General features: G+C 72.8%; 164 protein-coding genes, 2 tRNA genes, 3 pseudogenes and 1 riboswitch (1 of these 170 only partly in view). Of the genes and pseudogenes, 89 read left to right on the top strand and 80 right to left on the bottom strand.

Annotated elements, in window-relative coordinates; genetic code table 11:
• Together WME89_RS03120 and sppA are read right to left on the bottom strand one after the other, a co-directional pair.
• A protein-coding gene (locus tag WME89_RS03120; protein ID WP_438007798.1) for a vitamin B12-dependent ribonucleotide reductase crosses the window boundary here: on the bottom strand, nt 1-573 show its start. Its footprint begins 2,856 nt before the window's first position; 573 of the gene's 3,429 nt are visible here — the first part of the coding sequence; the start codon lies at nt 571-573; the stop codon falls past the left edge of the window.
• 639 nt (nt 574-1,212) lie between these two features.
• On the bottom strand, nt 1,213-2,997 hold the full coding sequence (gene sppA, locus WME89_RS03115) for a signal peptide peptidase SppA (RefSeq protein ID WP_438007797.1): 1,785 nt from the start codon (nt 2,995-2,997) through the stop codon (nt 1,213-1,215).
• Between the two features lie 334 nt (nt 2,998-3,331).
• On the opposite strand from sppA, the gene WME89_RS03110 reads away from it, so the two are divergent.
• The 3 genes from WME89_RS03110 to WME89_RS03100 all read left to right on the top strand — a co-directional run bounded on the left by WME89_RS03110 (nt 3,332) and on the right by WME89_RS03100 (nt 7,533).
• The gene (locus WME89_RS03110) at nt 3,332-5,047 is read left to right on the top strand and encodes a ribonuclease J (RefSeq protein ID WP_438007796.1); all 1,716 of its coding nucleotides are present in this window, start codon (nt 3,332-3,334) and stop codon (nt 5,045-5,047) included.
• Nucleotides 5,044-6,261 carry a CHAD domain-containing protein gene (locus tag WME89_RS03105; RefSeq protein WP_438007795.1) on the top strand — a complete coding sequence of 406 codons (1,218 nt, stop codon included), beginning with the start codon at nt 5,044-5,046 and terminating at the stop codon, nt 6,259-6,261. The genes WME89_RS03110 and WME89_RS03105 overlap by 4 nt, the downstream gene beginning before the upstream one ends.
• Nucleotides 6,262-6,432: 171 nt before the next feature.
• Nucleotides 6,433-7,533: a hypothetical protein gene (locus tag WME89_RS03100; protein ID WP_438007794.1), complete on the top strand. Its 1,101-nt coding sequence runs from the start codon at nt 6,433-6,435 to the stop codon at nt 7,531-7,533.
• Nucleotides 7,534-7,720: 187 nt separating this feature from the next.
• Here the strand turns inward: WME89_RS03100 and WME89_RS03095 are convergent, their stop codons facing one another.
• The 4 genes from WME89_RS03095 to WME89_RS03080 all read right to left on the bottom strand — a co-directional run bounded on the left by WME89_RS03095 (nt 7,721) and on the right by WME89_RS03080 (nt 11,160).
• Entirely contained in the window at nt 7,721-8,290 is a 570-nt protein-coding gene (locus tag WME89_RS03095; protein ID WP_438007793.1) for a peptidylprolyl isomerase, read from the bottom strand.
• A gap of 133 nt (nt 8,291-8,423) precedes the next feature.
• Nucleotides 8,424-9,635 (bottom strand): thiolase family protein, encoded by a 1,212-nt coding sequence (locus WME89_RS03090; RefSeq protein WP_438007792.1) that lies wholly within the window; start codon nt 9,633-9,635, stop codon nt 8,424-8,426.
• Between the two features lie 131 nt (nt 9,636-9,766).
• Entirely contained in the window at nt 9,767-10,561 is a 795-nt protein-coding gene (locus tag WME89_RS03085; protein ID WP_438007791.1) for a TPM domain-containing protein, read from the bottom strand.
• 14 nt (nt 10,562-10,575) lie between these two features.
• A complete protein-coding gene (locus tag WME89_RS03080) occupies nt 10,576-11,160 on the bottom strand; it encodes a LemA family protein (protein ID WP_438007790.1) in 585 nt (194 codons plus the stop codon).
• 243 nt (nt 11,161-11,403) lie between these two features.
• Between WME89_RS03080 and WME89_RS03075 the strand changes: the two genes are divergently transcribed.
• The 5 genes from WME89_RS03075 to WME89_RS03055 all read left to right on the top strand — a co-directional run bounded on the left by WME89_RS03075 (nt 11,404) and on the right by WME89_RS03055 (nt 16,820).
• A complete protein-coding gene (locus WME89_RS03075) occupies nt 11,404-11,931 on the top strand; it encodes an ureidoglycolate lyase (protein ID WP_438007789.1) in 528 nt (175 codons plus the stop codon).
• Between the two features lie 169 nt (nt 11,932-12,100).
• Entirely contained in the window at nt 12,101-12,937 is an 837-nt protein-coding gene (locus tag WME89_RS03070; RefSeq protein WP_438007788.1) for a TrmH family RNA methyltransferase, read from the top strand.
• Nucleotides 12,927-13,646 (top strand): hypothetical protein, encoded by a 720-nt coding sequence (locus WME89_RS03065; protein ID WP_438007787.1) that lies wholly within the window; start codon nt 12,927-12,929, stop codon nt 13,644-13,646. The genes WME89_RS03070 and WME89_RS03065 overlap by 11 nt, the downstream gene beginning before the upstream one ends.
• A gap of 263 nt (nt 13,647-13,909) precedes the next feature.
• Nucleotides 13,910-16,285, top strand: coding sequence for a (Fe-S)-binding protein (locus tag WME89_RS03060; protein WP_438007786.1), 2,376 nt, complete (start codon nt 13,910-13,912; stop codon nt 16,283-16,285).
• A gap of 229 nt (nt 16,286-16,514) precedes the next feature.
• Entirely contained in the window at nt 16,515-16,820 is a 306-nt protein-coding gene (locus WME89_RS03055; RefSeq protein ID WP_437654239.1) for a hypothetical protein, read from the top strand.
• A gap of 75 nt (nt 16,821-16,895) precedes the next feature.
• On the opposite strand, the gene WME89_RS03050 is transcribed toward WME89_RS03055, so the two are convergent.
• A complete protein-coding gene (locus tag WME89_RS03050; protein ID WP_438007785.1) occupies nt 16,896-19,259 on the bottom strand; it encodes an autotransporter assembly complex protein TamA in 2,364 nt (787 codons plus the stop codon).
• 268 nt (nt 19,260-19,527) lie between these two features.
• On the opposite strand from WME89_RS03050, the gene WME89_RS03045 reads away from it, so the two are divergent.
• The 3 genes from WME89_RS03045 (at nt 19,528) to gspC (ending at nt 23,241) form a co-directional block, all read left to right on the top strand.
• Complete coding sequence (locus WME89_RS03045; RefSeq protein ID WP_438007784.1) at nt 19,528-20,118, top strand: ubiquinol-cytochrome c reductase iron-sulfur subunit; 591 nt, start codon at nt 19,528-19,530, stop codon at nt 20,116-20,118.
• Nucleotides 20,115-21,908 (top strand): cytochrome b N-terminal domain-containing protein, encoded by a 1,794-nt coding sequence (locus WME89_RS03040; RefSeq protein ID WP_438007783.1) that lies wholly within the window; start codon nt 20,115-20,117, stop codon nt 21,906-21,908. Before WME89_RS03045 ends, WME89_RS03040 begins: the two co-directional genes overlap by 4 nt.
• Before the next feature lie 361 nt (nt 21,909-22,269).
• Complete coding sequence (gene gspC, locus WME89_RS03035) at nt 22,270-23,241, top strand: type II secretion system protein GspC (protein ID WP_438007782.1); 972 nt, start codon at nt 22,270-22,272, stop codon at nt 23,239-23,241.
• A 27-nt stretch (nt 23,242-23,268) separates the two neighbouring features.
• Here the strand turns inward: gspC and WME89_RS03030 are convergent, their stop codons facing one another.
• Both WME89_RS03030 and WME89_RS03025 read right to left on the bottom strand, forming a co-directional pair.
• Nucleotides 23,269-24,870: a serine/threonine-protein kinase gene (locus WME89_RS03030; RefSeq protein ID WP_438007781.1), complete on the bottom strand. Its 1,602-nt coding sequence runs from the start codon at nt 24,868-24,870 to the stop codon at nt 23,269-23,271.
• Between the two features lie 138 nt (nt 24,871-25,008).
• Nucleotides 25,009-25,614: a hypothetical protein gene (locus WME89_RS03025; protein WP_438007780.1), complete on the bottom strand. Its 606-nt coding sequence runs from the start codon at nt 25,612-25,614 to the stop codon at nt 25,009-25,011.
• A 414-nt stretch (nt 25,615-26,028) separates the two neighbouring features.
• Here WME89_RS03025 and treS point away from each other — a divergent pair, with 414 nt between their 5' ends.
• The 4 genes from treS to WME89_RS03005 all read left to right on the top strand — a co-directional run bounded on the left by treS (nt 26,029) and on the right by WME89_RS03005 (nt 32,338).
• Nucleotides 26,029-29,430 (top strand): maltose alpha-D-glucosyltransferase, encoded by a 3,402-nt coding sequence (gene treS, locus WME89_RS03020; protein ID WP_438007779.1) that lies wholly within the window; start codon nt 26,029-26,031, stop codon nt 29,428-29,430.
• Between the two features lie 447 nt (nt 29,431-29,877).
• Entirely contained in the window at nt 29,878-30,744 is an 867-nt protein-coding gene (locus WME89_RS03015; RefSeq protein WP_438007778.1) for a hypothetical protein, read from the top strand.
• Nucleotides 30,745-30,932: 188 nt separating this feature from the next.
• A complete protein-coding gene (locus WME89_RS03010; protein WP_438007777.1) occupies nt 30,933-31,469 on the top strand; it encodes a hypothetical protein in 537 nt (178 codons plus the stop codon).
• 218 nt (nt 31,470-31,687) lie between these two features.
• Nucleotides 31,688-32,338 carry a superoxide dismutase family protein gene (locus WME89_RS03005; RefSeq protein ID WP_438007776.1) on the top strand — a complete coding sequence of 217 codons (651 nt, stop codon included), beginning with the start codon at nt 31,688-31,690 and terminating at the stop codon, nt 32,336-32,338.
• Nucleotides 32,339-32,460: 122 nt separating this feature from the next.
• On the opposite strand, the gene WME89_RS03000 is transcribed toward WME89_RS03005, so the two are convergent.
• The 14 genes from WME89_RS03000 to WME89_RS02935 form a co-directional block, all read right to left on the bottom strand.
• Nucleotides 32,461-34,110 carry a protein kinase domain-containing protein gene (locus tag WME89_RS03000; RefSeq protein WP_438007775.1) on the bottom strand — a complete coding sequence of 550 codons (1,650 nt, stop codon included), beginning with the start codon at nt 34,108-34,110 and terminating at the stop codon, nt 32,461-32,463.
• Between the two features lie 500 nt (nt 34,111-34,610).
• Nucleotides 34,611-35,537, bottom strand: a complete 927-nt coding sequence (locus tag WME89_RS02995) for an alpha/beta fold hydrolase (protein WP_437623424.1) — start codon at nt 35,535-35,537, stop codon at nt 34,611-34,613.
• A gap of 14 nt (nt 35,538-35,551) precedes the next feature.
• Complete coding sequence (locus tag WME89_RS02990) at nt 35,552-35,860, bottom strand: hypothetical protein (protein WP_438007774.1); 309 nt, start codon at nt 35,858-35,860, stop codon at nt 35,552-35,554.
• A 374-nt stretch (nt 35,861-36,234) separates the two neighbouring features.
• Nucleotides 36,235-37,881, bottom strand: coding sequence for a fumarate hydratase (locus tag WME89_RS02985; protein ID WP_438007773.1), 1,647 nt, complete (start codon nt 37,879-37,881; stop codon nt 36,235-36,237).
• Between the two features lie 90 nt (nt 37,882-37,971).
• The gene (locus tag WME89_RS02980) at nt 37,972-38,742 is read right to left on the bottom strand and encodes a thioesterase II family protein (protein ID WP_438007772.1); all 771 of its coding nucleotides are present in this window, start codon (nt 38,740-38,742) and stop codon (nt 37,972-37,974) included.
• A 43-nt stretch (nt 38,743-38,785) separates the two neighbouring features.
• Nucleotides 38,786-39,739, bottom strand: coding sequence for a hypothetical protein (locus tag WME89_RS02975; RefSeq protein WP_438007771.1), 954 nt, complete (start codon nt 39,737-39,739; stop codon nt 38,786-38,788).
• A gap of 251 nt (nt 39,740-39,990) precedes the next feature.
• A complete protein-coding gene (locus WME89_RS02970; RefSeq protein WP_438007770.1) occupies nt 39,991-41,181 on the bottom strand; it encodes a substrate-binding domain-containing protein in 1,191 nt (396 codons plus the stop codon).
• A gap of 54 nt (nt 41,182-41,235) precedes the next feature.
• Nucleotides 41,236-41,670 (bottom strand): hypothetical protein, encoded by a 435-nt coding sequence (locus tag WME89_RS02965; protein ID WP_438007769.1) that lies wholly within the window; start codon nt 41,668-41,670, stop codon nt 41,236-41,238.
• 11 nt (nt 41,671-41,681) lie between these two features.
• Nucleotides 41,682-42,683: a hypothetical protein gene (locus tag WME89_RS02960; RefSeq protein WP_438007768.1), complete on the bottom strand. Its 1,002-nt coding sequence runs from the start codon at nt 42,681-42,683 to the stop codon at nt 41,682-41,684.
• Entirely contained in the window at nt 42,680-44,416 is a 1,737-nt protein-coding gene (locus tag WME89_RS02955) for a serine/threonine-protein kinase (RefSeq protein ID WP_438007767.1), read from the bottom strand. The genes WME89_RS02960 and WME89_RS02955 overlap by 4 nt, the downstream gene beginning before the upstream one ends.
• Before the next feature lie 140 nt (nt 44,417-44,556).
• The gene (locus WME89_RS02950) at nt 44,557-46,533 is read right to left on the bottom strand and encodes a 4-alpha-glucanotransferase (protein WP_438007766.1); all 1,977 of its coding nucleotides are present in this window, start codon (nt 46,531-46,533) and stop codon (nt 44,557-44,559) included.
• A 111-nt stretch (nt 46,534-46,644) separates the two neighbouring features.
• Nucleotides 46,645-48,513 (bottom strand): ATP-binding protein, encoded by a 1,869-nt coding sequence (locus tag WME89_RS02945; RefSeq protein WP_438007765.1) that lies wholly within the window; start codon nt 48,511-48,513, stop codon nt 46,645-46,647.
• Between the two features lie 26 nt (nt 48,514-48,539).
• Nucleotides 48,540-49,856 (bottom strand): FIST signal transduction protein, encoded by a 1,317-nt coding sequence (locus WME89_RS02940; protein ID WP_438007764.1) that lies wholly within the window; start codon nt 49,854-49,856, stop codon nt 48,540-48,542.
• 526 nt (nt 49,857-50,382) lie between these two features.
• Nucleotides 50,383-51,462 (bottom strand): hypothetical protein, encoded by a 1,080-nt coding sequence (locus WME89_RS02935; protein ID WP_438007763.1) that lies wholly within the window; start codon nt 51,460-51,462, stop codon nt 50,383-50,385.
• A 30-nt stretch (nt 51,463-51,492) separates the two neighbouring features.
• On the opposite strand from WME89_RS02935, the gene WME89_RS02930 reads away from it, so the two are divergent.
• Nucleotides 51,493-52,746: a class I SAM-dependent rRNA methyltransferase gene (locus WME89_RS02930; RefSeq protein WP_438007762.1), complete on the top strand. Its 1,254-nt coding sequence runs from the start codon at nt 51,493-51,495 to the stop codon at nt 52,744-52,746.
• Nucleotides 52,747-52,779: 33 nt separating this feature from the next.
• Here the strand turns inward: WME89_RS02930 and WME89_RS02925 are convergent, their stop codons facing one another.
• Both WME89_RS02925 and WME89_RS02920 read right to left on the bottom strand, forming a co-directional pair.
• Nucleotides 52,780-53,949 (bottom strand): hypothetical protein, encoded by a 1,170-nt coding sequence (locus WME89_RS02925; protein WP_438007761.1) that lies wholly within the window; start codon nt 53,947-53,949, stop codon nt 52,780-52,782.
• A gap of 187 nt (nt 53,950-54,136) precedes the next feature.
• Nucleotides 54,137-55,270 carry a M20 family metallopeptidase gene (locus WME89_RS02920; RefSeq protein ID WP_438007760.1) on the bottom strand — a complete coding sequence of 378 codons (1,134 nt, stop codon included), beginning with the start codon at nt 55,268-55,270 and terminating at the stop codon, nt 54,137-54,139.
• A gap of 252 nt (nt 55,271-55,522) precedes the next feature.
• Here WME89_RS02920 and argB point away from each other — a divergent pair, with 252 nt between their 5' ends.
• Both argB and WME89_RS02910 read left to right on the top strand, forming a co-directional pair.
• Nucleotides 55,523-56,350 (top strand): acetylglutamate kinase, encoded by an 828-nt coding sequence (argB, locus tag WME89_RS02915; protein WP_438007759.1) that lies wholly within the window; start codon nt 55,523-55,525, stop codon nt 56,348-56,350.
• Between the two features lie 52 nt (nt 56,351-56,402).
• Nucleotides 56,403-56,873 carry a hypothetical protein gene (locus WME89_RS02910; RefSeq protein ID WP_438007758.1) on the top strand — a complete coding sequence of 157 codons (471 nt, stop codon included), beginning with the start codon at nt 56,403-56,405 and terminating at the stop codon, nt 56,871-56,873.
• A 155-nt stretch (nt 56,874-57,028) separates the two neighbouring features.
• Here the strand turns inward: WME89_RS02910 and WME89_RS02905 are convergent, their stop codons facing one another.
• Nucleotides 57,029-57,253: a hypothetical protein gene (locus WME89_RS02905; RefSeq protein WP_437623408.1), complete on the bottom strand. Its 225-nt coding sequence runs from the start codon at nt 57,251-57,253 to the stop codon at nt 57,029-57,031.
• A gap of 185 nt (nt 57,254-57,438) precedes the next feature.
• Between WME89_RS02905 and WME89_RS02900 the strand changes: the two genes are divergently transcribed.
• Both WME89_RS02900 and WME89_RS02895 read left to right on the top strand, forming a co-directional pair.
• A complete protein-coding gene (locus WME89_RS02900; RefSeq protein WP_438007757.1) occupies nt 57,439-59,637 on the top strand; it encodes a hypothetical protein in 2,199 nt (732 codons plus the stop codon).
• A 153-nt stretch (nt 59,638-59,790) separates the two neighbouring features.
• Nucleotides 59,791-59,863: transfer RNA gene (locus WME89_RS02895), tRNA-Ala, on the top strand.
• Nucleotides 59,864-60,479: 616 nt separating this feature from the next.
• Here the strand turns inward: WME89_RS02895 and rd are convergent.
• Both rd and WME89_RS02885 read right to left on the bottom strand, forming a co-directional pair.
• Entirely contained in the window at nt 60,480-60,644 is a 165-nt protein-coding gene (gene rd, locus WME89_RS02890) for a rubredoxin (protein WP_437756553.1), read from the bottom strand.
• Nucleotides 60,645-60,803: 159 nt separating this feature from the next.
• Nucleotides 60,804-61,643 (bottom strand): SDR family NAD(P)-dependent oxidoreductase, encoded by an 840-nt coding sequence (locus WME89_RS02885; protein ID WP_438007756.1) that lies wholly within the window; start codon nt 61,641-61,643, stop codon nt 60,804-60,806.
• A 434-nt stretch (nt 61,644-62,077) separates the two neighbouring features.
• Between WME89_RS02885 and WME89_RS02880 the strand changes: the two genes are divergently transcribed.
• The 4 genes from WME89_RS02880 (at nt 62,078) to WME89_RS02865 (ending at nt 71,632) form a co-directional block, all read left to right on the top strand.
• Nucleotides 62,078-63,193, top strand: a complete 1,116-nt coding sequence (locus tag WME89_RS02880) for a cytochrome-c peroxidase (RefSeq protein WP_438007755.1) — start codon at nt 62,078-62,080, stop codon at nt 63,191-63,193.
• Nucleotides 63,194-63,244: 51 nt separating this feature from the next.
• On the top strand, nt 63,245-66,928 hold the full coding sequence (locus WME89_RS02875) for an AAA family ATPase (protein WP_438007754.1): 3,684 nt from the start codon (nt 63,245-63,247) through the stop codon (nt 66,926-66,928).
• Between the two features lie 614 nt (nt 66,929-67,542).
• Entirely contained in the window at nt 67,543-67,935 is a 393-nt protein-coding gene (locus tag WME89_RS02870) for a hypothetical protein (RefSeq protein ID WP_438007753.1), read from the top strand.
• Nucleotides 67,936-68,005: 70 nt separating this feature from the next.
• Nucleotides 68,006-71,632 (top strand): AAA family ATPase, encoded by a 3,627-nt coding sequence (locus WME89_RS02865; protein ID WP_438007752.1) that lies wholly within the window; start codon nt 68,006-68,008, stop codon nt 71,630-71,632.
• Nucleotides 71,633-71,647: 15 nt separating this feature from the next.
• Here WME89_RS02865 and WME89_RS02860 read toward each other — a convergent pair whose 3' ends face one another.
• From WME89_RS02860 to WME89_RS02810, 11 genes are all read right to left on the bottom strand, one after another.
• On the bottom strand, nt 71,648-74,251 hold the full coding sequence (locus WME89_RS02860) for a penicillin-binding protein 1A (protein ID WP_438007751.1): 2,604 nt from the start codon (nt 74,249-74,251) through the stop codon (nt 71,648-71,650).
• 1,039 nt (nt 74,252-75,290) lie between these two features.
• Nucleotides 75,291-75,362 (bottom strand) — tRNA-Cys (locus WME89_RS02855).
• Between the two features lie 247 nt (nt 75,363-75,609).
• Nucleotides 75,610-76,425: a hypothetical protein gene (locus WME89_RS02850; RefSeq protein WP_438007750.1), complete on the bottom strand. Its 816-nt coding sequence runs from the start codon at nt 76,423-76,425 to the stop codon at nt 75,610-75,612.
• A 258-nt stretch (nt 76,426-76,683) separates the two neighbouring features.
• Nucleotides 76,684-77,589 (bottom strand): sulfate ABC transporter permease subunit CysW, encoded by a 906-nt coding sequence (cysW, locus tag WME89_RS02845; protein WP_438007749.1) that lies wholly within the window; start codon nt 77,587-77,589, stop codon nt 76,684-76,686.
• Complete coding sequence (gene cysT / locus WME89_RS02840) at nt 77,589-78,512, bottom strand: sulfate ABC transporter permease subunit CysT (protein ID WP_438007748.1); 924 nt, start codon at nt 78,510-78,512, stop codon at nt 77,589-77,591. Before cysT ends, cysW begins: the two co-directional genes overlap by 1 nt.
• A gap of 6 nt (nt 78,513-78,518) precedes the next feature.
• Nucleotides 78,519-79,559: a sulfate ABC transporter substrate-binding protein gene (locus WME89_RS02835; protein WP_438007747.1), complete on the bottom strand. Its 1,041-nt coding sequence runs from the start codon at nt 79,557-79,559 to the stop codon at nt 78,519-78,521.
• Between the two features lie 17 nt (nt 79,560-79,576).
• Nucleotides 79,577-79,900 (bottom strand): DUF2325 domain-containing protein, encoded by a 324-nt coding sequence (locus WME89_RS02830; protein WP_436624787.1) that lies wholly within the window; start codon nt 79,898-79,900, stop codon nt 79,577-79,579.
• Between the two features lie 167 nt (nt 79,901-80,067).
• A complete protein-coding gene (locus WME89_RS02825; RefSeq protein WP_437623324.1) occupies nt 80,068-80,751 on the bottom strand; it encodes a helix-turn-helix domain-containing protein in 684 nt (227 codons plus the stop codon).
• 61 nt (nt 80,752-80,812) lie between these two features.
• Nucleotides 80,813-82,168, bottom strand: a complete 1,356-nt coding sequence (locus tag WME89_RS02820; RefSeq protein ID WP_438007746.1) for an NAD(P)/FAD-dependent oxidoreductase — start codon at nt 82,166-82,168, stop codon at nt 80,813-80,815.
• 195 nt (nt 82,169-82,363) lie between these two features.
• On the bottom strand, nt 82,364-83,032 hold the full coding sequence (locus WME89_RS02815) for an RNA polymerase sigma factor (protein ID WP_438007745.1): 669 nt from the start codon (nt 83,030-83,032) through the stop codon (nt 82,364-82,366).
• A 320-nt stretch (nt 83,033-83,352) separates the two neighbouring features.
• Nucleotides 83,353-85,257, bottom strand: a complete 1,905-nt coding sequence (locus WME89_RS02810) for a c-type cytochrome (protein WP_438007744.1) — start codon at nt 85,255-85,257, stop codon at nt 83,353-83,355.
• A gap of 108 nt (nt 85,258-85,365) precedes the next feature.
• On the opposite strand from WME89_RS02810, the gene WME89_RS02805 reads away from it, so the two are divergent.
• Nucleotides 85,366-86,013 (top strand): NADPH-dependent F420 reductase, encoded by a 648-nt coding sequence (locus tag WME89_RS02805; RefSeq protein ID WP_438007743.1) that lies wholly within the window; start codon nt 85,366-85,368, stop codon nt 86,011-86,013.
• A gap of 43 nt (nt 86,014-86,056) precedes the next feature.
• On the opposite strand, the gene WME89_RS02800 is transcribed toward WME89_RS02805, so the two are convergent.
• Together WME89_RS02800 and acpS are read right to left on the bottom strand one after the other, a co-directional pair.
• On the bottom strand, nt 86,057-87,844 hold the full coding sequence (locus WME89_RS02800; protein ID WP_438007742.1) for an NAD(P)H-hydrate dehydratase: 1,788 nt from the start codon (nt 87,842-87,844) through the stop codon (nt 86,057-86,059).
• Nucleotides 87,841-88,368: a holo-ACP synthase gene (acpS, locus tag WME89_RS02795; RefSeq protein ID WP_438007741.1), complete on the bottom strand. Its 528-nt coding sequence runs from the start codon at nt 88,366-88,368 to the stop codon at nt 87,841-87,843. The genes WME89_RS02800 and acpS overlap by 4 nt, the downstream gene beginning before the upstream one ends.
• 347 nt (nt 88,369-88,715) lie before the next feature.
• Between acpS and WME89_RS02790 the strand changes: the two genes are divergently transcribed.
• Nucleotides 88,716-90,407: an Eco57I restriction-modification methylase domain-containing protein gene (locus WME89_RS02790; protein WP_438007740.1), complete on the top strand. Its 1,692-nt coding sequence runs from the start codon at nt 88,716-88,718 to the stop codon at nt 90,405-90,407.
• Nucleotides 90,408-90,530: 123 nt separating this feature from the next.
• Here WME89_RS02790 and WME89_RS02785 read toward each other — a convergent pair whose 3' ends face one another.
• Nucleotides 90,531-90,692, bottom strand: a complete 162-nt coding sequence (locus WME89_RS02785; protein ID WP_438007739.1) for a hypothetical protein — start codon at nt 90,690-90,692, stop codon at nt 90,531-90,533.
• Nucleotides 90,693-90,729: 37 nt separating this feature from the next.
• Between WME89_RS02785 and WME89_RS02780 the strand changes: the two genes are divergently transcribed.
• The 8 genes from WME89_RS02780 (at nt 90,730) to WME89_RS02745 (ending at nt 102,318) form a co-directional block, all read left to right on the top strand.
• Nucleotides 90,730-92,769: a DUF4139 domain-containing protein gene (locus WME89_RS02780; RefSeq protein WP_438007738.1), complete on the top strand. Its 2,040-nt coding sequence runs from the start codon at nt 90,730-90,732 to the stop codon at nt 92,767-92,769.
• Between the two features lie 19 nt (nt 92,770-92,788).
• A complete protein-coding gene (locus tag WME89_RS02775; RefSeq protein WP_438007737.1) occupies nt 92,789-94,567 on the top strand; it encodes a DUF4139 domain-containing protein in 1,779 nt (592 codons plus the stop codon).
• Between the two features lie 123 nt (nt 94,568-94,690).
• Nucleotides 94,691-95,047, top strand: coding sequence for a cupin domain-containing protein (locus WME89_RS02770; RefSeq protein ID WP_437654290.1), 357 nt, complete (start codon nt 94,691-94,693; stop codon nt 95,045-95,047).
• 16 nt (nt 95,048-95,063) lie between these two features.
• The gene (locus WME89_RS02765) at nt 95,064-96,107 is read left to right on the top strand and encodes a phosphatase PAP2 family protein (protein WP_438007736.1); all 1,044 of its coding nucleotides are present in this window, start codon (nt 95,064-95,066) and stop codon (nt 96,105-96,107) included.
• A gap of 2 nt (nt 96,108-96,109) precedes the next feature.
• Nucleotides 96,110-97,003: a hypothetical protein gene (locus WME89_RS02760; protein WP_438007735.1), complete on the top strand. Its 894-nt coding sequence runs from the start codon at nt 96,110-96,112 to the stop codon at nt 97,001-97,003.
• A 37-nt stretch (nt 97,004-97,040) separates the two neighbouring features.
• A complete protein-coding gene (locus WME89_RS02755) occupies nt 97,041-97,742 on the top strand; it encodes a thioredoxin family protein (protein WP_438007734.1) in 702 nt (233 codons plus the stop codon).
• A gap of 362 nt (nt 97,743-98,104) precedes the next feature.
• Complete coding sequence (locus WME89_RS02750) at nt 98,105-98,899, top strand: hypothetical protein (protein ID WP_438007733.1); 795 nt, start codon at nt 98,105-98,107, stop codon at nt 98,897-98,899.
• A gap of 215 nt (nt 98,900-99,114) precedes the next feature.
• Complete coding sequence (locus tag WME89_RS02745) at nt 99,115-102,318, top strand: protein kinase domain-containing protein (RefSeq protein ID WP_438007732.1); 3,204 nt, start codon at nt 99,115-99,117, stop codon at nt 102,316-102,318.
• 132 nt (nt 102,319-102,450) lie between these two features.
• On the opposite strand, the gene WME89_RS02740 is transcribed toward WME89_RS02745, so the two are convergent.
• The 3 genes from WME89_RS02740 to WME89_RS02730 form a co-directional block, all read right to left on the bottom strand.
• Nucleotides 102,451-102,969 (bottom strand): J domain-containing protein, encoded by a 519-nt coding sequence (locus WME89_RS02740; protein ID WP_438007731.1) that lies wholly within the window; start codon nt 102,967-102,969, stop codon nt 102,451-102,453.
• Between the two features lie 13 nt (nt 102,970-102,982).
• A complete protein-coding gene (locus WME89_RS02735; protein WP_438007730.1) occupies nt 102,983-104,203 on the bottom strand; it encodes a GNAT family N-acetyltransferase in 1,221 nt (406 codons plus the stop codon).
• Between the two features lie 84 nt (nt 104,204-104,287).
• Nucleotides 104,288-105,451 carry an alpha/beta hydrolase gene (locus WME89_RS02730; RefSeq protein WP_438007729.1) on the bottom strand — a complete coding sequence of 388 codons (1,164 nt, stop codon included), beginning with the start codon at nt 105,449-105,451 and terminating at the stop codon, nt 104,288-104,290.
• A gap of 385 nt (nt 105,452-105,836) precedes the next feature.
• Between WME89_RS02730 and WME89_RS02725 the strand changes: the two genes are divergently transcribed.
• The 4 genes from WME89_RS02725 (at nt 105,837) to WME89_RS02710 (ending at nt 112,833) form a co-directional block, all read left to right on the top strand.
• On the top strand, nt 105,837-106,772 hold the full coding sequence (locus WME89_RS02725) for a hypothetical protein (RefSeq protein ID WP_438007728.1): 936 nt from the start codon (nt 105,837-105,839) through the stop codon (nt 106,770-106,772).
• 12 nt (nt 106,773-106,784) lie between these two features.
• Nucleotides 106,785-111,467 carry a sigma 54-interacting transcriptional regulator gene (locus WME89_RS02720; RefSeq protein WP_438007727.1) on the top strand — a complete coding sequence of 1,561 codons (4,683 nt, stop codon included), beginning with the start codon at nt 106,785-106,787 and terminating at the stop codon, nt 111,465-111,467.
• Nucleotides 111,468-111,818: 351 nt separating this feature from the next.
• Nucleotides 111,819-112,343 carry a hypothetical protein gene (locus tag WME89_RS02715; protein ID WP_438007726.1) on the top strand — a complete coding sequence of 175 codons (525 nt, stop codon included), beginning with the start codon at nt 111,819-111,821 and terminating at the stop codon, nt 112,341-112,343.
• 148 nt (nt 112,344-112,491) lie between these two features.
• Complete coding sequence (locus WME89_RS02710; RefSeq protein WP_438007725.1) at nt 112,492-112,833, top strand: hypothetical protein; 342 nt, start codon at nt 112,492-112,494, stop codon at nt 112,831-112,833.
• 81 nt (nt 112,834-112,914) lie between these two features.
• On the opposite strand, the gene WME89_RS02705 is transcribed toward WME89_RS02710, so the two are convergent.
• The 3 genes from WME89_RS02705 to WME89_RS02695 all read right to left on the bottom strand — a co-directional run bounded on the left by WME89_RS02705 (nt 112,915) and on the right by WME89_RS02695 (nt 116,704).
• Nucleotides 112,915-114,567 (bottom strand): tetratricopeptide repeat protein, encoded by a 1,653-nt coding sequence (locus WME89_RS02705; protein ID WP_438007724.1) that lies wholly within the window; start codon nt 114,565-114,567, stop codon nt 112,915-112,917.
• Between the two features lie 398 nt (nt 114,568-114,965).
• Entirely contained in the window at nt 114,966-116,291 is a 1,326-nt protein-coding gene (locus WME89_RS02700; RefSeq protein WP_438007723.1) for a LysM peptidoglycan-binding domain-containing protein, read from the bottom strand.
• Nucleotides 116,288-116,704 (bottom strand): hypothetical protein, encoded by a 417-nt coding sequence (locus WME89_RS02695; protein WP_438007722.1) that lies wholly within the window; start codon nt 116,702-116,704, stop codon nt 116,288-116,290. Before WME89_RS02695 ends, WME89_RS02700 begins: the two co-directional genes overlap by 4 nt.
• Before the next feature lie 189 nt (nt 116,705-116,893).
• Between WME89_RS02695 and WME89_RS02690 the strand changes: the two genes are divergently transcribed.
• From WME89_RS02690 to WME89_RS02675, 4 genes are all read left to right on the top strand, one after another.
• Entirely contained in the window at nt 116,894-117,409 is a 516-nt protein-coding gene (locus tag WME89_RS02690; protein ID WP_438007721.1) for a hypothetical protein, read from the top strand.
• Nucleotides 117,406-118,026, top strand: a complete 621-nt coding sequence (gene ruvA, locus WME89_RS02685; RefSeq protein WP_438007720.1) for a Holliday junction branch migration protein RuvA — start codon at nt 117,406-117,408, stop codon at nt 118,024-118,026. The genes WME89_RS02690 and ruvA overlap by 4 nt, the downstream gene beginning before the upstream one ends.
• Before the next feature lie 174 nt (nt 118,027-118,200).
• The gene (locus WME89_RS02680; RefSeq protein ID WP_438007719.1) at nt 118,201-119,379 is read left to right on the top strand and encodes an FHA domain-containing protein; all 1,179 of its coding nucleotides are present in this window, start codon (nt 118,201-118,203) and stop codon (nt 119,377-119,379) included.
• Nucleotides 119,380-119,469: 90 nt separating this feature from the next.
• Nucleotides 119,470-119,868 (top strand): (deoxy)nucleoside triphosphate pyrophosphohydrolase, encoded by a 399-nt coding sequence (locus WME89_RS02675; protein ID WP_438007718.1) that lies wholly within the window; start codon nt 119,470-119,472, stop codon nt 119,866-119,868.
• A gap of 92 nt (nt 119,869-119,960) precedes the next feature.
• Here the strand turns inward: WME89_RS02675 and WME89_RS02670 are convergent, their stop codons facing one another.
• The 3 genes from WME89_RS02670 to WME89_RS02660 all read right to left on the bottom strand — a co-directional run bounded on the left by WME89_RS02670 (nt 119,961) and on the right by WME89_RS02660 (nt 122,622).
• The gene (locus tag WME89_RS02670) at nt 119,961-120,992 is read right to left on the bottom strand and encodes a FecCD family ABC transporter permease (protein ID WP_438007717.1); all 1,032 of its coding nucleotides are present in this window, start codon (nt 120,990-120,992) and stop codon (nt 119,961-119,963) included.
• On the bottom strand, nt 120,989-121,900 hold the full coding sequence (locus tag WME89_RS02665; protein ID WP_438007716.1) for a type III pantothenate kinase: 912 nt from the start codon (nt 121,898-121,900) through the stop codon (nt 120,989-120,991). Before WME89_RS02665 ends, WME89_RS02670 begins: the two co-directional genes overlap by 4 nt.
• 80 nt (nt 121,901-121,980) lie before the next feature.
• The gene (locus WME89_RS02660) at nt 121,981-122,622 is read right to left on the bottom strand and encodes an O-methyltransferase (protein WP_438007715.1); all 642 of its coding nucleotides are present in this window, start codon (nt 122,620-122,622) and stop codon (nt 121,981-121,983) included.
• An 85-nt stretch (nt 122,623-122,707) separates the two neighbouring features.
• Here WME89_RS02660 and WME89_RS02655 point away from each other — a divergent pair, with 85 nt between their 5' ends.
• Both WME89_RS02655 and WME89_RS02650 read left to right on the top strand, forming a co-directional pair.
• Nucleotides 122,708-123,415, top strand: coding sequence for a hypothetical protein (locus tag WME89_RS02655; RefSeq protein WP_438007714.1), 708 nt, complete (start codon nt 122,708-122,710; stop codon nt 123,413-123,415).
• 131 nt (nt 123,416-123,546) lie between these two features.
• Nucleotides 123,547-123,903, top strand: a complete 357-nt coding sequence (locus WME89_RS02650) for a hypothetical protein (RefSeq protein ID WP_438007713.1) — start codon at nt 123,547-123,549, stop codon at nt 123,901-123,903.
• A 167-nt stretch (nt 123,904-124,070) separates the two neighbouring features.
• Here WME89_RS02650 and WME89_RS02645 read toward each other — a convergent pair whose 3' ends face one another.
• Nucleotides 124,071-124,961: an SDR family oxidoreductase gene (locus tag WME89_RS02645; protein WP_438007712.1), complete on the bottom strand. Its 891-nt coding sequence runs from the start codon at nt 124,959-124,961 to the stop codon at nt 124,071-124,073.
• A gap of 266 nt (nt 124,962-125,227) precedes the next feature.
• Here WME89_RS02645 and WME89_RS02640 point away from each other — a divergent pair, with 266 nt between their 5' ends.
• The 3 genes from WME89_RS02640 to WME89_RS02630 all read left to right on the top strand — a co-directional run bounded on the left by WME89_RS02640 (nt 125,228) and on the right by WME89_RS02630 (nt 128,125).
• A complete protein-coding gene (locus tag WME89_RS02640; RefSeq protein ID WP_437623280.1) occupies nt 125,228-125,806 on the top strand; it encodes a protoglobin family protein in 579 nt (192 codons plus the stop codon).
• Between the two features lie 305 nt (nt 125,807-126,111).
• Entirely contained in the window at nt 126,112-126,696 is a 585-nt protein-coding gene (locus WME89_RS02635; protein WP_438007711.1) for an HdeD family acid-resistance protein, read from the top strand.
• A 70-nt stretch (nt 126,697-126,766) separates the two neighbouring features.
• Nucleotides 126,767-128,125: a hypothetical protein gene (locus WME89_RS02630; RefSeq protein WP_438007710.1), complete on the top strand. Its 1,359-nt coding sequence runs from the start codon at nt 126,767-126,769 to the stop codon at nt 128,123-128,125.
• Between the two features lie 129 nt (nt 128,126-128,254).
• Here WME89_RS02630 and WME89_RS02625 read toward each other — a convergent pair whose 3' ends face one another.
• Both WME89_RS02625 and WME89_RS02620 read right to left on the bottom strand, forming a co-directional pair.
• Entirely contained in the window at nt 128,255-128,449 is a 195-nt protein-coding gene (locus WME89_RS02625) for a hypothetical protein (protein ID WP_438007709.1), read from the bottom strand.
• Nucleotides 128,450-128,904: 455 nt separating this feature from the next.
• The gene (locus WME89_RS02620; RefSeq protein WP_438007708.1) at nt 128,905-132,321 is read right to left on the bottom strand and encodes a DUF2126 domain-containing protein; all 3,417 of its coding nucleotides are present in this window, start codon (nt 132,319-132,321) and stop codon (nt 128,905-128,907) included.
• Between the two features lie 233 nt (nt 132,322-132,554).
• Here WME89_RS02620 and WME89_RS02615 point away from each other — a divergent pair, with 233 nt between their 5' ends.
• From WME89_RS02615 to WME89_RS02580, 8 genes are all read left to right on the top strand, one after another.
• Nucleotides 132,555-134,459 (top strand): protein kinase domain-containing protein, encoded by a 1,905-nt coding sequence (locus tag WME89_RS02615; RefSeq protein WP_438007707.1) that lies wholly within the window; start codon nt 132,555-132,557, stop codon nt 134,457-134,459.
• Between the two features lie 10 nt (nt 134,460-134,469).
• Entirely contained in the window at nt 134,470-135,555 is a 1,086-nt protein-coding gene (locus WME89_RS02610) for a hypothetical protein (protein WP_438007706.1), read from the top strand.
• Nucleotides 135,556-136,174: 619 nt separating this feature from the next.
• Nucleotides 136,175-137,713 (top strand): ATP-binding protein, encoded by a 1,539-nt coding sequence (locus WME89_RS02605; RefSeq protein WP_438007705.1) that lies wholly within the window; start codon nt 136,175-136,177, stop codon nt 137,711-137,713.
• A 225-nt stretch (nt 137,714-137,938) separates the two neighbouring features.
• A complete protein-coding gene (locus tag WME89_RS02600; RefSeq protein WP_438007704.1) occupies nt 137,939-138,685 on the top strand; it encodes a radical SAM protein in 747 nt (248 codons plus the stop codon).
• Entirely contained in the window at nt 138,682-139,758 is a 1,077-nt protein-coding gene (locus WME89_RS02595; RefSeq protein WP_438007703.1) for a radical SAM protein, read from the top strand. The genes WME89_RS02600 and WME89_RS02595 overlap by 4 nt, the downstream gene beginning before the upstream one ends.
• Nucleotides 139,755-140,747, top strand: a complete 993-nt coding sequence (locus WME89_RS02590; protein WP_438007702.1) for a class I SAM-dependent methyltransferase — start codon at nt 139,755-139,757, stop codon at nt 140,745-140,747. The genes WME89_RS02595 and WME89_RS02590 overlap by 4 nt, the downstream gene beginning before the upstream one ends.
• 7 nt (nt 140,748-140,754) lie before the next feature.
• On the top strand, nt 140,755-141,360 hold the full coding sequence (locus WME89_RS02585) for an ATP/GTP-binding protein (RefSeq protein ID WP_438007701.1): 606 nt from the start codon (nt 140,755-140,757) through the stop codon (nt 141,358-141,360).
• Between the two features lie 135 nt (nt 141,361-141,495).
• Nucleotides 141,496-142,104: a Uma2 family endonuclease gene (locus tag WME89_RS02580; protein WP_438007700.1), complete on the top strand. Its 609-nt coding sequence runs from the start codon at nt 141,496-141,498 to the stop codon at nt 142,102-142,104.
• A gap of 72 nt (nt 142,105-142,176) precedes the next feature.
• Here WME89_RS02580 and dnaX read toward each other — a convergent pair whose 3' ends face one another.
• Nucleotides 142,177-144,792: a DNA polymerase III subunit gamma/tau gene (dnaX, locus tag WME89_RS02575; protein WP_438007699.1), complete on the bottom strand. Its 2,616-nt coding sequence runs from the start codon at nt 144,790-144,792 to the stop codon at nt 142,177-142,179.
• Nucleotides 144,793-145,411: 619 nt separating this feature from the next.
• Here dnaX and WME89_RS02570 point away from each other — a divergent pair.
• From WME89_RS02570 to WME89_RS02555, 4 genes are all read left to right on the top strand, one after another.
• Nucleotides 145,412-145,735, top strand: coding sequence for a YbaB/EbfC family nucleoid-associated protein (locus WME89_RS02570; protein WP_437307394.1), 324 nt, complete (start codon nt 145,412-145,414; stop codon nt 145,733-145,735).
• Entirely contained in the window at nt 145,732-146,442 is a 711-nt protein-coding gene (gene recR / locus WME89_RS02565) for a recombination mediator RecR (RefSeq protein ID WP_438007698.1), read from the top strand. Before WME89_RS02570 ends, recR begins: the two co-directional genes overlap by 4 nt.
• A 95-nt stretch (nt 146,443-146,537) precedes the next feature.
• Entirely contained in the window at nt 146,538-146,924 is a 387-nt protein-coding gene (locus tag WME89_RS02560; RefSeq protein ID WP_436624726.1) for a RidA family protein, read from the top strand.
• Between the two features lie 54 nt (nt 146,925-146,978).
• A complete protein-coding gene (locus WME89_RS02555; protein WP_438007697.1) occupies nt 146,979-149,318 on the top strand; it encodes a hypothetical protein in 2,340 nt (779 codons plus the stop codon).
• A 113-nt stretch (nt 149,319-149,431) separates the two neighbouring features.
• Here WME89_RS02555 and WME89_RS02550 read toward each other — a convergent pair whose 3' ends face one another.
• From WME89_RS02550 to WME89_RS02540, 3 genes are all read right to left on the bottom strand, one after another.
• Entirely contained in the window at nt 149,432-150,265 is an 834-nt protein-coding gene (locus WME89_RS02550) for a hypothetical protein (protein WP_438007696.1), read from the bottom strand.
• 154 nt (nt 150,266-150,419) lie between these two features.
• Complete coding sequence (locus WME89_RS02545; RefSeq protein WP_438007695.1) at nt 150,420-151,445, bottom strand: aminotransferase class IV; 1,026 nt, start codon at nt 151,443-151,445, stop codon at nt 150,420-150,422.
• Nucleotides 151,446-151,459: 14 nt separating this feature from the next.
• Nucleotides 151,460-162,682 (bottom strand): tetratricopeptide repeat protein, encoded by an 11,223-nt coding sequence (locus WME89_RS02540; protein ID WP_438007694.1) that lies wholly within the window; start codon nt 162,680-162,682, stop codon nt 151,460-151,462.
• A gap of 245 nt (nt 162,683-162,927) precedes the next feature.
• Between WME89_RS02540 and WME89_RS02535 the strand changes: the two genes are divergently transcribed.
• Nucleotides 162,928-163,818 carry a 3-hydroxyacyl-CoA dehydrogenase family protein gene (locus WME89_RS02535; protein WP_438007693.1) on the top strand — a complete coding sequence of 297 codons (891 nt, stop codon included), beginning with the start codon at nt 162,928-162,930 and terminating at the stop codon, nt 163,816-163,818.
• A 330-nt stretch (nt 163,819-164,148) separates the two neighbouring features.
• On the opposite strand, the gene WME89_RS02530 is transcribed toward WME89_RS02535, so the two are convergent.
• Both WME89_RS02530 and WME89_RS02525 read right to left on the bottom strand, forming a co-directional pair.
• A complete protein-coding gene (locus WME89_RS02530) occupies nt 164,149-166,491 on the bottom strand; it encodes a multiheme c-type cytochrome (RefSeq protein ID WP_438007692.1) in 2,343 nt (780 codons plus the stop codon).
• Between the two features lie 80 nt (nt 166,492-166,571).
• Nucleotides 166,572-168,590 (bottom strand): arylsulfatase, encoded by a 2,019-nt coding sequence (locus WME89_RS02525; protein ID WP_438007691.1) that lies wholly within the window; start codon nt 168,588-168,590, stop codon nt 166,572-166,574.
• Nucleotides 168,591-169,354: 764 nt separating this feature from the next.
• On the opposite strand from WME89_RS02525, the gene WME89_RS02520 reads away from it, so the two are divergent.
• The 6 genes from WME89_RS02520 to WME89_RS02495 all read left to right on the top strand — a co-directional run bounded on the left by WME89_RS02520 (nt 169,355) and on the right by WME89_RS02495 (nt 175,566).
• Entirely contained in the window at nt 169,355-170,182 is an 828-nt protein-coding gene (locus WME89_RS02520; protein WP_438007690.1) for an enoyl-CoA hydratase/isomerase family protein, read from the top strand.
• Nucleotides 170,183-171,417: 1,235 nt separating this feature from the next.
• A riboswitch (cobalamin riboswitch) is annotated at nt 171,418-171,623 on the top strand.
• Between the two features lie 132 nt (nt 171,624-171,755).
• Nucleotides 171,756-172,433 (top strand): energy-coupling factor ABC transporter permease, encoded by a 678-nt coding sequence (locus tag WME89_RS02515; RefSeq protein ID WP_437628199.1) that lies wholly within the window; start codon nt 171,756-171,758, stop codon nt 172,431-172,433.
• Entirely contained in the window at nt 172,430-172,807 is a 378-nt protein-coding gene (locus WME89_RS02510) for a hypothetical protein (protein ID WP_438007689.1), read from the top strand. Before WME89_RS02515 ends, WME89_RS02510 begins: the two co-directional genes overlap by 4 nt.
• Complete coding sequence (locus WME89_RS02505) at nt 172,797-173,558, top strand: CbiQ family ECF transporter T component (RefSeq protein ID WP_438007688.1); 762 nt, start codon at nt 172,797-172,799, stop codon at nt 173,556-173,558. Before WME89_RS02510 ends, WME89_RS02505 begins: the two co-directional genes overlap by 11 nt.
• Nucleotides 173,555-174,403 carry an energy-coupling factor ABC transporter ATP-binding protein gene (locus WME89_RS02500; RefSeq protein ID WP_438007687.1) on the top strand — a complete coding sequence of 283 codons (849 nt, stop codon included), beginning with the start codon at nt 173,555-173,557 and terminating at the stop codon, nt 174,401-174,403. Before WME89_RS02505 ends, WME89_RS02500 begins: the two co-directional genes overlap by 4 nt.
• Complete coding sequence (locus tag WME89_RS02495; RefSeq protein ID WP_438007686.1) at nt 174,379-175,566, top strand: CbiX/SirB N-terminal domain-containing protein; 1,188 nt, start codon at nt 174,379-174,381, stop codon at nt 175,564-175,566. The genes WME89_RS02500 and WME89_RS02495 overlap by 25 nt, the downstream gene beginning before the upstream one ends.
• Nucleotides 175,567-175,679: 113 nt before the next feature.
• On the opposite strand, the gene WME89_RS02490 is transcribed toward WME89_RS02495, so the two are convergent.
• Complete coding sequence (locus WME89_RS02490; RefSeq protein ID WP_438007685.1) at nt 175,680-177,584, bottom strand: CASTOR/POLLUX-related putative ion channel; 1,905 nt, start codon at nt 177,582-177,584, stop codon at nt 175,680-175,682.
• A 286-nt stretch (nt 177,585-177,870) separates the two neighbouring features.
• Between WME89_RS02490 and WME89_RS02485 the strand changes: the two genes are divergently transcribed.
• The 8 genes and pseudogenes from WME89_RS02485 to cobJ all read left to right on the top strand — a co-directional run bounded on the left by WME89_RS02485 (nt 177,871) and on the right by cobJ (nt 185,380).
• Nucleotides 177,871-178,254, top strand: a complete 384-nt coding sequence (locus WME89_RS02485) for a DUF3209 family protein (RefSeq protein ID WP_436624713.1) — start codon at nt 177,871-177,873, stop codon at nt 178,252-178,254.
• A 30-nt stretch (nt 178,255-178,284) separates the two neighbouring features.
• Nucleotides 178,285-179,019, top strand: coding sequence for an FAD-dependent oxidoreductase (locus WME89_RS02480; RefSeq protein ID WP_438007684.1), 735 nt, complete (start codon nt 178,285-178,287; stop codon nt 179,017-179,019).
• Between the two features lie 16 nt (nt 179,020-179,035).
• Nucleotides 179,036-180,163 (top strand): cobalt-precorrin-5B (C(1))-methyltransferase, encoded by a 1,128-nt coding sequence (locus WME89_RS02475; RefSeq protein WP_438007683.1) that lies wholly within the window; start codon nt 179,036-179,038, stop codon nt 180,161-180,163.
• Nucleotides 180,160-180,903 (top strand): precorrin-8X methylmutase, encoded by a 744-nt coding sequence (locus tag WME89_RS02470; RefSeq protein ID WP_438007682.1) that lies wholly within the window; start codon nt 180,160-180,162, stop codon nt 180,901-180,903. The genes WME89_RS02475 and WME89_RS02470 overlap by 4 nt, the downstream gene beginning before the upstream one ends.
• Nucleotides 180,900-182,192 carry a precorrin-6y C5,15-methyltransferase (decarboxylating) subunit CbiE gene (gene cbiE / locus WME89_RS02465; protein WP_438007681.1) on the top strand — a complete coding sequence of 431 codons (1,293 nt, stop codon included), beginning with the start codon at nt 180,900-180,902 and terminating at the stop codon, nt 182,190-182,192. The genes WME89_RS02470 and cbiE overlap by 4 nt, the downstream gene beginning before the upstream one ends.
• A complete protein-coding gene (cobI, locus tag WME89_RS02460) occupies nt 182,189-182,989 on the top strand; it encodes a precorrin-2 C(20)-methyltransferase (RefSeq protein ID WP_438007680.1) in 801 nt (266 codons plus the stop codon). The genes cbiE and cobI overlap by 4 nt, the downstream gene beginning before the upstream one ends.
• Nucleotides 182,986-184,125, top strand: a complete 1,140-nt coding sequence (locus WME89_RS02455) for a cobalt-precorrin 5A hydrolase (RefSeq protein ID WP_438007679.1) — start codon at nt 182,986-182,988, stop codon at nt 184,123-184,125. Before cobI ends, WME89_RS02455 begins: the two co-directional genes overlap by 4 nt.
• Nucleotides 184,118-185,380: pseudogene (cobJ, locus tag WME89_RS02450) on the top strand (precorrin-3B C(17)-methyltransferase). Before WME89_RS02455 ends, cobJ begins: the two are co-directional and overlap by 8 nt.
• Before the next feature lie 416 nt (nt 185,381-185,796).
• Here the strand turns inward: cobJ and WME89_RS02445 are convergent.
• From WME89_RS02445 to WME89_RS02430, 4 genes are all read right to left on the bottom strand, one after another.
• Complete coding sequence (locus WME89_RS02445) at nt 185,797-186,243, bottom strand: hypothetical protein (RefSeq protein WP_438007678.1); 447 nt, start codon at nt 186,241-186,243, stop codon at nt 185,797-185,799.
• 420 nt (nt 186,244-186,663) lie between these two features.
• A complete protein-coding gene (locus WME89_RS02440; protein WP_438007677.1) occupies nt 186,664-189,528 on the bottom strand; it encodes a TIM-barrel domain-containing protein in 2,865 nt (954 codons plus the stop codon).
• An 85-nt stretch (nt 189,529-189,613) separates the two neighbouring features.
• Nucleotides 189,614-191,233, bottom strand: a complete 1,620-nt coding sequence (locus tag WME89_RS02435; protein WP_438007676.1) for a hypothetical protein — start codon at nt 191,231-191,233, stop codon at nt 189,614-189,616.
• Between the two features lie 72 nt (nt 191,234-191,305).
• A complete protein-coding gene (locus WME89_RS02430) occupies nt 191,306-192,367 on the bottom strand; it encodes a phytanoyl-CoA dioxygenase family protein (protein ID WP_438007675.1) in 1,062 nt (353 codons plus the stop codon).
• A gap of 12 nt (nt 192,368-192,379) precedes the next feature.
• Between WME89_RS02430 and WME89_RS02425 the strand changes: the two genes are divergently transcribed.
• Nucleotides 192,380-192,613, top strand: coding sequence for a hypothetical protein (locus WME89_RS02425; protein ID WP_438007674.1), 234 nt, complete (start codon nt 192,380-192,382; stop codon nt 192,611-192,613).
• A gap of 298 nt (nt 192,614-192,911) precedes the next feature.
• Here WME89_RS02425 and WME89_RS02420 read toward each other — a convergent pair.
• The 6 genes and pseudogenes from WME89_RS02420 to WME89_RS02395 form a co-directional block, all read right to left on the bottom strand.
• Nucleotides 192,912-193,115: pseudogene (locus tag WME89_RS02420) on the bottom strand (transposase domain-containing protein); the annotation flags it as partial.
• Nucleotides 193,116-193,152: 37 nt separating this feature from the next.
• A complete protein-coding gene (locus tag WME89_RS02415) occupies nt 193,153-194,499 on the bottom strand; it encodes a TfuA-like protein (protein WP_438007673.1) in 1,347 nt (448 codons plus the stop codon).
• Nucleotides 194,496-195,719 (bottom strand): YcaO-like family protein, encoded by a 1,224-nt coding sequence (locus WME89_RS02410; protein ID WP_438007672.1) that lies wholly within the window; start codon nt 195,717-195,719, stop codon nt 194,496-194,498. The genes WME89_RS02415 and WME89_RS02410 overlap by 4 nt, the downstream gene beginning before the upstream one ends.
• 48 nt (nt 195,720-195,767) lie before the next feature.
• A complete protein-coding gene (locus tag WME89_RS02405) occupies nt 195,768-196,136 on the bottom strand; it encodes a hypothetical protein (protein WP_438007671.1) in 369 nt (122 codons plus the stop codon).
• 14 nt (nt 196,137-196,150) lie between these two features.
• The gene (locus WME89_RS02400) at nt 196,151-200,308 is read right to left on the bottom strand and encodes a TOMM system kinase/cyclase fusion protein (RefSeq protein ID WP_438007670.1); all 4,158 of its coding nucleotides are present in this window, start codon (nt 200,306-200,308) and stop codon (nt 196,151-196,153) included.
• A gap of 75 nt (nt 200,309-200,383) precedes the next feature.
• The gene (locus WME89_RS02395; protein WP_438007669.1) at nt 200,384-202,141 is read right to left on the bottom strand and encodes a sigma-54-dependent transcriptional regulator; all 1,758 of its coding nucleotides are present in this window, start codon (nt 202,139-202,141) and stop codon (nt 200,384-200,386) included.
• A 203-nt stretch (nt 202,142-202,344) separates the two neighbouring features.
• Between WME89_RS02395 and cbiH the strand changes: the two are divergent.
• A pseudogene (gene cbiH / locus WME89_RS02390) lies at nt 202,345-202,698 on the top strand (precorrin-3B C(17)-methyltransferase); the annotation flags it as partial.
• 235 nt (nt 202,699-202,933) lie between these two features.
• Here the strand turns inward: cbiH and WME89_RS02385 are convergent.
• A complete protein-coding gene (locus WME89_RS02385; protein ID WP_438007668.1) occupies nt 202,934-204,160 on the bottom strand; it encodes an alkaline phosphatase family protein in 1,227 nt (408 codons plus the stop codon).
• Between the two features lie 632 nt (nt 204,161-204,792).
• Entirely contained in the window at nt 204,793-205,308 is a 516-nt protein-coding gene (locus WME89_RS02380) for a hypothetical protein (protein WP_438007667.1), read from the bottom strand.
• Between the two features lie 77 nt (nt 205,309-205,385).
• Between WME89_RS02380 and WME89_RS02375 the strand changes: the two genes are divergently transcribed.
• Together WME89_RS02375 and WME89_RS02370 are read left to right on the top strand one after the other, a co-directional pair.
• Entirely contained in the window at nt 205,386-205,976 is a 591-nt protein-coding gene (locus tag WME89_RS02375; RefSeq protein WP_438007666.1) for an AraC family transcriptional regulator ligand-binding domain-containing protein, read from the top strand.
• A 99-nt stretch (nt 205,977-206,075) separates the two neighbouring features.
• Nucleotides 206,076-207,191: a BPSS1187 family protein gene (locus tag WME89_RS02370; protein ID WP_438007665.1), complete on the top strand. Its 1,116-nt coding sequence runs from the start codon at nt 206,076-206,078 to the stop codon at nt 207,189-207,191.
• A gap of 353 nt (nt 207,192-207,544) precedes the next feature.
• Here the strand turns inward: WME89_RS02370 and WME89_RS02365 are convergent, their stop codons facing one another.
• The 3 genes from WME89_RS02365 to WME89_RS02355 form a co-directional block, all read right to left on the bottom strand.
• Complete coding sequence (locus WME89_RS02365; protein WP_438007664.1) at nt 207,545-208,378, bottom strand: hypothetical protein; 834 nt, start codon at nt 208,376-208,378, stop codon at nt 207,545-207,547.
• A 1-nt stretch (nt 208,379) separates the two neighbouring features.
• Nucleotides 208,380-208,844: an ABA4-like family protein gene (locus tag WME89_RS02360; protein ID WP_438007663.1), complete on the bottom strand. Its 465-nt coding sequence runs from the start codon at nt 208,842-208,844 to the stop codon at nt 208,380-208,382.
• Between the two features lie 78 nt (nt 208,845-208,922).
• Entirely contained in the window at nt 208,923-209,594 is a 672-nt protein-coding gene (locus WME89_RS02355) for a TetR/AcrR family transcriptional regulator (RefSeq protein WP_438007662.1), read from the bottom strand.
• 376 nt (nt 209,595-209,970) lie between these two features.
• Between WME89_RS02355 and cobM the strand changes: the two genes are divergently transcribed.
• The 6 genes from cobM to WME89_RS02325 are packed head-to-tail and all read left to right on the top strand — an operon-like array spanning nt 209,971 to nt 216,082.
• Nucleotides 209,971-210,765 (top strand): precorrin-4 C(11)-methyltransferase, encoded by a 795-nt coding sequence (gene cobM, locus WME89_RS02350; protein WP_438007661.1) that lies wholly within the window; start codon nt 209,971-209,973, stop codon nt 210,763-210,765.
• Nucleotides 210,762-211,331, top strand: a complete 570-nt coding sequence (gene cobO / locus WME89_RS02345; RefSeq protein WP_437654361.1) for a cob(I)yrinic acid a,c-diamide adenosyltransferase — start codon at nt 210,762-210,764, stop codon at nt 211,329-211,331. The genes cobM and cobO overlap by 4 nt, the downstream gene beginning before the upstream one ends.
• Entirely contained in the window at nt 211,331-213,010 is a 1,680-nt protein-coding gene (locus tag WME89_RS02340) for a cobyrinate a,c-diamide synthase (RefSeq protein WP_438007660.1), read from the top strand. Before cobO ends, WME89_RS02340 begins: the two co-directional genes overlap by 1 nt.
• The gene (gene cobU, locus WME89_RS02335) at nt 213,007-213,579 is read left to right on the top strand and encodes a bifunctional adenosylcobinamide kinase/adenosylcobinamide-phosphate guanylyltransferase (protein WP_438007659.1); all 573 of its coding nucleotides are present in this window, start codon (nt 213,007-213,009) and stop codon (nt 213,577-213,579) included. The genes WME89_RS02340 and cobU overlap by 4 nt, the downstream gene beginning before the upstream one ends.
• Nucleotides 213,576-214,514 carry an adenosylcobinamide-phosphate synthase CbiB gene (cbiB, locus tag WME89_RS02330; RefSeq protein WP_438007658.1) on the top strand — a complete coding sequence of 313 codons (939 nt, stop codon included), beginning with the start codon at nt 213,576-213,578 and terminating at the stop codon, nt 214,512-214,514. The genes cobU and cbiB overlap by 4 nt, the downstream gene beginning before the upstream one ends.
• On the top strand, nt 214,511-216,082 hold the full coding sequence (locus WME89_RS02325; protein ID WP_438007657.1) for a cobyric acid synthase: 1,572 nt from the start codon (nt 214,511-214,513) through the stop codon (nt 216,080-216,082). The genes cbiB and WME89_RS02325 overlap by 4 nt, the downstream gene beginning before the upstream one ends.
• 130 nt (nt 216,083-216,212) lie before the next feature.
• Here the strand turns inward: WME89_RS02325 and WME89_RS02320 are convergent, their stop codons facing one another.
• Together WME89_RS02320 and WME89_RS02315 are read right to left on the bottom strand one after the other, a co-directional pair.
• Nucleotides 216,213-219,680, bottom strand: coding sequence for a cadherin-like beta sandwich domain-containing protein (locus WME89_RS02320; RefSeq protein ID WP_438007656.1), 3,468 nt, complete (start codon nt 219,678-219,680; stop codon nt 216,213-216,215).
• Between the two features lie 416 nt (nt 219,681-220,096).
• Complete coding sequence (locus tag WME89_RS02315; RefSeq protein ID WP_438007655.1) at nt 220,097-220,306, bottom strand: hypothetical protein; 210 nt, start codon at nt 220,304-220,306, stop codon at nt 220,097-220,099.
• Between the two features lie 103 nt (nt 220,307-220,409).
• Between WME89_RS02315 and WME89_RS02310 the strand changes: the two genes are divergently transcribed.
• On the top strand, nt 220,410-220,799 hold the full coding sequence (locus WME89_RS02310; protein WP_438007654.1) for a hypothetical protein: 390 nt from the start codon (nt 220,410-220,412) through the stop codon (nt 220,797-220,799).
• Nucleotides 220,800-221,152: 353 nt separating this feature from the next.
• A complete protein-coding gene (locus WME89_RS02305; protein WP_438007653.1) occupies nt 221,153-222,121 on the top strand; it encodes a hypothetical protein in 969 nt (322 codons plus the stop codon).
• A 34-nt stretch (nt 222,122-222,155) separates the two neighbouring features.
• Here the strand turns inward: WME89_RS02305 and WME89_RS02300 are convergent, their stop codons facing one another.
• Together WME89_RS02300 and WME89_RS02295 are read right to left on the bottom strand one after the other, a co-directional pair.
• The gene (locus tag WME89_RS02300) at nt 222,156-222,683 is read right to left on the bottom strand and encodes a hypothetical protein (RefSeq protein WP_438007652.1); all 528 of its coding nucleotides are present in this window, start codon (nt 222,681-222,683) and stop codon (nt 222,156-222,158) included.
• A gap of 265 nt (nt 222,684-222,948) precedes the next feature.
• Nucleotides 222,949-223,617, bottom strand: coding sequence for a hypothetical protein (locus tag WME89_RS02295; protein ID WP_438007651.1), 669 nt, complete (start codon nt 223,615-223,617; stop codon nt 222,949-222,951).
• Between the two features lie 221 nt (nt 223,618-223,838).
• On the opposite strand from WME89_RS02295, the gene WME89_RS02290 reads away from it, so the two are divergent.
• From WME89_RS02290 to WME89_RS02280, 3 genes are all read left to right on the top strand, one after another.
• Nucleotides 223,839-226,079: a DUF362 domain-containing protein gene (locus tag WME89_RS02290; protein ID WP_438007650.1), complete on the top strand. Its 2,241-nt coding sequence runs from the start codon at nt 223,839-223,841 to the stop codon at nt 226,077-226,079.
• Nucleotides 226,080-226,092: 13 nt separating this feature from the next.
• Nucleotides 226,093-226,797, top strand: coding sequence for a regulatory protein RecX (locus WME89_RS02285; protein ID WP_438007649.1), 705 nt, complete (start codon nt 226,093-226,095; stop codon nt 226,795-226,797).
• A gap of 112 nt (nt 226,798-226,909) precedes the next feature.
• Nucleotides 226,910-230,314, top strand: coding sequence for an ATP-binding response regulator (locus tag WME89_RS02280; protein ID WP_438007648.1), 3,405 nt, complete (start codon nt 226,910-226,912; stop codon nt 230,312-230,314).
• Nucleotides 230,315-230,686: the final 372 nt, after the last annotated feature.

The raw sequence follows: 230,686 nt of genomic DNA, 5'->3' as shown, positions 1-230,686 counted from the left end.
CCCGCAGTTGAACCAGACGGGCGAGTTGAACGCGCCGTACTGGTGGACGAGCAGGTACGCGAGCTCCGCCTCGAAGGTGTCGGCTTCCTTGGCCGAGGCGAAGTAGCCGCCGAAGTGCTCGCCCGCCTCGCGGATGGTGCGCGCGAGCCGGTGCACGACCTGACGGACGCTCGTCTCGCCGAGTTCCTTCTTGCCGTGGATGCCCGCCTTGCGGAAGTACTTGGAAACGACGATGTCGGTGGCGAGCTGCGACCAGCCGGCGGGGATCTCGGCCCCTTCCATCTTGAAGACGACCGAGCCGTCGGGGTTGGTGATGACGCTCGAGCGGCGCTCCCAGGTGACCTCGTCGAGCGGATCCACGCCGCGATGCGTGAACCGCCGCTCGAACCCGAGCCCGCGAGGTCGGGAGGTCCCCTTCTTCGCGGCCTTGCTCGCGGCCGCGCCGTTGGTTTGCGCCTTGGCAGCCCCCCCGGTCGCCGGACGGGCCCCTCCTTCTTCCTTCGTCCGCGCCGTCATCTTGCCGTTCCCGGCGGGAAGCTTACCGCCGTCACCCACAACTGCCGACTGGGCCATTTCCAAGTCCTCCTGTGAGCCACCGCACCTGTCGGTGACCCGGGTCCTACCGAAAGCACAAAGAGTTCCCTGGAGAGCACCGAGGCGCACATCGCCTCGATCTCCTGGGTCCTCGTCGCTTCTCCCCGACTACCTGCTCAAACGTTCTGTCTTCAGACCAGTGAGCATAGTTTCAGGCTTCATACCTGAAAGGCGTGCGCCGACGTTCGGGAGCGCCTGACCGCCTGCTAGTCAAACTCGCGAAGGCCCCCTGCGTCAAGGAGAACCGCTACATGTTGGGATCTCCGGCCGAACAGGGCCCACATATAGGGCCTCCTCCGTTCCACAGCCGATTCCTAGCGCTCCCTGAGCAGTTCTGAACAAGTGCTACCCACCAGGCGCACAGATTACTCACAGCTTCTCCAGACAAAAATCGTCCTCGTCCAGGAAAGCCTCCCAACAGATCGCCCGCCGAGAACCATCCCCTTGAGCCGGGCGGGGTGAGTGTGCGTGCGGGGGCGCGGGCTGGGGACGGGCCGCTGTCCGAGCACCTCGCCGCTGCTTCTCCTCGCGCAGCGAGGGGAAGCAGCGTCCTTGCGAGTTCGGCGGGGCCCCAGTGCACGCTCCGCGCGCACACTCACCCCGCCCGGCCGTCGCTCTCTAGTCGAGGTCAGCCGCTTCCGCGCAGTACGCGAGCACCCGCTCCCCCTCGCAGTGGATCGCGAGCGCGACCTCCCCGGCGACCCACCGCAGGCCGACGAGCTCGAGCAGCGTCGGCACCGGCGCCGGCAGCAGCGGCGGCGGCGGGATGTACCGCGACGCGCGCACGATCGTCGGCTCGATGGCGGCCGCCTTCGGCCCGATCATCTGCCGCAGCTCGTGGAGCGCCCGCTCGAAGCCGCCGAGCATGTCGACCAGGCCGCGCGCCTGCGCGTCGGCGCCGCTGTAGACGCGCCCCTGCGCGAGCGGCTCGATCTCCTCGACCGGGCGCCGCCGCCCGCGGGCGACGACGCGGAGGAACGTCGCGTAGATCGCGTCGAGCTCCCGCTCCATCACCGCCCGCTCCCCCTCGTCGAGCCGGCGCGACGGGGAGAACAGGTCGGCCCGCGCGCCGCGCTTCACGACGTCGGTCGAGACGCCGAGGCGGTCGAGGAGCGGGCCGAGCGCGAAGCGCGCCGAGACGACGCCGATGCTCCCCGTGATCGTCTGCGGCTGCGCGACGATCGCGTGCGCGGCCGCCGCCACGTAGTAGCCGCCGCTCGCCGCCACGTTCGACATGCACGCCACGACCGGCTTCACCTCGGCGAGGCGGGTGACCTCGTGGTGGATCCTGTCCGACGCGAGCGCGGACCCGCCCGGCGAGTCGATGTGGAGGATGACCCCCCGGATGCGCGGGTTCTGGCGCGCCGCGCGCAGGCTCGCGACGAGCCGCTCCTCGCTGGCGAGCGAGGCGCCCCGGAAGCGGGCGCGGCTCACGATCGCGCCGTGCACCTCGACGACGCCGATGATCGGACGCGGCCACATCGGCCGCAGCGAGAGCGCGCGCCGCGCGCCGAGGTAGCGGTCCGCGGACACGAGGCGCCCGCGCGCGGGCCGGGCGGACGCGAGCGCGCCCCCGCCGGCCGAGCCCCCGTCGACCTCGGCGCGGCGCGGCGCGATCGTGCCAGGGAGCAGCCCCGTCGCGAGCATGTGCTCGAGCTCGTCCTCGTACGCGACAGCGTCGACGATGCCCCGCGCCACGGCCCGCTCCGCGCCGTAGGGCGCCTCGTCGATCCACCGCGCGACCGTCTCCCGGTCGACGCGCCGCCCCTGGGCGAGCGACGCGACGAGGTCGCCGAGGCGCGCGTCGAGCAGCGCGCCGACCTGCTCGCGCTGCGCGTCGCTCATCGCGTCGCGCACGAGCACCTCGCCGGCGTTCTTGTACATGCCCTTCGCGAACACCTCGGGCTCGACGCCGACCTGCTCCAGCGCGCGGCGCACGTACCGGCCCTCCACCGCGAACCCGAGCGGCGACACGAGCGTCTCGGGCCCGACCACGATCGCCCGCGCGGCCGAGGCGAGCAGGAGCATGGTGTTGTCGGCGCCCATCGGCAGGTAGGCGACGATGTCCTTGCCCCCCGCCCGGATCTCCAGGAGCGCGTCCCGCAGCGAGGCGATCACCGCGGGCCCCGCGTGGACCGACCGCATCCGGAGCAAGAGCCCCGCCGGGCGCGGGTCCTTCATCAGGTGCTTGCCGAGCTCCCGGACGCGCTCCACCGAGAGCGGGGCCCGCTTTCTGGGGCGCCACCAGAGGGCGAGCCGGACCCGGGGAGGCTGAAGATCGACGACGTGGCCGTCGATTTCGAGGACGACATACCCGCCCCGCGGTGCAGCAAACGCCCAGCGGAGCGCGCTGACCGGGAGCAGGACCAGGCGGAGGAGATTGATGAGCAGGGCAGCGATCACCGGTTGGCTCCTGGGGACGTTCAGGGGAGAGGCAGATCAGCCTCCGCCGGCGGGCGGCGGTCACGACGCGGGAAAGAGCGGGAAAGACAAGGGGCGCTGGCGCCGGACCGCGCGGCGCGGGGCCTCTGGCGACGCCGGCGTGAGGCCGGCACCGCCGAGCCTGGCGCGGCGCGGGAAAGAGAGAGCGTGACGCAAGGGGCCACCCTGTGGCTACACTGTCGCGCTAAGTTTCGAAGGGGACGGCGAGCCGATCTCGTTCTACGTCTGAAGCCGTCGTCTCCTCTCTTACAGACCAGCTCAGCAAGCCGCGGGCCGTAGGCTCCCGGCGCCCTGGGTGGCAGACCCCCTCCACGATAACGTGCATCCCGAGCAGAGCGCCCCCGCCCCGAGCCAGCTTCCGCCGCCAGCCCCGTCCACCCTGCGGCTCGTGCCTCTCGGAGGCCTCGGCGAGGTCGGGATGAACTGCCTCGCGCTCGAGCAGGCAGACGGCGTGCTGCTCATCGACTGCGGCGTGACGTTCCCGAGCTCCGACCTCGGCGTCGACGTCTACCACCCGCGCTTCGATCACGTGCTCGCGCTCCGCGAGCGGGTGCGCGGCATCGTCCTGACGCACGGCCACGAGGACCACATCGGCGGGCTGCCGTTCCTCCTGCGCCACCTCGACGTCCCGGTCTGGGGACCGCCGCACGCGCTGGAGCTCGTCCGCTACCGGCTCGCCGAGCACGCGCTCGACGACAAGGCGCGGCTCGTGCCGACGCAGGTCGGGCGCGAGGTCACCATCGGCGGCTTCGTCGTGGAGCCGCTCCGGGTGACGCACTCGATCGTCGACGCCACGGCGCTCGCGATCCACACGGCCGCGGGGCTCGTGGTGCACACCGGGGACTTCAAGCTGGACCCGACGCCGCTCGACGGCGAGCCGACGGACGAGGCGCGCTTCCGCGCGCTCGGCGACGCCGGGGTCAGGCTGCTCCTCTCCGACAGCACCAACGTGGACTCGCCAGGCGAGGCGGGGAGCGAGCGCGACGTCGCCCACGCGCTCACCGAGCTCGTCGAGACAGCGCCGGCGCGCGTCGTGGTCGGCGTGTTCGCCTCCAACGTCCAGCGCCTGCTCGCCCTCGGTCAGGCCGCGGTCCGCTCGCGCCGCAAGATCTGCCTCCTCGGCCGCAGCGTGCAGACGCACGTCCGGGCGGCGCAGGCGGTGGGGCGGCTCCCGTGGCCGAGCGATCTGCTCGTGCCGCCCGAGGTAGCGTCCTCGATGCCGCGCGAGCGGCTGCTCGTCGTCGCGAGCGGCACCCAGGCCGAGCGCGCCTCCACGCTGATGCGGTTCGCGTCGGGGACGCACCCGCACCTGCGCCTCGAAGAGGGGGATCGCGTGATCCTCTCGAGCCGCGTCATCCCTGGCAACGACCGGCCGGTCGTCGATATGATGGCGGGGCTCCTTCGCCTCGGCGTCGAGCTCGTGACGTGGTCGACGGATCGGCGCGTGCACGCGAGCGGACACGCGCACCGGACGGAGCAGGCACGCATGATCGACCTCACCCAGCCGCGCAGCTTCCTCCCGGTGCACGGCGCGCTGCACCACCTGACCCGGCACGCGGGGCTGGCGCGGGAGCGCGGCGTGGCCGAGGTGCTCGTCGCCGAGAACGGTCACGTCGTCGAGGTCGGCAAGACGCAGCCGCTCGGGCGGAGCGGCCGGGCCATCGCCGGCCGCGTGGCCACGGCGGGCGGCGAGGAGCTCGGGGAGGAGGTCCTCCGGGAGCGCGCGAACCTCGGCCGCTCCGGGGTGGCGTTCGTGTCGCTGGTCGTCGACGTGCACGGCGCCCTCGCGGCGCCGCCGCAGGTCCTGGGCCGCGGCGTCATCGGGGAGCTCGAGGGCGGCGCGCTGAGGGCGGCGGCGCGCGCTGTCGCGCAGGCGGTGAACGACTGCGATCCGCGCGCGCGGCGCCGCGACAATGACATCATCGAGGTCGCCCGGCTCGCAGCGCGCCGGACGATCGAGGCGAAGCTCGGGAGGCGCCCGCTGGTGACGGTGGCGCTCACACGGCTATGACGCCCCCCGAGGGGAGCGCCCCGCCGCCCGACGACGGCGGGGGCGGCGACAGCGGCGGGGGTGGCGACCGCGGCGGGGGTGGCGACCGCGGCGGGGTTGGCGACCGCGGCGGGGGTGGCGACCGCGGCGGAGGTGGCGACCGCGGCGGAGCGAAGCTCTCCGCGGCGGAGTTCCTGGGGCCGGTGCTGCTCTCGCACATCGAGCGCGTCCGCGCCGATGCGCAGCGCGTCGTCGCCACGAGCGCGCGGGGCGAGGATGCAGAGCCGGACGTCGAGGCGGTGCACGACTTCCGGGTCTCGCTGCGCCGGCTCCGGACGCTGCTCAAGCCCGCGCGGCGCATCCACGGCAAGCGGCGGCTCCGCCCCATCGCCGACGGGCTCCGGGAGTTCGCGCGTGCGACCGGCACGCTGCGCGACGAGGAGGTGCTGCGCGAGACGCTCACCGCGCTCGAGCTGGGCGAGGAGGCGCGGACCGCCGTCGATGCGTGGGTCGCGCGGCGATCGCACCGCGAGCACGAGGCGCGTACCCACATCGTCGAGCTGCTCCGGCAGGACCGCCCGGGCGACGCAGCCGCGCCGCAGGCCGACGCGCCCGCCTCGGATGCGGCGGCCGCGCCGCAAGCCGACGACGCAGCCGCGCCGCAGGCCGACGCGCCCGCCTCGGATGCGGCAGCCGCGCCGCAGGCCGACGACGCAGCCGCGCCGCAGGCCAGGTTGCCGGCAGCAAGCGAGCAGCTCCGCCTGGAGCCGCACCTGGCGCGGCTCGAGCGGCGCATCAGGCGGCGCAAGGTGAAGCGGCGAGGCGCCAAGGCGCTCGCCCGGCGAGCGATCGGCGACGCCCTGGACGACGTGCGCGCGCTCGCGACGAGCGATCCGAACGACGGCGCGGCCATGCACGCGCTCCGGATCCGCTTCAAGCGGCTGCGCTACTCCGCGGAGACGTTCTCGCCGCTCTTCGGCGAGCCCGCCGAGCGCACCGCCAAATCCGCGTCACGGCTGCAGCGCCGCCTCGGCCAGCTGCACGACGTCGACGAGGCGCTCGCGCAGATGCGCGACGCAGAAGGGCTGTCGCCGGAGGAGCGCGCGGCCGTCGCCGAGGCGCTCGGCGCCGAGCGGGCGCGCCTCGCTCACAAGGCGACCGAGGAGCTCGCGCAGGAGCTCGAGACGCTCACGACGCTCTGGTCGGACAAGCCGCGCGCTCTCCCACCTGGCTGACGCGGCGCGCGGCGCGCGATGCGCAGCGCGGCACGGAGCACCGCAGCAAGGGGCCGCGGACGGGCGCAGAGGATCCAGGCCCGCGGAGCTCGCCATGGGCGCAGGCGGTTCGTGATACCGTCGGTACGGCCTCGTTCCCCGAGGCGAAGCTCGCCGGTCCCGGAGGTGGTGTTGCGCCGCTCTGCTTTTCCAAGCGTCACCGCGCTCGTCGCTCTCCTCGCGGCGAGCGCCTGCACCCAGGACTTCGATCAGTTCGAGCCCGAGCTCTTCCCGGCGTCGTCCGCGAGCGGCTCCGGCGGGGCCGGCGGATCCGGCGGTAACGGAGGCGGCCAGGGGACGACCGCGAGCACCGCGAGCACCGCGAGCAGCGGCGGAGGCGGCTCCGAGCAGTGCTTGAACGGCGACGATGATGACGACGACGGCGCGGTCGACTGCGCCGACGACGACTGCGGCGGGTTCGCCTGCGTCGCCGTCCCCGAGAACTGGCAGGGGCCCGGCGTCCTGTACGCAGGCCCCGCGGCCGCGGACGTCGCCTGCCCCGAGGGCTTCCCCACGCGGGTGGACGTGGGCGGCCGCGATCTCCTGGACGAGCCTGCGACCTGCAGCGCGTGCTCGTGCGCGTCGCCGACCGCGGAGTGCGGGAGGCCCGAGGTCACGGTGTACCGGGGCGACTCGTGCGACGGGCTCAACGTGACGCTGGATGTCCCAACCGACGAGTGCTTCTCCATCCAGGGCATCGACCCTGGCAGCTACAGCGGGGAGGCGCCCGACGCCGACGCGGCGAGGTGCGCCCCGTCGGGCGGGGAGGCCACGGTACCGCCGCCGCGCTTCGGCACCGAGGGGCTCGTGTGCGCCCCCGGGCCGGACAGCGGCGGCTGCGCGGCGGGCGAAGCGTGCGCGCCGCGCGAGGTCGACGCGCCGTTCGAGCAAGGCGTGTGCGTCTGGCGCGAGGGGGAGCGGCGCTGCCCGCAAGGGTTCGACGAGCGGCACGTGTTCGCGAGCTCGGTCGTCGACGACCGCGGCTGCACGCGGTGCACCTGCGACGCGGACGGCGTGCGCTGCGCGGCGACGCTGACCTTCTTCAGGGAGGCCGGCTGCGAGGGGCCGATCGAGAGCGTGTCCTTCGACGGGAGCTGCGCCGAGGATGCGCCCTCCGCCATCTCGCTGTCGGCGGAGGTGACCGCCACCGGCAGCTGTCAGCCGCGCGGCGGCGCCCCGACGGGAGAGGTCGCGGCAGGCGACGACAGGATCACCGTTTGCTGCGCCCGGTGATCGACCGGAGCGCGACGCCTGTCCCGGGGTGACACCCGAAGGGGGTCGACCGGGCGGGAGGACCGGAAGAAAGATGAACGTTCTTCCCTGCTTCCCGACTGTTTCTCAGCTCCTTCGTGAGGTCGAGGCGCCGACCGCCGCGCGACGCTGAACGGCGTCCCGCGGCGATCGATGCGGCCGCCGCCGGCTACTGCCGGAAGATCTCGACGCGCTGAAGGACGACGTCCTGGTTCGGTCGATCGCGCGTGGTCGCCACGTTGGCGATCTTGTGGACGATGTCCTGGCCGCTCACGACCGTGCCGAACACCGCGTGCTTGTTGTCGAGGTGCGGCGTCGGCCCCTCGGTGATGAACCACTGCGCGCCGTTCGTGTTCTTGCCGGAGTTCGCCATGGAGAGCACGCCGGGGCCGCTGTGCCGCAGCTCGGGGTGGAACTCGTCGGCGAACTTGTACCCCGCGTCGCCCGTGCCCCAGCGCGAGGCCATGTCCGGGTAGCGCGAGAGCGGATCGCCGCACTGGATCATGAAGCCCGGGATGACGCGGTGAAAGCGGACGCCGTCGTAGCAGGGCGTGCCCTGCATCTGCTTGCCGGTCTTCAGGTCCTTCCAGGCGATGGCGCCCGTCGCGAGGCCGACGAAGTTCTTGACGGTGTTGGGGGCGCGCTGCTCCTCGAGCCGGACGACGATGTCACCGAGCGAGGTCGTCAGTCGGGCGTGCAGCTGGCCGGTGCCGGGCACATTGATCGGGGGGAAATCCATCGGGCCTTCTCCTGTTGCTTGCCGCCGAGGCGGCGCCGTCAGCCGAAGGAGGAGAGCCGCAAGGCCCCCCTCGCTGTGTTCTGATGCGGCGGTCTTAGCGCATCTCGGGCCGCGAAAGAGGGGCGAATTTGCCTCAGGCGCGCTCGAACAGCGTCGCGATGCCCTGGCCCACGCCGATGCACAGCGAGGCGACCCCGACCTTGGCGCCGCGCGCGCGCATCGCGTGGACGAGCGTGCACGCGATGCGCGCGCCCGAGCAGCCGATCGGGTGTCCGAGCGCGATCGATCCGCCGCGCACGTTCACGCGCGCCGGGTCGAGCTCCAGCGCCCGCGAGCACGCGAGCGCCTGCGCCGCGAACGCCTCGTTGAGCTCGAACAGATCCACGTTGGGCACGCGCAGCCCGGTCCGCTGGAGGAGCTTCTTCACGGCCGGGATCGGCCCCTCCCCCATCAGGTTGGGCTCGACCCCAGCCGTCGCCGTCGCGATGACGCGCGCGATCGGCGTCACCCCGGCGGCCTGGACGGCCTCGCTCGAGGCGAGCAGGAGGGCGGCGGCGCCGTCGTTGAGGGGCGACGAGTTGCCCGCCGTGACGGATCCGCCCTCGCGGAAGGCTGGCTTGAGCTTCGACAGCGCCTCGAGCGAGGCGTCGACGCGCACGCTCTCGTCGCGCTCGAAGGGGACGGGGCTGCCCTTCTTCTGAGGGACGGGGACGGCGACGACCTCGGCGGCGAAGCCGCCCGACTCCCAGGCGAGCGTGGCGCGCTCGTGGGACAGCAGCGCGAACCGGTCCTGCTCGTCGCGGCTGATGCCGTGCTTCTTGGCCACGTTCTCGGCCGTCTCGCCCATCGACTGGAGCTCGAACCGCGCGGCCATCCTCGGGTTCGGGTAGCGCCAGCCGAGGGTCGTGTCGTAGACGGCCGGCGCGGTGCGATCGTAGCGCTCGGCCTGCTTGGGCATCGAGAACGGCGCGCGCGTCATGCTCTCGACGCCCCCCGCGACAGCGCAGTCGGCCTCGCCGGTGGCGATCATGCGCGCGGCGTCGGCGACGGCCTCGAGCCCCGAGCCGCAGAGTCGGTTCACCGTGACGCCCGGGACCTCGTACGGGAGGCCGGCGATCAGCGCGGCCATGCGCGCGACGTTGCGGTTGTCCTCTCCAGCCTGGTTCGTCGCGCCGAAGACGACGTGGTCGAGGCGCGGCGCGAGCGAAGGATGGCGGCGCACGAGCGCGTCGAGGACGAACGCCGCGAGGTCGTCGGGGCGGACCGTCGCGAGGGCGCCGGCGTAACGGCCGATCGGGGTCCGGACTGCGTCGACGACGAAGACAGGGCGGAGAGCAACAGCCATGAGAGAGAGCGTAGCTTCGCCCGGTCGAGGCGCCGCCTGGAGATCGCGTGAGCCTGAAGTCTCCATTCCGCGTCGGATTCCGCGCCGGGCGGGCGTCCGCGTCGTGTCCGCCCGCCGGCTGGCGCCTGCCGTCAGTAGCTGTCGCTGGACCCGCCGCCGCCGGAACGACCGCCGCCGCCGCCGCCGAACCCGGATCCACCGCCGCCGCCCCCACCCCGGCCGCCGCCGCCCCGGAAGAGCAGCGCTTGCAGGGCGAACCACAGGAACCAGCGGAAGGAGGGCGAGATGAGCGCGAGCAGGAGCCCCGCCACCACGGCGACGACCGTGACGCCGACCTTGATCGGCGAGCCCGGGGCGGGCGCCGGCCGCGTGCCGGGGGCCGGGCGCCGCTCCTCCTCGGGCGTTCCGGCGACGAGCGCCTCGGCGATCGCGGTCGTCCCCTGATCGATGGCGTCGCGGAAGCGATCCTGCCGGAGCAGCGGGTTGATCGTCTGCCGGATGATGTCGTTCGACTGGAGATCCGTGAGCGCCCCGCCCACGCCCTTGCCCGTCTCGATCCGGACGCGCCGCTCGGACGGGGCGATCACCAGGAGGACGCCGTTGTCGGCGCCCCGCTGCCCGAGCTGCCACGCGTTGAACGCCTCGTAGGCGACGTCCTCGATCGTCTCTCCCTCGAGCGATCCGGCCACGAAGGCGACGATCTCGAACCCGGTCTGGCGGCGGATACCGTCGAGCTTCCCGTCGAGGGCGCGGATGTCGGCCGGGTCGAGCCGCCCCGCCGTGTCGACGACGTGCCCGGTGAGCGCCGGCGGCGTGAAGTCGGCCAGGGCAGGCCGGGCGACGAGCGCGCAGACAAGCGCGACCGCGGCCGCGATGGCCCTGGCCACCGCCCGCAGCCGCGCGCCGCTCGAGACGACCTGACGCATCGCCGCCTCCCTCATCAGAACGAGACCTTGGGCGCCGACTGGACCTCGGGAGAGGCGGTGAAGTACACGCGCGGCTTGAACGGCTGGCCCGTCGCCTTGTTCACCACCTGGCCCCGGATCTTCAGGAGCTCCGCGTTGTACTCGCGCGCCGCCTGGTTGTACTCCTCGCGCGCCCGGAGGATTCGGTTCTCGATGCCCTCCAGCTGGACCTGGAGGCTGTGGAAGCCCTGGTTCGCCTTGAGATCAGGATATTGCTCCTGCACGACGAGGAGCCGTGAGAGCGAGCCGCTGAGCTGCTCCTGCGCCTTCTGGAAGGCCTGCACCTTCTCCGGGTCGGTCAGGTCCTCCGCCTTGAGCTGGACGCTCGTCGCGCGGGCGCGCGCCTCGGCGACGCTCGACAGCGTCTGCTCCTCGTGCTTGGCCGACCCCTTCACGACCGCCACGAGGTTCGGGACGAGGTCGTACCGGCGCTGGAGGTTCGCCTCGAGATCCGACCACTTCTGCGCCGCGATCTGATCCTTCTCGACGAGCAGGTCGTAGCGCTGGCAGCCCACCACGGACGCCATGAGGGCGAGCACCGCCAGGAAGAGGGAAACCACGGCCAGGCGCTTCCGAAATATCGATTTGTGAACAATCCGCATCACTGACTCCAGGGTCGCTTGCATCACCGCTCGGGTAAGACGTCGATCTGCGCCATGCAAGACTCGGCCCCGTGGCGCCCGCGAGCGCCGCCCTGCTGCGGGGAACGAGCGACGTGATAACCTCTCGATCCGCGCTCGCGGCCCGGCGCGCCTCCGCAAGGGGGCCACACGCGTGGCGCAGCGCCACAGTCGCCCCTCTCGATGAGCCACCGCCCGCGCATCGCCGCCCATCCGCTCAGCCCCGCCGCCTATGCGCCGTACGGCGATGTCCTCATGGCCTCGCCGCACGGCCAGCCCGGCAAACCGGCCAACCAGGGGACCGCCCGCCGCTTCGATCACCTCGCCGGGATCGAGAACCTCCGCCCGGGGCGGGCGGCGCTCAACGTCTCTGTGTTCCGCTGCGCGCCGCGCTCGAGCTTCCCGCTGCCGCTCGCCCTGCTCGAGAAGCACCCCGGCTCGACGCAGGCGTTCGTGCCGATGACCGCGCGCCGTTACCTCGTCGTGGTCGCCCTGGGCGGCGACCGGCCCGACCTCGGGACGCTCGCCGCCTTCATCGCCCACGGCGCCCAGGGCATCACCTACCGCCCCGGCGTGTGGCACCACCCGATGATCGCGCTCGACGCGGAGACCGACTTCGTCTGCCTGGTCTGGGAAGACGGATCTCCTGGCGACTGCGCCGTGGTCGAGTACGAGGAGGGCGAGCGGGTCGAGGTCGAGATCGATCCCTGACCGCCGGCCCTCTCCTCCGTCGCCCCCGGTCCGGCGAGGCGCGGCGGCCGGCGCCATCGCCGCGGGCGCGGCCGCGTCGGCGAGACGAGATCGTCCCCGGGCTGCGCCGCCGCGCGCGGCGTCGCAGCCTCCGGACGCGCTCCGCGCTATAGAGGCGCCCCGACCCTCCATGCGCCGCTCGACCCCCAACTGCTCGTTCGTCGCGCAGGAGCAGCGAAGGCTGCTCGCCGCGCTCGATGTCCTCGACGCCGCCGCCGTCGCCCGCCTCCTCGAGGAGTTCGTCACGAGCGAGCGCAGGGCCCGGCTGCGCGGGGTCATCGCGACGCGCCTCGACGCGGTCACCGTGGCCATGGACGCGCCGCACGACCCGCACAACGGGGCGGCCGTGCTCCGCTCCTGCGACGCGTTCGGCCTGCAGCGGCTGCACATCATCGAGCGGGCCGAGCCGTTCCTCGTCTCGAACACCGTCTCGCGCGGCTCCGAGCGCTGGGTCGACGTGCACACGCACGCGAGCGCCGGGGCCGCGATCGCCTCGCTCCGCGCCTCGGGGCACGAGCTCGTGGCGACGCACCCGGACGGCTCGCTGACTCCGCGCGACCTCTCGAGCATCCCCCGCCTCGCGCTGGTGCTCGGCAACGAGCGCGACGGCATCCGCCCCGACCTGGCCGCCGCCTGCGCCCGCGCCGTGCGCGTCCCGATGCGCGGCTTCGCCGAGAGCCTCAACGTGAGCGTCACCGCGGCGATCCTGCTCGAGCACGCGACGAACGGCCGGCCGGGCGATCTGCCCGAGCCTTACCAGATCAGGCTCTATGCCCGCGCGCTGGTGCTCACCGTGCCCCACGCGGCGGAGATCCTCGCCGCGCGCGGCATGCAACTGCCCCTGTCCCTCGGAGGGCCGCCCCCTCCTCCCCCGAAGCCGCGCGGCCCCAAGCCGCGCCGGCCCCCCGCGCTGCCCGCGCAGGAAGAGCGCAACGCCGGCGCCCCCCAGGAGCCCGATGGTGGATAGCCCGCAGCCCCCCACGCCAAGCCAAGGTCCCCCGCGGCGAGCGCCCCGCGCCCACGGCGCCGCCCCGGGCGCGCCTCGCGCCCCCCGCGAGCGCCTCGCCGCCGCGGGCGCGGCGATCGCGCTCGCCATCCCGCGCGCGGCGGCGCTGCTCGCCCTGCTCCTCGCGGGGTGCATCGAGGTGCCGCCGCCGCCGCCCAGGCCGCCGCTCGAGCCGAAGGACCTCCAGGTCTCGGAGGGCGTCGGGCTCGAGGTCGCCTGCACGCCGACCGGGGTCGAGCTCTGCTTCGACGCCCACGACAACAACTGCAACGGCGTGATCGACGAGGGGTGCGGGCTCCACACCGGGATCCTCCAGTTCACGATCGCCTGGGAGGAGGCCGAGGCCGACGTCGATCTCAACGTCTATGACCCGACGGGAGAGCTCGCCCGCGTCGGGGAGCCGACGGCAAGCGGCCTCATGAAGGACCGCGACTGCCCCCGCGTGAGCGGCGAGTGCCAGGAGCAGAACGTGGAGAACGTCTTCCTCACCGAGGGCGAGCCGGCCCGGGGCCGCTACCGCGTCGTCGTGCGGCTCGACAAGCTGAACGACGCGACGGCGCCCGTCCGCGTCCGCCTCAGCGCGCGCATCGGCCAGCGCTCGTACAGCATGGCGCTCGACCTGTCCCCCTCGGCCGCGACCGAGGAGAAGAGCGTGGAGTTCACGCTCTGAGCCTCTGGCCGGGCGCGCCTCCCGGCGGCGCGCCGCCGGGCACGGTGGTGAAAGCGCGACGACGCGCGGCCCGTACAACCGCGGTATCCGCCCTCGCGGGAACGCCGGCGGGAACATCGGCGGGAACGTCGTGGAGAGGGCTCCGGCGCGAGCTCTCCGCGCGCGATTCATGGCGGTCGCGCGGTTGACGACCGCCACTCCCCCACCTTAAAAGATGTGGCCATTTTGCACCCGGAGACGTCCCGCGAATGAATCCTATCTGGATGCTCACATTGCTCGTCGGCCTCTTCGCCGCCTTCGCGTGGAGCGCCAACCGGCGTTGGCAGCTCCTCAAGGTCGGGCGCGGGGAAAGCCGGCTCGATCGTATCGCCGATCGCCTCAAAGGCACCTGGGAGTACGCCTTCCGCCAGCGGAAGATGGGTTACTACCCGCTCGCCGGGCTCGCGCATAAGCTCATCTTCGTCGGATTCCTGGTTCTCCTGCTCCGCACGCTGATCCTGTGGGGGCGCGGCATCGACCCGTCGTTCGACCTCTGGATCCTGGGGCATGAGCCCGTGCGGCTGCCCGGCATCGGCGCGGTGCCGCTCGGCGGCATCTACGAGTTCGTGAAGGACGTCATGGCCACGCTGGTCGTCACCGGCGCGCTCGTGTTCATCTACTACCGGGCGATCAAGCGCGAGCGGCGCATGACCCTGTCCGGCGAGGGGCTGCTCATCCTCGGCATCATCGTCACGATGATGGTGAGCGACATGCTCTATGACGGCGCCTCGCTGGCGCTGCACCACCGGTGGTCCACGATGACGTGCGGCCCCGACGACGCGAGGCTCTGCGAGCGCATCGCCACGGTCACCGCCCCGTTCGCGGGCGTGCCCGCGGACCCGGCGGCGCTCCGCTGGCACCTGTTCCCCGCCCCCGCGGGGTCGCTGTTCGGCGTGCTCCTGAGCAGCGCCAGCCCGGGGACCCTCGTCGTCCTCGCGCACATCGGGTTCTGGACCCACGTCACGCTGGTGCTCGTGTTCCTGAACCTGCTCCCGCACTCGAAGCACTTCCACATCATCACGTCGATCCCGAACGTCTTCACGCGCAACCTCGACCCACGCGGCCGGCTGCCGCTCGTCGCGGGCAACGCCGAGGCGATCGGCGAGATGGTCATGAAGGCCGCCGAGGAGCCCGAGAAGGCCGCCCCGGTCGGCGTGGGCCGCATCGAGGACTTCACCTGGAAGGCGATCCTCGACTTCTACACGTGCACCGAGTGCGGCCGCTGTACCGACAACTGCCCGGCCCACAAGACCGGCAAGATCCTGAGCCCCAAGCAGCTCACGCTCGACCTGCGCGACCACCTGTACGGCCGGGAGGGCGAGTTCATCAACAGGCCGGGCGGCCCGCGCGGGCTCGCCGCCGACGGCCAGGCCGCCCAGGCGAACGGGCACGCCGCCGACGGCGCGGCCGCGCAGGGCGGCGAGGGCGCCGAGGCACAGGAGGGCGCGGGGCACACGGAGCAGGCAGCGCCGGAGAACCCGGTCCCGGTCCCCGAGGCCGCGTACAAGCCGGTCGACCTCGTGGCGAACGTCGTTCATCCGGACGTGCTCTGGGCCTGCACGACGTGCCGGGCCTGCGAGGAGCAGTGCCCGGTGATGATCAGCTACGTCGACAAGATCGTCTCCATGCGCCGCCACCTGGTCCTCGTGAAGGGCGAGTTCCCGGCCGAGCTCGGGAACCCGTTCAACGCGATGGAGGTCAACGGCAACCCGTGGAACCTCGCGCGCATCGACCGCGGCAACTGGGCCGAGGGGCTCGAGATCCCGAGCATGGCCGACAAGCCGCAGGCGCCCGTGCTCTACTGGGTCGGCTGCGCGGCGAGCTACGACGACCGCGCGAAGAAGATCGCCCGCGCGACCGCCCGGCTCCTGAAGGCCGCCGGCGTCGACTTCGCGATCCTCGGCCAGGAGGAGACCTGCACCGGCGATCCGGCGCGCCGCGCGGGGAACGAGTACCTCTTCGCGATGCTCGCCGAGCAGAACGCCGCGACCCTCAACGGCTACAAGGAGCAGGGGGGCATCCGGAAGATCGTCACGACCTGCCCCCACTGCTTCAACACGCTCGCCAACGAGTACCCCGACTTCGGCGCGAAGTTCGAGGTCGTGCACCACACGGACTTCCTGCTCGGCCTCGTCGCCGAGAAGAAGCTCGTCCCCAGGAAGCCGGTCCAGGGCAAGGTCGTCTTCCACGACTCCTGCTACCTCGGCCGCTACAACGACGTGTACGAGCAGCCGCGCGACATCCTGAAGAGCATCCCCGGCGTGCAGCTGGTCGAGGCCGAGGGGTGGAACCGGCAGAAGGGGCTCTGCTGCGGCGCCGGCGGCGCGCAGATGTGGATGGAGGAGCAGAACAAGGACCGCGTGAACGTCAAGCGGACGCTGCAGCTGCTCCAGACCGAGGCGAAGACCATCGCGACCGCCTGCCCGTTCTGCCAGACGATGATCACCGACGGCCTCAAGGATCAGTCCAAGGAGGACTCGATCCGCCAGCTCGACGTGGTCGAGCTGCTCGAAGAGAGCTGCGCGCTCGACCGCCCGGCCACCAGCCGCGCCGCCTCGCCCGAGGCCGCCGCCGATACGGCCGCGTCCGCCAACGCCTAGACCTCCGTCCATTCCGTTCCGAGCGCACGCGGGGCCGTCTCGCCATGAGGTTCATGGCGCACGATCCCGCGTGCTTCCCCACATTTACGCCCTGGAGCAAGCCTGACGGAGATCAGGCGTAGCCTTCTCGTGCGTCCCGTCTCGGCCTGAGCTAGATTCGGCCGTGCCGCCGGAGGTGGATGTGATTGAAGGCGCTCTGAAGGGGACCGTGAACCTGGACCCCCGCCCTATGCCGGAGGGTACCGCGAACGCGGATTACCGGCTCACGGGGACATTGACTCAGCCGATCTGCATCTCGGTCGACGCCGTCGCCGACAGCGCGCTGCGCGCGCGCCAGGCAGACTCAGGCACAACAGAGCTCCGCTGCGACGTGTGCGACACGGCCATCGAGGGCGAGCCCGCCGGGCGCGGCCTCTATGTGTGGTCGCGCGGCGAGGAGCTCCGGTTCGAGGAGCCCGCCCTGTGCGGCGGCTGCGCCGTCGCCATCGGGATGACCGCGCTGTCCGCCTGGAACGTCGAGGAAGAAGAGGGCTGAGCCCGCCGCCGCGGCCACGCCCATGAGCGCGGGCCGCGCCGCCGCCCGGTGACGGCCGGGCGGCTTGCGTTCACGTCAGAACGCCTCGCCGATCGCCAGGTTCACGGCGATGGGGAGCACGTCGAACAGCAGGCTCGGGTTGCCCTCGCCGTCGGGCCACTTCTTCTCGTTTTTTTCCGCTTCCTCCATGGTCTGGTAGCACATGCCGATCACCTGCATGCAGGGGACGCGGTAGCCAACGTCCAGGCGGAGCGGGCCCACGGGCGTGACGTAGCGCAGCCCGACGCCGGCCGAGAGATGCGGGCGCTGCGCCCCTGAGCGGAACAGCTTGTGCTCTCGCGTGACGTCGCCGGCGTCGAGGAAGACCACGGTGCCGAAGCTCTCCCCGATCTGCATCCGGAGCTCCAGGCTCGTCTCCCAGAGCAGCCGGCCGCCGATCGGAACCAGCGGAGCTTCGGGTCTGGTCGTGCCATCCGTGGTGTTCGAGGCCGTGGGGCTCGGCACGCGCGCGTGCGGGCCGACCTCGTTGTAGCCGTATCCGCGGTTGCTCGTCGCGCCGCCGCTGAAGAACCCGCGGAACTGCATCAGCTGAAGGTCGGCGCCGCACTGCGCCCTCTCCTGGCTGCTCGCCCCGATGTCGCACCGGGTCGGGTCAAAGGACGCCTCGCCGTAGTCGAGACGCGGGTTGGTCGGGAACAACCACCCGGTCATCAGGCGGAAGCCGAGGGTCCACTTCTTCGAGACGGGAAGGTAACCGCGAAACTCGGGCTGCAGACGGATGTCGCGCGCGTCGTGGAACTTGTTCGCGTCGACGACCGTCTTGCCGACCAGGGTCTTCGCTATCGCGGTGTCGAACGCGAGGTAGCCAGCCAGCTGAGCATCGAGCGCGACGTAGTAGCCGTGATGAGGGCTGAGCCTGTCGGGCTTCCCTGCCCGGTTCAGGCGGCGGTCATAGGACACGAGCGCCTGGAGGTAGGGGATGAAGATGGTCCCGAAGCCCGCGGGCAGCGGCGCCGGGTTGTAGGTGAACGGGCTGTTCAGCTGAACGTTGTAGAGAAGCGAAGCGTTCAGGTCCGATTTCAGAAAAGGCCGCTCCAGGCCGATGGAGCCGATGTACTCGCGGTAGCCGACGATCGAGTGCTCGGGCTTCTCTTCCGCCTCGGTCTGCTCCTGCTGCTCGGCGTCTTGCGGCGTGGTGGGCTTGGGGGGGTTGCAGTACTCCCCGGTCTGCGGGCAATAAAGCTTGAACGAGCCGCGCAGCACCGCGGCCGTACGCCGCTCGATGGCCCCCGGCTGGCGGAGCTCGGACCGCAGCTGGATCTCCGGCAGGAGGCGGAAATCGTCCTTCAGCTCGGTGCCGAACAGGCTCGAGAACTCCAGCGGGTAGAAGACCAGCCCCGGCCGGGCCTCGATGTTGAAGCGGCGCAGCCCCCCGAGGAAGTTGCGATCCTCCCACCCGGCGACGAGGTGCGTCTCGATGCGCGAGCCGACCTCGGCGCCGCCGCCGAGCCGCACGGCGCGCAGCGCGGCCGGCTCCACGGAGAAGGTCACGGGGACGACCGGGCTCCTCGGCTGCCCGGGCGGCGCGAGCTCGGGCTTCACGGCGACGGCGCCGAACACGCCGAAGTCGGCGAGCGCCTGCTCCGCTTCCGCGAGCACCGCGGTCGAGAACCGCTCGCCCTCCTCGATGCCGATCGCCGTCCGGACGGGCGCCTCCGGGAGCTCGCCGAGCCCCTTCAGGTTGACCTTGCCGAACGTGCACTCGGGGCCGAGCTCGATCGTGTAGCGGACGCGCGCCTGGTTCTTCACGATATCGACGTCGACGTGCCCCTCGACGGTCGCGTAGGCGAAGCCGCGATCCGTGAGGACCCGCAGCAACGTCTTCTTGAGCTCCTCGTACTGATCCTCGTCCAGGCGCTCGCCGACCTTGAGCTGCGCCTGCGCCTCGGTCACCGGCCGGGCGATGTCCCTGCCCTTCTCCAGGGTCCAGTCGCGCCACTGGAGGTCCACCGACGCGACCTTCACCGGCTCTCCCTCGGAGACGACGATGCGCACCCGCACGCGCCCCTCTTTGTCGGGGCCGCCCGCGCGCTGCACCCGGGCCGCGCGCGCCCGCGCGTTGTAGAACCCGCGCGCCCGGTAGTACCGCTCGATGCGGGCCATGTCCCGCTCGAGGACGAACCGATCGAAGCGCTCGTACTCGACCGTGAGCGCGTCCCAGATGCTCAGGATCGGCACGTGCTCGAAGGCGCCGCCGAGCAGGTGCGAGCTCTCGGCCGTCGCGATGCGATCGGCGAGCTCGTCGCCGCTGATCACCTCGCCGCCTTCGAACGAGACGTCCTCGATGGCGCACCCGCTGAGGTCGGGGCGCGTGCACGGCGGGGGTTGACGCGAGGCAGTGCAGGCCGAGGCGCCGAGGGCGGCGGACGTGACGAGCACCGCGGCGACGGTCCGTGCCAGCGGGTCCTGGACACCTGAAAGGTAACTTTCGGTTGAGCCGGCGGCGATGCGGTGGCCGCGGTGTGCGCGATGGCGAGGATTCAACGTTACGCCTGTGTTTTCGATATGCTGCCGTCCGCTCCGGCCGCCGAGGGCCCGCTCCGAGTCTGGGTGGGCGCTCGGAGAGCGGCACGAGCGAGGGAGAGCCTACGAGATGGCAGAGCCGACGCAAAAGGAACCTGGTGCCGGTGGGTACCTCGGATATGGATTGCCGCATGAGCCCGGCGCGCACGGGGTGCCCGCGGGCCCAGGCGCGCCGCTCGGCGGCCCGCCCCCCGAGGAGCGGCGCGGCGCCCTGAAGGCGCTCGTGGCGATCGGCGGTCTGGCCTACGCGGGCGCGCTCGCCGCCCCGGCGGCGACCTTCCTCACCGGCCCAGCCGCTGGCAACGCCGCCGCCTCCACAGGCGGGCGCGAGCGCTGGGTCCGGGTCGCGCGCCTCGCGGATCTCCCGCCGGGCGAGCCGCGGCGCCTCAAGGTGGTCGGCGAGGAGCGCGACGCCTTCACGGTCGCGAAGGATCAGATGCTCGGCGCGATCTGGGTCATCCGCGAGGGCGAGAAGATCCGCGCGATGAGCGCAACGTGCCCCCACCTCGGCTGCGGGATCGAGCTCAACGGCGACAAGAAGAGCTTCAACTGCCCGTGCCACGCGTCGCGCTTCGCCCTGTCGGGCGTGCCCGAGACGGGACCGTCCCCGCGCCCCATGGATCCGCTCGCGACGCGGGTCGTGGACGGCTGGGTCGAGGTGGACTTCCGGCGCTACCGTGACGGGACCGCCGAGCTGCAGGAGATCGCAGGGTGAGCCTCGGCGACTGGTTGAACGAACGCATCGGTCACCGCGAGCCGATCCGCCGCCTGCTCGACGAGCCGATCCCGGGCGGCGCGCGCATCGGCTACGTCTGGGGGGGCGCGATCGCGCTGCTGCTGCTCGTCGAGGCGATCACGGGCGCGCTGCTCATGTCGGCCTACGCGCCGAGCGCGACGACGGCGTGGGCGAGCGTCGCGCACATCAACTTCACGCTGCGCGCCGGCTGGCTCGTCCGGGGCCTGCACTACTTCGGCGCGCAGGCGCTGGTCATCCTGGTCGCGATCCACGTGGCGCAGATCGCGATCCACGGCGCGTACCGCGCGCCGCGCGAGGTCAACTGGCTCCTGCGGCTCGGCCTGCTCGGGGTGATCCTCGGCTTCACCTTCACGGGCAACCCGCTCCCGTGGGACCAGGACGGCTACTGGGGCGCGCGCGTCGAGACGGGCATCATGGGCGCGGTCCCCGTCGTCGGGCCGTTCACGCAGCAGCTCGTCGTCGGCGGCACCTCGCTCGGTCACCTGACCGTGACGCGGCTCTACAGCCTGCACGTCTTCGTGCTGCCGGCGGTCACGGCCCTGCTGCTCGCCGGGAGCTTCGCGCTGTTCCGCAAGCACGGCTACAGCCCGCCCCACGGCGCCGATCTCAGGAGGGTGGACCGGTTCTTCCCGAAGCAGCTCGGCATGATCCTGCTGGCCGGGGCGATCGTGCTCGTCATCCTCTTCGACCTCGCGGCCGTCGAGCACGGCGCGCCCCTCGAGGCGCCCGCGGACCCGGTCAGCGACTACAACGCCCGCCCGGCGTGGTACTTCCGCCCGCTCTTCGAGCTGCGCAAGTTCTTCCCCGGCCAGCTGGAGCTCATCGCCACCGTCGGCATACCGGGTATCATCGGGCTCTACCTCGCGCTGCTCCCGTTCATCGACAGGAAGCCCGGCCCGGTCCGCGCGCGGCTGCCGGCGCTCGCGCCGCTGTTCCTCGTCGGCCTCGGGGCCGTCGGCCTCCTCGCGAAGTCGTACCTGTCCGACCGGAAGGACGAGGGCTACCAGCGCTCGCAGGCGCAGAGCGCCGAGCGGACCGCGCGCGCGGTGGCGCTGTTCAAGCAGGGCGTCCCGCCCGAGGGCGCGCTCGCGATGCTCCGGAACGATCCGGAGACGCGCGGCGAGGACCTCTACAAGAAGGAGTGCGCGAGCTGCCACCGGCTGAACGATCTCGGCCCGCCGAAGGACAAGCAGACCGCGCCGGATCTCACCGGGTTCGGGACGAAGGCCTGGGCGCTCGAGGTGCTGAGGGACCCCGACGCCGACCACCTCTTCGGCAAGACGGCGTTCAAGGAGATGATGCCGTCGGTGATCAAGCCGCCCGCGGATCCCGAGGCGGCGAAGGTGTTCACGCCGATGAGCGCGGCCGACCAGGAGACGATCGCCGCGTTCCTGGAGGCGCAGGCGCGCGGGGAGCCTGGCGCCGGGACGCCGGGAGAGAAGATGGTCCGCCAGCGGTGCACGAGCTGCCACCGGCTCGACGGCAAGACCGACGACGAGGAGTCCGCCGCCCCCGAGCTCCGCGGCTGGGCCTCGGTCGCGTGGATCGAGGCGCAGATCACGAACCCCGGCAGCGGCAAGGCCTACCCGCCGGCGGCCATGTCGAAGGACCTGGAAGGCCACATGCCGGCCTTCGAGGAGAAGATCTCCGCGAGCGACAGGAAGATCCTCGCCGCCTGGGTGTACCGGCGCGGACGCGGAGAGTCCGCGAAGACGGCCGCCGCCAGCGCGCCCGAGAAGAAGCCCTGAGCGAGCCGCTCGCGGGCTGACACGGTCCCCGACCACCCCCTCTTGCTGAGCCCCGGCGCGGCGCGCGCCGGAGCGCGCCGATCCGTTCGGGTCCACGGCGCGGCGCGCGCCGGAGCGCGCTGCTCCGTTCGGGTCCACGGCGCGGCGCGCGCCGGAGCGCGCCGATCCGTTCAGGTCAAGGCGCGCTGCGGCGGGAGCTCGCGCGCGGGTCGCGCCGGCGCGCAGGCCGGCACGCACGGTGCTGTGCCTCCTCGAGGGGCGCGTCGGTGGCGACATCGTGCACGGTCGCCACGCGCCGGCGTGCGCGCGGCGCTCGCGCCGAGGGCAGCCGCGCGCGCTAACCCTGGAAAGAGCAGGACCCGTGGACCTGGATGCGGCCGTGAAGCATCACTTCCCGTGGATCGCAGGCACGATGATCGCGTCCGCCGCCTACTTTCAGGCGGCGGGGGTCTCGCACCTCGTCGGGAAGACGATCATCCCGGACAGCGCCGCCAGGCCGTCTTCCCCGCCCTCGGCCTCGAGCCGCGCGCCGCACGACGGCGGCCTGCACGCGACGAGCGCGGAGGCGATCCTGCGGCGCAACCCGTTCGACTCGGCCACGGGGCCGCTCCTCCAGCCGCCGGGCGGCGCCCACGACGAGCGCGCGCCCACGACGAACGGCGACCCGTGGAGCGATCCGATCTGCGACGCCGGGCGCGTCGTGCTCATCGCGGCGTCGGAGGACGCCGCGTGGTCGTTCGCCGCGATCGCGGGTCCCGATGGACGGACGCAGCTCCAGCGGCTCGGCGGCGACACGCCCGGCGGCACGCTCGCGCGCATCGCCTGGGACCGCGTCTGGCTCACCGCGGGCGGCGCGCGCTGTCAGCTCCAGCTCGGAAAGACCGCGGGCGGGGGGGCTGCGGCGCCGAACGACGCGCCGGCGCCGCAGCCCCGGCCCCAGGCGAAGCCGGTCGGCGGCGAGGCCAACCTGAGCTCGGTCCCGCCCGAGATCGCCGCGCGCATCCGGCGGGTGAGCGCCACCGAGTTCAACGTCGACCGGTCGGCGGTGGACCAGATCCTCGAGCAGCAGGCGCTCCTCATGCGCTCCGCCCGGGTGACCCCGGAGCGGCGAGGGGACCAGGTCGTCGGGCTGAAGCTCAGGATCAAGCGGGGCTCGCTGCTCGAGTCGCTCGGGCTGGAGAGCGGCGATTCCCTGAGGTCGATCAACGGCTTCAGCCTCACCGATCCGCAGAAGGCGCTCGAGGCTTACGCGCGGCTCCGGACCGCGGACCACCTGTCCGTCGCGATCGAGCGCGGCGGCCAGCTGATGACGGTCGACTTCAACATCCGCTGACGGCGCGCCCCGCGGCCGGCGCGGGGCTCAGCCGAAGGCGTCGACCGCGACCCTGGCCGGCCGGCCCGCCAGCGAGGGCGGCGCGACCGCCTCCCACCACGCCGCCGCGTGCTGCTCGGTCCACTCGGCGTCCATGTGCAGCGCGGCGAGCCGCTCGGACAGCTCGCGCGCCGACCGCGGCCGCCTCGCCGGGTCCTTCTCCAGGCAGTCGAGCACGATGCGGTCGAGCGCCGGCGGGATCGTGCGCGCCGCCCGCTTCGACGGCGCGACGGGCGCCTCGGTCGCGTGGAGCAGCACCGTCTTCATCGCCGTCTCGGCCTCGAACACGAGCGCGCCCGTGAGCAGCCAGTACGCGACGCACCCGAGCGCGTAGATGTCGGTCCGGCCGTCGACCGGGCGGTCGCCGAGCACCACCTCCGGGGCCATGAACGCCGGCGTCCCGGTGATCGTGTTGTCCTCGGTGAGCGTGGACGGGGCCACGTCCTTCCTGCGCTCGGCCACCAGCCCGAAGTCGAGCACCTTCAGGAAATCGAGGTCCGCGCCGTAGCGGCACAGGAACAGGTTGGCGGGCTTGATGTCGCGGTGCACGAGGAACGCCTTGTGCGCCTCGTGGAGCGAGTGGCAGGCCTGCCGGAGCAGGTGGACCACCCGCGCGGGCGGCTGCGGGCCGTCCAGCTTGACGAGCGTCTCGAGGTCCATGCCGTCGAGCAGCTCCATCACGTAGTAGAACGACCCGTCGCGGGCGACGCCGAAGTCGAAGATGCCGATCGTGTGCGGCGACCGGAGCGCGGCGGTCGCCTGCGCCTCGCGCTCGAACCGCAGCTTCGCCGTGCCGTAGCTCGCCGCCCCGCCCTGGATCGCCTCCGGGCGGATCAGCTTCACGGCCGCCGGGCGCGCGAGCATCCGGTGCTTCGCCCGCCACACCTCGCCCATGCCGCCGCCGCCGAGCCGCTCGACGAGGCGGTAGCTGCCGAGCTCCCGCGCCGCGTCGAGCTTGCGCCCGAGCCCGAACACGACGCGCGACACGAACACGGAGAGCGCCAGCGCGATGACGCTCGGGAAGAAGCGGCGGATCATCGCGTCGCGCGACGGCAGCTCCATGAAGCCCGACCGGACGAGCACCCAGAGGAACGCCGGCTCGGTGAGGATCGCCAGCGTCGACGTGAACAGCGTGCGCACGCTCGGGCCGGGGACGATGATGGGGAACATCAGCACCCAGATGGCCACCGGCGACCAGCCCGGCAGCATCGGCCCCGCCGGCCACGGCTGCGCGTTCGAGACGACCGCGATCGAGGCGGCGCCCAGGACCTTGTAGGCGAACGAGAGGTCGACGATCCGCGACGGCGAGAGGAGCCTCCGCCGCGCGACGACGAAGAGCGCGGCCGAGACGAGCATGAACGGCAGGTAGACAGCGAAGCGGATCGGGTGAGGGCCGAGCTGGAGGCTCGGGACGAGCTCCGAGACGATGAACCCGAAGGCGCCCACGACGACCGTGCAGAGCGACATCCACGCGACGCGCCGCACCGCCTGCTCCTCGAGGTCCGGCGGGAGCCGCGACGACAGCCAGACCCAGCGCGACGTCGCGAGGGTGCAGCTGGCGTCGGGGCCGAGGAAGACGGTCTCGCTCATGGCGTCGCGCGCGGTCGCGGCCGCGCTCGCCTGTTTTTAGGGGAGGACGCGGGCGGCGTGAATAGGGAGCGTCGCGCGCAGGGCGGCGCCCGCCCGGGCCCGCGCGCGGGCGTCACGCCGGCGCGCGGCGGGGCGGCGTCACTTCGAGAAGACCTGCGCGGCCGCGATGCCCGCGCCCTTCGTCGCCTTGAGGATCACCTTGCCCGGGCCGCCGATCGGCAGCGGGTTCTTCCAGCAGCCCGAGGCCTTGCCGCCGAGCGTCGCCGCGGCGCCCGTGGTGCTGTCCTGCGCGAGGACGACGGGCGGCAGCGCGGGCGCCGGCTGCGAGACGAGCTGGATGTCGAGCTCCTGGACCCCGATGCCGATGCCGACGACCGTGTAGCACTTGCCGGGCGAGATGTTGATCTGCTGCTCGAGCGACTGGCCCTCCTGGAACTGCCCCGCGAACGGCCCGCCGTCCGCCTTCATCCCCGGGGCCTCCGTCGTGCCCATCCCCTGCAGGATGGGCGTGGCGGCCACCGCGGCGACCGGCGGGACCGGCGTGGCGGCGGTGCCCGCGGGCGCCGTGGTGGTGGGGGTGACGGTGGGCACCGTGGTCGCGGGCGTGGTCGGCACGGCCGCGGCGCACCACTGGCCCGGCGGGCACGGGTTGCTCGGGTCCGTCGTCGGCTCGGGCGTCGACGAGCACGCGAGCGCTCCGAGCGCGGCGAGGCAGAGCGGGAGTACGCGGAAGACACGCATCATTGAGAATGCTCCTTCGATGGGCATGAGCTCGCCCGATGGCAGAACGAGGTGCCGACGCTTCTTACACCGGCTGCGGTTCGACGTGTGGGCCGAGCGCGCGAAGCAGCGATCTCGACAGCAGGCGGCGTCGTTCGACGTCGATCGACGCCGCCACAGCGCTTTGCTCCCCGCGCGAGGCGTGCTATCCGAGGTCGGGCCCGCGCGGTCTTGCAATTCCAAGTAGTTAAACTATACACGTGATCCGCGTCACCTGCGTGGGACGGCAGTGCGCGCCCAGCGGTGGACCTCCGCAGCGTGCCTTGCCTCCTGGCCTCTTCTGGCCCGGGTGGCGGCTCACGCCGCATCAGGCCCGTACCGCTGAATCCTGTGCGCCCGGCGTCGTCGCGTGGATAACGCGCATTCGTCGGAGCAGACATGAGCCAGGATCAGAAGCCCCCTCCCGCTGAAGGCAGCGCCCTCTGGTACAAGGACGCGATCATCTACGAGCTCCATGTCCGCGCGTTCAGCGACTCGAACGCCGACGGCATCGGCGACTTCGAGGGGCTCGTTGAAAAGCTCGACTATCTCCAGGATCTAGGCGTCACCGCGATCTGGCTCTTGCCCTTCTACCCCTCGCCGCTGCGCGACGGCGGATACGACATCGCGGACTACACCAACATCAACCCGTCTTACGGGACCCGGCGCGAGTTCGCCCGCCTGCTGCGCGAGGCGCACCGCCGCGACATCCGCGTCATCACCGAGCTCGTCCTGAACCACACCTCGAACGAGCACGAGTGGTTCCAGCGGGCGCGGACCGCTCCCAAGGGCTCGCGCTGGCGCGACTTCTACGTGTGGAGCGACACGCCCCACCGCTACAAGGACGCCCGGATCATCTTCAAGGACTTCGAGACGTCGAACTGGGCCTGGGATCCGGTCGCCAACGCCTATTACTGGCACCGCTTCTACTCCCACCAGCCCGACCTCAACTTCGAGAACCCGGACGTGCACGCCGCCATGTTCAAGGTGGTCGACTTCTGGCTGGAGATGGGCGTCGACGGGCTCCGGCTCGACGCCGTGCCGTACCTCTACGAGCGCGACGGGACGAACTGCGAGAACCTGCCGGAGACGCACGAATTCCTGAAGAAGCTCAGGCGCCACATCGACGCGAACTTCTCCGATCGCATGCTCCTCGCGGAGGCCAACCAGTGGCCCGCCGACGCCGCCGCGTACTTCGGGAACGGCGACGAGTGTCACATGAACTTCCACTTCCCGCTGATGCCCAGGATGTTCATGGCGGTGGAGCTCGAGGACAGCTTCCCCATCGTCAACATCCTGAAGCAGACGCCCCAGGTCCACGAGAACAGCCAGTGGGCGACGTTCCTCCGGAACCACGACGAGCTGACGCTCGAGATGGTGACCGACGAGGACCGGGACTACATGTACCGCGTCTACGCGCAGGAGCACACGGCGCGCATCAACCTCGGCATCCGCCGGCGGCTCGCCCCGCTCATGAAGACGCGGCGCAGGATCGAGCTGATGAACGCGCTGCTCTTCTCGCTGCCGGGGACGCCCGTCCTCTACTACGGCGACGAGATCGGGATGGGCGACAACATCTATCTCGGCGACCGCGACGGCGTGCGCACGCCGATGCAGTGGAGCGCCGACCGGAACGCCGGCTTCTCCAGGGCGAACCCGCAGAAGCTCTACCTGCCGATCATCATCGACCCCGAGTACCACTACGAGGCGATCAACGTCGAGGCGCAGCAGCAGAACCCCGCCTCGCTCCTCTGGTGGATGAAGCGGCTCATCACCCTGCGCAAGCAGTACAAGGTGCTCGGCCGCGGGACGATCGAGTTCCTGCACCCGGACAACAGCAAGGTGCTCGCGTTCATCCGCGCGCACGGGGACGAGCGGCTCCTCGTCGTGGCGAACCTCTCGCGCTACGCGCAGCACGTCGAGCTCGACCTCACGCGCTTCTCGGGCATGGTGCCTGTCGAGCTGTTCGGCAGGAGCCGCTTCCCGGAGATCACGAGCACGAGCCGCTGCTACTCGCTGTCGCTCGGGCCGCACGATTTCTTCTGGTTCTCGCTGGAGCCGGCGGTGCCGGCGGTGTCCGCGGGCGATGGCCAGGCGGCGCCCGCGATCTCGACGAAGGGCACGTGGCAGGCGCTCCTCTCCCCCGAGGGGCGCCGGGCGCTCGAGCCGGCGATCGGCAAGTACATCGCGGTGCGCCGCTGGTTCCGCGGAAAGGCGCGCACCCGGCGCACCACGACGCTCGCGGACGTCATCCCGATGTCGCGCGACGAGCAAGGGGCGGCGCAGCACTTCATCCTGCTCGTGCGCGTCGAGTACACGGACGGCTCGCCGGAGACCTACGTCGTGCCGATCGGCTTCGCGACGGGCGATCGCGCGCGGGAGCTCGCGACGCGCACGCGCCACGCGGTGATCGCGGACGTCACCGTGCGCGACCCGGACCCGGAGAGCGCGGCCGCGCCGGAGGGCATCCTCTACGACGCGCTCGCGACCCCGGAGTTCGCCTCGCTGATCCTCGCCGCGATCCGGGCGCAGGGCGTCGCCGCAGGCACCGCCGGCGAGCTCCACGCGCTGCCGCTCGGGACGACCCTGGAGGCGCTGGGCGCGGAGGGAGAGCTCCCGGCGCGCATCGCCGAGAGCGAGCAGAGCAACACGACGATCATCTACGGCGACAAGCTGCTCCTCAAGATCTTCCGGCAGGTCGAGGAGGGCATCAACCCGGAGCTCGAGATCGGCCGGTTCCTCACGGAGCACCAGTTCCCGTCCACGCCGCGGCTCGCCGGGGCGATCGACTACCGGGCCCGCGGTCGCGAAGCGACCACGGTGGCGATGCTCCAGGAGTACGTGCAGAGCCAGAGCGACGCGTGGACGAGCACGCTCGAGGCGCTGAACCGCTTCTTCGAGCGGGTGCTCGCCGACGAGGAGTCGGTGAAGGGGAGCGCGCCGCCCATGCCGACCGGCACGCTGGTCGACGCGTCGCGCACGGCGCCCCCTCCGATCGTGAACCAGCTCATGGGCACCGAGCTCGTGAGGATGCGGCTGCTCGGCGAGCGCACCGCGCAGCTCCACCTCACGCTCGGCAAGCCGAGCAAGGACCCCGCGCTCGGGCAGCAGCCGTTCACGACGCTGCACCAGCAGTCGATCTTCCAGTCGGCGCACGGCATGCTCTCGCGCACCTTCGCGCTGCTGAGGAAGCGCGAGCGCTCGCTCCCCGAGAACGTGCGGGAGCAGGTGTCGGCGCTGCTGCAGCGCGAGGCCGAGATCAACGCGAAGCTCCAGCAGATCGTGTCGAGGAAGTTCGACGTCACCCGTATCCGGACGCACGGCGACTTCCACCTCGGCCAGGTGCTCTCGACGGGCGACGACTTCATCCTGATCGATTTCGAGGGGGAGCCGGCGAGGCCGCTGAGCGAGCGCCGCTACAAGCGCGGCCCGCTCCGGGACGTGGGCGGGATGCTGCGCTCGTTCGACTACGCCGGCGCCGCGGCGCTCAGGGACGGCCGCCTCCGGCCGGAGGACGTCACCGTGCTCAAGCCGTGGACCGAAGCGTGGGTGGCCTGGATCTCCGCGAGCTACCTCGCGGGCTACCTGGAGACGATCGCGCGCGCCCAGGCGACGGCGGAGGCGCGGACCGACGAGACGGCGCCGTTCGTGCCCGCGAGCGACGCGGACACGGTGCTCTTGCTCGACTTCTACATGCTCGAGAAGGTCATCTACGAGCTCGGCTACGAGCTCAACAACCGTCCTGAGTGGCTGGACATCCCGCTCCGCGGGCTGGAACACCTGATTACGCCCAGAGCGTAATCAACTTCCCGGTCGTCCCCTTCTCTCTCCCTCCCCGGCCTGGTCAGAGCCGCCTCAGGCGCCGCCTTACCCGGCGCGCGCCTGGGGTGGAGCGCTTGCGGCGGCTCGACGGCCCTCGTTCGATGATCGGCGCGCGGCGGGCGGCGGCAGCTGGCCGGCGGGCGCTCGCATCGGCTCTCGAGGGAAGAAGGTGCCTTGGCGCGAGGCGATTGGCGCGTTCGGCAGGCGAAGAGTCGAGTCGTACGGCGGCTCCCTCTGCTAGGCTGTCGTCCTGCGCCGCCGAAGGAGAGCCCCGGAGAGCGCGGTTGACCCGAACCTCGGGCCAGGAGGTCCTACCCCGTGAGCAGGATGTGGCAAATCGGCCTGGGACTGCGCATTACCGCCTCTCTTCTGTTTTTCTCATCCATGGTTCGCGCCGAGCCCACCCATGAGCCGGTGGAAGACGCCGTGACCCGCCTGCGCGCGCAGGCGAATGCCGCGCAGGCGGAGGGCCACTTCGCGGAGTCGCGCGAGATGTGGCAGGGGATCTGGAAGATGGAGCGCTCGCAGGTCGCCGCCTGCAACATCGGGGCGCTCTCCTACCGGATCGGCGACGCGCCCGCTGCCGTGCGCTGGCTGTCGCTCTGCAAGGAGATCATGCGGCCGCCGAGCACGCCGGAGGAGCGTGAGCTGTACGAATCGCGGCTGTTCGACCTGGCGCGCGCGCGCCAGCTCGTCGGCGAGATCCGCATCGCCGTTCCCGCCGGGGCGTCCTGCACCCTCGACGGCGAGCAGGTCACGGTCGAGCGCGACAAGCCCGTTCCCGTCAACCCTGGACACCACACCATCGCCGCGACGCTCAACGGTGCCTCCGTCAGGGTCGACATCGATGTCCGCCGCGGAGAGGTCCGCGAGGTGCGGCTCGATCTGGCGGCTCCGGCGCTCAGGCCCACGGCGACGAGGGGCCCCGCGCTGGCGAGCGCGCCGCCGGGCTCCGGGCTGCGGACCGGCCTCATCGTGGGGGGGATCGCCGCCTCGACGGTCTTTCTGGCGCTCGGCGGGGTGCTGATGGTCGTGGCGCACGAGGCGGAGGTGAACCGGGACGAGACAGCGCGGAGCGTCGGCGGCAACAACTGCCTTCGCCTCATCGCGCCCGAATGTAAGAAGGCCGCCAGCTACGAGAACACCATGTTCACGGCGCGCGAGCTCGGCGCGGCCAGCTTCATCACGGGCGGCGTGCTGGCCGCCGGCACGCTCGGGTTCGCGCTCTTCACGCACCAGCGCACCGAGATCACCGCGTCCGCCAGCAGCGTCGCGGTGAGGGGGGTGTGGTGACCCCGAACGCGGGCGCTCGCCGGGTCCCCTGCCCCGCGCGTCGGCCGCCGAGGCCGCGTGGCTGCGGCGCGCTGCTTGGCTGAGACAGGCTGGCTGAGGCAGGCCGCTGGACGGAGCGGGGAGCGCCGTTATCCTGGAGCGCCGGAGGGGCGATGATCCGGCTGGAGCTCGCAGGCGCGCATACGCGGTTGCACTCGACGCTTTGCGGCGCCTGCCCGCAGGGGCCGACCGGCTGCTGCGCCAGCCCTCCTGGCGTCGAGTGGTCGGACATCGGGAGGATCGTGTCGCTGGGCGGCGCAGGCTGGCTGTTCGAGCAGATCGCGGCGGGCAGCCTGCGCCCTGGCCAGCGCGGCCTGCTCATCCTCCGCGTCGAGCCCCGCGGCAGCGACGGCCGAGCGCTGCCGAAGCGGTGCGCTTTCCACGGCCACGAGGGCTGCACCATCCCGCCGGAGCGGCGCGCGGCGACATGCAATTACTACGTCTGCGACGACGCCTTCGCGCACGGGGGCGAGCCTCGCGGCGCCCCTGAAGCGCTGGCCGGCCGCAAGGCACACGACGCGCTCGTGGACCTCTACGGGAGCTGGGATCTCGAGCTCGCCGGCCGCATTCGCGAGGGCTGGCCCGACGGCCCTCCCTGGAATCAGGGTTTCCTCGACTGGCTCGGTCGCGAATACGAGCGCCTCGCGGTCAGGGCAGCGTCCGCCCGGGCGCTCAAGGAGGGATAGCCCCGCACGGCGCAGGCGAGGCACCGACGGTGCCCAGCAGGCCTATATTTTTCTGTCATCACCGCAAATAAATGACCAATATGGCGCTCCGGGTGTGATTTTCGCGCCGAGCTCCTTGGACGCGCGCCGTGTTGGGACATACTCGTGCGCTCGATGGCTTGGCCGCGCCTGGCGAGCAAATGCGTGCTCGCTCGGAACGCGCCGAGGAAAGGAGACTTATGTCACGGTGGTTGAAGCTCTCGGTGATCGCCCTTGGCGCCAGCGCGCTCTTGACGGCGTGCGGAGACGACGGCGAGACGTCCGCTGGCTCCAGCAGCACGAGCACCTCGTCTGCGAGCGGCTCAGGGACGGGCGGCGGTGATGCCTCGACGGGCGCGTCCACGTCGGGTGGCGGCGGGAACGGCGGCGGCGATGGCGGCAGCGGCGGCGGTGATGGCGGCAGCGGCGGCGGTGACGGCGGCAGCGGCGGCGGCGCGTCCGCGCGCGCGGAGGCCGAGCTCGAGGGGGTGAACTCGATCGAGCTGGCCGGGACTGCGGTCTTCGAGCAGAGCGGAGACGAGGTGACGCTCACCATCACGGTGTCCGGCTGCCCTGAAGGCGAGCACTCCGCGCATATCCACGAGAACAAGAGCTGCGGGAGCAACGCTGACGATGCGGGCGCCCACTGGGTCCCCAACGGAGAGGGACTCGGCAGCTTCACGTGTGATGCGAGCGGCGAGGGCACGCACACGGTCACGCGCGGCACCGACGTCTGGACCGTCGGCGATGGCGCCAGCACCGACGTGACGCAGTTCGCGATCGTCGTTCACGCCGCGGCAGACCCGAGCGCGGGCGGCCGCATCGGCTGCGGCCTCATCGAGACGGAGTAGCCTCCGCCGGAGCGCCTCGGCTCCACTGTCCCGGACTCCGGATGGTGGAGCCACGCTCCCGCGTCCGACGCTGGTGCACGCGGCGTCTCGCTGGCTGCGTCGTGCTGACTCGCACGGCGCAGCTAGCGAGAGGCCGAGTCCTTCTTCGAGGGCATCGTCGTGATCTCCTGACGCCGGAGCGAGACAGTGCGCTCGACGACATCCGACTCGGAGAGCTGCAGAAAGAGCGACTCGTCGAAGCACCCGGACCGCGACACGACGACGACCTGCATCCCGGTGGGCAGCTCGACGCTGAGCGGCGTCTTGCCGAGCTCCGTCCCGTTCCACGTCACGTTGGCGTCGGAGGGCTCGCTCTTGATCGTGACCTTGGCCTTCACGCCAGTGTACTCCGGAGCGGCCGAGGACGTCGTGATGGGCGCCGGATCCGGAACCTGCGCCTGGCCGTCCGGCCGCGCGCCCCCCTGGGCCATGGCGACGGCCCCCGCGGCCAGCAGCGCTGCCGCGCCGAGCGCCGTGAAGAGGTACCCGCGCTGCCGCCAGGGCGAGGCGCGGCCCACGGTCGCGCCGAGGCTGTCCGGATCGGCCGCCGGCTGCTCGTGCTGGCGCTGGCCAGGGGTGCTGTGATCGCTGAGGACGGGGAGCGCCGCCGCGGTCGCGGAGGGCCACATCGAGCGGTTCATCCCCATGACCATCGAGGCGCGAGGGAACTCGCTGATCATCGACGCGCGCTGGATGTCGCCCGCGACGTCCAGCGAGGTCAGGTACTCGAACTGCGCGGTGACCTGCTGGCGGACGAGCGCCCGGCTCTCGGCGAACATCTCGAGCACATACGCGCCGAGCTGCTCGTTGCGGACGTCCTCGCCCGAGACGAGCAGGTAGCTCTCCAGCGCGTCGCCCATCTCCTGCGCGGTGTCGAAGCGTCGCGCCGGGTCGCGCTGGAGGGCCTTCGCCACGATGTCGTCGAGCGCCGGGTCGATGTCCGGCATGACGGTGGAGAGCCGGGGGATGTCCCGCGTGAGCAGCTGGTGCATCACGGCGACATGATCGCCATCGAACAGCCGGCGCATCGCGAGGAGCTCCCAGAGCACGATGCCGATCGCGAAGACGTCGGCCCGCCGGTCGACGTCCTCGCTCGCCATCGCCTGCTCGGGCGCGGCGTACGCCATCTTGCCCTTGAAGGTTCCGCTCTCGGTGTGCGCCGCGTTGAGGGACGCCTTCGCGACGCCGAAATCGACGATCTTCACCGCGCCGTCGTACGTGATGAAGATGTTGTGCGGGGAGACGTCGCGGTGAACGATGCCGAGCAGCCGGCCGTCGAAATCCGTGAGCTCGTGGGCGTAGTGCAGCCCGCGCAGCGTCTCGGCGATGATCCTGACCCACACCGCGCGCGTGAAGTTCGGGGCGCCGGGACAGCCGCTCACCACCGCCCTGACGATGTCCTTGAGCGGCTGGCCCTCCAGGTACTCCATCACGATGAAGTACCCGCCGCTCTCGCCCCCGATCTCGTAGGTCTGGATGACGTTCGGGTGGTTGAGCCGAGCCGACAGCTTGGCCTCGTCCAGGAACATCAGGACGTAGCGCGGGTCCTCCGCCATCCCCACGCGGAGGCACTTGACGACAACGAGCTTGTTGAACGACCCTGGCCCGCGGGACACGGCGAGGAACACATCCGCCATTCCACCGCGGCCTAATTTTGCAACTAGGCGGTATCGACCAAGCAAGCTGTTACTCGCTTGCTTGTTCGTCGAGATGATTTGACCGCCTGCATTCACGACATCCCCCGCTATAAGAGCTTAATTACTCCGTTGACCTGAAGTTTGCAAAGACTTTTACGCTCGGAAACAATCGGGCTCACCGCGAGCGTGTGGCGCGTTGCTCCATCGCCCTGCCGTCGCGGCGCAGCATTCTGGCGCGCCGCTCCATCGCTGTAGGGCGAACCCGGTCGAGCCAAAAAACGTTGGGGCCCTAACGAAATGCATCGGGCCCGAGCCACCTGCTCTGTGGCCACGCGCACATGTGCTCGGGTCAACGCGCCAGTCTATCGGTCACGACGTCATTGTACACTGACAGCGCCACGAACGGCGGCGTGCGGTGGGGTCGCGCGACGTCGATCCTGTGCTCCGCCGCGGACGCTCGCGGCGCCAACCCCGCGCCAACGATGGATCGAGTCAGTAATGGCGCTCACATGTTCGCCGATTCAGGCCACGCGGCCGCCCCGCGCGGCGCGCGGCGCGGACGAAGCGCTGCCGTTGTCGCGCTGGAGGTGAGGCGTCTACCAGGGGTCCTGCGCCCAGAACCGGCGGACCACCTCGAGCGTGGCGTCGAGCTGCTCGAAGTGGGGGAGGCCGCGCGTCGGCGTGATGCGAGCGACCTCCACGCGCGCGTTCTGCTGCGTGAGGTCGTCGATGCGGTCGAAGCGCGCGTAGGGATCCTGGTCGTAGAGGACCAGGGTGGAGACCGGCAGGCGCGCATAGAGGCGCTCGAAGGCGTCCTCGGTGAAGAGGTCGCCGGCGATGAACGCGAGCGGGGCGCGGTGAGCGCCGGGCTCCTTCGAGGTGCCGATCGCGTAGTCGACCAGGCCGGGATCCGGGGCGCCGACGAAGCTCTTCTTCAGGAACCAGCGGATGCTCGGCGGCGTGGCGAGCACGCGATAGAGCGCCTCGGCGACGTGGGGTACGTGCGAGACAGCGCGGAGGAGGAAGCTCGCGCCGGGCGCCGCGCGGCCGAGCCCCGTGGGGGACACGAGCACGAGGCTGTGGACGAGGCTCATCTCCTCGCACGCGACGGCGGCGGCGAACTCGGAGGAGAGCGACAGCGCGACGACGTCGGCGCCGCCCGACGCGCGCACCACGTCCGTGAGGAACCGGCGCACGGCGGCGCGATAGAGCTCGCGGTCGTAGGTGCGATCGGCGCGCTCCGAGAGGCCGAACCCCGGGAGATCGAGGGCATAGACAGGCCGCTCCCGGCGGAGCGCATCGAACAGGGGAGCCACCTCCCGGGACGAGGCGGCCGCGTCGACGCCGTGAAGGAGCACCACGGGGCGCCCCGCAGCGCGCGTGTCGACATAGTAAGCGAGGCGCCCCGCGCTCCACGTGTCGACGTGGCGGACCTCCGCGTCCAGCGCCGGGGCGAGGGGCGCGCGCTCCGCTTTGCGGAGCACGTTCGGCACGAGCCGCTCGACGACCGAATCAAGGCTCATCGCGCGCGCGCCCATCACTTCTCCTCCGGCGGGAGCGTCATTCCCTCGTCGTCAGCGCGCTCGATGTCGGCGATGCTCGCGGTCCTCGGAGCCGGTCGAGCGTCGACGCCGCCGCTGTCCCCCCGACGATCCTGGCCGGGCTCGCGGCGGCTCTCGCGCACGGCTTGACCCGAGGCCTCCTGCGCGGCGCGCACGAGCCGCTCCAGGCGCTCCTCGTCCATGTGGTGACGAGCCCCGTCCGGACCACCGTGCCGATCCTCGAAACGGTGGTGCCCGACACCAGGCTGGCCCTGGGGGGCCGTGCGATCAGGTCGAACTGTCATGCTCAGCTCCTTTCACGCGAGCTCAAAAGCACGGACCGTGCCCCAGCGGATCGCAGCCCCGGGGACTCCCGCGGAAGGATTACCTGGCTGAAACGGAGCAAGGACGCCTCAAATGTGACGTTTTGCCTCGATGGCTTTCCGTCGATTCGATGCTTCCCACGGGTCACATCCCGTGTCGGACATACGCACGCACGGGCTCTTCAAGCTGCATCTTCAGGACATCGTCGCGCGTCGAACTCGTTGCGTCCGCATCTCGGCGCGGGTCGTCGTTCGATCTCCACGGGCATGATCGCGCGGAGATCCAGCGCCGGCCCGCGGGCGCGCGGCGCTGGATCTCGAGGGGCCACGGAGGCGCGGCGCCCGGCCGCGGGAGCTCAGCCGGCGACGTCGAGCTTGCGGCCAGCGGGCTTGTTGATGTCGGCGAAGAAGTCGTTGCCCTTGTCGTCAACCACGATGAAGGCGGGGAAATCCTCGACCTCGATCTTCCAGACTGCCTCCATGCCGAGCTCGGGATACTCGAGCACCTCGACCTTCTTGATGCAGTCCTTGGCGAGGCGCGCGGCCGGGCCGCCGATCGAGCCCAGGTAGAAGCCGCCGTGCTTCTTGCACGCCGCGGTGACCGCGGGCGAGCGGTTGCCCTTGGCGAGCATCACGCAGCTGCCGCCGTGCTCCTGGAAGAGGTCGACATACGCGTCCATCCGGCCAGCCGTGGTGGGCCCGAACGAGCCGGACGCGTAGCCCACCGGCGTCTTCGCGGGGCCCGCGTAGTAGACCATGAACTCCTGCATGTAGCTCGGCATGCCCTCGCCGCGGTCGAGGCGCTCCTTGATCTTCGCGTGCGCGATGTCGCGCGCGACGATCATCGGCCCGGTCAGCGAGAGCCGCGTCCGGATCGGGTACTTCGAGAGCTCGGCGCGGATCTCGCGCATGGGGCGGCGGAGATCGAGCTTCACCACCTCGCCCCCGAGATCCGCCTCGGTGGGGTCGGGCAGGTACTTCGCGGGATCTGTCTCGAGCTGCTCGAGGAAAATGCCCTCGCGCGTGATCTTGCCGAGCGCCTGCCGGTCCGCGGAGCAGGAGACGGCGATGCCCACGGGGCACGAGGCGCCGTGGCGCGGCAGGCGGATGACCCGCACGTCGTGGCAGAAGTACTTGCCCCCGAACTGGGCGCCGATCCCCGTCCGCTGCGCGAGCTCGAGGACCTTCTGCTCGAGGTCGCGGTCGCGGAAGCCGCGGCCGCGCGCGTTGCCCTCGGCCGGGAGCGTGTCGAGGTAACGCGCGGAGGCGAGCTTCGCGACCTTGAGCGTGTGCTCGGCCGAGGTGCCGCCGACGACGATGGCGAGGTGGTACGGCGGACACGCCGCCGTGCCGAGCGCGCGGATCTTGGCCTCGAGGAAGGAGAGCAGGCTCTCGGGGTTCAGGAGCGCCTTGGTCTCCTGGTAAAGATAGCTCTTGTTCGCGGAGCCGCCGCCCTTCGCCATGAAGAGGAGCTTGTAGGCGTCGCCGTCCGTCGCGAAGATCTCGATCTGCGCAGGGAGGTTGTCGTTCGTGTTGACCTCCTTGTACATGTCGAGCGGCGCGAGCTGCGAATAGCGGAGGTTCTGCGCGCGGTAGGTCTCGAACACGCCGCGCGCGATCGCGGCCTCGTCGCCGCCGCCCGTGAAGACGAGCTGGCCCTTCTTGCCCATGACGATGGCCGTGCCGGTGTCCTGGCAGGAAGGGAGCACGCCGCCCGCGGCGATGCTCGCGTTCTTGAGGAGCTCGAGGGCGACGAAGCGGTCGTTCGAGGAGGCCTCGGGGTCGCCGAGGATCCGCGAGAGCTGCGCGAGGTGACCGGGCCGGAGGAGGTGGGCGATGTCGCGCATCGCCTCGCGCGCGAGCAGGGTGAGCCCCTCCGGCTCGACCTTGAGGAAGGTCGAGCCGGCGGCCTCGAAGGTGGAGACATGGTCGCGGCTGACGAGGCGGTAAGGGGCCTCGTCATGGCCGAGGGGCAGCATGTCCTGGTACTGGAAATCGGTCATCGTTCGGGTCTCCGGGGGCAAGGAGGCTGCGGTCCCCTCCTTCTTTGCATGGCTCCGGCGCGGGGCTCAACACCCGCCCGACGCCGGCCGTCACGCGGGGAGGTCGCGCTCGACGCCGTCGAGGAGGGCCGAGACCGACCGCAGGAGCGGCTCGCGGGCGCTCCGCACGAAGAAGTGCCCGCCGGGGAACATCTCGACCCGGAACGGCCCGCGCGTGAGCTCGCGCCAGGCCTCGATATCGGCGCGGCTCGCGCGCTCATCGTCGAGCCCGCCGAAGGCCGAGATCGGGCAGTCGAGCGGCGGGCCGGGCACGAACGGCTCGACCTCGTTGACGGCGACGTCCGCGCGCAGGACGGGCAGGAAGAGCGCCAGGAGCTCCGGCTCGCGCAGCACCTCCTCGGGCGTGCCCCCCATGCGGCGGAGCGACGCCAGGAACTCGGCGTCGGACAGGCCGTGGAGCGGGGCAGTGACGGGCAGGTGGGGCGCGCGCCGGCCCGAAACGAACAGGTGGCGCGGGAGCGGCGCGCCCCGGCGGCGCAGCTCGCGCGCGAGCTCGAAGCTCACCAGCGAGCCGAGGCTGTGGCCGTAGAAGGCGAACGGCTTCGTCAGCCAGCCCTCGATCGCCGTCGCGAGGGCCTGGACGAGCGGCGTGAGGCGGTCGAACGGCGCTTCGCTCATGCGCGCCTCCCGGCCGGGGAGCCTGATCGCGCAGAGCTCGGTGTGCGCGGGCAGCTCGCGCCACCAGGCGCTGTAGACCGAGGCGCCCCCACCCGCATAGGGGAAGCAGAAGAGCCGGAGCCGGGAAGCGGGGTTCGGCCGCGGGCAGCCCACCCAGGTGTCGGAGGTCGATCGCGTGGTCATGAGGTGGCGCTCAGGGTAGCTCGACCCTGCTGTGCCCGCCTCCCTACCATTTGCTGCCGAGGGCCACGCGGATCGTCGCGACCTTGCCGCGATTCAGGCCGAAGCCGAGGTCGTCGTCCAGCGCGACCAGGGCGCCGATGCGGGTGAAGGAGCCCTTCACGGGCGGCTCCCAGCCGAGGAACGGCTCCGCCGCCAGCTGGGCGGAGTTGCTGGAGGAGAGCGGGAACGCCGCCTGGAGGCGCATGCCGAGGCCAAAATCTCCGAACGGGCGAAACTCGATCTCGTTGCCTTGCTCGATGACGGACTTCGTGAAGTCCCCCTCCCGGGTCGGAGCGAAGACCTGAGCCGCCACGTCGTGGGTGAGGAACAGCACCTTGCCGAAGTGGATCTCGGTCCCGACGCGCGCCCGGAACGCCCAGTGCCCGAGCAGCACGCGCTGCGCGTCGAAGTAGGCCCGCGCGGGGAAGTTCGCCACCGCCGCGACCTCGAGGCCCGCGCTCGGGTGCGGGTGGAGCGGGACCGTCACGCCGAAGCCGCCGAAGAGCGCGAAGTTGGGCAGCAGGTTGCCAGCGTAATGGAGGCCGAAGGTAGGATTGCCGAGGAAGAAATCGCTGTATTCCGCGGTGCTCCAGAATGGCTTTCCGAACAGGTCTGTGTACTGGGGGCCCGAGACATTGCCGTAGACGAAGGGCATCTCCGCGTCGAGGTGGAGACCCGCGAAGATCTTGTACTGCGCGGCGGCGGTGATGGTGATGCCGAGCCGATCGGAGTCCGTGACCTCGACCTCCTCCGGGCCCGCGCTCGCCTCCGCGATCTCCGCCTGGTACGACGAGCTGAGGACGTCGAGCTCGAAGCCGAACCGGCCGCCCTGGCTCTTCGCCCAGCGCTCCTTCGTCTTGTCCGTGATGGGCTGCCGCTGCGGCTCCTGCGCCAGCGCTGACGCGGCCAGGGAGAGCATGAGGAACAGGGTGCCAAGAGACGCTTTGGTCGTGCTCACCTGGTGTCTCCCATCTCGTTCTCGACTCGCGCGCTGCGCGGGCGATTGACCACCTTGTCGCACCGTTGCCGCTGCACCGCCGCGCTGCGGCGCCAAAAGAGGCCCCTCGGAGCGCGGCGCTCGCTCGGATCAATGCAGCCCGAGCGCCCTGGATGCAAGCTTTTTGACCGCTGAGACCCTGCGACGCCGTGCGTCGGGCGGACCCGCCGGAGAGCGCGCTCCCCTCGAGACCGCCGGCCCGGAGCGTCAGATCATTGCGGCTCGCAGTAGCCGAAGTTGCACTTCGGGGAGTGCGACGGGCAATCTCCGTCGCTGTCGCAACGATCGCAGTCGGCGCCGCCGCCGGCGACCGCATCGAAGTAGCACCAGCACGAGCGCGTCGGCATGAACGACGCGAGCGGGCCCATCTCCTCGGTGCGCCGCACCCGCATGGCGCACTCGGGGACGACGTGGTGCTGCGCCTCGAGCTCGATGAGATCGAGCCCCGCGGGCGGCTGCTTCCTCCCGGTGAGGTAGGCGATCACCAGCGCTGCGCCGTCGCTCAACGGATCTCCCGTGTTGATGTTGACGTGCGTGAGGAAGTGGAGAGGCCCCCAGATCGCGTAATGGCCGTCCCTGACGTTGCGCTTGTCGCGCTTCAATGGGTCGGAGTCGGGGTAATAGCCGCATTGCTGATCGTGGTGCTGGTACGCGAGCACCTTGAGCAGCGAGGAGCTCTCGCTCGCGACGTTGGCGCCGAGGACGCCGATCGTGCGCTCCTCGTCGGTCGAGAAGGCCACGAGGTTCCTCATGTCGTCGCTCGACGTCGCGGGAGCCCCTCGCCAGCGCGACGCCGGGACGCGGATCGCCGCCGCCATCATCTGCTGCGTGCCGGAGCCGGCGTTGCGCTGGAAGATGAACCGCTCGTCGGTCCAGGGCGCCACGCCGGAGGCGTCGCCGAACCCGTAAACGAAGTACGCGGCCTCGGCGCTGATCGACTCCTGCGTCGAGGCGTTGGGGACGACGAAGGTCATCGGCTGGATCGGACCGGCGAAGTCGCTCACCGTGCTCGAGGTCGTGAACGCGGGGTCGCACGTGGTCGCGAACACGTCGGACACGGCGATGTCGATCGGGCTCCCCTCCAGGTCGGCGTCGCAGAGGAGCTCCGTGTCCGCGTCCCAGTAGCTCAGGCCGGCGCCCGAGAGCGGCGCCCCCTCGAAGAACGCGGTGACCCCGGCGCACGAGCCCTGTCCCTGGTAGACGATGGAGATGGGGGGAGTCGAGGCGCTGAGCACCTTGGCGAGCTCGGCGAGGAACGGCTTCACCGCGCTCGAGCCGGTGACGTGGACCGGGGAAGGCAGCGAGGAGCACGGCACGGCCGGCTGCGCGGCCGCTGTGGGTGCGACGGCCAGGGCGCCGAGCAGCGCCGCGGCGGGGAGCAGGGTCGGGCAGGACCGGGGCATGCCATCGCGCTTCATCGTTGCCTCTCGCTGCGTCGCGTCCATCGCGTGCGTGGGTCAGCGACCCCCGCCCGCGCCTGGCTCCGGCAAGGGGGGCAGCACGCCGTCGCGGAGGTTCCCGAGCCGCCGGTTGTCGAAGGGCCGGCACGCCGTGTCGGTGCAGGCGTTGAGGAGCTGCTCGTTCGTCGTCGGCGTGCAGCCGTAACAGCCGCCGCCGCCGTCGCACGCGCCCGTCGGTGCGGCGTCCGCAGGCACGCAGACGTGCGCGCCAGGGTCGCACCGGGCGCCGGGGAACCGCGCGCAGTCGGCGTCCGAGGCGCACTGCTGGTCGCGCTGCTCGACGAGCACGGAGCACGAGGCGAGCGCGGAGAGCGCGAACGAGAGCGAGAGCGAGAGCGAGAGCGAGAGCGCCGCGCACAGGCGGGCGCGGAGCGCGCGCGGCGGCCCCATCGTGGTGCTCCGCGGCGGCGCTCCGAAGGACTGCTGGTGCATGGCGCGCGACCCTAGAAGGTGCAGTGGAGCCGGAAGGACGATGGTGCGATCGCGAGCCGGATCGACGGCGAGGAGGGGCGGGCTGCGCCGGCGCGCTCCGCGCCGCCGCCGGCCACGGTGAGGTAGAGCGAGGCGCCGCCGACGAGCACGGCGGCGCCCGCGAGCAGGTCGGCGGTGAGCGCGAGGGTCGCGGTCCTGGTCCGCTCGCGCTCGATCGCGCGCGCGTCGCCGGGGAACGCGCCGAGCGCCGCGCCGAGGTCGCTGGAGGCGCCGAGCGCGAGGACGCCGGTGACCGCCGCGCCGGCGGCGAGGGCGCCGGTCGCGATCCAGGGCAGGACGGGCACGCGCAGCTCCCGGCGCGGGGACCGGTCGACCGGGGCGCCGGGGTGCTCCGGCGGCGGCGCCGCGGCGGGGCGCTGGACGGGGACGGCGGCTTGCGGCGGGGGCGCTTCGGGGATCTCGATCTGCAGCGCGACCTGATCGCCGCCGGCCACGTCGATGACGCGCGTGACGGCCGGGCGACCGGGCGACGCGGCGACGATGCGCCGCCGGCCGGCGCTCATCAGCAGGGGCTCGGAGAGCGGCGTCCTGCCGGCCGGGACGTCATCGACGGCGATCTCGACATCGGGCACCGAGGTCGAGACCGCGACGGTGGCGACGCGGCCGCGCAGGACGGCGATTTCCTTCTGGACCTCGCCCCGCCGGTCGGCCGTGATCTGCGCGCCGCCGTCGGTCAGGTAGCGCTCGAAGGCGCGCAGCGCACAGGCGTAATCCCTGAGCTGGTAACACGCACCCGCGACGTTGTAGAGCACCTGATAGGCAGGGGCGAGCGCGTGGGCACGGCGGAACTCCGCGAGCGCCGCGCCGTAATCGGCCTCCTTGTAGAGCTCCACGCCGCGCCGGAAGCGGGCGTCGGCCTCGGAGGTCCTGTCGGCGGGCTGGGCGAGCGCGCCGAGCGGGAAGACGAGGACGATCGCCGCAGCAGAGCGGGCGAGGGCTCTCGGGATCATCATCGGGCGTAGGGGCTCTCGAGGTCGATGGCGCGCCCCGGCCTCGGCGCGCCAGGCGGCGGCGCGGGCGCGACAGCGGGCGGCGCGGGCGCGGCGGCGCTCGCCGGCGTGGTCCGCGCGACCAGCGAGGGCGCGGTGGCGGCGGCGCTCGCCGGCGTGGTCCGCGCGACCAGCGAGGGCTCTCCTGGGTGCGCGCGCGCGTCGCGCTCCAGCGCGAGCCTCACGACGACATCGTTGTTCGCCGTGATCTTCTCCTCCTGCGCGAGGAAGCCGGGCGCCTCGGCGCGGACGACGTGCTCGCGCCCGTCCCTGGCGAGCTGGCCCTGGTAGGCGCCGCTCGACAGCGGCGCGCCGTCGAGGAACAACCTCGCCTCCGCGGGCGAGACGCGGACCACCAGGCTGATCTCTCCCTGCTTCGAGGCGGGCGCCGCCGCCTGAGCGTCGGCGAGCGCCTCGATGGGGCCGACCGGCGCGGGGCGAGGCGGCCCCGGGCGCAGGACGCCTGCGATCACGACGGCCGCGGCGAGGAGGAAGGTGATCGCGATCGCCGCCATCGCGCGGCTCGGGCGCGAGGCGCGCCCCTTCTGCCCGGTTCGCCCCGTCGTCTGCCCCGTGCCCGTCGAGCTCACCGGCGGCGGCACCGAGCTCGCATCCGAGGGGCTGAACGCCGTGGGGGCCGTCAACGTCGGGGTCATCGACACCGGGCCGGCGCCGAGCTTCGGCAGGTCGGAGATCGTGATCTTCGAATAGCTGCCGGACCAGCGCACGTCGCGCAGCTGCTCCTCGACGAGCTGCTTGATCCTCGCGCGGTCCTCCGCGAACCGGCTCGCGACGAACGCGCCGACCTCCCGCGCCGTCGCGCCCGGGTGATGCGCGCCGAGCCAGCGCTCGAGGTCCGCGTGCAGCGCGGCCGCGGTCGCGTAGCGGTCGCCGAGCGCGGGCGCGAGCGCTCGGCGGCAGATCCGCTCGAGCTCGGGATCGACGTCGGGCGCGGCCACCGCGAGGTCCGGGAGCTCGCCCACGCCGAGCCGCCCGAGGACGGCGAGGTCGTTGTAGCCCTTCCACATGCGCCTCCCCGCGATCGACTCCCAGAGGATCACGCCGACGGAGAAGACGTCGGAGCGCCGGTCCACGCGCTCTCCTCGCGACTGCTCCGGCGACATGTACGCCACCTTGCCCTTGAGCATGCCGGTGCGCGTCTCCGAGAGCGAGTCGGCCGCCTTGGCGATCCCGAAATCGACGACCTTGATGACGCCGTCGTAGGTGACGAAGATGTTCTGCGGGCTCGCGTCGCGGTGGACCACGTGAATGGGCGTCCCGTCGAAATCGCGCAGCTCGTGCGCGTGATGGAGCCCGGCGAGCGCGTCGGTCAGGACCCGCACCTGGAGGGGGAGCGGCACCTCGGCCAGCCCGACGCGGGAGCGGACCTGGCTGAGCGGCTGGCCGTCGAGGTACTCCATCGCGATGAAGAACCGCTCGGCGTCGTTCCCCACCTCGTACGTCTGCACGACGTTCGGGTGGTTGAGCCGGGCCGCGAGGCGCGCCTCGTCGAGGAACATGGCGAGGATCTCGGCGTCTTCGCAGAGCTCGATCCGCGCCCTCTTCAGCACGACCAGCTTGTTGAAGCCAGCCGGCCCCTGGGCGACAGCGAGGCAGACGTCGCCCATCCCGCCCCTGCCAATCTCGGCGATGGGGCGGAACTTACGCCAACCTTGGGGGTCGCTGGGAGCGCTCATTCGACCTAGGCCGGCTCGATCCCCGGAGGGAAAGCCAGGCGCCAGGATGCGCTCAGCCTGTTACTTGCACGCAAACGCCGGGTGACGTTCGCGCGAAAGCCGCCGAGCCAGGCGCGGGTTCGTCCCGCTTTCCATCGCGCTCAGCGCTGGCCGCGCGGCTCGCGCTCCGCGCCGGCCAGGCGCGAGAGCCGCGCGGCGAGGTCGCGGCGCTCCTCGGACTCCGCGCCTCCCCGGGCGCGGAGCGCGAGCGCCAGCACGCGCGGGAGATCGAGGGCCGCGCCGCGCGCGCGCCTCTCCGCGTAAGACCGCTCGTAGCCGCGCGGCACCCGCAGCGACCAGTTGTCATCGCTCATCGTCCCGGGAGCGTTGTAGACCTCCTCCAACCCGAGCAGATCGGAGAAGAAGACCATGACGTTCGCCGCCTGGCTCGCGAAGAGGTCGGCGAACTTGGCCTGCGCGAGCGCGCGCGGGTCGGACGCGAGCGCGCGCGCCATCGCGCCCTCCTCGGCCGGCGAGGGCGCGAGGCGCGAGGCCAGGTACGCCGCCTGCCGCTCCAGCGCGCCGGTCCGCTCCCACGCGCCGAGGAGCCTCCAGAGCGGCGGCGTGTCGTGGGTCCCCACCATGATCCAGTCGGACGGCGCGGCGTTCTCGCTGCGATAGACGTCCTTCGGGTTCGACAGGTCCGCCTTCTGCGTGACCCGGAAGCGCCCCAGCCCGTGCCGCTCGAGGACGGCCCTGAGCGGGAACGGGAGCGTGCTCAGGACCTCGCACACGATGTCGGTCGTCGCGCGCCCGCGCGCCTCCGCGCAGCTCGCGATCGTGTCGAAGATGACGCTGTAGCGCCCGATCTGCTCCGGAGACAGCGAGGAGACCCAGTCGTCGGCGTACCGCGGCACGGCGCGGTTCAGCTGCCCGGGAGGCACGATGGAGTAGCGGGCGAGCAGCGGGTGATCCGGCAGGTCGGGCGACGAGAAGAGCCGCGCCCCGCCCTGCACGGCGCGGAGCGGATCGGGGGCGTCGGCGGCATAGACCCACGGGCAGACGAGGCCGTGCGGGTGATCGAGGCGCACGCCGTCGAACTCGTCGAACATCTTGTCCATCCGCGCCCGCACGAGCGCGAGCGCGCCAGACGAGGCGTCCGTGTACTGCGCCGGATCCAGGACAGGGTAGTTCCACACCTGACCTTCCGGGTTGGTCCGGCTCGGCGGCGCGCCCATCAGATACCCCTTCAGGAAGACCGATTGATGAGCCCAGGCATCCTGAGGCGAATACCCGATCTGCAGGTCGCCGTAGAGCTTCAGCCCGAGCTCGGCCGTCACCCCCCGGAGCGCCGCGTGCTGCTCGTGCGCGAGGAGCTGGCAGAAGGCGTAGAACTCGACGTCATCGCTGTACCGCTCGAGGAGCTGTCTCCTGCGCTCATCGCAGGCGACCACCTCACCTGGCCCGGGCGCGAAGAGGCGGCGATCCAGCGCCGGCTCGCCAGACCAGCCGTGAAACCAGCCGCTCTGGTGCTCCTCGCAGAGCGGGCCATACAGCGCATCCCGCTCGATCCACGCCGCGTTCCGCTTCCTGAACGCGTCGAGTCGGGCGGCGAGGCCCTCGAGGTCGCCGCGCCGCCGCCTGTCGGTGAACGACGCGAACGCCTCCCGCAGCGCGGCGCGCTGCGCGCGGTACGCATAGCCGTGCAGCGCGCGACCCTCGCGGCCGCCGGGCTTGCCGGCGACGATCTTCGTCACCGACTCGGGCCGGAGGAGCGCGCCCCACGGGCCGGCCTCGGCCAGCCGCGCGAGCGCGATCGAGAGCGTGCTCCGCGAGAAGATGGTGCCGTCGTACGGGGACGCGTTGTCGGCCGACGTCTCCCCCTGGGGCCCGAGCTGGATGCCGTTGAAGCCGAGATCGCGCGCGAAGCGGAGGAACCGGCGCCCCCCCTCGGTGTAAGGAGACCCGCGCCCGGTGTCCTCCGCGTCCTCGGAAGGAAAGCTCGGATCATGGATCGCGAGCACCAGGTTGCGGATGCCCAGCAGCTGCAATGCGGCCCTGACGAGCTCCCGCTCGTCGTCACCTCCGCGAGCCTGAGCCGGCGCCGCGGTGCCCCTGTCGTTCCCGACGTCGTTCATCGCGGTAGGTATAGCGATGAAGGGATCGGCCCGCCAAGACGCGAAAAGAGAGGACAATTCTGCCTCAGTGAGGTGACTACACTGCTTTACGGGGAGCCCCGATGGCGCCTCTCAGGCCCCGAGGCGCGTGCCCGCCGCGACTCCCGACGTTGTGCCCGCGGCCTCCGCGATCGGGAGCGTGAAGAAGAACGTGCTCCCCTCCCCGACCTTGCTCTCGACCCAGATGCGCCCGCCGTGGACCTCGACGAGCGCCTTCGCGATCGAGAGGCCGAGCCCCGTGCCCTTGTGGGCGGTCTCCTTCGCCTGCCAGTAACGCTCGAAGATCCTCGCCCGCTGATCCTCCGGGATGCCCGGGCCGGTGTCGCGCACCGAGAGCAGCACCTCCCGGCCCCAGGGCTGGGCGCGGATCGCGACCTCGCCGCCCGCGGGCGTGAACTTGATCGCGTTGCCGACGAGGTTCGCGATGACCTGCAGGACCCGCTCGCGGTCGCAGAGCGCCCGGTCGACGCCGAGCTCGACGCCCTGCTCGAGGCGCAGCGACTTCTCCGCCGCCTCCTCCCGCAGGAGCTCGATGGCGTCGCTCAGCAGGCCCGCGACGTCGTGCGGCACCGGCTGGATCCGGATGTGGCCGCCGTCGAGCTTCGCCAGGTCGAGCAGGTCGCGGATGAGGCGGTTCATGCGATCGGCCGACTTCTGGATGCGCTCGACAGGGCGCCGCAGATCGGCCGCCTCGTCCGAGCTCGGCAGCTTCCGGCGCAGGAGGCTCGTGTTCATGACGATCGTCGCGAGCGGGCTCTTGAGATCGTGCGACACCACCGCCACGAGCTCCTCCCGCGCGCGGATCGCCCGCTGCGCGCTCTCGTAGAGCCGCGCGTTGTCGATCGCCAGCGCGGCCCTGCGCCCGAGCTCCTCGGCGAGCGCCCGATCCTCGGCGCCGTACAGCAGATCGTCGCGGCCCGACGCGATGGTGAGCACGCCGAGCATCGTGCCGCGGGTGACGAGCGGCACGGAGATGTAGCGCCGGAGGCCGAGCTCCTTGAGGAGCGCCTCGCTGGCGGACACGGGCGGCTCGCTGTCGTGCGCGTCCGCCGACCGCGGCGCGGCGGGGGCGCCGGCGACCTCGCAGAGCACCGCCTCGCCGGTCTCCAGCACGCGCGCGACGCCGGCCGGGAGGACCGAGTCCATCGGCGTCTGGCCCTGCAGGAGGCGCGCGAGCTCGCTCTTCTGAGGGTCGGCGTGGACGACGACCGCGCGCCGGAGCATCGCCTCGCGCTCCATCATGTCGACCATGCACCAGTCCGCGACGAACGGGACCGGCAGGCGCGCGACGCGCACGAGGGTCGCCTCGTAGTTCAGCGAGCTGGAGAGCAGCCGGCTCGCCTCCGAGAGGAACGCCGCGCGGCGCTGCGCCGCCTCCGCGGCCGCGCGCCCCGCCTCCGCGGCGGCGAGGTGCCGCGCCCGCTCGCGCTCGTTCTCGAGCATGCGGGCGTAGAGCAGCCGGTGCACGAGCGCCGTGCGGAAGGTCCCCGCGAGCCGGCGCATCATGCCCCGGTACCGCGGCGCGAACGGCGGCTCGCCCTCGAAGCAGAGGATGAGGCTGGAGGCGCCGCTGTCGCCCTGCCCCTCCAGCGAGAAGTGCCAGGTCACGAGCCCGGGCCGGGCGAGCTCGGGGTACGGCAGGAGGAGGCCCTCGCCCTCGCCCGGCGAGGCGCCCGCCTCGGGCGGGGACCGCGGGGGGATGGGCAGCGCGCGCGAGCTCGCCGACAGCCCCGCGGCGTCGAGGAGCCGAGGGGCGCGCGGCGTCGGCTCGACGAGCACGAGCACCGCGACGCAGCTCAGCCGCTCGGCGAGGCGCTCCAGGAAGAGCGCCATCGACTGGCGTGGGTCGAAGAGGTCGAGCGCCGCGACCGTGAGCTCCTGGAGGACGCTGAGGAGCGCCAGCCGTTCCTCCTGGATCTCGTGATCTTCATCGCTCCCCATGGGCAGGGCTCCAGCCGCGCCGGCGCTCAGGCCCCCAGCGCGAGCACGACGGCGGTCTTGTTGTGGAACTGCGGCACCCCCCGGCCGAGCGCGCCCACCTCGCCGAAGGTCAGACAGCCCATCACCGGGACGCTCTGGCCGAGCTCGTGCTCGAAGGTGATCAGCTCGTCGCGCACCGTGTCGCCGAGCATCATGCACCGCGAGATGCAGTCGAACACGAACGCGCCGGCGATCGGCCCGGCCACCGCGTCGCGCGCGGTGGTCGCGGCCTCGCGCGCGGCGCTGACGAGGCCGATGGGGTCGCCCTCCATGACGCGGATGAGGCACCCGTCCGGGACCTCGCCGACGCAGTAGAGCCCGCCCGGCGTGACCACCCGCAGCGGGTCGCGGATGACGTGCTCGCCGTCGGCCTGCGGGATGCCGAGCGGGTGGGTCATCGCGAAGGTCGCGAAGCCGTCGAGGTTCACCTGGTCTCCCCTCGCCCGCGCGGTGCGCTGGTAGACCGAGAAGGCCCCCTCGTACTCGAGCTCCGCGACGACCGTCCCCTCGGCGCGGGTGACCATCGTCGGCGGGCCGTAAGGCCGGAAGCCGTGGCCGATGCCGGTGGCCATGCGGGCGGGCGAGTCGATCGCGACGACGACGACGCTGTCCGAGTAGGCGCGGCCGCCCGCGAACTGCGCGGTGCGCACGAAGCGGAGGTTGTCGCCCGCGCCGCCGCCGGCCCAGACGACGCCCGTCCCGCCGACCTCGACCGCGCCGCGGACGACGTCGGCCGCGTTGCCCGTGAGCGCGTCCGGCAGCACGATGAGCGCGCGGCTCCACCCCGCCGCGACGGACGAGGGGAACCCCTCGAGCGCGCGCGAGGCGGCGAGCACGCCGGCGCGCCGCCCGTCCTGGCTCACCGGCTGCGCGACGCCGACGCCGACGCGCACGGCCTCCGAGCAGACGAGCCCCACGACGAGCCCCTGCCGGAGCAGCCGGCTGCCCGCGAAGACGCCCGCCGTGCAGCACCCCGCCCACGGTACCCCGGGCAGCTCGCTGGTCATCGCCGCGGCGAGCGCGTCGGCGTCATACTGGTCCGTCGACAGGACGAGCGCGAACGCAGGGCGCGGCGAGGCCGATCCGGGCGGCGAGGCCGATCCGGGCGGCGAGGCCGATCCGGGCGGCGAGGCCGATCCGGGCGGCGAGGCCGATCCGGGCGGCGAGGCCGATCCGGGCGGCGAGGAAGCGTGCTCTGTGCGCGCCGACTGCGCCGATGCACGGAGCGCCGCCGCCACGGACTCTGCGGCAGCCTTCCTCGGATCAGCCGTGGAGCTCGCCCCGACAAACACCTGTGTAGTCATATCCTCTTTCCCCCCTCAGAATTCAGACACTCGCGTTATACTGGAGATTCGCCCGCTCGTCACGGCGCGTGGCTCTCCTGTCTTGTCGTCCGTACGGGGCGCTCTCTACCGTAGAGCAAATCACGAATTTCCCCGGCCGGCGCTCCGGGGCGAAAAACCGGACAGTGCCACGGCGGGGCTGCGAAGAGGAGACCTGCGGAGGAGAGAGAGAGAGGCCCGAGCCCGAGGGCGCAGAATCCTTATCCTTCAATAAGACAACGTGCGCTGCAAGCTCGCCTGGAACGGCGGGCGGCGCGCTCGAGGCGATCGCATCGAGCGCGAAGGAGCCACGAGGGTGGCGCGCAGCTCGCCGGACGACGCGACGCACCATACGGGCAACCCGGGATCATAAGGGCTCGCGACGGAGCCTTCATGCCCGAGGCGGAATCACGGCGAGCCGCCGGGGTGCGACCGGGCGAGGTGTGGTGGTGGGCCTGACGAACGACGCCAGCGCGGAGCTCCGCCGCCCATGGATGTTCAGACAGGATCAGGGATCCGCCAACAACAACGTGTATGTCAGAGGGTGCCAGAACCCGCCGTCTTCCGTCCCTGGAGCAGCCCCGACGGCGACGAGCACGAACCCCAGTCCATTCGTGACAGCGGTTGCCGGCACGTCGCTGTTGGCCAGGATCTCCCGCATCGGCACGGAGGACGTCACCTGGAGGTCGGCGGGGGCGTAGGTCTCGACGGTGGCCTCCTCGAGCGCGCCGAGGTTGTCCCGCCCGAGCGCGGTGAATGGAGGGAACGGCGCGACCGCCCCGTACGAGAGGTCGTGCGCGAGGAACACCCCGCTCGCCGCCCCGATCCCGGGCGTGAGGTGCACGTCGATCACCGGCGTCGCCGCGCTCGCGTGCGCTACCTGGAGCGCGACCCGGTCGAAGGTCTTCCGCCGCGACATGGCCGCCGCCACGAGGCCGGCGGTGGGCGTGTCGATCGTGTAGGCGTCGCCGCAGCCCTGCTTCTCGCTGGCATGGGTATGCCCCTCGCCGCCGACGCAGCCGGTGGCGACGAGGAGCAGGCTCTTCTCCTCGGCGAACACCGGCGCCGGCACGACGGGGAGCGCCGCGGCAACGATCGGGGCGGCGGGCTCCGCCGCGAGCGCGAGGATCTCGGCGCAGTCGAGCCCCTCGGTCGCGCCGAGGTCGCCGGCGACGACGTGCGCGCGCACGCTCGTCCCCTCGGGGATCGCCGCGTCGAGCGGCTCGATCACCCGGGCCCGAGCGAACGCGAGGCCCGCGGCCGCGCTCGGCCAGGGGTCGACGCCGGCGCCGGTGCCGTCGGGGTACGCGAGGAAGCAGAAGCGGACCGCGTCGTGATCGGCGACGCCGTTCACCACCGTGAGCTTCGTCGGCCCCGGCGGCTCGACGACGTCGCCGCCGCCCGCGCCCGAGGTGGTGGCGCTGCTCGAGGTGGCGCCCGGACCGCCGCCGGCGCCGGACGTGCTCGTCGCGCCGGGCGGGTCCCTGCCGAGGAGGTCGTGGTCCTGCGTGCAGCCGGCTTCGACGAGCGCGGCGAGCAACGTCCCCGCGAGGCAGGCCGAGCCGAGCGAACGAACACGGTGCAGCACGCTGCGAGCTTACCGTGCTAGGCGGGGTCGATGCGGGTCCATCTCACCACGACAGCCGCCGCCGCCGTCCGCCGCGGCCACCCGTGGGTGTACCGAGACGGCATCGCGGGCGCCGGGAACGCGCCCCAGCGCGGCGAGCGCAGGCGCGGCGAGCGCGCGCCCGGCGAGCCTGTGCGCGGCGGCGCGGCCGCGTCGGGCGACGTGGTCGAGCTGTCGGCCGAGGGCGCGGCGTTCCTCGGGCGAGGGCTCTGGGACGCCGAGTCGGCGATCGCCGTCCGCGTCTTCCAGCGCACGCAGGCGCCGCAGCTCGACGAGCGCGCCCTCGCGGAGCGGCTCGAGCGCGCCTTCGCCCTGCGCGACGGCTGGCTCGCCGGCCGCGACACGACCGCCTACCGCCTGTGCAACGGCGAGGGGGACCGGGTGCCCTCGCTCGTCATCGATCGGTACGACCGCGCCGCGGTGGTCCGCCTCGACGGCGGCATGCTCGCGCCGTGGATCGATCGCCTGCTCCCGCACCTCGCGCGCGCGCTCGGCGCCCGCGGCGTGCGCTCGATCGGCCTGCGCGCGCGAGCGTCGGCGGCGGGGAGCGCCGACGCCGACGGGAAGAAGCTCGCGCACCTGCACGGGCCGCCGCTGCCGGATCGCCTCTTCGTGAGGGAGAACGGGGTGGCGATGGAGGTCGACCTCGCGCGCGGCCAGAAGACGGGGGCGTTCCTCGACCAGCGCGACAACCGCGCCCGCGTGCGCGCGCTCGCGGCCGGGCGCCGGCGCGTCCTGAACCTGTTCAGCTACGCGGGGGGCTTCTCGGTGGCCGCGGCGCTCGGCGGCGCGGGCCGGGTCACGTCGGTCGACTCGGCGTCGGCCGCGCACGCGTCCGCGCAGCGCACGTTCCGGGAGAACGGCGTGGATCCGGCGGCGCACGAGTTCGTGACCGCGGACGCGTTCGACTTCCTCGAGAAGGCCCACGCGCGCGGCGACCGGTACGACCTCATCATCTGCGATCCGCCGAGCTTCGCGCCGAGCGAGCGCGTCAAGCCGCGCGCGCTCGGCGCCTACCGGCGGCTGCACACGGCGGTCGCGCGCGTGCTCGAGCGCGGCGGCGTGCTGTGCGCGGCGTCGTGCTCGAGCCACATCACGGCGGAGGACTTCCTGGCCACGCTGGACGACGCCACCCTGGAGCGGGACGACCTGCGGGTCCGGGCGATCCACGGGCAGCCGGAGGACCACCCGACGCTGCCGGCGTGGTGGGAGGGGCGGTACCTCAAGTTCGTGGTGCTGGAGTGAGGCGCTGACGCGCCCACGGGACGCGCGCCGCGGTCAGGGGCACGCGTCCGGGCGGACCACGGCGTAAGAGAAGTCGCCGAAGCCGGCCGCCGCGAAGCCCCCTCCAGGGAGCGCCGCGACCGTGTTGATCTCGCTCGGCGTCCCGACCTCACCCTCGTACTCCCAGCGCAAGGCGCCGTCGGTGTCGACGGAGAGCAGCCACATGCGCTGCGCGCCGCCGTCCGTTCCTCGCGTCGCTCCGGCGAGGTGCAGGAGGCCAGTGCTCGGATCATGGGCGAGGGCGTTCAGCGCGGTGTCGAGCTCGGGCTCGTACGTCTTCTGCCAGAGCACCGAGCCTCCGGCGTCCAGCAGGATCAAGCGGCTCTGCTGGTGGCTGAGCGCGACGACGGCGATGCGGCCGTCCGGCAAGGCGGCGATGTCCTGCGGCCACGCTTCGCCGACCTCCTCAAGCACGCGATCGAAGACCGGCTCCGTCTGCCCGGTGCTGCGGACGACGCGCAGGTACGCGCCGTGCGCGGAGAGCTGAACGACGTCCCCTCCGGGGAGAAGCGCGACGCCGCCGCGGCTCCAGCTCTGCCCCACCTCGGATCCTGGAGCGAGCGGCGTCACCCGCCGGTGGACGAGCTGGCCGTCGCCGTCGAGCCGGAGCAGCACCAGCCGCGGCTCCGCTCCATCCAGCCGGCTGTCGTGGGTCGACAGCACATACCCCCCGTCCGGGTGCGGCAGCAGCTCGATATCCACCCCGACCATGTAGTGCGTCGGTCCGAGCGCGTGGTCGGCGCGCAGCTCACGGGCTCCGTCCAGCCGGCCGAACCACAGCCCCTCCCCGGAGGGAGAGGACGGGTCATGCGTCTGTCCCACCACGACGACCCCCCCATCGCTGGTCCGGGCACCGGTACGCAGGAATCCACCGGCCAGCGGGACCGCGCTCCACACCACGTCTCCCGCGTCGTCGAGCTCCGCGACTCCGCCGTTGTCCGGCGCGCCGATCGCGATGAACCCCTCTCCCTCGACGGGTAGGAGCCAGTTGGCGTCCAGCCCTGATGGCGTGAAGAGCGAGACGGAAGCGCCATCAAAGCAGGCATCGGACTCGGCCTCCGCGGGCACGGACTCGGCCTCCGCAGGTACGACGATGACCTCGCCGCAGCCCGAAAACGTCGCCAGCGCGATAAGCGAACTCAGAAGCTTGTCATGATGTGCCATCTTGTTCCTCCCGGGGCAAGCAACGCAATCGTCGTGCCGGTGATGCCACGGGCTCATTTCATCAAGGCGAGCAACAGCGGTCATGCCGCATACTCGCCATGAAGGATCCCCTCGGAGGGCGAGCGCAGCCTGACACTGGAGCGAGAGAAATAACACAGAATGGCGCATCGCCGCGCGACGGCGTGGCTCACGTCTTCGTCCCGCCGCCGCTCGCTCGCCCCAGCAGGAACGCCGCCAGCGCCTCCGCCTTGGGCACGAGGGTCTTCACCTCAATGAGCTCGTCCTTCGTGTGGAAGCCGCTCCCCCTCGGTCCCAGCCCGTCGATCGACGGGATCCCGATCTCGGCCGTCGTGCTCGCGTCGGACCCGCCGCCGATGAGGGGCGCCTCGGCGTCGCCGAGCCCCGCCGCCCGCGCGCAGGCCGCATACTCCCGGTAGAGGGCCGCGCTCGCCTCGGTGCGCTCGAGCGGCGACCGCGAGATCTCGCTGTCCACCTCGACGGCGGTGCCGGGCACCTCGGCGGCCGCCTCGCGCGCGGCTGCGGAGAGCGCCGCCAGGATCGCCTCGCCGTCCTCGAGACTCACGAAGCGGAAGTCGACCCCCGCCTCGGCCGCGTCGGGCACCGTGTTCCGGCCCTGCCCGCCGCTCACCTTGCCGACGTTGACCGTCACCCCCCGCGAGTAATCGGTGAGCCGCTGCGCCCGGTCGATGAAGCGGGCGAGCGCCCAGATCGCGTTCGCGCCCTGCTGGTGCGCGTTGCCGGCGTGCGCCGCCCTGCCCGTGGCCCTCACCGTCGCGCCCCCCGTGCCCTTGCGCGCGGTGATGATCCTGTCCCCGTCGCGCCCCGCCTCGAACACGAGCGCGCACGCCGCGCCCGCGAGTTCGCGCTGGAGCAGCGGGCGCCCCTCGGGCGACCCGACCTCCTCGTCCGACACGATCGCGAACCGCACCTGGATCTCCGGCAGCGCGCCGATCGTCCCGAGCGCCCTGAGCGCCTCGATCGCCACCACGAGCCCGCCCTTCATGTCGAGCACGCCGGGGCCGCGCGCGAGCTCCCCGTCCAGGCGGAACCCCTCGAAGGTCCCTGGCGGGAACACCGTGTCGAGGTGCCCGACCAGGGCGACGTGCCCCGCCGGCGAGGCCTTCGCCGCGTCGCTCTCGATCACCCAGTGCGCCGCGAAGCGCGCGCTGGCGAGCCGCCGCGCGTGCAGGCCGGGGATCGTCGAGAGCTCGCTCGCGATGACCTCGCCCACCGCGTCGCCGCCGCGCGGGTTGTCCGTGAACGAGTTGAGGTTCACGAGCCGCTCGAGGAGCGCGAGCATCGGCTCCCTACGGCTGGACAGCGCCTGTCGGAGGGCCTGGATCACCGCGCCAGCATGCCACGGAAGCCCGTACGCCGCTGCGCCGCCGCCGCCGCGCCGCCGCTGCCCGCTGCCGCCGCGCCGCCGCTGCCTGCTGCCGCCGCGCCGCCGCGCCGCCGCGCCGCCGGTGCGTGCCGGCGACCTCTGCCCTGGGCGCTGCAGAAGTGGTACGTGTCGCCTCATGAAAGGTTCCAGAGCAGCGCGGAGGCACCCGTGACAGCGTCGGAAGGACCGCTCGTCATCAAGCTCGGCGGCGAGGTCGTGGGCAGCCCGGCCCTCGCCGTCCTCGCCGGCGATCTCGCGTCGCTCAGCCGCGCGGGCACGCGCGCCGTCGTCGTCCACGGCGGCGGCGCGCAGGCCACGCGGCTGCAGGAGCGGCTCGGCATCCCCGTCCGGCAGGTGGCGGGCCAGCGCGTCACCGACGCGGAGACGCTCGACGTCATGAAGATGGTCGTCGCCGGCAAGCTCAACGTCGACCTGTGCGCCGCGCTCCTCGCCGCGGGCGCGCGGCCCGTCGGGCTCCACGGCGCGAGCGGGCCCGCCCTCTCCGCCGTCAAACGGCCCCCGAAGGTCCACGCCAGCGTCGGGCCCGAGCCGGTGGACCTCGGCCTCGTCGGCGACATCACGGGCGTCGACCGCGGGCTGCTCGAGCTGCTCGGGAGCGGCGGGTACCTGCCCGTGCTCGCCTGCCTCGGCGCGGGCGCGGACGGGCAGGTCTACAACATCAACGCCGACACAGTCGCCAACCGCGTCGCCATCGAGCTCGGCGCCGCGGGGCTCTTCCTCGTGAGCGACGTGCCCGGCGTGCTGCGCGACGTCGCCGATCCCGCCTCGCGCATCCCGAGCCTCACGGTCGCCGAGGGGCGCGCGCTCATCGCGAGCGGCGCCGTCACGCGCGGGATGATCCCGAAGCTCGAGGAGTCGTTCGCCGCGCTCGCCGAGGGCGTCCGCCGCATCCACATCCTGGGCCGCCTGCGCCCGGGCGATCTCGCGCGCGAGGCGAGCGCGCCGGGCTCCATCGGCACCGTGCTCGTCCCCTGAGCTGCCCGGCCGGCCTCGCCCGGGCCGGCCGCGCGCCGTATGCTGCTCGCCGATGATGGACGCCCTCCGAGCAGCGCTCTCGTTCGTTCAGGCGCATCGCGAGCAGATCGCGATCGGCGCGGGCGTGGGCTTCGTCAGCTTCGTCGGGGGCATGGCGCTTGTCGCTTTCGTGCTCGTACGGATGCCCGAGGACTACCTGGAGAAGGAGGAAGAGGAGCCCTTCCTGCCGGGGCGCCCGGCCTGGATGCGCGTGTCGGCGCGCATCGGGAAGAACTTGCTCGGCGTCCTCGGCGTGGCGCTCGGGATCATGCTCTCGCTGCCCGGCGTGCCGGGCCCGGGCGCGCTGGTGATCCTGATCGGGGTGATGCTCCTCGATATCCCCGGCAAGCGGCGCCTGGAGCGGCGGTTCCTCGGCACGCCGAAGATGCGCTCCTTCGCCGATCGCGTGCGCGCCCGCTTCGGCCGCCCTCCCCTGCGCGCTCCGGCGGGCTCCCGGGGGTCGTCGCCCCCCAGCGGACGCTAGGAGCGCCCGCGCTCGCTGAACGAGCGCCGAGTGCCCGCGCTCACCGACTGGCGCCACACGCCCGCCTCACCCGACTGGCGCCAAGCGCCCGCCTCACCCGACTGGCGCCAAGCGCCCGCCTCACCCGACTGGCGCCGAGCGCCCGCCTCAACCGACTAGCGCCGAGCGCCCGCCTCGTCCGGCGAGCGCTGCGCGCCGGCGGCGCCCTCCGCGCGCCCCGCCGGCGACGTCCGCGCGCGCAGCCGGAGGTGCCACGCGAAGAGCGCCGCGGCGAGCGCGAGCGCGAGCCCCGCCGAGACCCACTCGCGCGGTGCGAGCAGGATGCAGCCGGCCACGAAGGCGCAGGTCGCGAGCGCAAGGCGCTCTTCCGCGTCGGGCATCCGGGGCACCTCACCGCATGATTACCGCCCCGCGCGCCGCGCATCAAGCGCCGCGCGTGGTCTCGGCGACAGCCGGCGCCCGCCCGTCGGGCCCGTGGTCGCCTCGTGCGGCGCCCGCGCGGTTGCGGTAGGTAGGTTCGACACCGGCGAGCGCTCTGCTCGCGCAGGATCGATCTCGACGCCCTATGAACGCAAAAGACGATCGCGACGAGAGCGAGCCCGAGGGCGCGCTCCGGAACGAGGACCCCAGCGAGCCCCGCGGAGCAGGCGGGAAGACCGCCGCCGCGAAGGGGGCGGGCGCAGGCGAGGACCCGCCCGCGGGCGGCCGCGCCACGGCGAACGACGACGACCGCGCCGCGGCGAACGACGCCGACAGCGCCGCGGCGGACGACGCCGACGCGGACGACGCCGACGCGGACGGCGCCGACGCGGACGACGCCGAGGAGCCGCCCGCCGCGCGCCCGCGCGGGCCCTCGATGTGGGACATCCTCCGGGACAGCTTCTTCACGTTCGACCGCCGGACGCTCGGCTTCACGCGCATCCTGCTCGGCTTCTTCCTCATCGGCGATCTCTTCCGCCGCTCGTGGGCGTGGAGCGACATGTTCGCGGACATCGGCGTCCTGCCGAACCACGTGAACCTCTGGCGCCCGCAGGGCAGCGGCAACTTCTCGCTCGTCAACGCCTTCTCCACGCCGGGCGAGCTCTGGGTGCTCTGGGTCGTGATCTTCGCGACCTACGTCTGCCTGCTCATCGGCTGGAAGACGAAGCTCATGCAGGTGCTCTCGCTCGTGTTCGTCACGAGCATGAACGGGCGCGTCCTGCTCATCGAGAACGGCGGCTACGTCGTCCACAACCTGCTCCTGCTCTGGACGTGCTTCCTGCCGCTGGGCGATCGCTTCTCGCTCGACGCGCTCCTCGCCTCGCTGAAGCGGAGCCGCGAGCGGACCGCGGACGATCTGAACGACCGCACCACGATCGACGACCCGCTCAAGCCGGTCAGCCACGTGACCGTCCTCGGGCCCGTCCTGCTGATCCAGATCGCGGCGATCTACTTCTTCAACGTGGTGCACAAGACCGGCCCCGCCTGGAAGAACGGGACCGCGATCCACTACGTGCTCTACGTCGACCGGATGGTGACGCCCATCGTGGCGGACATCCGCGACTACGCGCCGAAGTTCCTCATCCTGTTCATGACCAAGATGGTCATCTCCTTCGAGGCGGCCATCCCGGTGTGCCTCCTGTCGCCCGTCGGCCGCGCCTGGGCGCGCCGGCTCACGATGGTGATGATGAACGTGCTCCACATCGGCTTCGGCATGACGTTCGTGCTGGGGCCGTTCGCGTGGGCGCTCTGCGTGATGTCGACGCTCCTCTTCGGCCGCGAGGACTGGGAGATCGCCGCGCGCACGATGCGGCGCGTGCACCGAGCGCGGGTCGTGCTCTACGACCCGCGCTCGCCGGGCGCCGTCCTCGCCTGCCGCGTGCTGAAGCGCATGGACCGGTTCGGGCTGCTCACCTTCGAGGCGTCGAGCTCCGCGACGCACGGGCTGTCGGTGCGGCGCCCCGACGGCGCGCAGGCCGCCGGCGCCGAGGCGCTCGCGGACGTCGTCGCGGCGATCCCGCTCGGCCCCGCGGTGGCGTGGGCGCTCCGCCTGCCGCTCGTGCGCGACGCGGTGACGGCGGCGATGGCGGCGGCGCACCGGCGCAGCCTGGGCCGGGCGCTCGGCGTGCGGATCCCGGAGCGCTCGGAGGTCGCGCCTCCGCCCGCGCCGCTCCGGCTCTGGGGCCGGAAGGGGCTCGTCGCGCTGCGCGAGATCGCCGTCCTCGTGATGTTCGCCGGCGCGGTCAACCAGGCGGCGGTCGAGCTCTGGGTCATCAAGAACCGCTGGAAGGTGCCTCACCCCGAGGAGACGCGGGTCCTCGCGCAGAAGCTCCGGTTCCTCCAGGGCTGGTTCATGTTCTCCCCCAACCCGGTGATGGACGACGGGACGATCGTCGTCGACGCCGTCACCGTCGACGGCCGCCACATCGATCCCTTCACGGGCAAGCCGCCGAACTTCGACCTCCTGCACGCGCAGAGCTTCGGATACACGCAGATCTGGTGCGACTACTTCGCGCGCATCAAGCTGCCGGCCAACACCACGTACCGGGACGCCATGAAGGAGTACATGTACCGCTACCCCGAGCGGACGGGCCGGCCCGAGGACGCGATCGTCTCCGGGGACGTGTACTGGGTGAAGGACTGGAACCCGAAGTGGGGCAGCACGGAGAGCTACGGGGAGGAGCGCGAGAAGCTCTTCTCGTTCCAGAACCCGAAGGCCCAGGCGCGCGCCGAGGCCGAGCCGCCCGGAGCGCCCGGGCAGCCGGGCCAGAGCCCCGCGAACTAGGCGGAGCCAGGACCAGGGCGGACGCGGCAGGCACGACGCCCGCGAACACCGACGGGCTGACGAAACCGACGAAATCGCCGGGGCCGGACGGAAAAAGCGATCCGCGCTTGACAGCCGCCCCTCGGCGAGTAGAGTCCGCGCTCTCGAAAGCGAGGGCCTGTAGCTCAGTTGGGAGAGCGCTAGAATCGCACTCTAGAGGTCGCAGGTTCGATCCCTGTCAGGTCCACCCTCGAAATCGTTGCAGTCTCTTTCTTAAGCAGTCTCTCTTCAGTTCTTCGCAGCGTGGCGGCGAGCGTTGAGCTCGCCGCGAGGCGATTCGCGAGCAGCGTTCGAGCTCTGCATTGAGCTCACGCCGGGGCGCGAGCCGGCTCCGGCCTCGAGTCCCGCACCGCGGGTGACCGCCCGCGGAGAGGCGCGCTGGACACGCCGGGTATGCTCCGCTCGGCAGCACCGAGCCCTGCGGGGCCGTCGCCGCCGAGCGCGGCGCGCGGCGCGGGAGCTCGCGGGGACTTCAGCGGCGCCGCGCACCGGCGCGCGGCGCGGGAGCTCGCGGCCTGCGGGGACTCACGGTCTGCGCGCGCCCGCGTCGCCGGACGCGCACCGGCGCGCGGCGCGGAAGCTCGCGGCCTGCGGGGACTCAACGGCGACGCGCACCGGCGCGCGGCGCGGAAGCTCGCGGCCTGCGGGGACTCAACGACGACGCGCACGGGCGCGCTCGGGGATCACGCGCGGTACGGAGGGGCGGAGATGCGATGTGCCCGTCGTGCCCGCGACTCGGTGCTGCCCGCCGCGCGTCTCGTCGAGCTGGGGGGAGGCGTCGAGCTGGGGGAGGAGCGGATCGCTCACTCGTCGATCGGCTCGAAATCGGCCTTGGTCGCGCCGCAATCCGGGCAAATCCAGGTATCAGGCAGGTGCTCGAAGAGCGTCCCCGGCGCGATGCCGGTGTCAGGGTCGCCGACCGCCGGGTCGTAGATGAAATCGCAGACCAGGCACCGATATTTCTTCATCCGTGGTTCTCCTCAGGGCTTGGCGAGCCGCGCACGACGCTACCACAAGGGCGGACACCGCCGAGGGCGAACCTGCCGCGCCGCTGCTCCCGCAGCGCCTCGCCGAGGTCGGGCCTCGGCGCTCCGACCGCGCCAAGGTCGAGGCCGCAGTGGAGCGCCTCAGGGCCGCGCCGGGGCGCCGCGCACCGCGAGCTGCTTCCTGCGCAGCGCGCGCGCGATCGGCCGGTAGACGAGCCGGAGGACCCAGCGCGGGCAGAGGACGCCGAGGTACACGACGAGCCACGCCACCACCCCGGGCACGACGAGCGCGCGACCCCGGTCGATCGCGCGGACGAGCGAGCGCGCGCAGCGCTCCGGGGAGATCGACAGGAGCGCGGGAGGCTCGAGGTCCGTGAAGTTGCCGGCCGTCTCGTTGAACTCGGTCTGCACCGGCCCCGGACAGACCTGCGTCACCCGCACGCCGGTGCCCGCGAGGTCGAGGCGGAGGGCTTCGGTAAAGCTCGTGACGAAGTGCTTCGTGCCGATGTACGACGCCATCCCCGGCCCGAACGTGAGCCCGAAGCCGGAGCTCACGTTCGCGATCGCGCCGCGCCCGCGCGACACCATCGGCCCGACGAGCCGGTGCGTGAGGTATGCCAGGCTCGTCACGTTCAGCGCGATCATCTGCTCGGTCCGCGACCACTCGGAGAGGTCGAACGCGCCGATATCGCCGAAGCCCGCGTTGTTCACGAGGACGTCGATGTGCCCGACCTCGGCCGCGACGGCGCCGAGCATCGCGTCGACCGCCGCCCGATCGGTGACGTCGCAGCCGAAGACGAGCACGGCGAGCGCAGGGCGCGCCGCGGCGAGCTCGGCGCGCAGCGCCTCCAGGCGATCCTTGCGGCGCGCCACCAGCACGAGCGCCCGCGCGCGGCGGGCGAGCTCGTGCGCCAGCGCACGGCCGATGCCGGACGACGCGCCGGTGATGAGGACGACCCCGCTGTCGATGGGCGACTCCACAGCCGCAAGGGTTGCCCAGCGCCCCCCGGGCGCGCAAGGGGCGGCGCCCCCGCCTCGCCGGCCGTCACGCGCCGCGCGCAATGGCGCGCGCTCGCGGCGAGACGAGAAAGGACGGCGATACAGGAAAGCGTACCTGGGGGTAGATGGGCGCTCAGGAGGCAGCTCAGCGTCCATTGCGCTACCTTCGAGACCAGGAGTTGCAACCTCCCGGTAACACGCATCCCCCGGCCAGGCGCCCCTCGCGCGGACCGCCGCGCAGCGCGCCTGACAGCCAGCGGACGCGGCGGAGGAGGCGCGGCCGCGGCGACGACCGCCGCGGCGCGGCGGCGGCGACAATCGCCGCGCCGCGGCGGCGCGGCGGCACGGCGGCGCGCGTTGACGTTCAGGGCGGCCCTCTTTACCGTGGACCGCGTCCTCACGAGCCAGGAGACATCATGCGTTCGCCCTCATCTCTCATCAGTGTGCTCCTCGTCGCCGCCGGGCTGGGCGCGTGCGACCGGTCGCCGGAGTACGAGTATCAGGCCCCGACGGCCTCCACCACGGGCAAGCCCGCGGCCTCCACGGGCGCTGGCGAGCTGAAGCCGCTCGTCTTCGACCCGAACGACGTCAAGTCCTTCAAGGTCCTCCCCGCCAAGTTCGACTACGACAAGAACCCGATCACCGATGAGAAGGTGACCCTGGGCCGGATGCTCTGGTACGAGAACCGCCTCTCGAAGAACCACGATCTCTCCTGCAACTCGTGTCATGACCTCTCGAATTACGGGGTCGACAACAAGTCCTTCTCGTCCGGGCACAAGGGCCAGCTCGGCGGCCGGAACTCGCCTTCCGCCTACAACGCGGGCCACCACGTCGCGCAGTTCTGGGACGGCCGCGCGGCCACGCTCGAGGACCAGGCCAAGGGGCCTATCCTGAACCCCGTCGAGATGGCCATGCCGGACGAGAAGCGGGTCATCACGACGCTCAAGTCGATCCCCGAGTACGTGAACCTCTTCAAGGCCGCCTTCGCCGACGACAAGGAGCCGATCACCTACGACAACATGGCCAAGGCGATCGGCGCGTTCGAGCGCGGCCTGGTCACGCCGTCGCGCTTCGACAAGTACCTCGACGGCGACGACAAGGCGCTCACCGCCGAGGAGAAGGTCGGGTTCCACAAGTTCATCTCGCTCGGCTGCCCGACCTGTCACACGGGCGTCGCCGTCGGCGGCTCGACGTTCCAGAAGCTCGGCCTCGTGAAGGAGTGGGCCAACCTCAAGGACAACGGGCGCTTCGACTTCACGAAGGACGAGAAGGACAAGTTCTTCTTCCGCGTCCCGAGCCTCCGGAACGTCGAGAAGACCTTCCCCTACTTCCACGACGGCTCGCTCGCGACGCTCGACGAGACCGTGACGAAGATGGCGTGGCACCAGCTCGGCGTGGAGGCCAAGCCCGAGGAGGTGAAGGCCGTCGTCGCCTTCCTGAAGGCGCTCACCGGCGACCTGCCGACCGAGTACATCAAGAAGCCCGAGCTGCCCCCGAGCACGCCGGCCACGCCCAAGGCCGACCCCACGTGAGCTGATCCGATTGCGCCGAGAGGGCGGATCAGGTCTGCTCCGCCCCCTCGGATGAGCACGACCTCCGGCGACGACGGACGAGCCGCGCCCGCTCCTGAGGACGGAGCGGGCGCCGGCGAGGCGGCCGCTCCCGAGCGCGCTCGCGAGGCGGCCGCTCCGCCCTCAGGAGCGGGCGCCGGCGAGGCGATGGCTCCCGAGGACGGAGCGGCCGCCGGCGAGGCGAGCGCCGAGCAGGACGAAGCAGCGAGCGCGCGCGACGGGCGCACCGCGCGGGCGCTCGTCTTCGTGCGCGAGCGGTTCGACGGCACGTGCCTCGCCTTCCCGGTCGCGGCGCCAGACGCCGCGAGCTTCGGCCGCGACGAGGACGTCCTCGTCGAGCAGCAGCTCTTCCTGCGCGAGCACGCGGCGCGCGCCCAGCCCGAGGCGATCTCCCGGCTCTCGTTCCCGCAGGGGACAGAGCTGCTCTCCGTGGACGTCGCGGTCCCGCGCGACGACCTGCCGCGCAAGCTGCGGCGCGAGGTGCCCGTGAGCTTCCCCTGCGTCGTCGTGCCCGCCGGCGAGCGGGCGGCGCGGACGGCGCAGGCGGCGCACACGGCGCCGGCGCGCGACGAGCACGACGCGTGGGTGCTCGTGCCGAGCCTCGGCCACGCGTTCTACGTGGAGGCGGGCGAGCCGATCGAGCCGGCGATCCGGCACGAGGTGCGCCGGCTCCTCGCCTCGCAGGACCTGTCGACGTGGGAGCACCTGGGGCTCTTCCCCGGGAGCGCGCACCGCCTCGAGGTGCTCCACGCCCCGCTGCCCGAGCCCGAGCGCGCGCAGCACGGCCAGCGCGGCGTCTCGATCGCCGAGCGCGCGCGGCGGAGGAAGGCCGTGGACGCGCTCGTCTCGGTCGCGACGCCGCTCCACGTGGCCGCGCAGCGGAGCCCGCTCGCGGCGCCGCCGCTCGCCTGCCGCGACGCGGAGCTCGCGCGCCTCGCCGCCCTGCTCGACGGCGAGGAGCGCCTCGGCGTGCTGATCGTCGGGCCGGAGCACGCCGGCAAGACCGCGCTCATGCAGGCCTACGTCGCCCGCCAGACGCGGCTCGTCTACGCGACCTCGGGCGCGCAGCTCATCGCGGGCATGAGCGGGCTCGGGCAGTGGCAGGAGCGCATCCACGGCGTGATGGAGGCCGCCGCCGCGCTCGACGCGGTGCTGTACTTCGAGAACCTCGACGACCTCCTGGCCGAGCGGGTCGACGGCGGCCACGTCGACCTCGCCGGCGCGATGCGGCCCTACCTCGACGAGGGGCGCGTGCGCGTCGTGTGCGAGCTCCGCGACGACCGGCTCGACGCGCTCGAGGGCCGGCACTGGGCGTTCTTCGCCGGCCTGAGCCGCATCCGGGTCGACCCGCTGTCGGCCGCGGACACCCGCAAGGCGCTCGCCGAGCGCGCCGCGCGCGACGCCCGCGTCGAGCCGCACCGCCCGGCGGTCGCGGGCGACGCGCTGACGGCGCTCATCGATCTCGCGGAGCGCTACCTCCCCTACAGCGCGTTCCCGGGCAAGGCCGTCCGGCTCTACGAGGACCTGCGCACCGTGCACGAGCGGGAGCGGACCGCGCAGGGCGAGCCGGTCACGCTCGGGCGGAGCGACCTCCACGAGCTGTTCTCGATGCGCACCGGGATGCCCGCGTTCCTGCTGCGCGACGATCTGCCGCTCCGCGTCGACCGCGTGGCGCGCGACCTCGGCGCGAGCGTCGTCGGGCAGGAGCGCGCGGTGCGCGCGCTCGCCGAGACGATCGCCGTGGTGAAGGCGGGGCTCTCGCCGCCGGACAAGCCGCTCGCGGCGTTCCTCTTCGTGGGGCCGACGGGCATCGGCAAGACGGAGCTCGCCCGCGCGCTCGCCGGCCTGCTCTTCGGCTCGCCCGACCGGCTCTCGCGGTTCGACATGAGCGAGTTCGCGAGCGAGGGCGCGGCCGATCGCCTGATCCGCGGGACCGACGGCGCGGGCGGGCTGCTCACGCAGCGCGTGCGCGAGCAGCCGTTCTGCGTGCTCCTGCTCGACGAGATCGAGAAGGCCCACCGGGCCGTCTTCGATCTGCTGCTCCAGGTGCTCGGCGAGGGGCGCCTCTCCGACGCGCGCGGCAGGACGGCGTACTTCCACAACGCGATCGTGATCATGACGTCGAACCTCGGCGCGGCGGAGCGGCGCGCGCAGGCGGGGTTCTCGGGCGGGCCGGGCGCGAGCTCCCCGGAGGAGCGGGCCGCGCTGGACGAGGCGCACTACCAGCGCGTCGTCGCGGGGGCGTTCCGGCAGGAGTTCGTGAACCGCATCGACCGCGTCGTGCCGTTCCGATCGCTGACCCGCGAAGAGCTCGCCGAGGTCGCCCGCCTCACGACGCAGCGCCTGAGCCAGCGCCGCGGGCTCTCCGAGGCGGGCGTCGCGCTCGAGGTGTCGCCGCGGGCGCTCGCGAGGCTGGCCGAGGACGGCCACGCGCCGGCGTACGGCGCGCGGGCGCTCCGGCGCCACATCGAGGAGCACCTGGCGGCGCCGCTCGCGCGGCTGCTCGCGGGGCTCGACGGCGACGCGCGGGAGCTCACGGTGTGGGTCACCGAGGCCGGCGAGCCGGAGGCGCCCGCGGCCGACGGCGTCGTCGTCGGCCGCGCGGAGACCGCCGCGCTCCGCTTCGAGGCGCGGCGGCGGCGCGCGGCGCGAGCGGCGCAGCAGGCGTTCGGCGTCGAGCAGGTCGGCGAGCTCCGGCGCGAGGTGGACCTGTGGATGGGCCTCGGTCCGATCGAGCAGCTCCGGGAGCAGATCGACTTCCTGCTGACGCAGCTGAGCCTCGCGACCGGGCGGTCGCGCGACCGCCGGAAGGAGCTCGACACGGCGGCGCTGCAGGCCGAGCACCACCGGCTGAGCGAGCTCTGGGGGCGGCTCGCGCGCGCGCAGGAGGAGATGCACAGCGTCGAGGAGCTCGCGCTGATGGCGCTGCTCGAGGGCGAGGAGGTGCGCGAGCTCGCGGGCGAGGCGCGCGCGGCGTGGGAGGGCTTCCGCAAGGTGCTGCCGCGCGCGCTCGTCGCGACGGAGTCGCGGCGCGACGCGATCACGCTGATCCTCGAGGAGCTCGACGAGGGGGCGTTCGAGCGGTGGCTCGCGCCGATGCTGAAGGAGCTCCCGAGGCGCGGGTGGAGCGCGACGCTGCACATCGACGGCGACCGGTCGGGCCACGGCGACGCGGCCTGGCCCGCGAGCCGCCGGTGGGGGCCGCCGCGCGCTCCGGGCGACGTGCTCGAGGCGCTCGCCCGGCCGAAGCGCGGGTTCCGGAGCGTGCTCCTCCGCTGCACGGGCGCGTACGCGGGCGCGTTCCTGTCGCTCGAGCGGGGGCTCCACCAGCTGGTGGTGAGCAAGCGGGAGGCGGGCGCGGCGCCCGGCGACGGGCGGCTGCACGTGTTCGTGCACTTCGTCGCGCACGCGGCCGACATCGCCGAGGACCAGTGGGAGCACCGGTCGCTCGCGCCGCCCCCCGCCGGCTCGGCCGCGGCGCGGCGGCGCGGGGCGACGGCGCGCGAGCACGACGAGGTCGAGGGCGCGGTGCAGGTCGCAGGGCGCCGCGCGCGGATCGCGATGGATCCGGGCTGGTACTGGGAGCGCCTCGACGAGGTCGCGCTGTCGCACCTGCTCCTGTTCGAGGACGAGGGGAGCGGGCTGGATCGGAGCGCGTACTTCAGCGCGGGCGAGGACGGCGCGGCGTCCGAGTAGCGCCGGCTGTCTCTGTGATCGCCCGCAGCAGTCCTGCGTCGTTTCTCAAACGTTGACGCGACAGGCAAGAAGGGATCGCATCGTTGGATTCGCGCCTGTGGACGGCCAGCGACACACGGACAGGCCAAGACTCGCCGGCACATGTCCTGTCTGCGGCGACCGCGTGCTTTCCCGATGTTGCACCAAGGTGTCGTGGCGCTGAGCCCACCATGGCCGACAACACCGTGATTCATGAGGGGAGAACGAGATCGAGCGGCACAGGCCGCATCGCCGACGCGCCCCCAACATCCACCGTTACGGGCATCACCACTCGATCATCTTAAAATCTGACGCCATCCTCGCCGATTTCTGTGACGGAAACCGCTCGCGCCCTCCATGATTTCTCGTGCATCGCCCTGTGTATCAAGGCATGAGCTGCGCATGGCCACTCGGCGCGCACACCAGTGCGTGAGACGGCCTGCATCGAGAGGGGTTGTTGGTCTCGTAGCCGAAGTGTACCAAAAGCGGCAGGGCGACGCTCCGCTCCCAGGCGTCCTCCGGCAGCGCCATCAGGTCCTGAAGCGCCTCGCGCAGCACACGCCGGGCACCCATCAGCCGCAGGATGAGCGTGCTGCGTGCGCGAGATCCCCGGGCAGCTCCCGGAAGACGTGGAGGATGACGTCATCATGGAGATCCAGGAGTGGTTCAAGAGCTACCAGGCAGAGCAGCGGCAGCTCGGCCTGGACGAGGGCAAGCAGCTCGGCCTGGACGAGGGAAAGCGGCTCGGCCTGGACGAGGGAAAGCGGCTCGGCCTGGACGAGGGAAAGCGGCTCGGCCTGGACGAGGGCAGACGGCTGGCGCTGGCGCGGCTGTTCGAGAAGCGGCTCGGCAGGACGATGACAGACGAGGAGCGCAGCACCCTGGCCGAGAGGTTGGCGCGGCTCGGGGAGGAGCGAATGGATGAGGTGGTCTTGACCCTGGACGGCGAGACCCTCGCGGCATGGCTCGCGAACCCGGACGGGCGCTGACGCTCAGCCGCCTGATCTCGGAAGAACGCCTCCGCGGTGGCCGGCCGCGCAGTCCACTACACTCGCCGCCGTGCACTTCACCATCCCGCTCTTCGAACGGCGGACCACGAACGTCGAGTGCGTGACGCTCGGCCTCGGCCCGAGCACGCGGTCGCGCGAGGGGCGGCACCCGGAGCGCGTGCGGCGCCTGCTCGTCGAGGAGCTCAGGCCCCTCTTCGAGAAGGCCCGCGCCGCGGAGCTCGCGCGCTTCGAGATGCCACGCGGCATCCGGCTCGAGAAGGTGCGCCTCGAGCTCACGCTGTCCGGCGCCGGCCTCGCCGACCGCCGCAAGGTGAGCGGGCTCTGCCCCGTCGTGCTGGAGCCGCGCTGGGCCTCGGAGCACGAGCGCATCGTCTTCGCCTACCACCCCGCCCGGCAGGGCGACGCGGCGCCGATCCGCGACGAGCTCCCGCTCGAGGAGCAGCTCCGCGCGCTCTTCCAGGTCGCGTGGGCCTCGCTCGACGACGACGAGATCGCGCTGCTCTGGAGCCGCGGCAAGGAGCGCATCACGACGCTGTCGTTCTCGTGCACCCCGCGCTCGGCGCTCGCGGACCTGCCGGACCGGCCGGGCGACGACGACACGGGCGCCGATCCGGCGTTCCGCTGGAAGAAGCGCCGGGGCCTCAAGGTGCTGCCCAGCCTCGGCGTGAGCCTCACGCAGCGCGCGGCCCAGGGCGACCTCGACGCGGGCGTGCCGCGGTCGCCCCAGCGCGAGCAGCTCGCGCTGCTGCTCGGCGCGGGCAGGGCCCAGCCGGTCATCGTCATCGGCCCGCCAGGGTGCGGCAAGACGACGCTGATCCACCGGGCGGTGCTCGACCTCCTCGAGGCCGACGGCTACGGCGCGCACAGGAACCTCGACCGCGCGCGCGACGTCGTCGCCGTGAGCGGCCGCAGGATCATCGCCGGGATGAGCCACCTCGGCGACTGGGAGAAGCGGTGCGTCGAGCTCGCCGAGGACGCGCGCAGCCGCGGCGCGATCCTCGTGGTCGACGATCTCCACCACTTCGGCCGGATCGGCCGGTCGCGCGAGAGCGAGCGCTCGCTCGCCGACTTCTTCCGCGGCCCGCTCTCGCGCCGCGAGCTCGTCATGGTCGGCGAGTGCTCGCCCGAGGCGTTCCGGCTCCTCGAGCAGGAGTCCCCGTCGTTCGCGGCCCTGTTCACGCCGCTCTTCCTCCCCGAGGCGACGCCCTCCGAGACGTTCCGCCTCATGGTGCGGGAGGTCCGCGCCCTCGAGCAGCGCCACGCCGCCCGCGTGAGCCCGTACGTGCTGCGGACGATCCTCGATCTCGGCGGCTCGCTCCTGTCGACGCAGGCGCTGCCGGGCAAGGCGATGGACCTCCTGCGCGAGGTCGTCCGCGCGGGCGGGGGGCCCGCGGCGCGCAGGACGCAGGCGATCGACTCGCAGGACGTGCTCAGGCTGCTGTCGCAGAAGACCGGCGTGCCGCGGCTCCTGCTCGGCGGCGACGAGCCCCTCGACGCCGGCGCGCTGGAGGAGGAGCTCGGCCGGCAGGTCATCGGCCAGCCCGAGGCCGTGCGCGCCGCGGCGGACCTCGTGGCGCGCATCAAGGCAGGCCTCGTGGACCCGCGGCGCCCTTACGGGGTGTACCTGTTCACCGGGCCGACGGGGACCGGCAAGACCGAGCTCGCCAGGCGCATGGCGGAGCTCATCTACGGCAGCGCGTCGCGGCTCCTGCGCTTCGACATGAGCGAGCAGAGCGGCCCCGACGCGCCGGCGCGGCTCATCGGCGACCGCTACGCGCCCGACGGGCTCCTGACGCAGCGGGTGCGGGAGCAGCCGTTCTCGCTGGTGCTGCTCGACGAGATCGAGAAGGCGCACCCGTCGGTGCACAGCCTGCTGCTCCAGCTCTTCGAGGACGGCCGGCTCACCGACGCGGCGGCGCGGCCAGCGCACTTCAACCACGCGGTCGTGGTGATGACCTCCAACCTCGGCGCGCGGGCGCGGCCCCTGCTCGGCTTCGGCGGCGCGGGGCTCTCGGAGGCGCGGGCGCTCGCGATCGCCGAGGAGTCGGCCCAGGAGGTCGCGCGCGCCGTGCGCGAGTTCTTCCCGCCCGAGCTGTTCAACCGGATCGATCGCGTCGTGCCGTTCCGGCCGCTGACGCCCGAGGTGGCGGCGCGGGTCGCCGAGAAGGAGCTCGACCGGCTGCTCTGCCGCCGCGGGCTCGCCGAGCGGAGCGTCTTCGTGCGCCGGGGCGCCGGCGTGGCCGAGCGGATCGCGCGCGAGGCGTTCGTCGCCGAGGACGGCGCCCGCTCGGTGAAGCGGTTCATCGAGGACGAGATCGGCTCGCTGCTCAGCGACGCGCTCGCCAGCGGCGCCCCCGCCGCGATGCAGGTGCTCCGCATCCACACGCGCGAGGCGGGCGCCGAGGCAGGCGCCGCGCCCCCCGCGCCGGCGGCCTCCGCCTCGGCCGATTCCCTCTCCCCGTCCCCCTTCGTGCTGCACCGCGAGGCGCTCGTGGAGGCCGAGCCCGCGGCCGCGGCGTGGGCGCTCGCGCCGCACCTGGCGAGGCCGCTCGACGCGCTCACGGCGGAGCTCCCGCCGCTGCTCGAGTTCGTCGACGCCCTCGAGCGGAGCGACGGCCTCGCGCGCCTCTCGGAGCGGATCCGCTACCACCTCACGGAGCACAGCCGGACGGCCGCGGAGGGGCCCGAGGCGCACGAGCACGCGGAGGCGGTCTACAACCTCGACGCGATGCGCGGGGCGATCCAGGCGTTCCGCGAGCGGATCGAGCTCGCCCGCCGCCGCAGCGGCGACGACGACGAGCAGCAGCACCTCGACCTCGAGATGCGGCGGTTCAGCTATGTGACCGTGGAAGACGAGTGGAGCCGCTCCCGGGTGCGCCTGTTCCACCGGCGCCAGCAGCCGGGCCCGCTGCGCCGGCTGGCGAAGCAGGACGTGCTGGAGTGCATCGCGGAGGGCCACGCGCTCCGGCGCGCGCTCCGCAAGGTGGACGAGCCGGGCCAGCACGCCGTCCTGATCGAGCTGCTCCGCGCCGCGAGCTTCGCGGAGGCGCCGTCCGGAGGCCCCGGCGCGCCCGCGCCCGAGGAGGGGCTCTTCGAGGCGCTCGCGCGCGCGTACCGCGAGGCGGGGGGCGAGGTCGAGGGGTGGGCGGCCGCGCCCTCCGGCCGCGCGCCGGACGGCGATCGCCAGGCGCACGCGCGCGCGGTCGAGCAGGGCCGCGGGACGGCGGGGCTCGACGCGGCGCTCTCCGCCCCCGGGCGCGGCGCCGAGCTCCTCGTCCTCAGCGTCGTCGGCCTGTGCGTGCTCGACTTCTTCGAGCTCGAGACGGGCGCGCACGTCTGGACGTCGCTCGCGCGCGGCCCCGAGGTGGTGCGGGTGCGCGTCCTGCCGGCCGGGCCGGGCCGCTCGCCGGCGAGCGCCGTCCGGGAGCACCTCGAGCGGCAGGCCGCGTTCGACGAGGCGGCGCGGCGCGGGCGCGCGCTGCCGCCGAACCCGGCGGAGCTCCTGCCCGTGGTGCGGCGGATCCGGTTCGACCCGCCGCGCCGCCCGGGCAGGGCCGCGCCGATCGAGATCGAGGACTACGTGATGGGGTACGCCGAGTCGGCGCTGGTGCGGAGCCTGTCGCAGGCCCTCGCGCCGCTGTGGCTGCTCAGGATGAGCCGGGAGGACACCGCCTAGCGCGCCGCCGCGGGGCTACTGCGGCTTGAACAGGTCCAGGATCCCCTGCCCCATCGCGGCCGGGTCGGGCAGCGCGACGCCGGTCGGCTCGGTGCCCTCGAGGAACACCTCCTGCACCGCGTTCTCCTGGCCGGGCATCGCGATCATGCCCGTCTCCGGATCGATGTCGAGGCGCGCGATCCCGAGCGGCTCCGGGAAGTCGGTCGCCGGCCGCCCCGCGTGCGCCTTCTCCATGAACGCGATGAAGGCCGGCAGGGCGGCGCTGCTGCCCACCTCGCGCGCGCCGAGCGGCGTCGCGTCGTCGAAGCCGGTCCACACGGCGCACGCGACGTCGGTCGAGTAGCCGACGAACCACGCGTCCCTCGCGTTGTTCGTCGTGCCGGTCTTGCCCGCGATCGGCCGGCGCAGCGAGAGCGCCTGCTTCGCGGTGCCGACCTTGACGACCGACGTGAGCAGATCCGTCGTGATGTACGCCTCGGCCGCGGTCATCACCGGGCGCGGCGGGGGCCGGGCCGGCGCGGGCAGCGCCTCGCCGCGCGGGCCCGTGATCCTCGTCACGAGGACGGGCTCCTGGTATGTGCCGCCCGCCGCGAACGTCGCGTAGGCGCCCGCCATCTCGCGCGGGGTCACCTCGTACGAGCCGAGCGCGAGCGAGAGGTCGGCGCCGAGCTTGGAGGTGATCCCGAGCTCGCGCGCCCACGCGACCACGGCCTCGGGGCCGACGTCCCGCAGCGCGGCCACCGCGGCCACGTTCACGCTGTGCGCGAGCGCCTCGCGCAGGCGCTTCGGGCTCTGCCCCTCGCTCTCGTCGTAGTTGCCTGGCTGGTAGCCCTCGAGCGCCTCCGGGTTCGTCTCGAGCATCGACGCGGCCGTGAGCTTGCGCGCGTGGATGCCGTACCCGTAGACGAGGGCCTTGAACGTCGACCCCGGCTGGCGGTGCGCGTGGCTCGCCCGGTCGAGCCCGCCGCGCACGCCCTCGTGGCCGCCGACCAGCGCGAGGATCTCGCGCGTGCGCGGGTCTATCGCGATGAGCGCGCCCTGCGGGCCGAGGTCGAGCCGGAGCTTGCCGGCCCCGGGGTCGCCCGCGAAGCGCACGCGCAGCACCTTGCCGATCTCGGCGAAGCGGCTCGGCGGGAGCCCGCGCGGGTTGTACCGGCGCTCCTTGCGCAGATCGACGGTGCCCTGCGCCGTGCCCACGCGGATCGCCAGCGTGCCGCGCGCGTCGTCGGCGCCGGTCACCGCGCCGAGGTAGGCGCGGTTCGGATCCCTGGGTGCGCCCTGGAACGGCGCCGGATCGCCCTTGGCGCGGGCGAACGGCGCGACGAGGCCGTGCCGCGCGGCGTAGGCGTCGAGGTTCTGGCGCACCGCCGCGCGCGCCGCGGCCTGCATCTTCGGATCGATCGACGTCACGACCGTGTAGCCGCCGTACCTGGCCTCGGGCCCGACGGCCTGCCGCAGCGCGCGCTCGGCCTCGGCGAGGACCTCCGGCGCGAGCTCGTCCGAGTGCTCCGGCTCCGGGGCGAGGCGGATCGGCTCCGCGAGGGCGGCGTCGATCTGCGCGGCGGGCATGAACCGCTTCTCGCGCATCTGCCCGAGCACGAAGGCGCGGCGCTTCTCGGCGCGCTCCGTGTTCACGCGCGGCGAGTAGATGGAGGGCCCCTTCACGATGCCCGCGAGGAGCGCCGCCTCGGCGAGCGTCACCTGGCGGACGCTCTTGCCGAAGTAGAACCGCGCCGCCTCCTCGACCCCGTAGCGCCCGTGGCCGAAGTAGATGTGGTTCAGGTAGAGCTCGAGGATCTGGTCCTTCGTGAGCTCCTGCTCGATGCGGCGGGCGAGGAGCAGCTCGCGGATCTTCCGGTCGAGCGTGCGCTCGTGCGTGAGCAGCACGTTCTTCACGACCTGCTGCGTGATCGTGCTGCCGCCCTGGCGCGCCTCCGCGGAGCGCAGGTTGACGATCAGCGCGCGGAGCATGCCGAGGTAATTGAGGCCGTCGTGCTTGTAGAACCTGGCGTCCTCGGCCGCGAGCGCCGCGAGGCTCATCGCCGGCGGGATCTCGGTGACGGGCACGAGCGTCCGGCGCTCGACGAAGAGCTCGCCGATCACCGTGCCGTCGCGCGCGAGGAACCGCGTCACCTGCGGCGGGTTGTAATTTTTCAGCTCCGCCGTGGTCGGCAGGTCGCTCTCGTAGTGGCGGACGACGAGGAGGAAGGCGATCGTCGCGGCGGCGAGGAGGCAGGCGAGGGCGATCGCGAGCCGCTTGCCCCAGCGGAGGAGCTGCGCGCGGCGCGGCGGTCTGGGCCCCACGCCGCCCGGCCTTCGCTGGAACAGCGCGCGAAGCGCCGCGAAGAGCGCTCGGAGCGCCGCGCCCACCCGCGCCCTCGGCGGGAGCCTGGGAGCAGGCGCGGACGCCGGCTGCGGCGCCTGCGGGGGCTGCGGGGGCTGCGGCGCCTGTGGGGGCTGCGGCGCCTGCGGGGGCTGCGGCGCCTGCGGGGGCTGCGGGGGCGACCACACCCGCGTCGGCGCGCGGTCGCTCGGCGGCGCGGAGCTCGCCGCGCCAGGGTCGTACGGCAGCGTGGGCTCCAGCGGGGCGGGTCGACCGCCGGGCTCCTGCGGCGGCACGGCGGGTTTTCGTGGAAAGTCCGAGGCCATGCGTCAGCGCGCGGGATCAGCGGCGCCGTCGCGGCGCCCGGGTCGAGGTGGAGGTGAAATTGCCGCGCCACGGTACCACGTGCGCCGGGTGCGGCGGAGGACGGCGGTCAGTGGATGTTCCACTTGTAGCTCGTCCATTTGCCCTCGAGCGAGGTGCCGGCGAGCAGCGCCTTGTCGATCGCCGCGAAGGTGTCCGAAGACACGGTGTTCCGCAGCCACCGGCCGAGCCCCTCGTTCTTGATGCGGCCGCGCTGCCGGTATGATCGAGTATCCGTTGCGCTCGCGGCTCGCCTCCACGCCCAGGCCGCTGTGATCGAACACGATGTCCGGGCGGCGGGAGCCGCAGCGCGCGTCGTTCATCTCCTGTTTGTCGAAATAGGTGCGGAAGTGGAGCACCATCCCGATGCGGCGGCGGCTGAGGACGCCGGGCGGCAGGCAGCTCACGAGCTCGCGCGTCGCGAGGGAGCACGTGTCGATGAGCTGCGCTGATCCGTAGTGCTCCTTGAGGACGTGGTATGCCGTCATGCCCGCCTGCGAGGAGACATCGCGACGAAGCGGCCGAGAGGACGGGCGATCACCACGGCGGATCCGCGCGTCAGGCGTCTCATGCGGCGGCGAGTCCAGCGCCGCGCGGCCCGGTTGGAAGGACGCTTGTTCGTGGCGGTTGCTCGCGCGCTGCCCCCCGCGCTGCGATACAGAACGTCAAAGGAGCGACGTCCCGGTGCCGGGCTCGATGCCTGCTCATGTCGCCCCGCGATCGTGTACCTGGCGAGCTCGGTACGGCGCACGACGCTCGCCGAGCGTGCCTTGCGGGACACGGTCGGCCTGACAGAGCATCTCCCGGATGCACGGCCCATCGGCCCGGAGCAGGAGGCGAATCGCGAGCCCGGGAGCTCAGCGCGTCCAGCGACGCCCGATCCAGCCAAGGGCATCGCTTCCCGCGCGCCTCGCTCGGCGGCACGTCAATCGATGTTCGGGCAACGCTCGGGCCGGACTGTCGTCCTTGCGGAGGTGAGGACGGGATTCGAACCCGCGTATAACGGTTTTGCAAACCGTTGCCTAACCACTTGGCTACCTCACCGACTGTTCGAAGCGGCGGGAGGTCATGCCTCATTTCTGCCCAGCTGTCAACGATTTCGGCATACCGACCTCATTTTATGCAGCCGAGCCACCTCTGCAGATAGCACTCCACCCCTCGCCGCCGCGCCCTGGTCCTCGCGCCCTCGCAGCGCGTCCTCGCTCGGCCCGGCACCCCCTTCACCCGCCGCTCACCCGCCGCCGGCCCTCGCCCCGGGGATCCCCCTTCCCGCGCCCGCGCCTGCTTCTCGCTAGGGCCCGCCGCCCCGCCGCGCCCCGCCGCGCGTCCCTCGCGTGCTCGCCCCCCTGCCCCTGCCCCGCGCCCCGAGCGCTCGCCCGAGGTAGCTCGCGGTGTAGGTCGCCAGCCGCGCAGCCTGGAGCAGCCCCCTTGGCACGATCCCCCGCCCCGTGTGGAACGGATCGAACCGGAGGGCGTTCTGGTCGATGTCCACCGGCTCGTACAGCTCGATATCGCCCACTGCCATCCACTTCCCGCGCGTTCTCCCCCGCCTGATCTCGAGCCGCAGCCGCGCGACCCCCGACGCAGCAGCGCGCTCCAGCCTCTCCAGCCGATTGCCCTCCTCGGTCTCTGCGCGCAGCGGCACCAGGCGGAACTCCGCTCGACCGAAGCCTTCCACCTCGAACGGCAGCTGCGCATAGTAGTCGTTGGCCAGGAAGTCGCGCGTCTTCGTCGTGAACAGCGCGATCGGGAGCAGCGCGAAGCGGCGCGCGCTCAGGAAGATCAGGTCCTGATCTCCCTCGCTCACGACCGGCGTCACCTCCTCGCTGGCCCGGAAGCGCACCGCGACCCCCAGCACGTCCGGGCGGCGCTCGCTCCTGCCGCCCCGCCAGCGCCACAACCCGCTCGACAGCCGCACGAGCGCCGGCCCCGCGAGCCGCTCCGCCAGCGCGCCGACCTGGCCCTCCACCGCGAGCGCCTTCACCGCCGCGCAGTAGACCACGCCGTCGGCGTGGAACAGCCTCGCTCCCCGCAACAGGCTGCCCTGCCACACGAGCGGAGACAGGACTCCCCCGAACGCACGCCCAATGGCTTCCAAGAACCCCATGTGCCCCCCTCCCTCCAACCTGGAGCGCCAAGGGGCCATCGCAAGCTGGGCGCGTCCCGACAGCGCGCCTGTCGCCGCGGTCCACGCGGATCGGCGCGCCGAGATCTGCTGTTCTCCGCGCCGCGCCCGATCCGCCGCGCCGGGGCGGTTCCAGACAAGCGCCGGGCCCCCTTCGCTCCTCCCCGCGCCCGGTCCTCCAGCCGCCCTCGACCTTCCGTGCCCGCCGCGTCCAGCGCGATCTCGCGCCCGGCGGGCGCGTTACTGCGCGCCGGCCTTCGCGGTCGGGTCGAGCTCCGGCGCGGCCTCTCGCTGCGCCCTGTGCTCGATGACGCGCTTCACCACGAGCGTGAGGAGCGCGAGGAGCACGAGCAGCGAGGCGACGGCGAACGCCGCCGAGAAATGGAACTCGTTGTAAAGCACCTCGACGTGCAGCGGCATCGTGTTGGTCTGACCCCGGATATGGCCCGAGACGACCGACACGGCGCCGAACTCGCCCATCGCCCGCGCGTTGCAGAGCACCACGCCGTAGAGCAGACCCCACTTCGCGTTGGGGAGGGTGATGCGGAAGAACATGCTCCACCCGCTCGCGCCGAGCGACAGCGCCGCGTGCTCCTCGTCCGCCCCCTGGCTCTCCAGGAACGGGATGAGCTCGCGCGCGACGAACGGGAAGGTCACGAACGTCGTCGCCAGGATGATCCCGGGGCGATCGAAGATCACCCGGAGGTCGTGCTCGATGAGCCAGGGGCCGAGCACCCCCTGCGCCCCGAAGAGCAGGACGAAGATCATGCCGGAGATCACCGGCGAGACCGCGAACGGCAGGTCGATGAGCGTGACGAGCAGGCTCTTGCCGGTGAACTCGAAGCGCGCGATCGCCCACGCCGCGGCCACGCCGAAGACCAGGTTGAGCGGCACCGCGATGAGCGCCGTCGTCAGCGTCAGCTCGATCGCGGCCACGGCGTCCGGCGCGGTGATCGCCCGCCAGTACCCCGAGAGGCCGTCCTTCAGCGCCTCGATGAACACCACCACCACGGGCAGGAAGAGAAAGAACCCGAGGAACGCGAGCGCCACCGCCGTGAGCGCCCAGCGCACCAGCGCGGGCTCGGACGTCGCGCCGCGCACCGCGCCGCGCGACCTCACCCGCAGCTTGCCCGCCGCGCCCGCCATTACGAGGCGACCCCGGGCGCCCCGGCGCCCGCCCCGGGCGCGCCGGCGCCGGCGCCGGCGGCCACCGGGCGCGGCGCCTCGACCGGGCTCCGCGACGACATGCGCGCGCCGCTCCAGGCCTGGAGCCGGTTGATCAGGAAGAGCAGGACGAAGGAGCAGAGCAGCATCAGCAGCGCGAGCGCCGTCGCGCCCGCGTAGTCGTACTGCTCGAGCTTGGTCATGATGACGAGCGGCGTGATCTCGGTCTTCAGCGGCATGTTCCCGGAGATGAACACGACCGACCCGTACTCGCCGAACGCCCTCGCGAACGACATCGCGAACCCGGTGAGGATCGACGGCCAGAGCGACGGCAAGAGGATGCTGCGGAAGATCCGGAAGCGGCCCGCGCCCAGCGACGCCGCCGCCTCTTCCTGATCCACCTCGAGCTCCTCCATCACCGGCTGGACCGTCCGCACGACGAACGGGAGGCCCACGAAGGTCAGCGCGATGACCACGCCAAGGCGGCTGAACGCGCTCTGGATGCCGAGCGGATAGAGATACCGCCCGACCCACCCCTGCTGCGCGTAGATGGCCGTGAGCGCGATGCCGCCGACCGCCGTCGGCAGCGCGAAGGGCAGGTCCACGAGCGCGTCGACGATCGACTTGCCCGGAAAGCTGTAGCGCACGAGCACCCACGCCACGAGGACGCCGAAGACAGCGTTGATGCCCGCCGCGATGATCGACGCGCTGAAGCTCATCTTCAGCGAGGCGACCGCGCGCGGAGAGGTCACCACGGCCCAGATCTCGGCGGGCTGGAGCGTCGCTGTCTTGAGGAAGATCATCGACAGCGGGACCAGCACGAGCAACGACAGGTACGTTACCGTGATACCCATCGCGAGCCCGAAGCCGGGCAGAACGCTCTGTCGCCGCCAGAGGAGAGCCACGGAATTTTACTTGCCGGCCTGGTAGATCTGGTCAAAGACGCCGCTGTCGGAGAAGTGCGTCTTCTGGGCTTTTTGCCATCCGCCGAACACCTCGTCAATCGAGAAGAGCGCGACCTTCTGGAAGACCCCCTGCGACTCGGCCGCCGCGAGGATCGCCGGATCGCGCGGACGGTAGAAGTGCTTCACCGCGATGCGCTGCCCCTCCTCCGTGTAGAGGAAGTTGAGGTACGCCTCCGCCACGGGCCTCGTTCCACGCCTCTCGACTACCTTGTCGACGACCGCGACCGGCGGCTCGGCGAGGATGCTGAGCGAGGGCACGACCACCTCGAACTTGTCCTTGCCGGCCTGCTTCACCGCGAGCAGCGCCTCGTTCTCCCAGGCGATCAGGACGTCGCCGATCCCGCGCTCGACGAACGTCGTGGTCGAGCCGCGCGCGCCCGTGTCGAGGACGGGCACGTTCTTGTAGAGACGGCCGACGAAATCCTTCGCCTTCGCCTCGTCGCCGCCCGCGCGCTTCAGCTCGTACCCCCACGCGGCGAGGTAGTTCCACCGCGCCCCGCCCGAGGTCTTCGGGTTCGGCGTGATGACCGCCACGCCCTCCTTCACGAGATCGTCCCAGTCCTTGATGCCCTTCGGGTTGCCGCTGCGCACCAGGAAGACGATGGTGGATGTGTAAGGAGCGCTGTTGTCCTTCAGGCGCGCCTGCCACCCTTCCTTGATGTACCCGCCGGCCGCGACCGCATCGACGTCGTAGGCGAGCGCGAGCGTGACGACGTCCGCCTCGAGGCCGTCGATCACCGACCGGGCCTGCTTGCCCGAGCCACCGTGCGACTGCTTGATGGTGACGTCCTGTCCGCTCTGCTCCTTCCAGCGCTTCGCGAAGGCGGCGTTCACCTCCTCGTAGAGCTCGCGCGTGGGATCATAGGAGACATTCAGGAGCTGCACCGCCCCCGACTTCGCGGCGCCGGGCGCGGATCCGGTCGCCTCGCCCTTCGAGCAAGCCGCCAGCGCCAGCACACAACACACCATCACGATCAAGCATCGCATCGCTCGTCCTTACTCCCTCACCCCGTGGCCAGGAACCGTGCTTCCCGCTGCGCGAGCGCGTCGAGCAGCTGCTGGAAGCGCGACGCGCCGATACGGCGCGCCATGAAGGCCGCGCGGCCGAGCTTCGCGCAGAGCTTCTTCGCGAGCAGCACGCCGCCGTGGCTGTTCACGTCGGTCAACACGATCACGAGATCGGCCCGCTCGATGGCCGCCCGCAGCTCGGCCGCGCCGCGGCCCCCGGTGTTGCCCGTGTGAAACTCCAGGTGGTGGCCCGCCTGCAACGCCATCCGCTCCAGCTGGGCCTGATTGCGATCCAACCCCCCGATCCAGGTGATCCGCATCGCGCCGTCTCCTTGCGACATCCAGCGGTGTAGCGCCGCTATAACGGACGTATCTCACGCTAAAGCAGATGGCGCAAGGGGGATCTGTCAATATAACGGAGGACACGTCTTGGATACCGGAGGGACACAGGGCGGCCAGGGTCTGGGAACAGGGCGGGGCTACCTACCTACCCGCGCGAGCCGTAGGTCATGACGAGGTACATGACGGCCTCGGAGCCGCCGGGGTTGCGGTAGCTGTGCGGGCTGTCGGCCTCGAACAGGATGGCGTCGCCCGTCTCGAGGACGCGCCGCTCGCCGGCCACGGTGATCTCCACCGAGCCCTCCGTGACGATGAGGTTCTCGGAGGTGCCGGGGGCGTGGGCGTCGGCGTGCTCCACGGAGCGCGGCGCGAGGCGGAGCTCGTAGAACTCGACGTTGCGCGGCCGGTCCATCGGGAAGAGCGCCCGCGAGGAGAAGTCGCCGTTCTTCGAGCGCAGGATGCGCGCGTGCGCGGACTGCATGACCGTCGTGACCGGCGAGGTCGCCTGGCTCATCAGCGCCGAGAAGGGGACCCCGAGGGCGCGCGCGATCTTCCAGAGGACGTTGATGGTCGGCGTGCTCTGGCCCAGCTCGATCTGCCCGAGCATCGCCCGGCTCACCCCGGAGGCCTTCGCCAGCCGCTCGAGCGAGAGGCCGCGCTCGGCGCGGAACCGCTTCAGGTTGGAGGCGACGACCGGCGTGAGGTCCGAGGTGTCGTCGAACGCGGGCTCGTCCCCGCCCGGCTCGCTCGCCGGGGGCGGCGGCGGCTCGGCGGCCAAAGGTCGCGCGGATTGCTGGGCTTTGCGTGCCTTCACTGGAGGCGTATCCGCCATAGTGGAGGGCGCGCGTCAAGCGAGCGAGGGCCCCAGGCGCCCAGGCGCCGTCAGAGAGCGCTCAGGCGCCGCCAGAGACGGCGTCCGCCACCGCGGTCCTGGCCGACGGGCGAGGCGCCGGCGGCGTGACCGCGGGCGCCGCGGCGGGGAGCGCGCTCACCGTTGTGTGGCCGGTGATGAGCCGGGCGCCGCGCTTGAAGGTGACGTACTGCCACATCCACGCGAACATTACAGCGAAGCGGTTCTTGAAGCCGATGAGGAAGAGCACGTGGACGCCGAGCCAGGCGAGCCACGCCAGCGTGCCCGACAGCTGGAGGCGCCCGACCTTCGCGATGGCGCGCGAGCGGCCGATGGTCGCCATGGTCCCCTTGTCGCGGTAGGCGAACTGCCCGCGGGGGCGGCCCTCGAGGTCGCCGAGGATGCAGCGCGCGACGAAGCGCCCCTCCTGGATCGCGGCGGGGCTGAGGCCGGGCACGTCGACGCCGTTGCGGTCGCGGAGCATGGCCATGTCGCCGATCGCGAAGGCGTTCGGGTGCCCGGGGATCGAGCAGTCCGGCTCGACCTTCACGCGGCCGATGCGATCGAGCTCGACGCCGAGCGAGCTCGCGAGCGGGGTGCCGCGGACCCCGGCCGCCCAGATGACGGTCGCGGCGTGGAGGCGCTCGCCGTCCTCGAACTCGACGCCCTGGTCGTCGATGCTGCGAAAGCGGCGGCCCTTGATGACCTCGACCCCGAGCGACGCGAGCTGCTCCTCGGCGCTCACCGAGAGGCGCTCGGGGAAGGCCTGGAGGATGCGCGCGCCGATCTCGACGAGCAGCACGCGCGAGAGCGACGGGTCGAGGGAGCGGAAGTCGCGCGCGAGGATGTAGCGCGCGAGCTCGGCGAAGGCGCCGGCCATCTCCACGCCCGTCGCGCCGCCGCCGATGACGACGAACGTGAGCAGCCGACGCCGCGCGACCGGGTCCTGCTCGCGCTCGGCGGCCTCGAAGGCGAGCAGCATGCGCTCGCGGATGGTGAGCGCCTCGTCGAGGTTCTTGAGCGCCGGCGCGAACCGGGCCCACTCCTCGTGGCCAAAGTAGTTGTTGGCCGCGCCGACCGCGAGGATCAGGTGATCGTACTCCAGCGTGTCGTCATCGACGGTGATGCGCCGGCCGGCGAGGTCGACGCGCTTCACCTCGCCGAGCAGGACGCGGACGTTGCGCTGGCGCGACAGGACCGATCGGATCGGAACCGCTATATCGGCCGGCGAGAGGCTCGCGGTCGCCACCTGATAGAGCAGCGGCTGGAACAGGTGGTGATTGGTCCTGTCGACGAGCGTGACCCGGACGGGCGCGTCGCGAAACGCCTTTGCCGCGTTCAGGCCGCCGAAGCCTCCGCCGACGATCACGACGTGGGGCTCTTTGACGGTGGTGGCCATGGTGCCTCCTGGCGAGGAACGCTTCCTCGGTGGCACAGCGATGGTAGGGGGCGCCGATCAGCGCGGCAAGCGGGCGCGCCCGGCGCCGCTGGGCGCAGGCCAGCGCGCCGGCATCGGTGGAGGGTCGCGGCGATCGTGGCGAGGAGGAGGTCGAGTTGGCGCCGGGGCGGACGCGAGGGAGGGCGCCGCGACCGGTCAGGCCGCGGCCTTCACGTCGGGCTTCGCTTCGGCCTTCATCAGCTCGGGCGCGGCCTCGCCCCGCAGCGCCTCGGCGAGCAGCTTCCGGCCGCGGTGCAGGCGGCTCATCACGGTGCCGACCGGGACGCCCAGCTGCGCCGCTGCGTCCTTGTAGGACATCTCCTCGAGGTCCACGAGCACCACGGTGTCGCGGAAGCTCGGCGGGAGCGTCGCGAGCGCGCGCCGCACGCCGGGCGAGAGGGCGTGCATCTCGGCGCGGCACTCCGGCGCGGTCCACGCGCACGGATCGGTCGCGAGCACGTCGAGGGCGTTGCGCTCGCGGCGGCTGCGCCGGCAGCGGGTGATGAAGACGCTGAAGAGGATCTGATGCACCCACGCCCGCAGGTTGGTCCCACGCTCGTAGTTGGACGCGAACCGGATCGCGCGCTCCACGGTGTCCTGCACGAGGTCCTCCGCCGTCGCGGGCGATCGGGAGAGCCGCAGCGCGCGCCCGAAGAGCTCCGGTGTCATCTCGACAAGGCCCCGGAGGAGCTCCTCGAGCGCCGGCCCCGCGCCCTCGCCCGCCGCCGTCCCGGCCGCGCCGCGGGACGGCCCGCGCCTCACGCCGGGGGGCAGCGGCGCTGAATTCGTGGACCGGGCGGGGACGTGAGCGGCGTGGACGAGCATGGGCGGGACCTCCTGCGCCTCAGCACTGGCAAGGCAGGTGCCACCGAGCGGGGCGCGCGAAAGGCGCGGAGAACAGCGGATGGCGCGGGCGGAGACACGCGGGCGCGTGTCAAATCGACAGCAGGTGGCCCGGGCCCGTCAGAGTGGCGAACCGACGTGGGATGCGCGCCGGCCCGGGGGTGGAACCGCGGAGGCTCGGCGTCCGCGCGGAGACGCGGGGGCCATGCGGAGGCGCGGCGCCCCCGCCGAGGCGCGGCGCAGGCGTTCAGCGGCGCCTGCGAGGAGCCCGGCGCCCCTCGCGCGGGCGCCGGCTCCGCGCGTCAGAGCGTCTCGAGGTAGGCGACGAGATCATCGATCTGGGCCGGCGTGAGCGTCGATGTCACGCCGTGCTTGTCCCCTCCGCCGCACGGCCCGAACCGGTCGTGGAGGGTCGAGGCGCAGCCGTCGTGCATGTACGGGGCGCGCGCGGCGAGCCCGCGCAGCGAGGGCACCTGGAAGGCCTTCCCCGTGCCCACGTCGACGGTCTGGTGGTTCGTGAGCTTCTCGCCCGAGTGGCACGACGCGCAGGCCACGGTCGCGTCGTTGAAGAGCGCCTCGCCGCGCTGCACGGCGCCCCTGTCCGCCGGCGCCGACACGGGGACCGGCCTGATCGTGTCGAGCCACGACGCGAACGCCGCGATGCGCTCGGCGCTCTGGCGCGGGCCGCCCATCCGCTGCTCGAAGACGTCGCTCATGATGGCGTCGAGGTCGGTCATGTCGCCGTCCCAGTGCAGCGGCGCCGTGTCGAGCACGCCGCCCGCGAGCGACTGCGTGCGGCGCGAGCCGATGGGCTTGAAGGCCCATGTCCGGCCGTCGTCCTGCCCCTCCGGGTGGCACGACGCGCACGAGATCATCATCAGCCCGTCGGCGTTGCCGTGAAAGAGGGCGTGGCCGGAGTCGAGCCGGCTCTCGCCGGGGAGCAGGAACGTGGCCATGTGCTGGCCGCTCACCGCCCCGAAGCGCAGGACGGTCGGCGGCTCCCGCAGCTGCACGAGCAGGTTGCCCGCCTCGTCGTAGCCGACGGCGATGGGCTCGCCGGGCACCGGGATGCTGCGCTGGTCGCGCGTGGCAAAGCAGTCGTCGAGCACATCCGTCTGCTCGAGCACGTCGAGCGGCGTCTCGACCACCTCGCGGCTGCCCGCCATCAACACCGCCGCACGAAAGCCATCGGGCGATATCGCCATGTCGACAGGGAGCAGGCCGAACGAGAGGCCGCCCACGCCGGCCGCGGGCGGCTCGCTGGCCCCTCCGGACAGCGGGCGCATGATGGTCACCGCGGTCTGGAGCACGATCGTGCTGCAGTCGAATCCAGAGTAGCTTCCCTGCGGCGAGTCGCCGATATCGATGGGATCCACGAGGCCGCGCTGGTGCACCATGGCCACGCCGCCCCCGGGCAGCGGGACCGTCCTCCACGCCACGGCCGGCTCGAACTTGCGCTCCAGCTTGGGCTGGACGTACATCGGCGGCTTCAGGCGCTCGGCCACGGTGCCGTCCTTCGAGACGACAAGGAGCTCGGGCGACCGGAACCGGCTCACGAGGAGCGAGTCCCCCTCGACCACCACGTCGCGCAGGTCGCGGTCGAGGCGCAGCTCGCGCACGGGCGGGGCCTCGAGGTCGGAGGAGAGCGTGACGAGCTCTCCGCCCGCGCACGCCACGTGGAGCAGCTCGGCCGCGGCGTCATACGCCACCCCGCGGGGCGCGGCGCAAACGGGCCTGCGGTGCGCCTCCTTCGTCGCGAGATCGATCGTGACCACCGCGCCGCCGCGGCGGAGCGCCACGTGCGCGGTGCCGGCCGCCCCCTCGGTCACGCGCCCGGGCTCGTCGCCAGGCTCCAGGGCGAGGGTGGCCTCCACCTCGAGGGTGTCGAGGTTGATGATGGAGACGCTGTCGCGGTCCGGATCCGCGGCGACGACGCGCTGCTTGTCGGCGGTGACGAGGAGCGTGCCGCCGCTGATCGGCGGAGGCGGCACCGGGGACACATGGACAGGCTGCTCGTCCAGGAACGGCCCGCTGCCGCCCTCTCCACCCCCCACCCCGGTACCACCGAAGTCCCCTGTCGACCAGGACCCCGTCGATGAGGGTCTGTCATCATCGTAAGGAAACCACTCGTCGGGTTCACATCCGGCCATGGCCGCGGCGGCGAGCGCGGCGGCCGCGCCGAGCCGTGTTGCAACGTGAGCTTTCATCGTGCCTCCTGCGCCCGGCTCCGTCGCGCGATCGAGCGGCCCGAGCGTGCCTCGAATTTCGGATAGCAGCGCTGGAGCCCGGCTCCGTGGGCGTGCGATGATCCTGACATGAGCAAGGTCGCGGTTCTTGGGTCAGGGATTGTCGGGCAGGTGCTGGCGGATGGGTTTCTCAAGCACGGTTACAGCGTGATGCGCGCCACGCGCGAGCCCTCGAAGCTCGCGGCATGGCAGTCGGACGCGGGGCCGAAGGCGACCGTGGGGACGTTCGCAGAAGCGGCGAAGTTCGGCGATGTGATCGTGCTCGCGGTGAAGGGGACGGCGGCGGAGCAGGCGGTGGAGCTCGCGGGACCCCAGGCGCTCGCGGGGAAGACGGTCATCGACGCGACCAACCCCATCGCGGACGAGCCCCCCGTGAACGGGGTGCTCAAGTTCTTCACGGGACCGAACGAGTCGCTGCTCGAGAGGCTGGCGCGGCGCGCGCCCGACGCGCACTTCGTGAAGGCCTTCTCATCCGTCGGCAGCGTGTGGATGGTCAATCCGGATTTCGGCGGCGTCCGCCCGACGATGTTCATCTGCGGCGACGACGCCGCCGCGAAGAAGCAGGTGGAGGGCATCCTCGACGCCTTCGGGTGGGAGACCGAGGACATGGGGAGCGTGGAGGCGGCGCGCGCGATCGAGCCGCTCTGCATGCTCTGGTGCATCCCCGGCCTGCAGAACAACCGGTGGACGCACGCGTTCAAGCTCCTGAAGAAGTAGGCAGGGCGGCGCGGGCGCGGCGCCCCCGGCGCTCAGGCCCGCCTCACGCGGGCAGCGGGTCGACCCCGGCGGCCAGCGCGGCGATCAGACCGGGGACCAGCTCGGCGATCTCGCTCGCGAGCAGCCCCCGATCGCTGCCCGTCTGCGCGCGCCACACGTCCCCGGCGAGCGCGTGGATCAGCACCCCCGCGCTCGCGGCGGCGGAGGGCTCCATCGAGCACAGGAGGGCGGCGATCATCCCCGTCAGGACGTCGCCCGAGCCGGCCGTGGCGAGCGCCGGGTTGCCCGCCATGCAGATGAACATGCGGCCGTCCGGGAGGGCGATGACCGTGCGCGCGCCCTTGAGCAGGACGGTCGCCCGGGTCAGCGCCACCGCCTCGCGCACCGCGCCGAAGCGGTCCTCCTCGATCGCGCGCGCGCTGCGGCCCAGCAGCCGGCCGAGCTCGCCGGAGTGCGGCGTGAGGATGAGGCTCCCGCGCGCGGTCGCGAGCGCCTCGGGGCGGCCGACGAAGTGCGTCAGGGCGTCCGCGTCGACGACCTTCAGGCCGTCCCAGCCCAGCACGACGTGATCCACCGCGGCCCGCGCGCGCTCGTCGAGGCCGAAGCCGGGGCCGATGGCGACCGCCCGCCGCCCGGCGAGCGCGCCGTCGAGCGACGCCTCGATGCGGGCCGGATCGATCGCCGTCGTCATCAGCTCGACGACGCGCGACTCCATGGCGGGCGCCGTGTCGGCCCAGGTGCAAATCGTGACGAGGCCCGCGCCCGTGCGCATCGCCGCGCGCGCCGTCAGCAGCGCGGCGCCGAGCTTGCCGGACGAGCCGGCGATCACGAGCACGTTGCCCGCCTGGTGCTTGTAGACGCTCGCCTCGCGCGGGCGCAGGTACGCGCCGATGGTCTCCTTCCGGATGACCTCCGCGACGTGGCCCACCTGGGCGAGGATCGGCCGGTCGGGGACGCCGAGATCGACCACGTGGACGTTGCCCGCGAGCCGCGCGCCCTCGGGCGTGAGCAGGCCGATCTTGAGGTGGCCGAACGTGACGGTCTCGTCGGCCTGCACCGCGGCGCCGAGCGGCGCGCCGCTGTCGGCGTCGAGACCCGAGGGCACGTCGAGCGCGATGCAGAGGCAGGTCGCGGTGTTGAGGACGCCGATGACGTCGGCGAGGTGGCCCTCGATCGGGCGGTCGAGGCCCGTGCCGAAGAGCGCGTCCACCACGATGTCGGCCTCCGCGAGCGCGTCCTCGAGCGGCGTGAGCGACGCGCCCGGGGGGAGCTCGACCAGCGAGCCGCCGAGGTCGACGTACGCGTCGTGGTTGATGCGGCTGTCGCCGGTGACCTTCTCGGAAGGGGCCGCCAGGAAGACCTGGACCTCCGCGCCGCGGGCGAGGAGGTGGCGCGCCACGACGAAGCCGTCGCCGCCGTTGTTGCCGGCGCCGCAGGCGACGACGACGCGGGCGTGGAGCGGGTAGGTGGCCGGCTGCCCCGGGCTCGGGACGTGCCGCACCGGGAACGAGCGCACGCGCGCGGCGCGGGCGTCCTCGACGTCGCGGCGGCCGTTCGGCGGCGGCGGGACGCTCCCGGCGCGAGGGCCGCTGGAGGGCAACGTGGCGGGCCAGAGCGTCCGCGCGGGCGCCTGGAGAGGCGCGGCGGGGTGCGGCGCCGGGCGCGCGGCGTGGCCGGGGAGCCCGGCGGTGCGCGCCCCGAGGATCGCCGAGATCACGTCGGCGGCGCCGCGTCCGGCGTTCTCCATGAGGACGACGCCGGGGACGTGGCACTGGTGGATGGCGTGCTTGTCGAAGGCGCGCATCTGCGCGCGCGAGAGGACCGGAATCACGAGCGCTCTTTCCCTTCGTCGTCCAGGTTGGATCGGCCTTCGCCGTCCCTTTCATCAGAGGTCGGGGATCGGCCTTCGCCGTCCCTTTCATCAGAGATCGGGGATCGGCCTTCGCCGTCCCTTTCATCAGAGGTCGGGGATCGGCCTTCGCCGTCCCCTTCCAGAATGGCCACCGCCGCCGCCACACCGGCGTCGTGCGTGATCGACAGGTGCACCCGCTTGACGCCCAGGCGCTCCGCGAGCGCGCGCGCCGGGCCGTGGAGCGCCATCGTCGGCGGCGTGCGCGGCGCGCCGCGCACCTCCAGGTGATGCCAGCCGACCCCCGGCGCCCCGGAGAGGGCCTTCACCACCGCCTCCTTCGCGGCAAAGCGGCCCGCGAGCGCCGTCGCCCGGTCCACGCGGTGCGCGAGCGAGCGGCGCTCGGGCTCGGACAGCACCCGCTCCCAGAACCGATCCCCCCACCGCGCGAGCGCCTCCTCCATGCGTCCGATGCCGCAGACGTCGATGCCGATGCCGAGGATCATGCGCCCACCTCGAGGAGTGACCCGGGCCGCAGGCCGGCGGGCGGTTCCAGGGCGCCCTCGCGGGCGGCGCTCGCCGCGGCGCGAGCGACGGAGCGGAGACACAGGGGGCAGACCATGGAGCGACTCTACCCTATTCAACGGCGACGCCCTCTGAAACGCGATCCGCGCCTCGCCCCCGACCGCGGAGAAGGGCCCTCCTGCGTGCGCCCGCGGGGAGCTCGCGAGGAGCTCGCCCGGGCCGAGGCGGCCGGCCGCGGCCCGAGACGCCGTCGCCGCGCGCGCACGCTGCGCGTCGCACGAGCGTCGCCGCCGGGCGCCTTTCGCGGCTAGCATCCCCGCGGCGCCCCATGCAGACAGCCCTCGATCTGACGGTCATGCTCCCGCAGAGCGCCTACGACTACGGCGAGCGCTCGTCAGGAGAGGCCCACGGCGTGGTGCTGACGAGGCCCCATGTCGTCAATCTCATCCTCGATCTCGCGGGCTACACGGCTGACCGGGATCTCGCGTCGCTCTCGCTGCTCGAGCCGGCCTGCGGCCACGGCGCGTTCCTCGTCCCCGCGGCCGAGCGGCTGCTCCAGTCGGCGCGCCGCCACGACCGCGACCTCCGAGACATCGAGTCCGCCATCCGGTCCTACGACGTCGCGCGAGACCACGTCGACCGCTCGCGCCTCGCGGTCGCCGGCGCGCTCGCCCGGCTCGGGCTGCCGCGCGGCGACGCGGAGCGCCTCTCGGAGGCCTGGATCGCCCACGGCGACTTCCTGCTCACCAGCCAGGGACGGCGCTTCGACGCGGTGGTGGGCAATCCACCGTACATCAGGATAGAGCAGCTCTCGCCCGAGCTCCAGGACGAGTATCGACACCGCTACAGGTCGCTCTACGACCGCGCCGATCTCTACGTCGCGTTCATCGAGCGCGGCCTCGATCTCCTCGCGCCGGACGGGGTCCTCTCCTTCATCTGCGCCGACCGGTGGACCCTCAACCGCTACGGCGCCCCGCTCCGCCGGCTGCTCTCGAGGTGGTTCCAGGTCCAGTGCTATATCGACCTGCACAGCGCCTCTCCGTTCGAGTCGGACGTCGTCGCCTATCCGTCGATATTCGCCGTGTCGCACGGCAAGACAGGGAGCGTGCCTGTCGCGACGCTGCGCACCGCGTCTCCGGAGGAGTGCGAGGCCGCCTCGTCCGCCCTGAGGGGCGCGCCGGCGCCCTGCCCCGGCGTCACCGTGTCGGAGTACCCCTCGTGGTTCGAGGGGGACGACCCGTGGGTCCTCAGCTCGCCGGAGCACCTCGAGGCCCTGCGCTCGCTCGAGGCGCGGTTCGCGCCCATCGAGGCGGTCGGCGGGACCCGCGTCGGCATCGGCGTCGCCACCGGAAACGACAGGATCTACATCGTCGGCGGCGACGTCGACATCGAGCGCGACCGGCTCGTGCCGCTCGTCATGCGCGGCGACATCGAGGAAGGCCGCATCCGCGACGCGGGGCGGTTCGTCATCAACACCTTCGGGGACGACGGCAAGGTGGTCAATCTGGACGAGTACCCGAGGCTCTCCGGGTACCTGCGCGCCCACGAGGCCGAGATCAGGAAGCGCTACATCGCCCAGAAGAGCGCCGCGAGCTGGTTCCGCACCATCGATCGCGTCTATCCAGAGCTGGCCTCCACCCGGAAGCTGCTCATCCCCGACATCGCAGGATCCAACGAGGTGGTCTACGAGGAGGGCAGGTTCCATCCGCACCACAACCTCTACGTGATCACCTCGGAGGGCTGGGACCTGGAGGCGCTCGGCGGGCTCCTCAGCTCCAGGGTCGCCCTCTTCTTCGTGTGGTCCTACGCGGTCAAGATGCGCGGGGGTTACCTGCGCTTCCAGGCCCAGTACCTGCGCCGGATCCGCCTGCCGCCGCCGGACAGCGTCGCGGAGGACCTGAGGAGCGAGCTCCGGAGCTCCTTCCGAGAGCGCGACTTCGAGAGGCTCGATGCGCTCGCGCTGCGCGCCTACGGCGTCGACGCGCTCCCGGGGTTCAGCTTCCTCGATACGAGGAAATAGCGAGCTGCCTCGCCCGCGCGCGGCGTGGTACGTTCGCGCTCCCGGGAGCGTTCGCGGGCGAGGGGATGGGCGGATGACGGCGGAGAGGATCGCGTGCGCTAGCCGTATCGAGGCGGTCGTCGTCTACGCGCGCGGGGCGATCGTCACCCGCCGCGTCGAGCTCGCGGCGCCGCTCCCCCGGGGCGCGACGGAGATCTCGGTGGCAGGGATCACCCCGCTCGCCGAGCCGGGGAGCTTCCGCGCGCTCGTGGCCGCCGCGGGCGAGCCGGCGAGCGCGGCGGGCACGGCAGGGGTCCCGCGCGACGTGCGCGACGTGCGCGACGTGCGCGAAGTTATCGGCGTGCGCGCGCGGCTCGTGGTGCCCCCGGCGCCCGTCTCGCGGAGCGCGCTGTCGGCGCGGCTGCGCGAGCTCGAGCTCGCGATCGAGCGCCTGGCCGCCGAGCACGCCCACCTCCGGCTCTGGCGCGACCAGCTCGGGGCCGTCGCGCTCGATCCGGAGCTCGCGCGGCGCTTCCGGCCGGGCGACCCGGCGGCGCGCATCCGGGACGCGCTCGCCGTGAGCGGCCTGCTCTCGGACGAGCTCGCCGCGCTCGACGCGCGCGCGGCCGTGGTCGAGGCGGAGCTCGAGCGCGCCCGGAAGGAGCTCCTGGCCGCGCAGCTCGACGCCGCCCAGGCGGCCAGCGGCGAGGTCGAGGAGCGCGCGCCGGCGCGCCTCGACGTGGCCGTGCGGCTCGCGCCCGCGCGCGACGGCGCGGGCGGGGAGCCGGCGCTCCGGCTCGAGTACGCCGTCGCCGCCGCGCGCTGGTGGCCCACCTACGCGGCGCGGTTCTCGCGCGGCGCGACGGAGGTCGCCCTGCAGCTCGACGCGCTCGTGGCGCAGGCCTCCGGCGAGGACTGGAAGGACGTGCGCCTCGCGCTGTCCACCGCCGACCTCGTGCAGGACACCCGGCTGCCGGAGCTCGCCTCGCTGCGCCTCAGCCGCGCCCAGCGCCCCCCGCGCCGCGGCTACCGCCCCGCGCCCGAGGGCCTCGACGCGATGTTCGAGGGGTTCGACCGCTTCGTCGCCGCCCTCCCCCAGCCGGCCGCGCGGACCAACCCCGCGCCGCCTCGGCTCCCGGCGCCCGCCTCCGCCGCGGACGACGCGCCCACGCCGATGCCGGCCACGGTCGCGGCCGACGCCATGGCCAGCCAGGAGCTGCTCGAGACGATGTACAGGGTGCCCGCGCCCGGCGCCGCCCCGCAGCCAGCGTCCAGCGCGCTCAGCGCGAGCTTCGCGCCGCCGCCCCCGGCGCCGCTCGCCATGGCGATGCCGCCCGTCGCGCCGGCCCCGGCCCGATCGCGCGGGCTGTCGCTCCCGTCGTTCGGCGGGGGCGCGCCGGCGCCGGCGCAGTCGTTCCGGTCGAGCGCGCCCCTGGCCTCGAAGGCCGCCTTCGCCCGCGCGTCGGTCGCCGAGATGACGGCCGGCGCGGCCGACGATGCGCTCGCCGTCGACGACGAGCTCGAGGGCCCTGGCGCGGCCCCGGCGCCGATCGAGCCGGCGCTCGTCGAGGAGTGGCTCGACTTCGACGCGCTGCACCTCCCCGGCGCGGGCCCGCAGCGCGGCCGGCTCGCGCGCGACAAGCCGCGGCGCGCGGGGCGCTCCGCGCGGCAGGCGCAGGCGGACATCATGAACCTCCCCGCCCCGCCCCGCGCCGTGGATCCGCGCGACACGCGCGGCCAGTTCGACCACCTCTACGCGGGCGAGGGCGCCGCCGACGTGCCCTCGAACGGCAGGCCCCACCGCGTCGCCCTGAGCGCCGCGGGCGCCCCCGCGGCGCCCCGGTTCGTGGCCGTGCCGCGCGAGGCCGCCGAGGTCTACCGCGAGGCGCGCGTCGAGAACCCGTTCGACGCCCCGCTGCTCGAGGGGCCGGTCGACATCTTCGTCGACGGCGCCCTCGCCGCGCAGTCCGCGCTCGGGCACGTGGACCGGGGCGGCGTCCTCCGCGCCGGCCTCGGCGTCGAGGAGCGGATCCGGGTCGCCAGGAACGCGCGCGTGGACGAGTCGAGCGCCGGCCTGCTCGGCGGCTCGCTCGCCGTCGAGCACGCGGTCACGATCGATCTGGCCTCGTCGCTCGGCGTGGGCGTCGAGGTCGAGGTCCTCGACCGCATCCCCGTGACGGACGACAAGGACGTGGAGATCACGCTGCTCTCGTCGCAGCCGAAGGCCGAGCCGTACAAGCAGGAGGAGCTCGGCGAGCCCGTGCGCGGCGGGCTTCGCTGGCGCGTGCCGCTCGCGCCCGGCGGCAAGGCCTCCGTCGCCTTCACCTACCGCGTCGTGTTCTCCTCGAAGAGCGAGGTCGTCGGCGGTAACCGTCGGGAATAACAGGGAAAACGAGCGCGCCATGGCAAGGGATGCGGACGGTTCGGGCCGGGCTGAGCGGAGCGCCGGCGAGGAGGGCGCAGGCGACGTGAGCGCCGCCGCGCCGAGCGTCAGCGAGGAGGGCGCAGGCGACGTGAGCGCCGCCGCGCCGAGCGCAGGCCAGGGGAGCGCCGCCGAGCGCGCGCCCTACCCGAGCGCGGCGCGCGCGGTGACGCTGTTCGAGGACCGCGCCGAGGTCGTGCGCGCCGCGCGTGTCGAGGTCGAGGCCGGGGCGCAGTGGGTCGCGATCGGCGGCGTGTCGGTGTTCGTCGACGAGCGCACCGTGCAGGCGCGCGTCGCGCCGGCCGCGGGCGCCGAGGGCGCGGTCCGGGTGACGGCGGCGCGCGTGCGGTGGAGGGCGCACCGGGAGGCGGCGCTCGGGCGCGAGGCGATCGACGCGCTGGAGCGCGAGCAGCGCGAGGCGTCCCGGCGGGCCGGCGCCGCCGAGCTCGCGCGGGACCGGGCGTCGCGCCGCGAGGCGCACCTCGACCAGCTGCTCGCGAAGTGGGCCCAGGCGGTGAGCGAGGTCCCGAAGGACGCCGGCGATCCCGCGCGCCTCGCCTCGTGGCGCGGCGGCATCGAGGCGCTGCGCGCGGCGCTCGCCGACGCCCTCGCCGCGTCGGCCGAGGCGCGCGCCGCGCGGACGCACGCCGAGGACGACGCCCGGCGCGCCGCGACCCGCCTGCGGGAGGGGTCGCTCGAGCAGCCGCGCTACGAGGCCGTGATCGAGGTGGAGATCCACGCGCCCGCGCCGCAGCCGGTCGAGCTCGAGCTGACGTACCGCGTCGCGTGCGCGATCTGGCGCCCCGAGCACCTGGCGCGGCTCTCGGCAGACGCCGCGGGCGGCGCCGGGGCGCGGCTCTCGGGAGACGCCGCGGGCGGCTCGGTCGAGCTCACCACCTGGGCGACGGCGTGGCAGGCGACGGGCGAGGCCTGGGAGAACGTCGCCGCCCGCTTCTCGACCGCGCGGCCGGCGCGGACCGCCGAGGCGCCCCTCCTCGCGGACGACGTCCTCCGGCTGCGGCGCAAGACCGACCTCGAGCGCCGCCGCGTCGTCGTCGAGGCGCGCGACCAGGCGATCGCGGCGGCAGGGCTCGGCCACGGGGCGCGCGCCGTCGACGAGATGCCGGGCGTGGACGACGGGGGCGAGCCGCTGATCTTCGAGGCGGCGGAGCCGGTGACCCTCCCCTCCGACGGCCGCCCCCTGCGCGTCGAGATCGCGCGGCGCTCGCTCCCGGCCGAGCTCGCGCTCGTGCTGTACCCCGAGGCCCACCCCGCGGCGCACCTGCGCGCGACCGTGACGCTGGACGGCGGCGGCGCCGGGCGGCCGCGCCCGCTGCTCGCGGGCCCGGTGCGGGTCGCGCGGGGCGGCAGCCTCGTCGGCCGCGCCCGGCTCGACTTCGTCGGCGCCGGCGAGCCGTTCGAGCTCGGCTTCGGCGTGGACGACGCTGTGCGCGTCCGGCGCACCGTGGACGAGAAGCAGGAGACCACGGCGATCACCGGCAGCCGCAAGATCCGGCGGCGCGTGAAGCTCTCTCTTTCCAACCTCTCCAGCCTCACGAAGCGGGTGCTGGTCACCGAGCGGATCCCCGTCAGCGAGGTGGCCGAGGTGGAGGTCGCGCTCGGCGAGGCGCCCGGGTGGACGCTCGATGAGAAGGACGGGTTCCTCCGGGGCCGCGTCGAGCTGCCGCCGAGGGGCGTGAAGACGATGGCGTTCACCTACGAGCTCCGCGCCGGTGCGAGCGTCGTGTTGCCGTTCTGAAACATGACGGTCGGCGGCGCTCCACGGCCGATGCCGGCCGTGGAGCGCCGTTGACAGGACGCGGTCCCCTTCTGTAACTGATGGATTCTCCAGCAACTTCACTCGCGGGGAAGGAGGGTCGCCATGAGGCAGCAGATCGATGGGGCCGTGGTGCTGACCGCGGCCGAGGAAGACGTCATGGAGTACTTGCCCAACAGAGGCGTCTTCTTCGCGCAGCTGCTGGGGCGAGGCCGCGGGCAGGGCTTCGGCTTCTACAAGGGCAAGATGGATCCCGGCTGTGAGATCTCGCGCGAGCTCCACACCGAGACGACGGAGACCATCTACATCCTGGCCGGCAAGGCGCTCGGCATCATCGGCGACCGCGAGGTGCCCCTCGGCCCCGGCCAGATGATGCACGTCGAGAAGAACGTGCACCACGGGCTGCGCAACGCAGGCGCCGGCCCGCTCGAGTTCCTCGTCATCGGCCACCCCGACTTCTGATCGCGCGGTCCGCTCCTTGAGGTGCGCTGCAGCCCTCCGGCTCTCCCGCGGTGCGCTCGCCGCGGCGGCGCTGCTCGGCGCGCCGTCGGCGCGGGCCCAGGCCGCCGCGCCGACGCCCGGCGCGGCGGTCGCGGGCGCCGGAAACGCCGGCGCGCTCCGGCCCGAGGCGGCGCCGCGCGCGCCTGGCCCCGAGCGCCCGGCGCCGCCTGGCCCGGGGCGCCCGGCGGCGGCGCCCGAGCGCGGCGCCGCGCCGCCCAAGATCGCGTGGGACCCGCGCTGGCCGCGCTTCCGCACGAGCGAGTACGTGGCCACGGGGCTCCTGGCCGCGACGGCCTTCGGGACGCTCGCCATCCCGCCGTCGGGGGGCCGGTGGACGGCCGTGAACGGCTTCGACGGCTCGGCGCGCGAGGCGCTGCGGATCGGGAGCGATCGCCAGCGCGAGATCGCGCGGGACGCGAGCGATCTCCTGCTCACGATGATGACCAACCACCTCGCGGTGGACGCCCTGCTCGTGGCCTGGTGGGGGCACGGGCGCGGCAGCGTCGCGTGGGAGATCGCGATGATCGACATCGAGGCGCTCACGCTGAACGCGGCCCTGAACGGCGTCGTCGCGGGGCTCACGAGCCGCGAGCGCCCCTACCGCGCCGTGTGCACCGGGCCCGAGGAGGAGCAGGACCGCGACTGCCGCGGGAGCAAGCGGTACCGGAGCTTCTTCAGCGGCCACAGCTCGACCGCGTTCACGGCGGCGGGGCTCACGTGCTCGCACCACGCGCACCTGCCGCTCTACGGCGGCGGCGCGCCCGACGCGCTCGCGTGCGTCGCGTCGCTCGGGACGGCGGCCGCCGTGGCGACGCTGCGGGTCGTCTCGGACCAGCACTTCGCGACCGACGCGCTCACGGGCGCGGCCGTCGGCACCCTGACGGGCCTCGCTGTCCCGTGGCTCCTGCATTACCGCGGCGGCGCCGCCGCGGCATCGGACGCGGGCGCGCGGCGCGGCGACGCCGTGTCGATCCGCTTCGTGCCGGCGCCGCTCGGCGGGTATCTGGTGGGCAGGTTCTAGCGATGGCGCGCCGCCGCCCCCTCGCCGCCGCCGCGGCGCTCGCCGCGGTCGCCCTGGTGCCCGCCTTGGCGCGCGCCCAGGATCCGGCCGACCTGCCGCCGCCGGCCAGCGATCCGCCGTCGGCGCCCTCGGGGATCGACCTCCCGCAGAAGCGCTCGTACTGGGCGCGGAGCGCGGGCGCGCGCCCGTTCGTCTCCGCGCTGCTGGAGCTCGGCGTCATCTATTTCAGGCCGAGCCTCGCGCTCGGCGTCGGCAAGCCGCACTGGTCGTGGCTCGGGATCGAGGGGTACTCGAGCGTCTCGCCGAGCGGAGGCGCGGAGTACGTCGGCCTCCGCGCGGCGCTGCCCAGGCTGGAGATCCGCGGCGGCGCGCGATACGCCTTCTCGACGTCACAGTACTTCCTGCAGCCCCGGGCGTCGTACACGCGCAGGGAGACCGAGCTCATGCAGGGTCCCAGGGCGCGCTACGTCGCCGGGGAGGTCGAGGTGTCGGGCTCGATACCGCTGCTCGGAGGCAGCCTGTTCGGCGTCGCGACGGGCTATGCGGTGCTGGGCACGCCCGAGGGATACTACCTCTACGAGGAGGCGCTCCACACCGTGATGAAGCCGCCGTACCTCTACCGGGCCAGGCTCGGCTATATGGGAGAGCTGGACCGGTACGGCGAGCTGCGGCTCGGCGCCGCCGCCGAGGTGCTCGGCAACCCTGGCCGCGACAGCCGCATCGTTCGCGTCGGCCCGGTGCTGGCCATCTCGCTGACACACCACCTGGACGCGGTGGGGACGGTGATGGTCGTGGCGGCGACGCCCGATCGGCTCGGCTTGCTGGGCGCGGATCTCGGGCAGCTCGGCCTGCGGTACCGGTGGTCCACCGGCGATCGCTGGCCGGAGTTCCCCTGAGCCAGGCGCCGGGCGCGGGGCGTGGTAAGCGTCCTGAATGAACAAGCTCATTCCCCTGACCTTCCTCGCCGCGGCGCTCGCGGCGTGCACCCAGCCCGGCGACGCCAGCGCCCCGGCCGCGCCCGCGGCGACCAGCGCGGCGGCGCAGCAGCCGAGGGCGGACGCCCCGAAGGCGAAGGCCGCGGAGGCGCCGGCGAACGCGGCCCAGGCGAAGATCGGCCAGCCCGCGCCGGATTTCACGCTCCCGGACCTCGACGGCAAGCCGGTCAAGCTGGCCGATCACAAGGGCAAGACGGTCGTGCTCGAGTGGTTCAACCCGGGTTGCCCGTTCGTACAGCTCGCGCACCGCAAGGGCGGCCTGAAGGACGTGCCGGCGCAGCAGACCGCGAGCGGCGTCGTGTGGCTCGCCATCAACTCGGGCGCTCCGGGCAAGCAGGGCGCGACCCGGGAAGAGAACGTGAAGGCCAAGGCCGAGTTCGGGATGGCCTATCCGGTCCTCCTCGACGAGAAGGGCGATGTCGGGCGCGCCTACGGCGCCCAGCGCACACCGCATATGTACGTCATCGACCCGCAGGGCACGCTCGTCTACGCGGGCGCCATCGACAGCACGAAGGGCGGTGAGCCCGAGCCGGACGAGAAGGTCACGAATTACGTGGACGTGGCGCTGACCGAGCTCGCCGCCGGCAAGGCGATCTCCACGAAGGAGACCGAGGCGTTCGGCTGCACGGTCAAGTACTGAGCTGCGCGGCCGACGAGCGCCATCGCAGCTCCACCCACCTTGGCGCCCTACCGCGCCCACACGGCCCGACACGCGCCGCTCCGCGCTGGCCTCTTTCCTCGAACAACGCACCCGACCGCCTGCTCCCGCCGCACGCCGCGCGGCCGGCGTCACGCGCTCGCCCTCTGCTGGCCGCCTGCACACGATGGTGACACGCCGCGTCCTGGGCTATTGACATGGACGTGAGTCCCGGTCTACCGTCGTGCGGCAGCTCTGTAATATCGCCAGTAGCTGACGTTCCAGGCAAATCGCTACCTGGCGAGCGACCCAAGGGATGATGGCCATTCAGGGCCATACGCTGGGAGCTCCCAAGGCAGGTGCTGATGCGAAGGTTCATGTTCACGCTGCTCCTTCCCCTCGTGTGCGCCTGCGCTCCTGACGCATCCGTCGAGGAAGGGCTCGCGATGACGGCCGATGTCGGGCCCTCCGCGGAGGTTCAGGGGTCCACCACGCCGGCGCCGGCCGAGCTCTCGCCGAGCGGGGTCGTATCGAATGGATTCTGGCCGAATGCGCTCAGGCCGGACTCGATACCGTCGACCGCGATCGGCGCTCTCCAGGTCCAGGCGCTCGGAGGGGTCGTGTCCCGCGACTTCCTCCGTTATGCGATCGGCTGCGCGCTCGATCGCGCGCAGGCGATCAAGCTCGACGGGCCCGGCGGCGCCGAGGAATACCGTGGAGCTGTCGGGCTCGCTCCTGAATGGACGGAAGGGCCGCTGTCTCCGGTCAAGCAGCGGTGGGTGTCGGCCTGCGTCGCCGCGCGGACCAACTACTTCGGCGTCCCCGTGATGCTGTCGATGCGCGCGCAGGCGAGCGCGCAGCTCGCCGCCGGCCGCGAGGAGCGCGGCGCCTTCACCGGCAAGGAAGGCGCGTTCTGGGGCAACCTGTTCGGCGAGATGCCCGCGCTGTACACATGCCACGTCCCGGACAATCTGGAACGCTCCCGCGCGAGGAGCCGCGCGTGTGCGACGGGGCATGACACCGGCTCCGGCGTCGCCGGGTGCGGCATCATCCAGCGGACGGGAGATTGCGCGTCTGTCTGCTCGGCCGCGGCCGACCCGGCGATGGGCTACGCGGCGTGCAACGGCTCGAGGGAGGTCATCACGACCTTCCTCGAATAGAATCGAGGCCCGAGCCAGGGGGGGTTCCGCCTTCGCAGTTGAAAAGGGTCCGAGTGATGAGCCGAGTGGGAAGAGCGGGCCCGGAGAGCGGAAACGCCGCGAGAGCGGCGGATCAGGAGCTCACGCCCAGCGCCGCCCCGACAACCCCCTCGAGCAGGCCCCCTCGCGCCGCGCCGCACGCCCCCACGGAGGGCTCTGGCGCCGCGCAGGACACGATGTTCGTCTGCGTCGACCCGCCCTCCTCGCGCGCGCCGAGCCGGTTTCCGATCCGCGACTGGGATCGGTATGAGTGCCTGTCGCTCGTCGGGAAAGGGGGAATGGGCACGGTCTACAAGGCCAGGGATCCCCGGCTCCAGCGGTACGTCGCGATCAAGCTCATCCGGGGCAACGACCCGGAGCTCGCCCAGCGCTTCATCTGGGAGGCGCGGGCCCAGGCCCGGGTCGAGCACCCGAACATCTGCAAGGTGTACGAGGTCGGCGAGGCGCAGGGGCAGCCGTTCATCGCCATGCAGTACATCGACGGCCAGCCGCTCCACCGCGTGGCGCCGCAGATGTCGCTCGAGCAGCGGGTGAAGATCGTGGCCGACGTGGCCGACGGACTCCACGCCGCCCACCGGCTCGGGCTGATCCACCGCGACATCAAGCCGGCGAACATCCTGGTCGAGCGCACGGCCGACGGCGCGTTTCGCCCCTACCTCCTCGATTTCGGGCTCGCGCGGGACATCGCTTCCGACGGCCGGGCGACGATGAGCGATGAAGGGACTCCCGCCTACATGGCGCCCGAGCAGGTGTCCGGGGGCCAGCGCCAGCTCGACCGCCGCACGGACGTCTACTGCCTCGGCTCGACGCTTTACGAGATCCTCTCCGGGCGCCCGCCGTTCGTCGATCCGTCGGTGACGAGCCTCATCTGGCGGGTGGTGAACGAGCTGCCCGTGCCGGTGCGCCAGGCCGACAAGGGGATCCCTGTCGATCTGGAGACCATCGTGATGAAGTGCCTCGAGAAGGAGCCTCAGCGGCGGTACGACTCCGCGAAGATGCTCGCCCTCGATCTCGGGCGCTACCTCGAGGGCGAGCCGATCGACGCGCGGCCCCCGAGCCTCGTTTACCGCGCGCTGAAGCGGGCGCGGAAGCACCGGCTCGCGCTCGCGGCGGGCGCCGCGGCGCTCGTCGTGCTGTCGCTCTCGGGCGCCGTCGCCCTCCGCGCGAAGCTCGCCGCCGCGCGCCAGGCCGAGCTCTCGGCGCACGTGGCGTCCCTGGCCGAGGGCTTCGGCCAGGACGTCAAGGAGATGGAGCTGTTCATGCGCTACGCGTACGCGCTCCCCCTCCACGAGGTGTCGCGGGAAAAGGAGGTCATCCGCGCGCGCATGGGCGAGATCGACCGGAAGATGCAGGCCATGCGCGGGACCGCGGGCGACCTCGTCGAGGGCCCCGGCCACTACGCGCTCGGGCGCGGGTACCTCGCGCTGCACGAGCCCGAGGAGGCCCTCACGCACCTCGAGGCGGCGCTCGGGAGCGGGTACGCCGCGCGGGAGGCGAAGTTCGCGGCGGGGCTCGCGCACGGGATGCTCTACCGGAAGGGGCTCGACCGGGCGATGCGCCTCGCCGACAGGGGGGAGCGGTCCGCGCGGCAGATCGAGCTGGAGGAGCGGCACAAGGCCCCGGCGATCAAGTACCTGCGGGACAGCGTGAGGTCGACCGCGGCGCCGTCGGCGTACACCGCGGCGCTCATGGAGCTCTACGAGGGGCGCTTCGACGAGGCGCTCGGCGACGCGCGGCGGGCGTTCGCGCGGTCGCCCTGGGAGTACGAGGCGAAGAAGCTGGAGGGCGACGTCCTGTTCGCGAAGGGGACGGCCGCGCGCGACCTCGGGGACCACGCGGCGGCGCTCGCAGAGTTCCGGGCCGCCATCACCTCGTACGAGGCCGCGGCGCAGATGGGCGAGAGCGATCCCGAGGTCCACGAGGCGGCCGCGAGCGCCATGAGCGAGGTCATGCTGATCGAGGCCCAGCGCGGCGGCGACGTGGCGCAGCTCTTCGAGCAGATCATCGACCGCTGCGACAGGGCGCTCCGCGCCAACCCGCGCGCGAGCGGCGCCCACGCGAAGCGGGCGTGGGCCCACGTGCACCGGGCCAGGCGGGACCTGTCGAGGGGCTCGGACCCGAGGCCGGACCTCACGCAGGCGATCGCGTCCAGCGAGCAGGCGATCCAGGGGGATCCGTCGGACGCGACCGCGCACGGCTCGATGGGGGCGAGCTACTTCGTCATCGCGTCCTACGAGAGCACCCTGGGGCTCGACGTGAGGAGCTCGCTCGAGCGCGCGATCGAGAGCATGCAGCGGTCGCTCGCCCTGGACCCGAACTCCTTCTGGGCGTGGAACGACACCGGCATCGCCTTCGGCATGATGGCCGACTACAGCGCGTCCCACGGCGCCGATCCCCTGCACCTCTTCGAGCTCAGCGCGTCGCACATCGAGCGGGCGATCGAGATCGCCCCGAACGACGCGCCGCCGCGGCTCAACCAGGGCTGGTTCCACGCGCGGCGGGCGCAGCACGAGCTCGACCACGGGGCGTCGCCCGAGGAGTCGCTCGAGGTGGCCAAGGACAACCTCGAGGCGGCGCTCCGGCTGCGGGCGGACGCTTACCAGTCCTACAACAACCTGGCCCTGACGTACCTGATCCAGGGCCGGTACGAGCGGCTCACCGGCAGGAGCCCGGAGGTGTCGCTCGCGCGGTCGCTCGACGGCTACACCGCGGCGGCGCGCCTGAACCCCGAGGATCTCGAGGCGCAGCAGGGGACGGGCCTCGCGCTCGCCGAGGCGGCAGCGTGGGCGATCGATCGCGGCGAGGATCCGACCGGCACGCTGCGCGCGGCGCGGGGCTCGATCGAGCGCATCGTGGACGCGAACCCTCGCAACGCCGAGGCGCTCCTCGCGCTCGGGGGCATCGACCTGCTCTCGGCGCGGTGGGCGACGTCCCGGGGGAGGAGCCCGTGGGTGCCCCTCGACGCCGCGGAGCGGTCGCTGCTCCGCGCGGTCGAGGCGAACGACGGCAACGCGAGGATCTACGGCGCCCTGGCCGAGGTCCACCGGCTGCGCGCCGTCTTCGTCGGGCCGGGGGTCGTCGACGTGCGCGCGGAGGTCGAGGCGGGGCTCGCGCTGGTCGACCGCGCGCTGACCATCGACCCGGTCTTCCCTGCGGCGATCGCCGAGCAGGGCGCGCTGCTCTTGCTGAAGGCGAGGGTGGAGCGCGAGCCGTCGCAGCGCCTGGTCCTCGCCCGCCGCGCCGCGACCGCGCTGGAGCGGGCGCTCCGCGACGCCCCGCTGCTCGCGCGCGAGCACGCCCCGCACCTCGACGAGGCGACAAAGCTCGCGGAGCCCGGCGCCCCCCCGCCGCCGCAGCCCTCCTCCCCCCCCGCCCCGTAGCGGCGCTCGCCCGCACAGGAGACGGGTCCAGCTCGGCGTTTTCGGCGCACAGGCGCACTCCAGTGCGCCGAGCACCGAAAACGCCGAGATGGGCCCGTATCCGAAGCGGGCGAGTGCCGCTGGCGAGTGCCGCTACCGGCGGCGAGGGCGGAGCCTTGAGAGCGCCTCGTCGTGGGCCCACTTGACGCGCATGAACTCGCCGGCGTCGCCGCCGCGATCGGGGTGCGTGACGAGCGCGAGCCGGCGGAACGCCTGGCGGATCTCGTCTGCGCCGGCGGCCTCCGGCAGGCCGAGCACCGCGTACGGCGACGCGCCGCGCGCGGAGGCCGGCCGCGACGGAGCGCGCCGCGACTGCCCTGGGGAGGGCGGCTGCGGCGCCTCGCGGCGCGCGCGCGGCCTCGGCCAGGGGGGCTCGCCGCGCAGGACGCGCGTCCAGGCCGTCGCCCACGCCGGCTCGATCTCGACGAGCGGGCGTCCGGCGGCGCGCTCGGCCTGCGCCCTCGCCTCCTCCACGGTCCGCGCGCCGCCCTGGCTCGCGTCCGGAGGGCGGAACGGCTCGCGCGCCGGCTCGGCCGTCCACCAGGCGGCCCACAGGAAGCGGCGGCGGCGCGTCGGCGTGACGGCGTAGACGCCGCGGAGCGGGAGCGTCATCGGGGGCGGGCCTTCAGAAGATCTCGGGGCACCACGGGGCGCGCGCGGCGCGGAACAGGCCGTCGGCGCGCTCGACGGCGCCCTCGGAGAGCGCCTCGACCTGCCCGGCGTCGGCCAGCTGCTGGAAGGAGACGCCGCCGAGGTACGCCGAGCCGAGCGCCACGATGTCGAGGCGGAGGTCCGGCGCCGCCGTGGTCCGCGCCGCGCGCCGCTCGCCCCCGTGCAGCTGGAAGCGGCCGGCGTTCCAGGGGCAGTCGCGGTCGGCGATCTCGAGGGTGAGCGGCTCGCCGCTGCCGTAGGCGCGCGCGGCGAGCGCGGCCTCGACGTCCACGATGCGCACCCACAGCCCGTCGCCCGCCGTGAGGCGCAGGCGCCGCGGCTCGACGAGCAGCAGGCCGAGCGGGTGATCCGGCGGCATGAGGTTCGCCTCGATCCGCTGCGCCAGGTCGAGGTTGAAGAGGTACCGCCAGATGAGCCTGGTGCCGAGCGGCGTCGCGCCGATCGCCTCGATCACGCGGACCGAGCCGACCGGGATGTTGGACACGTCCCAGCGGTGGTGCAGGCAGTACAGCGCGTACGCCTCGGCGCGCCCGTCGACCTCGATCACCACGCGCTGGAGCGGGCCGCCGCCCTGGCGGGTGAAGTCGTTGTCGATCAGCCGGCGGACCTCCCACCACACCTTCGAGCGCGCCAGCATCCCGGGGAAGAGCGGGCGGGCGCGCTCCCAGACGGGCGCGAAGGCCTCGAGCGCCTCCGCCTCCCCGAGCAGCCGCGCGCGGCCCTCCGCGGCCGCCTCCCCGCGGAACGCGGTGCGGTCCCGCTCGATCGAGATGGAGCACGCGCGGGACGCGAGGCCGTAGCCGAAGCGGCCGTAGATGGAGCCCTCGGTGGCCCAGAGCGAGGAGATCGGGCACCCTTCGGCCCGCGCGTCCTCGAGGTGCCGGCGGATGAGGGTCGTGAGGATGCCGCGGCGGCGGTGCGTCGGCATCACCGCGACCGCCGTGAGCCCGGCGGCAGGGACGGCGCCGCCGGGCGTGGTCATCGTCAGCGAGAACGAGCCGGCGGCCCCGACGATCGACTCGCCGTCGTAGGCGCCGACGCGCGACGTGAGCTCCGGGAGGCGCATCGTGCCCTCGAGGCGCTCGGGGTCCACGACGGCGCCGAACGCGGTGAGGATGGGACGGCTGAACTCGCGCTGCTGATCGGCGGTCAACTGCCTGAGCTCGATGTGCATGCGGCGAACATAGCAAAGAGGGCTCGCGAGGGAGGGGGCGACCTCGGCGACGCGAGCCTCGTACGCCCGCGCCCGACAGCCCCGCTATGCGCTCAGCCGCTCCCGCTCGCGCGCCGCCGCCCGCCGGACGCGCGTCTTCAGCCACGCCTCGATGAGGGGCCACACCGTGAGCGGCGCGTCCCGCCCGACGACGATGTCGAGGTGGCCGCGCGGGAACTCGCGGTACGTCCGGTCCGAAGATCGGCTGAAGTCGTACGCCGGCTTCACGGAGGCCGGCGGCGCGAGGTCGTCGAACGTGCCGGCGAGGACGAGGAGCGGCAAGTCCAGGGCCTCGAAGCGCTCGGCGTAACCGAAGAGGCTCCCCATGTGGTGCCCGCTCTTCCGCGACGCCGCCGCGTCCAGGAACATGTTCCGGAGCACCGTGATGCTGCCGCTGTCCATCGCCAGCGACATGTGCTGCGTCAGCACCCGCGTCTCCATCGAGCCGGGGACGAACCCGCGGATCGGCAGCGGAAAGATCGGGCTCTCGACGAACGCGCGCACGAACCGGAACGGCTCCCCCCACGCCGAGAGCGCCAGCGCGCCCTGCCCGAGCGGGACCCGGCGGTCGAGCGTCAGCATCAGCCGGCCGATCAGCGCGAGCGCGCGCGAGCCGTGCGTGAACAGGTAGGGGCTCCCGAGCGTGACGATCCCGCCCACCGCGTCGCCCATCGTCGGCGCGGTCGCGTAGCTGATGAGACCCCCGAGCGAGTGCCCGATGAGGTACACCGGCCGCGGGCCCGAGATGCGCCGGACCTCCTCGATCGCGGCCGGCAGGTCCTCGCGGACGAAATCGGTCACGTGCCCCGGCCGCCGCGCCCCGAGGTGCCGCGACCGCCCGTGCCCCCGCAGATCCAGGTTGAAGACGTCGAAGCCCGCCCGCGCCAGGTAGTTCGAGAAGCTGCGCGACGGCAGGTGCCAGATGTACCGGTTCTGGCCGTACCCGTGGATCAGCAGCACGCTCGCCGCCGTGCTCCGCAGCCGCGCGCTCCGCTTGCGGATCATCGCGAGCGGCACGTCGTGGACCACCGACTCCCGGTCGACCCCCGGGTCCTCTCCCCCCGGCGCGCGCGCCCCCTCGATCCCACGGCTCGCCGGCGCGACCTCGGTCGCGGTGCTGCGGACCCGCACCACCACCAGCTCCTTGATGAACCTGTCCCGCTCATCGCGGTCGACCGTCTGCTCGACCAGAGACTGGTGGAGGATCATCCTTTCCGTCTATTGCGGATCATTTCGCTGTGCGCAACCTCGGTGCCGCCCGCTCCCGCGCAGGGAACGCCGGCGCCGTGGGGTCTCCGGCGCCAGGTCCCGCACCACCTCCCACGGTGCCCTCGAGCGGGCGCGCTCTGGCGCGCGGCGCGCGGCGTGCACTGGGCGTGCACTGGAGGCGTGCACCGGAGCAGAAAAAGCTCCACCGTGGGCGGCCCGCGGATGCCACACGGCGCTGCGTCTCGTGTACCCTCCCCCTCGGCTGGTGCCCGGTAACACAGGACGCGCGGAGGACCGGAGTCTCACCTCGGCGCGTCCGTCCCGCTTCCTTTCGAGGGGGTGCCCGAGTCCGGCCCTGACCTTACGCATCGCTAGGTGACCTACAATGTACCACTTCAAGATGGGTCGGCAGCTCGCGGTCGGGGTGCATGCCAAGGCCGCCGCGCTCGCCGCTCTGCTCGGCGCCGTGTGCTTCGCGCCGAGCGCGCACGCGCAGTCGGAGGACGGCTCCGACAGCAACCTGGACGACTCCCTCGCTTCCGAGAAGCAGGCCGCGGACGAGAAGGAGCAGGGCGACAAGACGTCCGCCGAGAAGGACAAGCTGCCGGAGGCCGCGCCCGAGGAGGCGCCGTCCGACAACTCCCCGCTCGAGAAGGACGGCAAGGCCTACAAGTTCATCGGGATGCGCTTCCGGAACGTCATCGTCCCGAAGGCCATGATCAACCTCTTCGCCGACGGCGGCGCGGCGGTGAACGTCTTCACGTTCGGCCCGGAGTTCTCCACGCGCAAGAACGGGCTCGAGCTCGATCTGGCGCTTTCGTACGCCGACTACTCGATGGATCCCTTCCTCTTCAAGGGGAAGAACGACGACCAGTTCGCCTGGGAGATGGTGTCGAGCGACATGAAGCTCGTCTATTTCACGAGCGACCTGCTGTTCGAGATCCCGCTCGACGAGGAGAAGGGCCGCTTCTCGCTCCTCGTCGGCGGCGGCGTCGGGATCGGCGTCGTCTTCGGCAACCTCTACCGCGCGCAGGCGTACCCGAACACCGCGGGGTCGGCCCCGTCCCCGGACGACGTCGGCTCCTGGAGCAAATGCTCCGGCGCGGGCAGCGCCTACTGCGACGCCTCCAACAACCATTACGGCAACTACGACGAGCCGAGCTGGGTCAACGGGGGCGCGAAGCCGTCCGTGTTCCCGTGGGTGTCGTTCCCGCAGGTGAGCTTCCGGTACAAGCCGATCAAGCAGCTGCAGACGCGGCTCGACGCCGGCCTCTCGATCACGGGGATCTTCTTCGGGCTGTCCGCGGGGTATGGCCTCTGATCGAGGGATGACGTGACGCCGCCTCCGCTGTTCCCCCCGCGCTATGAGCCGATCGGGACGCTCGGAAAGGGCGGCGGCGGCGAGGTGTGGTCGGTCCGCGACCGGATCACCGGCAAGACGGTCGCGCTGAAGACGCTCGGCGAGGACGCGGACGAGCCGGAGGTGCTCGCGCTCGTCCGCGAGGCGGCGGCGCTGTCGGGCGTCGAGGGCCTCGGCGTGCCGCGCGTGCTGCGCTTCGGCCGGCTGTCGGGGTCGGGGCGGCCCTTCATGGTGCGCGAGCTCGTCGACGGGACGAGCCTCGCCGATCTGCTCGCCCGGCGGGGCGACCTGGCCAGGAACCTCGCGGCCGTCGCCGACGCGGCCGATCAGCTCACGCGCCTGCACCGCGCCCTCCTGCTGCACGGCGACGTGAAGCCCGCGAACATCATCGTCGGCGACGGCGGCCGCGCCACGCTCGTCGACCTCGGCCTCGCCGCGCCGTTCCGGGACGGCGGCGCGCGGCCCCTCGGCCTCACGCCCCGCTACGCGGCGCCGGAGCTCTTCAAGGGCGATCCGCTCACCGTCCGCGCCGAGGTGTTCGCGCTCGGCGCGACGATCGCCGAGGCCCTGCGCGACAGCGAGGGCGAGCGCGATCCGAAGGTCGTCGACGCGCTCCAGGCGGTGGTCGACCGGGCGACCGCCAAGGACCCGAACGCGCGCTACCCGAGCGCGGACGAGCTCGCGAACGCGCTCCGGCGCGCCGCGCGGCTCCCGTGCGGGCCGCACGAGGAGGCCGCGCGGTCCGAGGCCGACGCGGGCGCGCGGCCCGACGCGGGCGCGGACGCGGTGGTCTGGCCGATCGTCGGGCTGGACGCGCCGTCCACGCGGCTGCTCGCGCAGATCATGGGCCTGCCCGCGGGCGGCGGGCTCTCGATCGAGGGGCCCCCCGGGTCAGGGCGGAGCGCGCTGCTCCGGCGCATCGCGTGGTCGCTCGAGGTCGGCGGGTACGGGGTCGCGTGGGTCGAGGCGGCCAGCGTCGCCGACCCGCGCGAGGCGCTCGCGATCGAGCTGTCCGGGCACGACCCCGGCCGGGTGACGGCGCTCATCGACGACGCCGACCGGCTCGGCGACGCGGTGCTCGAGCGGCTCGACGAGGTGCGGAAGGCCGGCGGCAAGCTCGTGCTCGTGCTCGGGGCGCAGCCGGCGAGCGGGGCGCCGAACACGCAGGGCGCCACGGCGACCGCGGTGACCCCCGCGCGCGCCGCGCTCGCCGGCCGCGGGTTCGAGCGCTTCGAGATGGCGCCGCTCGACGAGCAGGTCGCCCGCGAGCTCGTGCAGCGCACCATCCCGTCGCTGAGCGACGCGGTGGCCGCGCACGTCGTCGCGCGCGCGGGGCGGTGGCCGGGCCGCATCCGGGACATCGTCGCGCGCATCGCGCGCGCGCCCGTCGCGTCGACCGAGGACGTCGACCGGCTGCTCGACGCGCCCCCCGCCTCCGGGGCGGCGGCGTCCGGGCCGGGCGGCGCGGGCGCGGACGGGTCGGCGCCGCCGGCCGCGGAGATCCACCGGCTGCTCGACCGCGGCCACTTCGACGCGGCGGCGGAGGCGCTCAGCCGGTACCAGGGCGACAGCTCGCCCGCCGTCGTGATCGCGCGCGCGCGGCTCGCCATGAACCGCGGCGACGCGGCGCGCGCGCTCGCCGAGCTCCAGCGCGTGAAGGACGCGGTCGAGGCCTCGGGCGACCACGGGCTGGGGGCGTTCTGGTCGCTGCAGATGGCCCGGGCGCTCGTCCGCGTCGGCGACTACGGCGAGGCGGAGCGCCGCGCGGGCGAGGCCGTGGAGCGGGTGGGCCCGATCAAGCTCGAGGCGGAGCTCGCCGGCGGCGTGCGCTCGCAGCTCGCGCCGGTCGCCGCGTTCGGCGCCTCGCCCGAGGCGATCGCCGCCGAGGCGGTCGCGACGCGCGGGCTCGCGCAGAGCTTCGCCTCGCGGCACGAGGAGGCGAAGCGCACGCTCGAGCACGCGGTCCGGCTCGCGCGGCTCACGGGCGAGCCGCGGATCCTGTCGGTCGCGCTCGTGTCGCTCGCCTTCGCGCTCCAGCGCGACGATCGCCTCAGCGAGGCGAAGGCCGTCTACGAGGAGGCGCTCACCGCGGCGGAGCAGGCCGGCGACGCGGGCACGCTCGCGACGACGCGCCTGAACCTGGCCGCGCTCACGAAGCTGCAGGGCGACCTCGGCGCGGCCATCCGCCACCTCGAGGCCGCCGTCGACCTCGGCCGGCGCTCGGGCCGCGTGGCGACGATCCGCCAGGCGCTGCTCAACCTCGCGAACCTCGACCTCTACCTCGGGCGGCTCGCGCGCGCGCGGGTGTCGCTCGACGCGCTCGCCGCCCACCGCGCGGACCTCGCGCCGCAGCAGCACGCGCAGCTGCTCGCGCTCGAGGCGGAGCACGCGGCGCGCTCCGGCGACCTCGAGCAGGCCGAGCGGCTCTGCCTGGAGTGCGCCGAGGCGTACGAGGCGATGGGCCGGCGGGTCGACGGGGTCGAGGCGCGGCTCGAGCGCGTGCTCTTCGCCGTGGCGCGCGCCGGCGCGGACCCGCGCGTGCTCGGCGAGGAGATCGACGTGGCCGCCGAGCGCCTCGGGACCACCGGGGCGCACCGCGCGCTGCTCGCGCTCGCGCGCGGGCGCGTCGCGGCGCTCGCGCGCGACGAGCGGCAGGCCCGGGCCGCGTACGACGAGGCGCTCGACGCCGCGCGCGCGGCGGGCCAGCGCGACTGGATCTGGCGCGCGCTGGAGGCGCGGGCGCAGCTCGAGGCCGAGCGGGGGCACGTCATCCGGGCGCGCCACGACCGCGAGGAGGCGCTGATCACGCTGGAGGAGATCGCCTCGAAGCTGCCGCGCGACCTGCGGGAGGTCTTCTGGAACGACGCGCGCCGCAAGGAGATCCGGGCGGCCGCGATGCTCGAGCTGATGAGCGGCCGCACGGTGCCGTTCACGCAGGGCGCGGCGACCCCTCCCGGCGAGGACCGGCTGGCGCGGGTGCTCGAGATCAACCGGGAGATCGCGGGAGAGCACGACCTCACGCGCCTGCTCGCGAAGGTGACCGACCACGCCATCGCGCTCCTCCAGGCGGAGCGCGGCTTCATCATCCTGCAGCGGCCGCCGCGAGACGAGCCGCCGCCCGCCGCGGGCGAGGTCGCGGTCGACCTCTCGATCCACGCCTCGCGCGATCAGGCCGGGGACGACCCGCACGCGCGGTTCTCCAGCTCGATCGCCGAGCGGGTGATCTCCACCGGCGAGCCGGTCGTGACCGCGAGCGCGCGGGACGACGCGCGGATGAGCGACTACGTCTCGGTCCACCAGCTCATGCTGCAGTCGGTCGCCTGCGTGCCGATCCGGCAGCGGAGCGGGCAGGTGATCGGCGCCCTCTACCTGGAGACGCGCCTGAGCGCGGCGGCGAAGTTCGAGGCCGAGCTCCCCACGCTGACGGCGCTGGCCGACCAGGTGGCGATCGCGATCGAGACGGCGCGCCTCGTCAGCGAGAACGAGCGCCGCGCCCGCGAGCTCGAGCGGGCCAACGAGGAGCTGCGCGCCGCGCGCGCCAAGCTGGAGGAGCTGCTCGGCCACAGGACGGCGCAGCTCGCCGCGACGCGGCGGGATCTGCGCTCGGCGCGCGCGGTGATCCGCGGCCATTTCGGCTACGAGGGGCTGGTCGGCACGAGCGAGGCGATGCGCCGCGTGTACGCGCTGATCGACCGGGTGAAGGACACCGACATCCCGATCCTCATCACCGGCGAGAGCGGGACGGGCAAGGAGGTCGTCGCGCGGACGATCCACAACGCGAGCCCGCGGGCGAAGAAGCCGTTCACCGGCATCAACTGCGGCGCGATCCCGGAGCACCTCCTGGAGAGCGAGCTGTTCGGGCACGTCCGCGGCGCGTTCACGGGCGCCGACCGCGACCGCAAGGGGCTCTTCCGCGAGGTGACGGGCGGGACCGTCCTGCTCGACGAGATCGGGGAGATGCCGCAGAAGATGCAGGCGGGGCTGCTCCGGGTGCTGCAGGAGAAGGTGGTCCGCCCGGTCGGCGGGGCGCGCGAGGAGCCGGTCGACGCGCGGGTCATCGCGGCGACGCACCGGGACCTCGCCGACATGGTCTCGCGCGGCACGTTCCGCGAGGACCTCTACTACCGCCTCCACGTCGTCGAGGTGCGGGTCCCGTCGCTGCGGCAGCGGATCGAGGACATCCCGCTGCTCATCGACTACTTCCTCGGGATCTTCGCCGCGCGGTACGGCCGCGATCGCCGCAGCGTCTCCCGCGCCGCGCTGAAGCGGCTGTCGGCCTACAGCTGGCCCGGCAACGTGCGGCAGCTCGAGAACGTGCTGCTCAACGCGTGGGTCCTCTCGGACCGCCCCGAGCTGGAGAGCGACGACTTCGAGCTGCCCGACGCGGCGCCGCGGTCGCTGCGCAGCCCCGAGGCGGCGCCGGCGCCGCGCGCGCCCGCGAGCAGCGGGGCGCCCGCGAGCGCCGGCCGGGTCGCTCCGCCGCCGCCGAGCGATCCGCGCGTCGAGACGTCGCTCGACGCGCACAGGGCGAGCGAGCGAGAGCGGATCCTCGTCGCGCTCTCGAGCTGTAACTGGAACCGGGTGAAGGCGGCGCAGATCGTGGGCCTGCCGCGCCGGACGTTCTACCGGCGGCTCAAGGAATACGGGATCCAGTGAGCGATCACCGCCGCGCGCGGTGCGCGGTGCGCCGGCCGGCGGCGCGCGGGGAGGCGGGGCGGTGGACCGCTGGAAACCTCGGAGATTTCAGTAATTTACCGCTGCACAGAGCGCGCGCTGAGCGCGCGTCGAGGCGCGCTCGGGCCGAGCCGGGGCGCCTTGACCGTGGATCCCCTTTGCGCGAGCATCGCAGAGAAGGGCTCTTCCCGGGCCCTGCTCCTCACGGCTCGTTCCCGGCGGGGTCGGTAAGAGGGGCGAAGAGGGCGCGGCCCTTCGGGTGGTCCGTCGCGATCCTCCAGAGCGACCGCCTGTCGTGCCGGGACGACGCCAGCGGTCGCGGGGAGCGGTCGAATGGCGAATCGACGAGCGAACAAGAAGCTGCGCGCGCAGGTCCTCGCGCGCATGAGCGAGACCGGGGAGAGCTACCAGAAGGCGCTCGGCCATGTCCTGGCCACGGGCGGCGCGCCGGCCGCTGCGCGCGCGCCGGCCGCTGCGCGCGCGCCGGCCGGCGGCGCTGAGCGCGCCGGGGCGCGCGCCCGGCGGCCGTCCGTGCGCGAGGCGGCGCCCGCCTCGCCCCTCGCCCTGTACCAACGGGCCGTGGCGCTCCTCGCGGTCGCCGATCAGGCGCGCCGGCTGGACGGCGAGCCGTCGAGCGCGGCGATCCACGCGGAAGCGCTGGCGACGTTCGTCGTCTACTGGCGCGCGAGCGAGAGAGCCGCGGGCACGTCGCTCATGCCAGGCGGCGACGCGTCGAGCGCCCTGCGGGCCGGAGCCGACCTCGTGGAGCGCGCCAGGGCGATGACCCGGCGGTGGTGGCGCGGGCACCCGGCGAGCGCGCTCCCGGCCGCGGCGCTCCCGGGCAGGAGCAAGCGCTGACCGCCGCGCTCCCGCGGCCTCGCGCGCGCCGCCTGGCCGGCCGCTCTCGCTGCGGTCTTGCCGGGCTGCGCGCCGCCAGGCAGGCTTCCGCCGTGTGGAGCGGGCGCGCCATCTCGGTCGCGCCGCCGCGCCACGCGCACAGGACCCCGTGAGCGACCGTTCGAACCTCGCCGCCTCCGTCGACGGCGCGCCCCTCTCCGAGGAGGAGGCGCGCGATCTCTGGACGCGGTTCAGCCGGCACATGGATGAGCACCGCGGCGACATGGCCGGCTTCGCGCGCGAGAACGGCTACGTCAGCGTGACGCCGACGTTCGAGCACGGGCGAGCGCTGCTCGTCGTCCGGACGACGGAAGCGCCGCCGGAGAAGCCCGCCCCGCGCCCCGGCGCCGACAGGCCCGCCCCGCGCGCCAACGGCAAGCCCGCCCCGCGCGCCAACGGCAAGCCGGCCCCGCGCGGCGGCGCGCCTGCGCGCGGCAAGCGGCGGCGCTGAGCGCGCCGCCCGCGTCGGAGCCGATCACCGGCGCGTGGCGGCCCGGCGCGAGGAGGATGAAGGTGCTGACGAGCTGCGGCGTCAGTACCGCTCTCGCTCGTAGCGCTTCGGGGTGCTCGGCACCCTGGAGTCGCGCGTGGCGCCCTCCTCCTGGCTCGCCGTGATCCGCCCGGAGAGGACCGCCTCCGCCAGCTCGCGACACTCGGGGCTCGTCGCGCGATCGGCGCGCGCGAGCGACTGCTCCGCCGCGGAGCGCGCCTCGGCCGCGCGCCCCGCCAGCGCGTGGAGCCGGGCGATCTCGGCGAGGAGGGCGGAGAGCTCCGGGGCGTTGCCCGCGACCTCCAGCAGCCGCTTCGCGCCGAGGTACAGCGCCAGCGCCGCGCCGAGATCCCCCTGGATGCGCGCGAGGTCGCCGCGCGCCCGCAGCACGCCGGCCTGGCCGGCGCCGTCCTCGAGCACCTCGAACAGGGCGAGCGCCTGATCGTAGTCCGAGAGCGCGTCCTCCAGGTCCGACGCGTCGGCGGCGGCGACGCTCACGAGCTCCGCGACCAGCTCGAACTGCGCGCGGCGGAGGTCGCCGCGCGCCTTGAGCGTCGCGGCCTGGCCGCGGCGCTCGAAGCCGGAGCGGAACAGCGCGAGCGCGCGGTCGTAGTCGCGCACCGCGTCCACGAGGTCCTCCTGCTGCGAGCGCAGGTCCCCCCGCGCCTTGAGCACGGCGGCCTGGCCCAGGAGATCGCGCGTCGTCGTGTACAGCTCGAGCGCCTGATCGTAGTCCCGCTCGGCGCCCGCGAGGTCCCCCTGCCGGGTCCGGAGGTCGCCGCGCGCCTTGAGCACGCTGGCGTGCCCGAGGTGGTCCTCGGTGGCCTGGTAGAGCGTGAGCGCCCAGTCGTAGTCGCGCGCGGCGCCCGTCACGTTGTCCTGGCCGAGGCGCATGTCGCCGCGCGCCTTGAGCACGCTGGCCTGCCCGCTCCGGTCGCCCGCGCCCTGGAACAGCGCGAGCGCGGTGCTGTAGTCGCGCGCGGCGCCGGGGAGGTTGCGGAGGCGGACGCGCAGATCGCCGCGCGACTTGAGCGCCCGCCCGTGCGAGGCGCCGTGCGGGCGCGCGCGCGGCTGCTCCAGGGTGCCCGGGCCGTCGGAGTCGGCGGGCGCCTTGCGCGCGTCGGCGCGGGGCTTGAGCGGCTCGCGATCGCCGAGCTGCAGGAAGAGCTGGATCGCCAGATCGTAGTCGCAGACAGCGCCGCCGAGATCGCCCTCCTCGGCGCGCGCGAAGCCGCGCGCCCGCAGCGCGTCCCCCTCCCCCGCGCGGTCGCCCGCGGCCTGGAACAGCGCGAGCGCCTCGTCGTAGTCGCGCACCGCCTGGACCGGGACGCCCTCCCGCAGGCGCAGCGCGCCGCGGTCCATGAGCACCTGCGCCTGGCCGAGCGGGTCGCCCGCGGCCCGGAACAGCGCGAGCGCCTCGTCGTAGTCGCGCGCGGCGCTCGCGCAGTCGTTCCGCCGGAGCAGCATGTTGCCGCGCTCGCGCAGCGCGTGGCCGCGCGCCTCGGGCACGGTGCCCTCGAGGCTCGGCGGCGCGGCGCTCGAGCGTGGCCCCCGCATCGCGCTCTCCCCGAGCGCCTCGGCCATCGAGCCGCTCTTCGGCGCGCAACGATCGGTCACGCTCTCGAAAGACCGCTGGGTGGGGGGATCTGCATCCCCCCCCTTCGGCTCGTACTGGGCGTCGGCGCGGCTGCGCATGGAATAGGGACCATCATACCGCGGCGGCGCCCCCCTCGTGGAGACATTGCGCCGCCGCGGGCGCGTTCGGCGTCGTTCTGTGTACGTTCTGCGCGTGTTCTGCGCGTGTTCTGCGTGCAGTGTTCCCCGATGTTTCCGAGGTTCCCGACCGCTGACGTTGCCGACGTCCGGCGAGGGGCCCGCCGCTTTTGTCGGGGTCGGCGCGGCGCTCGCCCCCGACCGACCGGGGCGCTGCGCGCCTGGCAGCCTCCTTCGAGGCCGCGCGCCGCCGCGGTTCGCTCCCTCACCGCGAGCGCTCGCGGTTCGCTCCCTCACCGCGAGCGCGCCTCGCCCGCCGCTCAGCCCTGCCTCGTCCGCACCCACCGCGGCTCGCGCCGCCTGGGTCCGGCGGCCGGGGGTCAGAAGCCCTTGCGCGAGACGAGCACCGCGTCGCGCTCGACCTCGTGCATCGACTGCGTCACGAGCGCCGCCGCCGTGCGCTCGCGGACGTGCACGACGCGCAGCTCGGCGTAGGTCTCGTCGGGCAGCAGCTCCTCGTCCACGCCGAACTTCGGCGTGTCGACCTGCGCCGGCCGCTCGTCCTGCACCTTCGGCCTGAGCGTCGCCAGCTTGCCGGCGCCGCCGAGCTGCTGCACCCACCTGTCGCCGCGCCGGACCGCGAAGAAGCGCTGCCCCGGCTTCACGCCATCCTTCTCGCCCTTGTCGATGAACACCACCTGGTGCTGCCCGAAGAGCTGGTAGGGGTAGATGGCCGCGATGATGCGCGCCTCCAGGTCCTGCTCGGCGCTCGCCGGCGGCACCACGTCGAAGCGGCGCACCACCGAGCCGACCCTGTCGCCGCGCTCGACCACGTCGAGCGACTCGACGAGCCGCGCGCGCACCATGTGCGTCTTCGGGTTGTAGCGGTCCACGCGCGCCGTGCCGCGCACGGTCACGAGCTCGCCCCGCACGTCCCCGCTCTTCACCTTCTTGATCTCGCGGAAGATCGTGAGCTCCTGGCCGATCGCGACGTCATGATCGTCCGCGAGGCGGAGGTAGACGTCGTCGCCCTCGCTGAGGAGCATCTGGTCCTCGGGGCTGGCGACGAGCTCGCCCCACGTGTCCTTCTTCACGTCGTCGACCCAGCCGAGGTCGCGCAGGAAGAGCGTCTTCGGCACCACCCGCCCCCCTCGCCTCGCGGCGTTCGAGCCGATATTGCCGCGGGTCGGCCCCTCGTTCGGGTCGCGGAGCTTGATCCGGTCGCCCGGGTAGATCCAGTGCGGGTTCTGGAGCTGCGGGTTGAGCGACCAGACCTGCGGCCACGCGTAGGGGTTCGTGTAGTACCTGCCCGAGATGTCCCAGAGCGTGTCGCCGCGCCGCACCGAGTGCGACTCGGGCACGAACTGCCCCTCGACGACGTAGCTGCCGTTCGCGCCGCCCCGCACCGACGTGGGGCCCTCGCTGCGGCGGCCGAGATCGAAGCCGTCCGACGGGCGCGACGTGTCCGTCGTGCCCCGCGAGCTCGACGGCAGGTGGGCGTTCGGATCGAACCCCGGCTGCGGGTAGCCCGGCACCACGACCTGCGTCTCGACGGTCGGCTCGGCCTGCGGGAGCTGGACCACGGTGACGCCCGGGCCCTGGCCGGCGCCCTCCTCGCCGCCCTGATCCTGGGCGAGCGCCAGCGGCGGCGCCGCGGCGAGCGCCAGGGAGACCGGGACCAGCGTTGCCTTCACGGGGAACTTCATCGCTTGCGCCTCGACAGGGTGGAGGGGGGCGGGCTCGGCGGCGGCGCTCCGCCCCGGGGATCGTCGATCACGACGCCGTTCGCCGTCGAGCGGAGCACCGGGGACCGCGCGGCGTCGTCTTCTGCCGCCTCCGGCGCGAGCCGCACCACCTCGAGGTCAGGCCGGTCCGGCTCCTCCGGGGACGCAGCGCGGGCCTCGGTCGCCGCGGGGCGCTCCGCGCCGCGGGGGCCGCCGCGCGAGAGCTCCAGCGAGCCCACCCGGTCCGCGAGCACCGCGTTCTCCGCGCGCACCCGGACGAGCTCCGCGCGCAGCTCGGAGAGCTGCTGATCGATCACGTCCCGCCCCCCGCCGCACCCGGCGGCGAGCGCGGCGAGCGACAGCCCCATCGAGCAGATGCCCAGGCGTATCGTCATGCAGCGCCCAGCCTACCTGCCGCGGCGCCGGCCGGCCAAACGCGCGGCGATCTCCGCGCCGCGGCGCGCGCCTCGACGCCGGGCCCCCGGCGGGAGGCGCCGCGCGCGGCCCGGCGCGACGGCGCGCGTTACGGAGCGCGCGCAGTTCTGCTAGGGTCCCGCCCCGGGCTCTGCCTGCGAGGGGTGAACGTGCGGAAACTCTTTCTGATTTTCCTTGTCGGGACGGCGTGCGCCGGCGCCGCGTGCGGCGATGACGGCACGGAGCCCGCGCCGAGCGCGTGCTTCGATTACAGCAAGTTCGACGGCGCGACCCCCGAGGTGAGCTTCACGACCGACGTCCTCCCGGTCTTCCAGCGGTCGTGCTCGTTCAGCTCGACCTGCCACGGCGCCGAGGCCGGCTCGGCCGGCTTCGCGTACCTCGGCCCGGGGCTGAGCGAGCAGGCCACGCCGGCGCAGGTGGACGCGATCGTGGCCCAGAACGTCGGCGCTCCGTCGAGGGCCTCGTCCGGGATGCAGCGGATCACGGCCGGCGACCCCGCGAACAGCTTCCTCATGCACAAGCTCGACGGCACCCTGAGCTGCGGGGACCTGGAGTGCGCCGCCGACAGCTGCGGGGACCCGATGCCCTACGGCGGCGAGCCGCTGCCCGTGGCGGAGCGGGACGCGATCCGCAGGTGGATCCAGCAAGGGGCCAAGGTCAATTGATCGGCCGGCTGTCCGGCCACGTCGTCGAAGAGGGCGACGAGGGCACCGTCGTGCTCGACGTCAGCGGTGTCGGGTACGAGGTGACGGTCCCGCTCGGCGCCCTGGGCCGCGCGCGCGGCATCGCCGCCCCGACCGGCTCCGACGCGATCACCCTGTTCGTCCACACCCACGTGCGCGAGGACGCGCTCCTCCTCTACGGCTTCGCGACCCGCGAGGACCGGGCGGCCTTCCGCGTGCTCATCGGCGTCTCCAGCATCGGCCCGAAGATCGGGCTGGCCATCCTCAGCGCCCTCGGCGCGGCGGAGCTCGCCGCGGTCATCTCGCGCCGGGAGACGGCGCGCCTCACCGCCATCCCCGGGGTCGGCAAGAAGACCGCCGAGCGGCTCGTCCTCGAGCTGAAGGACAAGCTCATCAACCTCCCCTCGGTCCCGCTCTCCCCTGCCGCCCCGCCGCCCGCGGCCGCCGGCGCGAAGCAGGAGCTCCTGCACAGCGCGCTCACCCGCATGGGCTACCGGCCGGCCGAGGCCGAGCGCGCGGTCAACGCCCTCGGCGCGCGCGTCGACACCGCCCCGCTCGGCGACCTCGTGCGCGACGCGCTCGCGCTGCTGTCCAAGTGAGCCGCCCCGCGTGGGCTGGCGCGGGATGGTCGACAGCGCCCCGGCGGACGGCCCGCGGCGCCCGACCGTGCACGGAAGAGCGACAGACAGTCGACAGAAGGCGGCCGCGGCGAATATGCTCCCGCCGCCGTTTGCCCTGAGACCCCGTCTGGTCGCTCGTTGTGAGGAGGCCTGGTGATCACCTGCCCGAAGTGCTCCAAGGAAAATCAGGACCATTACAAGTTCTGCCTCGGTTGCGGCGCCGAGCTGCCTCGCGACGTTTCGCCGAAGAAGTTCGCGGCGGGCACCCCGCCCCACGGCGTACCGGCGCTCTCGCGCTCCCCCAACTACGGCGATGAGCCGACCGCCATCGGCACCGGCGCCCAGAAGGGCCCCGGGCTCGCGTCCCCGCCGCGCGCGTCCCAGCCCCCGGCGCGCGCGTCCCAGCCCCCGGCGAACACGCCCGCGCCGCCGGCGCTCATCGACCCCGCGGCGTTCGTCGCCCCGGTCCGGGGAGAGGACACCGCCACGAGCCGCAAGGCGGCTGCAGCCGCGGCGCCCGCGGCCGCCCCGGCGGCGTCGGCCCCCGCGGCGGCGGCCGGCGCGGGCATCGTCGTCTGCCCGCAGTGCCAGGAGCCCAACCCGCCGACGAACAAGTTCTGCGCGCTCTGCGGCTTCAAGCTCCTCAAGCCGGCGAGCCCGTCGGTGCAGCCGCCCGCGCCGGTCGTGTCGACGTCCGGCGCCTCGAACGTCGTGCTGACGGCGCTCCGCGCCGACGGCACCGAGGCCGGCTCGTACACCCTGCCCATGAACCCCACGTCGATCGGGCGCGACAGCGGCGCGATCTTCGGCGGCGACAGCTACCTCTCCCCGCGCCACGCGACGTTCTCGATCAAGGGCGGGCGGCTCTTCGTCAAGGACGAGAGCTCGCTGAACGGCGTCTACCGCCGGCTGCGCAGGGACACGCCGGTGCAGCTCGATCACGGCGACGTCTTCCGCATCGGCCAGGAGATCATCCGCCTGGAGTCGCTCTCCCCCGCGCCCGCGACGCCCGACGGCGTCGAGCGGCTCGGCAGCCCCTCGAAGGGCTACGTCGCGCGGCTGGCCCTGATCATCGGCCGGGACGCGACAGGCAACGCGTTCCCGGTCCCCGACACCGGCCTGCACCTCGGGCGCGAGCGCGGCGACATCCTCTTCCCCGAGGACGGCTACGTCTCCGGGCTCCACTGCCAGATCTCGCTCCAGGGCGGCCGGCTGTTCCTCACGGACCTGGGCAGCTCGAACGGCACCTTCCTCCGCGTCCTCGGCGAGACCGAGATCACGGGAGGCGACATCCTCCTCATGGGGCAGCAGCTGTTCCGCATCACCGTGTGACGGAGCGAGCCCCGAGCCCCGAGGACGCGACCGTCCCGCTCGCACAACCCGACGCCCCGTCGTACGCTGGGCATCCCTGAGACACCCGCCATGGAAATGGTCCGCACCATCCGCGTGGTCGCCGCCGTGATCGAGCAGGACGGCCGATACCTCATCACCCAGCGCCGCCCGACCGCCGTGCTGCCGCTGCTCTGGGAGTTCCCCGGGGGACGCGTGGAGGACACCGAGACCGACGCGGCCGCGCTGAAGCGCGAGGTCCGGCACCGGCTCGGCGTCGAGATCGAGGTGCGCCAGCTGATCTCGTTCGTGAGCCACCCGTACGAGCGCTACGTCGTCGACCTGTACCTCTACGAGTGCCACATCAAGAGCGGCGAGCTCGCCTCGCTGGCCGTGAACGCGTTCCGGTGGGTCACGAGCGCCGAGTTCGACCGCTACCCGTTCACGCCCGCGGACGAGGCCAGCATGAACAAGCTCCTCGGCATGGCGTGACGCGCCCGCGCCGCGCCCACGCCGGCCCGGCGCGCCGGCCCTTCATTCCCTGACACGCCCGCGCGCGCCAGCGCCGGCCCGGCGCGCCGCCCTCACGCGCGCGGCGAGCGCCGCAGCAGCGCGAGGAACAGCGGCCCGCCGAGGACCGCGGTCACCGCGCCGACGGGCGGCTCGGTGCCGAGCCACCGGAAGAGGAGCCGCGCGAGCAGGTCGCACGTCGTGAGCAGCACGGCGCCGGCGACGAGCGACAGCGGCAGGACCCGCCGCAGGTCCGCGCCGGCGAGCCGTCGGACCGCGTGCGGGACGATGAGCCCGACGAAGCCGATGAGGCCGGTGCGGCTGACGATCGCGCCGACGACGCACGAGGAAGCGAAGAAGATCCGGCGCTCCACGGCCCGCACGTCGACGCCCAGGGTCTCGGCCGACTCGTCGCCGAGCGAGAGCAGGTTCAGGCGCGCGGCGTTGGCGACGAGCACGGCGCAGCCCGCGACGACGTAGGCGGCGACGCCGAGGAGGGCCGAGGTCGTGGGCAGCTCGACGAAGCCGATGAGCCAGCGGAGCAGCTGCTGGGAGCGCGACGGGGAGACGACCGTCTTCAGGAAGGTGATGAGGCCGGACGCGATGGAGTTCACGATCACGCCGGCGAGGAGCATCGAGGCGCCGGAGGTGCCCTCGGCCGCGCCGCGGGCGATCGCGTAGACGAGCACCGTCGCGACGAGGCCGCCGGCGAGCGCCGCCGCGGGCAGGAGCGTCGCGCCGAGCACGGTCGACGCGCCGACGCCGAGCGCGATCGCGATCGCGGCGCCGAGCGCGGAGCCGCCGGAGACGCCGAGCACGTACGGCTCGGCCAGCGGGTTCTGGAGCAGCGCCTGGAAGGCGGCGCCCACGGCGGCGAGGCCGGCGCCGGAGATGGCCGCGAGGAGCACGCGCGGCAGGCGCACGTCGAGCAGGAGGGTGCGGTCGAGGCCGGGGCCCGCGAGGGCGCGCTCGACCGAGACGGGCTCGGCGCCGAGGAGGACGGCGGCGAGGAGCGCGAGGGCGAGCGCCGCCGGCGCCGCGGCGAGGGCGAGCGCGCGGGCAGATGCGTGTCGTTGAAGCGCGCGGCCGGCCTCGGGCGCCGTCAATCCTGGCCGCCCCCGCGCGCCGCCGGCGGCAGGGTGGCGGGCCCGCTGTTGCGCTCGGCGTTCCGCTCGTAGATGAGGCGCAGCCCGGTGAGCGTCAGGTCGTCGTCGACGACCTCGATGGTCTCGGTCTGTGGCGCGATGAGCCGCGCCAGGCCGCCGGTGGCGATGACGCGGCACGGGTAGCCGAGCTCCCGCCGGAGCCGGCCCACGAGCCCGTCGACGAGCCCCGCGTAGCCGTACACGATGCCCGACTGCATCGAGTGGACCGGGTTGCGGCCGACGACCCGGGGCGGGAGGGCGATCTCCACGCGGGAGAGCCGCGCGGCGCGGGAGAAGAGCGCCTCGGCGCTGATCTGGATGCCCGGCGCGATGACGCCGCCGAGGTACTCGCCCTTCGGGGTCACGCAGTCGAACGTCGTGGCCGTGCCGAAGTCGACGACGATGACGCCGCTGGCGGCGCTCTCGCCGCGGCCGGGCTCGGCGCCGCCCCGCGCCGCGCCGGGCTCGCTCCCCGGCGCGGCGTGGGGCGGGTCCGGGTGCCGCTTCATCCACTCGTGCGCCGCGACGGCGTTGACGATCCTGTCGGCGCCGACCTCGCGCGGGTTCTCGTAGAGGATCGACATGCCGGTCTTGATGCCCGGCCCGACGACGAGCGGCTCGATCCCGAACGCCCGCTCGACGAGCCCCACGATGGTGTCGGTCAGCGTCGGGACGACGCTCGCGATGACCGCGCTGTCGATGCGGTCGACCTCGACGCGGCGGAGGTCGAGCATCTGCCGGACGAGCACGGCGTACTCGTCGGCGGTGCGCGAGCGCGCGCTCTCGCAGCGCAGGTGGTGCCGCAGCGCCTCGCCCTCCAGCACCCCGAAGCTGATGTTGGTGTTCCCGACGTCGATGGCGAGCAACATGCTGGCTGGACTCTAGCGCCGCGCGGCCCGGATCCCGTCAGGATTCGTGGGCGCGGCGGGTGACCGGGTGGCGCTCGCCCTCAGAGCTTGCGCGCGAGGGTCACCCCGTCGCGCACGGTGAGCATGACCTTCTCGACCCGCCGATCCCGGACCACGAGGTCGTTGAAGGCGGCGAGCGCGCGGGCGTCCTCGGTCTCGGGGGCGAGGACCTCGCCGCTCCAGAGCGTGTTGTCGGCGACGATCAGCCCGCCGCGGCGGAGGCGCGGGAGCGCTTCCTCGTAATAGGTCGAATACCGCACCTTGTCGGCGTCGATGAACACGAGATCGAACGGCGGGCTCGCCGGCAGGGCGCGGATCGTGTCGAGGGCGTCGCCGACGGCGATACGGATCTTCTTGCCATGCGCGCTGCGGTCGAAGAACGACCGGGCGACGCGGGCCACCTCGGGGTCGAGGTCACACGTGATGAGCTCGCCGTCCGGCGGGAGCGCCTGGGCCATGCTGAGCGCCGAGTAGCCCGTGAACGTGCCGATCTCGAGCACCCGGCGCGCCTGCATGAGCGCGACGAGCACCCCGAGCAGGGTGCCTTCGATCCGGCCCACCTGCATTCCCGCCCTCGGGTCATGGGCCCGGGTGTACTCGCGCAGCTCGTCGAGGAGCGCGGGAGGCGGCTCCGTGTGGTCGTGGGCGTAGCGCTCGAGCTCTGGATGGGCGATAGGGGGCATGGGAGAGGCTACTCTTCGCGCCACGATAGCACCAGGCTCCGCACCCCGGCTTGAGCTGCCGCCGGCGTTCGAGGTAGCGTCCACCATGGCCTTTTCCTCCTGGAAAGCGTGCGCCGCGGCGGCGCTCCTCGCGGCGGCGTGCAGCTCGGAGCCGGGCGGCGGCTCGGGCGGCGCCGGCACCGGAGGCGCGGGGGGCACCGGAGGCGCGGGCGGCGCCGGGACGGGGGGGACGGGGGGCGCCGGAGGAGCGGGCGGCGCGGGCGGAGGGGCGAGCTCCACGACGAGCGGCGGCGGCGGGGCCGGGGGAGAGGCGGGCTACGCGTGCGCTTCGCTCGGCGATCCGTGCTCGACCTGCCTCTCGCTGCGGTGTCAGGACAGCTTCTGTGCGTGCCAGGAGAACCCGGAGTGCGCCGCGCTGGCCAACTGCTTTCTGATCTGCGCCGCGGGCGACGAGCCGTGCCAGCAGACGTGCTTGACCGCGCACGCGGCGGGCATCTCGGACAGCTTCCTCGAAGGTGGCTGTGCGTCCGATCTGTGCAGCGCGCAGTGCCCGTCGCGAGTCCCGCTGTCGGCGTGCGAGTCCTGCCGGTTCGCCGGGTGCGCGGCCGAGATGAACGCGTGCGTCGCCGACCCCTCGTGCAGGGCGCTGCTCGCGTGCGCCGACGCGTGCGAGGCGGGCGACGCGGGCTGCGCGGAGGAGTGCGCGATGCTGTACGAGGACGGCGCGCCGGCGGCGCAGGCGGTCTCCGACTGCCAGGGCGCGCAGTGCGGCGCGGCGTGCGAGGATCGGTAACGCAGCCCACCGCAGGGGTCGACGCCCCAGGCGAACGGGCATAGCATGCGCCCGTGCCTCTCCACGGCTTGCGCCAGATCGAGCGGAACCCGTACACGTCCGTCCATCACGATTCCGCTCAGCAGCTCGTTGTGCTCACGCGATCTTCGCTGCAGTACCCGAGCATCGAGGTGCTCGAGCAGAACTTCGACCGCATCGATCAGGTGATCGCGTTGATCTCGAAGCATCGCGCTGTCCTGCTCGTGGACGCCCGGGACGCACCGATGCGCAACGACGACCGGTTCGAGGGGGCATTTGCGCAGCGTCATGCGCGGCTGATGCAGGGCTTCAAGAAGACCGCTGTCATCCTGAAGAGCGCGATCGGGGTGCTCCAGGTCGGGCGTCTCTCGAGGGGCTATGTCAGGCCCGTGGCCACCTTCACGAAGCCCGAGGAAGCGCTGCTGCACCTCGGCGTGCAGGTCGACCTGAAGCAGCTCTCCAACCCGTAGGCAGCCGCGCGCGGCGCCGGGCTGCGCGTGCCAGAGCGCGGGGGGCGTGAAGACGAGGACCGCCAGGACCGCCAGGAACACCAGGAGAAGAATTTTACGAGGTCTCTTGATGTGCCTGGCGGTCGTCCTGGTTCCGGTCGGCGCGCGAGGCGCGATCGATCAGGGGGTCATGAGAGCGGTTTGCCGCCCGTGACGCCGAGGACCTCGCCGTTGATGTAGCTCGCCTCGTTCGAGGCCAGGAACACGAACGCCGGGGCGAGCTCGGCCGGCTGCGCCGGGCGCTGCATCGGGGAGTCCTTGCCGAAGGTGGCCACCTTCTCTTCCTGGAAAGACTGCTGGATGAGCGGCGTCCAGACCGGCCCGGGCGCCACCGTGTTCACCCGGATGCCGCGCTTGATGAGGTCCTGCGCCAGGCCCTTGCTGAACGTGACGATCGCGCCCTTGGTCGAGGCGTAATCGAGGATGTTCGGGCTCGGCTGGTACGCCTGGATCGACGCGACGTTGATGATCGAGCTGCCTTCCTTCATGTGCGGCAGCGCGTGACGGACCAGGTGGAACATGGCCACGATGTTGACGCGGAAGGTGCGCTCGACGCGCGCGGCGTCGATGTCCTCGAAGCGCTCGGCGGACTTGCCCTGCTCTGCAGCGTTGTTCACGAGGATGTCGATCCTCCCGAACTTGCGGGCCGTCTCCTCGATGACCTTGCGGCAATGGGCCTCGTCGGCCAGGTCGCCGGGGATCGTGATGACCTCGCGCCCCGCCTCCTTGACGGCCTGCGCGGTCTCCTTCGCGTCCTCGTGCTCGCTCAGATACGCGATCGCCACGTGGGCCCCTTCCCGGGCGAAGGCGAGCGCGACCGCGCGGCCGATCCCGCTGTCTCCGCCGGTGATCAGCGCGACGCGGTCCTTCAGCCGGCCGAGCCCCTTGTACGACGACGCGCCGTAGTCGGGCCTCGGATCCATCTTGGCCTCGATGCCGGGCCGGTCCTGGCTCTTGCCCTCGAAAGGCGGCTTCGGGCCCGCGTCCTTCGGATCCTGCGTCGGTCCAGTGTTCTGCATGCCTCCTCCTGGTGTTGTTCGGTGTGGGAGGCCGATCGCGCTCCCAGCGGGATCTGGCAATAAGAACGGCCCCACAGCCCCGCCATCGGTCCGCGCCTGCACTCCGGATCAGAGCGCCCCTGACGCTGGCGCGCGGCGAGCCGAGCGGTGATCGACGCCGGGCCATCACGTCGAGGCTTGACAGCGGGCAGTCGCTCCGGTGTCGTCCTCCTGCGTTATTCAACGACGTGCCGCCGGGCGCGATGGAGAAGAGGAGCATCGGTGCCATGAAACACATCGACGAGAAGCGTCTGGAATCAGATCTCGAATATCGGTTCTCGTATCTCATCGAGTTCGTCGGCTTCGGAGAGGCGGACATCGGCGCCATTCACGGGGCCGCGCTGCACCTGGCCCCGCGGGTCGAGGCGCTCGTCGACGCGGTGTACGAGAAGCTGTTTCTCTACGATGCCACGAAGCGCCACTTCGTGCCGAAGCAGCACGGCTACGAGGGGGAGACGCCGACCGACCTCCTGTCGCTCACGCTGAACCACGAGCAGATCAAGTTCCGCAAGAAGCACCTCGGGGACTATCTCGTCCGGCTCGTGACCCACCCCTATGACGCGAAGATGGTCTCCTACCTCGACATGGTGGGGAAGATCCACACGGCCAGGGGCGGCAACGCCCAGCTTGTCGTCCCGCTCGTGCAGATCAACGCCCTCATGGGCTTCGTGGCGGACGCCCTCCTGCAGACGATCCTGTCCCTCGGCCTGGATCGCGAGGCCGAGGTGCGCACGCTCCGCGCCTTCAACAAGCTGCTCTGGATCCAGAACGACCTCCTCGCGCGCCACCACCTGCCGGCGACCTGATCCGCGAGCAGCGCGGGAGGCCGTCGCCGGCAGCGCAGGATGACAGCTCGGCTCGCGCGGCGGCCCGCGGGGCGTCACGGCCAGGCACATGACGTGCTAACGACGTAGTGACATGCCAATGACGTGCTGAAGACCACCGGAGAGGTGGTTAATCTCCTCTCCACGTCCGTCGCGGTGAAGCAGAGTTCGCCCTCTTCTGCCACGATCGTGACAAATCGCCTCCGGGTCTCGACGTGTGGGCGGCGCGGTCAGGGCGCCGGCGCGCTGGAGGGGCGCGCGGCACGCGTGTTGCCGCGCGCTGATGCATGAGAAGGACGACAGATACCTGGTGGCTCCTGGCGCTCCGCGGGGCCGCGGCGCTGGGATTAGGGCTTCTGACCCTGCTCCTGCCTGGACACAGCCTCGGGGCGCTCGTCGTCGTCTTCGGGGCGTACCTCGTCGTCGAGTCGGTCATCGCGCTCGCCGGCGCGGCGCGCTGCGCGCAGCGCGGCCAGCGCTGGCGGGCGAGCGCGGCGCACGGCCTCATCAGCCTCGCGGGCGGGATCGTGACGCTCGCCTGGCCCGGGCTCTCGGTGCTGCTCCTGCTCTACCTCGTCGCGGCGTGGGCCATCGTGGGCGGCATCCGGGACATCGTGGTGGCGGTCCACTTCCGCCACCGGTTCGCCGGCGAGTGGCTGCTCGCCCTGGCGGGCGTGCTCGCCGTCGCCCTCGGCGTGCTCGTGATGGCGCTCCCGAGCGCGGGCGCGCTGGCCCTCGTGCTGTGGGTCGGCGCCTACGCGACGGTCCTCGGCGCGACCCTCCTCATCTCCGGCCTCGCGATGCGCGCCCACCAGCGCCGGCCCCCGAGCCACGGCCACCTCGGCGAGCTCTGGCGAGCGCGGGCCATGTAGCCCGGAGCTCCACACGAGAGAAAAGCCCTCCACGGACGCAGCTCGGCGTGGGTATCCTGGGGGGCAGGGCATGAATTCACTCCTCGGGCATCCAGCGCTTGTCCTCTTGCTTTCATCGACTGCCATGGTCGCCGGCTGCGGCGATGAGGACGATCACGAGGCCAGCCGCTTTGCCTGGCTCGCCATGCGCGCAGAGCAGGTGCGGGAGCTGTCCTTCGAGAGCGAGGTGCCGGTCCGCACGGTCACGAGGGGTGAGGTCGACGCGGAGGCGGAGCAGGCCGCCGGCGCGCTCGCGGAGGAGGAGCTCGAAGCGCTCGCCGCGACCTACGGCCGACTCGGCTACTTCCCGCCGGACGCCGATCTGCGGGCCATCCTCGGCGGCTCGCGGGACCTGGTCGCCGCCTGGTACTCGTCGGTCGACAAGGGGATCGCGCTCATCGGCGAGGTGGAGGATCACGTGCTCATCCACGAGTACGTGCACGGGCTCCAGGACCAGCACTTCGACCTCGGCGCGCTCGGCGACGCGACGCTGACGAGCGACGCGCACCTCGCGCTGCGGGCGGCCGCCGAGGGCGACGCGATGCTCGCCGAGGTGCGCTACCTCCAGCAGGAGCGCAACGACGCCGATCTGGATCGGCTCAGCTGGGCGACTGTCATCGCGTCGATCCACGCGGCCGGGGAAGACGTCCTCCAGGAGAGCGAGGTCCCTGCCCTGTTCGTCGATTATCCGTCGTTCGCCTACGGCTTCGGGTTCGAGTACTGCGCTCACAACCTGACCGGCGCGAGCGCGGCGGCGCCCGTCGCCCGCGAGCCCTTCCCGTTCGACTGGTCCCGAGAGGACGCGCTCTTCTCGCGGCGCACCCCCGCGACCACCCAGCAGATCATCGCCCTCGACGACCAGGACCCCGAGGCGCGCGTCGGCCTGGAGGAGCTGCCGGCCGAGCTCGCCGACGAGCTCGATCCGCTCGACTGGGACTCGATGGGCGAGTGGCTCTCGTACCTGCTCCTGCGCCCGCTCGACGGCGCGCCCGAGCTCGGGGACATGCGCGCGCTCGCCGCGGCGTGGGACGGCGATCGCGCCCTGTTCGTGCGCGACCGGCAGACGGGCGCGACGGGGACCGCGTGGGCGTCGGCGTGGGACGACGACGAGGCCGCGGCGGGCATCGAGGCCGCGCTCTGGCGGCTCCACGGCGGCGAGACGATCGACGACGGCGAGCCGCGGCTCGGGCGGGCCGAGGACGGCGAGCTCGTGTGGATCGAGCGGAGGGAAGAGCGCGTGGTCGCCCTCAAGAACGTCGACCAGGCGCTCATGCCCGCGCTCGCCGAGGCGGCCTTCCCCGCCGGGATCAAGCCGAAGCGCCTCGCGCTCCGGAAGCGCCCCTCGCTCGCGGCGTGGCTCTCGCGGCACCTGCCCGCGCGGCCGCGGTGAGCCGCGGCGCGACGGCGCGCAGACCCTGAAATGAAGCGCTCCCGCCTCCGGCCGTCGGGCCCGAAGCGGGAGCGGTTCACGGGCGGCGCGACGTGCGCTGACCGCTGTTGGACGATGCGCGCAGCGCGCTCAGACGCACAGGGAGTCGCAGTCGTACTCCTCGTCACACGCCGTGACGCAGTCGCCGTCATCGTCACAGGCCGAGACGCAGTCGTCGTGATCGGTCGAACACGCGGTGATGCAGTCATCGCCGTCGCCCGGCTCGTCGTCGTCCGCGTCCACGAAACAGCCCGCCGCCAGGGGAACCGCGGAAACCAGAAGCATGGCCAGAATCTTACGCATCATGGGTTGTCCTCCTTGTGGGTTCACTGTCCGCATGCGATGCAGGGGACATCGAGTCTCCAAGCAGGGGACGTACCAATCGCGCTCGGCCGCGATTCGCCTGCTGGCGAGCAACGCCAGGAGAGCCTCGGCGCCGCGCGGGACGAGCCCGGAGCGAGGCAGCCCGCCGCCGCAGCGGACAGGCGCGTGAAGATCGATCGAAGGCAAATCGCCACAGAGGGGTCACACCATGGCTGGGCCAGGCCGCGCGCTGCCCGTGATTTCCCGGGCAACGCCGCGCAACGGCCTGTTCGGGAGCGCCGCGCCAAACTGTCACACCCGCCTCGACCGTGGGCGCCGGACATCCGTCCAGACACGCCCCTGATCTCCCACGCCGGTCCCGGAGCCAGCCCCGCCGCGGCGCGCGCGGCGGCCTCAGCGGACCGCCGCCCGCCTGGTCACCCCTCGTCCTCGGGCTTCTGCGGCTTCGGCGGCGGGTGATCGACCGCGTAGCGCCGCAGGTCGAGCGTGTACGGCGCGTCCTCGTGGGCGGACGCCGGCTTCCCGGTGACCGGCCAGGGCGTCTGCCCCTCGAGCGTGAACCGCTGCGCGCGCCGGGCCGCCGCCTCGAAGCGCGTGAGCGGCGGCGCGTCGAAGGCGCGGCCCTGGGGGTGCCACACGTGGTACGCGCACGCGCCGATCGAGCGCTTGCCCCACGTGTCCAGGATGTCGAGGTGGATCGGGTGGTGGATGCCGAGGTGCGCGTGCAGGCTGTGCGGCGGCGCCCAGGCGCGGAACCGCACGCCGCCCACGTACTCGGACGCCATCCCCGTCGGCCGGAGCGGCAGGACGTGGCCGTTCACGAGCACGCGGTGGCGCTCGGGCGTGAGCCCCTGCACGCGCACCTCGATGCGCTCCATCGAGGAGTCCACGTAGCGCGACGTGCCCGTGGTCGTGAGCTCCTCGCCGAGCACGTTCCACGGCTCGATCGCGTTGCGCACCTCCAGGGTCACGTCGCCCGCGTGCAGCGTGCCCACCACCGGGCAGCGCAGCTCGATGAACGGGCGGTACGCGTCCGCGGGCAGGGCGAGGCCGCGCTGCTTCAGGTGGTCGAGCACGTCCTCGAAGTCGCGCCAGAGGTAGTACGGCAGGAGGAAGCGGTCGTGCAGCGCCTGGCCCCAGCGCACGAGCTTGCCCGTGTACGGCTCGCCGGCGAACGACGCGAGGAGCGTGCGGATGAGCAGCGCCTGCGCGACCGCCATCCGGAAGTGCGGCGGCATCTCGAAGGCGCGCAGCTCGATGAGCCCCTGCCGCCCGTGCGCGGTCTGCGGATCGAACAGCTTGTCGATGCTCACCTCGGCGCGGTGCGTGTTGCCCGTCATGTCGACGAGCAGGTGGCGGAAGAGCATGTCCGCGAGCCACGGCGGCTCGCCCTCGCGCCGCTCGAACGCGCGCGAGAGCGCGATCTCGAGCTCGTAGAGGGTCTCGTGGCGCGCCTCGTCCACGCGCGGCGCCTGCGACGTCGGGCCGACGAAGAGGCCGGCGAACATGTACGAGAGCGACGGGTGGTGCTGGTTGAAGGTGAGCAGGCTGGCCAGGAGGTCCGGCCGGCGCAGGAAGGGGCTCGCGAGCGGCGTCGGGCCGCCGAACGTGAGGTGATGGCCGCCCCCGCTGCCCGCCATGCGCCCGTCGACCAGGTACTTCTCGCAGTGAAGGCCGCTGTGGAGCGACGCGTCGAACACCGTCTCCAGGAGCGACGCGTGCGCGCGCACCCCGTCGGTCGGAGGCAGGTTCACCTCGAGCACGCCCGGGTCCGGCGTCACCGAGAAGCGGAGCAGATCCGCGCCGGGCGGCGGCGGGTACCCCTCGAGCAGCACGTCGATGCCCGTCTCGCGGCGGGTCGCGTCGATCGCGGCGATGAGCTCGAAGAAGTCCGCCGGCGAGAGGAGCGGCGGCACGAAGACGTGGACGATGCCGTCGCGCGTCTCGACGCAGAGCGCGGTGCGCACGCCGTAGCCCGACCGGCCCGCGGCCGTCGCGGCGCGCTGCGGCTCTGCGGCGCGCTCGCCCGCGGCGGCCTGCCGCTGCGCCGCGCGCGCGTCCGCCGTGTCGGCGCCGTCGGCGTCGCCCGGCACCTCGATGCGGCGCTGCTTCTCCTCCTCCTCCTCGGGGTCGAGGTCGCCGCGCCGCGGGTCCGGCGGGGACACGAGCTCCTCGAGCGGCGGGGGCGGCGCCACGGCGACGAGGGAGCGGAGCGGCAGGCGCAGGCCGATGGAGCTGTCGCCCGGCAGCAGGAACAGGTGGCCGCGCCGGAAGCCCCAGCGCTCGCTGAGCCACGACCCCGACTGGCGCGTGAGGGGCAGGACGAAGCCGACCTCGGACCCGAGCCCGCGGTCGAGGATCTTCGCGAGGCGCCGCCGCTCCTCCGGGTCGTCGAGGTCCGCCTTGAGCGGGTCGACCTCGGTGGGCAGGCTCGCCTCGTCCTGGAGGTGGCGCCACGGGTCCTCGTGGGCCGGCAGCAGGAACTCGGCGAGCCCGAGCCGCGCCGCGAGCGCCTGGGCGAACTGCCGCGACTGCGCGAGGCCGCGCCCGCGCGACGAGCTGCGCGCCGAGACCGAGGGATCCGCGTGGCGCGCCTGGGACATCTCGGTCCAGAGGGGGACGCCGTCGCGGCGGCCGATGATCTCGAGCGCCCAGCGGGGGAGGCTCTCGCCGGGGTAGTGCTTGCCGGCCCGGAGCAGCAGGAGGCCGCCGGGGGTGATCCGGCGCCGGAGCTCGTGGGCGAGCCGGAGCCCCTGCGACCACTTCGTCGGACCGAGCGCGCCCTCGCGCCACTCCGGGGCGTCCGGGTACTCGCGCGAGTTGAAGGTCGGCTCGCCGCCCATGGTGAGGGTGAGGCCGGCGGCGGCGAGCCGCTCGTCGGCGCGGTCCGCGACGGAGAGGAGCTCCTGCCAGACGGGCTCCTCGTAGGGCGTCGTGGGCCGCGGCTCGTGGCCGAGCCGCCCGACCTTCATCTCGAAGGTCACGTCGCTCGCGCGCGTGTCGCTCGAGCCCTCGACCGGGGACGCGAGCGCGGGCGAGGCCGTGCAGGCGAGCGGGATGTGGCCCTCGCCGCAGAGCAGGCCGCTCGTCGCGTCGAGGCCGATCCAGCCCGCCCCGGGCAGGAAGACCTCGGCCCACGCGTGCAGGTCGACGACGTCGCGGCTCACGCCGCGCGGCTGGTCGGGGATCATCCCCTCGTCGGTCAGCTGCACGAGGTAGCCGCTGACGAAGCGCGCGGCGAGCCCGCGCGACCGGAGCGCGGCGATGAGCAGCACCGCCGAGTCGCGGCAGCTGCCGCGGCCGTGGGCGAGCGTCTCCTCCGGCGTCCAGATGCCGGCCTCCTCGCGGATGACGTACTTGATGCGCCGGTTGACCGCGGCGTTCAGCGCGATGAGGAGCGACACCGTGTTGCCGTCCCGGGGCAGCCCGGCGAGGAACTCGTCGAGCAGCGGGCCGCGGGAGAGGGTGGGATCGGAGCTGTCGAGGAACGGGGCCAGGTCCTGCGTGAGCTCGGCCGGGTACGCGAACGGGACCTTCTCGGCGCGCTCGTCGAGGAAGAAGTCGAACGGGTTGACGGGGCGCACGCTGACCGCGAGCTCGACCAGGATGTCGAAGTGCGTGACGCGCTCTCCCACGGGCAGGAGCACCCTGGCGACGTGGTTGCCGTAGGGGTCCTGCTGCCAGTGCGCCGCGATCGGCGGATCGATCTTCAGGCTGTACGACTCGATTTTCGCCTTCGCGTGCGTCGCGGGCCGCAGCCGGATGAGGTGCGGGCCGAGCGCGGCGGGGCGGGGATATGTGTAACGGGTCCGGTGCTGGATGAGCAGGCGCACGGTGGGTTGTCTCCGGGGGTGGGCCTATCCAACCAGAAGTGACCCCGTTCCGTCTCGCCCTCCGCGACGCAACGCGACGCTGCGTGCGGTCCAGCGCGCGGTGCAGCGCGGGAGTGTTTCCGCGACGATTCGGCCAGGGAACGGCGGTGTGGCGGCGCGAGGCTGGGCGACGCGAACGTGCGGCGGCGCCGCGCGCTTGCCGTCCGAGGGCGAAGCGGTGATCATCGCGCGCTGTGTCGGATTCCGAGACGAAACAGCCCTCGCTGCCCCCGGTGGAGCCGGGGACCGTGCTCGCCGGCAAGTACCGCGTGGAGCGGATCATCGGCCAGGGCGGCATGGGGGTGGTCGTCGAGGCGCGGCACGTCGTGCTGGACGAGCGGGTCGCGCTGAAGTTCCTGCTCCCCGCGTTCACCCTGCACCCGGAGGGGTCGGCCCGCTTCCTGCGCGAGGCGAAGGCCGGCATGAGGATCAAGAGCGAGCATGTCGCGCGCGTTTCGGACGTCGGCACGCTCGAGAGCGGCGCCCCTTACATGGTCATGGAGTTCCTGACCGGGAGCGATCTGGCGCGCCTGCTCCGGGACCAGGGCGTGCTCGGCATCGAGGACGCGATCGACTACATCGTGCAGGGCAGCGAGGCGATCGCCGAGGCGCACTCGCTCGGCATCGTGCACCGCGATCTCAAGCCGGCGAACCTGTTCCTGACGAGGCGCGCCGACGGCTCGCCGCTCGTGAAGGTGCTCGACTTCGGCATCTCCAAGATGGCGACCAGCGCCGTCGACATCCTGACCGGCACGGACGCGGCGCTGGGCTCGGCCCTGTACATGTCGCCGGAGCAGATGCGGCAGACGCGCTCGGTCGACAACCGCACCGACATCTACGCGCTCGGCGTGTCGCTCTACGAGCTGCTCGCCGGCAGGCAGCCGTACTACGCCGAGACGCTGCCGCAGCTCTGCGCGGAGGTGCTGACCGGCACGCCGACGCCGCTCCGGGACATCCGCCCCGACGTGCCCGCCTCGCTCGCGAGCGTGCTGGAGAGGGCCTACGCGCGCGAGCGCGAGCAGCGGTACGCGTCGATCGCCGAGCTCATCGTGGCGCTCGCCCCGTTCGCGCCGGCGCGCAGCTACACGACCCTCGACCGGATCGCGCGCATGGGCGGCCTGTCGCTGCACGCGGCGGTACACGGCGGGCAGCGCGGGTCGCAGCCCTCGTTCACCGCGGACGCGAGGAGCTCGGCGCCGGCCTTCCGCGAGCCCTCGTGGCCGGGGCTCCCGACGCCCGGTGCCGGGCAGGCCGACGCCGGGCCGCAGCGCCCGGCGACGCCGTTCCCGCACCCGCAGTCGCCTTTTTCGCAGGCGCCCTCGCCCGTCGCGCACGCGACGACGCCGTACCCGCACCCGCAGTCGCCTTTTTCGCAGGCGTCCTCGCCCGTCGCGCACGCGTCGACGCCGTACCCGCACCCGCAGTCGCCGTTCTCCCGGGCCGCGTCGGCTGGCGCCGGCGCGCGCGGGACGCACCCCGGCGAGGGCGGCAGGCCGAGCCCGGTGCCGCCGGAGGGCCCGTCGGCGCCCACGCCGCAGCAGATCGTGCCCGGCCCGTACAACGCGCCGATCAGCTCGCGCGCCGCCGCGACCTTCGCCTCGTCGACCACGCTCGGGCTCCCCTCGGACGGGCGCCGGATCCCGGGGTTGCAGACCTCCCCCGCCGCGCTCGCCGCGATCGCGCTGCTCTCGACGACGCTCCTCCTCGGGCTCATCGCCGTCGGCGTGTTCTTGATCCGCGGGCGCGGCGCCGACGGCCCGGGCGGCGCGATGGCGACGCCGGCGGAGACCGCGGGCGCGACGTCGACCGCGGCGCCGACGCCTGACCGGCCGAGCGCGGAGGCGGCGGCGACCGACGAGCCGTCGGTCCGGCCGGCGGCGACCGAGGGCGCGGCGAGCGCCGCTGCGTCGGCGAGCGCCGCTGCGCCGGCGAGCGCCGCTGCGCCGGCGAGCGCCTCGGCCGCGGCGCCTGCTTCTGCGCCGGTCAGGGCGGCACCGCCGCGACCGACCGCGGGCCGCAACGCGCCGGCCGGCCGGAACGCGCCGCCCCCGAACCCCCAGCGACCGCCGCAAGGCATCGACCTGAACGATCCGCACTGAGCCCACAGCCATGATCCCCTCGAGATTGCACGCCCCCCGCGCGCTCCGTCGCGCCCGCCTCGCCCTCGCCTCGGTCGTCCTCGCCTCGGCCGCCCTGCTCGCGCCCGCGAGCGCCGCCGCGCAGGGCGCCGGCGGCGATCCGACCCTCGCCCAGACCTTGTTCGAGGAGGGGCGCCGCCTGATGGAGGCGAAGTCGTACGCGGAGGCGTGCCCGAAGCTGGCGGAGAGCCAGCGCCTGCGGCCCGGCACGGGCACGCTGCTCAACCTGGCGCTGTGCAACGAGGCGCTCGGCAGGACGGCGACGGCGTGGGGGCAGTTCAAGGAGGCGCTCTTCGCCTCGAAGAAGGAGGGCAACGCGGCGCGCGAGGCGTTCGCGCAGGAGCACATCAGCGCGCTGGAGCCGCGGCTCTCGAGGATCCAGCTCAACGCGGAGAGCACGCCCGGCCTGCTGATCCGCGTCGACGGCCACGACATCCCCGCGGCCGCGCTCGGCACGCCGATCCCGATCGATCCCGGCGCGCACGAGGTCGAGGCCACCGCGAGCGGCTACGCGGTCTGGTCGACGACCGTGCAGGTCGGCGAGAACGCCGACCTGAAGGCGATCGCCATCCCGAAGCTCCAGCCGGCGCCGGCCGCCGCCGCGACGGCCGGCGCGCAGGGGCCCGCGGCGGGCGGCGTCGGGGACGGCGGCGGCAGCGCGGGCGGCGGTGGAGGCCTGCGCACCGCGGGCTTCGTGATCGGGGGCGCCGGCGCGGCGGTGCTCGGCGTCGGCGCCGTGTTCGGGATCCTCGCTGCGGGCCAGGCGAGCGACGCGGAGGACGACCCGACGCTCTGTCCGGCCAAGCAATGCTCGCCTCGAGGCCGCGAGGAGATCGACGCGGCGGAGACCAAGGCGCTCGTGTCCACGATCGGCATCGGCGTGGGCGTCGCCGCGCTCGGCGCGGGGGCGATCCTGGTGCTGACGTCCGGCCCGTCGAACACCGAAGCTGCGCGCGCCGCCGGAGCGCGGCGGGGCTCGCCCGGCCGGGTGCAGGCGCGCGTCGTGCCGCTCATCGGCGCGGACGGGGGCGGCGTCGGGGTGCTGGGGCGGTTCTAGAGCGGTTTTCGTTCGGGTTTGATGCAGACGTCTCTCGTCTTCCGTCTTCCGTCTTCCGTGCGCGTGCGCGTGCGCGCTGACTTCGGAGAGTCCGGAGAATCGCGCACGCGCACGCGCACGAAGGACGAGCACGGAAGACGGAAGACGGAAGACGGAAGACGGAAGACGGAAGACGGAAGACGGAAGACGGCGTAACAATGCCGGCTGAAAACCGCTCTAGAGCTGGAGCGGACTAGAGAAAATCAACCGCCAAGGCGCCAAGGACGCCAGGAGAACCCAGAATTTCTTCTCTTGGAATTCTTGGCGCTCTCGGCGGTTCATCTTCTCTTCTCACCGAGCGCCGCTCCGGAGAGATGGAGATAATGAGTGCTCGGAGGACACGAGTCCCGGAGTATCCGGATCTGGCGGCGATGAGCGCCCCACACGCGGAGAGCATCAGGGCCTGAAGCGCCGCGCCGGCGCGCGGCAGACGCCGGTCGTCCGCGGGCGAGGTGCGAGGCGAGGTGCGAGGCGCGGGGCCCTGTGACGGTCACCGACGAGCCAATCAGGGGGTGTCCGCACGTGACATCCGCGCCGGCGTGCGCTCGCTTTTGTAACGATGGATGATGCCGGTCTGTTCGTGGAGACCTCGATCACAGCCAGGCTTCGCAGCTGCGAGCGCGATGTTCTCGAGCGCTGGACGCGCCGGGTGCTCGAGGACCCGAGGGCGACGAAGGCGCAGCGGGCCGGCGGGCCGATGCTCGCCCGCGAGGTCCCGCAGCTGTTCGAGGATCTCCTCGAGGCGCTCGCGGCGAGCCGGCGCGTCGAGCCCCGCGCCGGCGGGGACGGGGAGCTCTGCAGCGCCTGCGCGCGGGTCGAGGAGCACGCGCGCCTCTGCGTCGCGCAGGGCCGCTGCATCGCGGGGGCGCTGCGGGAGCTGTCGCACCTCCGGGCGGCGCTGCTCGAGGTGTGCGCCGAGCAGGGCATCTCGATCGGGGTGAGGGAGGCGCAGGTCCTCCACGCGATCGTGGACGCGAGCATGTGGACGAGCGCCCTCGAGATCGAGACGGCGACGCGCGCCGCGCTCGAGGACAGCGGCGCGCGCCTGCGGCTCGCGACGCGGGCCGGCGGCGTCGGGGTGTGGGATTACGACACCGTGACCGGCAAGCTGCGCTGGGACGATCGGTCCCGGGAGGTGGCCGGGCTGGATGCTGCGTCGGAGGTCCGGTACGAGCTCTTCCTCTCGGCGATCCACCCGGACGATCGCGCGCGCGTGGAGGAGGCCGTGCAGCGCTCGCAGAGCCCGGAGAGCGGCGGAGAGTACAGCGTCGAGTACCGCCTCGTGGGGATCCGCGACGGGGTGGAGCGCTGGATCGCCGTGCAGGGGCGCACGTTCTTCGACGCCGCGGGGCGCAGCGTCCGGATGATCGGCACGGTGATCGACGTCACCGAGCGCAAGCGGGCGGAGGCGGCGCGGCGCGAGGAGCTCGTCCTGCGCGACCGGTTCATCGCCGCGTTCAGCCATTACCTGCGCACGCCGCTGACCTCCATCGCGCTGGCGGCGAGCGTGCTGGATCACCACGGCAACCTGACGCCGCATCAGGCGCGGTACGTCGAGCGGATCGCGGCGAGCGCGCGCCGCATGTCGCGGACCATCAACGACCTGCTCGACCTGAAGCGGAGCCGCTTCGGCAACATCCCGATCGCGCCGAGGCCGGAGGATTTGCATACCGTATGCAAGAGCGCGGTCGACGAGCTCAGGGCGGCGCACCCGGGCGTGCCGATCCAGCTCGATCTGCAGGGGAGCGGCGCCGGGACCTGGGACCCCGAGCGCATCGCCCAGATGGTGACGAACCTGGTGCAGAACGCGATCGACTATGCCGACTCGGGCAGCGCCGTCCGGGTGGCCGTCCGCCCGCGCGGGGAGGATCTGCTGATCGAGGTGCACAACGAGGGGCCGGCGATCGCGCCGGAGCTGCTGCAGACGCTGTTCGACCCGTTCCATCAGGCGCCCGTGGGAGGGTGGACGAGCACGGGGCGCGGGCTGGGGCTCGGGCTGTTCATCGCGCACCAGATCGCGAAGGCGCACGGCGGGGCGATCGAGGTCGACAGCAAGGCGGAGCGGGGGACGACGTTCACGGCGAGGCTGCCGCGGAGGGAGGCGGTGGCCGGGAGTTGAGGGGCGAAGAGCAGAGCGGGCCGCCCGCTCGCCAGCGGGCCGCCCGCTCGCCCCCTGCGATGTCGCTCGCTCGCGTCCAGGGAACGGCTCCTCGGAAACTCCGGCGGACTTGAGCCATCACGTGCGCTGCGCCGCCCTCATGCGGCCCCGGCGCCGTGATCCGCCGCCCCGGATCTCCTTCATCCCCACCCCACCCCGCCGTATCCTCCTCGCTGGAGGCGCTCCATGCCCACCGCGACGAGACCCCAGAACGCCACGCTCACCGGCGCGCTCCCGCTCGACCGGCCCACGGCGGAGCGGCCGCACCGGCTCTACGTGGCCACCTCGAACCACTGCAACCGCTCGTGCCCGTGGTGCTGCACCTGCTCGTCGCCCCGGGGGCAGACCTTCCTCGCCCTCGACCGCTACCGCGCGAGCTTCCCGGCCGAGGGCCCGTTCGAGGTGCAGCTCGAGGGCGGCGAGCCCACGATCCACCCGCACTTCGACGAGATGGTGCGCCTCGCCCGCGCCGAGCCCCGCTGCGCGCGCGTCGTCGTGGTGACCAACGGCGTCGAGGTCCCGCGCGACCCGGCCGGGCTCGACGCCTGGCTGGAGCAGCTCGGCGAGCCCACCACCATCAAGCTCTCGATCAACCACCACCTCCTCGAGCACGACAGCGGCCTGCTCGCCCTCGCGCGCGCCCTGCGCGAGCGGCTCGCGGCGCTCGGCGGCGACCGCCAGCTCGTCCTCAACGTCCGGCTGCGGAAGAGCGAGCCCGACGGCGACGCGTGGATCGTGCAGGCGGTGCGCGACGCGGGGCTCATCGAGCTCGCCAACGTGTTCCACCTGCAGCGCTATGGCTTCGCGCAGAAGCACGAGGACTGGGACGAGCCGTTCCTCGTCGGCACCCATTTCACGATGCTCAACCCGGACGGCCGCGCCTTCGGCCCCGACCTCGTGGCGCGCTCCGACGCGATGAGGAGGCTGCCGTGAGCGCGCGCCCCTTCCGCGACGACTGGCGCCGCCTGAAGAGCCGCGCCTTCGACCTGACCGGCAACAGCACCGCGGGCGAGACGGTGCGCTTCGACCTGTGGGGCCGGCCAGTCGAGGTCTATCGCAACGCGAACTTCTCCATCTACAGCCGGCAGCCCTGCAACGCGAAGTGCCACTTCTGCGTCGAGGAGCTCAGGCCGGCGTCGCGCGGGCGGAGCCTCTCCGTGCAGAAGACGGTCGAGGACGACGACGGGCGCTATCTCGACGCCATGGCCGAGTCCCTCGACGCGCTCCGGCCGCTCGACCCCACGGTCTCGATCACCGGCGGGGAGCCGAGCCACGACCCGCGGCTGCCCCGCATCCTCGCCCTCGGGCAGGCCCGCCGCGGCCGCAAGCGGACGCTCACGACGAACGGCTCGGGGCTGCTCCAGCAGCGCGACGGAAAGCGGGTGATCGACTGGATCGTCGACACAGGCGTCCAGCACCTCAACATCAGCCGCGCCCACCCCGATCACGACCGGAACGCCCGGCTGATGGTGATGAAGGACGGCCTGACCGTCGACGAGCTGCGCCTTGTCGTGGCGGCGGCAGCGGCGGGAGGCACCCGGGTGCGCCTCTCCTGCGTGCTCCTCCAGGGGCAGACCGACTCGGTCGATGACATCGTGGCCTATCTGCGGTTCGCGCGGTCGCTCGGCGTCGACAACGTGATCTTCCGGCAGCTGATGAAGACCGACCCGGCCGCGGTGATCGAGAACCACGTCGTCAAGTACAGCGATCGCGCCCGCGTCCAGCTCGAGCCGCTCCTCGACGCGCTGAGCGCCGACGCGCGGTTCTCGTTCGAGCGGCAGATCGTGGGCTATTACTACTATGTCGAGGTGTTCCGCTTCGAGGACATCGATGTCGTCTTCGAGGAGGCCGATCTCGCCCAGCTCGAGGAGACGAAGCGCTCGGGCCCGGGCATCGTCCACGAGCTGATCTTCCACCCGAACGGAAGGCTCGCGTCGACCTGGCAGCCCTGGGACGGCATCCTGGGCCCGCCGCCGGCGACGCGCGCCGCGCTCGGCGCGTCATGACGCCGCCCCTCATCCCCCTGCCCTACATCGGCCGGAATCTGCTCTTCCTCGAGGAGGCGCTGGACGAGCTCGAGGCGCGCGGCATCACAGGCCCTCTGCTGTTCCGCGCGAGCGAGATGGACAAGCTGCCTCGCCTGCTCGATCACGGCACCGACCGCGCCGGGTACCCGGGAGAGCGGCCGTGGACCGACGGCCCGGATCAGGGGCGCCCGATCCGGCACGAGGACGTGATCTTCGCGACGACCGCCGACGAGATCCGGAGGGGAGAGCGGGAGCCCGAGCGGTCCACGTCGCTCAAGAAGTTCGCCTTGATCGAACAGCCGCTGTTCGTCGCGCACGACGCCCGCTGCTTCGTCAAGCTGTGCGACCGACAGTACGAATACAGCGATCCAGCGCAGAAGCGGGCGGCGCTCGTCGCGCTGTTTCCGGTGGCCAGGGCCACGCCGATCCAGGGCTGGTTCTCCGAGGAGGACGGGCTCGCGTACCGGGCGCTCGTGCGGCCGATCCGGGGCGGCGCGATGGTCGAGGTGGGCTCCTGGAAGGGGCTCTCGACGGCGTATGTCGGACGGCTCGCGGCGAGGAACGGCACCGCGCTCCATTGCGTCGACGCCTGGGAAGGCTCGAGCGACGCGTACGACGCGAGGTATCGCGCCCTGCTGGAAGCGGAGGACGTGCCCGGCGTGTTCCGGGCGAACATGGAGGCGCTCGGGATCCGGCCGAGCGTCCATCGACTCGCGTCCACGGAGGCGACGACGCGCTTCGCCGACGCGAGCCTGGATCTCGTGTTCCTCGACGGCTCGCACGACCGGGCGTCCGTGCTCGCGGACCTCGAGGCCTGGTGGCCCAGGCTCAAGCCGGGCGCGGTCCTGGCCGGGCATGACCACAACGAGAAGCACGCGGGCGTCATGGAGGCTGTCGCGCGCTTCATGGCGAGCGCTGGGCGCGTCATCGAGCGCGGCGCAGGGTCGGTGTGGTGGACGCGGCGATGAGAGGGAGATGAAGAAGCGTCTCTTCGTGGCGACAGGCGCCTATTCGTGCGGCAAGACAACGACGCTCCGTCATCTCGCGTCGACGCGGGGTCACCGCGTGCACGGCGAGGCGCACCGGCGCGTGCTCGATGAGCTCGGCGCGCGCACCCATGGCCACCCGCCGGACGAGCCGTTTCGCAGGATCGACGCGCCGGAGCACGTCTGTCCCATGTGCCGCAAGCGGGAGTTCGCCGCCCGGGTGCTGGAGACCCAGAAGGCGATCGAGGCAGAGGCGCAGCGCGGGGACTGGCTGGAGCGCGGGTATCTCGATCCGGTCGAGTACTATCTGCGCACGAGCGGAGAGGTGGAGTACCCCTGGCCGCCCGGCGAGCCCGCGTTCGAGCGCTATGCGCTGGTGTTCCTGTTCGCCGTGATGCCGGAGCTCCAGGCGCCGCGCTGGGGCAGGAGCAGAGAGGAGCGCGCCGCCGAGGCCGAGCGGATCAACGAGCGGCTCGGCGCGCTCTACCGAGAGGCCGGCTTCGAGGTGGTCGACGTCGGCCCCGGCACCGTGGAGGAGCGGGCGGAGCTCCTGGCGAGGCGGGCGCGGCTCGACGGCGCGGCGCGCCGCGCTTGAGGTGACCTGTCGCGGCGACCGGCGGGGAGCTGGGTGCCGTCGCGCCCGGTCGAATCGGGGGCGACGTCGTCAGAGGCGCTCGGGGCGTGGCGGCAGCGACGCTCGGGGCGAGCGTGCTATCTTGCGTGAGAGCCCATGGTAGCCGCCGCCCACATGCCGTTTCCGTCCTCGACCGCACCCCCGGGTGAACAGCGGTTCGTGATCCACGGCGTCCCCTGGCAGACCTACGTGAGGCTGCGGGACGAGCTGGACACGCCCAGCCTGCGGATGACCTTCTGCGAGGGAACGCTGGAGCTGATGAGCCCGTCCATCGATCACGAAGCCGCGAAGACGCTCATCGCTCGCCTCATCGAGCTCTTCGCGCTGGAGCGGGATGTGCCGCTGCATGGCTACGGCTCGACCACGTTCCGTCGCGAGGCCAAGGCACGCGGGCTCGAGCCCGACGAGTGCTACTGCGTCGGCGAGCCGCTCAAGGAGTTCCCCGACATCGCGATCGAGGTGGTGCTGACGAGCGGTGGGATCGACAAGCTATCTGTCTACAGCGGTCTCGGCGTCCGCGAGGTCTGGTTCTGGGAGCGCGACGCATTCCAGATTCATGCGTTACGTGGAGAGGAGTACGAGAACATCGCGGCCAGCGAGCTCCTTCCGGATCTGGATCTCGTCGCGCTCGCGCGGTTCGTGCGCTGGCCCGACCAGCACGCGGCGGCCAAGGCGTTCCGCAGCTGGCTGCGGAACGGGACCTGAGCTGTACTTCCCGGAGCGGACCGAGCGAGGCTCCCTGCGCCGCGCTGGCAGGTCACGCGGTGAGCGTGGCGCTCACCCGTCCGCGAAGTCCTGAGCGAGCCGCACGTCCTTGAGCTCGGCGCCGAGCAGCTCGATCGCGGCCGTGACGAGCGGGTGGTCGGCCACGGCGCGCTTGGCAGCCTCGACGCGCGCCTTGCGCTCGGCGGTCTCGACCTGCGCGAGCGACGGGCCAGCGCTGCCGCGGGAGACCGTCTCGAAGACCAGCTCGGCGGGGCCGCCGAAGTGGGCGTGCAGGGCGCGGGCGAGCAGGTCGCGGGCCGCGGGCTCGGTGGCCTGGCCGGACAGGAACGAGTTCGCCTCGTAGCCGAGGACGACGCGGGTCGGCGTGAGCTCCAGCACGGCCGCGTGCTCGAGCACGGAGGCGAGCGCCGGCCGCATGCCCCGGACCGCGGCGATCACCGCGCGCCAGGTGGCGAGGTCGCCGGCGCTCATCGCCGGCGGCGGCGCGCTCGTCCTTGACGTGGGCCCCGGCGCCGCGGGTGGCGGGGGGCTCTGCGGAACGGAGTACAGCGCGCCGCGCGGCGAGGGAGGCGGGACGCTGTCGGCGCGCAACGCCGGCGCGGCCGCGCCGCTCGGGTACGACGTCGCCCTCGCAAGGGCCGGCGCGGCGCCGCCCGCGAAGGTCGCCGCCGCGCCGTTCACGCCCGCCGCGCCGTTCGCGCCCGGCGCGCCGTGCACGAAGGGGACGACGTTGGCCGCCGCCGCGCCGCTCGCCGCCGCGCCGCCGTTCGCTCTCCCCGCCGCGCTCGCGCCCGGCGCGGCGAACGCAGTCGGCGCGGCGTACGCAGTCGGCGCGGCATACGCAGCCGGCGAGCCGTTTGCTCTCGCGACGCCGTTCGCTGCCGCCACGCCGTTCGCCGCGGTGACCGCCACGCCGTTCACTCCCGCTGCGCCGTTCGCCCTCCCCACCCCGCTCGCAGCCGGCGCGCTGTACGCAGTCGGCGCGGCGTACGCAGACGGCGAGCCGTTCGCCCTCGCCGCCACGCCGCTCCCAGCCGGCGCGCCGTTTCCTGCCGACGCGCCATACGCGGGCGCCGCGCCGTTCGCGCCCGACGCGCCATACGCGGGCGCCGCGCCGTTCGCGCCCGACGCGCCATACGCGGGCGCCGCGCCGTTTCCAGCCGACGCGCCATACGCGGGCGCCGCGCCGTTCGCAGCGGGCGCGCCGTTCCCTGCCGCCGCGCCGTTTCCTGCCGCCACGCCGTTCCCTGCCGCCGCGCCGTTCCCTGCCGCCGCGCCGTTCCCTGCCGCCGCGCCGTTCCCTGCCGCCGCGCCGTTCCCTGCCGCCGCGCCGCTCGCCCGCGCCGCGCCGTTCGCAGGCGCGCCCGCGCCGCGTGCATCCGCACGCGCGCCCTCCGGCGCAGCCTCGGCCAGCGCCGCGCCGCGCCGGGGTGCCGCTGCGCCCCCGGAGGGCGCGCCGGGCCGCTGCGGTCCACGCTCCGGCGCGCCGCCGCCTCCGCCGCCACCGCCGCCGTTCAGGCGCCGCTCGAGATCGCCGAGGCGGCGCAGCAGCTCGTCGATCGGCAGGAGCGGTGGACGCCTGGCGAGCCGGACGAGCGCCATCTCGAGCGACGCCCGCGGCTGACCGCTCCGGACGATGTCGTCGAAGGCGCGCGAGAAGCCCTGGTGCAGCCGCGTGAGATCGTCCGCGTCCGCCCGCGCCGCGAGCGCCCGCGCGTCGGCCACCTCCTCGTCGGCGAGATCGAGCAGCGGCGCCGGATCCTCGCAGACCTTGGCCACCACGAGATCGCGCAGGTGCGCGAGGAAGTCGCGGGCCACGTGCGGCAGATCGTACCCCTCCTGCGCGAGCTCGCCGACGATGCGCACGCACGCCGCAGGGTCGCCGTCCACGAGCGCCTCCGCGAGCCGGTGCAGCACCACGCGATCGGCCACGCCGAGCACCTTCGCCACGCCCTCGGCCGTGATGCGATCGCCGCTCGTCCCGACCCACGCGATCACCTGGTCGAGCAGGCTCATCGCGTCGCGCATGCTCCCGGCCGCCTCGCGCGCGAGCGCGCTGAGCGCCGGGTCGTCGGCGGGGATCTTCTCCTGCTCGAGCACCCAGCGGAGCCGCGCCGCGATCGCCTGCGCCCCGATGAGCTTGAAGTCGTAACGCTGGCACCGGCTCAGGATCGTGACCGGGACCTTGTGCACCTCCGTCGTCGCGAAGATGAACTTCACGTGCGGCGGCGGCTCCTCCAGCGTCTTCAGGAACGCGTTCCACGCCGCGTTCGAGAGCATGTGGACCTCGTCCACGATGAAGATCTTGAACCGGTCGCGCGAGGGCCGGTACGGCAGGCTCTCCTGGAGCTTGCGCACCTCGTCGACGCCGTTGTAGCTCGCGCCGTCGATCTCCTGGACGTCGACGTCCGCGCCGACCGTGATCTCGGTGCACTGCGCGCACGTCTGACACGGCTTCGCCGTGGGGCCGTGGACGCAGTTCAGCGCCTTCGCGAGGATGCGGGCGCTCGTCGTCTTGCCGACCCCGCGGACACCCGTGAAGAGGAAGGCATGGGCGACGCGATCCCGCGCGATGGCATTGCCGAGCGTCGTGGAGACATGCTCCTGGCCGACGAGATCCTCGAAGGACTGCGGGCGCCATTTCCGCGCGAGGACGACGTAGCTCATACGCTGCTCGACTAGCACCTTCTGGCGGGCGCGTCGCCGCAGCTGTGGCCGGCCCCGACGTCGCCCCGCATTCCGGAGAGTTTGCCAGAGTTGCCGCGCCGAGCGCACCCCGCTCCGTCGCGGCCGGGATCGATCACCGCCCGCCGAGGAGCACCTGGAGAGGCAGGAGCGTCCGCTCCCTGGAAAAGCGGCAGCGCCCGGCTCCTCCCGCGAGCCCGGCGCCGGCTCTCGCGCGCGCAGCGCCGGGAGCGTCCACTAGCGCCGGGAGCGTCCACTGGGAGCGTCCACTGTGGAGAGGTGGAGGAGCCCGCAGCAGAGCAGACGAGCGCACGGCCGGCGCCGGCGCGCTCCCGCATGAACCGGAGCCTCCTGTGGGGCGCACGGCCGCTCCCGCCCCTGCGCGCGGCCGCTCCCGCCCCTGCGCGCGGCCGTTCCCCGTCCCCCCACGCGGCCGCTCCCGCCCCTGCGCGCGGCCGTTCCCCGTCCCCCCACGCGGCCGTTCCCGCCCCCTCCCGCCCCCCGCGCGCGGCCCTCCGGCGCCTCGCGCTGGGCCGCGCTCCCCGCGTCCCCTTCCCGGTTGCGGCCCGGCGCGGTTCACGGCATAGACCGCCGTCTGACCATGCAATTTCGCGGCGGAATGAATGAGCTGGTTCGCCAGGCGGCGCGCATGCAGCGCAAGATCGACCAGGTGAAGGGCGAGCTGAAGGACCGCGAGGTGAGCGCGACCGCCGCCGGCGACAAGGTCACGGTCGTGGTCTCCTGCGAGGGCAAGCTGCGCCGGATCGACGTCGACCCCGCCTTCCTCGCGAGCGAGGGCCTGGAGATGGCGCTCGACTCCATCGTCGCAGCGACGAACTCGGCGCTCGACACGGCCGACAAGCTCGTCGAGAGCGAGATCGCCAAGGTGACCGGCGGCGTCAAGCTCCCCGGCATGCACACTTGATCGCATTGCGTCCCCCGGCCTCGCCCCCCGGCTCCTCGAGGGTCCCGAACGGCGGCCGGGCCGCGCCCGGCTTCCGCAGCGCCCCCGGCGGCCTGCCCGGCCGGCTGTCGCGGGTCGCCCAGCTGCTCGCGCGCCTGCCGGGGGTCGGCGAGAAGACGGCGCAGCGCTTCGCCCTCTTCCTCGTGACCGCCGGCGAGGACACCGCGCGCGAGCTCGGCAGCGAGCTCGCGGAGCTCTGCGACCACATCCGGCCGTGCGTCCGGTGCGGCCACATCGCCGAGATCGACGAGGACGGCCAGGCGCTCTGCGCCATCTGCCTGGACTCGCGGCGCGACGGCGCGCTCCTGTGCGTCGTCGCGCGCGTCCAGGACCTCCTCGCGATCGAGCGGAGCGGGGCCATGCGCGGGCGCTACTTCGTGCTCGGCCGGCTCCTCTCGCCCCTCGAGGGCGTCGGCGCCGAGGAGCTGCCGCTCGAGGCGCTCCGGGCGCGCGTGCGCGACCCCGAGCAGCCGGTGCGCGAGGTGCTGGTGGCCACCCCGCCGTCCGTCGACGGCGAGGCGACCGCGCTCCTGCTCGCGCGCGAGCTCGGCGCCATGGGGATCCAGGTCACGCGGATAGCCAGCGGCGTGCCGCACGGGGGAGATCTGGAGTTCGCCGACCAGGTGACGCTGGGGCGAGCCATCGAAGGCCGGAAGAGCTTCGGCTAGAGGGAACCGCGAAGAGCGGCCCCGCGCCACGTGCGAACGGGCCGGGGCGGGCGGGCCTTCCCCACGCCGGGGCGCTCCATGATGCAGAGGTCGACATGTCCAAAACCGCAATCACATCCGATCGGGCCCCGCGCGCCATCGGGCCCTACTCGCAGGCCGTCAGGGCCGGCGATCTCGTGTTCTGCAGCGGCCAGATCCCGATCGACCCCGCGACGGGCGAGCTCGTCGCCGGCGGGATCGAGGCGCAGACAGCCCAGGTGATCAAGAACCTGAGCGAGGTGCTGTCCGCGGCCGGCGCGAGCTGGAACGACGTGGTGAAGACCACGATCTACCTCACGAACCTCGCCGATTTCGCCGTCGTGAACCAGGTGTACGGGGCGGCCGTCGGCGGCGTGCTGCCCGCGCGCGCGACGGTGCAGGTGGCGGCGCTGCCCAAGGGCTCCGCCGTCGAGATCGAAGCTGTTGCCCATCTTTCGCGATAATCGGGGAGCCGCGGCCGCGGTCCCCCTCTCCAAAATGTCCCCGGGAGCCTCGACATGAGCACAAAGAACGAGAGCGAGAGCACGGAGCGGACCGCCAGCGCAGTTCCCGAATCTGCGCACGAGGGCGCCCCCGATGCAGAGAGCGCAGACAAGCCGCGCACGCGGAAGGTCGTCCGCTCGGCGAGCACGTCGGTCGTCGCGAGCGGCGCGAGTCGGGCCGACGCGGCGCCGGAAGGCGCGCCGCAGGCCGCCGGCGAGGCGCCGCGCCCCCCCTCGGCAAAGGCCGCCGCGAAGGAGCCGCAGGGCTCGCTGCTGGACTTGATCGCGCCCCGCAAGCGGCCGGCGCTCGCGGACGCGCCGCCGCCGGCGACGAGCGAGGACGCCGCGCCGCCGCCCACCGTCGCGCCGCGGGTGGTGCGCGACTACCGCGCGCCCAGGCCCGAGCGGACCGCCGCCGCCCCCGGCGGCCCGAGGGTCGACCGGGGGCCCCGGCCGGATCGCGGCCCGAGGCCCGACCGCGGCCCCCGCCCGGATCGCGGCCCGCGGCCCGACCGCGGCCCGCGGCCCGACCGCGGCCCGCGGCCGGAGCAGGGACCTGGCGCGGCGCAGGGACCTGGAGCGGCGCAGGGCGCCGGAGCGGAGCAGGGGCCGAGGCTCGACCGCGGCCCGCGGCCCGACCGTGGCCCGCGGCCCGACCGCGGCCCCCGTCCGGATCGCGGCCCGCGGCCCGACCGCGGCCCGAGGCCCGATCGCGGCTTCTCGGCGCGGCCCGTCTCGGAGGGCGGGCGACCGGACAGCGGGCGACCGGACAGCGGGCGACCGCAGGGCGCGCGGCCCGGAGCGCAGGGCTCGGCGGGCGCGGAGGGACGAGCGCCCACCGCGGCGAAGCAGCAGAGCCAGCGCATGGTGACCGTGGTCGGGCAGGGCGCGACAGCGACGGTCGTGACGGGCAAGGACTCCCGGCAGCAGCAGCAGGGCCCGGCCAGGCCGGCGCACCTCCTGTTCGCGCTGCCGGCGGCCAAGGCGAAGCAGGTCGCCGCCTCGGACAAGCCGGCGCTCACGGCGCGCGAGGCGCTCAGCGCGCGCACCGCGAAGGCGAAGCAGGCCGCGGCGGTCGCGAAGAGCAAGGCCGACAGCGGCGCGCGACAGGACGGCGGCGCTGGCGCCGACGCGGCGAAGGTCGACTTCGACGCCGAGGTGCTCGCGGCGGGCTGGGACCGGGCGCTCGAGGCGCTGCGGGCCGCGGGCGACGCCGCGCCGGCGCTGGTCGACGCGTGGCTCGGCGCCTCCAACGTCGAGGCGATCGCGGCGGCCGCCGAGGCGGAGGACGCCTCCGGCGCGGCGCGCAAGGCGGCGCGGCGCGCGCTCAACGTGCTGAAGTCGCGCGGGGCGGCGATCCCGACGCGCCCGCGCGTGGTGCGGCTCGCGGACGACCGCGCCGAGGTGTTCGAGGCGACGCTGATCCCGCCCGACTCGAGCGGGACCGAGGCGATCGCGATCACGAGCCGCGACACGAGCGGCCGCTACCGGATCGCGGAGGTGATCGTGCGCGAGTCGGTCGGCGTGCTCCACGCCGGCGCGGGGTGGCTCAGCGGCTCGCAGCTCAAGGAGGGCCGCGCGCGCGCGTACGACAACCTGGGCACGGCGCCCGTGCCCATCTCCCTGGAGTGGGCGCGCCACCGGATCGCGGCCGCGAAGCGGCAGAACGCTGTGTCGGGGCAGGTCGTGCCGCTGGGGCTGGACGGATGTCGCGATCTCATCGAGCCCGCGCCGGAGGCCGAGCCGCGGCACCCGGTCGCCGACATCGAGGAGAGCCTGACGGACGAGCTGGTGGCGGCGCAGATCCCTGGCTCGGCCGCCCTGCACGACGAGCCGGAGTTCCGGCACTGGCTGCCCGCGCGGCCGGCGCTCGATGAGCTCCTCCAGAAGGTCGGCCAGCGGCTCGGGGCCGCCGGGGTGCGCGATCCGCAGCTGGTGAATACGGCGCTGCGGGAGGAGGTCGAGCTCGCGACCGACCGGTTCTTCTCGCCCGAGGTGCGCGGGCAGCTCGCGGCGCGGATGCGGAGCAGCGCCGTCTCGCTGCGGGCGCGCAAGGGTGACGCGGCGGCCACCACCGCCCTCGCCGTCGCGCGCGCCGTCAAGGAGGCCGGGCTGATCACCGCGCCGCCGCGCGAGATCCCGTTCCTGGCGGCGTTCTTCCAGAAGGCGCTCGGCGTGCTCGCGCAGCAGGGCGGCGGGCAGCTGCGCGTGCCGGTCCCGGCCGGCGCGGTCGCGCCCTCCGGCGCGGCGCCGGGCGACGCGGAGGCCGCTGGCGCGGGCGCTGAATCGCAGGGCGCCGAGGGCCAAGGCGCCGAGGGCCAGGGCGCCGAGGCCCAGCCGCCGGCCGGCGGCTGATCGGGAACGCCGGCGCCGCCGGCGGCTGATCCGGCGCGCCGGATCGACACAAAAACCGAGAGGCGAGCCCGGGTCGACCCGGCGCTCGCCTCTCGGCTTTTGTGCTGTCGGAGCTACTTCACGACGATCGTGATGTCGCCGTTCTCGGTGAGGAGGTCGAGCTGACCGCCGTCGCCGTCGCCCATCGTGTACGACTTCCCGGCGCTGTTGGCGGCGGTCGCCCACGTCGAGGGGAGGCCCTGCTCGACGATGTCGCCGTTGAGCGTCTCCGCGGTCATCGTCCCGTCCACCCCGGCCGGCACCGCGAGCTCGAGCTGGCCGTTGCCGCTCGAGATGGAGCCATCCGAGCTGCTCCACGCGTCGAGATCGACGAAGACGCTGCCGTTGTCGGTGAACACGTCGATCGCGCCGCGCGCGCCGACCACATCGATGCTGCCGTTGTCGCTCAGGACCGTGGTGCCGCGGGACGGGGCGCCGTCGAGGTTGACGTCGACGCTGCCGTTGTCCTGCTCGACGCGGAGCACGCCGTCGAAGTCGGCGGGCAGGACGACCTGGATGTCGGCGCCGAGGTACCCCGAGGCGCCCGGCCTCTGCTCGGTCGAGATGACGACGTCGCCGTCGGTGATCGCGGAGAGCTTGAGGTCGTCCTCGATCTCCTGCACCGCGAGCTTGTTCTCGTCCTTCTTGCGCATCGTGAACGGCGAGAACGTGACCACGACCTGGCTCACGTCCCCGGTGCGGACCTCGACGTCGCCGTTGTCGCTCACGATGCGGACGCCCTGGGTCGGGAGGTAGTCGACGCGCGCGCTCTCGTCGCTGCCCTCGTAGCGGACGAGCGTCTCGGCGGTGATCGAGTTCTCATCGGTGGTGACGGCACACCCGGCCATCGCCGTCGCAGACACGGCGCAGACCAGGAAGCAGGCGATTCGAAGCGAGCGATTCATCATGGATTCCTCTCGGACAGATTGTGTGGCAGGCGAGGATCGGGCCCCGCCCCATCCGACCGCCCAGGCAGCGTGCCGGCCCGCTTCTTGGACGCGCGCGCCGGGCGGCACATCAGGGGGCGCAAGAATCCGACGCGGTCGGGTCAGCCGCGGGGGCTCAGGACACCTCCCACGGGAGGTGTGCCTTACCAAGACCTACCTTCGCGCGGAAAGCGGCGTGCAGCGCGCGGGTCCTCGGGCCGGGGGCGCCTGCGCCGATGGGGTGCGCGTCCACACGGACGACCGGGACGATCTCGCGGAGGCTCGAGGTGATGAACACCTCCTCGGCGGCCAGGAGCCGGGACATCGTGACCGGCTCGCAGCACACGGGCATGCCGAGCTCGCCCGCTACATCGATCACGTTGGCCCGGGTGATGCCGACCAGGATCCCCGCCTCCTTGGGCGGGGTGATCAGCAGGTAGCCCGGATCCTCCGCGCCCTCGTGCGCCGGGGGTCGCCGCTCCACGAGGAAGACGTTGGACGTCGTCCCTTCGACGACATGGCCTGATGGGTCCAGGATGAGCGCCTCGTGCGCCCCCGCGGCCCGCGCCTCGCGCAGGGCGAGGAGGCTCTCGAGGTAGTTCGAGATCTTCGCGCCCGGCGCCGCGTCGCCGGCGCGCTGGGTCCGCGTCGTGACGACCGAGATGCCGTCGCGGTAGAGCGCGACCGGCAGCGGCTTCAGCGGCTCGACGAGGATGACGCGGAGGGGCGCGCCCGCGAGCGCGGGATCGAGCCCGAGGGGGCCGCTGCCGCGGGTCAGCATCACGCGGACGTAGCTCTCGAGCGGCGCTGCGGAGCCGGCCTCGGCCGCGGCGCCGGCCTCGGCCGAGGCGCCGGCCTCGGCCGAGGCGCCGGCCTCGGCCGCAGCGCCGGCCTCGGCCGCGGCGCCGGCCTCGGCCGAGGCCCGGACCAGCGCGCGCACCTCGCGGCCGAGCTCGTCGCGGGGGATCGGTAGCGCGATCGCGATCCGCTCGGCCGAGCGCTCGAGGCGCGCGAGGTGCTCGTCCAGCGCGAACGGCTCGCCGCCGTAGGTGCGGATGGTCTCGAAGACGCTATCGCCGTAGAGGAAGCCGCGGTCGTAGACCGAGACCCTGGCTTCCTCCGGCCGGAGGATGACACCGTCGATGCTGACAAGCCGCGTCACACGGCGAGATTACGTCACTTCTTGAGCTGCGCCAGGAGCTCCTTCGCGGGGGCGAAGTCCCTGTCGTTGTCGAGGGCGCGCTCCAGCATCTGGATCGCCTTCTTGTCGTCGTTCTGACGGTGGCTGATGACGCCGAGGTAATAGAAGACCTCGCCCTTGCTGATCGGCGCGCCCTCGTCGAGCTTCTGGAGGAGCAAGGCGCGGAAGGTCTTCTGCGCGCGATCGATGTGCGCCGCCTTCGCCGCCGCGTCGTCGCCGGACTCCGACAGCTCCAGCGCCAGCACGCCGAGGTCGCGGAGGATGGCGATCGAGCCCGGGTCGATCTTGAAGGCGATGTCGAGCTCGGCGAGCGCCCGGTCCCGCTGCCCCTCGGCCAGGTAGGCCTTGGCGAGGCGGTGGTGGATCGCGGCGAGATCCTTCGAGCGGCGGCCGCCGTAGGACTCGACGATCTGCTGGAGCGCCTCGGCGGCCTTCTGGCCGCGGCCCGAGGCGCTGTAGGCGTCGCACAGCGCGAGCAGGAGCTCGCGATCGCCCGGCACGAGCTCGGTGGCCTTGACCAGGAGGTCGGCGGCGCGCCCGGGATCGTTCCGCTTCGTCAGGTGGATGCCCGCCGCCTTGCGGTAGAGCGCCACCTTCTCGGCCGGCTGCGCGGCCGTCTCCGCGTCGCCGGTGATGAGATCGGCGAGCTCGGTGAAGGCCTGCTGCTTCTCGTAGAGCGCGAGGAGCTGCTTCCGGATCTCCTGCGCCGACGAGTCCGCCGCGAGGCCCCGCTCGAGCACGCGCCGGACCGCGCCCTCGTCGCCGAGGGACCGGTGCAGATCCGCGAGCCGGAGCGCCGTGCTCACCGCCTCCGCGGAGCGGGCGTCCTCGAGGATCACCTCGAGCCGCTGCGCCGCCTCGGCCTTCTCGCCGCGCTGCTCGTGCAGGCGGGCCAGCGCGAGGAGCGCGCCGGGGTGGCGCGGCTCGCGCTCGAGGACGGCGCGGTAGGTCTCGATCGCCCGCGCCGTGTCGTTCAGCCGCGTCTCGTAGACCTCGCCGAGGCGGACGCTGTACGAGAGCTCCGCCGCGACGTCGCCGCGGTCCTTCGCGCGCTCGATCTGCGTGACGAACAGGTCCGACAGCTCCTGATCGCGGCCGGTCTTCTCGAGCAGCTGCGCGAGCAGGACCGTCGCCTTCTCGTTGTCGGGCTGCTCGTCGAGGACCGCGCGCAGGTGCTCGGTCGCCTCGCTCACGGCGTCGAGCCGCGAGAGGCAGATCTCCGCGCTCTCCAGGCGCAGCGCCGAGCGGGCCTCGGGGGACTCCGCGAGGTCGGTGAGCCGCTCGAGCAGCGCGAGCAGCTCCTTGTGCTTGCCGGCCTTCGCGTAGAGCTCGCGCAGCGCCGTCGCGGCGCGCGCGTCGCCCGGATCCGCCTCGAACAGCGTCTCGTAGAGCTCGATCGCCGCCGCCTCGTCGCCGAGCTTCTCGCGCGCGACCGCCGCGGCGGCGTGCCGCGCGTCGCGGATGCGATCCGCCTCGGCGTAGAGCTCGGACTGGCGCACGAGCAGCCGGAAGACCTCCTTGTGGTCGCCCGCCTCCTCACGCACCTTCGTGAGCTCGGCGAGCGCCCAGGTGTCGCCCTCGTCCGCCGCGATCATCTCGCGCAGGATCGCCTCGACGAGCTCCCGGTCGCCCAGCGCGCGCTCCGCGAGCTCCTTCGCCTCGCGCCGGAGCTCGCCCGCGGCCCCCTGCATGCCGTCGAGCGCGGCGATCCGGCGGAGCGTGCCGATGAGGTCGCGCTCGCGCCCCGGCGCCCGCTGGAGCTCCTCGATCGAGCGCAGGATGTGCTCGCTCGTGGGGTCGTGCGTGAGCGCCGCCTCGTACGCCGCCTCGGCCGCCTTGGGGTCGCCGACCTTGTTCTTCTGCCACTCGGCGATGCGCATCCAGAGGTCGCGCGCCGTGTCGCCGTCGAGCTCGGTCCCGGCCCGCACCGCCCGCTCCAGGGCGGTGGCGGCGCTCGCCCAGCCGCCCGTCAGCGGGGCGAGGCGCTCGATCTCGCCGAGCACGTCCGGGTCCGACGGGTCGTCGGCGAGCGCCTTCTCGAGGGTCTCCAGCGCCGCCCGCGGGTCGTTCGAGCGCACCTCGAGCACCTTGGCCAGGTCGAGGCGCATCCGGATCCGCTCCACGCCGGTCGGCGCGAAGCGGATGCGCTTCTCGTAGAGGCGCGCCAGCGCGGCGTTGTCGCCCCGCGTGCGGTAGACGCCCTCGAGCGCCTCGGCCGCCTCCTCGAAGAGCGCCGGGTCCTCCGTGAGCGCCTCGAGCGCGGCGCTCGCCCGCTCGTGGTCGACCGCCCGGTCGAGCGCCTGCCGCAGGGTGTTCAGCCCCTGCGACTTGTCGCCGAACGACTCGATCTGGATCACCGCGAGCCGGTAGAAGAGGTCCGCCTGGTCGCGATCGCCGGCCGTGACGGCGACGCGCCGCTCGAGCACGTCCGCGAGCGCCTTCTCGTCGCCGAGGCGGCCGTAGAGCCGGTCGAGCGCCTCGAGGAGCTCCGGCGTGTCGCCGGCGTGCTCGACGGCCTTGGCGTACGCCTGCGCGCTGCGCCGGTCGTCCCTGAGCTTCTCCTCGGCGATGCGGCCGATCCGGAGGAACAGGTCCTTCGCGATCGTCGCGTCGAACGTGGCCGCGGCGCGCTGCGCGAGCGCGTCGCAGTAGCGCCCGAAGCCGTCCGTGCGCTCCGCCAGCCGCTCGATCTCCCCGTGCAGCGACGCGTCGTCCGGCGCGTCCTCCAGGGCGCGGAGCAGCGCCTGCTCCGCCTCGATCGGCCGGCCGAGCTGCAGGTCCTGCACCGCCGCGATCGCCCGGAGCGTCTCGGCGCGATCCGCCGGCTCGGTCTGCGCGCGGAGGCGCAGCTCGAGCGCGGCCGCGAGCTCCTCGTGACGGCCGGCCGCGCGGAGGACGGGCTCGAGCACCTGGGCGGCGTCGAGGCGCAGCTCCTCGCGGCCCTCGCCGATGGACCGGACCGCCTTGATGGCATGGTCGTTCACCGCGTCCTCGTCGAGCACGAGCCGGTACTGCTCGATCGCGTCGCTCGGGCTCTCGAGCTCCCCCGCGTAGAGGTCGCCGATCGCCGTCCGCAGCTTGATCCGCGCGCCCCTGTCCGTGGCGGCGCTCGCCTGGAGCATGAGGTTCGACAGGAGCTCGTCCCACATCCGCTCGGCGCGGTAGAGGCGCTCGAGCGAGGAGAGCACCGCCGCGTCGCCCGGCTTCGCGTCGAGCGCCGCGTTCAGCGCGGTGATCGCGTCGCGCGGGCTCGAGAGGTCGCGCTCGTAGCGCTCGGCGGCGCGCACGTTGAGGTCGTAGCGCAGCTCCTCCTCGTCGGCGCCCGCGAGCTCGACGCGGCGGCCGTAGAGCTCCACCAGCCGGCTCGCGGCGCCGCGCGGCTCGTGCAGCTCGATGAGCGCGTCGATCGTCATCGCGCTCTCGGGATCGAGCTCGAGCGCCCGCTCGTACGCCTGGATGGCGCCCTCGGTGTCCTCGAGCATCTCGAGCTTCGTCTCGGCGATGCGCCGGCAGATCGAGGCGTTCTCCTCGTCCGACGCCATCTCGCTCTTCTTCTCGAGCACGGCGATGAGCGTGTCCCAGTCGCTGAGGAGCACGGCGAGCGTGTCCATCTGCTCGAGCGGCTCGGGGTCGCTCGGGTCGAGCGCGGACAGCCGCGCGTACGCGCGGAGCGCCCGGCGCGGGTCGTCGATGCGCGTGTCGTAGACCTTGGCCAGCGACGAGAGCAGCTCGCGCTTCGTGAGCTCGTCGGACGTGATCGTCACGCCCTCCTCGAGGCTCTCCGCGAGCTCCTCCCAGGCGCCGAGCTGCTCGGCGAGCCGCTCGAGCTCGCCGCGCGTCTCGCCGTCGTCCGGATCGAGGCCGAACGCCGTCCGGGTCGCGTCGAAGGCGCGCAGCTCGTCGCTCCCCCGCGTCTCCCAGAGCTTCGCCGTCTCGCGGAGCACCCCGACCTTCTCGCGCGCGTCCGACGCGAGGCCGAACCGCTCCTCGTTGAGCCGGATGAGCTGCCGCCAGTCGTCCGCCCCCTCGTAGAGCGGCCGCAAGATCTCGACGACCCGCGCCTTGTGCTGCGGATCCTGGATCAGCGCCTCGAGCGCCCGGATCGCCTCGGCGTGCGTCGGCACCTCGCCGACGATCGCCTCGAGCTGATCGATCGCGCCCGCGGTGTCCTCCAGGCGCGTGCGCAGGAGCTCCGCCAGCGCGAGCCGGTAGGGCGCCGCCCGCTCGCCGTTCGGGGCCGCCTCGGCCCGGCGCAGGTAGAGGTCGGCGAGGTCGCGCGGCCGGTCGAGCTCGCGGTAGAGCTCGGTCAGCGCGTCGAGCGCGCGGGCGTCGCCCTCGTCGACGTCCAGCGCCGCGCGGTAGGTCTCGATCGCGCGCGCGGGCTCGCGGAGCTCCGTCCGCTCCAGGCGCGCGATCGTGTGCAGGGCGTCGAGCCGGTCCTCGTCCTTCCGGTAGTCGAGCGCCGCGCGGTAGAGCTGGATGCGCTCGGCGTGGCGCCCTTCCTTGATGAGCAGCCGATCGATCGCGTCGAACAGCTCGCGCGAGTCCGGCTCGAACTCGTGCGCGCGCCGGTACCACTTCAGCGCGTCGGCCACGTCGCCGAGCTCGGCGTAGAGCTCGCCGGTGCGGCGGCTGAGCTTCGCGCTCGCCGCGTCGTCCGAGGCGAGCTCGCCGAGCTCCGCCGCGTAGATCTCCGCGAGCCGCCGCTCGGCGCTCGCCACCTTCGCGAGCCGCTCGAGCTCCGCCCAGACCCCCTCGTCGGTGAGGTCCTCGTGGAGGAGCTTCGCCACGGTCTCCAGGGCCGCGCGGTAGTCCTCGAGCTGCTCCTCGTGCAGCGTCGCGAGCCGCTGCAGGAGGTCGCGGCGCTCGACCGGGTCCTGGCTCGCGGCGAGGCGCGCCTCGAGCGCGATCTTCACCCGGTTCCAGTCCGCCCGGCGCAGGTACACCGGCTCGAGCATCTCGCCCGCGCGCGCCCGGTGCTCGGCCTCGGCCGAGCCCTCGAGGATCGCCTCGAGCAGCGACACGGCGCCCTCGTGCGCCGGGTCGATGAGCAGCGCCTCGGACAGCTCGTCGAACGCGCGCTGCACGTCGCCGGTGTGCCGGTGCGCGACGAGCGCGATCTTCACGTGCAGCTCGGCGAGGTCGCCGGCGCGCACGTCGAGCTGCCGCTCGTAGAGCCGGATCAGGTCATCGAAGCGCCCCGCCTCGCGGTAGAGGCTGTCGAGCGCCGCGATGGCGTCCGGGTGGAGCGCGATGTCGAGGATCGTCTCGTAGGTCGCGATCGCCGCGGCCTGGTCCCCGAGCGGGCCCCGCTCGAGCTCCGCGATCCGGAAGAGCAGCCCCGTCTTCTCCTCGTCGCTCTCGGCGTTCTCGACGCGGAGCTTCAGGATCTCGAGCAGCCGGCCCGCGTCGTTCGCCTCGCCGTAGAGCTCCTCCAGCGCGATCATCGCGCGCCGGTCGTCGCCCCGCGCCTCGAGCGCCTTCTTGTACTGCTCGACCGCGAGCTCGCGGTTGCCGAGCTTGTGCCGCGCGAGCTCGCCGACCCGGAGCCGGACGTTCTGCTGCACGTCGCCGTCGAGGATGTCCGGCGCGATGCGCTGGAACAGCTCGCACACCTCGGACCAGCGGCCCGTGGCCTCGCCGAGCCGCTCGACCGTCGAGATCCAGGTGGTCACGTCGGGCTCGCCCGCCGCCTCGCGCACCCCGCGGAGCGCGTAGCCGAACGCCCGCGACGTGTCGCCGAGCGGCCCCTCCGCCGTGCGGAGCGCCTTCTGCAGCGTGGCGAGCCGCTCGCTCGGGAGGTCCGAGGTCTCGACCTTGATCTCCAGCACCCGGAGGAGGCGCTCGGCGTCGCCGTCCGCCTCGTAGAGCGGCTCGAGCGTCTCGGCCGCGTCGCGCCGCGCGTCGTCCCGCTCGAGCATCGCCTCGAGCGCCGCGCGGCAGCGCGCGTTCGACGGGTCGAGCGAGAGCGCCTGGCGGTACGCCTCGAGCGCGCCCGCCGCGTCGGCCTGGTGCAGCCGCCGCACGTCGCCGAGCCGCGCCAGGAGGTCGAGCCGGGCGGGCGTCTCCGCCGCGAGCGAGAGGTCCGTCTCCAGCGTGTCGGCGAGGTCGACCCAGCGTTCGTCGAGCTCGTAGAGCTCCTCGAGGGCCGCCAGCGTCGGGCGCTCCGGGCCGAACTCGTCGAGCACCGCGCGCCAGGCGTTGATCGCCTCGGGCACGTCGGCGAGCTTCTGCGCGAGCGTCTCGGCCGCCTTCGTCATCGCGCGGCGCCGCTCCTCCGCGTCCGCGGTCGACTGCTCCCGCGCCCTCAGGACAGAGACGAGCTCCCGCCACTGCGACGTCCGCTCGTAGAGCCGCTCGAGGGCCGCGAGCGCCGCCGTGTCGGCGCTGTCGTCGCCGAGCCGCGCCTGCCAGGCCTCGATCGCCTTGGCCGGGTCGTCGAGCACCGTCTCGTACAGCGTGCCGATGCGCTCGTAGAGCGACCGCCGCGTCTCGACGTCCTCCTCGAGGCGCACCTCGATCGCGAGCACGCCCGCGAGCGCCTGGTGCTGCTCCTTCGCCGCGTAGATCCGGCCGAGCGCCTGCGCCGCCGGGATGACCAGCGCCGGGTCGGTCGGATCGATCCCGAGGACGCGCCGGTAGACCTTCTCGGCCCGGTCGGCGTCGCCGAGGAGATCCTCGCAGATCCTCGCGACTTCCATCAGGATCTCGCCGCGGATCGAGGCCGTCCCGCACGCGTCCGCGGCCGCCGTGAGCACCTCGGCCACCTGCTCGTGCTCGCCGAGGCGCCGGCCGATCTCGATGAGCCGCTCGCGCGCCGCGAGGTCCTCCGGCTCGAGCGGCAGGAGCTCCGACAGGCTGGCGAACGCGCCGGCGTCGTCCTTGAGCCGCTCGTCCTGGAGCACGCTGACCCGGCGGAGCAGCTCGCGCCGCTCCGACTCGGTCTCGGCCCCCTCGCGCCGGATCTCGAGAACCCGCACGAGCTGCCGGATCTCGTCGCGCGCCTCGTACACCGCCTCGAGCACCCGCGCCGCCCGCAGCCGGAGCGTCCCGATGTCGAGCAGCCGCTCGACGAGCTCGCGCGCCTTCGCGTCGTTCTGCCGGATCCGCAGCACGTCCTCGAGGTGCCCGAGCGCCCCGTCGGGCTCGTGCAGCCGGTCGAGGTAGATGCTGCCGAGCGACAGCTTGATCTCCACGCTCTCCGACTCGGTCGCCGTCTTCAGGCGCTGCTCGAGGAGCGCCGCGAGGTCGCGGAAGCGGCCCTCGCGCTCGTAGAGCTTCTCCAGCGAGTCGAGCGCCGCCGTGTAGAACGGGTCGAGCTCGAGGATGCGCTCGTAGTAGCCGATCGCCTTCGCCGCATCGCCGATGATCTCCTCGGCGATCAGCGCGACCTCGTTGAGCAGCTCGATGCGCTCCGCCTGGTCGGTCGTGCCCTTGGCGGCGCGGTCGTAGAGCTCCTCGAGCTCGCCCCACCGCTCGGCCGCCGTCAGGATCTGCTTCAGCCGCTCGAAGGCGCGGTGGTTGTTCGGGTCGAGGTTCAGCACCCGCTCGAGGTACGGCCGCGCGCCCTCGGGGTCGCCGAGCTGCTCGTCGTGGAGGCTCGCCGCGCGCTCGCAGAGCTCGACCTCCACGGCGCTGCCGAGCACCTTGTCGCCCTCGGTGCGCCCCGCGACGAGGTGCACGCGGTAGGCCTCCGCGAGATCGGTCGGCCGGCCCGCGCGCCGCGACAGCTCCGCGGCGCGGTCCCAGAGCTCGAGGTCGTCCGAGAACTCGTGCAGCGCCCGGAGCAGCGCGTCGAACGCCGTCCCCGCCGCATGCAGCTTCGTCTCCTCGACGCTCGCGAGCGTCACGTAGAGCTCCCGCCGCCGCGCCGGGTCGCGCTCCGCCTCGAGGATGACCCGGAGGGCCATGGCCTCGCGCCGGTGGTTGCCTGTCTCGGCGTACTCGATCGCGAGGACCCTGGCCGCGCGCACGCGCGTCTCCGGGCGCTCGACGAGCCGCGAGAGGACGGCGATCGCGTCCGGGTCGTGCGCCGCGAGGTCGAGCGCGCGCACCGCGGCCTCGAAGGCGTCCGAGGGCCGGTCCAGCCGGTCCAGGTAGAGCGACGCGAGCTCGATCTCGCGCCGCGCCCTGTCGTCGCCCTCGCTGACGTCGCGGTGCGTGGCCACGATCTCGGCCGCCGCCTCGTACTCGCCCGCGGCGATGAGGAGCCGCGAGAGCACCCGCAGCGCTTCCACGCGCCCGGGCGTGAGCGCGATGACCTTGCGCAGGAGCTCGATCGCCTTGGCCGGGTCGCCGAAGACCTCCTCCTCGAGCGTCGCCCACTCCTCGAGGATCTCGGCGCGCGCCTCGCCCTCGACCTGGCTCGCCCTGAGGTCGAACAGCCACCGCAGGTCCTCCTGCCGCTCGTTCGCGCGGAGGAGCGCGTCGAGCGCGCGCACCGTGCCCTCGTCGGACGGGTCGTCCTGGACGAGGCCGCGGTAGACGGTCACCGCCTCGTCGAGCTTGCCCATCTCGCGCGCGTACACCTCGGCGAGCTTCAGCCGGAGCGTGCGCTGCACGTCGGTGGCGAGGTCCGTCGCCGTCCGGAGCCGGCCCTCGACCGCCTCCACGAACGGCCCCCAGGAGCCCGCCGCCCGCGACCAGGCCTCGAGCAGATCGAGCCCGTCCTCGTCGGGCTGGAGCTCGTAGGCGCGGCGCGCGTAGCCGAGCGCGCTCGGCTTGTCCGAGAGCGGGCCGCCCGTCACCGCCGCCAGCTTGCGCAGCATGCCGACCTGCGCCTCGGCGTCGTCGGTCGCGTCGAGGAGGATCTCGTAGAGCGCCGGCAGCCGGGCCCACTTCTCCTCCTCCTCGTAGATCGGCACGAGCGCCGCGGCGGCGCGCGCGTCCTTCGGCGAGACGCTGAGCACGCGCTCGTACGAGCGCGCCGCGCGCTCCGGCGCCTTGAGCTGCTCCTCGAAGATCCGCGCCGCGCGGAAGGAGATGTCGAGCTTCGTCGCCGGGTCGGTCGCCTTGTCCGCCGCGCCCGAGAGGAAGTCGACGAGCCCCTCCCAGTCGTTCTGCGAGGCGTAGAGCTCCTCGAGCCCGTCCCAGTCGCCCGCGGCGAAGTACGCGTCGCGCAGGACGCGGAGCGCGCGCGCGTGCCCCGGCGAGAGCGTGAGCACGCGCCGCCACGTCCGCGCCGCCTGGGCCGCGTCCTTGAGGCGCTCGGCGTACACGGCGCCGAGCTTCTGCAGGGAGACGAGGCGCGCCGCGTCGTCCGGCGCGAGGTCGACGCGCCGCTCGAGCACCTCGGCGACCGTCGCGAAGTCCTTCTCGCGCTCGGCCTGCTTCTCCAGCGCGTCGAGCACCCCGGGGGCGTTCGGATCGAGCTCGAGGATCCGCTTCTGCAGCGCGATCGCGTCCGCGCCGCGGTCGAGCCGCTCCGCCGCGAGCTTGGCCATCTCGCCGAGCAGCTCGATCTTCGCGGCGCCCTCGGCGCTCTCGAGCTTGCGCTCGTAGAGCGAGTAGAGCTGCGGCCAGGCGCGCCGCTTCAGGTAGAGCTCGCGGAGCTTCTGCTGCGCCTCCTCGTCGATCGGCTCGACCGTGAGCAGCGCCTCGTACGCGGCGATGGCGTTCTGCACGTTCGAGAACTGGTCGAACCAGCGCCGCGCGACGGCGCGGTAGAGCCCCGCCTTCTCGGCGGGGCTCTCGGTCAGCTCGGCGAGGCGCTGCTGGTACGAGAGCAGGTCGCGCCAGCGCCCGAGCGCCTCGTAGATGCGGGTGAGCTCCCGCACCGCGTCGACGTCCTTGTCGTCGAGCTGGACGATCTGGGTGAGGACCGTGACGAGCGCCGCGTCGTTCTTGGCGCGGTCGCGGTAGATCCCGGCGATCTCGCGGAGCACCGCGACCCGGCCGGCGACGTCGTCGGCGGGCGTGCGCTCGAGGTCCTGCCGGTAGAGCTCGACCAGGGCGTTGTACCCCTCGGTCTGGAGGTAGAGGCGCTTCAGGGCGTCGCGCGCCTGGCGGTTCTCCGGGTCGGTCCGGAGCACCGACTTGTACTGCTCGATCGCCTTGGCGGCGTTCTCCTGCGACTCGGCGAGGCGCGCGAGCTCGGTGGCGATGGCGCGCTTCTCGGCGCCGTCGGGTAGCGCGCGCTGCGCGTCCGTGAGGATCGTCGTGAGCCGCGGCTTGTCGCCGCGCTGCTCCAGGACCTCGCGGTAGAAGTTGAGCATGCCGGCGTGCGCGGGATCGGCGCGGCGCACGCGGTCGAAATAGGGCTCGGCCGCCTGGGGCTGGCCGCGCATGCGCCAGTGGACCATGGCGATCTGCACGAGCATGCCGAGCTCCTCGCCCGGCTTGACGCCGCCGCTGCGGAGCTGGTCCTCGTAGAGGGCGACGAGGCGGTCCCAGTCGCCCGCGGCGGAGTACGCCTCGGCCAGGAACGAGAGCGCCTCGGGCTGGCCGGGCGAGAGGTCGAGCACCTCCTCGTAGGCCGCGACGGAGCGGGCCGGATCGTTGAGGTGGGTCCGGATGGTGCGCGCCGCGCGGAGACCCGCGGCGATGCGGTCCTCCTTGATCTGGGCCTCGGCCTTGACGAGCGTCTGCACGCGCACGACGGCGTCCCAGTCGCCCGCGGTGGAGAAGGCGATCTCGGCGAGGTTGGCGGCGCGGCCGTTCTTCGGGTCGAGCTGGAGGGCGAGCTCGAGCAGCTCGGCGACCCGCTCGCCGAGCTCGGCGCGGCCGTAGCGGTAGCCGATGTCGGCCGCGCTCGTGTAGAGCGCGCTCTTGAAGGTGCTGTCGGTGGCGCCCTCGGCCTCGGCCACGTACCGGTCGACGAGGTCGCGCCACCGCTCGCGCTTCGAGGCGTCGGTCTCGAGCGCCTCGGCGGCGGCGTCGTCGTCGGGGCGCAGCTCGAGCAGCCGCTTGTAGGCGGCCGCGGCGCGCTCCACGTCGATGAGCTCCTCGTGGTAGACGCGGGCGAGCTCCGCCTGCATCGCGCCCTCGACGGCGCTCCCGGCGGCGAGGGCGATCTCCAGCTCGAGGAGCCGGGCGACGGCCTGCCACTCGTGCCGCTGCTCGTGCCGCGCGCGCGCCGAGCCGAGCAGGCGCTCGACGTCACCGGCGCCCGCGCTGTTGGTCGGAGCGGTCACGCCCTCCGCGAGCTCGTTCCAGGCCGCCTCGTTTTCAGGCTCATCCTGCAGGCGCCCAAGGGCCATCCGAATCGTCTCAACGCTCATCGTCTCTCCGCGGACCTCGCGAATTCGGTCCGGTCCGTTCACGGGCCGGGCGAAGATAGCCGGGCGGACGACACGGTTTCAAGGATCGTCGCCCCCGCGGGGCTGGAAGCGCGGGCGGAGCTTTCGCTCGCTTCTGCGCCAGGGACGGCCGCAGCCGTCGGGCCGCGGGGCCGCGGGCGTGGACGGTTCACCGCGCTCTCCGCTTCGGGTATCAACCGCGGCCTATGGAAGCTACGACGATCAAGCGCTTCGGGGTGATCGGCGCGGGCCAGATGGGGCGAGGCATTGCCCAGGTCGCCGCGGCCGCGGGCCTCGAGGTGGTCCTGTGCGACGTCTCGAGGGCGCTGGCGGAGTCGGGCAAGGCCCAGATCGCCGCCATTCTCGCGAAGCAGGTGGACAAGGGCAAGATGGCCGCGGAGGAGCGGGAGGCGCTCCTCGGCCGCGTCGCGGTGGCCGACGGCATCGCCGGCCTGTCGGGGGTCGACCTCGCCGTGGAGGCGGTGACCGAGAGCTTCGACGTGAAGGGCGGGATTTTCAAGCTCGCCGACGCGGCGATGCCGAAGGGGGCGATCCTGGCGTCGAACACGTCGTCGATCTCGATCACGCGGCTCGCGGCGCTGACCGGCCGGCCCGAGCTGGTCATCGGCATGCATTTCATGAACCCGGTGCCGCTGATGAAGCTGGTCGAGCTCGTCCGCGGGGTGCAGACGTCGGACGCCACGTACGAGGCCGTCCGGGCGCTCGCGGTGGGGCTCGGCAAGACGGTGATCACCTCGAAGGACCAGCCCGGGTTCATCGTGAACCGGATGCTGATCCCGTTCCTCAACGAGGCGTGCTTCGCGCTCCAGGAGGGGCTGTCCACGCCCGAGGACATCGACGCGGGGGCGCGGCTCGGGCTGAACCACCCGATGGGGCCGCTCGAGCTGGCCGACCTGATCGGGCTCGACACGGTGCTCTCGATCGCGGAGGTGCTCCACCGGGAGTTCGGGGACTCGAAGTACCGGGCGCCCACCCTGCTGCGGAACCTGGTGGCGGCGGGGTGGTACGGGAAGAAGAGCGGGCGGGGGTTCTACGTGTACGACGACAAGGGGCAGAAGAGCGGGCGGGCGGTGTAGCCGGGCTGCAGCGGAGCCAGCGGGGGAGGGGGTGCCGGGCGGGGGGCCGGCGGCAGCGGAGCCAGCGGGGGAGGGGGCGCCGCGCGGGGGGCCGGCGGGGGCCCCTCCCACAAACTCGCGCCTCTCGGGGGGCTATTGCCGTGAGAGCGGGTGGGTCGGTCCGGGCGCGAGACGCACGGAGCGGGCCGGCGCTCGGGTTTGTGGGGCCCTACCCCGCCGGCCCCCCGCGCGGCGCCCCCTCCCCCGCTGGCTCTCTCCAGGGGAGGGAGGGGTGGATTCATGCTGCGCGAAGGGCGTGGCCGCGTGCGGGGCAGACGGGCGACCAGGAGCTCAGGGCCGCCCGGGAGGCGGCTGGGCGTGAGCAGCCGGGGTGGATGGCCGCAAGGCGGCCAGCGCGGCCTGGTAGACGGCCTGGAAGCGCGCCTGCTCGGGCGCGAGCTCGGCGGCGCGCTTCAGCGGCTCGAGCGCCTGGTCCTTGTGGCCTTGCCGGACCAGGGCGAGGCCCAGGGAGTGGAGCAGCTCGGCCTGCTCGGGAAGGCGGGTGACGCCGCGGCGAAGCAGCGCGACGCCGTCCGCGTCGCGGCCGAGCTCGCGATAGAGATCGGCGAGGTTCACGTAGGTGGGGACGTAGCCGGGCTCGATGCGAAGCGCGGCGAGGTAGGCCTGCTCGGCGTCGCGCGGCTTGCCCGTGCGGGCGAAGACGAGGCCGAGGTTGTTCTGGGCTTCGGCTCGGTCGGCGTGGAGGGTCTGCGTGGCGATGTACTCGCGCAGCGCTCCATCCAGATCCTGCGCGGCGCGATCGGACAGGGCGCCGGGGTCGACGCCCGCGAGCACGCGCGCGGCTTCGGCGCGCACGGCGCGCACGGGATCGGCGAGGAGCGGCGCGGCGACGGCCGCGATGCGGCGAGGGTCGTAGCTCCCCAGCGCGCCGAGCGCAGCGCGCCGTAGCAGCGGGTCGGGGTCGGCGAGCGCGGAGCGGAGGACGGCGAGCGACGCGGCCGTGGGGGCGACGCGCAGCGAGGCGAGCGCGGTGGCGCGCGCGATGGCGGGGATGGCGCTGTCGGTCGCGAGCTGCTGGAGCTCGGCGGCGACGGCCGGGTCGCCGGGCGCGGCACGCGCGCGAGCGAAGACCTCGGCGTATGTCTGGTAGCTCTGCGCGGGGCGGCCGAGCCAGGCTCGCACGGCGTCGGCGGCCCAGCTCGCGGGCTTTTGCCCGTGGCAGTCGGTGCACGTGCTCGGGATCCCGAGGCGGACCGAGAGATCCGGCCGAGGCACCCGGAAGCCGTGATCGTGACGGACGTCGACGCCCATGTACGTGCGCGCCGGCATGTGGCAGTCGACGCAGCGCGGAGCGGCGGGCGCGCTCGACGTGGCGCTGGCGTTCGCGGCGGGCGTGGCGGCGGCGTTCGCGGCGGGCGTGGCGGCGGCGTCCGCGGCGTGGTGGTGATGCCCGGGGACATCGAAGCGCGCCGGCTCGTGGCAGGACGCGCACACGCCGTTGCCCTCGGCGCGCAGCCGGCCGGAGTGCGGCTCGTGGCAGTCGCTGCACGTCACGCCGGCGTGCGCCATCTTGCTCTGCTGGAACGAGCCGTAGGTGAAGACTTCGTCGCTCATCACGCCGTCGGGCGTGTAAAGAGGCTCGGTCAGCAGCTCGAGCCCGACGCTGTCGAGCAGCGGGGCGCCGTGCCGGAACGGCTGCGAGAGGGTCTCGCGGCGGCCGTGGCAGAAAGCGCACGTGGCGCTCTCGGTGCCGCTCGTGGGGCTCTTGTCACGCTGCGCGGTACCGCTGGGCAGCCGTTTCCACGTGGCGTTCTGACGCTCGTCGAAGCGCACGTCGAGGCCCTTCGAGGGGTCCGGCGTTCGCGCCTTGGTCCAGTCGAGGTGGCGCGCGCCGCCGCCGTGGCAGCCTTCGCACCCGACGCTGATCTCGGACCAGGTGGTGGTGAAGCGGTCCGCGGCCGCGTCGTATCCTTTCGTGACGTGCGTCGAGTGGCACTCGGCGCACATGTGGTTCCAGTTCTGGCTGGCGGCGGTCCAGTGCAGCACGTCGCCGGCGCGCACGCTGTCGCGCTCGTGCAGGTGGTACCAGCGCTGCCCGCCGCGTGCCTGGGGGCGCGAGTCCCACGCGAACGGCAGCGCCTGCAAGCGTCCGCCCGGGCCGGCAACGAGGTACTGCTGGAGCGGTTCGACGCCAAAGGTGTACAGCACCTCGTAGCGGTGCAGCTGGCCATCAGGGCCGTCCGTGGTGACCCAGTATTTCCCGTCCTGGTGCTCGAAGCGGTGGACCTGCCCGGCGTAACGCAGGCGCGCCCCCTCGAAGTTCCCGAGCACGGTGGCGGCGCTCGCGTGCTGCATGGCCCGCGCGTGCTGCGAGCCCTGCCACGCGGCGTGCTCCTCGGCGTGGCACGGAGCGCAGCGGTCGCTGCCGACGAAGCCGGCCGCTGCACGCTCTGGCGAGCGCTCCGCCGGATCGGACGGCTTTGCCGCAGCCGACGAGGCCTCCGCGGCGTCGCCGTGCGCCGCCCCGGGTTTCGCCCCCGAAGCGCTCGCCGTGGAAGCGTTGGCTGGCGTGAGGGAGGATGCGCTCGTGGACGCGCGCCAGACCAGGAGCCCGGCGAGCGCCAGGGTCACGACGGCGATGGGCCACCAGCGAACGAGTCGGGAATCAGCCATGGGCGGGGCGGAGGCAAGCACCGCCGCGAGACTCGGGTCCTGCAGAGGAGCCCCGGTCTCGCGTGCGGCAGGGTGCGCGTTTACTCGGTGAGGATGACCCTGCGGTCGGTGGCGTACTGCGTCCACGCGGCGGCGAGCTCGGCCGCCACGTCCGGATGAGCCGCGGAAACGTCGTTGAGCTCGCCGCGGTCGGTGGCCAGATCGTACAGCGTCCAGGCGCGCGGCGTCGGGCCATAGGGCGCGCTGAGCCACAGCAGCTTCCAGTTGTCGCGGATCACGTAGCGGTGGTTGCCGTGCTCCCAGATCAACGTCTCACCGGGCGCGCGCACGCCGGTAGCCCGATCCTCGAGCACCGGCAGGATCGAATGCCCGCTGATCGGCTCGACTCCCCGGCCCTTGTAGGTGCTCCCCGGGTCGGGCACGCCGGCCAGATCGAGCACGGTCGGCAGAAAATCGATCACGTGCGTGGTTCCGTCGAACTGCGGCCTGGCCTCGTGCTGCCCCGGCAGCCGGGCGATGGCCGGAACGGCGATGCCGCCTTCGGTCGTGTAGCTCTTCCACAGCCGGAACGGCGTGGCGCTCACCTCGGCCCAGCGAGGTCCGACGCCGATGTACGACCCCGGTCGACCCAGGTTCTCGAGCGTGTTCACCACCGGCCCGGAGCGGCTCGGGTCGGTTGCGGCAAAGCCCTCGCGATTGCCACCTTCCGCGCCGTTGTCGGACTGGAAGAAGATGAACGTGTTCTCGTACTCGCCGACTCGCTTGAGGTACTGGATCAACCTGCCGATGTTGGCGTCGAGGTTCTCGACCATGGCGGCGTAGATCTCCATGCGCCGCGCCTCGTAGATCCTTTCCTCCGGCGTCAGCTGCTCCCAGGTCTTCGGGTTGCTGTCGTCGCTCGGCAGGCGGGGATTCGGCGTGAACGACGGGGGGATGACGCCGCGGCTCTTGAGTCGCTCGAGGCGCTGCTCGCGGATGGCGTCGTAGCCCGCGTCGTAGCGGCCGCGGTACCTGTCGATGTACTCGGGCGGAGCCTGAAGCGGCCAGTGCGGCGTGGTGTACGTGGCGAACGCGAAGAACGGCTTGCCGTCGGCGCGGTTGCTCTCGATGTACTGGATGAGCTTGTCCGTGTAGAACTCGGTCGCGTAGAAGTCGCGCGGCGGCTGCGTGTACACGCCGTCCTCGCGATAGCCCTGAGCCTGCGCGGTCGTCGGAGGGTCGGCGTACTCGTTGAAGAACGTCGCCACGCCGCCGAGCAGGACGTACGATTTCTCGAAGCCGCGCGCCGGCGGGCTCTGATCCTCCGCGTCGCCGAGGTGCCACTTGCCGGCGATGTACGTGTGGTAACCGGCGTCTTTCAGGATCTCGGCGACGGACAGCGCATTATCGGTCAGGTGGCCCTCGTAGCCCGGCTGCCCTGCTTGCGGTCCACTGCCACCGCCCATGCGGCCCAGCCCGACGGCGTGGCTGTCCGTGCCGGAGACAAGCATCGCGCGGGTCGGCGCGCACAGCGATCCGGAGCGGTGCCCGGTGAGGATGCGGCCTTCGGCGGCGAGCGTATCGAGGTTCGGGGTGCTGATCTCGCCGCCGAAGGCGCCGAGGTCCGAGAAGCCGAGATCGTCGGCCACGATCGTGACGATGTTGGGCAACTCGGCGCCCGCGCCGCCCCCGCCCGCGGCACCTCCGGCCCCGCCAGCGCCGCCCGAGCCCGCTGCACCGCCGCCGCCTTCGCCCGCCGCGCCGCCTTCGCCCGAGCTGCCACCGCCGCCGGCGCCGCCCGTCGCGCTGCCGGTGCCGCCTTCGCCCGAGTTGCCACCGCCGCCGGCGCCGCCCGTCGCGCTGCCGGTGCCGCCTTCGCCCGAGTTGCCACCGCCGCCGGCGCCGCCCGTCGCGCTGCCGGTGCCGCCCGTGGTGCTGCCGGTGTCACCCGTGGAACCGCCCGATCCGCCGCTCGAGCTGCCAGCCTGACTGGCGCTGCCACCGCCGCCCGAACCGTCGTCGTTCCCGCAGCCGATCGGGCCGAGCAGCGTGGCGAGCAGCCAGGGCCCGCTCGCGAGCGCCGAACCAATCCATCGATGACGTTCGAAGAACCGCTTCATACATGTCTCCTTGGGAGTGCTGGAAGCAGCCGCATGACGGAGTCGAACGTCGTCGGCAGCGAGTGCCCGCCGTCATCCTGAAGGGACGCCTCGGTTCGCGCGCTGGCAAAGCTCCGCCGGGCGCGCCACGAGAAGGGTGGGACTCTGACGGTGATGAGCCGCGTGGCTCGGCCGTCACGACGAACCGCAGCGTGGCGCGTCGCCATGGACGCGGGCGCGCTGCCTCGATCTCTTCTCCTCGCCGCAGCTCGCGCCGCGGCGCATGCAGCTAGCTACAGCAAGAACGCCAGGTGCTCGTTCGACAGCAAGCGCCCAAGGCCCCCGCGTGAGAACCGAACGTCCACGCGGCAACGAGGGAAATCAACATGCGTCCGCTATAACGGAAAATCGGACGTTATACAAGACGATTCGCCACCACGAGGTCCGCGGCCCGAGTTCGTGCCTGTTCGTGCCTGGTGGTTGCACGGGGCGCCTCGTCGAGTCGCCGAGACCGAAAGCCAGCTCACTGCGCCGCGGGGCATCTGCCGGGCTCGCGTGTCCCTCGCTCCAGCGGCGCATTCTGGGCTGCTCATTCTGGACTGCTCATTCCAGAATGCGCCGCTGGGCGGGCACAGGTAGGCTCGAGCGTCGAGCCAGCCCGCGCCGCGCGACCGACAGCGGCTCCTCGGGCCGGGCATGGAAGGCGCGAGCGGGCACGACATGGCGCCTTTCCCGGGGCACGGCGGACGCTTCCCCCCGGCGCGGCGCGCTGCTAGCCACGGTCCATGACCGCTCAAGAACAGCAGCCGGGGGCGCCTGCGCGCGGTACCCTCCAGTTCGTCGCCGTCGAGCGCACAGGCCACGTCGCCACCGTGACCATCCAGCGGCCCGACAAGCTCAACGCCCTGAACCCCGCCGTCCTCGGCGAGCTCACCGCGGCCTTCCACGAGCTCCTCGCGCCCGCCGAGGGCGGCGAGGTCCGCGCGGCGGTGCTGACCGGCGCCGGCAAGGCGTTCGTCGCCGGCGCCGATATCGCCGAGATGGCGGCCATGAACAGCATCGCCGCGAAGCGGTTCGCCGACGCCGGCCACCGCCTCGCCGACCTCATCGAGACCGCCCCGTTCCCCGTGATCGCCGCCGTCAACGGGTTCGCGCTCGGCGGCGGCTGCGAGCTCGCCCTCGCCTGCGACTTCATCTACGCCGCGGAGGGCGCCAGGCTCGGCCAGCCCGAGGTGAACCTGGGCGTCATCCCGGGGTTCGGCGGGACCCAGCGATTGCTGCGCCGGATCGGCGTCGGCCGCGCGCGCGAGCTCGTCTATTCAGGAGACATGATCTCCGCCGAACAGGCGCTCGCCATCGGGCTCGTCAACGCCGTCTTTCCGGCGGCCGAGCTCCTCGCGCGCGCCCGCGAGACAGCCCTCAAGATCGCCTCGCGCGGGCCGCTCGCCGTCGCCGCCGCAAAGCGCGTGATCCTGCGCGGCGAGAGCCTCGACCTCACCGCCGCCAACGAGCTGGAAGTCCAGGCGTTCGCCGCGCTCTTCGGTAGCGACGATCAGAAGCTCGGAATGAAAGCGTTCCTGGCAAAATCGAAGGCCGAGTTCACCGGGAAGTAACGAGCGGGCAACCAGAAGGCAAAAAAAGACCGCGTCTCATGCCGGAGGGGGGACCCGACATGAGCGCGGCAGGTGAACCGCGTCGGAACATTGAACGTCCACGCGGTGTGCAAGGAAAGACCGCATGCGCTCCGGGCTGGGGGGCTGCGCCGGCGCGCATGCGGTGAGCAGAGTGTGGCACCCGGAAGCGCGCTGTCGATCACAAAGTGCAAGGCCTGCGCGCCAGTGAGCGAATTGCTCACGGCGTGAAGGCAGCCAGGCGACGACGCGGCGCGCACACCCGCGATATCCTGGAATGCACATCCGAGCCGGGCATACTCATCCGCAGAGTACAGCGTTCGTGCGGAGCTCTTCGAGTTCTGTGAAAAGAGAACACCAGCGCTCGGGCGCTGCGCGCCGGGTACGGAACACCGACTTCCATAAGTAAAGGGCCCGACCGAACCAAGCACGCTGGTGCGAAGGCCGCGCCGCACCTTCCACCGAGCGCACGAGCGGCAGCGCAGGGCGCGCGCTCCGGCCAGGGCGCCGGAGCGAGCAGCGCCGTGGCGGGGAATGTGTGAAGGTGTGTAAAGAGCGTTTACTACGGAAGCAGAGGATAGAAACTGACCAACCCCTCTTGCCCTGTGCGTCTCGGTCAATTTCGTGGCCTCCACCATTGCATTGATTGCATTGGTAGGGAGGAGCTCACCCTGGCCCAGCCTGTCTGCCGGCAGGTGGAACATCCGGCGCGCGGCGCGCAGGAAAGCCTCGGGCCGCTCGCTCGCAGCAACGCCAGGGTGCGAGCAACACGGCGCACCTCCGACGAGGGGCTCGGACGGTGCGCGGCGGGCTGGACGGCGGGAGCTCGCGCGGCCGGCGTACCGGGCAGCGCGGCTCCGCCGTGAGCCGTGTCCGCCGTGAGCCGCATCCGCTGTGAGCCGCATCCGCTGTGAGCCGCATCCGCCGTGAGCCGTGTCCGCCGTGAGCCGTGTCCGCCGTGCCCCGCATCCGCCGTGAGCCGTGTCCGCTGTGCGCCGTGTCCGCCGTGCCCCGCATCCGCCGTGAGCCGCATCCGCCGTGCCCCGCATCCGCCGTGGGCCGCGTCGTCCGCCGCGAGCCGCACCTGCCGCGAAGAGGCGCGAGGGGAGCCCGAGGGGGCTCACCGGCGAGCCCGCGGCACGAGGCAGGCGCCTCCGCCGAGGCCGGGGCGCGACCTCCTTGACGCCGGGCGCGAAACGGGATTACCGAGCATCCATCTGACAATCCATTCCTCGGGTGCCCTCAGGGGCATAACAGGGAAGCCGGTGCGAAACCGGCGCGGTCCCGCCACCGTGAATGGGGAGCTGCATCCGAAGACCACTGGGCCTGCCCACGAGACCCGGGAAGGTGGACGCAGCGCCGGGAGCTAGAGCAGCTCCCTGAACCCATGAGCCGGGAGACCTACCCGAGCCCCACGAGGTGCAGCTTGCGCACGTCTTCGTGGCGTCCGGGTGCGGACTTCACCCGGATCGCCCAAACCGGTCTTCCCGGCCGCCCTGTGTTCCTCTCTGCCGTGTTCCTGGCCTCGCTGCTCGCGGCGCGGCCCGCGGCGGCGATGCACCTCGCGGAGGGCGTCCTGCCGCTCGGCTGGTGCGCGGTCTGGAACGCGCTCGCCCTGCCCTTCGTCGCGATCGCCCTCCACCTGCTCCGGCAGCGCACCGAGCGGGACGCCTTCTACAAGCCGTTCGTCGGCCTCGTCGCCGCCGCCGTCTTCGCGATCTCGTGCATGCCCGTGCCGGTGCCCACCGCAGGGACCTGCTCCCACCCGTGCGGCACCGGGCTCGCCGCGATCCTCATCGGCCCCTGGATGACCGTCCTCGTCACCGTCGTGGCGCTCCTCATCCAGGCCCTCTTCCTCGCGCACGGCGGGCTCACGACGCTCGGCGCCGACGTCGCGTCCATGGGCATCGCGGGCGCCTTCACCGGGTACCTCGTGTTCCGGCTCGCGCGGCGCTGCGGCGCGAACCTCTGGGTCGCAGGGTTCCTGGCCGGCGTGACGTCGGACTGGGCCACGTACGCGACAACGGCGCTCGAGCTCGCGCTCGGGCTCGCCGGCGAGGGCTCGGTGACGTCGATGTTCACGGGCGTCGCCGTCGCCTTCATCCCGACCCAGCTGCCGCTCGGCCTGCTCGAGGGCGCCATGACCGCCGGGGCGCTCGTCTTCCTGCGCGCCCGGCGGCCCGACATCCTGGACCGGCTCCAGGTCGTCCCGCTCGCCGCGGGGGCGTCGTGACGCCGCGGCCCGCGCCGCGCCGGCTCGCCGCGCTCGTACGGCCCGCACCGCGCGGGCTCGCCGCGCTCGCACGGCCCGCGCCGCGCCGGCTCGCCGCGCTGCCGCTCGCCGCGGCGCTCTGGCTCGCCGGGTGCGGCGGCGCTTCCTGGGACGGCGTCGACGAGGCCGTCGTCCGCCGCGTCGCCGAGGACGCCGGGCGCCACGACACGGGGCCGCTGTTCGCCGGGCTGGAGGGCGATCTCCTCCTCTTCGCGTTCCTCTGGGCAGGGCTCCTCGCCGGCTTCGTCATCGGCTACTACGCGCGCGTGCTCTTCGTGGAGCGCGCCGATCAGCCCGCCGGCAAGCCCGGCGGACAGGGCCTCCGTGCCGATTGACCCCCCGGCGCGGCTCCGCGAGCGCCTCCGCGACGTCGACCCCCGGCTGCGCCTCGGGGCCGCCGTGGCGGCGTGCTGCGTCGCCGCGGGCGCGCGCTCGCCCTGGACCCCGGCCGCGCTGCTCCTGCTCGCGTGCGCGGCCCTCCGGCTCCAGGGCATGACCGCCGGCGCGATCCTCCGCGCCTTCGCGCCCGCCGCGTGGATCGGCGGGGTCGCGGCGGCCCTCGCGCTCGCGCTCACCCCGGGGGAGCCGCTGCTCGCCGGCGCGGCGTTCCCGCTCGACGCCGTCACGCGCGAGGGGGCCCGCCGCGCCGCCACCCTCGGCGCGCGCGTCCTCGCGGCGGCCGCGGTGCTGCGGTGGCTCTCGCGCGCCGCCGCGCCCGCCGAGATCGAGGCCGCCCTCGCCGGCCTCGGCGCGCCCGCGGCCCTCGTCGAGCTGCTCGCGCTCGCGCGGCGCTTCGCCGGCGTGCTGCAGCGCGCGGCCGACAGCGCGTGGAGCGCCGCCGCGCTCCGCGGCGGGTTCTCGCGCCCGGGCGCCGCCGCGCGCTCGGCCGGCGCCGTCGCGGGCGTCGTGGTCCTGCGGACCCTGGAGCGCTCCGAGCACGCCGCCATCGCGATGCAGCTCCGCGGCTACCAGGGCAAGCTCCCCGTCGCCGACCGCCGGGCGAGCGCGCCCGCCGCCAACCTCGCCTTCGCCGCCGCCGCCCTCGCGGCGCTGACGCTCTGCGTGGCCGCCGGAGGCGCCGGGTGAGCGCGATCGCGCTGCGCGCGCTGGCTATCGCGCTGCGCGCGCCGGCGATCGGCTACCGCGGCGGCGAGCCCGTCCTCCGCGACGTGCGCCTCGACGTCGCCGAGGGCGAGTCCGTGGCGGTGCTCGGCGGCAACGGCGCCGGCAAGACAGCGCTGCTCCGGACGCTCGTCGGCCTCCTCCCCGCGCCCGGCGGCGGCGTCGAGATCGCCGGGCGGCGCGTCGGCTCGCCGTCGGACGCCGTCGCCGCGGGCGCCGCGCTCGTGCTCCAGGACCCGGACGACCAGCTGCTCGGCGCGACGCTCCTCGACGACGTCCTCTTCGGCCCGAGGAACCTCGGCCTGCCCGCGCCCGAGGCGCGGCGCCGCGCCGAGGCGGCGCTCTCGGCCGTGCAGATCGCGCACCTCGCCGACAGGGCGATCGAGGCGCTGAGCTTCGGCGAGCGCAAGCGCGCGTGCATCGCGGGGATGCTCGCGATGCAGCCGCGCGTGCTGCTCCTCGACGAGCCGACGGCCGGGCTCGACCCCGAGGGCGAGCTCGCCCTGTGCCGGACGCTGCGCGCGCTCACGGAGCAGCAGGGGACCACGCTGGTCACCGCGACCCACGCGGTGGATCTCGTGCCGCTCTTCGCCACGCGCGCGGTCCTGCTCGGCGACGGGCAGGTCCTCGCGGACGGTCCGCCGCGGGAGGTGTTCGCGCGAGGGGAGCTCCTCGCGCGGGCGCGGATGCGGCGGCCGTGGGTCGCGGAGCTCTGGACCCGGATGACCCCGGCGCACACGCGGGGCCTCGCAGGCCTCCCGCTCACCCTGGAGGAGGCGCTCGCATGCATGACGAAGGGCTCCTGCTGATCGGCCACGGCAGCCGCGACGCCGCGTCGAACGCCGAGTTCGAGGCGCTCGTGGCCGACTACCGCGCGGCGCGGCCCGAGGTCGTCGTGCAGCACGGCTACATCGAGCTCGCGACGCCGTACCTCGCCGACGCGCTCGCGATGCTCGCCGCGCGGGTGTCCCGGGTGGCGGTCGTGCCGCTCTTCCTCTTCTCGGCGGGGCACGTGAAGAACGACATCCCGATGGCGCTCGAGCAGGCCCGCGCGGCCCACCCGGGCGTGCGCTTCTCCGCGGCGCGGCACCTCGGCGTGCACCCGGCGCTCGCGGAGCTCGCGTTCGAGCGCGCCGCGTCCGTGCTGCCCGAAGAGCCGGCGGCGCGGGCCCGGACCGCGCTCGTCGTGGTCGGCCGCGGGGCCAGCGACCCGGACGCGAACGGCGATTTCTGCAAGATGGCGCGCCTCATCGGCGAGGGCCGGGGGCTCCAGCTCGTCGAGCCGACGTTCATCGGCATCACCCGGCCCTCGGTCGAGGAGACGCTGGAGCGCGTCGCGCGCCACCGGCCCGAGCGCGTCGTCGTCGTGCCCTACTTCCTTTTCGCCGGGCGGCTCATGACCAAGCTCGCCGAGCAGGTCGATCGCTTCTCGGCGACGTACCCGTGGATCCGCGCGTCGCTCGCGCCGCACCTCGGCCGGTCGAGCGCGCTCTCGGGGCTCATCGACGAGCGCGCGCGCCAGGCGCTCGCCGGCGAGGCGCCCCTCCCCTGCGACACGTGCATGTACCGGACGGCCCTGCCGGGGCTCGCGCGGGAGGTCGGCGGGCTCAAGGCGATGCTCTACAGCGTGCGCCACACGCTGACGCACACGCAGGCGTCGAACCACCCGCACGCGCACCGCTCGCTGCGCAAGCACGTGCTCGTCTGCGGCAACGCCGACTGCGTGGACCGCGGCAGCCTGGCGCTGCTCGAGGCGCTGCGCCGCCGCGTGAAGCAGGCCGGGCAGCAGCAGCAGATCCGCGTGACGAAGACCTCGTGCATGGGGCGCTGCGGCGAGGGGCCGACGGTCGCGGTCTACCCGGACGGGGTCTGGTACCGCGGCGTCCGCGAGGAGGACGCGAAGGACCTCGTGGAAGAGCACCTGCTCGGGGACCGGCTCGTGGCGCGGCTCGTGGACGACATCATGCAATGAGGCGCGATGATCCGGAGACGCGCGCGATCGTGATCCCGGGGCGCACGGCCCACGGAGATGGGGACGTGCCGGCGGGACACGACCCTCGTCTGGAGAGGCCTGATGAGGCCGCGCTACTGCTCGGCCAGGACGATGATCCGGTCGCCCTTGGCGAGCGTCAGCTTGGCGCGCTTCCTCGGGTTCACCTTGACGCCGTAGGCCTGCGCCGCGTCGTCAGCCTGCGCCGCGAGGCGGACGCCGACCGCTACCTCGCCGCGGCGCCGCGCCGCCTCGACGACCGTGGCGAAGCTCACCGGACGACCGAGGCGCACGTAGTCGCCCGCGGGCTTCAGGTAGAGCTCGGACCCCTCCGGATCGAACAGATCCTCGAAGACCGCCGCGAGATCCCGGTTCTCGGAGATCTGCGCGAGCATCAGGCTGACGAGCTTGTCGCTCACGATGAAGTCATCCGCCTGCGCGACCTCGGCGAGATCGCGGTTCCTTACATCGAGCATCTCGCTCACGATGCTGAAGCTCTGGCCGCGCTTCGCCTCGATGTCGCGCAGGTGGAGCAGCGTGATCAGGGTGCGCGCGTCCGCCTCCTGCGGGTCGAGCGCGTCGGAGTAGCTCAGCGTCACCACGTGATCGCAGGCCCCCACGACCCGGTCGAGCGTGCGCCTGTCGGCCGTGTCGCCTTGCTCGAGCCTGACGGTGAGGTTCCGGAGCCCGCCGCAGTCGGCCTCGAGCTGCGCCGCGGCGTCAGGGACGTCGGCGACGACGGTGACCTCGGAGCCCTTCGCGACGTAGTGATCGAGCTCGTTGATGAACGCCACCGCGCGGCGATTCCAGCCGAGGAGGAGCGTGCGTTCGGGCCTCGGCGCGGCGGGCTTGCCGTCGCGGAGCGCGCGCTCGTCGACGGACGGCGCGCGCTTCCAGGGAGCGCCGATCGCGCTGTCGTCCTCGGCGATGAGGATCACGGCGTCGCCGGGCTCGATCCGCGCGTCCATCGGCGGGTTGAGCCGCACCTCGCCGGAGCGAAGCCGCAGCCCGATGACCGCGCAGTCGTCGTACGCGAACAGGGCCTCGCCGAACGACCTGCCCGCGAGCGCGGGCTCCTCGCGGGTGTAGATCTCGTGGCCCTTGAAGTCGAGCAGCTCGCTGTAGACCGCGCTGAGGCCCTCGCTGCGGCAGGTCTGCACGGTGATGCGCGAGAGCACCTCCTCCGTGAGGATGAGCGCCGCCTCGTCGCGCGCCACGAGCCGCGCGGCGTCGAGGTTCCGCCGGTCGCGGATCTGCGTGACGATCGGGTAGCGGCCCTCCTTGCGGCCCGCTCTGTTGGTGAGCGCCAGGATCGACTTGATGACCCGCGAGTCCGGGTTGCCCTCCTCGGGGGAGAGGATGATGATCGACCGCGCGGCGTCCGGGTTCACGATGGCGATCTCCGTGGGATCGCTCGGGTTTCCGGTGCGGCAAACGACGCGCGTCCGGCCGGTCGCCCCGACGCGCGCGCGGATCTCGTCCTCCATCTCGACCTTGTCCTTGTCGGCGAGCACGGCGATCGCGGCGCGGGGGCGGCTCTCGTTCGCGATCGCGAGCTCCTGGATCATCGAGAAGATCTGCGGCGACCAGCCGAGGATGACGGTGTGCCCCTCCTCGCACACGAGCGAGCGACCCTTGCGGAGCTCGCCGACGCGGGCCTCGATCCCGCTCGTGATGATGCCGATGAGGATGCTGACCATGAAGATGCCGCCGAGCGTGACGGCGAACATCGCGGCGAGGTAGCCGCGGCTGCCCGTGTCGCCGGCGACGGTGCCGGCGTCGAGCGCGCGCATCAGCGTGATCCAGAGGGCGGAGGGGAACGACACAGGGGCGCCGTCCTCCGCGGCCGGGGCGAGCCCGAGGAGCACGACGACCGCCGCGAACACGACGACCATCGCGGTCGAGAGCGCGAACAGCCACGCGATGAGCGCGGTCGCGCCCTTCGCCATGGTGAGGTCGAAGCGGTAGTGGAGGCGATCGACGAAGGTGATCTTCTGCATGGGGCGCGCGGGCGCCGCGCGCTCCGGGTGCGCGGCGCGGGGGGCCCACCTAGCACGGCCAGGGCGCTCGTCGAACAGCGCTGCCCGCACGCCGCCGCGCCGCCGCCGGGCTGCGCAGAGGGCGCCTCGTTCACGAGGCGGAACAGGCCTCCTCCTGGCGACGCGCGCCGAGGGGAGCGCGCGCGCGCCAGCGCCGTGGGCAGGCCGCGCGCGCGCGTCTCTTCCCCCGTCCTGCTCCTTCCCACGCTCCTCCCTAGCTGGTAGGAGCCCCCACAGGAGAACCGATATGGCCTGTCACGAGATCGCCGCGCTCCGCCTTGGGCTCATGAACATCCTCGGCATCGACGACCCCGGCGAGCGCGCGCACGAGCTCGCCGAGCTCGGCCCCGCGGCGGCCGAGCCGGGGCCGGTCTCGGCGATGCTGCGCGCCGGGGACCTCAGGAACCTCTCGCGCCTCTACGAGGGGTCGCTCGCCGAGCTCCAGGAGAAGGTCGCGAAGACCCCGGCGGGCGACGCGAAGCTGGCTTACCTGCGCTCGCTCCTCATCCTCACGAAGCAGGTCGAGCTCGACCTCCGCGCCCAGGTCGACGGGCTCTCCCGGCTCTACCGCGAGCTCGAGGAGATGCACGACTTCGTTCACGAGATCTACCCGGCAGAGCAGGCCGAGTAAGCAGAGAAGCAGAGGAGACGGAGTCGACCCATGGCCCAGGGCAGCGCGAAGATCAGGATCGCCCACGCGGAGCCGCTCGGGCAGGGCGCCCGGCTCCTCCGGATCGAGCGCGTCGACGGCGCGGAGCTCGGCTTCGCCGGCGGGCAGTACGTGATCATCAACACCGGGGTCACCCTGCCCGGCGGCAAGCTCGCGAAGCGCGCCTACTCGATGCTCTCCAGCGACGCCGAGCAGCGCGCCGTCGAGATCGCGGTCAAGCGCATCGGCGACGGGCCGGGGTCGAACGTGCTCAACGACATCGCCGTCGGCGCGGAGCTCGAGTGGAGCGGCCCCTGGGGCAAGCTGCGGCTCCCGCCCGGCTTCTCCGGCCGCGCGCTCGTCGTCGCCACCGACACGGGGATCACCGCGGCGCTCGGCATCGCCCGGAGCGCGGCCGCCGCCGGCGCCGCGCAGCTCGACCTGCTCTGGCTGGTCGAGCCCGGCGAGACCTTCGTCTCCGAGGCGTTCGTCCGCGAGCGCCTCCCCGCCGCCGTCCGCCTGACGGTCGCCGGCGACTTCCTCCCGGTCGGCCACCCCGAGCGCCCGGCGCGCGCGTGCGCGCTCGTCGGCGATCACGTCGCCGCCGGGCCCTATGACGCCGCGCTCTGCGCTGGCGACGGCGCCGTCATCTACCCGGTCCGCGACAGGCTGGCCTCGCTCGGCGCGCCGGAGGGCAGCGTGCTCCTGGAGAGCTTCTTCAACAACCCCATGAAGAAGTCCTTGTAATCGTTCAGGATCCTGGATGGCAGAGCTCCGGCCGAGGGACCCGAAAGGGCAGCGCGAGGGGTTCACGACGGGCGCGTGCGCGGCCGCCGCGGCCAAGGCGGCGGCGCGCGTGCTCGCGCGCGGCGCGGCGGTCGACGCGATCGAGACGACCCTGCCGAACGGGCAGCGGGTGACCTTCCCGCTCCAGCGCTGCGACAGCGACGGGCAGCGCGCCACGTGCAGCGTCATCAAGGACGCCGGCGACGATCCGGACTGCACCCACGGCGCCGAGCTCGTCGCCGAGGTCGAGCTCCGCCGCGAGCCGGGCGTCGAGATCCGCGGCGGCGACGGGGTCGCCGTCGTCACCAAGCCGGGGCTCGGGCTGCCGGTCGGCGCGCCGGCCGTGAACCCCGTGCCGCGCCGGAACATCACCGAGATGGTCCTCGAGGAGCTCGAGGGCTCGGGCTTCGCCGGCGCCACGGTCACGCTCAGCGTCCCCCAGGGCGAGGAGATGGCGAAGCAGACCATCAACGCGCGCCTCGGGCTCATCGGCGGGATCTCCATCCTCGGGACGAGCGGGATCGTGAAGCCGTACTCGACCGCCGCCTTCCGCGCGAGCGTCGTGCAGGCGATCGACGTCGCCGCCGAGCGCGGCATCGCGACGCTCGCGCTGACCACCGGCGGCAAGTCCGAGGCGTACGCGATGAAGCTCTACCCGGAGCTCCCGGAGGACGCGTTCATCCAGGTGGGCGACTTCATCGGCACCGGGGTCCGCCACGCCGCGCGGCGGCGGATCGCCCGCGCGATCATCGTCGGCATGATCGGCAAGCTCTCGAAGATGGCCGACGGCAAGATGATGACGCACGCCGCCGGCTCGGAGGTGAGCATGGAGCTGCTCGCGCAGATCGCCGAGGAGCTCGGCGCGCGGCCGGAGATCGCGGCGGAGATCCGGCAGGCGAACACCGCGCGGCACGTGCTCGAGCTGTGCCAGCGCGAGGGGCTCACCGGCGTCGCGGGCGGGATCTGCCGGCGCGTCGTCGAGCACACCTCGCTTCACGCGGGCGGCGCCCTCGAGGTGCACGCCTGTCTCGTCGACTTCAACGGGGCGCTGCTCGGCCGGTACCCGGCCGGCGCCGCCAGCGCAGAGAGAGCGGAGGATCCATGAGCGATGCCAAGAGCGATGCCAGGAGCGATGACGCAGCGCGCGCGGCGAACGACATGCGGCAGATGACCGCGCTCGGGCGGCGCATCGAGGACAGGAGCTTCGCGATCATCGACGAGGAGGTCGGCGACCACGGGTTCCCTTACGCGGAGTGGCAGGTCGTCCGCCGCGTGATCCACGCGACGGCGGACTTCGAGTTCTCGTCGCTCATGCGGCTCCACCCCGAGGCGATCGAGCGGGGGATCGACGCGCTCCGGGGCGGCGCGCCGGTCCTCGTCGACGTGAAGATGATCGGCGTCGGCCTGAACGAGCAGCGGCTCGCCTCGTACGGCTGCAAGATCCACTGCTTCATCTCCGACGACGACGTCATCCAGGCCGCCTCGGCGGCGGGCTCGACCCGCGCGATCGAGTCGATGCGCAAGGCGCACCGGCTCGGGCTGCTTGACGGGGCGGTCGTCGCGATCGGCAACGCGCCGACGGCGCTGCTCGAGGTGGTGCGCCTCGCCCGCGAGGAGGGCGCGCGGCCGGCGCTCGTGATCGGCGTGCCGGTCGGGTTCGTTTCGGCGGCCGAGTCCAAGGAGGCCCTGCTCGAGTCCGGCCTGCCCTCCATCGTGGCGCGCGGGCGCAAGGGCGGGAGCCCGATCGCCGTCGCGATCGTCCACGCGCTCTTGCTCCTCTCGGCGGACCCCGCGGAGCCGACGTTGCCGTCGGGGCCGGCGGGCGCGGTGAAGGTGCCCCGATGAGCGCCCGCCGCGCCGTCACGATCGTCGGCATCGGCGACGACGGGTGCGCCAGCCTGTCGAGCCGCGCCGCCTCCGCCGTCGCCCGAGCCGAGGTCCTCGTCGGGGGCGAGCGGCACCTCGAGTTCTTCCCGCAGTTCCGCGGCGAGAAGATCGCCCTCAAGGGCGGGCTCTCCGCCGCGCTCGACCGCGTGGAGAGCCTGTCGGCGGAGCAGAACGTGTGCATCCTCGCCTCGGGCGACCCGCTGTTCTTCGGCATCGGCGCGCTCGTGGTGCGGAAGCTCGGCGGCGAGCACGTCGAGATCATCCCGAGCCTGAGCTCGGTCCAGTGGGCGTTCGCGCGCACGGGCATCGCCTGGGACGACGCCGCCTTCGTCTCGGTCCACGGGCGCTCGCCCGAGGGGTTCGCGACGCGCCTCCGCCGGCTCTCGAAGGTCGCGGTGCTCACCGACGGGGAGAGCACCCCGGCCCGCCTCGCGGCGCGGCTCATCGAGCACGGCGACACGGCGTGGAAGGCGTGGGTCTGCGAGAGCCTCGCGGGCGCGGGCGAGCGCGTGCGCGCGTTCGACCTCGCCGCGCTCGCGGCGTGCGAGGACATCGGGCCGCTCAACGTGCTCCTGCTCCTGCGCAGCGACCCGGCGTGGCGGCCCGCGCCGGCCGTCCCCTACCTGCACGAGGACGCCTTCGCGAAGCGCATGCCGAAGAACGGCCTGATCACGAAGCGCGAGGTGCGCCTGCTCTCGATCGCGTCGATGGCGATCCGCCCCGACGCCGTGGTCTGGGACGTCGGCGCCGGCTCGGGGTCGGTCTCGATCGAGGCGGCGATGCTCTGCCCCCTCGGGCGCGTCTACGCGATCGAGGTCGACCCGGAGGGCGTGGAGATCTGCCGGGACAACGTCCGCGCGCACGGGGTCGACAACGTGCGCGTCGTCGCCGGCCGCGCGCCCGAGGCGCTCGGCGCGCTCGAGGACCCGGACGCCGTGTTCGTCGGCGGGAGCAAGGGGAGCATGGAGGAGATCATCACGGTGGCGCTCGATCGACTGCGGCCCGGCGGCCGGCTCGTGGTCAACGCGATCACGATGGAGAACGTGGCCGAGACGTACCGCGCGCTCCGGGCGCGGGGGCTCGACCCCGAGATCACCCTGCTCTCTGTCTCGCGCGGCGTCCCGCTCGCGCGCTACATGCGCTACGAGGCGCTGAACCCGATCCACATCTTCGCCGCGACGAAGCCGGCGAAGGCGCAGGACCCGGCGGAGCCCGGGGCGGCGCGATCGCCGTCGGAGGCGTCATGAGCGGCCTCGGCAAGCTTCACGGCGTGGGCGTCGGCCCCGGCGCGCCGGACCTGCTCACGCTGCGCGCCGTGCGCGTCCTGGAGGGCGCGGACGTGCTCGCGCTCCCCCGCAGCTCGGACTTCGGCGCCTCGATGGCCTACCGGATCCTCTCGCCTGTCGTCGCCAGGAGGCCGGAGCAGGAGCGGCTGCTCCTCACCTTCCCCATGAGCAAGGACCCGGACCGCGTCCGGCCCTACGTCGAGGCGGCCGTCGACAAGATCGCCGAGCGGCTCTCGCGCGGCCTCTCCGTCGCCTTCGCGACCGAGGGCGATCCGTCGCTCTTCAGCACGTTCGTCTATGTCCGCCGCGAGGCGCTCCGCCGCCTCCCCGGGCTCGAGGTCGAGGTCGTCCCCGGCGTCACCTCGGTCACCGCGGTCCCGGCCGTGAGCGGGCTGTCGCTCGCCGACGGGCAGGAGCGGATCGCCATCCTCCCCGCCACGTACGGCGTCGACGACCTGACCGACGTGCTCAAGCGCTTCGACACCGTGGTCCTGATGAAGATCGGCCCGGAGATGCCGAAGGTGACCGAGGCGCTCACGCGGGCGGGCCTGCTCGATCGGGCCGTCTTCGTGTCCAAGGCGACGATGCCCGAGCAGCGCATCGTCCGGGACCTCCGCGCCGCGGAGGGCGAGCGGGGCGACTGCTTCGCGATGGTGGTGGTCACGCGCGGCGAGCGCAGCGGGCTCCTCGTCGGCGAGGCCGAGGCCTCGCTGCCGGGCAGCTTCGAAAAGGCCGTTAACGAACCGGAGGTGTCATGATCGCCGCGCGCAAGCCGTACGCCCTCTACGCGATCACGCGCCACGGGATCGCCATCGCGCGCAAGCTCGCCGAGGGCCTCCCCGGCGCGGATCTCTACGTGTCGCAGAAGCTCTTCGACGGGGCGCCGGAGGGGGCGAAGCCGCTCCCACTGCCGATGGGGCCGCTGCTCACCGAGGCGTTCACGGCGTACGACTGCCATGTCTTCGTGATCAGCGTCGGCGCCGTGGTGCGCATGATCGCGCCGCTGCTGAAGAACAAGAAGGTCGACCCGGCGGTCGTGTGCGTCGACGACACGGCGCGGTTCTCGATCTGCGTGCTCTCCGGGCATGTGGGGCGGGGCAACGCGTTCACCGAGAAGGTGGCCTCGCTGCTCGGCGCGCAGCCGGTGGTGACCACGGCGTCCGACGCGCTCGGGACGCTGACGGTCGACATCCTCGGCCGGGAGCTCGGCTGGACGCTCGACGACCCCGACCGCAACGTGACCCGCGGCTGCGCCGCCGTCGTGAACGCCGCGCCCGTGCTCTTCGTCCAGGAGGCCGGGGAGCCGTCGTTCTGGCCCGAGGACAAGGCGCTGCCGCCGGGCGTGCGCTACGCGACGTCGCTCGACGGCGTGGACCCCGACGCGTGGGAGATCCTCCTCGTCGCGAGCGACCGCGACCTCGCCCGCTCGCACCCCGCGATCGTCGAGCGCGCCGTCGTCTACCGGCCGAAGAGCCTCGTCCTGGGCGTCGGCTGCGACCGCGGCGCGCCGCTCGACATGGTGGAGCGCGGGGTCGACAGGCTGCTCGCGGAGCACGGGCTCTCGGCGAAGTGCGTGAAGGCGCTGGCGACGATCGACAAGAAGGCCGACGAGGAGGCGCTGCTCGCGCTATCGGCGCGGCGGGGGTGGCCGCTCGTGACGTTCACGCCCGAGGAGCTCGACGCGACCGAGGGGATCGAGAACCCGTCGGAGACCGTGAAGAAGCACGTGGGCGCCCGGGGCGTCGCCGAGCCGGCGGCCCTGCGCGCGGCGGGGGCCAAGAAGCTGCTCGTGCCGAAGCGGGCGTACACGGAGGAGGGCGTGGGGCGGTCGATGACGCTCGCCGTGGCGCGCGTCCCGTTCGCGAAGCGCACCATCGAGGAGAGTCATGGGTGACAAAGGAGTCCTGTCGATCGTCGGGATCGGTCCCGGCGCCGAGGCGCACGCGTCCCGCGCCGCCCTCGAGGCGATCGCCGCGTCGGACCTCATCGTGGGGTACACGACGTACATCCGGCTGGTGAAGCACCTCATCGAGGGCAAGGAGGTGATCAAGACCGGCATGACCGAGGAGATCGGCCGGGCGCGCGCCGCCGTGGAGCGGGCGCGGGACGGCGGGCGCGTCGCGATCATCTCCTCGGGCGACGCGGGGGTGTACGGCATGGCCGGGCTCGTCTTCCAGGTGCTGGAGGAGATGGGCTGGAAGCGGGGCGAGTCGCCGGAGCTGCGCATCGTGCCCGGCATGACCGCGCTCAACGCGTGCGCGTCGCTCGTCGGCGCGCCGCTCGGACACGACTTCTGCGCCATCTCCCTGTCCGACCTCCTGACCCCGTGGCCGGTCATCGAGCGGCGGCTCGAGGCCGCCGCCTCCGCCGACTTCGTCATCGGCCTTTACAATCCGGCGAGCGGGCGGCGCACGCGCCAGATCGTGCGGGCCCAGGAGATCATCCGCCAGCACCGCGCGGGCACGACGCCTGTCGCGCTGGTGAAGAGCGCTTACCGCAAGCTGGAGAGCGCCGTGCTCACCGACGTCGATCACTTCCTCGACTACGAGATCGGGATGCTGACGACGGTGCTCGTCGGGTCGACCAACACCTTCATGTTCGAGGGATACATGGTCACGCCGCGCGGATATACCAACAAGTATACATGGGATGGGGAGGCGCTCCCGGGCCAGACGCCGGGGCGCACGCTCGTGCTCTCGGACGACGAGAGCACCACCCGAGAGGAGGTCTAGATGGCACGCGTAGGGAGGCTGGGCGGCGCGATCCTCGCCGAGACCCAGGGAGAGTATTACCTCGTCGGCAACACCAAGGCTCCGGTCGACTTCCGCGAGGCGGGGTTCGAGCCGCCGGACGAGGTCGAGCTCGTGAAGGGGGCGTATCTCCGGCTCAAGCCGCTGCGCGAGGTGAAGGTGGCGGCGCCGGCGCTGCTGCTCGACGTCGAGGGCGAGGAGCTCGCGAAGAAGCTGGTGCAGCGCTTCGTGATCGACAGGAACGGCTCGGTGAGCGAGCGGCTGTGGCGGCTCGTGTACAGCCCCGACGACCCGCTCGACGACGCCGAGGCGCCCGTGGAGCGCGACGCGCGCTGGCTGGGCGACATCCCCGAGACCATCTGGCAGCTCGTGCGCGACAGCGTGCTGCGCTGCCTCTAGAGCGACAAACGGGTTGAAACCCCCGAAAAAAAGCAGGAATTTCACAGGGAGGCGAGGAGGCGGGGAGCGAGAGACGGCGAGAGGGAGAGATTCTTTTTCTTCTTCCTCCCCGCCTCCCCGCCTCCCTGTGAAAATTCTCCGGGTTTCAACATGATTGGTGTTCTAGGCGCGGCTTCGGATCTGCCACGGAGGTCGCCGGGTCGCAGGCCATGCCGGCTTCGAGCGGCGACTCCGTGGCTTCTGCTGGACCGGGTGCGGTGCACCTCGCGCCGCGGGCAGGGCGGCATCTCTGCAGGTGACGGCGACGAGACCATCGTGCCCGAAGTAAGCCGGCGCTCTCTGCACCTCGCGGAGGTGGCGTGTCCCGAGCGCCGCGAGGTCGCTATCGAAGCGCCTGCGGAGAGCCGTGAGCGGGCTCAGTTGAGGAATAGAGTTAGCGTCGAGTTGTTGAAGTTGTTGAAACCGCCGCCGATCCCCGCGCGCCCGTATTGACCAGCCGTGGTGCTCTGCTCCTGGTTCAGGTAGAAGCCAAGCCCCTCCCCGCCGTAGCCGAGGTAGTACCCATAAAACACGGCTGAGTTTCCGGTATACTCTCCTTTACCTGTAGTGACAGCGTAGACGACCAGCTTGATAGGGTTCTGGTTCCAGGTGGTCGGTATGGCGATTCGAGGGAACGTGGTGACGCTGACGATGCCGCTGCCCCCCATGACGTTTAGATTCCCGCTGTCTTGCAGCCGATTCGGATCGTAGGCCTGATTCGTCAGCATGAAGCTGACAGGTTGCTGTGGGTTGCATGAGGACATCTCAAAGTTATACGACCCACGGCTGGCGTTGAACTGAAAGTTCGCAGACGGTACGGACATGGTAGTCTCCTCAAGTGACGCGGTGTGGGGCTGCCGGGCGCCAGCTGCCGGCTGGCCGCCCGCCCGCCCAGTGAACTCCGTTGATTTCCTTCGACTTCCGTTGATTCTCCTCGATCTCCGTTGTTTGCAGCGGGCGTGCCATGCGCTCGACTTCCCTCGTGGGCGCCAGGCGTCGCGCGGAGGCGCAGCCGCGAGCCCGTCGAGACCGAGGGACGCGGGCTCGCGTCGAGGCGAGACGGGTGCGCGCGCGCCCGTGGGCGCGAGGCCTGCGTCTCCAGGCGACGCGGCGCTTGCTGCAGAGACGCTACGCTGAGCAGGTGACCGGCGTCCCGCGGTCCTGGGCCCGGCCGTCTCCCCGTCCGGTCCCGGGGGGCGATCCCCCCAGGGCTGCCCGCGCGGCGCGCACGGCGATGGCCCTCGTCAGGTCAGCGTGGCGTTCACGACGATATCCGCGGAGGTGTCGTAGATCTTCACCGTGACGGTATCTGTGGTCGCATCGTACGTATAGGCGTTCGAGGCAGATGCCGACAGGCTCGAGGCATCCGCCACGAAGGGGATCGTGGTTTTGCCGGCTGTCACCCTCGACGGCGCCGCCGTCACGCCGAGCAGCGCGACGTAGTAGTACGGCTCGGCCGGCTTGTATCGATCGACCTTCCGCGTCACGCGGACGCTGCGGTTGGTCGAGGTCGTCTCCTGCGTGATCGTCGACAGGCGATAGGACGAGCCCGTGCTGATCCCGTCGTCCTGATAGAGCGCGTACGACGAGCTCGGCCCTGGAAAGACCGTGATCGTCAAGATATTCTGGGGGAGCTGGCCCACCCATTGCTCGAGCTCACGCATGGGCAGGATGGCCCCGGCCTGAACGTAGATGGGCACGACGCCGAGGGGGGCATAGTACGGCGTGGTCCCGGGCGTGACGCCGATGTTCGTCCCTCCGGCCACCTTGGCTCCGAGCGCGCCCTCCTCGGGGAAAGGATACCAGTCCGCGCCCCGCGGCAGGTAAATGTTTCGCGTATCACCCTGGTCCACGATCGGCGCGATCAGGAGGAAGTCTCCCAGGAAGAATTGATCGTCGAGGTGATTGTAGACCTCGACGTCGTCCGGGAAGTTCAGGAACATGGCGCGGGAGATGGGCATGCCCGTCTGCGTCGCTCGGTACATCGCGTCATAGAAGACCTGGTTCAGGCGATAGCGTAGCTCGACGTACTTGCGGCAATGCGACACGTACGGCTCCCCGTACGCGTAGGGCTCCTGGTACCACTTCTCGTAGTGGTCATAGTGGTTGCGGTACCAGGGCAGGAAGGCGCCGAGGTTCATCCAGCGCACGAACAGCGCCGGATCCGTCACGTAGCCGTCCTGCGTCGAGCCCGAGCCCGTGGCGAAGCCGCCGATGTCGCAGCCCGAGATGGGCACGCCCGACATGCCGACGTTGAGCACCTCCGGGATGTTGATCTTCAAGAAGTCCCAGCTCGACGCCGAGTCGCCGGTCCACAGCGCCGCATAACGCTGGACGCCCGCATATCCGCCGCGCGCGATGATGAAGTTGCGCCGCCCCGGCCGGAGCGCGTTGATGCCATTGAACGTGGCCTTGCACAGGGACAGGGAGTACCCGTTGTGGATGAACGCGTGCGGCTGATAGGTCTCGCCGTCCGGGCCTACCATCATGAGGTCCAGCGGCAGGGTCTTGATCACGTCGCAGTCGTCGCTGTCGGTCGAGCAGTAATCGATGAGCTGCTCGTAGGGCACGTAGTCGCCATACTGCGGCGTGCGATCGTATTCGATGGCCGGGCAGGTCATGTCCTGCCAGATCATCTCCAGGCCAGCAGAGAGGAGGCCCTCGTACTGCTGGCCCCACCAGGCCTGCACGGTCGGGTCGCCCAGGTTCGGGTAGAAGCCGCACGAGAGGAGCGGCGTGTCTCCCTGGGGGTTCTTCTGCAAGGGCGGGTATGTGAACGGGTTCAGGCCATAGTTCACCCCGTAGTTCTCCTGGGAGATGAACTGCTGGGGGCTCGACGCCTGGTTCGCGCGTGTATTGAAGATGAAGTAGTCGTTCTTCAGGCCCTCGTCGCGGGTACCGTAGGGGAGGCCGCCCTCGTCACAGGTCTTTCCGTCTTCATCGTAGGGGTTGCACGTCACGAGCGCCGTGATGTTCGTGCTGCACTTGAAGCCCTTCGCGGCGAGATTGGAGAACATCTCGGAGACGTTCGGGAACTTCTTGTCGCTGCTCGTGAACGTGCGGTAGTTATTCTGGAAGTCCACGTCGATGTGCAGGCCGTCGATCGGGAAGCTCGCGTCCCGAAACGACTGCGCGACCTGCTCCAGCACCTGGCGGCTGTAGTAGCCGTAGGCGCCCTGGTGGTATCCGAACACGTATCGCGGCACCATGGTCGGCCGCCCCGAGAGCTGGGTGTACTGGTCGACCACCGACGGTACGCCGTCGCCGAGGAGGAAATAATAATCCAGGTCGCCGTAGAGCGCCCCGAAGTAATACATCCCCTGCATGCTGAAGGATGGGTACACCGTCTCCACGTCCGCGGTGACGTTCACGTAGGTCTGCGCCGGGTTATCGAGGAAGATGCCGTAGCTGTACGGCCGCCCCGCGTACGCGCCGGTCGGGCTCGGGTTCACCTCGATCAGCAGGGGGATCGAGTTGTAGAGCGGCTCGCTGGGGTTCAGGGGGCCGCCGCAGCCCTCGGCAGGCGGCGCGGGGATGACCGAGGTGCCCGCGTACTTGAAGTTGTCGTAGTTGAAGAACGTCATCGAGAAACCGTTCTTCTTGAGCGTCGAGCCCGCCTTCTCACCCAACCCCACGTAGACGGCGTTCTCCGGAGCGACCTTGATCGACGCTACGGCCTGCTGCCCGTCCACGTACAGCAGGCCCTTGTTCGCGCCGCTCACCGTCGCGTCGGCGTGGATGAGCTGCCCGTCGCGGTAGATCGCGAGCGAGAAGGGCTGCTTCTGCACCTCCACCTGCATGGCGCCGGTGTCGATCGTCAAGAGCGCGCTCGTATCGGTGACGACCCGCGGCGTCACCGGGCCGAGGTTCCGGTTGACGACGGCGTACGAGGCGCTGTTGTCGTCATAGCCCTCCGCCGTCGCGTTGAAGCGGACCCGGAGCGCCGTCGGCGACAGGAAATCGAGCAAGAGCGCCCGGCCGTTGCAGTCGCTGAGCAGAAAGCCGGTGCCCGAGCCTGATGGTTTGTAGGATACGACGTCGCCGAAGCCGCTCCAGCCGCACGTGCTGTTCGGCACGAAGGCGTTGACCTGCACGTATTGGTAGTTCATGAGAATGACCCTTCAATGTTTCTTCTGCTTGTCTCGTCGCCGCTGGTGAACGGCGCCTCGCCTCGATTCTCAGCTGCGCGGCGCGCTAGTTCGAGGTCGTGGGTATCTGCACGAACACCTCGTAGATCTTGTCGTTGATCGCGTTGGGTGTCTGCCCCGAGTCGGACTGCACACCCAGATAGAATTTTTTTGGCATCGCCACGATGCCCCCGTAGAGGTATCCGAGGGAGAACGGGATCCCTTTCGGGAGAGCATCGAAATCGATGATGTCCTCCTTGAATGAGGTGAGGCCCGGGACCCCCGCGGTGCGCGGGATGAACAAGGTCTCGGTGCCCAGGTGAGCCGGCAGCTTGGTGGTGGGCTGGGCGACCTCGGACGTCGTTCCGGTCGTCGGGCTGGTCCACGTGTGCGCGAGCGTGGTGATGGTGTCGATCCAGGGCATTCCATCGCTGAAGTTGGGCACATTCGGGGGGCCGCCGTGGCCGAAGCGCGAGTTCTCCACGAAATCGTTGATCGTGTGGTCGAAGCGCCACCGGCTGATGCCACCGAAGAAGGTGGTGTAGGTGGTCTGCTTGGACTTGCTGTAGAGCACCACCTTGGCGCACGAATAGGCGCTCATTTTCTGCTCGTAGGCGGTGTCGATGATCGGCGTCTGCGTACCCTGACCCGGGCCCAGGTAGATGGGGAAGGAGTAATTGAGCTGCACCGGGCTCGCGGTGAATACGCCGCCGTAGGCGCCGATCCCCGCCTGTCCGTCCGGCATCACGGTGTAGGTCACGTTGAGGTCGCGCCGCCCGAACTGGTCCGCGTTGGTGAACACCTTCCCCGGCTTCAGGGTGATGGTGTTCTGGAATGTGTTCGTGGTCACGCTGAACTGGTTGATCGCCTTCAGGTACGTCTGCGAGGCCCCGGGCGCGCCGTTGAGGACATCGGTGTACTTACCCTGGAAGTTGTGGCCCATGACCACATAGAAGTTGCCGTCCGCAAGCTTGAGCAGCTCGGCGCCGGTCGACTGCACGAGCGGTGAGCTAACGAACGCGATCGAGTCGTTGAGGAGGTACGGATTGTTGGACTTCACCGCCTGGACGAGATCACCGATGTTCACGGCAGAGAGGAGCGGGAACGTCTGGTATTTTCCGCCGGCGTCCGGTCCGTAGCCGCCTGCGATGTACAGGAGGCCGCTCGAGTAGTCCTGGTAAAAGAGCGGATTCGACGACTTCCATTGCGGCATGATCGCGCTGAACTTGGATGGAAGCTGGGATACATCCATCGAGTGCACCTTGGGGGTGCCATAGACATCCTCGAGCACCCAGATCTTTGTGTTCGCGCTCGCCGCGGGGAAGTCTTCGTCGCCGGTGGAGAACCCGTGGAACCCGTTGGTCCGCCCGGCGATGAAGACCCAGTACTGCGTGAGCCCCTGGGTGTACCGGGCGAACGCGAAGGACTGGAGCTTCGGAGCGCCCGCGAACCTGGGGGTGACGTCCGCGAAGTTCGTGACGAGGAGAGGCGGCTGTGGCGCCGGTGCGGCCTGCACCGACGTCGGCTGGCACTGGTCCGCCGACGAGGGCAGCTGGGAGGCCAGCACCGGCGGGGTGGTGGCCCCGCTTCCAGGATTCGTGGAGGTCTGCGCGGCGCCTCCGCACGCAGAGGAGCACGCGGCGAGCACGAGGGCAGCGGCGGATCTGTCAAAGTTCTTTGAGAGCATCAAGGTGTCCTTTTGTCGAGAGGCCTGGGTGGCAGATACACATCCGGCAGGAGGCGGGTCGCTGCGGCCCGCTCAGCCCGCGGTGCGGTCTGCGAGGCCTTCAGCCTTGCGCGACGGGAGCGGGCGCTCGGGGCTCACCCGGCGATTGTCCGGGTGGACCATCCGCAGGAGGAATGGATCATAGGTGAAGAACGCGTCAAACAGGTTCAAGAACGCGTGCTTCTCCCGGGCCAGCCGGCAGCACACGTCAGGGGACAGATCGGTGGGCGCACCGCCCCGGAGGATCTGAAGGTTGAGATCGGCATCGGGGTTGGCTTCATCGCGGCTCGGCGAGGGCGCCAGGTTCAGGAGCCAGGAGATACGATCCTCCGCGGACGCGTTGGCGCGGCTCCCGTGCCATACATAGTTGTGCAGGAGCAGCGCATCGCCGGCCCGCATCTCCATCGTGATGGACCGCTCGGGCGCGTCGAACGGATCGACGTACATGCACGCCCGCGTCTCGTCGATGTCGACGAGGGGGATCCAGAGGTGCACAGAGCCCTTGTGGCGCTTGGAAGCCTCGGAGAGGCCGTCCTTGCCGCCGTCGACATCCCGATGGCGCCGGGTGGCATACGATGAGCCTGCGCGCACCACCATGACCTGCTCGTACTCGAGGAACACCTCGTCTCCCAGGATGCGCTGCAGGAGCGGCCCCAGCTTCTCGGCCATCGCATGGAGGAGATAGGGGACACGGAGCAGGACCTTCTCCAGGTTGATCTTGTCCCGGTACGCAGCTTTGCTCTCCCCCCATGCGCCGGCGATGAGGGGATCCACGACAGCGCGCAAGGCGCTCACCACGTCCGCAGACAGGACGCCTCGGACCACGGCGAACCCGCGGCGCTCGAAGTGCTCCTTGACCTCGGCCGCGTAAAACGCGTTGTCTACGGCCCGGATCCCCTCCCACACGTCCACCGGCCCGCCTCGGTCGAGCGAGTGGGAGAAGAACCGCTCCGCTCTCTCGGTGCCATCGGCGCGGCGCACGACGTACCGGAACGGCTCGCCGGGGGCCAGCTTGCCTGCGTCGACGGTATAGACATGCGGCAGGTTCGGGTGCGGCGCGCACCCGACCGACGTTCCCCCCTCGGATCTGGCCATCAGGCTCTCGCCGTGCTGCAGATGAACCTCGATCAGTCGCTGGTCACTCAAATTCATGGCAATTCCGGCGAGGGACATACCCTTCGCAATGATCGGCACGTCCATCGATGTTCACCGCATGACGTCGATCCGGCAGCGGAGCTGGAGAAGGCTGCGCGGGCGCAGGGCATCCGTGCGCGCCATGCGTTCGCGGACGTGGTCGCGTGGGCACGGCCAACCGAGACCAGCGCGCCACGCACGCGCTGAATTGCACGACACGTACCAAGCGAGAAACGAGGCGGGCCGCGGGGAATGCTCCTGCGTGCGCGAGCGATGGGAGAGCGCGCTGGGGACGATGTCGTCGTGGAGATTGGCCGCCGCCGCGTCCCTCCAGGACGCGCTGCGTCCCTCCAGTACACGGCCGGCATCCGGCTGCGCCGCCCGCGCATAGCGCGGTGACCACCCGGCCATCGCCATGGACCTGGCCTCTTGCGGCGCTCGCCGGGTCGACGATGCTGGACGCGGGGCCGCGTCAGCCCGCGGCGCTGACCGAGGCCGGCGTCGCTCAGGACGCGTCGGCGTAGCCGGCAGCCGGAGCGACGAGCGACGATCTGGCCGACGCTTCGGGTAGCAGCTCGTCGAGCCGGTCGCGCGGCCAGCCCGCCTGCAGCCTGCCGATCACGCCCGTCGCCCAGGCGAGCTGGTTGACTCCGTGCATCCGACACGAGCCGAAGATCGTGTAGCCGATGGCGAGGCGCTCAGCGCCCCTCGAAGGCACATTGTCCGGCGGATTCGGCGCCCATCCGTCAAGGCTGGAGCTTCATGCACCAGCGCTCGATCAGCACCGATCGGAGCAACGCTCCTGCGCCAGCGAAGCCGAGGCGCGCGGCGTAGGTCTCCAGATCCTCGGGGACCGGCTTGCCGAGCCGCTCGGTGAAATACCACCGCCACAGCGCGTCCGCGTCGTCCACGCCGCTGCCCGCCAGATCCAGGGCGTCCAGCCCCTCACGCTCCATCACGGCCTGCTTGGCGCGAGCCTGCTCCTCGAGACGCCCGTAGCAGCCCATGGCGCGCAGCTGGTCCACGAGGTGACGGCGGACCTCCGGCTCGCACACGGCGGCCGTCCAGCGGAGCTTCGCTTCTCGCGCCATCATGTGGGCGAAGGACTCGGCGTCGAGCCCCTGCTCGCCGAGCCACGCGCGGGTCGAGGGCCCGTTGTACAGCCCTCGCTCGCGCCGGAACTCCATGGCCGTGCGTTCGAGGTGCCCGGGGCCGACCTTCACCCCGTTGCGCTCCGCCGCCTCCTCGGCGAGGCCGCGCAGCAGGGCGCCCTGGATCGCGAGGGTGTAGAGCGGCTCGTCCCCGAGCAGGCGCAGCTCGTCGAGCAGGGCGTCGACGTCCGCGCCGGGGTCGATGTCGAGCCGGGTCGCACGCATGCGATCGACGGCCCGCTCCCAGACGTCGGTGCGCTCGAAGATGAAACCGGGCTCCAGCGGTCCTCGATGCCGGGCGCGGGCGGCCTGCATGGCCTCGAGCATGGCGAGCGCGTCGAGCCGCTTCTGGTCCACGCGCCCGGCGGGGAGCCACCGCTTCAGCGCGTCGAGCACGTGCGGGGCCTCCGGCGCGGCCCGGGCGGCCTGGAGCACCGCTGGCCAGGTGCGATCGGGGTAGAAAAGGGCCCTGGCGATGACGACGAGCCGCTCGGCGAGCGCCGGCTCGCAGATCTTCGCCTCGACGGCGGCGGCGAGCGTCGCACGGATATTGACGAGGGCCTCCGACGTGCACCGATAACCGTGCTCGGCGGACGCGTGCGCGAGCGCGACCTCGTCGTCGGCGCCGAGCGCGCCCGAACGGTATTGCTCGAAGACCCGGCCCACGCCGACCATGCCGAAGTCGGCCAGCTCGGCGGCGCGGAGCGCGCCCATGCTCGAGGCCCCGAACACATGGACGCCCTGGGACATCGCCCAGAGGATCTCCTTGTGCCAGACCGCCGGGACGCGCTCGAAGAAGCCGTCCACGATGCCAATCCCCCACGGTCGCTCGCGCGCGGCCCGGTAGACGTCTCCCTGGGCGACGGGCGGCAAGACCCGCAGCTCCGGGAGCGCGGGCACCTCCGCGGGCGGCAGGCTGGGCCCGGTGAACAGGACGATCACGACGACACCGCCTGCGCGCGCGGTCCAGGCGTGTACCCAGGGGCGTCCCACATGCTCTCCAGCCCGGGCACGACGACGCGGACGACGGGCAGCCCGAGCTCAGGCCGCGTGAGATCCACCACCGCGACCTGGCCGAGCCCCGCGCCGCGCAGCGCCGCGAGCACCGCGGCGAGATCCTCGTCGAAGCGCTCGCTGAACCCGTCGCTCGCGGCGCCGAAGGAGCGCCACGGCCCCTCGAACCGCTCGATCTCCGAGCGCGCCGCGGCGATCCGCGGCGGCGACCGGAACAGCTCGTACGCGGCCCGGTCGACGTCGTCGCGCGCCCCCGCGATGGCGGTCAGACGGCTCTGGGCGGCCTCGGTCAGGGCGCGCGCGAGGGCGACGGCGCGGGAGCGGTGGCACCCCTGACCGCCGCTCACGTAAAGGACGCGGTCCGGGTGAGGCGCGCGGTCGACGATCTCCGCCACGAAGACAGGCAGCCCGATATCGCTGCTCGCGTCCCACACGCCCACCGCGATGTCGGCCCGATCGAAGCGGGCCAGCACATCGCGGCAGATCGGGTCGTCCACGGTGCCGAGATCCAGGCGCGTCCGCGCGCGGCGCGCCGGCCCGGCCGCGCGCCACAGCGCCACCGCGTCGCGCTCGATGGCCTCGTAGAGCCCGTGGAGCACGGCCTCGAGCCGGTGGTTGCCCGAGGCGAGCCCCGTCGTCGTGGTCAAGAAGCACCCGCTGCCGGGCGGGAGCGGCACTGTGTAGTCGGAGTGGACCACCTCGAGCGGCACCCACAGCGGGCCGCCGCTCATGAGGTCTTCGCCCTCGATCCAGAGCACCTTGTGATGGGGGTGGAAGGAGCCGATCGAGAGCCGCGGCAGCCCGGCGAGGTCGACGAGGCGGCGCCGCGCCGAGAGCTCCGCGGCGGTGCAGAAGAGCAGCGGCTGCAGGATGTGCTCGGCGTGCCACTGCTCGATGGCCTCCATCAGCCCGGACGCGCGCGCGGCGTCGATGTCGAGCCCTTTGCCCTGCGAGACAGACACGGATCGGGAATTGGGCCGGCACACCATCACCACCGGGATCCCGACGACGTCCAGCCCGGTGACGTCGGCGACCCGGGTGATCCCCATGGCGCGCGCCATCGGAAGCACCCGCTCGACGGTATCCGCCGGGCTGACCAGGCGGTGCGTGCCCCGGAGAAAGGTCTTGTGTGCGGAGGGCCGGGTCACATGTCCTCGGGATCTCGCGGCCAGCGGCGCGGGCTCAGGCGCCCCCGGCTACCGCCTCCTGAAGCCGGTCAGGTTGACCAGGTAGGTGCCGCAGAACTCCGTGGTCGCCGGTACCTTCTTGTGTGCCGTCTGCGCATCCATATCCACCAGCCGTTGGATACCCGGCTCGTCCGCCACGTGTCCTATCTGCGCGCCCGTAGCTACCAGCTCCTTGCACCACGATTGCACTGCATTTTCCGACCTGAGGTGGCGCTTCTTCGCCACCGTGTCCGATGACACCTCGTAATACAGGGTCTCGGTGCCCTCTTTGTTCAGCACGGCCACGATCATGGTGAAGCCCCAACATTGTTCGTCCGGCGCCTCGTCATCGACCTTCGTGTTCTCCTCCGCCGCGCTGGTTGCACTCTCATCCTTCATCGTATCCTCCTTCGTCATGTCGGTTGCGGTCCTGTCGTCGATCCCCTCGAGCCCTCGCCCGTGCTCGGCTGGCCAGCGCCCCCGGACAGCAGCGAATCGGCCTCGCGAGCGTCCGGAATGCCGGTGATGCCCGACCGGAGCCCACGGAGCCGCTCCATGTCGTCGAGCGCGACGCGCCCTTCAGCCCTGCGCAGGCGAACGAGAGCCACCTGCGCGCGCAGCGCGAAGAGCCGAGCCCCCTGCGCCTCGGCCATGTCCCTCGCGCGCGCGAACGCGGCCTCCGCCTGCCCCGGGTCTCCCCGGGCCCGCCACACCTCCCCGAGCAGCCGGTAGAGCTCCGGGTGGTAGCAGCGCTCCTGGGTCGTGAACGCCTCGCCGAGCGCCTCGTCGAGCGCCTCGCGGGCGCCCTCGACGGCGCCGGCGGCCAGGCAGGCGTCGGCCAGGTGCGTGGCGTAGAAGGTGGTGACCATCCCCGAGCCCATTCGCCGCCAGCGCGCGATGGCGGCCCGGACGCGCTCGAGCCCCTGCTCCGCCTGTCCCGAATGGACCATGGCCCAGCCCCCCAGCGCGTCGGCGAGCACCATGAACGCAGGGAACCCATGGTCGGCGGCGACCTTCCCCAGCGCGTCGGCGTACCTCTGCGTGTCGGCCACCTCGCGCCTGAGGTGGTGGACCCACGCGCCGATCTGGTAGGCGATGGCGATGGTGAAGGGGTGCTCCGTCGCCTCCGCCGCCGCGATCGCTTCCTCGTAGATCCGCGCCGCGCGATCCGGCTCGCCGCAGATGCACACGCTCATGGCGTGGGTCACGCGCACGACGATGCTCGGGTTCCAGCCATAACGCGCCATGTAGGCGGGCAGCTGCGCCGGCTGGTAGAGCTCGATGACACGCCGGTGGTGAGGCTCGCCCTCGTGGTGGTCCCCCAGCCACGTGGTCACGTTCGCCAGGATGAGCGACGCCTGCGCGAGGGCGGCGACGTCATTCATGTCCTCCGCCAGCCTCGCGCACTGGCTCGCGATGTCCCGGGCTGCCGCGAGATCGCCGCGGAACAGCGTGAACATCGCCATGCCGTGCAGCGCCTGGCTCCCCCGCTCCTGCTCGCCGGTCTGCGTGGCGAGCTCGATGGCCCGTTCGTAAATGCTCTTTACCTCTGGCGCCGACCAGCCCCTGGTCGTGATCAGCGCCGGCATGATGACGCCGTTCAGCCCGAGCTCCATCTCGGCTCGCTCGTGCTCCTGCGCCACGGCCGGCAGCCACTCGATCGCCTGCCTGGCCCCGGTGATCGCCTCCACGTACGCCGACCGAGCCAGCGCCGCCTGCGCCGCCTTCTGCGCGTAGCCCACGGCCTCGCGCTTCTGCTCCGCCGCCGCGTGGTGGAGGGCGAGCAGATCCGGCCGCGTCCGGACCACCTCCGGAAACCGCTCCTCCAGCGTCGCAGCGATGCGCGCGTGGACCCTCCGCCGCGCGCCGGTGGACAGCGACTCGTACGCCGCGTCCCGCACCAGCGCGTGCTTGAACATCCCCACCGCCTCCTTGCCCCGCCGCCGGCGCAGCACGAGCCCCGCGCCCATCAGGCGCTCCAGGTCTTCCGCCACGGCCGCCGGGCCGAGCGGGCTCGCGGCCGAGAGCACCTCGACGCTGAACTCCCGCCCCAGGGCCGCCGCGAGCTGGGCCGTCTCCCTGGCGCGCGCGAGCCGATCCAGGCGCGCCGTGAGCAGCGCCCGCAGCGTCCCCGGGATCGCCGCGCCCGAGAGCGGCCCGGTGAGCTCGTAGCGATCCTCCCGCTCCGCCAGGAGCCCCGAATCGACCATCGTCCGGAGCAGCTCCTCCGCGAAGAGCGGCACCCCGTCGGCGCGGTCCGCCACCTGCTCGACGACGGCGGGAGGCAGCGCCTTGTGGCCGAGGAGCCCGGTGAGCATCTCCTCCATCGGCGAGCGCTCCAGGCGGCCCAGCGGGAGCAGCAGCACATCGGACGTCGAGAACGACGGCGAGAACTCCGGGCGCGCCGTCATGAGGACGCACAGGGCGACCGTCGTCGCCTCGCGCACGAGCTGGCCGAGGAACTCCATCGTGGTGGGGTCGGCCCAGTGCAAGTCTTCGACCAACAGGAGGACGGGCCGCGCGTCCGCCATCGCGAGGAGCAGCGACGCGATGGCCTGGAGCGTCAGCTCCTTCTGCCGCTGCGCCGAGACGTCGAGCGGCGCGTACGGCGCGCCGATGGGCAGGGAGAAGAGCGGCAGGAAGAGCGGCATGGCCTCGGCCAGCGTGAAGCCGTGGCCGGCGAGCTCCCCGGCGAGCCGCGCGATCTTGCGGCCTGCGTCGGCCTCCTGATCGAGCCCGAAGGCGCGCTCGATGAGATCGACCACCGGACGGAGGGGGCTGTTTCGCGTATCGGGCGAGCACCGCGCTTCGAGGAACGTGTGGGGCTCGTGCGCCAGCCGGCGGTGCAGCGCGCGCACCAGGCAGCTCTTGCCGATGCCGGCCTCGCCGGTGATGAGGCTCGCGTGGCCCGCCCCCTCGCACGCGCGGCGCCACCGCTCCACGAGGAGCCCGAGCTCTTGATGGCGGCCGTGGAGCGGCGCCCGCGAGCCGTCGGGGGTCGGCCACCTCGCCGCGTCGCCGTGCTCCTGCCGGAGGCGGAAGGTCTCCACCGGCGCCGCGATCCCCTCGATGGATCGGGCCCCTTCGCTCTCGAGGTCGAAGGAGCCCCGCAGCAACGCCTGCGACGCGGCGCTGACCGCGACGGCGCCCGGCGGCGCCAGCGAGGCGAGCTGCGCAGCGAGCCGCGGTGTGCTGCCGGCGACGAGGCACGCGCCCTCGAGATCCCCCAGGCTCCCGTCGACGACAGGGCCGGTGTGGAGGCCGACGCTCACCTCGATCCGGACGCCCGGCGCGGCGCTCGGCTGGTCCTCGGCCTGGACGGCGCCGGCCATCGCCAGCGCCGCGCGGGCAGCGCGCCTGGCGTCGTCCTCCGCCGCGCCGGGGTAGCCGAAGTAGATCAGCAGATCGTCGCCGAGCGCCGCGGCCACGTACCCCCCGTACCGGCGCGCTACATCGGCGCAGAGGGCGAGCGCCGCGCGCAAGGGGTCGTCCAGCGCCTCGACGTCGGCGGCCTGCGCGGCGGCCGCGCGCGCGCTCAGGTGACAGCAGAGCGCCGTCAGCTGCCGGCGCTCGCCCTCGAGCGCGGGCGCCCTCCGTCGGTCGAGCGACGTGGCGACCGTCGCGGCCGAGGCGAGCGACCGCGTGTCCCCGCCGGACGAGGGGCCGCCGGCGCCGAGCATCGCCTCGCGCGACAAGCCGCGCAGGCTGCAGGCCTCGAGCGCGTCGAAGAGCCCGCGGGCGGTGACGTCGCGCGCGCCTTCGTCCTTGCGGAGCGCGCGGGCGAGCAGGTCGCCGAGCGGGTGGCGCTCGAGCGCGGCGGGGATCGGGACGGGCTCGGGGCCGAGCAGCCGATAGAAGATCTCGGCCTCCGTGCCGCCGTACGCCGGCGTGCCCGTCAGGCACTCGAGGAACACGAGGCCCCACGAGAACAGGTCCGCGCGCGGCGAAGGCTCGGCGCCGCGCCACTGCTCCGGCGCCCCGTAGCCCGGCGTGCCCAGCGCGTCGTGGGTGCCGGTCAGCCGCGTGGATCGTTCGGCGTCGAGCGCAGCGCCGATCCCGAAGTCGAGCACCAGCGCGTTGCGGCGGGCGCCCGTGGGGATCACCATGATGTTGCTGGGCTTGAGGTCGCGGTGGACCACGCCCGCCGCGTGGGCGCAGGCGAGGGCGTCGAGCACCTGGAGCATCATGTGCCGCGCCTCGGGCGGCGCGAGCGCGCCCTCGCGCTCGAGCAGCGCGGCGAGGTTGTCGCCGGGCGCGAAGGCGAACGCTGTGTAGAGGGTCCCGTCCTCGAGCTGACCCGCGTCGACGAGCTGGACGATGTTGGGGTGGTGAAGCTGGGCGCAGAGCCGCGTCTCGCGCAGGAAGCGCGCCGCCCGCCTGTCGGGCTGCGCGGCGCCTCGCGGCTCGGCGAGGCGCAGGATCTTCAAGGCGATCGGCTGCCCGGTGGTGAGCTGGCGGGCCTTGTGCACCACGCCGAAGCCGCCCTCGCCGAGCTTGCCCAGGATCTCGTAACGCCCCGCGAACAGGGTGCCTGTCACGGGTGCTGCCCCGTCTGCAACGTAGCGCTGCATGCTCGATCTCCTGGTCGGCGGAGGCGCTTGGCAGCCGGGGGGTCGGGGCGCTCGGGGCGCGCCGGCGCCTCTCCGTCAGGGCTCCTTGTCGGCGTCGAGCACCGCCAGGAGATCCGGGTCGGCGTCGCCCCCGAGCAGGTCCAGGACCTCGCGCACCCGCGAGAGCTCGCGGCGCAGCGTCCGGTGGTGGTTGCGGTTCTTGAGCAGCGGCTCCTGGCCGAGCAGCGTGAAGGCGTCGTCGCGGTTGCCCGTCCGCTGCACCGCCGCGCCCAGGACCATGCCCCGGAAGGCCTCGGTCGCCTCGAGCGGGAGCGGGGCGCTGCCGCCCCGGCGCCGCTCGGCCTCGCTCACGAAGCTGAGCGCCGCCCGCCAGAGCAGCTTGACCAGCGCGCTCGGCTCGGCGTCGCCGTCGAACGTGAGCGCGCGCTCGACGTGGCGCCGCTGGATCACGAGATCGCCCCCGAGGCCGCTCTGCCCCGCGAGCTGGAGCGCGTAGGCGCGCCGGACGATGTTGTCGAGCTGCCGCAGGTTGCCCGGCCAGGGCGCGGACACGAGGAGCTTCATGGCCTCGGGCTCGAAGCGCGCCGTCCCCTTGCCGTCGGCCTCCTGATGGCGCCGGTTCAGCATGTAATCGGCCCAGCGCGGGAGCTCGTCGAGGCGCTCGGCGAGCGGGAGCAGCCGCACCGGCAGGACGTTGATGCGGTAGTACAGGTCCTCGCGGAAGCGGCCGGCGCGCACGGCGGCGCGCAGATCGGCGTTGGTGCCGACGAGGAGGCGCGCGTCGGCGCGGCGCTCCCCCGCCCCGTCGTCGCCCAGCATCCGGTAGGCGCGCTCCTCGATGAAGCGCAGGAGGCCCGCCTGGGCCTTGAGCGAGAGCTTGTCGATCTCGTCGAGGAAGAGCGTGCCCTTCGCGGCGCGGGCGACCGCGCCGGGGTTGTCCTTGACCGCGCCGGTGAAGGCGCCCCGCTTCCAGCCGAACAGCTCGGCCATCTGCAGGTCCTCGGGCACGCCGAGGAGGTCCAGCGACTCGAAGGGCTGGCCCCGGCGCTGCGAGTGCTCGTGGCACCAGCGCGCGAGCCTGGATTTGCCAGCGCCGGTCGGGCCGGTGATCAGAATGGTGTCGTCCCTCGGGGCGAAGGCGCGGAGCAGCTCGACCAGGGGCGCGGTGCTCTGACCGACGACCGGCAGGAACTCGTCCGGGCTCGCCGGCTCGTCCGCGCGGAGCGGCAGCGCGCGGGCGGCGATGAACGCCCCGGCGATGCTGGCGAGGATCTCCAGCCCCTCGTAGCACTCCGCCCAGGGGAGCTCCCGTCCGACGGTCCCCCTGGAGCTCGCCTCGAGCGTGATCATGCCGTCGACGCTGCCGCCGGGCGCGCGCAGCGGGACGACATGGACGTGGGTCGCGTCGCGATCGAGCATGCGCTTGCGCGTCGCGTCGCCGGGCACGCCGGCCGCCTCCGACGGGTCGCGGAGCTCGATCGCCCCGTCCGGCATCCAGGAGCGGACCGCGGCGCGCTGGACGTCGATCGAGACCGAACAGCGGTGCTTTTCGATCCAGCTCCAGACGCTGCCGGAGGTGAGATAGCCGGTGCCTTCGATGCGCGCGCCGCTCGCGCGGTCGATGCCGAAGAGGCGCTGGTAGCTGCCCTCGGGGCGGAGGTGGACGACGCCGCGCAGGATCCGAGCGCGGCTGGCGAGCGGACCTCCGGCGAGCGCTTCCTCGACGAAGTCGAACATTGCCCGGAGGACCGCCGCGGCAGCTTCGTCGAAGTACGTGGCCGACACGAGGCGGGGGACGAGCGAGATGAAGATCTCGTCACGGGATACGGTCACGATAGAGCAGGTAAGCAGGATAACGGGGGCGGGTCCAGGCGGAACGAACAGGCTGGCGTCTCCCGCGGACGCAGCGCGTCCGGGCGGGACGCGAGCGCCCTCCTGCCTCGGAAGCGATGGCGGCGCCGGCGTCCGGCCGAGGGACCACGGGAGCCGCCACGGGTCCGAAAGCCTGACGCGCCGGCGGTGGCCGAATTCCATGCCTCGAGCGGCGGCTCGAGGCCGCCGCCTCCGCCGACTTCGTCATCGGCCTTTACAATCCGGCGAGCGGGCGGCGCACGCGCCAGATCGTGCGGGCCCAGGAGATCATCGCGCAGCACCGCGCGGGCACGACGCCTGTCGCGCTGGTGAAGAGCGCCTACCGCAAGCTGGAGAGCGCCGTGCTCACCGATCTCGACCACTTCCTGGAGTACGAGATCGGGATGCTGACGACGGTGCTCGTCGGGTCGACCAACACCTTCATGTTCGAGGGATACATGGTCACGCCGCGCGGATATACCAACAAGTACACATGGGATGGTGCCGCGCTCCCGGGCCAGACGCCGGGGCGCACGCTCGTGCTCTCGGACGAGAGCCCCACGGCAGCAGAGGAGGCCTAGATGGCACGCGTAGGAAGGCTGGGCGGCGCGATCCTCGCAGGGGCCTCGCCGAGCCGCCCGGCCGGAAGTGCACGCCGTCGCTCCTCGCGGGCGAGCGCCTCGATGGCTTCCTCGGCCAAAGCGACCTGGCGACCGGTCCGCTGTGATTCCGGAGGAGAATGTCTCGCAGTCGAGCGTGCCCAGGTGCGGCGGCTCAATGGTTCTCGACCGGCACGCCGGCCCTGAGCGCGGCCGCCTTCAGCGCCAGCATTTCCTCCTGTGCGTCGGTGAGCTCCATGGAGTGGAAGCCGGACGGAGCCGTCGGGCCCATGTGGATCGGGGCGACCGCGGTCTCCACGACAGGGATACCGTCGAGCCGGCGCTCGTCGGTGCGGGGCCTGGGCTCCGTGAGCACGGAGAGCAGGCTCGGAGACGCGGAGACCCGAGGGCTCAGCGCGTTCACGCGACCGGGCGCGAACAGCTCGAGCGCGGTGCGCGCGATGCACGTATGATCGAGGGTGCCGTGGAAAGGCACGCCGCGTGGAGCCCAGGGCGAGACGACCAGGGCCGGCACGCGGACGCCGAGCGCATCGAACGGCGCCGCTTCGCCCGCTGACGGCGGCGGGCGCACGTGGTCGTAGAACCCGCCATGCTCGTCGTAGGTCACCACGAGCACCGTGTGCGGCCATGCCGGGCTCGCGATCAGGTGATTGTAGATGCGCGCGACCAGGTTCTGACCGCGCGCCACGTCCGCGGGGGGATGATCGTCATTCGCCCAGTTCAGCAGCGCGTCCACGGCGACCAGCGTGAAGTTCGGGTCGATCCACGAGACGCTGGGCAGCGTGCCCTGGAGGCAGGCCCTGTAAAACGAGGATACCTTCTCGATCGGCAGTCCGACGTGGCCCCTGTAATTCTCGACGGCGCGCAAGAACGCGACATCGTGCGAGTAGTAGCGCCACGAGCCGACCGGCAACAGGTCGAAGAACGTCGCGCGGTCGATCCACCTCCCGTTGCCCGTGAGCCCCCCGCTGGTTCCGCACAGCGCGAAGAACCGGTTTGGCCACGTCGGGCCTGCGAACGAGGCGAACCACCGGTCGCAAACGACGTACTGCCGCGCGAGGCTGTCGTACGTCAGCAGATCGCGCTGGTCGTACCAGCCCATGATCTCGGCGACGTGGCTGTTCGCGCCGTAGCCTTTGACGAAACCGTCCATCGCGCCGCCGTTGATCTGCCTCACGACTTCGTCCCGGTGATGATGCGGGCGGATCCGGACTCTCGTGCTCTCGAGATGATATCCCTTGATCGGCGTGCCGTGCTCGTCCGAGTTCGTCGCGCCGATCACCCCATCGACGTCCATGCCCGTGCCGCGCAGGTAACCCAGCATGTGGTCGAACGATCGGTTCTCGAGCATCACGATGACCAGATGACGGATGTCTGCCATGTTCCCCTGCTCGCTTTCCCATGCGGTTCCGAGCTCTGTCGGCCGACACGGCCGCGCAGGGCCAGCTTCACGACGCTGAATTTGTCTATCAAAAACTGCCAGTCGCCGCCACGCGAAACGAGATCCCGGCCGCCCGCCTCGGCGCGCTACATGCGAACCAGCGGCTGCCCTGCGAGCGCCATCAGGAAGAGCCCCAGCGCGACGGCGCCGTAGATCATCTCGAAGCTCACCATCGCCACCGCGCCCCAGACGACTGCCTCCTGCCTCGCGGCGGGCGATCGTCGGGCTCGGCCCCGGAGCCGAGGAGCACGCGTCCCGCGCCGCTCTGGAGCTGAGGAATCCCCTCATTTTCCAGCCATTTTCAGCGGAAAAATTGAACAGGGAGGCGGGGAGACAGGGAGTATTTTGAAGATTTCCCTCCCCGCCTCCCCGCCTCCCTGTGAATTTTCCGAAGAGTTTGAGGGGATGCCTCAGGGTCTAGAACAACGATCACGTTGAAACCCGGAGAATTTTCACAGGGAGGCGGGGAGGCGGGGAGGCGGGGAGGAAGAAAAAATGAATTTCTCCCTCTTGCCGTCTCTCGCTCCCCGCCTCCCCGCCTCCCTGTGAAATTCCTGCTTTCTCTCGTGGTTTCAACCCGTTTGTCGCTCTAGATGGCACGCGTAGGGAGGCTGGGCGGCGCGACCCTCGCCGAGACCCAGGGAGAGTATTACCTCGTCGGCAACACCAAGGCTCCGGTCAACCTCCGCGAGGCGGGGTTCGAGCCGTCGGTCAGGGGACGCCGGCCCGATCGAGCCCGGACGACAGGAGACGCCGGCTCCTGCCCCGAGGAAGGGGCGAACGCGGGCCATCCCGGCGTCTTCGTGCGCCGACAGCCGCCACCACACCGCCGGCGGAACCTCGAGCATCACCCGCCACAGGCCGCTGCGGAGGACGTCTCCGAGGCCCATGCCCGCGTGCGCCGGGGGCTTCCAGTCCACCGAGCCGACCCCGGGCTCGAACAGCCGCCCGCCGTGCCGGTCCGCGTGCGCCAGCATCGCTCCGAACACCGTGGTCATCGTTCGCGGTCGCCGGACGGGGTCGGGCTCCGCCCAGCAGATAAAGGGATCTTCGTGGAACGCCCTGGCCAGTGTCTGTGCAGCAGTCATGCGCCCACTATGCGTTCGGGTGTTTGTCCACGCACGCCAGTCATTTGTCTTCGTGCGCCACGTGCTCACCTCGCGGCATGCCCGTCGTGCCCGCCACCGCACAGGCCATCTCCGAGGCGCTGGGCCGCTTCGGGGTCGATGTTCCGCGGCTGAAGATCGGCCCCATCGACGACGACCTGGCGCTCGCAACGTTGTGGGCCCGGGCCATCGCGCGCACCGGCCGGCGGACCCTCCCGCTCGAGGTGGGGCTGACGATGCCGCTGGGCACGATGGGCGTGGTGGACTACCTCGCGGCGTCTTCGGCGACGGTGGGGGCGGCGCTCACGGTGGCCCAGCGGGTTTTCCCGCTCGTCGCGCCCGGCATCCAGTTGCTCCTCGAGCGGCTGCGGAGCGGCGTGCGGCGCGTGGTCATCGTCAACCAGCCGTCCTTCCCAGGGGCGCGAGAGCGACCTGCTGGTGCTCGGCATCGTGCTGGCGCGGATGCGGGTGCTGCCGAGCCGGTCGCTCGAAATGCCGTGGCTCGAGCTGGCCGAACCCAGCCCCGAGCCGCGCGCGCGGTGGGTCGAGCTGCTCGGCGTGGCCCGTTTGCGGTTCGGCGCGCGGCGCACCGCGCTGCACTTCTCGTCGCCCGCGCGGACCGGCAGCCTTCTAACCGCGCGGGAAAATGACGGCCGTGCGCGCCCGCACCGCGCTGCGCGACCGAGGAACTCGGGAGATCCGGCTCGTTCACCGCGGTGCGCCGGAGGTGATCTGGTAACGTTTCGAGCATGCGGATCACGGCGTGGGTCGGTTGCGCCTGGTGGGCGCTCGGGTGCGTGGCGTGCGGCGGCTCGTCGAGCGACGGCGGTCCCCCGGGCGCTGGCGGCGGAGCAGCCACGGGCACCGCTACTACCGGGACCGGCGGCGCCGCCGCGACCTCCGGAGTCGGTGGCTCTGCGAGCGGCGCGGGCTCTGCGAACGGCGCGGGCGGCGCGAACGGCGCGGGCTCTGCGAACGGCGCGGGCGGCGCGGGCGGCGCGGGCGGCGCGGGCGGCGCGCCGCGCGAGTTGCACGTGGACACGAGCTCGCCCGAGCTCAACGAGATCCGGTTCAAGCCCAGCGAGCTCGATCCAGAGGTCTCCGACCGCGACCTGGAGCAGGTGGCCCTCCTCGACACTCGGGTCGCGCGGTTCGCGGGCAAGCTCGTCGTCACGCTGTCGGGGAGCAGCCAGCCTCCCGGCCCGCTCGATCTCACCCGCTTCGTCGCCGCGCGCGGCTTTCACGCGTTCGCGGTCGCCTACAAGAACGACTACAACATCGTTCAAAATGATCCGGACACGTTCGGCGACGCGCGGCTTGAGGCGTTCGACGGACAGGACCACACCGCGCTCATCGAGGTGGCAAGGGCCGACAGCATCGAAGCGCGGCTGGCGAAGGCGCTCGCGCACCTGAAAGAGGTCCACCCGCAAGGCGACTGGGGCTACTTCCTCGAAGACGACGGGAGCCCGCGCTGGTCGGTCATCATCTTCAGCGGCCACTCGCACGGCGCAAGCTCGGCCGCCCGCATCGGCAAGGTCGTCCGGCTCGACCGGGTGGTGTCGCTGGCCGGGCCGCGCGATACGAACCCGGTGAGCGCCACCTGGCTCTCGGAGCCGTCGGCGACGCCCGTGGATCGCATGTTCGGATTGACCGGCGAGCGCGATGAGCAGCACCCGGATCACCTCAAGGCGTTCGACCTCATCGGTCTGCCCGGCGAGCTCGTCGAGGTGGACGTCCCGGGCGCGGCGCCGCCGTACGGCGGGTCGCACCGGCTCGCGCTCAAGGACGGCGACCACGGAGCCGCCGGCAACTGCGGCGCGCACGTCGCCGTCTGCGAGACGATGTTCGGCTTGCCGCTGCCGTGATGTCGCGCTCCCCGTCGAGTGAGGCTGCCGCGAGGACCCGTCAGTCTAGCTAGCCGCGGCGTCGAGCATCGCCCGAACGGCGGCGGTAGCAGCGAGGAGGGGGCTCGCCGCGCCGCGCTCTCTCTCTCTCTGCTCGGCAGCTTCATTGCCCGGAGGACCGCCGTGGCAGCTTCGTCAAAGTACGTGGCCGACACGAGGCAGAGGACGAGCGAGATGAAGATCTCGTCACGGGATACGGTCACGATAGGAAGCAGGTAAGCAGGATAACCGGGGGCGGGTCCAGGCGGGACGAACAGGCCGGCGTCTCCCGCGGACGCAGCGCGTCCGGGCGGGACGCGAGCCCCCTCCGCGCGCTACATTCGAATCAGCGGTCGCCCTGCGAGGGCCATGAGGAAGAGCCCCAGCGCGACGGCGCCATAGCCGACGCCGAACGCGATGACCCATCGCGCGGCCCGCCGCGGGCGCGACGCCGGGCCCGATCCCCGCGTCGACAGCCAGTACCCGACCAGCGGGATGGCCTGCAGGCCGTGCATCCCGAAGAAGTGCGCTGCGCGCAGGTCGCCGCCTTGCGTGCTCCAGTTGATGATGGGGAGCCCGGGCCCGCCGTCCGCGACGCCGACGCTGTGCCCGCTCTGCTGGGACATGAACGCGCCTTCCGCGCAAGCCAGGAGGAACACGAGGAGACCCAGCCGGATGCCCCAGAGATAGGGAGTCGGCAGCGGCGGTCGCGTCGTCCAGAACCTGTGCGTGAGGTACGCCGCGAGCCCCGTGTTCGCCAGGATGGCGACGCCCATGAGCGCGAACACCGCTCCGTCGAACGGCGACGATTGGTTGAAGTGCGACGTCACACCCCGCGCTGCCTGCATGGTGATCGCGATCATCTCGAAGCTCACCAGCGCCACCGTGCCCCAGACGACCGCCCTCCGGCCCCTCGGCGGGAGCGCGACGTCGCCGATGAGCCAGTTGATCGTCAGGAGGTAGATGGCGATCGAGGCGGCGAATTTCGCCGGCTTGATCCACGCGTTCACCCCCATCACGAGGCGCTCGTCGAGCGAGGCGAGGCCGAGCAGCAAGACGAGCAGCGCGAGGTGGACGACGGCCGCCGTGAACAGGACAGGGCTTCGCCTGAGGAGCTCCTCGAGCGAGCGAGGGAGCTGGAGCGATGTGCTCATCGAACGCGCGTTCATCTCAGGCCTCCTTCACGCGGCGGCTCGCCGAGATCGCGCCGTGGGCGTGCGCCTGTCGACCGGCGAGGGCGCGGACGCCGAGGTAGAGCGAGAACCCCATCGGGCCGAGCATGAGCGTCAGATAGAGCACCGGGGCCATGAGCCAGGGCGAGATGTCGCGATCCCGGCTGTCCAGGTACACCCACCGGCCCACGAAGAGATCGAACGCGAGGAAATGAACCCAGCCTATCGTGGCGCCGGCGGGGGAGCCGAGCAGCGAGGCGACCGACTCGAGGCTCGGCCGGTTGACGATCGGCAGCACCTCGCGGAGGGCCGGCAAGACGAGCGCCGTATAGAGCAGCGCGGGCGCGAGGATCACGAGCGGTGACTCCATGATCCGCCGCGTCCAGCGGGCGCGGGGCAGGAAGATCATCAGGCCCCAGAACGGCAGCACGAGCAAGCCACTCAGACCAAAGACTCGATCCATCACATCCTCCATCAACGCAAACATAACGGTGAAACTAATAGTAACAGTGTTAACTTTATGAGAAAAAAAAGAGAGCGATCAGGGGCGCAGGCCTCGGACCATCATCTTGATGGCGATCTCCAGGGTCCGGTCGACGTTCTCGGCCGTGAAGCGGCCGCGGTCGGCCAGGCCGAGGGCGGTGATCCCGTGGACCAGGGCCCAGATCACCTGGCTGTGGAGCTCCACGTCGCCGCGCTGCATCACGCCGGCATCCATCGCGGACGCGACCGCTGTTTGCAGCACATCGAACGAGCCGATCATCGGCTGCTGCTGCTCCTTCCGCTGGTCGAAGACGAAGTCGAACCGCTGCATGAACATCAGCCGATAGTGCACCGGGTTTTCCATGCCGAACCGAACGTACGCGGCGCCGAGCGCCTCGAGCCGCTCGAGCGGCTCCGCGGTGCTCTCGGCGGCCGCGACGAGCGCCCGCTGGAACTCGGTGAAGCCCTCGAGGACGATGGCGAACAGGAGATCGTCCTTGTTCTCGTAGTAGCGGTAGATCGTCGTCGCCGAGTAGCCGATGCGCTCGGCCACCTGGCGCATCGAGAACGCCTCGTACCCCTGCTCCAGAAACAGCTCGCCCGCCGCCGCCAGGATCTCGCCCCGCAGGTTCTCTTTCTGCTGCTCGCGGCGCTGCAAGCTCGACGCCTGCAGGCGCTCCGCCTGGGTCGTGCCGCCTGTCTTCGTGGTCTTCAAGCGCGTGCTCGCCATGTCCGTGTCGTCTGGCCGGTGGGCGGCGCCGGCCCTCCCGTCGCCTCCATCGTCTCCCGTTCGTAACAGTGTTACTTTGTATAACGGTGAAACCACGGACCGTCAAGACAAGGATGTCGATGGGCCTCCTCCAGGCCGGCCTGCCTGGCGGGACAGGCCGGCCTGCCTGGCGGGACCCCTCCGCGCCGCGCGCCGCGCTCCGCCGAAGCGCGCGCGGGGGACCTCCGCGCGCCGCACCTCGGGAGAGGCCGAGCGACGCTGACGCGACCGGAGGCTCCACGATGGACCCTGGCGTTCGCCTCGCGACCGCTCTAGCTTCGCGCGCCGGCGGTCCCTGGCGGGAATGGCCGGTACACGAAACGAGGACAGAACCCCCATGCGCGTCTACATCATCGGCGCGGGCCCGGGCGACCCCGGGCTCATCACGGTCCGCGGCGCCGAGCTCGTCGCCCGCTGCCCCGTCGTCATGTACACGGGCTCCCTCGTCCCGCGGGAGATCGTCGCGACCGCGCGGCCGGACGCCCGGGTCATCGACTCCGCCGGCATGACCCTCGACCAGATCGTGGCGGTCTTCGTCGAGGCGCGGGACGCGGGGCACGACGTGGCGCGCGTGCACACGGGCGATCCGGTCCTGTTCGGGTCGACCGCCGAGCAGATGCGCCGGATGGATGAGCTCGGGATCCCCTACGACATCATCCCCGGCGTCTCGTCGTTCACCGCGGCGGCGGCGGCGCTCGGGCGCGAGCTCACGCTCCCCGAGCTGTCGCAGACCGTGATCCTGACGCGCGCCGAGGGGCGCACGCCGGTGCCGCCGGCCGAGCGCCTCGAGGAGCTCGCGCGCCACCAGGCGACGCTGTGCCTGTTCCTCAGCATCACCCTGCTCAAGGACGTGACCGAGGCGCTCATCCCTTCCTACGGCGCCGATTGCCCCGTCGCCGTCGTGCACAAGGCGAGCTGCCCGGATCAGAAGATCGTGACAGGCACGCTCGCCGACATCCGCGAGAAGGTGCGCGCCGAGGGGATCAAGAGCCAGTCGATGATCCTGGTCGGCCGCGTGCTCACGTCGACGGACTTCGCCGATTCGCGGCTCTATGATCCGGAGTTCAGCCACCGGTTCCGCAAGGCCGAGAAGAAGCCCCGCGATCCGCGCTCGGCCGAGGAAGGCTCGTGAGCGCCGACCAGGGCGCCGGGGCGGGCGCGGCCGGCGCCGCGGCGGCAGGCAGAAAAGGGCTCGTCGTCGTCTACACCGGCCACGGCAAGGGCAAGACGACGGCCGCGCTCGGGATGGTGTTCCGCGCGCTCGGCCGGGGCATGCGCGTCGCCGTGGTGCAGTTCATCAAGGGCAAGTGGAAGACGGGAGAGCGCCTGTTCGCCGAGACGCTCCCCGGCCTCACCTTCCTCGTCATGGGGCGCGGCTTCACCTGGGAGAGCGACGACCTCTCGCGGGACAAGGCGGCGGCGCGCGCGGCCTTCCAGGAGGCGGCGGCGCTCATCGCGGGCGGCGAGCAGGACATCGTGGTGCTCGACGAGATCACGTATGCGCTCCACTACGGCTTCGTCGCCGAGGAGGAGCTCCTCGCGGCGCTGCGCGCGAGGCCCGCGCACGTGCACGTGGTGATCACCGGCAGGAACGCGCCCGACGCGCTCGTCGAGCTCGCCGATCTGGTGACGGAGATGAAGTCGGTGAAGCACCCGTTCGAGCAGGGCCACAAGGCCCAGATCGGAGTCGATTTCTGATGTCCCGGGCCATCCCCCGGCTCGTGGTGGCGGGCACCGCGAGCGGCGTCGGCAAGACGACCGCCACGGTGGCGATCGCGCGCGCGCTCCGCGCCCGCGGCCTGAAGGTCGCGCTGTTCAAGTGCGGCCCCGACTACCTGGATCCGACCTACCACGCGCGCGCCGTCGCCGGGACGTCGCACAACCTCGACGGCTGGATGATGGGGCGGGAGGCGGTCCTGTCGACGTTCGCGGCGGAGACCGCGGGCGCCGACATCGCGCTGATCGAGGGGGTGATGGGGCTCTTCGACGGCGCGAGCCCCACGGGAGAAGAGGGCTCGACGGCCGAGATCGCGAAGTGGCTCGAGGCGCCCGTCGCGCTCGTCGTGGACGCGTCCGGCATGGCCCGCAGCGTCGCGGCGCTGGTGCAGGGCTTCGCGGGGTTCGACCCGGCGCTGCGCGTCGCCGCGGTGGTGTGCAACCAGGTCGGCAGCCGGGGCCACCTCGACATCCTTCGACAGGCACAGCGCTCGCCGCCCGTGCTCGGCGGCCTGCCGCGGGACGCGGCGCAGAGCTTCCCCGAGCGGCACCTCGGCCTGCGGACGGCCGACGAGGCCGCGCTGCCCGAGGCGCGCTTCGACCACTGGGGCGCGCAGGCCGAGGCGTGGATCGGGCTCGACGCGCTGCTCGCGATCGCGCGCGCGGCGCCGGGCTTGCCCGAGGTGGCGGCGGCGCCCGCGGCGGTGGCGACAGCGGCGGCGGCGCCCGCGGCGGTGGCGACAGCGGCGGTGGTGACAGCGGCGACGACGACGCCAGCGGCCGGCGAGGCCCGCGCCGGGGCAGCGCGGCCCCGGGCGCGCCTCGGCGTGGCGTTCGACGAGGCCTTCCACTTCTACTACGCGGACAACCTGCGCCGCCTCGAGGCCGCCGGGGCCGAGCTCGTGCGGTTCTCGCCGATCCGCGACGCGCGCCTGCCCGACGTCGACGGGCTCTACCTCGGCGGCGGCTACCCCGAGGCGCACGCGGAGCGCCTGGCCGAGAACGCCGCGATGCGCGCCGAGATCCGCGCGTTCGCCGACCGCGGGGGGCCGATCTACGCCGAGTGCGGCGGCCTCATGTACCTGACCGAGGCGATCCGCACGCTCGACGGGCGCGCGCACCCCATGGTCGGGCTCGTGCCGGCGGAGGCCGTGATGTGCGAGAAGCTGCAGGCGCTCGGCTATGTGGAGGTCGAGACGCAGGCGCGCACGATCCTCGGCGGCGCCGGGCTCCGCTTCCGCGGGCACCAGTTCCGCTACTCCGAGCTCCGGCCCGCGCGGACCGAGCCGCCGCCCGCGCAGGCGGAGCCGCCGCCCGCGCAGGCGGAGCCGCCGCCCGCGCAGGCGGAGCCGCCGCCCGCGCCCGCCGCACAGACATCGCCGACGCCGCCCGCGGCGCACGCATCGCCGACGTCCCAGGCACCGCCCGCCGGAGCATCGGCGCCCGCAGCGCCAGCAGCGCCGGCGCTCGCAGAGGCGCCCTTGCCGATCGAGCACGCCTACTCCGTGCGGCGCCGGCGCGGCGGCCAGGTCGCGCGCGAGGGGTACCGGGCGCAGAGCGTCCTCGCCTCGTACGTGCACGCGCACTGGGCCTCGAACCCGCTCGTCCCCGAGGGGCTCGTGGCGAGCGCCGCCGCGCACCGCAAGGAGCAGGGGCGATGAGCGGCGAGCCCGCAGCGCCGCGGCGGGTCGCCCTCGTCGGCGGCGGCGTGCGCTCCGGCAAGAGCGCCTTCGCGCTCTCGCTCGGCCGCTCGCTCGGCGCGCGCCGCGCCTTCATCGCGACCGCCGAGCCGTTCGACGACGAGATGAGGGCGCGCATCGCCGCCCACATCCGCGAGCGCGGCGACGAGTTCGCCACCGTCGAGGAGCCGGTCGCGCTCCCGGAGCGCATCGCCTCGCTCTCCAGCGTCGACGTCGTCGTCGTCGACTGCCTCACCCTCTGGCTGTCGAACCTGCTGCTCCGCGACCAGACCGAGGGCCAGATCCTCGAGCGCATCGAGGCGCTCGCGGCCGCCGTCGAGTCGGCGCGGCCCCACGTCGTCCTCGTCTCGAACGAGGTGGGCATGGGCGTGGTCCCCGAGAGCCCGCTCGGCCGGGCGTTCCGCGACATGGCCGGGCGCGCGCACCAGCGGCTCAACCGCTCGGCCGGCGAGCTCTACGTGGCCATGATGGGCGCGATCCTGCGCCTGCGCCCCGGCCCGGTCGCCGTCATGGACGAGGGCGCGCGATGACCTCCGCCGCCGCGCTGCTCGTGGCCGTCGCCCTCGACCTCGCCTGCGGCGAGCCCCCCGCGCGCGTCCACCCGGTCGTGTGGATGGGCGCCGCGATCAACGCGCTGAAGCGCCGCGCGCCCGCCGGCGGCCGCGTGGCCGAGCTCCTCTGGGGCGCGCTCATGGCCCTCGCCGTGCCCTCCCTCTTCGCCGCCCTGGGCGCCGGGCTCGCGGCGCTGCTCGCCCCGCACCCGGTGTTTCGGTTCACTTTGTTAGGACTATTTCTCAAGCCCACCTTCGCCCTCCGCGCGCTGCGCGACGCGGCGCTCGGCGTGCGCGACGCCCTCGCGGCCGGCGACGTCCCCGCGGCGCGCGGCGCCCTGCGGAGCCTCTGCAGCCGCGACCCGTCGGAGCTCGACGAGCCCGCGCTCGTCGCCGCGTCGATCGAGTCGGTCGCGGAGAACGCGTCGGACAGCTTCGTCGCGCCGCTCTTCTACTTCGCCCTCTTCGGGCTGCCGGGCGCGCTCTTCTACCGCGCGGTGAACACGCTCGACGCCATGGTGGGCTACCACGGCCGCTACGAGTACCTCGGCAAGGCGTCGGCGCGGCTCGACGACGCGCTGAACTTCGTGCCGGCGCGGCTCACCGCGCTCTTCTTGCTCGCCGCCGGGTGGCTCCGCGGCGCCGACGCGCGCCGCGGCCTCGCCGTGCTCCTCCGCGACGGCGGCCGCACCGAGAGCCCGAACGCGGGCCGGCCGATGGCGGCGATGGCCGGGCTGCTCCAGGTCGAGCTCGAGAAGCGCGGCCACTACCGCCTCGGCGACCCGGCAGCGCCGCTCCAGCGGGAGCTCATCGCCGAGGCCTGCCGCATCGTTGTGCTCGCGGCGCTGCTCTTCGCCGCTGTCGCGGCGGGCGCGCTCGCGGCCGTCTCCCTCGGAGAGGATCCCTGGCGATGAGCGCGCTCACGGTGATGGTGCAGGGCACCGCTTCCTCGGTCGGCAAGAGCCTCCTGTGCACGGCGCTCTGCCGGATGTTCCAGCGGCGGGGCCTGCGGGTCGCGCCGTTCAAGTCGCAGAACATGGCCCTGAACTCGTTCGCGACCCTGGACGGCGGCGAGATCGGCCGGGCGCAGGCGGTGCAGGCCGAGGCGGCGCGCGTCGCGCCCACGGTCGACATGAACCCGATCCTGCTCAAGCCGGAGGGGGACTCGCGCTCGCAGGTGGTCGTCCTCGGCAAGCCGATCGGGAGCCTCCACGCGCGCGATTACTTCGCTTACCGGGGCGAGCTCAAGGACATCATCGCCCGCTCGCTCGGGCGGCTGCGCGAGGCGCACGACGTCGTGGTGATCGAGGGGGCGGGCAGCCCGGCGGAGATCAACCTGAAGGACCGCGATATCGTGAACATGCACGTCGCGCGCGTGGCCGACGCGCCGGTGCTCCTCGCCGGCGACATCGACCGCGGCGGGGTGTTCGCGGCGCTGGTCGGGACGATGGCGCTGCTCGAGCCCGACGAGCGCGCGCGCGTGGCGGCGTTCGTGATCAACAAGTTCCGCGGCGACCTCAAGCTGCTCGAGCCGGGGCTCGAGATGCTCACGGCGCGCACGGGGGTGCCGGTGCTCGGCGTGGTGCCTTACGTGAAGCAGCTGCGCATCGCGGACGAGGACTCGGTGGCGCTGGAGGGCCGGCGCCGGCGGGGGCCGGCGGGCCCCGGGCAGCTCGACATCGCGGTGGTCCGGCTGCCGCGGATATCGAACTACGACGACGTGGAGCCGCTGGAGCACGAGCGGGGCGTGGTGGTGCGGTTCATCGAGCGGCCGGACGAGATCGACGGCGCGGACCTCGTGGTGCTCCCCGGGACGAAGAGCACGATGGCCGATCTCGCGTGGCTGCGCGCGAGCGGCCTGGCCGAGGCGGTGTCGGCGCGCGCCCGGCAAGGCGGGTGGACGCTCGGGATCTGCGGCGGCTGCCAGATGCTCGGCGGGGCGATCGAGGACCCGGAGGGCGTCGAGTCGGCCGAGCCGTCGGCGCGGGGGCTCGGGCTGCTCGACGTGTGGACGCGGTTCGAGCGGACCAAGACGACGGCGCAGGTCCGGGCGCGGATCGCGGGCGACTCGTTCCTCGGCGCGGCGGGCGCGCCGCGCGCTGGCGAGGGGGAGCTGACCGGCTACGAGATCCACATGGGCCAGGTGGAGCGGCTGGGCGGCGCGCGCGCGGCGTTCGCGATCGGGTCGAGGAGCGGCCGGGACGAGGCGGCGCTCGACGGGGCCGTGTCGGCGGACGGCGCGGTGGTGGGCACGATGATCCACGGGATCTTCGAGAACGACGGGCTCAGGCGCTCGCTGCTCGCGGCCCTGCGCGCGCGGAGAGGACTCCCCGCGATCGTCGATCGCGAGCCGGCGATCCCGAGCCGGCACGACGAGTACGACCGGCTCGCCACGGCGGTCGAGGAGAGCCTCGATCGCGCGCTGCTCGACCGCATCGTGGGCCTGGACGCGCGCGCCCGGAAGGCCGCCGACGGGCCGTGAGCGGCGGGGGCCGGGGCGAGCCCCCGACGCGCAGCGCGCGCCGGGGGCGCCCTCCTCCCCTCGCCGCCTCGCGGGAGCAGCTCGTCGAGAGCGCGCCCCCGCGGTCGCGCGGCGCGGCGCGGCGCTCTTCCTACCAACGCGCGCTGTAGCAGGCGCCGCTGCCGGACGCGGCGTCGCTGGCCTGGTCGCCGTCGACGCCCGTGGCGCTGCTGTCCTCACCGGCCGCGGCGACGACGATGGTCGTGCCCGAGAGGGCCAGCCGCGCCCCGAAGGCGTCGGACGCCCCTGTGTTCGACGCCTTGATGTACGAGGCCTGCTTCCAGGCGCCGCCGGAGCGCTCGAACAGGTACGCTGCCCCGCTGCCGGAAGCGGCGTTGTCGGACTCGACGCCGCCCCAGCCCACGGCGCCGCTGTCCTCGCCGGACGCGCCCACCGCGAGGAAGTCCCCGTCGATCGAGACCGAGGCGCCGAAGGCGTCGCCGACCTCCGCGTTGGAGGCCTTGAGGTAGGCCTGCTGCGTCCACGCGGCCCCGCCGCGCGTGAACACGTAGACGGCGCCGCTGCCGGCAGCACCGTTGTCCGCCTGCGCGCCGTTCACGCCCGTGGCGCTGCTCGCCTCGCCGATCGCGCCCACCGCGAGCGTGCTTCCGGAGAGCGCCACGCTGGTGCCGAAGGCGTCGCTCGCGCCCGTGTTCGACGCCTTGAGGTACGCCTGCTGGGTCCAGGTCGACCCGCTGCGCGTGAACACGTACGCGGCGCCGCTGCCGGCAGCGCTGTTGTCCGCCTGCGCGCCGTTCACGCCCGTGGCGCTGCTCGATTCGCCGGTCGCGCCCACCGCGACCGTGTTCCCCGAGATCGCGACGCTCGAGCCGAACAGGTCGCCCGCGCCGGTGTTCGACGGCTTGAGGTACGCCTGCTGGGCCCAGGTCGCCCCGGTGCGCACGAAGACATAGGCGGCGCCCGCCATCGAGGCCCCGTTGTTCGTCTGCGAGCCGTTCACGGTGGTGGTGGCGCTGTCCTCGCCGGGCGCGCCCACGACGAGCGTGTCCCCGTCGAGCCCCACCGCGTGGCCGAAGAAGTCCTGCGCCTCGGTGTTGGACGCCTTGAGGTAGGCCTGCTGGGTCCATGTCGCGCCGCTGCGCACGAAGATGTAGACAGCGCCGGAGTTCGGCGCGGTGTTGATCGCCTGGTTGCCGTTCACGCCGGTGGCGCCGCTGTCCTCTCCCCGCGCGGAGACCGCCAGGGTGTCCCCCGAGAGCGCGAGGCTGTAGCCGAAGTCGTCGTTCGGATCGGAGGTGGACGGCTTCAGGTACGCCTGCTGGGCCCAGGCGCCGCCCTCCCGCGCGAACACGTACACAGCGCCGGAGTTCTTCGAGTTGTCGGTCTGGTTCCCGTTGACCCCGGTGGCGGCGCTGTCCTCGCCGAGCGCGGAGACGGCGAGCGTGTCGCCGTCGAGCGCGACGGCGTAGCCGAACAGGTCGCCCGCCTCCGTGTTGGAGGCCTTGAGGTACACCGAGGTGAGCGCGCCGCGGAGGACGACCACGCCATAGGTCGTCGCGTCCCCGCTCGGCGCCGTGACCTCGATGGAGATCGGCGTGGCGCCGCCCTCGGCGAGCGTGATCGGCGACGAGGCGCTCCCGGAGGCGACGGGGGTCCCGTTGACCTCGATCGCGGCGCCCGGGGCCGACGCCGTCGGCGTGACCCTGATCGACGCGATGTGCTCCGCGACGGACAGCACGTACAGCGCCGAGGCAGGGTCGAAGTCCGGGCTCAGGCTCCCGTTCGAGACCGAGAGGCCGGAGAGGCGCGCGTCGGTGCTCGCGCAGGCGCCCGCGACGCACGCCTCGGCCGCGCTGCAGGTCGAGCCCGCGCTGGCCCCCGTGCAGTCGCCGGTCGCGCCGCAGTAGGTCGCGTCGGTCGAGGGGTCGACGCAGGCGCCGCCGCAGGCGACGAGGGGCAGCGCGCAGGAGGCCTCGCACGCTCCCTCGCTGCAGATCTCGCCGGCGCCGCAGGCGGATCCCGCGCTGTCTCCGGTGCAGTCGCCGCTCGCGCCGCAATGGTCGCGATCGGTGTCCGGGTCGACGCACGTGCCGCCGCACGCGACGAGCCCGCTCTGGCACGAGAGCTCGCACGCGCCGGACCCGTTGCAGATCTCGCCGGCCGCGCACGCGACACCCGCGCTGGCTCCGGTGCAGTCGCCGCTCGCGCCGCAATGGTCGCGATCGGTGTCCGGGTCGACGCACGCGCCGCCGCACGCGACCAGCCCGCTCTGGCACGAGAGCTCGCACGCGCCGGACCCGTTGCAGATCTCGCCGGCCGCGCACGCGACACCCGCGCTGGCTCCGGTGCAGTCGGCGCTCGCGCCGCAATGGTCGCGATCGGTGTCCGGGTCGATGCACGTGCCGTCGCACGCGACCAGCCCGCTCTGGCACGAGAGCTCACACGCGCCGGACCCGTTGCAGACCTCGCCGGCCGCGCACGCGACACCCGCGCTCTCTCCGCTGCAGTCCCCGCTCGCGCCGCAATGGTTGCGGTCGGTGCCCGGGTCGATGCACGCGCCGTCGCACGCGACCAGCCCGCTCTGACACGAGACCTCGCACGCGCCGGACCCGTTGCAGACCTCGCCGGCCGCGCACGCGACACCCGCGCTCTCTCCGGTGCAGTCGGCGCTCGCGCCGCAATGGTCACGATCGGTGTCCGGGTCGACGCACGTGCCGTCGCACGCGACGAGCCCGCTCTGGCACGACAGCTCGCACTCCCCGGCGCCGTTGCAGACCTCTCCGGCCGCGCACGCGACGCCAGCGCTCTCTCCGCTGCAATCGGCGGTGGCGCCGCAATGGTCGCGATCGGTGTCCGGGTCGACGCACGTGCCGTCGCACGCGATGAGGCCGCTCTGACACGAGAGCTCGCATTCCCCGGCGCCGTTGCAGACCTCCCCGGCCGCGCACGCGACGCCCGCGCTCTCCCCGCTGCAATCGGCGGTGGCGCCGCAATGGTCGCGATCGGTGTCCGGGTCGACGCACGTGCCGTCGCACGCGATGAGGCCGCTCTGGCACGAGAGCTCGCATTCCCCGGAGCCGTTGCAGATCTCTCCGGCCGCGCACGCGACCCCCGCGCTCTCTCCGGTGCAGTCGCCCGTCGCGCCGCAATGGTCGCGATCGGTGTCCGGGTCGACGCACGTGCCGTCGCACGCGACCAGGCCGCTCTGGCACGAGAGCTCGCATTCCCCGGAGCCGTTGCAGACCTCTCCGGCCGCGCACACGGCGCCCGCGCTGTCACCGCTGCAATCGCCCTTCGCGCCGCAGTGCTCGCGATCGGTGTCCGGGTCGACGCACGTGTCGTCGCACGCCAGGAGCCCCGCCGTACACGTCGCGGCGCACTGGCCTGCCCCATCGCAGAGCTCACCCGCCGCACAGGCGATGTCACACGACCCACAGTGCGCTGCGTCGGTGGCGAGATCCACGCACACATCGCCGCACAAAGACTGACCTGCCTCACACTCGGGTACCCCGCCGCTCGTCGTCCCGGGGGACTCGCTCGTACATGCAGCGATGAGGAAGACGAAACCGAGCAGGAAGAAGAAACGAAGGTGGGGCATGGTCAACCTCGATGTAGGGCCATGGCGCCGTCGCTGGATCCACGGCCGGGCCACGGTGAGAACGGGCGATTTCGCTGGATGACGACGGGTGACTGCACGTGGTACCTGGCCGGTGCGATCCGGCTCGCGACCACACCTCGCGAGAGGTGCGGCCGCGTCGCGCAGCGCGCGGCGCGCTCGAAGGGAGATCGATCGCCGAGGGTAGACGATCCGCGCGCCGCGGAGCCAACTGGAAAGACACGAGGCCGCCTGGAAAGCCTACCCGGCCTGACCGGCGGCCGCCGTCGCGCGGAGCTCGGTTTCGGCGCCAGCGGCTTCGCGCTCGAGGAGCCCGACGACCTGGATTGCGCCGAGGCGCGATCCCGATCGCGCGGTGATGGGAAGCTTGCCGAACGGCCTGAACGAGGGCACGAGCCCTACCGCGCCCGCGAGCGTCCCTGTCGCGGCGAGCTCGACCGCGCGCTCGCCACAGGGCGGCTGATGGAGCTCCGAGAGCGCGTCGTATCTCCGATCCCGACGCCCGCCTCCTCGATGTAGGGCACCTTGCCCCTGGGCGCCGCCGCGAGATCGAGCGGCGCCGTCTCGCAAGGGATGCCGGCGATGCGGAGCCACGTCTCGAGCTTCATGCAGGGCGGGCTCACGTTCGGTAACCCCCGGGCGCGCGGCGGTTGAACCCGTCGAATCATGGGTCCTCCCGGACGCGTCACGCGTGGGCCTGGCCCCGCGGGCGTGGCCCGCGCAGCCTGGGGCCGCGCCGAAGATGGGGTCGAACGCGCAGGCGGCGTCGCCGAGGACCGCGAGGCCCTCCAGGTGCGCGGCATGCGCTCGAAATGGCGCCTGCGGTCCGCCGGTGACCCGGACGCGGTCCGCGCTCACGCGCAGGCCGGACACGGTCGTTTCATCCAGGATCTCGACGTTGGGGAGCGAGCGCACGCGCTGTCGAACGTGGTGCTCGAGGAACGCGCGGCTGCACTGGAGCAGCGGGATGCCGCTCGCGAACTGCGCCTTCCAGACGCCGCAATGGTACCAGGCGATCTGCTCGCTGAAGTCTCGCAGGAGGGCGCCGCCGGACGCCATCGCCTCCACGATGCCCGTGCTCTGCCAGGACGCGGGCGCTGACGAGCCCGGCCATGCTCGCCCCGATCACGACGGCATGCGCGCCCCTGAAGCCGCCCGTCCCGCGCGCGTCGGGCCGGCTGCCCCCGCTCGATGAGCTGCTCATGACTGGCTCCGCTCCATCCATCCCCTCATCATCGACGGCTCCGCACAGTTGCTTCGCCGCCGCCCGGTGCGAGCTCGCCAGATTGGCACGCTCCCGTCCGAGCCAGGATGATCATGGGACAGGCCGCGCGTGGTGCCAGCGCCCAGCACGCTGATCCCGCGCAGCCTCGCGGGCCTGATCCGCGGACAGCATGGAATAAAATCGATGCACGCCCGATGCCGGCGCGCCGTGGACGACACACCCTGTCGGCATGATCCGACTCGGCTATGTCTGTCAGTCGCTCGGGATGCCGGAGCCCTCGTTGAAGACCGCCCAGCTCGGTCGCTACCTGAGGGGCGTGGTCGAGCTGACGCCGATCTACAGGTACAACGCCGAGTATCTCCGGCGATCCCTCGTGCACTCGACCGGCCTCGGCCTGACTGCGCACCGCGTCTCCAGCGACCTCTTCCCGCTCCTCGACATAGCGCCCGGGGCGCGGATGCTGGTGCCGGACCTGCGATCCGTCCGCCGCGCAGCGAAGCGGGGCGACGTGCACCTGTCGAATCACCCGAGCCAGTTCGTCGTGCTCTCCTCGCCGCGCGAGGAGGTGCTGCTGAACTCGCTCGCGATCATGAACGACCAGGGCTGGGTGATGGATCTGCTCGGCGCGCAGGGCTCGATCACCCTGCACGGCGGCGGTGTCCACGGCGACCGCGAGAGCACCGCCGCGCGGCTCCGGCGCGGCATCGCGCGGCTCGCGCTGCCGGCGCTGCAGCGGCTCGCGCTGGAGAACGACGAGCGCTGCTGGACGGTGCCGGAGCTGCTCGAGGCCACCGGGGGCGAGGTGCCCATCGTCTTCGACTGCCTGCACTGGGCGGCGAACCCGCGGCGCGCGCCCTACGAGGTGGAGCTCGACCTGGCGCTCCGCAGCTGGCCGGCGGATCGGCTGCCCGAGCTCCACTACAGCGAGCAATGGGAGGGCAAGCCGGCCGGGGCGCACGCCGAGCACATCACCGGCCGCGGGCTGCTCCGCTTCTGCGAGGAGGTCGAGGAGGCCTCGGGCGGGCGCGAGGTCGCGCTGCTCGTGGAGGCGAAGCAGAAGGACCTCGCCATCGCCCGCGCGCTCGACGAGCTGACCCGCCGGCAGCGAGCGCGGATCGAGGCGCTCGTCCCGGGCCTCGCGGCGGCGTCGGCGGCCCGGCGCGCGATCGGCGCGCCGCGCCTCGGCGCGCCCGCGTGACGGGGCGCCGGGGCGGGACATCGGGTCACAGCGGTCAGGGCTCGCGGGCGGGCGGGTCCGGGTCGGCCGGGCGCGCGAGCCAGAGCGTGAAGGCGGCGAGCCCGGAGCAGAAAACGAGGGTCGCCCCGAGCGACATGCCCACGAACACAGGATCTTCGTGGAGCCAGGGCGCGCTGCCGGCCCTCCACTCGCTGTAGGTGCCGAGCCGGAAGGTGCGGTCGACCTGCCCGAAGATCCAGATCGCGCAAGCACCCAGGATACCCAGGTATACGCTCCGGTTGGCGCGCGCGGCACCCCGCTGGCCGAGCGCGGCGCCGAGCAGGAAACCCAGGTTGCCCGACGCGAAGAAGACCACGAGGAAGATCGGCAGATAGAACGGATACGCGGCGATCGAATCGGCGTGCCACGCCATGTGCGCCGTCTCCCAGCCGAAGTAGTTCATGAGGAAATAGACAGGGATCCAGCTGAAGAAGAAGATGTTGAAGAGGTTCGTGGCCAGGAGCCCGCGGCGGCGGTCCTCCGCGCGCCCGTGGCGGAGCCCCCGGCGAGCCGCGTCCGCCATCACGCAGCCGACCGCAAACGCCAAAGCAACATGGACCTGCACCATGACGCCCCCTGGACAGGCCAGCTGCCATCGCCGGCGCCGTCCAGGATGGAGCCTGGTGCCGCGCCTCGGCGCCGCCATCGGGTGATGGCCGGACCCGAGCAGCAGCGGAGAGGCGGAGCGAGGTCCGCGCTCGCGCTCTCTCCCCGTGCGCCCGTCCTTCCCTGTCTGCGCGCATTCCCGCGCGCCGCGGTGGTTCGACCTGGAGGGCGCGCGCCCCGGCTCACCTCCTCGTGAGCCGGAGGTAGCTCGTCAGCGGCCCCGCGCCGCTCCCTGCTTCCGAAGGCTGCGCGGCCATCGTGAGCGAGGACCCCTCCACGCAGAACGGCACCTCCGCCGGCGCCTCGCCGTTCGACTCGGTGATCAGGCTGGATCCGGAGACAGACCAGGTGCCCGTCCCGGCCGTGGTGCGCTCCACGAGGACCAGGTTGCACACGCAGTCCTGGCCCGCGGCCGCGCACGTCGCCGACTCGTAGGGCGCCTCGCCCCGAGCGATGAGATCCTGCATCGACTGGTCGAGCTGCGCGCAGGTGAGCGTGGCCTGCTCGAAGACGAGGCACGGCGGAGGGTACACCGCCTTCATCGGTCCTGTTATCGTGGACGTCGTGGTGTAGGTGCCGTCGGACTCGAACTCGGCGCTTCCGTTGAACTCGACGCCGCTGACGTCGATCTCCGCGCCGCAGTCCGCGTTGATCTCCGCGAATATCGAGCGATCGAGGCACGTCTCCGCGATCGTCCACGATCCGGTGGGATCACCGCCGCACGCCTGCGCCTCTGCGCAGGCACCTCCGCCGGTGCTGCCGTCATCGTCGTTGCCGTCGTCGCCGCACGCGGACAGCGCCAGGAGGCAGGTCGAGAGCAAGATCGCGCAAGCGCGAGAGAATCGTTTCATGACACGCTCCATTCAGACGAGAGCCCCCCAGGATCCGCCCTGCATAACAGGGTCCCTCGCCCATCGGGAAGCGGAGCAAGAACCCGGATCGCGCGCGCACGACGGCGTGGTCGGCGGCGGTGGGAGCGGCGAAGCGCCCCCGTGCGGCCGCGTCACCCGCGCGCGCCCGACGGTTTCCGTCTTCTCCCCGCCGCCTTTTCGCCCCATGGTGGGTAGCGAGGATGAACAGCACACGAGCGAGCCACGGCCGCCGAGCGCGGCGTCTATCGGTCGCCATCGCGGCGCTCCCGGCGCTGCTCGCGCCCCTCGCGGGCTGCGAGGACCGCCAGCGCCAGCCGGACGGCCCCCCCGGCGACGCCGCGCCCACGGTCGTGCCAGAGGCCGGCAACGTGCCGCCTGCGCTGGCGGCGCCGGCGCCGGGGCCGACCGCGTCCTCGTTCGCCGCCGCCTCCGCGCACCCGGCCGTGCCCACCGCGACGCCGAGCGCCTCGAGCGACGTTGTCGCGGGCGCGTCGCAGCGGTACGAGGCCGGCCCCTCGGTGATCGCGTCGGACAGCATCGACGGCGCCGCCCTGAGGAAGCGGCACGTCGCGCGGCTCAAGGCCGACGACTCGCCCGTCACCGTGCTGCGCGGCCAGGGGCCCCTGGAGCTCGGCAAGCGCATCTGCGAGGCGGTGGTGCCCCGGCGGCCCGCGGAGACTCCCGTGCTCCTCAAGCCGAACCTCTGCGGGTTCGACAGCGTGAAGGACCCGGCGAAGCACAAGGGCGACGACGGCGTGACCGGCCGCATCACCCAGCCGGAGTTCGTGCGCGGCGTCGTCCAGTGCCTCAAGGCGCGCGGACACACGAAGATCACGATCGCCGAGGGCTGCGGCCACTCGCACAAGTTCTGGAAGGATATCGCGCAGCGGACCGGCTACGAGGCGATGGCCGCGGAGGAGGGCGCCGCGCTCGTCGCGATGGACGACGACGGCGTCTACGACGTCGCCGGAGACAGGCCCGGAAAGCCCCTCGCCATCGCCGGTATCCAGGCGACGCGCGTCCCGACGCTGCTCATGCCGAAGGTGCTCGCCGAGCACCTGGATCACGGGCTCTTCCTGTCGCTCCCGCGGCTCAAGATGCACAGGTACTCGGTCATCTCGGCCGGCATCAAGGGCATGCAGGGCACGGTGATGCTGTCGGACAGCGCGCCGGCCTACAAGCAGAAGTGGCGGATGCACCGGGAGCTGAAACAGTACCTGGACACGAAGGGGCCCGGCCAGGAGGACCGCGCGCTCTACCTCTCGTCGCTCCGCGCCTTCGCCGAGCGGATGGTCGACGTGCTCGAGATCTCCACGCCGGACGCGGTGCTCGGCGACGGCGCGCCGGCGATGGGCGGAGATGGCTTTCAGGTCCTGCAGCCCACCGCGGAGATGGTGGCCATCGGCGGCACGAACCCGGTGCGCGTCGACCGGGTGGTGGCGGAGTTCATGGGCGTGTGGAACAGCCCGGCGCTCGCGCGCGAGCTCGGCGGCCACCGGACATCGCCGCTCATCGAGGCGGCGGCGAAGCGCTTCGGGCTGGATCTCAAGGCGACGGCGATCACCGGAGACGGGGCGGACCTCCTGAAGAGCCCGAGGCCGGTCCACTACAAGGCGATGGCGCCCTTCCGGCTGGACTGGGAGCCCGGCCAGGCGCCCCCGCCCGACGCGAAGGCGCCCGAGCCGGCGCCGCCCGCCGCGGCGAAGGCGCCCGAGGGCCCGCCGGACGCCGGGCCGACGGCGCTCGAGGGCCCGCCCGACGCAGGGCCCAAGGCGCCCGACGGCCCGCCGGACGCCGGGGCCCCCGCCAGGCCGGAGGCGCACGCGCCGCCGCTGCCGCCCGGGGAGAAGGTCGCGATCGACGGGAAGGCCGACGACGCGGCCTGGAGCCGCGCGCCGGCCGTGTCGTGGGACACCGACTACGCCGGCAAGAGCACCGGAGTCCTGACGCGGGCGCGCTTCCTCTGGTCGAAGGAGGGGCTCTATGTCCTCTTCGAGCTCTCGAGCGCCGGGCTCAACACCGATCATTCGAAGCCCGTCGGCGTGGAGCGGCCCGGGCTTTACAAGGAGGACTGCATCGAGCTCTTCCTGACGCCCGCGCCAGCCTCGCCGAGGCGGTATTTCGAGGTGGAGATCGGGCCGTTCGGCCATTACTTCGACATCGCGATCGACCGCGACGCGCGCCTGGAAGACACGGCGTGGTCGAGCGGCGCGACCATCGCGACGCGCCGGAGCGCGCAGGCCCGCACGGCCGTCATCGAGGCGCTGCTCGCGGCGCCGGGGATCGTGAACGCGCTCGCCCCGCGCGCGCGGCTGCCCATGAACCTGTACCGGATGGAAGGGAAGGAGCCGCGCCGCTACCTCGCGTGGAGCCCGCCCCGCACGAGCAAGCCGAACTTCCATGTGCCGGAGGCGTTCGGGGCGCTCGTGCTCGATCCGTGACACGCTGGCGCGCATGCCGATCATCACGGGGATCGTCCCCTCGCCCGACAGGCCCGGCCACGTCGTCATCCTGGTCGACGGGGTCGAGTTCGCCACGGTCCCCGAGGCGAGCGCCGCGGACCTCGCGCCCGGGCAGAGCAACCCGGCGGGCCCGGCGGCGCCGCCCCGGCGCCCCGGCGAGGGCGCGCCACCCGGCGAGGGCGCAGAAAAGACCGGCGCGGGCGCGCAGAAGACCTACGAGCGGGCGCTGCGGCTCCTGTCGTTCCGGGCGCGGTCGGCCAGGGAGCTGGAGAAGCGCCTGATCGAGAAGGGCGAGCCCCGGGACCACGTGGCGGCCGCGATCCAGCGGCTCTGCGCGAACGGGCTGCTCGACGACGCGCGCTTCGCCGAGGCGAAGGCCCGCTCCGGCATCGTGGGAAAGCCGCGCTCGCGGCGCCGGATCGAGCAGGACCTGGCCCGCAAGGGCGTCGCGCGCGACGTGGCCGACGCGGCGATCCGGCAGGTGATGGCCGACGAGGGGACTGACGAGCTCGCCGTGGCCGAGCGGGCAGCGCGCAAGAAGATGCGCACCCTGGCGCGCCTCGATCCAGCGGAGCAGCGGCAGAAGCTCTATGCATTCCTCGCGCGGCAGGGATACGCCCCCGACGTGGTGCGCCGGGCGCTGCGCGCGGTGATGGACGTGCGCGACACGCCGCCGCCGGACGGCGAGGTGGAATAGCGCCGCTGTCCCGCCGCGCTCGGCGCTCGGCTCGCCCCATTCACCTGACTCGCATGGCGGGCGCCTGCGCGTCGGCCCTTCTCCGGCCACCGGCGCCACGCTACAAGGAGCCATGTCGTTCACGCCGGATGGTGCGTCGTCGGATCGCGCGGACGCTCGGGCCGTCCTCGCCGGAGGCGGCGAGATGGGCGAGCGCATGCGCGCAATCGACTGGGCGAGCACGCCGCTCGGCCCGGTTTCGTCATGGCCGCAGAGCCTCAAGACGTGCGTGCGTATCATCCTGACCTCGCGCCAGCCGATGTTCGTCTGGTGGGGCGACTCGCTCATCAACCTCTACAACGACGCCTACAAGTCGATCGTGGGCGGCAAGCACCCCGCGGCGCTCGGGCAGCCCGCGTCCGTCGTCTGGCGCGAGATCTGGGACCAGGTGGGGCCGCGCGCCGCGTCGGCGATGCGCCGCGACGAGGGCACCTACGACGAGGCGCTCCTCCTCATCATGGAGCGCCACGGGTACGAGGAGGAGACCTATTACACGTTCTCCTACAGCCCGGTGCCGAACGATCAGGGCGGCACGGGCGGCATCATCTGCGCCAACACCGATGACACGCGGCGCATCATCGGAGAGCGGCAGCTCGCGCTCCTCCGCGATCTCGCGGCGCAGACCGCGAACACGCGCACGTGGGAAGAGGTGTGCGCGCGCAGCGCGCTCGCGCTCGCGACGGACGCGAAGGATCTCCCGTTCGCGCTCCTCTACATCCTGGACGCGGACAGGCGGCGCGTGCATCTCGCGGGGTCCACCGGGTTCGCGCGCGGGCACGCGACGGCCCCGGAGACGATCGCGCTCACGGAGGCGTCGCCCTGGCCGCTCGCCGAGCTGCTGCGCGAGCACGACGTCTGCCGCGAGCTCGAGCTCCCGGCGGGCGCGGGGGCCCTCCCGACCGGCGCCTGGCCGCGGCCGCCCGTGCGCGCCGCCGCGCTCTCGATCTCCCCTCCAGGCGAGACGGGGCGCGCGGGGGTCCTGATCGTCGGGTTGAATCCATTCCGCCTCTTCGACGGCGATTACCGCGGCTTCCTCCGCCTCGTCGCCGGCCAGATCTCGGCGAGCATCGCCAACGCGCAGGCGTACGAGGAAGAGAAGCGGCGCGCCGAGGCCCTCGCCGAGCTCGATCGCGCGAAGACCACCTTCTTCAGCAACGTGAGCCACGAGTTCCGCACGCCGCTCACGCTGATGCTCGGGCCTCTGGAGGACGCGCTCGCGTCCTCCAGAGGGAGCCTGTCGGGCGTCGACCTCGAGACCGCCTACCGCAACGCGGTCCGCCTCCTCAAGCTGGTCAATGTCCTGCTCGACTTCTCGCGCATCGAGGCGGGCCGCATCCAGGCGTCCTACGAGCCGACCGATCTCTCCGCGCTCACCGCGGACCTCGCCAGCGCCTTCCGCTCCGCGATGGAGCGCGCGGGGCTCGCGTTCGAGGTGGACTGCCCGCCGCTGCCCGAGCCCGTCCACGTCGATCACGACATGTGGGAGAAGATCGTGCTGAATCTCCTCTCGAACGCGCTCAAGTTCACGTTCGAGGGGACCATCGCGATCTCGCTCCGCGCCCACGGCGATCGCGTCGACCTGACCGTGCGGGACACCGGGACGGGCATCCCCGAGCACGAGCTCGCGCACCTGTTCAGGCGGTTCCACCGCGTCCAGGGCGCGCGGTCCCGCACCCACGAAGGGTCCGGGATCGGGCTCGCGCTCGTCCACGAGCTCGTCCGCCTCCACGGCGGGGCCATCCACGTGGCGAGCAAGGTCTCCGAGGGGACGACGTTCACGATCTCCCTGCCGCTCGGGACCGCGCACCTCCCCCAGGACCGCGTGAACGCCCGGCGGACGCTGGCGTCGACGGCCACGGGCGCGGCGCCGTACGTGCACGAGGCGCTCCGCTGGCTGCCCGGCGCGGAGGCCGGCGAGGACGTCCACGTCGCGCCGGCGGGGCTGACCTCGCCGGCGGACGCCGCGATCGAGGCCGTCCCGGCGGCGCGCATCCTCCTCGCGGACGACAACGCCGACATGCGCGAGTACGTCGGGCGCGTGCTGCGCGAGCGCTGGACGGTCGAGGCGGTGGCCGACGGCGCCGCCGCGCTCGACTCCGCGCGCGCGCGCCCGCCGGATCTCGTGCTCACCGACGTGATGATGCCGAACCTCGACGGCTTCGGCCTGCTCCGGGCGCTGCGCGGCGACGAGCGCACGAGGAGCGTCCCGGTGATCATGCTCTCCGCGCGCGCGGGCGACGAGTCGCGCGTCGAGGGGCTCGAGGCGGGCGCGGACGATTACCTCGCCAAGCCGTTCTCCGCGCGCGAGCTCGTCGCGCGGGTCGCCACGCACCTCCAGATCGCGCGCCTGCGCGCGGCGGCCGAGCGCGAGCGCGAGAAGCTGCACGACCTCTTCATGCAGGCGCCGATCCCCATCGCGGTGTTCGTCGGCCCCGAGCACCGCTACGAGGTCGCCAACCCCCCGTACTGCGAGATGGTCGGCCGGCCGGAGATCGTCGGGAAGAACGTGCGCGAGGTGTTCCCGGAGCTCGGCGAGCACGAGGTGATCGCGACCCTGGACCGCGCGCTGAGGAGCGGCCAGCCGCTGCGCATCACCGAGCTGAACATCCCGATCCGGCGCGGCGGGGTGGCGAGCGACGCCTTCTTCAACTACGTGGCGCAGCCCATCCGAGACCCCTCCGGCGCCGTCACGGGCGTCATGGTGGTCGCCTTCGAGGTCACCGATCAGGTGCTCGCGCGGCGCCACATCGAGCGGCTGAGCCAGCACCGCGAGGAGCTCATCGCGGCGCTCGCGAAGACGAACCAGGAGCTCGACCAGTTCGCCTACGTCGCCTCGCACGACCTCAAGGCGCCGCTCCGGGGCATCGCGAACCTGTCGGAGTGGATCGAGGAGTCGCTCGAGGGCAAGCTCGACGACGAGACGCAGGAGCACATCCAGCTCCTGCGCGGGCGCGTGCGCCGCCTCGAGACGCTCATCGACGGAATCCTCCACTACTCGCGGGCGGGGCGCGTGCGCGGGGACGCCGTCAGCGTCGACACCGGCCAGCTGCTCGCCGAGGTCGTCGAGCTGCTCTCGCCGCCCGCCGAGGCCCGGGTCGAGATCGCGCCCGGGATGCCGACGCTCGTCGCGGAGCGGGTCCCGATGCAGCAGGTGTTTCAGAACCTCATCAGCAACGCGCTGAAGCACGCGCGCCGCGGCGACCCGCGCGTCGAGGTGACCTGCGCGGACGCCGGCGAGTTCCACGAGTTCGCCGTGAGGGACAACGGGCCAGGCATCGCGCCCGAGTACCACGATCGCATCTGGGGTCTCTTTCAGACCCTCGAGTCGCGCGACAAGGTGGAGGGCACCGGGATCGGGCTGTCCGTCGTGAAGAAGATCGTGCAGAGCCGCGGCGGGAGCGTGTGGGTCAGCTCTCACCCGGGCGCAGGCGCGACCTTCTTCGTGCGCTGGCCGAAGCGTGTGAAGGAGGAGGCGTGAGTGCGCGAGAGTGACCGTGAGGACGCACACGCCCGGACACCTTCTCCTCGAAAATTGACGAGTTCAATTTTCTCCTTGGCTTGAAGCCACGCTGTCCGCATACTCGCGATCTATCAAGTAGGGTGGGAGTACACTCGCTCATTCGATGACGAGCGTGCTCCGCCCGACAGCCGGCACCTCGGGCAGCAGCGCTCATTTCGTGGGCCGCGGACGCGCCAGGGCCAGGGGGAAGCAGGGGGCCTCGGGGGGCTCGAAAGGCATCCTACCCCGGCTCGGAGCGCAGCGGGCTCACGGGTGCGCCCGCTGCCAGCGCTGCCGCGCCGCGCCGCGCCGCGCCAACGCGGCTCGCCGACGGGATTCATCACATCTGGA

The organism is Sorangium sp. So ce321, assembly GCF_051530195.1.
Classification (GTDB): Bacteria; Myxococcota_A; Polyangia; order Polyangiales; family Polyangiaceae; genus Sorangium.
This window is presented reverse-complemented; position numbering and strand designations above follow the sequence as displayed.

Excerpts from the sequence above, each read along its gene's own strand:
- WME89_RS03105 (WP_438007795.1), top strand. The coding sequence starts at position 5,044 with ATGACGCCCCCCGAGGGGAGCGCCCCGCCGCCCGACGACGGCGGGGGC.
- WME89_RS03095 (WP_438007793.1), bottom strand. The coding sequence starts at position 8,290 with ATGGATTTCCCCCCGATCAATGTGCCCGGCACCGGCCAGCTGCACGCC.
- WME89_RS03090 (WP_438007792.1), bottom strand. The coding sequence starts at position 9,635 with ATGGCTGTTGCTCTCCGCCCTGTCTTCGTCGTCGACGCAGTCCGGACC.
- WME89_RS03085 (WP_438007791.1), bottom strand. The coding sequence starts at position 10,561 with ATGCGTCAGGTCGTCTCGAGCGGCGCGCGGCTGCGGGCGGTGGCCAGG.
- WME89_RS03075 (WP_438007789.1), top strand. The coding sequence starts at position 11,404 with ATGAGCCACCGCCCGCGCATCGCCGCCCATCCGCTCAGCCCCGCCGCC.
- WME89_RS03070 (WP_438007788.1), top strand. The coding sequence starts at position 12,101 with ATGCGCCGCTCGACCCCCAACTGCTCGTTCGTCGCGCAGGAGCAGCGA.
- WME89_RS03065 (WP_438007787.1), top strand. The coding sequence starts at position 12,927 with ATGGTGGATAGCCCGCAGCCCCCCACGCCAAGCCAAGGTCCCCCGCGG.
- WME89_RS03060 (WP_438007786.1), top strand. The coding sequence starts at position 13,910 with ATGCTCACATTGCTCGTCGGCCTCTTCGCCGCCTTCGCGTGGAGCGCC.
- WME89_RS03055 (WP_437654239.1), top strand. The coding sequence starts at position 16,515 with ATGCCGGAGGGTACCGCGAACGCGGATTACCGGCTCACGGGGACATTG.
- WME89_RS03030 (WP_438007781.1), bottom strand. The coding sequence starts at position 24,870 with ATGAGCGAGACCGTCTTCCTCGGCCCCGACGCCAGCTGCACCCTCGCG.
- WME89_RS03025 (WP_438007780.1), bottom strand. The coding sequence starts at position 25,614 with ATGATGCGTGTCTTCCGCGTACTCCCGCTCTGCCTCGCCGCGCTCGGA.
- treS (WP_438007779.1), top strand. The coding sequence starts at position 26,029 with ATGAGCCAGGATCAGAAGCCCCCTCCCGCTGAAGGCAGCGCCCTCTGG.
- WME89_RS03005 (WP_438007776.1), top strand. The coding sequence starts at position 31,688 with ATGTCACGGTGGTTGAAGCTCTCGGTGATCGCCCTTGGCGCCAGCGCG.
- WME89_RS02995 (WP_437623424.1), bottom strand. The coding sequence starts at position 35,537 with ATGAGCCTTGATTCGGTCGTCGAGCGGCTCGTGCCGAACGTGCTCCGC.
- WME89_RS02990 (WP_438007774.1), bottom strand. The coding sequence starts at position 35,860 with ATGACAGTTCGACCTGATCGCACGGCCCCCCAGGGCCAGCCTGGTGTC.
- WME89_RS02985 (WP_438007773.1), bottom strand. The coding sequence starts at position 37,881 with ATGACCGATTTCCAGTACCAGGACATGCTGCCCCTCGGCCATGACGAG.
- WME89_RS02980 (WP_438007772.1), bottom strand. The coding sequence starts at position 38,742 with ATGACCACGCGATCGACCTCCGACACCTGGGTGGGCTGCCCGCGGCCG.
- WME89_RS02970 (WP_438007770.1), bottom strand. The coding sequence starts at position 41,181 with ATGCCCCGGTCCTGCCCGACCCTGCTCCCCGCCGCGGCGCTGCTCGGC.
- WME89_RS02965 (WP_438007769.1), bottom strand. The coding sequence starts at position 41,670 with ATGCACCAGCAGTCCTTCGGAGCGCCGCCGCGGAGCACCACGATGGGG.
- WME89_RS02960 (WP_438007768.1), bottom strand. The coding sequence starts at position 42,683 with ATGATGATCCCGAGAGCCCTCGCCCGCTCTGCTGCGGCGATCGTCCTC.
- WME89_RS02955 (WP_438007767.1), bottom strand. The coding sequence starts at position 44,416 with ATGAGCGCTCCCAGCGACCCCCAAGGTTGGCGTAAGTTCCGCCCCATC.
- WME89_RS02950 (WP_438007766.1), bottom strand. The coding sequence starts at position 46,533 with ATGAACGACGTCGGGAACGACAGGGGCACCGCGGCGCCGGCTCAGGCT.
- WME89_RS02945 (WP_438007765.1), bottom strand. The coding sequence starts at position 48,513 with ATGGGGAGCGATGAAGATCACGAGATCCAGGAGGAACGGCTGGCGCTC.
- WME89_RS02940 (WP_438007764.1), bottom strand. The coding sequence starts at position 49,856 with ATGACTACACAGGTGTTTGTCGGGGCGAGCTCCACGGCTGATCCGAGG.
- WME89_RS02930 (WP_438007762.1), top strand. The coding sequence starts at position 51,493 with ATGCGGGTCCATCTCACCACGACAGCCGCCGCCGCCGTCCGCCGCGGC.
- WME89_RS02925 (WP_438007761.1), bottom strand. The coding sequence starts at position 53,949 with ATGGCACATCATGACAAGCTTCTGAGTTCGCTTATCGCGCTGGCGACG.
- WME89_RS02920 (WP_438007760.1), bottom strand. The coding sequence starts at position 55,270 with ATGCTCGCGCTCCTCGAGCGGCTCGTGAACCTCAACTCGTTCACGGAC.
- WME89_RS02910 (WP_438007758.1), top strand. The coding sequence starts at position 56,403 with ATGATGGACGCCCTCCGAGCAGCGCTCTCGTTCGTTCAGGCGCATCGC.
- WME89_RS02905 (WP_437623408.1), bottom strand. The coding sequence starts at position 57,253 with ATGCCCGACGCGGAAGAGCGCCTTGCGCTCGCGACCTGCGCCTTCGTG.
- WME89_RS02900 (WP_438007757.1), top strand. The coding sequence starts at position 57,439 with ATGAACGCAAAAGACGATCGCGACGAGAGCGAGCCCGAGGGCGCGCTC.
- rd (WP_437756553.1), bottom strand. The coding sequence starts at position 60,644 with ATGAAGAAATATCGGTGCCTGGTCTGCGATTTCATCTACGACCCGGCG.
- WME89_RS02880 (WP_438007755.1), top strand. The coding sequence starts at position 62,078 with ATGCGTTCGCCCTCATCTCTCATCAGTGTGCTCCTCGTCGCCGCCGGG.
- WME89_RS02875 (WP_438007754.1), top strand. The coding sequence starts at position 63,245 with ATGAGCACGACCTCCGGCGACGACGGACGAGCCGCGCCCGCTCCTGAG.
- WME89_RS02850 (WP_438007750.1), bottom strand. The coding sequence starts at position 76,425 with ATGGGGTTCTTGGAAGCCATTGGGCGTGCGTTCGGGGGAGTCCTGTCT.
- cysW (WP_438007749.1), bottom strand. The coding sequence starts at position 77,589 with ATGGCGGGCGCGGCGGGCAAGCTGCGGGTGAGGTCGCGCGGCGCGGTG.
- WME89_RS02835 (WP_438007747.1), bottom strand. The coding sequence starts at position 79,559 with ATGCGATGCTTGATCGTGATGGTGTGTTGTGTGCTGGCGCTGGCGGCT.
- WME89_RS02830 (WP_436624787.1), bottom strand. The coding sequence starts at position 79,900 with ATGCGGATCACCTGGATCGGGGGGTTGGATCGCAATCAGGCCCAGCTG.
- WME89_RS02825 (WP_437623324.1), bottom strand. The coding sequence starts at position 80,751 with ATGGCGGATACGCCTCCAGTGAAGGCACGCAAAGCCCAGCAATCCGCG.
- WME89_RS02820 (WP_438007746.1), bottom strand. The coding sequence starts at position 82,168 with ATGGCCACCACCGTCAAAGAGCCCCACGTCGTGATCGTCGGCGGAGGC.
- WME89_RS02815 (WP_438007745.1), bottom strand. The coding sequence starts at position 83,032 with ATGCTCGTCCACGCCGCTCACGTCCCCGCCCGGTCCACGAATTCAGCG.
- WME89_RS02810 (WP_438007744.1), bottom strand. The coding sequence starts at position 85,257 with ATGAAAGCTCACGTTGCAACACGGCTCGGCGCGGCCGCCGCGCTCGCC.
- WME89_RS02805 (WP_438007743.1), top strand. The coding sequence starts at position 85,366 with ATGAGCAAGGTCGCGGTTCTTGGGTCAGGGATTGTCGGGCAGGTGCTG.
- acpS (WP_438007741.1), bottom strand. The coding sequence starts at position 88,368 with ATGATCCTCGGCATCGGCATCGACGTCTGCGGCATCGGACGCATGGAG.
- WME89_RS02790 (WP_438007740.1), top strand. The coding sequence starts at position 88,716 with ATGCAGACAGCCCTCGATCTGACGGTCATGCTCCCGCAGAGCGCCTAC.
- WME89_RS02775 (WP_438007737.1), top strand. The coding sequence starts at position 92,789 with ATGGCAAGGGATGCGGACGGTTCGGGCCGGGCTGAGCGGAGCGCCGGC.
- WME89_RS02770 (WP_437654290.1), top strand. The coding sequence starts at position 94,691 with ATGAGGCAGCAGATCGATGGGGCCGTGGTGCTGACCGCGGCCGAGGAA.
- WME89_RS02760 (WP_438007735.1), top strand. The coding sequence starts at position 96,110 with ATGGCGCGCCGCCGCCCCCTCGCCGCCGCCGCGGCGCTCGCCGCGGTC.
- WME89_RS02755 (WP_438007734.1), top strand. The coding sequence starts at position 97,041 with ATGAACAAGCTCATTCCCCTGACCTTCCTCGCCGCGGCGCTCGCGGCG.
- WME89_RS02750 (WP_438007733.1), top strand. The coding sequence starts at position 98,105 with ATGCGAAGGTTCATGTTCACGCTGCTCCTTCCCCTCGTGTGCGCCTGC.
- WME89_RS02745 (WP_438007732.1), top strand. The coding sequence starts at position 99,115 with ATGTTCGTCTGCGTCGACCCGCCCTCCTCGCGCGCGCCGAGCCGGTTT.
- WME89_RS02740 (WP_438007731.1), bottom strand. The coding sequence starts at position 102,969 with ATGACGCTCCCGCTCCGCGGCGTCTACGCCGTCACGCCGACGCGCCGC.
- WME89_RS02735 (WP_438007730.1), bottom strand. The coding sequence starts at position 104,203 with ATGCACATCGAGCTCAGGCAGTTGACCGCCGATCAGCAGCGCGAGTTC.
- WME89_RS02730 (WP_438007729.1), bottom strand. The coding sequence starts at position 105,451 with ATGATCCTCCACCAGTCTCTGGTCGAGCAGACGGTCGACCGCGATGAG.
- WME89_RS02725 (WP_438007728.1), top strand. The coding sequence starts at position 105,837 with ATGTACCACTTCAAGATGGGTCGGCAGCTCGCGGTCGGGGTGCATGCC.
- WME89_RS02715 (WP_438007726.1), top strand. The coding sequence starts at position 111,819 with ATGGCGAATCGACGAGCGAACAAGAAGCTGCGCGCGCAGGTCCTCGCG.
- WME89_RS02705 (WP_438007724.1), bottom strand. The coding sequence starts at position 114,567 with ATGCGCAGCCGCGCCGACGCCCAGTACGAGCCGAAGGGGGGGGATGCA.
- WME89_RS02700 (WP_438007723.1), bottom strand. The coding sequence starts at position 116,291 with ATGAAGTTCCCCGTGAAGGCAACGCTGGTCCCGGTCTCCCTGGCGCTC.
- WME89_RS02695 (WP_438007722.1), bottom strand. The coding sequence starts at position 116,704 with ATGACGATACGCCTGGGCATCTGCTCGATGGGGCTGTCGCTCGCCGCG.
- WME89_RS02675 (WP_438007718.1), top strand. The coding sequence starts at position 119,470 with ATGGAAATGGTCCGCACCATCCGCGTGGTCGCCGCCGTGATCGAGCAG.
- WME89_RS02665 (WP_438007716.1), bottom strand. The coding sequence starts at position 121,900 with ATGTTGCTCGCCATCGACGTCGGGAACACCAACATCAGCTTCGGGGTG.
- WME89_RS02660 (WP_438007715.1), bottom strand. The coding sequence starts at position 122,622 with ATGCCCCCTATCGCCCATCCAGAGCTCGAGCGCTACGCCCACGACCAC.
- WME89_RS02655 (WP_438007714.1), top strand. The coding sequence starts at position 122,708 with ATGGCCTTTTCCTCCTGGAAAGCGTGCGCCGCGGCGGCGCTCCTCGCG.
- WME89_RS02645 (WP_438007712.1), bottom strand. The coding sequence starts at position 124,961 with ATGCAGAACACTGGACCGACGCAGGATCCGAAGGACGCGGGCCCGAAG.
- WME89_RS02640 (WP_437623280.1), top strand. The coding sequence starts at position 125,228 with ATGAAACACATCGACGAGAAGCGTCTGGAATCAGATCTCGAATATCGG.
- WME89_RS02635 (WP_438007711.1), top strand. The coding sequence starts at position 126,112 with ATGAGAAGGACGACAGATACCTGGTGGCTCCTGGCGCTCCGCGGGGCC.
- WME89_RS02630 (WP_438007710.1), top strand. The coding sequence starts at position 126,767 with ATGAATTCACTCCTCGGGCATCCAGCGCTTGTCCTCTTGCTTTCATCG.
- WME89_RS02625 (WP_438007709.1), bottom strand. The coding sequence starts at position 128,449 with ATGCTTCTGGTTTCCGCGGTTCCCCTGGCGGCGGGCTGTTTCGTGGAC.
- WME89_RS02610 (WP_438007706.1), top strand. The coding sequence starts at position 134,470 with ATGATCCCCTCGAGATTGCACGCCCCCCGCGCGCTCCGTCGCGCCCGC.
- WME89_RS02600 (WP_438007704.1), top strand. The coding sequence starts at position 137,939 with ATGCCCACCGCGACGAGACCCCAGAACGCCACGCTCACCGGCGCGCTC.
- WME89_RS02590 (WP_438007702.1), top strand. The coding sequence starts at position 139,755 with ATGACGCCGCCCCTCATCCCCCTGCCCTACATCGGCCGGAATCTGCTC.
- WME89_RS02585 (WP_438007701.1), top strand. The coding sequence starts at position 140,755 with ATGAAGAAGCGTCTCTTCGTGGCGACAGGCGCCTATTCGTGCGGCAAG.
- WME89_RS02580 (WP_438007700.1), top strand. The coding sequence starts at position 141,496 with ATGGTAGCCGCCGCCCACATGCCGTTTCCGTCCTCGACCGCACCCCCG.
- dnaX (WP_438007699.1), bottom strand. The coding sequence starts at position 144,792 with ATGAGCTACGTCGTCCTCGCGCGGAAATGGCGCCCGCAGTCCTTCGAG.
- WME89_RS02570 (WP_437307394.1), top strand. The coding sequence starts at position 145,412 with ATGCAATTTCGCGGCGGAATGAATGAGCTGGTTCGCCAGGCGGCGCGC.
- WME89_RS02560 (WP_436624726.1), top strand. The coding sequence starts at position 146,538 with ATGTCCAAAACCGCAATCACATCCGATCGGGCCCCGCGCGCCATCGGG.
- WME89_RS02555 (WP_438007697.1), top strand. The coding sequence starts at position 146,979 with ATGAGCACAAAGAACGAGAGCGAGAGCACGGAGCGGACCGCCAGCGCA.
- WME89_RS02550 (WP_438007696.1), bottom strand. The coding sequence starts at position 150,265 with ATGATGAATCGCTCGCTTCGAATCGCCTGCTTCCTGGTCTGCGCCGTG.
- WME89_RS02540 (WP_438007694.1), bottom strand. The coding sequence starts at position 162,682 with ATGGCCCTTGGGCGCCTGCAGGATGAGCCTGAAAACGAGGCGGCCTGG.
- WME89_RS02535 (WP_438007693.1), top strand. The coding sequence starts at position 162,928 with ATGGAAGCTACGACGATCAAGCGCTTCGGGGTGATCGGCGCGGGCCAG.
- WME89_RS02530 (WP_438007692.1), bottom strand. The coding sequence starts at position 166,491 with ATGGCTGATTCCCGACTCGTTCGCTGGTGGCCCATCGCCGTCGTGACC.
- WME89_RS02525 (WP_438007691.1), bottom strand. The coding sequence starts at position 168,590 with ATGAAGCGGTTCTTCGAACGTCATCGATGGATTGGTTCGGCGCTCGCG.
- WME89_RS02520 (WP_438007690.1), top strand. The coding sequence starts at position 169,355 with ATGACCGCTCAAGAACAGCAGCCGGGGGCGCCTGCGCGCGGTACCCTC.
- WME89_RS02515 (WP_437628199.1), top strand. The coding sequence starts at position 171,756 with ATGCACCTCGCGGAGGGCGTCCTGCCGCTCGGCTGGTGCGCGGTCTGG.
- WME89_RS02495 (WP_438007686.1), top strand. The coding sequence starts at position 174,379 with ATGCATGACGAAGGGCTCCTGCTGATCGGCCACGGCAGCCGCGACGCC.
- WME89_RS02490 (WP_438007685.1), bottom strand. The coding sequence starts at position 177,584 with ATGCAGAAGATCACCTTCGTCGATCGCCTCCACTACCGCTTCGACCTC.
- WME89_RS02485 (WP_436624713.1), top strand. The coding sequence starts at position 177,871 with ATGGCCTGTCACGAGATCGCCGCGCTCCGCCTTGGGCTCATGAACATC.
- WME89_RS02480 (WP_438007684.1), top strand. The coding sequence starts at position 178,285 with ATGGCCCAGGGCAGCGCGAAGATCAGGATCGCCCACGCGGAGCCGCTC.
- WME89_RS02475 (WP_438007683.1), top strand. The coding sequence starts at position 179,036 with ATGGCAGAGCTCCGGCCGAGGGACCCGAAAGGGCAGCGCGAGGGGTTC.
- WME89_RS02470 (WP_438007682.1), top strand. The coding sequence starts at position 180,160 with ATGAGCGATGCCAAGAGCGATGCCAGGAGCGATGACGCAGCGCGCGCG.
- cbiE (WP_438007681.1), top strand. The coding sequence starts at position 180,900 with ATGAGCGCCCGCCGCGCCGTCACGATCGTCGGCATCGGCGACGACGGG.
- cobI (WP_438007680.1), top strand. The coding sequence starts at position 182,189 with ATGAGCGGCCTCGGCAAGCTTCACGGCGTGGGCGTCGGCCCCGGCGCG.
- WME89_RS02455 (WP_438007679.1), top strand. The coding sequence starts at position 182,986 with ATGATCGCCGCGCGCAAGCCGTACGCCCTCTACGCGATCACGCGCCAC.
- WME89_RS02445 (WP_438007678.1), bottom strand. The coding sequence starts at position 186,243 with ATGTCCGTACCGTCTGCGAACTTTCAGTTCAACGCCAGCCGTGGGTCG.
- WME89_RS02440 (WP_438007677.1), bottom strand. The coding sequence starts at position 189,528 with ATGAACTACCAATACGTGCAGGTCAACGCCTTCGTGCCGAACAGCACG.
- WME89_RS02435 (WP_438007676.1), bottom strand. The coding sequence starts at position 191,233 with ATGCTCTCAAAGAACTTTGACAGATCCGCCGCTGCCCTCGTGCTCGCC.
- WME89_RS02430 (WP_438007675.1), bottom strand. The coding sequence starts at position 192,367 with ATGGCCAGATCCGAGGGGGGAACGTCGGTCGGGTGCGCGCCGCACCCG.
- WME89_RS02405 (WP_438007671.1), bottom strand. The coding sequence starts at position 196,136 with ATGAAGGATGAGAGTGCAACCAGCGCGGCGGAGGAGAACACGAAGGTC.
- WME89_RS02400 (WP_438007670.1), bottom strand. The coding sequence starts at position 200,308 with ATGCAGCGCTACGTTGCAGACGGGGCAGCACCCGTGACAGGCACCCTG.
- WME89_RS02385 (WP_438007668.1), bottom strand. The coding sequence starts at position 204,160 with ATGGCAGACATCCGTCATCTGGTCATCGTGATGCTCGAGAACCGATCG.
- WME89_RS02380 (WP_438007667.1), bottom strand. The coding sequence starts at position 205,308 with ATGACTGCTGCACAGACACTGGCCAGGGCGTTCCACGAAGATCCCTTT.
- WME89_RS02375 (WP_438007666.1), top strand. The coding sequence starts at position 205,386 with ATGCCCGTCGTGCCCGCCACCGCACAGGCCATCTCCGAGGCGCTGGGC.
- WME89_RS02370 (WP_438007665.1), top strand. The coding sequence starts at position 206,076 with ATGCGGATCACGGCGTGGGTCGGTTGCGCCTGGTGGGCGCTCGGGTGC.
- WME89_RS02365 (WP_438007664.1), bottom strand. The coding sequence starts at position 208,378 with ATGAACGCGCGTTCGATGAGCACATCGCTCCAGCTCCCTCGCTCGCTC.
- WME89_RS02360 (WP_438007663.1), bottom strand. The coding sequence starts at position 208,844 with ATGGATCGAGTCTTTGGTCTGAGTGGCTTGCTCGTGCTGCCGTTCTGG.
- WME89_RS02355 (WP_438007662.1), bottom strand. The coding sequence starts at position 209,594 with ATGGCGAGCACGCGCTTGAAGACCACGAAGACAGGCGGCACGACCCAG.
- cobM (WP_438007661.1), top strand. The coding sequence starts at position 209,971 with ATGCGCGTCTACATCATCGGCGCGGGCCCGGGCGACCCCGGGCTCATC.
- WME89_RS02340 (WP_438007660.1), top strand. The coding sequence starts at position 211,331 with ATGTCCCGGGCCATCCCCCGGCTCGTGGTGGCGGGCACCGCGAGCGGC.
- cobU (WP_438007659.1), top strand. The coding sequence starts at position 213,007 with ATGAGCGGCGAGCCCGCAGCGCCGCGGCGGGTCGCCCTCGTCGGCGGC.
- cbiB (WP_438007658.1), top strand. The coding sequence starts at position 213,576 with ATGACCTCCGCCGCCGCGCTGCTCGTGGCCGTCGCCCTCGACCTCGCC.
- WME89_RS02325 (WP_438007657.1), top strand. The coding sequence starts at position 214,511 with ATGAGCGCGCTCACGGTGATGGTGCAGGGCACCGCTTCCTCGGTCGGC.
- WME89_RS02320 (WP_438007656.1), bottom strand. The coding sequence starts at position 219,680 with ATGCCCCACCTTCGTTTCTTCTTCCTGCTCGGTTTCGTCTTCCTCATC.
- WME89_RS02315 (WP_438007655.1), bottom strand. The coding sequence starts at position 220,306 with ATGAAGCTCGAGACGTGGCTCCGCATCGCCGGCATCCCTTGCGAGACG.
- WME89_RS02305 (WP_438007653.1), top strand. The coding sequence starts at position 221,153 with ATGATCCGACTCGGCTATGTCTGTCAGTCGCTCGGGATGCCGGAGCCC.
- WME89_RS02300 (WP_438007652.1), bottom strand. The coding sequence starts at position 222,683 with ATGGCGGACGCGGCTCGCCGGGGGCTCCGCCACGGGCGCGCGGAGGAC.
- WME89_RS02295 (WP_438007651.1), bottom strand. The coding sequence starts at position 223,617 with ATGAAACGATTCTCTCGCGCTTGCGCGATCTTGCTCTCGACCTGCCTC.
- WME89_RS02290 (WP_438007650.1), top strand. The coding sequence starts at position 223,839 with ATGAACAGCACACGAGCGAGCCACGGCCGCCGAGCGCGGCGTCTATCG.
- WME89_RS02285 (WP_438007649.1), top strand. The coding sequence starts at position 226,093 with ATGCCGATCATCACGGGGATCGTCCCCTCGCCCGACAGGCCCGGCCAC.
- WME89_RS02280 (WP_438007648.1), top strand. The coding sequence starts at position 226,910 with ATGTCGTTCACGCCGGATGGTGCGTCGTCGGATCGCGCGGACGCTCGG.